Source organism: Pedobacter sp. R-06 (genome assembly GCF_049913135.1).
In the GTDB taxonomy this organism is placed as follows: Bacteria; Bacteroidota; Bacteroidia; order Sphingobacteriales; family Sphingobacteriaceae; genus Pedobacter.
The window spans coordinates 1,326,440-1,557,125 of sequence record NZ_CP183977.1 but is presented as its reverse complement, the minus strand read 5'-3'; the positions used below and the strand labels follow the sequence as shown (position 1 = coordinate 1,557,125).

Genomic DNA, 230,686 nt, shown 5'->3' with positions numbered 1-230,686 from the left:
GTAAAATCTCATACTGTAAACTAAATTTTGGTGTAATCCGCTCTCCCAATTGATGGTTACTACCAGCTGTTGCCATCGCCAAAGGGTTAAAAGTTCCGGTTACCTTTTTAGTATCGAAGTTATATAAGAATGAACCTTGTGCGGTTGCCGCAGGACTAAAAAAGTTTGAAGTTAAATTCCCATACTCATCGTACTCGTAAATGCTCTGATTAGGCATTTTGGTATAAGCAACATCTCTAACATTCTGCGTAAAAAGTCCGTTCTGGTCGATGTGTGTATAAGAAATATCAGAACTGAACCTGATTTTGTTCGACACCATATAATCCAGGTTAACCCTTGCCGAAACACGGTTTAAATCGGTGCCAATGGTAGTACCTGTTTGGTTAAAATAATTTACCGAAGCACGGTATCTGGCTTTTTCACCACCACCAGAAATAGATAGGTTATGATCTTGAAGGTAACCTATCCTGGTAATTGCCGATAGCCAATCGGTATTGTTGCTGTAATTATAGTAATTATAAGGATCGTTCGGATCATATTGAAATTGCTTTGCAAATTCTGAAGTAGAAAACTGACGGCCCGCATTATAATATTCTTCCAAAACGAGTGATGAATACTGGTTACCATCCAACATCGGGATCGGACTTGGCTGCTTAGAATACGAACCTTTAAAGTTATAGGAAATAGCTGGCGGACCAATTGAACCTCTTTTTGTGGTAATGATCAATACACCGTTTGCTGCTCTTGATCCCCAAACTGCTGTAGCCGCAGCATCTTTTAGCACGCTGATTTCTTTAATATCAGATGGGGCAATATTTAATAACTGACCATAATTGTTCTCATCAGAGGTGGCAAAGTTAAAATCAGAAGGGATGGTAATATCGTAAGGCATACCATCCAATACAATCAATGGATCGGTAGCGCCATTGATGGAAGATGTACCGCGGATACGGATCTGCATCGGCGCACCCGGATCGCCCGTACTGGCGGTAATGTCAACCCCTGCCATACGACCTTGCAAAGCCTGATCAATTGATGCCGATTGGAGGTCTTCGAGTTCTTTGGCATCAATGGTAACTGTAGCCGAAGTCTGATCACGTTTATCGATCGTCATTCCACTTCCATTGTTCGTTTTTGCCCTAGAAACAATCTGAACTTCATCCATCTGATTTTCAGAAGGTTCCAACTGAAAATTAATAATTGCCTTATCAATATTAATCGGTGCTGAAGACCTGTAACCAATATATGAAACTGAAATCCTATAGGTCTTATCTGCTACCGGCAAAGTGTAATTTCCATCAATATCTGTCGAAACGCCTTTAATTACCCTTTTATCTTTATCAACAATTACAACGGATGCACCAATGATGGGCTGTTTATCTTTTTTATCAATAACCTTACCCTTTACATAGTTAATTTGTTGCGCATAGCTTAACGATGATACCAACAAACAGCATAGTAAAATAAAAAAACTATAATTATATCTTTTAGTCATCTCGGTTTAGAATTGATATTTTAAATAAGAATTGATTTGGTGGATCACCGTTCTGTTAGATAACACGTTGCTTCTATCGGTTATACCCAGCAAAACATTAACAGAAGTATTGGTTACATCTCTTAGTGTGAGTGTATTGGTGGTATTGGTAAATACAGTAACCTTGGCTGCATCCCCCGAATCGTTTTTAAGCAAACTCTCAAAAGAACCTGTTTTCTGTCCGTCGCTTGCTACTGTACTTTTAATAATATGGTATTGAATAAATTTAGCCACCTTGCTAATATCTCCGGCATCTGTTGGCGCATAATTTGGCGCTCCGTTGGCTAGTTTTGGCAATAATCCAGCGGTTACTGCAGCTTGTATAGCCGCATTTGTAGGGATAAAAACAGTGTAAGAGCTTCCATCGGTAACCCCTTGTATTGCGCCAGTAGCAGCTGTATAAAGCGTAACGTTATTTTTAAGGTACTGAAAGAAAGAATAATAAGGATCGGTTGTTAGCGTACCATATTTTTCGATATGCTTGCTTACCGGAAGTACAGTATACATCAGCACTTTGGCAGCATAGGCATCAGCACCGTTAACAGCCGTGGCAACCGAATCGATCTTAATACTTTTATCGGCAACTGCTGGTAAATCTTCAGTACCTGCTGAAGAGAAAAAACCCTTGTCGTATTTAATATATTCACCACCCGAAGTTTCTAAAATACCAGCTGTTGTGGCAAAATTCGGTACTGCACGATCGCCCAACGGGATAATGTGTGTTTGCAACAATCGCCTTAAAATATTGAGGTCGCCTCTAATTGGCGATGAAGGATAAAAGGGATCGTATGAGAATCCTAAACTTACCAATGTGGCATCAGGAATTGGAATAACAATATATTTTAAAGAGGCTGTTTTAATTGGAATAGCATAACCCAATACATCAAGTGCCTGTTTCATAATGTAATAGGTTGGATCTAAATTTACCTTGCCATAAACTGTTGAAAATACATTGGCATTTTGGGCAGCATTTACGCCATAGAACAATCCGTTACTTAAAAACTGTTTGTCTACCACGTTTGCGGGCGTAAGTTTAGTGACTTCGCCCAAAAAGCTGTTAACGGCATTAAACTTGGTTGGCCACACCGTAGTTCTATATAAATGGGAGTTGATAAAATCCCTGATAATATCGGATCTTAAAGAAAACAGTTCGTTCAGCTGTGCTTTATAGTTTCCGGGTTGCAACCTATTTTTTGCATAATATTTTAACAGCACCTTTGCATAGGCCTCAACCGCATCATCAGTTGGTGCAAAAATGGTGTACATGCCAATCTGCGCATCGTTGGCATCTTCTTTTAGATAATTTTCGTTGTTGGGCGAGAAACCTAGCAATATGCTATAGTTTTTAGCGTAAACGTTATCGCTTTTGCCTGTTAATACCTGGTAACGATGGGTAATATCAGTATTTAAATTATAGCTTACATATTTATCCAAAAGGGATTTGAAGGCACCATACTGTGTTTTAGTGCCAATATACTGATCGATACTTTGTGGCGGTGTAAGCACCTTATCTACGATGTGGATTACACCATTTTCGGCTACAATATCTTGCTCGATAATTTTTCCGGGGCCTACGTTTTTTCCGGTATACTCGGTATTGGGATAAAAATAATTATAATCTAAAGCACTAATGCCCGCAAAAGTGACAAAGGGGCTAAGAAAATAGGGCAGGTTTTTATTGTTAAAATCGGTTGGCAAATAAGTTCCGTTTCGGTTACCCGCAATTACCTTTATCGCTTTACCATCATTGTCTACCCCATCATAAACAAAATCGTAATAAACGGTACGTCGCCTAAAACCAACATTTTTAACGAAACCTTTTGCCGTTAAATTATCGCTTAAACGTTCTACTTTTTCTCCATCATAAGTCATTGAATAACGTACAATTGCCGAAGCGAGCGTTGCATTTATCTCGGTTAAGTTGTTTTCGGTCATGTAAGTGGTAAAAGCCGCATCTGTTGGCGCAAAAACCGTCCACGAACCTGCTTTGCTTAAGGTTTCCTTATAACCCGATTTATCTATACAATCTAAAAATCTGGTAAAATTCCCTTTAGCCTGAAGCTGTTGATAAATTGGATCGGCTAATGTTTCAGGACGGCCATAGAACTCATCAAATTCTTTTTTCCGGCAAGCGCTGAGAATGAATATAATCGCCAAATTAACGATTAAAAATTTTTGTAAAATTTTACTCATAGCAATTTCATTGGATAAACGGCCATTAAAATACTGGGCAATAAAAAGCTATGGATCTAAATCAATTAGAAATTAAGAAATGCAAAAACTGACTTAAAGGGTGAGTAGATTTTTACTGCATAGAATCGTATTAACGTTCGTTAATTAAATAGTTGGTTAAAAAGTTATTTGGTTAGTGAATTATTTCTTAAATATATAGAGGCATTACAAAATTTCCATCCTGTACTATCCTGTCTTCTTACTATAAAATATTATCATAAAAAGATAATATCAATCTTCGGTAGAGGTAAATCGTTTTAAGCAAGCCTAAACGCCTTTAAAAAAAATTAAACAATAGTATTGCTAATCAAAAAAACATTAACAGTACAAGAAATAAGACAAAATACGTGGGCCATCCTGCAATTAGCAGTTGCGTGTCATGTTGTTTGGTTTAAAACTATTTGCTATTCATCCAACCTTCCGGGATAGAAATCACACAGATATTTATGGATCGGTTATCTTCAGACAACATCGCTGATTGGATTTCGATTTTTTTACCATCAGGGCTCATGGTAAGATGCGGATGATCTGCAGCTGTTTGCTTATGTCTTGCAGAGAGCAGTTTCATTTCATGCGTTTTCCTATTAATCAGGTAAATGCTTCTAGAAAAATCGTCGCCAACCAATTGTGTCCGAATAATAATCTGGTTAATAATAATCAAGACAATAAGTTATGTGCAGATTTTTTATACTTAGGATGTATTAAACTGGCTGTACAGCTACGAGCTGCATTTCTTTTTCTTTTCCGCGGAGCTTAATTGCACCCAACATTTGCGTGGTATAGTGATCTGTTAACTGGAGTTCTTCAATTAGCGCTACCGATACCAGCATCTCCTGGTTAAACTCCTTACACATATTCTGGATTCTTGAAGTGGTATTCAGTACATCTCCGGAGTAGGTAATATCGCGTTTTATAATCCCCACTTCACCTGCTATAATCTTTCCGCAATGAATACCTGCTTTAAAAGCAGGTATTAAACCATACTTTCCAATGTACTTATCCCTCAGAAGTAACAGATGCGCTTTGATATCAAAAAAACAATTGATGCATTTATTGTTTCTTAATCCTTCATCATAGCGCCAGGCAATTACCACTTCGTCGCCCACATATTGATATATTTCTCCCCTATTTTCTAAAATAGGATTGGTAATATCAATAAAGATATCTTTTAATAATTCGTGGTATTTTTTATCTCCGAGTCTTTCGGCAATAGAGGTTGATGAATTTAAGTCGAGAAACATAAAGATCCGTGATTCTTCTTTAGGTGTATTATATTTTCCCCTAATAATATCCCAAAAAATCCCTTGTCCAAACTTACTGTTTATCTGTAGCAGCAATTGCGTTATGGAAACTACGATGGCCCACACTAATCCGTTTTTCAAAAATCTTTTCGAATCACCCAGTTCATAGAGGCTCAGTATCTCGTTTACAATCAAAATAACGCCTAAAAACGATCCTGCCACAATTAAAAGGGTATAACCATAAGGCTTATCATTGTATTTTACATTTACAAAGAATACAAGCAAGCTTCCGCCTAACAGTGCCCCAAAAAGGCCAATAACTGCATTTAGTGCAATTGAAGAAATTAATGAATAACCAGGCACTGGTCCTAAAGAATTCCGGGTATGCAGTACAAGATCCTCAAAAACTGCTATTACAACTCCAGTCATCATCCAGGCCAGGATAATGATCAATAATTGCTGAAGTTTCTGCTGTGTTTGGCGATTGATTTTTACTGACATCGTGATTTTTAATCAAAACTACTGACTCAATATACCTTAACTTTTTACTAAAATAATGAATATAATCCTATATGTACTGTGTTAACATCGAATAAAGGATTTTAAGGCAGTCTCAGCTTTCATCCAGATTCCCGGCATCTAAAAACTGTTCGCTGCCGCACAACCACTGTTCGGAAATGAACATGCCTGTACCTGCAATAAGGAAAAACAACCATTACAAAGCCATTAAGGTAACATTTGCTTTTTGGCACCCGCTTGGTTAACCACGAAACTGAATAATATAGTGTAAGCTGATTCTCATTAGCATAATGCCATGAGCTCAACAAAATTTTAACATTTAAATAAAAAACACAATGAAAACCTCAATTAAAGCACTAATCACCATGGTATCTGCTGTAATTACCTTAACGGCTACCCTTCCAAACAACTTAAGGGCTACAGAAAAAAACAGAACGATAATTTACAAGGTTCAAAACTTTAGAAGGATTGTGATAAAGGGCAATGTAGAAGTGACGTTGGTACAACGCCCCGCCATTGGAATATCTTATACAGATGATAATACCGGAAATGTGAAAGTTACCCAGCAGGGCGAGGTACTACGCATTACCGGCCTCGATAAAGAAAAATGTAACCTTGTTATTTATGTAAACGATATCTACCGCATTGAGGCTGATCAAAATGCTGTAGTTAAAACGGAAGCAAAGCTTAGCACTAAATTCCTTCAGATCATTCTTAAGGGAAATGCCTTTGCAGATATCGACACCAGTAGTGAGGGCTTATATACTGAAATTCTCGATAATAGTACATTAAAACTCAAAGGCAATACCAATCGCCATACGCTGGTTATGGGCAAAGCATCAAATTTGACTATCGATCGTTTTGCTGCCGCACAAACAGACGTTAGCCGGGTAGAAACCACAAAGGAAGAAATTGTTGCTCTTGTTCCTTAACTTGATTAAAAAATGGGATTGATTAATTTAGAACATGTTTAAAAGCACCTGATTCCTCACTACTGGAAGCTTAAAGGCGAATCCAGTAGTGTTATATCTGATAAATTAATATTCAGATATGGGAAATCGTTGTTAAAGGTGATTTAAATTTACAACAAAACGGATACAGTCTGACCAGCATATTCTTTCAAAGGCAGGTCAATGGTAATTGTTTGGGCATCAGTATCCTTTATCTTAATATTAATCTTTATTTTTTCATAAAGATGGGAAGGATCAGCAACGTTAATTTGATATTTTCCTTTCTCTAACTTCTTAAGCATTAATATTGATGGAATATCTGTCGATAAATTAACTTCATCATCTGTAAAAGAAATATTTCCTGCATAAAATACCATTTGCCATATCTTTAATCGATTATGATATACCGCCTGAAGCTTTTCATTATTGAACTTGATTGAAACACTTTTCTTTTCCAGATAATGTTTCATTTCAATAGAATTTTTGATAGTTGGCACTAAAATATACGCGTATTTCTCATTTTCAGGACGAATACCATGTTGCAAACTCAATTGAAAGACAGACTTCTGTTCTATTCTTTTATTAGCTTCATCACCAGTCATGCTAATCCCTGTCCAATCGCTTACCCGCTTTTCAGCAGTTAGATGTACATTGCCCTCTTGAGGAAATACGTATCCCACATTATCGTGCAGTATCCATTCTATTTGATTTTTAAAGGTTAGATTGAGTTCTTTTTTATAGCGGGTAATACGACCAGCAACGCACAATGTTAGTCCATTTTCGGAAAGAAATACCTGATTTAAAGTAGTACCAACTGGATGGGGTAGTGTTGATTTGATGCCTGATCCTAAGCATACAATCTCATCATCAAACATAAACCACGATTTTTTTGCTGACGTATATAGATCATTATCCATTACATAAGCGGTAGCTCCGTAACGTGAATCAGATACTCCACCTGAAAAAGGATGGGTTCCCCGTCTATCTCCTACACCTGGCGCTTTATCTTTAACGGTAGGCAAAGTATCTGGCAAGGTAGTCCCAGGTAGTTTAGTCCAATTCCATAGTGGAAATATATTGAAATATTCATTTCCTTTCACCTGAAGGTTCATGGTTCCTTCTGAGCCCCAAAATCCTTTCTGATTTTCCAGATTACCTATCTCCTGTGAGTACTTTCTGTTAGATACAGCATGTATCGACATAAAGTAAGAAGGTCGTACATGTACGGTATAATCGGTGTTCCAGTACTGACGGTGGAAAGGTGCTACTTTAAAGGAAACAGGTTCTTCACCTTTCATTCTTTTCCTAATAGCACTATATTGTTCCTTTCCTTGGGGATCGATATATTCTAACCTTTCGAGATATGATGAGTAGTCTTTTTGTATTACATCAATACGCGAAATTCCCCTACCCATAACATTCCAATCCATCCACTTACCACGGATAATGCCAAATATAGATTCTAAAATAAACTTTCGAAACAGATCCAGCTTCTCTCCTTTTAGTGCATATTTTGTTCCAAAAGTATATGCAGCAGATTTAATCACACTTGTCATAAATTCCACTCCATATCCACCGTTGTACAGATATCCATAGTGCATATCGTAAGAAAGATCGTATTGAATTCCTTCTCCGGCGGTATATTGAATAGGCAAATAAGCCTCTCTTACGCCTACATCCAACATTTTTTCATTCGCTAACAAAGCACCTATAAATATCCAGCCCATAGCAATCTGTGCTTTATTGGCCCCAAAATTAAACCTGTGCATCGGGTTATTCCGCCCGTTACTGGTAACCGAAGTATCTTTACAAATTACAGCCAGCGTATTTTTTTCCAATCCAGGGTCTAAGGGTAACTCGCTAAACCTCATATTAACCAAACTTAATGCTAAAGTTTGGGGGCGCGTAATACCTTGTTGATACCAATTGTCGCAATAAGGCAAAGGTTTATGGTTAATGAAATAGCTCAGACTTTTATGTATAGCTTGCCCAATCTGTTTGTTCTTATAATAACTACTTTTAGGAAATGAATAAGCTAACGTCATCGTTCTTATTCTTTCCAATACAGGCAACCAATCTGGTTTTATGCGTTTATGATCTGCATAATTTATAGATTCCCATTTTCCGCTCTTCAGATTTAAACTTACCAGATTATCTTTAACACGTTTGTCCAGACTCGTAACGTCCTTTACTTGGTCAATTTGCTCCTGATGAACCCGTTGTAATATGGTTTGAAATACCGACTGCGCTTTTGTATGGTTAAAAAAAATTGAATTAAGTGTAAATAAGAATACTAAAAAAACGGACTTCTTCATATCGGCAAATATAAATTTTCACTTGCTAATACCGAATTGGTAAAGGATATGATACCCATTTAGTGGATTGATGTTATATTCTTAAACAAAAAAGCAGCTCTTTTTCAGAACTGCTTTTAAATGTGGGGCTAAGAGCCAATCTCATTAAGTTAAGAATAAATCACAAAAAGATGTCACCCTGAGGGGTAATTTATTGTATAAAAATCAATATGAGTGACATACAATCGTTTCCCTTTTCCTACTGCTCGGTCTTGCCTCGGCTACCGATGAAAAATCGGTACAGGTCTACCGCCGCCGAAGGGCTCTTTCTTTTTGGCATCAAAAAGAAACAAAAACTGCCGGCTGAAAATTTTTCTTTCGAAGCTAGTGGGTTGGCTTAGACAGTGCAGCCCGAAAAATTTGATTTCTATGGTTTAAGCAACTAAACGTTGATAATTTTTTTCATATTTTTTATTTTGATTAACACATGCAAAAATCCGGAGTATGAGCTTATTTCTTATCGCATTTATTACTAGCATTTTATTCTTTTTCTCAATCTCTACCTTTCGTTTATAGAATTTCTTCAGATCACTATTATACCTTATAGCTATGAGTGCAGCCATGTGCAGCAAGGTCTTCATCTTTTTGTTGGCCATATGTGATACCCTTGCTTTTTTAACAACCCTTCCCGAATCATCGGTAAATGGTGCTACACCTGAATAACTGGCAAATTTCTTTGGGTTGTTAATATCCTTGAACTCATTTGTGGATATGATTACCTGCACTGCGGTTACTAGGCCTATTCCTTCTACAGATGTTATGATATCGAATAATTTTTTAAGTTCCGGGTCCTTATCGATGATACTGTTCAATGCCTTTTCTGTTTTTTCAATATCTGCCTGTATTGCCCTCAAGGTTGCACTACAGAGTCTATTGTTATCCTTTGCTTCTTTCTTATTGAGAAACGGGCCGTTTTCAATAAGGGGCACTGTCAACATCTTTTTTGCCTCTATCAAACGAAGTCTCATCGCGCTAAAATGGCTGATTTGCTGAATCACTGCTCGCTTAGGTTTCCATAAACGCAATTCTTCCCTATTCTTATAAGCGTAAGAGGCTATCCTTATTGAATCTATTTTGTCGTTCTTCCCTCTGATATTTCCCTGCGAGTTCCTGATGTGTGTAGCTGCCTCCAGAGATATACTTGCATTTTTCTTATGCAGGACATTCAACAAGTGGTTACAGTAAACCCCAGTATGTTCCATGCAGAAAACAGTACTAGAGAGTTTAAATCCAAGGATCTTGTCCAGCTCTTTTAAAAAGGCTTTAATCTGATTGGGCTGATTAGTTACCTCGCGGTGGAAGAGCAACTCCCTGCCACGTTGTACAGCAAAGTCCAATTCATCTTTTGATACATCAATTCCGATAAAAAAAGTAAAATCCATATCTTTATACTATTTAATTAAGAAAAGTTAACCGTTTTAAACTCCATCAACACCTTTTAACGAGCCTGAGAACTCAAATTTCTATTTGATGCCATGTTTAAAACAAGCGGTAAGGGATTTAATCAAATTTTAAGCCTCAAAGCTTAGTTAGGCCGATAATGTGCCCTTACCGTTGTTAACACTTAGCAAAGTACATTAATCTAATAAAATATTAATGCTTTCAAAGCTAAAGGTTAGGCCGGATTTAAGCAGAACGGAGATATCGTGCTATGGCCTAGCTGGATGGAAATACTAAAGCAGCTAAAGTCTTGATTAATAATGATTTGCAAATAACGTCAATGGTAGCGTAGTCGAAGGGCATTTATTTGTGATCTATCAATCTCGATAAGTCTTCGACTACGCTCTCCACAGGAGTCCTTTAGACAGACTGACGACCTCGGTGCTTATTTAACTTTGCTCTATTTCCTTCAGGCTATTCATTTTCTTATAAGCTAAGAATCCTTTTATATCTTCAAAGTGTTCACGAACACGTTTATTGCCAAATTCAAAAACTTTTTGTACTAATCCATCTAAGAAATCCCGGTCATGCGATACCAAAATCAAAGTACCGTCAAAATCTTTCAGCGCGTCTTTAATAATATCTTTGGTCTTCATATCCAAATGATTAGTTGGCTCATCCAGGATTAATACATTTACGGGTTCTAACAACAATTTAATCATGGCCAAACGAGTTTTCTCGCCACCAGAAAGTACCTTTACCTTTTTTGTGGTATCATCGCCACTGAACATAAAGGCGCCCAAAAGGTCTTTGATTTTTATCGAACCATCGCTTAACGGAATTTGATCAATAGTTTCGAATACTGTTAGGTTCTCATCCAGTAATGCAGCCTGATTTTGTGCAAAATAGCCGATTTTAGCATTGTGCCCTACTTTTAAACTACCTTCAAAATCGATCTCCGCCATAATAGCTTTAATCATTGTCGATTTACCTTCTCCATTTTTACCAACAAAAGCCACTTTTTCTCCTCGTTCGATCACCATAGATGCTTTTTCAAACACCACATGATCGCCATAAGTTTTGGTCAGCTCTTCTACCATTACCGGATACTGACCTGAACGTGGAGATGGAGGAAACTTCAATCGTAATGCCGATGTATCCACCTCGTCGATTTCGATCACTTCGAGTTTTTCGAGCATTTTCACACGCGATTGCACTTGTAAGGTTTTAGAATAAGTTCCCCTAAAGCGATCGATAAATTCCTGATTATCGGCAATAAAACGTTGTTGTTCTTCGTAGGCTTTCAATTGGTGCACACGGCGCTCGGCACGCAGTTGGAGGTAATGGGTGTATTTGGCTTTATAATCGTATATCCTCCCCATGGTTACCTCAATAGTACGATTGGTAATGTTATCTACAAAGGTACGGTCGTGCGAGATTACCATCACCGCTTTTGCAGAATTGATCAGGAAATCTTCCAACCATTGAATACTTTCGATATCCATGTGGTTGGTAGGTTCATCCAGTAAGATGAGATCAGGTTTCTTTAATAAAATTTTGGCCAACTCGATACGCATACGCCATCCACCCGAAAACTCAGACGTTTGGCGCGTAAAGTCTTTACGCTCGAAACCTAAACCTTTTAACACTTTCTCTACCTCTGCATCATAATTGGTTTCTTCAATCGAATAAAATTTCTCACTCAGTTCTGATACACGTTCGATAAGCTTCATATAATCATCACTTTCGTAATCGGTACGAATAGTAAGTTGCTCATTCAGCTCGTCAAGCTCTTTTTGCATCTGGTTTACCTCTGCAAAAGCTTTCATGGTTTCCTCAAAAACAGTGACATTATCATGAGTGAGCAAATGTTGTGGCAAATACGCAATCACAGCTTCTTTCGGGCCTGTTACGCTACCAGAAGTAGGTTTAGCTACATCGGCAATAATTTTTAGAATGGTCGACTTGCCTGCACCATTTTTACCCATTAAGGCGATTTTATCGTTCTCGTTTATCGAAAAGGTTACATCGCTAAAAAGGGTAGTTCCGCCAAATGAAACGGAGATATTATTTACATTAATCACGATTGGGAATATTAAATTCGCGGCAAAGATAAAGGAAAGCAGTTAAATTTTAGCTAGAAGATGAGACATAAAAAAAGGATCTCTTAAACGATTACAAGAGATCCTTTTTATACTATTAGGCTGCAGCGCAGCGGCAAACAAGTTTTACTATTTCAGTTCAACTTCGGCCAATACCGGAAAATGATCTGAAGGAAATTTACCAAAATAGGTATCCGTCAAAATGCCCCACCTGGTTGCTGTAAATTGTTTACTCATAAAGATATGATCAATTACGGTTTGCCCACGTGGCGTGCGGAACCCATTTGAAGATGAATTATTGGCATATGGAAATTTAACTTTTGCATGTGTATCTGATAAAACACCTGAAGTTGCGATTCTCTGATACCATTCGCTGTCTCTCCCCCCATTTAAATCGCCGGTTAATAAGGCGGGTGCAGTGCCAGCAATTTCAGCAATCTTTTTCAAGATCAGTTTACTGCTCTCCTTGCGGGCAATAACTCCCTGGTGATCATAATGTACGTTAAAGGTGTAAAATTTCTTTTTGGTTTTTACGTCTTCAAGAAACACCCATGAGCAAATTCTATTGCAGCAAGTGGCGTCCCATCCTTTCCCTGGTTGATCAGGGGTTTCAGATAACCAAAAGTCACCACTTTTAAGCAGTTTAAAACGGTCTTTACGATAAAGAATAGCAGAATGTTCCCCTCCATCTTTACCGTCATCTCTTCCCTTACCATATCGGGTGTATTCTGGCAGAGCATTAGAAATATCATCCAGCTGGTTCTTTAAACCTTCCTGAATTCCAAGTACATCGAACTTATGAAAGCGGATAAGGCTAGAAACAATAGGTGCTCTGTTTACCCATAAATTACCTGAATCAGCAGGGTTATCATAACGGATATTAAAGGTACCAATGGTAATCTGCTGCGCCTTCACCACCAATGTAGTTAAGGATAATAATGTTGCAGCTAATAATAATTTTATTTTCATTTTTATTTATCTGTTAAATCAGAAATTATTCCCAGCCTGGATTTTGTTTCAGGTTAGGGTTTCGTTGAAGATCGCTTAAAGGAATTGGATAATAATAATTGCGCTCATTCCATTTTCGTGGAATTTCTTTCATCCAGGTAAGTTCGCCATAACTACCGTTCTTTAACAATTGTGAATTGGTCGCACCACCAATGGTTGCAGAAACATCCACATAAGTTACACCTGCTACTCCAGGTGTTGGGCGTGTTCCCTGATAAAATGCAACATCCAGAATACCATCCTCATTTAAATCCATAGGAGTATTTAAAGCTGGCACATAGAAACCGTTCCATTCTTGCTCCATCAAAGGGCCTCTTTTCCATCTCAATAAATCAGCATAACGTAGTCCTTCAAGGCTCAACTCAATACCTCGTTCTCTCCTGATTTCCAATAAAGTGGCATCAGTAATCCCTGGAAAATAATTGGCTGTTAAATAAGGGTCGGCAAAGGTTGGTTTGATATTTAAACCTCCAGTAATTCCCGCTCTCGATCGTAGCGCACCAATAGTTAAAGTCCATTCCGCGTCTGTTAAGGTACCTAGCTCAGCTTTTGCCTCAGCGTAATTTAGCAGCACTTCTGCATAACGAAATAATGGAATTGCATTGGTGTTTAGGGCACCTGCATCAAAGTATGTATCATCAAGTGTATATTTGATTGGTTGGTAACCTGTAAAGGTATAAGAGAAAACGGGTGGTGCAGGTACCTGTTGCCCACTACTTACCCTTTTATAATCGCCTAAACGGATGGTTTGTTTTAATCTTAAATCACGATTTTTTACCTCTTCTTTAAAAAGCATTGTACTATAACCCGGATCGTTGGTATACGGTGTACCATCCAGTTTCAGGAAAGTATTAATAAAGGTGCGGGTAAAGCTTGCTTTTGCACCATAGGTACCACTGGTCCACCACCAATTGGCCTCATTTAATACGCCAAGGTTAACATCAGCAACAGCCGCCTGGAGCACTTCATTTATCAATGGCATATTGCTGGTAAATACCTGGCGATAAGATACCCCTGCACCTCCAGCCGTATTAAGTGAATAACCACCCTTTTTGATAATCTCATCGGCAGCTGAGGCAGCATCTTCCAGCCATTTGTTTGCAGTTGCACCCAAATTTAACTCGGTATGATATTTCCTATAGGTACCTTCAAAAAGACAGATCCGGGATTTGTAAGCATAGGCTACCCATTTGGTAATCGTGGTTCTACTGGCATCATTGGTAGCCAGAATGTTTGCACAGGCAAAATTGATATCGGCCAATACTGAATCCATTACCAGCTCTCTTTTATTTCTGCCTGCATTTAATGCCGGATCATCAATATCTAAGGGCTTGTTGATCCAGGGAACATCGCCAAAACGCTTTACCTTTTCCATATAAAAATAAGCACGGAAATAACGCGCTATCCCCAAGTAGTTATTGCGAACCGTTGCTGACACTGCGGGATCGTTACAGTTTTCAATAAAATAATTAATGTTCCTTAAATCTCTCCAGGTCCAGCCAGAGCTATTATTGGCGGCAAAACCACCCTGCCGGATAAAATCAGGTACAGATTTAACCGCAAGATAATCGGACATGGCGTCCTGGCTGGTTGAGTTTTTGGGAAGAAAATCCATACCATAAAAGGAATTGGTATATAATTTAAGCCCGTTCTCTGTACCGAACACCGCTTTTTTAGTTGCTGTGGATTCTGGTTGCTGATCTAACTTTTTGCAGGCTGCCAAAGCTAGGCAAGCCAAAAGAATCCAGATATATTGTTTTTTCATCATTTCTATTATTTAGTAATCAACAGCTTAAAAACCAATATTTAGTCCAAAGGAATAAGACTTCATTAAAGGGTAGTTATAGCCATCACCATTTGTACTGTTTGGATTCAGGTCCTGATCTGAAGGCACTGCATTTTCTACATCGATGGTATGTTTTACAATCTTATACATCGGCGAGTAGGTAAATAGATTTTCACCTGAGAAAAATACCTTCGCACTGCGCGCACCGATCTTATTTATCCATTTGCTTGGCAGGTTATATCCCAACTGAAGGTTTTTCATCCTTAGGTAAGCAACATTCTGCAGATATCTCGTTTGCGCCACGCCAAGTGTACGATTGGTATTGCTTGATGCAGCCCTCGACATTGTTCTTGGGAAATAGGCATCGGTATTTTGTGGTGTCCACATATTGCCCAAATGAAAAGTCGGTATGTTATTGTATGGCCTGTTATACTGCCCCCAGAACATTTCTGTTTCTGTGCTTGGGTACCATTGTTGTTTGCCTACACCTTGGAAGAATACAGAAAATGAAATATTATGCCAATCTGCACCCAGATTAATACCGTAAAGGTATCTCGGTGCGGAGTTACCGATGATTCTTCTATCACCTGATTTGCCTACTTTATTCTCACCTACGTTGATAAAACCATCTCCATTCAGGTCTTTAAGTTTGATATCGCCAGGGAACCATTTACCGGTTGGGGATGCTCTCATCTGTGGATCCTGTTTGGCGTGAGTTGCTATGTCGGCATCATCAATAAAGAAACCTTCGGTTTCATAACCCCAGATTTCCCCCAAAGTCTGCCCTTCATAGTAATCGCTTAGTAACTTATCCGGATTATTGTATTTATCGATCTTGGTTTTGTTATCAGAGAGGGTTAGCCTCACATTATATCTAAAGGGCTTATCCGACCTTCCAATCCGATCATTCCAACCTACCGAAACTTCCCAGCCTCTGGTTGTTAAGTCTGCATAGTTGCCTTTGGGAACATCGGCACCAAACACGGCAGGTGGCGTAAGGCCAAAAGTAAACATATCAGTAGTTTTACGGATATAAGCATCTCCAGTGAAAGTCAAACGTCCTGAAAGCATGGTCAGGTCTAAGCCAAAGTTGGTCGTTGTAGAGGTTTCCCAGGTTAAGCCGTCTGGCAGTACCGCCGGAATCCTTGTTGTTTGTGGCTTAACGCCATTCAGAATAACATTAGATTGACTGATATTAAAGATCTCCTGAAATGCATAAGAAGCAATATTACCATTTCCAAGAGATCCGTAAGAAGCCCTTAATTTTAAATCGGAAATAAATTTATCAGACACTTTCCAGAAAGGCTCTTTATTGATTCTCCATCCTGCTGAAACTGAAGGAAAAAATCCATAACGCTGATTTGAAGGGAATTTTGATGAACCATCATAGCGTGCATTCACTTCTACTAGGTAACGATCTTTAAAAGCGTAATTTAATCTGGAGAAACCGCCCAAAATTGCCCACTGTTCATAACCTCCGCCTGTATTGATTGATTGCCCCAAAGCAAGGTTGAGGTCTGTGGCGTCTTCGAAAATTATCCCATTACGCTGAATGGCAATACGGTTATAAGTAGATTGCTCATAGTTGTAACCTGCCATTACTTTTAAATAATGATCGGCACCGAAACGGTTTTCGAACTCAGCATAAATATTAGTGGCAAGGTAATTGGTTTCACGCTTATCGAACAACAGATCGTTAGTGGTTGTGCCCACGTAAGCCGTTACCCCGCGTACATTGCTATAAGGTACCTGCACTCTTTTCTGTTCGATATCGTTATTGGTATTGCGGAAGGTAAAATCGGCATTTATCCTTAATTTATTGTTTAAAAAATTGCTCCTTAAGCCCGTAATATTCCTAAAAACCTGGCGTCGGGTATCAATCCCGTTCTTCCCATAGATAAAATCACCTATGGTATAGGCAGATGCAAAAGTTAATGATCCATCTGGATTAAATAAAGGCATTGTTGGTTTTCCTTCATCGGCAATGTTCCGCCATATACCACCACCCTCACCAACGTTAATTGGATTGTGATAATTCATTACAGAGTAATCGGCATTGTTTTCGATACTCAGCCATGGAAAAACCTGAACAGAACCTCTTGCCCGGATATTTTTCATATCATAATCATCGCTGTTATATCTAAACAAACCGTCCTGATTTAAAAAACGGCCTGAAACCAGAAACGAAGCTTTATCACCACCGCCACTTACCGACAGGTTATTTTCAAAGGCAGCAGTATTCTTTTTATACAATTCGGCATAATAATCAGTGCTACCATAATAAGTGTACTCTCCTGTAGTTGGGTTAACCTCAATCTGATTGTAAGACTGACCAGATTCTGCCCTCTTCTTAAATTCATCCAGGTATGCTTGCGAGAATTTCTGGGTTTTGTTCGCATTTTGAGGAAAAGCACCATCACCATTTACAAAAGCTTCGGCAAACATTTTTGCCCAGGTGTAGCCATCAGTTACATAATCTGGAACCTGTAATGGGCTTTTTATAGCATAGTTGGATGAATATGAAATACTTGTGCGTCCTTTTTCAGCTTTTTTAGTCGTGATCAGCACAACCCCAAAAACGCCTCTTGCACCATAAATGGCCGCAGAGGCAGCATCCTTTAAGATGGAGACACTTTCAACGTCATTAGGGTTAAGCAAACTAGGATCTCCCTCAAAACCGTCAATAAGGATCAGTGCATTTCCACCCTGACCGATAGAAGTTGTACCCCTGATATTATAGCTTGGTGACTGTGTAGGCTTACCGTCCATCATTTTCAGATTTAGATTTGGAAGAAGTCCCTGAAGCCCCTGTGTAAGGTTGGTAATCGGCCTGTTCTCAATGCTCTTAGACGTAATCTGATCAACCGCCCCGGTTGCATTTTCTCTCTTCTGTGTGCCATATCCCACAACAATCACCTCATTTAAACTTCCAGTCTCTCCTTTAAGGGTTACATTTAGTGTGATTGTTTCGTTGCTTTTCGCTACAACTTTATTTAAGGTTACAGCCGTGTAAGAAATGAAACTTACCTGAATATTATAGGTTCCGTCCGGAACATTTACGCTAAAGCTACCATCAGGCTTGCTTTGTACAACTTTATTTAATTCCTTGATCAGTATGCTTGCACTAGAAAGTGGGTCGCCCTTTTCATCAACGATCTTACCACTGATGGTTCCTGTGCCTTGCTTTTTTATAGAATGCACTGCATTACCCCAATAAATCGCAGCGTTTGCAGGTACTGAGATTACACCGGATAATACACTTGCCAATGACGCGCATAGCAAAAACTTCCGCTTAAGCAGTAAAGGTTTTTTCATGTTAATTAAAAATTAGTAATCGGTCCTAAACCGTTTTAGTTTATATTCTCGGTCCCTTAGAATGCTGGCAAAGCTACTCCACCTATGTAAACACTATATTAACTTACTTTAATTTTTAAAGCCGAAACGAATTAGGTGATGAATGGCAAAAGTGAGTCATCCCAATTTCCAAAAACTGCGAGATACTCCTTTATAGCAAAAGCTTGGTTAAGGTTGAGCCTACAAATAGCGTAGAACACAGGGGTAAATAATCATCAATCGATAATGACGTTTTTCGGAATGATGCTCCCAGAAATTTCTTCACCGTTCAATTCCTTCAAAGTGGTTTCGATCATCAGGCACATTGCATTTAGCGCGAGATCGTTTGATGCCATGCCGAAAGGCTGCTCTATCTCATCTGCAATGGCCTCAAAGGCTACAAAAGTATAGGCAATAAAAGCTACGATAAACGGGGTAAGCCATTGGAGGCTATCAACCAGCCCGAAGGGCAACATAAAACAGTACAAATAGACAGTACGGTGCAATAATACCCGATAACTATAAGGAATGGGGGTAGAAATAATACGTTCACATCCACCAACAATCTCTGCTAGTTTATCAAGGTTTTCATCGAATCTCATCTGCTGTATAGTGTCAATGCAGCCAGTCCGGTGTGCATCAGCTACCCATTCGCTCATGAGTTTCGTAATCATAACAGGTTTATACTTTGTAGAGATAATAAAATTATAGTATGTTTCGCTAAGCCGTGCTTTAAGGTCCTGTTGCGGATCTGTATCCCTTAGCTGATGTTTGAGGGCATAGGCAAAAGAGACGAGAAGATCAATAAATTGCTGCGAAAGTGATCTGTCGATTGGGGGTTCCGGAAGCGTCAGTACCTGTCGGGCCAATGAACGCGTGCAATTCAATAGGGCTCCCCAGAGTTTCCGCGCTTCCCAAAATCTATCATAACTAACATTGTTACGGAAACCGAGGAACAGTGCGAGCACAAAACCAAATAAGGTTAAAGGTGTTGGATTTAAAGGGATTTTGAAGGAAAAGATTTTACCATTAAAGAATACAACGCCAACTGACAAAACAAAAAGTAATGAGAGTCTGGGAAGCAGCTTTGGAAGAACAGAACCATGCCAAACGAACAGCATTTTGAACCAGTTTTCCTTATTTCTAATTATCATACAGCATTTTGGCTTTAAGCATCTTTATTTATAATGTGGTCGCCCCCGTCTATTTCTTTTCTTTTATACCTGAACCGTCTGTTCAAGTTTTTTCACTCTTTCATATATCTCGGGATCATGTTTTTTGATCCTGATCTTTACATATTTCGATGCGGGCATATTGCTTTCTTTAACCACATTGTTAATACCCACTAGCACATTTGTTTCCGGGAAATAGGTAACGGCATTTTTTTCAGGAATCTGATAGGAAACAATAATAAACAATGGAGCTATCCGCTCTATTCCATCATCATAGTTGAATAAGTCTACCTTATCGCCCGCTTTGAGCCCCGCACTATCAATGTCATTCTGGTTCATAAACACTACCCTACGTTCATTCTTTATGCCCCGGTACCGATCATCAAGCCCATAGATAGTGGTATTAAACTGGTCGTGTGTACGAGTGGTAGCCATCATATATTCCCCATCTTCCAGAGTGTTTTGAGGCAGACTGGTTAATGTAAACGGCGCTTTTTCTCCAAAATCCTTTGTAATAAATTTCCCATCCCTTGCAAGATTAGGTAGATAAAATCCTTCCTTACGCCTAACTTTTTCATTGTAGTTTTCAAAACCGGGGATACATTTTTCAATGTCGTCCCTTACCGCATCGTAACTTTCTGCGTAACGTTTCCAGTTGATGACCGATTTATCGCCTAAAGTTGCCATGGCCATACGGCATACTATCTGTGTTTCATTGATAAGATTGTCTGATACCGGTTTCAACATTCCCTTTGATGACTGTACTACCCCCATAGAGTTTTCTGTAGTGATAAACTGATGCACACCATTTACCATATCAATATCGCTCCGTGATAATGTTGGCAATATAATGGATTCTTTTCCATGAACCAGATGGCTACGGTTGAGTTTTGTAGATACGGAAACAATTAAATTAAGTTTTCGTACCGCATTGGCGGTATAGTTTGTATCTGGTGTTGCTGATAGAAAATTCCCTCCCAAACAGAATAAGACTTTTAGTTTCCCTTCATGCATGGCTTTGATTGCCCTCACCACGTCGTACCCATGCTTACGGGGAGGATTAAAACCATAAAAATCCTGAAGACGGTCGAGTTGAGCATCTGTAGGTTTTTCATCAATCATCATGGTCCTGTTTCCCTGAACATTACTGTGCCCACGCACAGGGCAAACACCTGCCCCAGGCTTACCGATACTACCTTTTAACAACAGGATGTTAAGCATTTCCTTAATCATAGCTACTCCATTGGGCTGTTGGGTGATTCCCATTCCCCAGCAGATAATAATTCTTTTTTTAAATGCCAGCATTTGTGCCGCATCGTAAATCAATGCTGCAGAAACACCAGATTCCTTTGCAAGTTCTGCTAACTTATAGGTTTCGAACTGCTCGATAAAAGCATCATACCCAACTGTTTTTTCGGCAATAAAATCTTGGTCGAATACCGCTCCCGGAGATTTCCTTTCAAACTCAAGCAGAAGTAGTTCAATCGCTTTTAAAAGGGCCATATCGCCATTTATTTTTACAGGCAGGTAAATATCTGCGAGTTTTCCCCCATTACCCAGCACACCACTTACCTCCTGAGGGTTCCGGAACCCCATTAATCCTGCTTCAGGCAAAGGATTTATGGCAATGATCTTGCCACCGTTCTTTTTACATTTTTCGAGGGCACTCATCATCCTCGGTGCATTGGTTCCCGGATTTTGGCCTACGATCACAACTACATCGGTATCGTAGAAATCTTCGAGTTTTACGGTTCCCTTTCCAATGCCAATTGTGGGGCGTAGTGCAGTACCTGATGTTTCGTGGCACATATTGGAACAATCGGGCATATTGTTGGTCCCATATTCTTTCGCAAATAACTGGTAAAGAAATGATGCTTCATTACTCGTTCTTCCCGAGGTATAAAATGTTGCCTCATCTGGGGTTTCCAACGCATTCAGATGAGCTGCAATTTTCGAGAATGCATCATCCCAGGAAATGGGTTGATAGTGCGTGCCCCCCTGTGGCAGATACATCGGTTCGGTTAACCTCCCCATTTTCCCTATGGTAAAATCATCCAGCTTTGCCAGGTCAAAAACAGAATTTCCCTTAAAAAATGCCGTAGTAACCTTTTTAGTGGTAGCCTCTTCGGCAAGTGCCTTTGCACCATTTTCACAATATTCTCCCAATGGAGACCGTTCATCATCCGGATCCGGCCAGGCACAGCTTGGACAGTCGAAGCCGCCAGCCTGGTTCATTTTAAATAATGCCTTTGTCCCTCTTACAAGTGTTTTTTCTTCAATCAGATCACCAAATGCAGCCAATACTGCAGGTATGCCTGCAGCCCATGTTTTTACCGGTGTTAGCTTAAGATCTAACAATTTATATGGATTTTCTGCAGCAGGTTCTTTTTTATCGTTCTCCATACCTTAACTGTTTAAATGGGGATTGGGGTAATTGTCGCTTTGATCCTCTTCTACATTATCGAGGCAGGTAAAGTCCTTTTCTATCAACAAGCTAACAGGTCCGCTGAGCTCACTAAATCCTACCTTGTCTGTATTAACCAGTTCTTCCACCATTTTCTCGGGCATATTCAGCACGATACGGTTATCTATAAAATCGGCACTTAGGTTGCCGTTACTTGTTGTTGTTATGGCGTATTCCAATGTTTTGCTCATAAAATGGGAACTTTCGGAGAGAAACCCAAGCGTACCCAGCGCCTCGACTTCGGATTTGGTTAATCTATATCTTAATGAATTGCCTTTAATTCTAATTTTCATGCGATGTTGGGATTAATATCTGATCGTTAGTGGTATATATGTTAAATCTGTCGTTTCGAAGAAAACCAAGCAATGTAATATCGAACTCATTGGCCAATTCTACGGCGAGGCTTGATGGAGCACCAATTGCGGCAACAATCGAAATTCCAGCCATTGCTGCTTTCTGGATGAGTTCAAAGCTGGCCCTACCGCTCAAAAGCAATATAAATTGATTTAGGGGAAGCATATTCTTACTTAGCGCAGTACCGATTAGCTTATCCAATGCATTATGACGCCCCACGTCTTCACAAAGTAATACCAATTCCCCTTCTATGGTAAAAAGACCTGAAGCATGGATACCACCAGTTGCTGCAAAATTGCTTTGTGCCAGTCTCAATTTTTCGGGCAAGCTGTAAAACACATCTGGAGATAAACGCATCTCTTGTTGTTGAACTGAATTTGAATAGGGACTTACTGTTCTAATGGATTGTATAGACCCCTTACCACAAACCCCACAGCTTGAGGTTGTATAAAAATTCCTGTCCGATTGCAAAAGATTGGGCTTAAATCCTTCTATCAGTTCCACACGAACAACATTTTCTTTTTGCAGTTCACAGGGCATGGATATGTGGCCGATGGCTTTAACATTTCCATGTGAAGAAATTATACCTTCTGTAAACAAAAAACCAAGAGCAAGTTCCAGGTCATTTCCGGGTGTGCGCATGGTGATGGAAATATTCTTTTCAACCCGGTTCCCGGCCGGCCCATATACTATTCTAATTTCGAGTGGCTCCTCTACTGATAATATATCCAATGAAGGTGAAGCGATGAAACCTGAAACTTTATTGACAGGTAGGTGCTTAATCGAAACGGATGGAACATCCCTCATAACAATAGTGGTAAAGTCAGAAATTAACACTAAATATAGTTATTTTGAATACAAAGCAATTGTTATTTCACGATATAATTATTAAGCCAGCAGCGTGTCCAAGCCTGCTAAGCATGCAGCTATAGCTATATGATTTTACAACGATAAAGCGCGCCTTATTTGTTGAGTCTTGCCATTCCGAAACAATTAAATTTAATTATATTTAACTTCAAACAAAAGAAAGAAGGAATACCAGTCAGACTAAATGCTTAAAAATATAACTGTGAATCAATCTCAAAACGTAACAGACTATCCGAACAACAATACCATTTTTACGGTTTGGAAATTTAAAGAAGGGGCAGCTATCAGGCCTGCCTTCAAAAGGCTTTGTGCACTGGTAGAGAACATGAACCGTTCCTATGCCATTAGGGTGGTAAAAGGAAGAACGAGCTGTGTACTGGGTGTGGGCTTTTCGGCCTGGGCAGAACTGGGGTTACCTTTGCCTCCTCCTAAGGAACTTTGTAATTTCGAGCCAATTATCGGCGCAAAACATACTGCAGTATCCACTCCGGGAGATATCCATATCCATCTTCGGGCGCTTGACATGGCAATATGTTTTGATATGGCGAGTGACATTGCCAGCATCATGCTGCCAGTTGCCGATTGCCTGGAGGAGGTACATGGATTCAGGTACTGGGATGGCCGTTCGATTCTGGGTTTTGTTGATGGAACGGAAAATCCAATTGGTGATGAAAGGCCTTTTTTCGCCCTCGTCGGAGAGGAGGACGCAGCATATAAAAACGGGAGTTACCTTTTTGTGCAAAAATATCTACATGAAATGAAAAACTGGGAAGCACTTTCAACGGAAGATCAGGAGAAGGTAATTGGTCGGTATAAAATGAGCGACATCGAAATGACTGATGATGTAAAACCCAGCAACTCCCATAGTGCCCTTGCAGGAATTGAGGACAAAGACGGTAATGACCTTAAAATAATCAGAGACAATATGCCGTTCGGACATCCTTCAAAGGGTGAGGTCGGTACCTACTTTATTGCTTATTCTAAAAATTTCAGTACCGTTAAAGAAATGTTAACAAGAATGTTTATTGGCTATCCGCCTGGCAATTCAGATCGGATCCTCGATTTTAGCACTCCACACACAGGCACCTTATATTTTGCACCAAGCCTTACGATGTTACAGGCTTATGCTGAAGAAGGCATGTAGAGAATTCTTATTAATACTCAGCGCTATAAAACAAAAAAAGCAGCTCTTTTCAGAGCTGCTTTAAAAATCCGGTGTCATTAACAGTACAGAGAATTGTAGAACTAGATAATAAAATGACAGCGTATGGTAACCTTGTAAAATTGAGGAAAGCAGGAGAAAAATCAGCGCCAAACAAATAGATTTTAAGAAGAAAAAAAATCAATAAAATAGCTAATGTTGAATCTGGAAAAAATGCTTCATATAAGCATCCTGTCCCCTTTTAATTAAACGAATGTCTGAACTCCAAAGGTGAAACATTCGTCTTTATCTTGAAAAGTTTGCTGAACGATTGTGAATGTTCAAAGCCCAGTTCATAAGCAATTTCCGAAACGGAAAGATTTGTCGTTGATAATTTTTCTTTAGCTTTTTCTATAATTGCGTTCTGGATGTATTGTTGTGTGTTTAGTCCTGTCAATGAGCTCAACATATCACTCAAATAGCGCTGCGATAGCTTTAATTCCGTACTGATGTATCTTACGGATGGCAAACCGTCTTTCAGGTTGTTTGTATCTTCTAAATAGTTGTTTAAAAGTTTGTCTAAAGAAGTTATGATTTCGTGATTGATCGCTCTCCTCGTAATAAATTGTCTATTGTAAAAACGATTGCTGTAATTCAATAACAATTCTATTTGCGACACCAAAACATCCTGGCTGAAGTGGTCAATGTTGTTATCTAATTCATCGGCTATTGCAGCAAATAAACCGGCTATAATTTCTTTTTCCTTTTCTGATAAAAATAAGGCTTCTGAAACATCGTAAGAGAAAAAGCCATACTGATTTATTGTTTTTCCTAACGGATAATTTCGGATAAAATCCGGATGGAAATACAAAGCGATCCCTTCATAGCTTTCAGTTTCTTCGGGTGAAAAAACGATTTGTTTCGGCTTCAAAAATGCTAATCCACCTTCTTCAAAATCGTAATGGCCTTGTCCGTATTTTATTTGTCCCGTGAATGTAGGCTTAAAGGAAATTTTGTAAAAATCAAGACTCACTTTTTGTCCTTTTGGAAACCGCTCAATCGAAACATTATTGTAATCAACCAATGTAATCAACGGATGCAATGGCGCAGGAAGTCCCAATACCCGCACCAGTTGCGATATACTTTCAATGTGATTGATGTTGGATTGTTGTTTCATTTTTCGTTTACGAATTTAATCAATTTTGTTTTGACGGACGAATAACAATATCCCCAATTTCAACCCCCATAGGTTGGCTTACAGCATAAATTACAGCATTGGCAATGGCTATGGGATCTATAGCAATTTGTTCCATTCCCCGTTGAACAGCTGTTTTCATTTCTTCGTTTTTGATGTTGTTCGCAAAATCTGTTTTCACTAATCCGGGCGAAATGCCTGTAATGCGTATGTTTCCGTCCGACTCCTGACGAAACGCTTCTGCAATAGTGCGAATGGCATTTTTAGTTCCTGCATAAACGCCTTGCATGGGCACAATCTTTATTCCTGAAGTTGAAATGATATTGACGATATGCCCTGATTGTTGTTGTTTAAAAACAGGAATCGCAGCTGCCATCCCATACAAAACGCCTTTGAGGTTAACATCGATCATTTCTTCCCAACCTTCAATATCCAATTCATCAATGCGACTTAATTGACTGACGCCTGCGTTGTTTACAATCACGTCTAATTTTCCGTATTGCTCAACTGCTTCATTTACCAAACGAACTAGATCGGCTTTATTCTTCACATTGATTTGAGCAAAGGTGGCTTCACCACCTTTGCTTTTAATTTCGTCAACAATTTGTAGTAATTGTTCTGTTCGCCTCGCCCCCAAAACAACCTTTGCACCGTTTTTTGCTAATTCTATTGCAATGGCTTTACCCATTCCGCTGCTTGCACCTGTGATAGCAATTATTTTTCCTTTAATATTTTGCATTGTTATTGGTTTTTATCTGTCTATTTGTTTTTCTAAAAATTCGGGATAGCGGTCGCCTACAAGTGTAATTCCATTTACTGTTGCGTCAATTTCGATAAGTTCATCGGCTGTTAATAGAATATTTGTACTGCCAATGTTTTCTTCTAAACGATGTAATTTTGTAGTTCCGGGGATTGGTGCTATCCAAGGCTTTTGAGCTAAGAGCCAAGCTAATGCTAATTGTCCTGTCGTAACATTTTTCTGTTTAGCAATTTCAGAAAGTGCTTCCACTAAAACCAGATTGGTCTTTATATTTTCTTCGCTGAAACGGGGAATAATATTTCTTCGGTCGATATCCTCTAATTTTTTGTTTATGCTACCTGCGAGGAAGCCTTTGCCCAAAGGACTGAAGGGAACAAAACCAATTCCTAGCTCTTCTAAAGTTGGCATGATTTCATTTTCTGGCTCACGCCAAAACAAAGAGTATTCGCTTTGTAATGCTGATACAGGTTGAATTGAATGTGCTTTCCGGATAGTTTTAGCACTTGCTTCCGATAAACCGAAATATTTTACTTTGCCCTCTTGTATCAGGTCTTTTACTGTCCCCGCAACATCTTCTATCGGAACATTAGGGTCAACTCTGTGCTGATAAAGCAGATCAATGTAATCTGTCTTTAATCTTTTTAAAGATGCTTCGGTTACTGCTCTAATCGTTTCGGGTCTGCTGTCTAAACCTACCGCTGGTCTGGCATCTTTACACCCAAATTTTGTAGCGATTACAACATCTTTTCTATAATGTTGTAATGCCTCACCAACAAGTTCCTCGTTGGTGTAAGGTCCGTAAGCTTCCGCGGTATCAAAAAATGTAATACCTCTTTCAACTGCGTTGCGTAGTAACTTGATGGCCTCTTTGTTATCAAGACCTTTGCCGTCCAGAAAGTTTAAGCCCATACAGCCAAAGCCCAATGCGGAAACTTCCAATCCGCTATTCCCTAATTTTCTCGTTTGCATATTTTTTTTGATTGTTTCTAAAACTGAATAAATCTCAAGTACAAAACTCCTGATTGTCGCACTGTAAAAAGTAGCCCAATTGGTAATTGTTGTAGTCAGATTGTTAAACGTTTTAAAAAAACTGACCTTATAAACAAAGTTAATTGACACGCTAAACAAAATCCGCCTTTAACCAAGCGCTTAAATTTGTCTCATACATTTAATAAAAACAAAAATGGAAAAGAACAATTATCAAGGCGCATTACAGCAACCATTGGGCTCAGGCTTTAGCGCGACCTCAACTGCAACAGAAATTATCAAAGGCATTAACCTTAAAGGAAAGATCGCAATCGTAACAGGCGGTAACACCGGCATTGGTCTGGAAACAACAAAAGTACTGGCAGCAGCAGGCGCAGCCGTAATTGTACCGGCCAGGGATATCGAAAAAGCAAAAAAAAATCTCGAAGGCATCCCAAATGTGGAAATTGAGCAAATGGATCTTGCTAAGCCAGACACCATTGATGCATTCGCCAAAAAATTCCTCACTTCTGGCAAACCGCTACATTTATTGATCAACAATGCGGGAATTATGTGGGTGCCTTTGCAACGGGATAGTCGTGGGATCGAATCACAACTATCGACTAATTATTTGGGGCAGTTTCAGTTAGTGGCAAGATTATGGCCAGCACTTAAAGTTGCTAATGGTGCACGCGTAGTCAATGTTTCTTCTCTGGGACATCACATGGCACCTTTTGATTTCGAGGATCCCAACTTTGAGCACAGGGAATACCAGACGCTCTTAGGATATGGGCAGTCAAAAACAGCAAGCAACCTGTTCGCCCTTGAACTGGATAACCGTGCAAAAGCACATCAGGTAAGAGCCTACTCACTACATCCAGGATCAATCGCTGGAACTGAGTTAGCCAGAGATGCCGATATGGAGCTGTTTAAACAAATGGGCTTTTTTGATGAAAATGGAAATATGCGTCCGGAAATATTGGCCAGCCTTAAAACTATACCACAAGGCGCAGCGACTTCAGTATGGGTTGCAACCAGTCCCTTGCTTAACAGCATCGGTGGCGTTTACTGCGAGGATAACGATATCGCCGAACTGCTATCTGAAGATCACGTTGCACAAAAGAAAGCTAAATTACATCAAAGTGGTGTAACGGCCTATTCGCTAGATGAAAGCAGCGCAAAAAGACTATGGAAACTAACTGAGGATATGATAGGGTTTGAATTCAAAGTAAACTAGCTATGAAAAAGGCCGGGAAATTAGCAAAACGGATTACCTTCCTTGCAAGTGGAGAGGCATCCTTTATCACCCGTTCGGAGTATTTGATTGATGGCTACCAGTGTATTTAGTAGAAATGAGCAAAAACCAATAACTTTATCACCATGGAACATATATCCAAATACCTGACCAAGGACATCAAGCTTTCCAGCTATGAGGACAAATTGTTTAAATCAGACCTGATGTTTGATGACCATATGTTGGTGTGGTTCATTTCGGGAGAAACCAGGATCATACAAGCAGAATCAACCTTATGTTTTAAAACAGGTGATATTTTCCTGATCCCAAGAAACGAACTGGCAACGATCATCAACTACCCGAAAAACGGTCTGCCACATAAAACCGTGGTGATGCATTTATCCACTGAGCGGTTAAAAAAATTCTACGAAAAAAACGAGCATAAAAAGAAACAAGCCGAGCAGAAGATATACTGCTTCAGCAATCATCCATTGCTGGAAAGCTGCCTGGCTTCACTAATTCCCTATTTTGAGATAGAAGGTGAATTCCCCGAAAGCCTGGCAACACTCAAGATCGAAGAGGCGATCAATATCCTGCGGTTGATCAATCCCAACGTAGACAGTGTCCTTGCCAACTTCGATGTTCCTGGTAAGATCGATCTGATCGATTTTATGCAGCGCAATTTTATGTTCAACATGTCCCTGGAGAAACTGGGTTACCTGACTGGCCGCAGCTTGTCAACCTTTAACAGGGACTTCAAAAAACTGTTTAATACCACGCCTCAAAAGTGGCTGACCGATAAAAGGCTCGAACTGGCCTACTATCACCTGGTCGAAAAAAAGAAAAAGCCGACTGAGATTTACCTCGAAGTCGGTTTTGAAGACCTCTCCCATTTTTCCTTTATTTTCAAAAAGAAATACGGTGTGTCTCCAAATCAGCTTTCGCCGAACAGATATTAACAGATTTAAAATAGTACCGGGCTGCCCTCAAATGTTCCGGAAAACCTAACACTGAGCATACCAGTATCGTCAGTTTCTGAATACTCAACATACACGGATCCTGTTAAATAGCCAGCCCCTGGCGAAACCAAAAATTAATCTAAAACACTGTTTAGATTTCTTTAAAATGCTAAGCTTCTGTTTTTCTAATTTTGAAAATTCTTATCGAAATCTGGCTGTTCGGGAGAGATTCCTACAAAAATACCGCGCAACAGTGAGATGAATATACCATATCACCTCAGAAAGCATTTCTTTCCATAACTATTTATTTCCGGTCAGGTTACTATTAATTTCATACACTTTTCATACGCTTTAAGCAAAAGCCACCTTTTCCATGTTAAAATCAGTATTCAACCATTTCATTATCCAGAAAGCAGTACATCCACCGTTCTCCCGGTTCGGAGGAGATTATAACAGGATGTTTTTCTGCCCGGCAATGATGCGACATGTGTTGCATTGGCGATGAATCACAGCATAAGGTAATGCCACAAGTTTGGCAGGTACGAAGATGCACCCAATCTGTACCTTGTTTTATACAGGTTTCACAAACATGTTCTTTTGCAGTTTTTAATTCTTTTACAGCCTCAATATGGCTGCAGATGCTATTGCTTTCCATAATTACAATTTTGATAAATATTGATGAACCTGAGTTACCGCCATGGCACCTTCACCTACAGCCGATGCAACCCGTTTTACTGAATTAAACCTGACATCACCAGCAGCAAAAGAGCCCGGGACACTGGTTTCTAAATGATAAGGCGGCCGTTCCAGTTCCCAACACATCTTATATTGATCCAGACTAAGCAAATCGTTACCTGTATAAAGATATCCATTTCTATCTCTGCAGATTGCAGTTTCAACAGCCCATTCGGTATTGGGTTTTCCACCTATGCAGATGAATAATTTTGAGGTGTCGTGCCATGCTTCCGTGCCATCCTGACTGTTTACAATTTTAATGCGCTGCAGATAATCATCACCTTCCAGTGCCGCTACTTCAGCATAATACAGGACATGAATATTCTTAATGGATGCTATCCGCTGAATCAGGTATTCAGATAGTGTATCTGCAAGGTTACCTTTTCGGATTACCATGAAAACGCGTTTGGCAAAGCCAGAAAAATAGGTAGCGGCCTGTCCGGCAGAGTTTCCGCCGCCAACAATATAAAGGTCTTTATCCTGACAGAAAAAAGCCTCACTTGCACCAGCACCATAATAAACCCCTTTATGAAAAAACCGGTCCTCATCAGGGAGATTCAATCTGGCATACTCCACTCCTGTTGCACAGATATTTGCTTTTGCGACCAGCTTTTCACCGGTTGCAAAATCTACATGGATTCTATTGTTATAAAATTCACCTTTGATTCCCTCTTTTAAAAGCAAAATCTCTACACCGAATTTTAGTGCTTGCTGCCTGGCTCTTTCAGCAAGGTTTGCCCCGGATATTCCTTCAGGAAAACCCAGATAATTTTCGATCAGCGAACTTGTACCAGCTTGTCCACCAATGGCCTCACGCTCAATCAGGATAGTTTTCAGCCCTTCTGATGCAGCATAAACCGCAGCACTTAATCCCGCCGGACCAGCACCGTAAATCGAAAGATCATATTCCGCATATTTGGGTTTGGTAATCCAGCCCAGATTACAGGCAATCTGTTCTAAGCTTGGATTTACGATCACTTTGCCATCAGGAAATTCTATTACAGGCTGCTTATCCGGATTATTAAATGAGGTAATGCCCTGGCCCCATCCCAAATCATCATGCGTAATGTCGAACCATTCGAAATCGATAACACTTCGTTTTAAAAAGTCTCTTATGGGGTAAATTTCAGGAGAATCTGGTTTACCATATAGTTTTAGCCTGTTCATGAGCAATTTCTAATCGGTTCGGGTTTTTAATTGTTTAATCACTTCATCACCGGCGCTTTCGGATGAAGTGCCGTAACCATTCACAAAAATTCCTTTTATTTTACCATCAATAGAGGATATGGCATAAACAATGGCCTCATCATCGGGATCAGATTCTCCTTCAAAACGATAATGTTTATCAATCAAAAATTGCTCGGGAGACTCCTGAATTGGATTTTCTCCGCTACCCAACTGGCTAGTGTTCAAATTGAAATCGACAATATAACCCTGTTTAACCAGGGCAATTACAACTTCGGAAAGTGAAGTCATTTCTCCGATATGTTTTAAATAATCGTTATCCATAATCATTCGTTCTTTTTAAATGACGTGTTAATTTACCAAAAAACAAACCAACACACAAAACACTGTAAAACAAAACATTAAAAACAAACGATTAATAAAAAACTGACGATATAAAGTGAATTTATGATAAAGTTCAGTCATATTTATTTTTTAAAATATAAACGATCAAAAGATGAGTTATTCAATGTATAAAAAAGCAAAAAATAGCAGTTTAAACTAATTTAAATGGTTATCTTTAAATAAAAAAAGCCATGATTATAGACCCAAATAAGGAAGAACTTTCTGACGATAAGGAAGATGCGTTAACCAGCGAGGAAGATGCATTGAATCAAAGTACGATCATTAGTGATGAAAGGGCTGCTGAACACGATGCCGATTTATTAGACCAGGCAGACAAGGCCTCCCGCTCATCTTTCGAGTTGGATATATAGGCCAATCGTTATGCAGGAAAAATGGCGATATCTTCGAAAAAGTTAAGGAGATATCGCCATTTTAGTAAGCAATTTGCAAAGAATAAGCACGAACATTATTGCTTTAAGATTTATCAATAAATGTGTTTTTTGGCCAGGCCAAGCTTTTTGATTTTCGAATTCAATGTGGTTGCCGGAACACCCAACAATTTTGCCGCGCCATGCTGACCAGAAATCCGTCCGTTACACAACGCTAGTACAGCGAATATATGATCGCGTTCGTTTTCAAATATGGTTTTAACAGACCCAACTGAAGATACAGATTGTTTGTTATTGCCTGGAATTTCGATATCCTTAATCACATTCCCGTCTGCCATCACCACTTGTCTTTCGATGAGGTGCTCCAATTCTCTTACATTCCCAGGCCAGCTATAAGCCATCATCGTGGAAATTGCTTTTTTTGAAAATCCATCAAGATTTCGATTCAACTTTTTGGCGAATTTTGCTAAGAAAAAAGTAGCCAGCACAGCGATATCCGATTTCCGATTTCGAAGTGGTGGCAATGAAACCGGAAAAACATTTAGCCTGTAATATAAATCCCGCCTAAACCTTCCCGCCTCTACTTCTTCTAAAAGATTTCTGTTTGTGGCCGAAATGATACGCACATTAGTTGGAATGGTAGTTTTGCCACCAATACGTTCTATTTCCTTTTCCTGCAAAACACGGAGTAACCTCACTTGCAGATCGAGCGGTAACTCGCCTATTTCATCCAGGAAGATGGTACCCTGATGTGCTTGTTCAAACTTGCCGATCCTTCTTTCCGTGGCACCTGTAAAACTCCCTTTTTCATGACCAAAAAGTTCTGATTCGATCAAATTGGGTGGAATGGCGCCACAATTAACCTTAATCATTGTTTTCTTGCTTCGTGCAGATGCGTCATGAATCGCCTTGGCAATCAACTCTTTACCCGTCCCCGTTTCTCCTAAAATTAAAACCGTAGTTTCTGTACATGAAATTCGGTTGAGCAATCTGTAAACTTCCTGCATTTCCGGGCTATTGCCAACAATTTCCGGGTGTGTAAGAATTTCAGATGATTCTTCCGGTTTAAAAACGAGGTACTCAGCAAGCTGTGTACGCAATTTTTCAATGTCCTCTTCTAACTGCTTAATTTTCTCATCAGCAAAAGCCAGTGTTTTGGGCTCGTTTATCATTTCAGGTTTGACAAGTGTTCCCAGATTGGGCGAACATCCATTTCTTTCCTTCATTACGGCCAACAGTCCGGCAATAAAATCGGCAATGTTACAGCAAAAAGTCAATCCTTCTGCACTTAATTCCCTGTGGTAATTATGAAGTTCAAAAGTACCCAGTATGCGACCGTTATTCTCTAAAGGAATGTAACAATGAAAATGATATTCTGTGGGATGATTGGTGAGGCAATGGTTCTCACCAAAATCTGCTATCCAATCTTGCCGCGATTTGAGCACAGGAAAATCAAAACCCGAAATTTCTTTTGTAATAAGCGAAAGGCTCACCGGATCGGAAATGGTTTCCGTACAGGATATTTTTCCGGAAATGGCTTCGGTGAGATAAGCCCTTGTAATGTGGTCCATTTCTTCGTTGTACAGAATTAATGCACCACAATCAATCGAGAATAAAGGATGCAGTTTAGAAAACACACCCTGAAACAATTCTCTTAGCGTAAAATTCTTTTCTTGTTCTGCTGCTGTTTCTGCCCTTGTTTCGAAATAAGAATCTGCATGAGGCTTAACATCGTTGCCATCAACATTAGTACCCGTGTTAAAATCTGATTCCTGATTTCTCATTTTTTATAATTGATCTTTCCCAAAATATTTATCCGGGAATTGGATGAATGAAATTAAGACCATCACCAAAGCGAACAACATCCGGATAATCATTCATCATCACTGAGCGATTGAAGGATTGATTCGGCAGGGATTGGTTTTTACTTACTGTTCAAACCCGCGAAGTCAAAGAACATGCCAAAGGCAGGAATATGGCGTTATTGCTTTACTGGCAATGCCATGAAGATAAATGGCTCACGATATTTCGCTAAAAGGCGATTTTGGATACGAAATAAAGTAGAAGACCCGAATGATCCAGCGATTGATAATGAAGTGATTGAATGGGGCATCACACGCCCCAAAACATCATCTTTCCTTATCCTTTCCAATGATGACCATCAAAAATGCAAGCGCTGCAAAAGTAATCATCTGCCAGGTTACCATTTCCCAGCCGCCCATTTTCCAGCAGATTAACCCAACTAAGGCGCCGGTTGCACCACCGATAAAATAGCAGGTCATGTAAACCGTATTGATCCTGCTATTGGCTTTTGAATCGAGGCTATAAATTAGTGCTATATTAGTTACCTGGGTGGCCTGCACACCTATATCTAACAATACCACAGCAACTGAAAGCGCAATCACCGAAAAAGGAAAAACTTTTAATACCAGAATACTCGCGATAACCAAAGACAGCGTAATAATGAGCGAACGCTTTGGTTTTCCGCCAGCATCAGAAAGTTTCCCAAAGAGTGGAACCAATAAAGCACCGGTGACAGCTAACAGGCCAAATAAACCTATGGTATCGGTTTGATAATTAAATGGGGCACCGCTAAGATGAAAAGTTAAAGCAATCCAAAATGAACTTAGGGTACCAAAAGTTAGCGCACCTATTAAGGCCGTTCTTCTCAAAGTTTCAAAACGTTTAAACTGCCCGAAAGTTGATTGAAGCAACTCGGCATAACTGCCAGCAAAACGGTCTTTACCTGAAGGAAAATCTGTTTGCATTAATATAGTTGATAGTGCAACCATTATTGCGGAAATACCGAAAACGTAACGCCAGCTGAGCCATTCAGTAATGAATCCACTGAATACCCTGGCCGCTAAAACGCCAACCAAAATACCCGTAAAAATGATTCCCACTATCTTTCCTCTGTTTTCGGAAACCAAACTTGCTGCCATAGGCAAAATCACCTGAGCGGAAACGGCAAATAAACCAACAGCTAAGCTCGAGGCATAAATTATAGCCAAATTTCGTGATAAAGCCATTGCAACCAAAGCTGCTACCAATGCAAGCTGCAAATAAAGAATTAATTTCTTTCGGTCCATTTTATCGCCCAGCGGCGTTAAAAAAAATAAGCCCAAACCGTATCCAGCCTGAGATAAAACCGAAATTAGTCCTGCCGATTTCTCATCTATTTTTAAAGATGAGGCAATTGCACCAAGTATAGGCTGACTGTAATAAACGTTGGCCACACATATTCCTGCCGTTACTGACATAATGAGAATCTGGGCGGTACTTAGTTTTTGTTTTTCTGACATCATGTATAATGTTAAAAGGTGGATATTCGGCATGTAATGTGCCCGATATCCACCAATGATTGATTATTCTTTAATGAATTTGATCAGTTCTTCATTGAACTTATCTTTTTCTTCGAGAAAGGAAGCATGGCCGCTTTTATCAAAGGTTACGAGTTTAGAACCCTCGATTCCTTTATTCATTTGTTGCGCTAATGCATAGGCAACAATGTGATCGTTTTTTGCATGCATGATTAAAGTTGGGATTTTGATTTTTGCTAAATCAGCCCTCAAATCTTCATCTCTTAAAGAAATAAGTGCTTGCTCCATTGCATAAGCTGATGATTGAAGTTCTATCGAGTATAACCACTGGCCGATACCTGGAGAGAGTGAAGTGGCATTTAAAGCAAATTTACCTCCAACCGCAGCCAATAATGCAGGGCGATCTGAATCATTAAGGGCAACCCAGCTACTGATATCCTCTTTTGTGAATAATGGGTAAGGATAATCGGCAGTTTTAGTGTGACGAGGTGCGGCGGCCGAGAACAAACCAAGCTTTTTAATGTGTGCACCATTGTATTTGGCTGCATAATGTAACACGATTGCACCCCCCATAGAATGCCCGCCGATTACCGCATCCTTAATATCCATTTGATCTAAAACACTTTTGATATCATCCGCAAACTGATCATAATCATATTTACCAAATGGTTTATCAGACTGGCCAAAGCCTCTTAAAGTAATCCCAATCGCCCGATAACCGGCCTTAACCAGAGCATGGTACTGATACTCCCAGGACGCATCGCTTAATGGGTAACCATGGATCAGCACCACTGCCGGACCATTGCCTAAATCAGTTACGTGCAGTTTTACATTTGGCGCAACCTCATAGTATTCTTTTCTTCCTTCGGTAGCTGTTTTTTGTGTTTCTTCTTTGTTTTCTTTCGGCTGTTCCTTACACGCGCTTAAACCAATTGCCGAAACGAGTAAAGTGACCGCAATGAGTTGATTGTACTTCATCATAATTTGTTTTTGTTTTAAAATAATTGATCATGCCACTACTTTAGGGGCTATCTCTTATCTTTCAAAACAAAAGCCAACCATCAACAAATTGATTATCATACAATTAAATAAAATAAATACATTTTAAGCTTACCTTATTTCGTTAATTTATGATTCAATTATTTTTTGAGGTAATGGAAAGCAGGGAAAAGGTGAACTTAATAGATGCAGATCCTCGGTGCCTCAGGATGATGGATATGGAGGCAATCTCACAACGATCGCTACCAACGTGCTCATTAGGATTATTCATTTTGCAATTTTTTTCTAAAATGCGTTCATGAGCTCACTTCGTTCCCCAGCAATGACGACATCTCTATGGGAATCTGTTAATGGTAGCGTAGTCGAAGGGCTTTTATTTGCGTTTTATAAATTCAAGAAGTCTTCGACTACACTCAAACTGGCGACCGGGACACTTAACTTAATAACATTGGACACAAACTGGAAAAGGCAACCTTCTAAGGTTGCTGATCCTTCATTCCTACCTATTAACCGATATGCCGAAGTCACTCATCAAAACCTCTTATTCATGTCAGATGGTAACATCTGACACCATGGAAATTTAATTTTTTAGATGTTTTGGCAGCCAATCCATTAAGGCTTTAACAATGTCGTTGAAAAAAAGGTTATAGGTATCTTGGGTAACGAAGCCGATATGTGGTGTAGCCAATACATTGTTTAACTTTCTGAAAGGATGATCTTCATCAAGCGGCTCCTTATCAAAAACGTCTAAAGCTGCGCCGGCAATCTTATTTTCTTTCAGGCTTTTGATCAGTGCTTCTTCATCAACCAATGGCCCTCTTGAGGTATTGACCAGGTAGGCGGTTGGTTTCATGAGTACCAAGTCTTCGGCACCCACAATACCTTTACTCCTATCGCTCAACACCATATGAACGGTTAAATAATCAGACTCCTGGAATAAAGTTTTTTTATCTACATATCTCGCACCGCCAGCTAGTGCTTTTTCGGGCGTTAGGTTTTCACTCCAGGCAATGATATCCATATCAAAAACTTTTGCTACTGCAGCAACCTTTGCACCCAAATTCCCAAGTCCTAATATGCCAAGGGTTTTCCCTTTTAAATCACTACCCACCATATGCTGCCAGCCACCGGCACGCAGATTGGCATTTTCTTGCGGAATGTGTTTCGCGATGGCCATTAAGAGTGCCCAGGTAAGCTCTAAAGCACCATGACCTAAATAGCCGGTATTACGTACTTCAATTTGCAATTTTTCAGCTGCAGCAACATCAATAGACCGATTTCTGGCACCTGTAGAAACGATCAGTTTCAGCTCAGGCAGTTGCATGAGTAAAGCTGCAGTTAAAGGGGTACGTTCGCGCATCACGCAAATGATTTCAAAGTGTTTCAAGCGTTCTACAATTTCATCCTCTCCATGAAGATGATCGGTAAATACTTTAATATCGGCGTACTCGGCAAGCACGGTCCAATCGACAAATGATTTCGCTACATCCTGATAATCATCAAGTATTGCGATTTTATATTTTGACATGTTTTATGAATTTAAATCCTTTTAATTACAAAGCCGGTGTTTCGGTAAAATTAATTTTCTTAGATGATGCTGCCCAGAATATCCAAAGTAGAACACAGATCAGCAGCGCGAAATTGGGATAAAAGAACGAAAGTACAAATGCGAGTAAATACGTCGGAAATCCATACAGATAGTTATTTCTGAGTTGCCTGATGGCGGCATTGCTTATTCCCGGGCGCAATAATTTTTTATCTGAAGTAGCTTGCTGCCAAAGCAGGTTAAAAGCCACGTTAATCAAAACAAATAAGCCGGTGTAAATGGTAACTGAAAGCTGTTTGGAATCTGTTAAAAAAAATCTCGCCAATAAGGCACTGGGAAAAGAAACAAGCGAAACCAGGAACAAAATGAGTCCGTTGGCAAACATCAGCCCTGTGTTTCGTTTGTAAATCTGTTTAAAAACTTTATGGTGATTTACCCAGATAATGAAAATACTGAAAAATGAGATGATAAAGGCAATATAACCCGGCCACTGGAGCACTAATTGCTCAAGCAGCTGTTTGTAGGTGTTGCCATCTTTTACTTCTGGCACATGAAGGTCGAGCACCAGAAGAGTTACCGATATAGCAAAAACACCATCGCTAAAAGCCTCTATTCTTTCTGTTTCTTTTTCCATTCGCTCAATTAGTCGTTAAAAATCAGCTTATTTACCTGTGCTATTTCTGAATGACTGATGGTATGTCCCATATTTTCGTAAATAATCTCGGTAACCCTTGCCCCCATATCTTCGAGTAAAGTTGTTGATTCTTTTACCCTCGATACCGGAACATGCATATCGGGATCGCTGCTCCCGATAAAAATGGGTGTACCATCAAAGTCGCCATGATAATTGCGGTGATCTACCGCTTCGCCGATAAGACCACCGGTAAAAGCCACCACGCCACCATAACGCGCTGCGTTGCCTGCAACATAATCGAGCGTTAAGCAGGCACCCTGTGAGAAACCCAAAAAGTAGATCTGCTCTTTCGAAAAACCTTCTTTTTCCAGATTAAGCACGGTTTCTTTTATGGTATTTAAGGCATTTGACAAGGAAGGTTCATTGGCTGCCCGAGGGGCCAGAAATGACTGTGGATACCAGGTATTATTGGTTGCCTGTGGCGCCACCAAGGCAAAACCTGAAACATTCAGGTATTCTGCCATTGATAAAATATCTTCTGCAGTTCCGCCGCGCCCGTGGATCATGATCAGCACTTTTTCTGCCTGATCAAGGCTTTTTCCGGCTTTTATAGTTTCTTTCATCTTTATTCTTCCTCCTTTATTTTGTTCCAGATATCTGCATACAAATCTTCGTGGCGTCTAAACTGAAGGTGTACGTAAGGACACATGGGAATCACCATCAATTTATTTTCTCGTACATAAGCAACCATTGCATCGAGTAACATTTTAGCATAACCTTTTCCTTCTTTCGCCGGATCTACTTCGGTATGGTAAACGGTTAAGTCTGAATCTTTGATATCAAAAATCATTTCGCCAACTTTTCCGTCCTCATCATAAATATCGAAGGAACTTGGTTCGCCCTCCTGAATGTTTAATTTTACTTGTGCCATCTTTTTTAAATTAATTTTGGAAGTAATTTATCTAAATCTTCGCGTAAATGCTCGTGTTGATGCGGTAATTTTAAATGTGTGCCCAACTCATTCAAGGGTTCATCAACGGTGAAACCTGGATTTTCTGTAGCGATTTCGAAAAGTACACCTCCCGGTTCGCGGAAATATAAAGAATAGAAATAATCACGATCGATTTTAGGGGTAATCTGTAAGTTTTTACTCAGAATCTGCTCCCTCAATTCCATTTGGATATCCTCGTTTTTAACACGAAATGCCACATGGTGGTTGGTACCGGCTGCATTCCTGCCTCTGTGGCCAGACGGAACTTCCAACAGATCTACAATGGCTGCATTTTCTACTGTATCGGTAATAAAACGATAGCGGTTTTCTTCTTGTCCCAATAACCGGTAACCAAATAGATCGGTGAGTACCTTAGCCGTTTCATCGATGCCTTGCAAAGTTAAAGTGGTGCTGTGAAAGCCTTTGGTCGCGGTATCCTTTTTAATCCCGGCAGTTTCCCAGGGCGTTCTTATATCTGCTGTTTTTGGCACAATTAAACTCAGCGACAAACCATCTGGATCTTTAAAAGCCAATACCTGTTCCCCAAAACGTTCAGTAATTTCTTTCGTTTTAACATTTGCTACACCAAATCTTTCTAACCAGAACTGGTGGCTGCCCTCAGGTACCGAGTAACCAATTTCTGTCGCCATGCCCACGCCTTCAGTTCCCTGCCCAATTCCTTCCCATGGAAAAAAAGTAAGGATGGTTCCTGCTGATCCGGTTTCATCGCCATAATATAGATGATAAGTACCCGGATCGTCAAAGTTAACCGTCTTTTTCACCAATCTTAAACCTAGCGTTTTGGTATAAAAATCGAAGTTTTGCTGTGCATTGCCTGCAATCGCTGTAATGTGATGCAAACCTAAAATGTTATTATTCATATCGTTTAATTTTTATTTATTAATAGTGCTGAACTTTCTGTAATTAATTCGTTGTGGCGTTTAAAGATGACATCAAGCACAAGGCCATCATCATTCCACATTTTTATTTCTCCGTTAAGCTGTTCGGTAAGGCCGGTCATTAAGCTCATTCCAAGTGATTCAGTATTTTCCGGATCAAAACCATCCGGCAAACCAATTCCGGTATCCGCAATTTTAAGTTCGCAGATCTCTTCGCCTGTAAACAGGAAAGAAATGTGTACTTTACCTTTTTTATCAGCTGGAAAGGCATATTTAATCACGTTACTAATGGCCTCGTTCAGGATCAAGCCAAGCGGGACGGCCTGTGCAACATCTAATTTAATCACCTCAGTTTCTAATGTAAACTGGATTTTCTTATCAGTACCAAAACATTCGATCATGTAATCGACCAATTCTTTGATGTACCATTTCATATCAATTTCTGCCAGATTATCGGATTGGTAAAGCTTCTGGTGGATGAGCGACATGGCATGCATCCGGTTCTGGCTATTTCTAATCGCTACTAAAGCATCTTCATTATCCAGATAAGCAGATTGGGTATTGAGCAGGCTGATAACAATCTGCAGGTTGTTTTTAACCCGGTGATGGATTTCGCGCAGAAGCCATTCTTTTTCGTTGAGTATTTTTCTGAGTAGTTCGTTCTGCGCATTTATTTCCCCCTGTTTTTGTTCTAAAATAAGGTTGCTGCGCCTTTTTAAACGATAGCGGTTATAAATCAAACCCACAAACATGGCAGCGATTAATAAACCGGCAATAAATATATACCTCAATCTGCCCTCATTTTCGATCGTAACTTTCTGCAATTGATTTTTCTGACTAAGCAATGCAATGTCCTTATCCTTTTTCTCAGTCTGGTATTCAATTTCCAAACCCGAAATTTGCTTGTTCTTTTCGTTGTTCCAGATAGAATCAGTTAATCTTTTATAGGTTTTATAGTGCGCCACTGCCGACCAGGGTTTATTCAATGCAGAATCTACATCGAACCAAAGCCGGTGCAACTGAGAAAGTGCCAATAAGTTTTTCTGCTGCAAACTTTGTTTTTCATGTTCTTTTAAATAGCCATCGGCAGCTATAAACTGTTTATCGTGAATTAATTTCCTGATGATACTCCGGTATAAATAGATCTGATTCGGATCATCTTTAGGCAGATCGTGATGAAACTTTTGCAGTTCCTTAAAATAGGGCTCGGCCTTGCCATATTGCTCAATATCGTAATAAGTGTTGAACAAAATGTATGGGATCCGAAGTTTCATCTGCGTATCAGTTGGCGGATATTTTTTAATCAGCTCTTTCAATGCGGCTATTCCTTCTTCGAACTTTTTCATCCGCACCAATATAGTAGCTACATTGGCAATGATGGTCTGCATATAACCAGGATCTTTATATCGTTCTGCAATTTTCTTGGCCTCCAACCAATAATCAAGTGCTTTCTGATCATTCCGCAGGTAATAATAGGTTAAACCTAAATGATTGTTTATTGAGCTTCTTTGCAAACTCGTATCGGCCAGTTGATCTGCAGTCTTCTCTGCCAGCAAACCGTATTTTAGTGCATTGGAAAAGTTGCCCAAACCAATATTGGTGATACACATATTGTTGTAAACACCCTGCAGTTCCTTAAATCCAATGGCGTTATAAACAGCAAGGGACGAATCCATTAATTTAATGGCATAGGCAGGCTGTCCTTTTATATTGTAATAATCGCCCAGGTTTTTAAGTGAATTCCCCTCCTCTAATTTATTGCCTGTTAAGCGGTATAAGGCCAGTGATTTTTCGTTGTAGCCGATCTTTTTTTCAAGATCTTTTCCCTCATTGCCAAAAAGAGTACCCATGGCAGCATAAGCGGCTGCCAATTGATCTTTTAGATCCATATTACGGGCAAAAGCGATTGCTTGCTCATAGGTTTTAGTACTGCCCGCCTTATCTCCTGATTCGCGGAGAATATTGCCTTTAAGCACCATACTCCTGGCTATTCCTTTTGGGTATTCAATTTTGCCAGCCAGAATAAAAGCTTGTTGCTGTAAATTCATCGCCTTGGCTAAATCTGCTTTTATCTCACCAGGCAAATTGAGGTAATAGGTACCCACATCAACCAATAAGTCGACCTTATTTTCAGTTTGACCATGCCTGCGCAGTTTTATTTCAGCAGCTTTTACCTCAGTTTCCGTTCTAATGCCCTGCCCTTTTACAAAGGCAGGGTTGATCAGAACGAAGGTGATTAACAAACATTTAATGTTCTTGTTTAAAAAAATGATTGCACTATTTCTGTCCAGCATATTTAAAGCGTAACATTGTTTATGCTTGATTTTGTGCTATAATAGCAAATAATCATCGCGACACCGGGTAGCACAATACCCACCAAACCAAATAGCTGCCCGATCCAGGCGCCAAGAAGGCATCCTATTAAAAAGCCACCTAGTGTGATTAATCCTTTGTTTATCCCCGAGCGGAAATCGGTGTTTTTAAAACCAGAATTACAAAAAGACCTGATGTCAAGTGCGAACTGGGTTACATTCCCTGTCATCATGGTGGTTGGCCCATAGGTTGCTTTGGCAAAAAGTTTCCCAAAGGCATTTTGCAGCCCCATAGCGAAAACAACAATCATGGTAACCAGGTACATTGGCCAGGTAACTTCACCATTATCGATATAACCTAATGAATATGCTAATGCACCACCAAGCAAAAGAATAATTCCTTCGCATAAAAGCAGAAAATGCCTGTTCGAAAATCTCGCCGATATCCAGCCTCCAGCCATAACCGACAGCATAAATATTGGGAAAGTTAGCAGTTTGATCCATGCATCGCCATCAGAGCCTTTAATAATTTGATAAGCGAATACGATAAAGTTTCCGGTAACGTGTGCCGAGAAGATTTTATCGGCAGCAACAAAAGTGATACTATCGCAATAGCCCGCTATAATCGTTAATACAAGGGTTACAAACCAGATATTGTTCTGTTTTTCTTCCATTTTGTTTTTGATTTTATGATAAATGCGCCCTTAACATCCAGGCCATGGTTTCGTGTGTTTCCATTAAACCTGTAATGTAATCGCTTGTTCCGGCGTCTTTTAGTGCACCTGCATAATTATCAATGTTTTCTCTTAAATGGATCAAGATACTTTCGTGATCGGCAAGCAGTATTTTGATGTAGGTTTGTGCATCGTTTTTACCACGATCGTCTTCTGTCAAATGTGTCAATTCTAGGAATTGTTTAAGCGATGCTGGTGCATAATGACCGAGTTTACGGATACGTTCTGCAACTTCATCAACTATATCTTCCAATTGAGTGTATTGCGCTTCGAAGAATTTGTGTTTGTTGTAAAAGTCTGGTCCTTCTACATTCCAATGTGCTTTGCGCGTTTTGGTGTATAAAACGTACTCATCTGCAAGAATTTTGCTCAATGAATGTGCAACTTCTGTAAGGTTTTCTGCGCTGATTCCAATTTTAGCTTCCATAATTTGTGATTTAATGTTTTTTAATTAAAAAGTGTATTGAATAAATAATGATCTATTGAAATAGTGCCAGGTCCAATTACCCATAAAAAGAGCATGGCTAGTGTATACATGTAAGGCACATCGCGTACCTCAACTGAATCTTTTCTGTGCACTACAAAGTACCCGATGGCCGTTACGCCTATAGATGGCAGAAGGAACAGCCTGGTTCCAACACCTATGGCAACGAGAAATGGCACAATGGTATCCGAAAATGTAGCCACTAAACCATTCAGTTTATCGGGCAGCCCCAGGGGATTGGGCACATGCTCCTTCTCTCCATTTTGAACACGGAACTTTTTCATTCCATGAACCCTAAAAAGTTCGAGCATGAGCAGCACCCTGAAAATCAGTATCGCCCAATTGTTAAGGTCTGATCCCAAATCAGAATACAACAGGTATTTGATGATATTTTCCATAGTTTAAAAAGCAAAGCATGAGCAGCCCAATGCACCCCAAAATGCGGTGTAATTGTTTACAGGGAGGTTACTTGTCCTTACCGCATCATGGTTGTGATTGTGCACATTACAGCTACCCACGCAAGAATGCACCATCGATAAAACCGAATCGGTTCCATTTGCAGCTTTTGTTTTTCCCTGCTGATTTGTTTTGTGAGTAGCCTGAGAATAGTATCCGTTATAGCTCTTAGTTGGCGACCAATCGGGCAGAATCGGGATTTTTGGCGGAGAAAAAGAAGAGAAATCACCTTTGGCATACACAATTTTGCCATCAACTAGGGTTAAATCAGATTCGATACTTTTGATCTGCTCATCTGCAACCTCGAAGTAATCGTGATTTAAAACGGCTAAATCTGCAAGCATGCCTACTTCGATATCGCCTTTTTTTTGTTGTTCGTTCGAAAACCAGGCGCTGCCCCTGGTGTACAGTTCTAAAGCAGTTTCTCTTGATAAAACGGTTTCTTCGCTGTAGATTTTCAAGCCACCAACTGTTTTACCGGCAGTTAACCAAAACATCGAAACCCATGGATTGTAACTGCTTACGCGTGTGGCATCAGAGCCTCCGCCAACAGGAACTTCCATTTCGAGCATCTTTTTTACCGGCGGCGTTTGTAAGGCAGCTTTTGCACCATATCTTTCAGTAAAATATTCGCCCTGATAAGCCATCCTGCTCTGGATCGCTATACCACCACCTAAAGCTTTTACACGTTCAATGTTCCGTTCGTCGATGGTTTCAGCATGATCAAAAATCCAGGGCAAACCTGCAAAAGGAATATCTCTATTTACTTTTTCGAAAACATTTAGAAAGCGGCTGATACTCTCATTATAAGTGGCGTGAAGCCTGAAGGGCCATCTTTTTTCGACCAGTAAACGCACCACACGTTCCAATTCGGGCTCCATATTATCGGAGAGGTCTGGCCTTGGCTGCAGGAAATCTTCGAAATCGGCTGCCGAGAAAACCAGCATCTCGCCTGCCCCGTTGTGACGGTACATATCATCTCCCTGATAAAGTTTTACGGTATTGGTCCAATTGTCAAAATCTTCAAATTCCTGTTTTGGGCGTTGGGTAAACAAGTTATAAGCAATACGAACAGTAAGTTGTTTTTGCTCATTCAATTCGTTTACGACTTTATAATCGTCAGGGAAATTTTGAAAACCTCCACCAGCGTCAATTACACTGGTAATACCGAAACGGTTCAGTTCTGTCATAAAATGACGGGTAGAATTTACCTGATGTTCGTAAGAAAGTTTTGGTCCTTTTGCCAGTGTAGAATATAAAATCATCGCATTCGGGCTCGCGATAATCAATCCGGTAGGTTCCCCATTAGCATCTCTCTGGATTTCTCCGCCCGGAGGCGCAGGCGTATCTTTTGTATATCCAACGGCTTTAAGTGCAGCACGGTTCATAAAAGCACGGTCGTATAAATGCAGAATAAACACAGGCGTTTCAGGTGCTATGGCATTTATCTCTTCGAGTGTAGGCATCCTTCTTTCGGCAAACTGAAACTCAGACCAGCCTCCAACTACGCGCACCCATTGTGGAGACGGTGTAATATCTACCTGCTCCTTCAGCATCCGCAAGGCATCGGCCAGTGATGGAACACCATCCCAGCGCAATTCCAGATTGAAATTTAACCCACCACGGATTAAATGGATATGTGAGTCGTTAATCCCAGGGACTACCCGTTTTTTGCCAAGATCAATCAGCCTCGTTGCAGAACCCGAAAAATTCATGATGTCGCTATCACGACCAACGGCGATAAACTTGCCATCTTTAATGGCAACAGCTGTTATTTCTTCCTTTTGCTTCGCAATGGTATGAACCTTACCATTGAATAAAATGATATCTGCAGTCATGGTATCTTCTATTTAGATTTTAAGATCTTAGTTTTTAATGGCAGCAATTGCATCCTGAATGCCTTCTCCGGCGGTGGTAAAAAATGCCGGCCCTGCTAAAAGGATGACTTTCGCTACTGGATTAAAGGTTGCCATGTTCTTTGCTTTTAACCAGGTTTGGGTTCTGTAGGCTTCGAAAATGCCTTTTACAACATTACCGGCAACCAATGCCGTTGGCGAATCGATCCCTGCATCTTTTAAATCACTTGCAAAAGAAAAATTGTTTACACCAAGTTTAAGCGCTTCTCTCATGGCAATGCTGCCTACTCCGGTCATCAGTTCTGGTGTAAATTTATTCCGATCGCCAAGACCGATTAAAAGCAGGCGTTTGCCACCTATGGTGCCCTTTGGTGGAGAAATTAAAATGGTTTCGTTAGCGTGCCCCAAAAACTTCCCGCTTTTGCGGATTTCGGTGATTAAACCTTTCATATCCTGATCTAGGTGTACCAAACCATTTAAAGCTGGCGGAAGTGCGGGTGGCGAATTAAAAATATCTCCTTCGGTGTATTCGAAAACACAGGCAATCTGTAAATCGCTAACCTGTGCCGATGGTCCCTGAACAACACCTTCGATGGCCACTCCATCTACTGTGCCCCAAACTTTAGCCGTTCCTATTGCGGTGGTGCTTTGTGCAAATGCTGTTCCTGTAACAAATACAGCAAATATGATAATGGCTAGCCTGAAGTTTTGGATAGTTGTTATTGATTGTTTAGTGAAGTTATTTTTCATTTTCTTATTGTTTAAAATTTGTATGATACCTGAGCATTAAAAAACTTTGAATTGTCCCAGAGCGGTACGATATCTTTTATAAAATCACCTACCCTGAAATATTGTCCCCCACAACTAAATGAAAGGTTGCTATTGACTTTATAATCTGCACTTAGCAGATACGTGGTACCGATAAAGCGGTGATTAGAAAGGGAACCTGCCGTGTTATAATTTCCGCTCGGGCGATAAATGCCATCATTTGTGGAATACCTCCAATTGAAAACAACATCAGCCTGAACGCTTAATTTATCAGTTAAGGCTAGTGTTAAGTATGGATGCAGATCAATTAAATTCGATGGTCCTATGAGCGGGTTAAAGCCAAAATATCCTCCTTTCGGATATAAAGGGTTAAAGGTCTGTAGCTTTCCATCCCCTGCCTTCCGGTCGCCTGAAATATAATCATTCCGAAGGTTGATGGATGGCTTAAACCTGGTTTGCTCGAAAGTATAACCCAATTCAATAGCCATCGTCCAGGCATTGATATTGCCATTTCCAAAACTGCCAAATTGATACGCTGCTTCTACATTATAGATAAAACCCCCGCCGCTTTTCCAATACCGGGTAGCTACTGTATGCCGCACTTCTTTTGCTATACCTTCTTCAAATTCAGCATCATCACGCCTGATACCTAAATAATAGAAATCGAAGTTTCCACCTTTCCGGATATTGAGGTTGGAATAAGCACCCCAAAGATTGGCCTGATGGCTGGGGCGATTATCGAATACCCCAAAATTAACTTCATCGGCTTCTAAAACAAATGCATCTAACGAAAACCGTGGTGTTACATACATCAGCTTGGCTCCTGTAAAGTATTGCCGCACCGTAGTGCCCTCCCGCACAGAAATTAACCGGCCCGAACCGTAATTAATTTCCTGCCGGCCCACCCGAACCGTTAATTTATTTAACGAATCTTTAAGTATCCTATATTCTGCGAAAAGATTTTGAACGGCAAGCTGGTCTTCATCAACCGGAGATGGTCCATATTTACTACCGTTTTCAAGCGCACTGTTTACCTGGGCGAAAAACCGCAGTCTTTTACCAATATTTAAATCGGCATAAAGCGAATAGCGCTGTAAAAAAGAATAATTAAAACCCTGGTCTTTGATCCAATCTTCGTTGATTTTCCCTCCATATTCCTCCCTGATCTCACCACCAAAACTGAGGTATACTTTTTTGTTTACCGAAAGCGGCAGGAACTTAAAAGTGTTATAAAAGTTCCTGTCCGAATCTTTCAAATTGCTATAATCCTCATCGTAGCGCATAAGCTTAATGCCTTGGGCGAAAGCCACTGTTGTTGATAAGCAAAAACAGATTGCAACAACGAATGCCAAATGGGGATAATCAGTTCTCATTTTATGTAAATGAGGATTAGTGTTTTATCATTTTGTGTGCATACTGTATGCCTATGCCATAACCTGCGCCATATTTTTTCATTAAAGTGGTTACAGGTTCGTAAGTTTCTGTTCTTGCCCAATCTCTTTGAAGTTCAAGGATGTACTGAACAGAAGTTACCGGTTTTACACCTGCATGCACCATTCGTTGAACTGCACGCTCGTGTGCCTCATTGCTTACATCTCCGCAGGCATCAGTAATTACGAAAACGTCAAAACCTTCTGATAAGGCCGATAAAGCTGGACCAACGATACAAACACCTGTCCAAAGACCGGCCAATACAAGTTTCTTTTTTCCGGTTGCAGTGATTGCTTTGTAAGCCGGTTCATCCTCCCAGGTGTTCATCGAAGTTCTATCGATATAATTTGAGGTAGCCTGGGGATAAAATTCTTCAATCTCTGGAAAAACAGGGCCAGCAAACGATTCTTCAGCAACTGTGGTTACGATAGTGGGTACGTTAAAAATTTTAGATGCACCACAGATAATAGCCACATTGGTACGAAGTTCGGTAATAGAGATACTTTTGGTCGCAAAAGCCATTTGTCCTTCAAAATCGATTAATACCAATGCGTGGTTTTCTGGAGATAATAAGTCTGGTGATGGTTTCATAATTAAATATTTTTTGTTTCCCTCACTGTTCCAAGAAACATACCACCAAACAAACAACTACAAATCAACAACTTACACAAAAAAGCATAAAATATGATTAACCATATATCGTTGATTTACGAATTTTATGTTTTGTTTTACCGCAAAGGGTACTTAAATCAAAACTTGTTTTTTAACCACAGATAAAATGAAGGAAATGCACTGAGCGCACAAAGTTGGGTGCATAATCAACTGGTTTAACAGCTTTTTGATTAGAAAGCGCCGTCCATAGTGCATTCGTTCTTCATCGGATCGTCATCCTGTTTCGAAGATTCGGGATCAGGGTCTATTTAGCCATGACGATTTGATTGGAAAAATGCTGAAACAAGTTCAGCAGGACGATGCGCGGGATTATTGCACAGATATTAGATATGATTTTGCAGAAATCTCCTAAATCTGCGGGATAAATTAATTGATCACCTGCATAATAACGAAAAATAAAAAAACATATCAACATAAAAAATCATTATAACACATTAAAAATCAATATAAAACAAAAACAACTAACGAAATTTCGCTACCAATTTAACGAACAAAAAATCATTAATTAAAATTATAAACCTTACTTTAGCAACATGGAAAGCAAGGGCAATTTATCTGAAATTCAAAATCAAGAACATGCCACCCTAAATATTGATGGAGCGGCAGCACTTGAAATCGAAAATGCACGCTTATTTAAAAAACTTGAACAAAAAGAAAGGGAAAATGCAGTTTTGCTATCGTTAAGCAATTCCATTGCCTCTATCCGCAACAAACTCGATCTCTTTGATGTCATCGATCAAAAGCTAAAAAAACTATTTGATTTTGATGATTTCGTCATCTGTTTAATTAATGATGACCAGGAAACACATAGTGCTTTTATCTACAACCAAAAAGAAGATTTCCTTAAAACTACAGGTATAGCGCCAGAATCATCTAAGAAATATACACTCGATGACGGTATGTGCAGGGCGATAATTTCATCGGAAAAACCAACTGTTTTCAATGTTGAAGAAGTTTTAAGGTGGGATGATGCGCCTGCCTGGCTGGAATTTTGGCATAATAAAGGCATTAAAGAAATGATCGGGCTCAAAATGGTCGACAGATCGGGCTGTATCGGTTTCTTTTACCTATATATTAAAAATGCAAACTCATTATCGAATATTTATTTTGATTTACTTCAGGGCATTTCGCTACAAATTTCAATAGCCATATCGAACATCCTGGCCAATGAAAAAATTGAACTGCAACTTGCAGAAATCAACCAATACAAACAAAAATTAGAAGATGAGAAAAGTTACCTGAAAGAAGAGATCCAACATAAATACAACCATACGGAGATCATCGGGCAAAGCGAATCGTTAAAAAGCATTTTTCACCTGGTAGATGCCGTGGCAGCCACTGATAGTACTGTATTGATTATTGGAGAAACAGGAACTGGAAAAGAACTCATCGCAAGGGCTTTACACAATTCATCACTTCGCCACAATGAACTGATGGTTAAAATCAATTGTGCCGCAATCCCCGCTAGCCTGGCCGAAAGTGAACTTTTCGGACATGAAAAAGGCAGCTTTACAGGCGCAACAGAACGGCGGATCGGAAAATTCGAACTGGCCCATAACGGCACGCTGTTTTTGGATGAAATTGGCGAGCTCCCGCTAGACCTTCAGGTGAAACTACTTAGAGCACTACAGGAAAAGGAAATAGAAAGGATTGGTGGTAAGGGAGTAATTAAAACAAATGTTAGAATTATAGCTGCCACCAACAGGAATCTGTTAAAAGAGATAGAAAAAGGAAATTTCAGGAGTGATCTCTTTTACAGGTTAAACGTATTTCCAATTTCAATTCCGCCGCTACGGGATCGGCTGGATGACATCCCGCAGCTAACAGCCTTCTTCATTGAACGCCTTTCCAAAAAAACCGGCCGGCAGGTAAACGCCATTTCCAAAAGCGCCTTGAACAAACTGATGCTCTACCCCTGGCCAGGAAATGTAAGGGAGCTGGAGCACCTGATTGAGCGCAGCATACTATTAACATCGGGCAACATACTAAAAGAGATCCACCTGCCTAAAATAGATAGAAATGAAGCCACTAACAGTTCGGAAGAGCAAAAAATCAAGAGCATTCACGAAAACGAGCGAGACCATATCTTATCAATATTAAAACATTGTAAGGGCAAAATATCAGGCGTTGGTGGGGCTGCCGAAATGTTACACATCCCGCCTACGACACTTAACTCAAAAATTAAAAAATTTAAAATTAAACGGGAGCACATCCTGATAAGTAAAATTGATGATCGAATTAAATAGATTGCTTAAAAAAGCCGGAACAGTAAAGCACATCAATAAAATGGTGGTTTTCTTTGTTGTACTTGGTTCTTTTATTTTAATTCTCATTAAGAGCAATAACAGTTCAGCCAGAAATCAGGTAAACAATATAAATGCTAAAGATTCGCTGCAAACGCTAAACAAACTTCTTGCAGATACTGAGCCTGATACAAACCGGGTTAAATACCTGATCAAAATTGCCAATCATTTCATTAATCAACAAGAAAACCAGCCAGCAAATTTAGCCAAGTCATTACCTTACCTGGAAAAAGCACGCACCTTAAGCATGCAGCTCCAATCGTTAAACTGGGAATTCCGAACACTTATGCTTTATGCCCGGTTTTTAAACAAAAAACATTTGCGGGTGCAGCAGGCACTCACCTACGAAAAGGCAATTGCCGTTGCAAAAAAAATGGGCAATAAACGTTTTGAAGCCAGCGCATGGTATGCATATTACGTCAATGTTCCCGATACCGTTTCGGACTATAAAAACAGAACATTTTATAACCGGGCCGCCACTGCACATGCCTTATACAAAGAAATCGGCACCTCTTTCCAGGAAAAATACAGAGAAGCAACGCTCCTGAAAACAATGGCCGACTTTCATTTAGAGGAAGAAAAATTTGATTTATCGATAAAAGAGCTTTTTGAGGTTATAGCACTGGATAAAAAATTTAAACTCCCTGACCTCCCAATGGCTTACGATTTACTTTCCGCAGTTTACGAACGTAAAGGAGAACTGAGCAAGGCCTTAAATTATGCTTTACTGAGTGTAAAAACGGCTCAAAGCAGTCATGAGGAGGTACTCGGCACCTACTTAAACAGAGTAGGTTCTGCCTATGAGGCTATGGGTAAAGCTAAAGAAAGTATTGCCTGGTACCGTAAAACCCTTGATGGTAACGATAAAAAAGATCCTTTCCGCTTTGTTACTGCTTATGCCATTACAAGTCAAATGATCAAACTGGGAGAAGCCAAAAAAGCACTCGCCATACTGCAAAAAACATGGAAAGAAGTAAATAATCCCTCCAGCGGACACGAGTATTTTATATTTCTGGCATTTGGCGAGTGTTATGCTGCATTAAAAAAGTACGATCTGGCTAAACAATATTTCGATAAACTGCTGGAAGATGCTACATTAAAAACATATTCCAACACTTTCCAAACTTCAGTTTTCTTCTCTGTAAGCGAATTTTACTTTGCCCAGAACAAATACGGACTTGCTTTACAATTTGCAGAAAAAGCAAGAGAAAACCAGATCAGCATGACCTTACCAAGGCAGATCAGGTTAAATGAAATTCTTTACAAAATAGATGTATCTACAGATCGTCCGGCAGAGGCTATTGTTCACCTGCAAACCTTTCATAAGCTTAGAGATTCTATGCTTAGCCAGGAGAATTTAAACACCATTGAGCGACTGAAGATCGAATTCCAGGCTTCGCAAAAGGAAAATGAGAATGAAATCCTCAGAAAGAAATCACAATTACAAAGTCAGGAACTTAACCGCATTCAATGGATCAAAAATGCCACTATCGCTGGGTTGGCTTTTTTAACTATCGTGCTTGTTTTAATCTATGGCAGATTTCGGTTGAAAAAGAAACTTCATGATACTTTAGTCAGGAAAAAAGCAGATATAGATCTTGCCTACGCCGAACTTGAAGTAAATATTCAACAAAAAAACAATTTAATTGAAGAGAAAGAAAGCTTAATTAAGGAAGTACACCATCGGGTTAAAAATAACCTGCAATTAACAATGAGTTTACTAAACAGCCAAAGTTATTACCTGGAAGATTTATCGGCAATTGAGGCCATAAAAGAAAGTCAGCACCGTTTGAAAAGTATTGCGTTGATTCATCAAAAGCTCTATCAAACAGAAAATCTGGCTACCATCAACATTCGGCCTTACATTGTAGAATTGGTCGAATATTTAAAGGAAAGCCTGAACGACGATAAAAAGATCAGCTTTGAATTAGACATTTTAAATCTCGAACTGGATATTTCGAAAGCTGTTCCACTTGGCTTAATTATTAACGAGGCGATTACCAATATTTTCAAATATGCTTTCCCTGATAGGCATGGCGGAAAAGTGAGCATTACCCTAAAAGAATATCAAGGAGATCATTATCAACTGTTTATTAAGGATAATGGCATTGGTTTACCCGCCGACTTTGATTATGAACAGAGCAACACACTGGGTATTATTTTGATGAAGGGATTAAGTGCCCAAATTGATGGCATTTTCTCGATGGAAAGCAAAGACGGTGTCTCCTTACGCCTGACTTTTATGAACAAAAATGAAGATTTATTCCTGTTGAAAGATTAATTAGAGATGAAGACTGAAAAAATTCTAATCGTTGAAGATGAGTTTATCGTTGCGCACGATCTGCAGATGATTTTGCAGCGTGCCGGCTACCAGGTTGTTGGCATTGCTGATTCTGTAAAAAATGCACAGGTCTTATTGGAAAAACATCAGGTAGACCTGGTTATTTTGGATATTTACTTAAAAGGCAGGTTAACCGGCATTGATCTGGCGCATGATTTAATGAAAAGTCAAATCCCTTTTATTTATGTCTCCGCAAATTCGAATGAGAAAGTGCTGGAGGCTGCAAAGTCTACCTGCCCTTACGGATTTATTGTTAAGCCTTACCGTGACCGGGATATTTTATTAAGCATTGATATTGCCAGGTACCGCAGGGAAAACAGCATTAACATGAAAATGAGCAGCGAGCGCTTTATGCAGGATTTTATTGTAGATATTTCAATGAAATCCTTAACCTGGCAAAAGAAAATATTAGCTATCGCAAGTGCCTTTCAACCTTATATCCCTTTTGATTTTATTGCACTTTCGGGTATTGGGAAAGATGGAAAACGATATAGCGAAATTGGAATCACTAGAAAAAACTTTAATCAGTATGATTTATTTACAGCAAACGAGTTTTTAAAATATACAGGTTTAAGCAAGGCAGAATACAATACCATCAATCAACTGGTACCAGAAACCACCGCTGATGCCATTTACATTGGTGATGATTTTGAAGAGGTTAAAAGGGCCGCTCCAATGAAAAACTTAATCGCCACCACCTATCATCTTTATTCCAATCTGGTTAAAACCTTCTACCTCGAAAATGGCGATCAAATCAGCTTCTCATTTTACAGCAGAACCGAAAATATTTACCAACCCGCCCACATGGAGCTGCTTAATTTTTTATCAGGCACCTTAGCGAAAAAATTGGCGCATATTATCGAACTTGAAAAAGCCGGAACGGAATCAGTCTTACATCAGGAAAGCGACTATCCTTTAGCTAAAAAAGATTTTGAAAATATTATCGGTAAAAGCACGGCTTTACTGAGTGTTTTAGATAAGATCAAGATTGTTGCACCAACCGACACTTCGGTATTGATTACCGGAGATAGCGGAACAGGAAAAGAGGAAATTGCCAAAAGCATTCACCGTCTATCGCATCGAAACACAAAACCGATGGTGGCCGTAAATTGCGCTGCTCTACCAGCCGATTTGATTGAATCTATTTTATTTGGTCACGAAAAAGGTTCATTTACAGGGGCTGTGAACACCAGAATCGGCAAATTTGAGGAGGCGAATGGAGGCACCATCTTTCTTGATGAAATCGGAGAAATGCCTTTCGACCTTCAGGCAAAGCTTCTCCGTGCGTTGCAGGAGAAGGAAATTGAGCGGATTGGTGGCAAACAACCTATTAAAGTCGATTTGAGGATAATCGCGGCAACAAACCTCAATCTGGAGAAAGAGATCGCAAAAGGCAGGTTCAGGCTTGATCTTTTCTATCGTCTTAATGTTTTTCCAATACACGTTCCTCCGCTTTGCCGACGAAAAACAGACATCCCACTATTGGCTGAATATTTTGTTCAGAAACATGCAAAGGCATTAGGAAAAAACATTTCTGAAATTCCCGCTGATTTTATGGATCGGCTGATGTTGTATGATTGGCCAGGCAATATCAGAGAATTGGAACATGTGATGCTGAGGAGCATACTGCTTTCATCGAATGGAAAACTTAATCCAGAACATTTGGAGCTTGGAATTAAAAATGAGGAGCCCCTTACCCAAAATGGAATAAAAACAATTATCGATAACGAAAGAGATCATATCATCAGGGTTTTAGAGCGTTGTAAAGGAAAGGTTGCAGGCAGCGGTGGTGCGGCCGAACTCTTGGGCATCCCCGCAACAACATTAAATTCTAAAATTAAAAAGCTGAATATAAAACGTTAATGACATTTAGTAAATTGACGATATATCATGAATTTCAAAGAAGGACCAACACAACAAACCACTGATATACAAAAACTTATGGATTGGTATTTTTCTTGACTTGAAATGATTGTATTGATCTGCTGGTTTTTACATTATCCCCGCCTGAAATAGAAAATGAAACAGAAAATCTTAATTGTAGAAGATGAATTTATTGTAGCCAACGATCTGAGGATCATGCTCGAAAAAGCAGGCTATAAAGTGTGCGGGATAGCACCATCGGTGGTAAAGGCGCTTGAGTTAATCGCGACTAAAGAACCCGACTGGATATTATTGGATATCTTTTTGCAGGGCGACAAAACAGGAATTGATTTAGCCGGGCAACTTACCGAAATAGGAATTCCATTTATTTATATTTCCGCAAATACCAACCAGGGAATTCTGGAGGCCGCCAAAGCAACCTTACCACACGGTTTCCTGGTAAAGCCTTTTCGGGAGAAAGACCTGATGGTGATGCTGGATATTGCCCGTTACAGGCACGAGCAAAATTTAAAGTACAATCAACATACAGCGCCATCGTTACACAAACAAATTGAATATATTGTAGAAAAGCAGGAACCGATTTCGGAACGGTTGAAACAAATCAGTACTGTTTTGCATCCGGTTGTACCTTTCGATTTCCTTTGGATCACCAAATCAAATCCCCGGACGACTACAAAAGACATCAATATCATGCGTTCGCCTGATGGCAAATTTAGCACGCTCAATAATGAAACTTTATTGAAAGACATTAAAGTTTCTAATCGCGATTTTAAGACATGGAACAGCACTGCGCTTGTTCATAATGGAAAATCGATTTTTAACGGTTATGACTTTAGAAAACTGAGGATGGACAGCCCGTGGGTACAAGCCCTTTCTGATCATTACCAGTTTGAATCTGCCCTGGTTACCGAAATTGACAGGAATGGCGAGTTTTTCCAGTTCGTTTTCATCAACCACCTTTCTGATTTATATACAAAAGTGCATACCGGAGTTATTAATCAGTTTAAGAAAAGCCTGGAGCTGGTTTTAGACCGGGTTATTTACGGAAAGGATATTGCCATAGAAGTTCCTGCACCAAACTTACCTACAGTTGAAGAGCCGATTGTTAAAAAAGAGACCCTTGAAATTCCGAAAGATTTTCATGGCATTATCGGGAATAGCACCTTATTACATACGGCTTTCAAAAAATTAGAACTGGTCGCACCAGATGATACTTCGGTATTGATTCTGGGAGAAAGTGGTACCGGTAAAGAAAAAATCGCCCAGACTATCCATAAATTATCTCCCCGTAAAAACAAACCATTAATTACCGTAAACTGTGCAGCATTACCTTTATCCTTAATTGAATCAGAGCTTTTCGGACATGAAAAAGGTGCGTTTACAGGTGCGAACGAAAAACGGATCGGTAAATTTGAACAGGCAGATGGCGGTTCGATCTTTTTAGATGAGATAGGCGAACTCCCATTAGAGGCACAGGTAAAATTATTAAGGGTGCTTCAGGAAAAAGAAATTGAGCGTTTAGGCGGAAATTATACTAAAAAGATAAATGTCAGGATTATAACCGCCACCAACCGGAACCTTGAAAAAGAAGTATCTGAAGGCAGGTTCCGCCTGGATTTATACTACCGGTTAAATGTTTTCCCTATTGAATTACCTGCCTTAAGGCAACGTAAGGAAGATATTCCGGCGCTGGCGAACTACTTCATTTATAAATACGGCAAAAAAAGTTCATCTGCTGTGACCGGAATCTCTACTGAAGCCCTGCACGAATTACAGGTATACGACTGGCCTGGAAATATCAGAGAATTGGAACACTTAATTGAAAGAACGATGTTGTTAACCGAAGGAGAAACGATCACTAAAATTGACCTTCCTAATTCGGCACCCACCACAAGTTTTTCCGGCGATAATCATTTCAAAATCAAAACGATGGAAGAAATGGAACGGGAACATATATTGAACATTTTGAAAATGTGCAAAGGAAAGGTTTTTGGAGCTGGTGGAGCGGCAGAAATCCTGAATATTCCATCAACTACGTTAAATTCGAAAATTAAAAAATTAGGAATAAAATTCGAATTTGTTAAATAGCTTCATTTAATTAGCGCAAATTGAAATAATCTATTTTTTTAAGGCTCCTTTGACATGTGGAATTTTGGTATCTGATAAATCAATCTGCATTTCCTGTTTTCTAATTACCTCATCGCTAAATCCTTTTTCCCTGCGGATTTTATGCAGCTCTTGCCGCTGTATGTGATAAATGTCTTTTAAAATATGATTATACACTTCCATTTCGGCATTTTCGATTGCTTCGCACTCCATCGACTCTAACCTTCTGGATGCATGGTTTAAACTGTTTTCCAGTTCATTTTTCAAGCCTTTTACTAAAGCTATCCCCTCAGTCTCTTCAACATACTTTTCTTCTAAGTAGTCTAAAGAAACCTTTAAAAGGCGGAGTTTAATGCTGGCTTCCTGTTGCTCATCGGGCACCAACGGATCAATTTCTTCAATATGAATCATCTTGATAATGTAAGGCAAAGTAAGCCCCTGAAAAACCAGCGTAACCAAAATAACCACAAATGTGATAAATATGATCAGGTTGCGGTGTGGGAAATTAATGTGGGCTGCAGTGGTAAGCGGTAATGAAAGTGCAGCAGCCAATGAAACTACGCCCCGCATTCCTGCCCAACCGATAATCAACGGCCCTTTCCACCCGGGATGAGCCTCCCGCACCCTCACTTTCTTAAATAACCATCTAGGAACAAAGGCTACCGGATAAATCCATGCAATGCGCAGCACGATAACGAGCGCACTAATAATCAGGCCATAACTACAGGCTTCCCAAAGCGAATAGCCTTCTAAACCAGCCATAATGATAGGTAATTCCAATCCGATCAAAATAAATACCAAAGCATTAAGGATAATGGTCAGTGTTGCCCAAACATTGATGGCCTGCAGCCTACTTTGCCCATCTACAAAAATTTCGTGCGAACGATAAGATAAGAACAAACCACCGCTAACCACAGCCATAACGCCCGAAAAATGGAATTGCTCTGCTGCCAGATACATAAAATAAGGCGAAATTAAAGTAATGGCGGCATCGATACTTGGCGTGGTGGGTAAAAACCGGTGGATCAGGTACACCACGTGCGCAATGGCCAAACCGATCACAATTCCCATTATGGTACTTAAGAAAAAATCGCCAGCCGCATTTGAAAGTGAAAACTGCCCCGTAATCACCGCAGCCAATGCAAAACGGAGTACAATTAAACTGGATGCATCGTTAACCAAACTTTCGCCTTCTAAAATTGTGGTGATCCGTTTGGGAACCTTTATATTTTTGAGTACCGATGTGGCTGCAATAGCATCAGGAGGCGATACAATTCCGCCTAACAGAAAGCCCATGGCCAGTGTAAAACCAGGAATCATGGAAGAACTTAAAAATGCCACGGCCAGTGAAGTAATGATGACCAAACCAAAAGCCAGCAAACTGATTGGTCTTCGCCAACGCCAGAAATCGTTCCACGAGGTATACCAGGCAGCCTCATAAAGTAAGGGCGGTAAAAAGATCAGGAAGATCACTTCTGGATCAATCGACATGGCAGGAATACCTGGAATATAACTTATGCCCAAACCCGCCAGCACTAAAAATATGGGATAGGAAATTTTTACCTTTTGTGCCAACATGATTAATAGGAAAGCTACTGAAAGTAAAATAAGAAACTGAAGAAGGGTGTAATGCATAGCGTTTTCTCTCACAAAGAATAAACCATAAATATAATCAACAAATAACCAGTTATTTAAGCTTTAAAAGGATTGTTGTTCCAACAAAACAACTAACGATATGACGTGATTTTACCTTGAATAGTCGCTGAAACTGCTAAGCAAACAATAAACTAGTAATATGATAAGACCAGAAACTAATGCGCCAGCTTGTTGGTTTAATCCATACAATTATCTCCGTTAAAGCATAATCAAAAATTATTCAGAAAAATCGATTCCACCAAACAACTAACGTAAATTAACGAAATAGCGCAAATGAAAAACCAACAAACAAACAACAAATACCTAAAAACCAAATACTTAATAAAATGGATCACAAATTGTAATATTGGAAGCACGAAACTTAACATACAGTTTAGTGATCACCTCGACATCAATTATTAGTTTTGGGTAATTCGCAAAAACTGCTTTAAACAATTAAAATTAATCATAAAAAAGCTATGAGTACGATCAAAGTAAAAGACGGAACTGAAATTTATTACAAAGATTGGGGAACAGGACAACCAATCGTTTTTCATCATGGATGGCCATTATCTGGGGATGACTGGGATACCCAAATGATGTTTTTCCTGAAACAGGGATATCGGGTGATTGCGCATGACCGCCGTGGACATGGTCGCTCAGGTCAAAGTGCCAATGGTAATGATATGGATACCTATGTAGCCGATATTGCAGAACTAACAGCAGCACTCGACCTGAAAGATGCGATCCACATTGGCCACTCAACCGGTGGTGGTGAAGTAATCCGTTACGTTGCAAAACATGGAAAAGGTCGCGTTGCAAAAGCAGTTTTAATCAGTGCCGTAACGCCGATCATGATCCAAAACGAAAGCAATCCGGAAGGTGTGCCATTGGCGATATTTGATGAAATCCGTCAGGGCACCGGCTTTACCAGAGCACAATATTTCTACGATTTCCCAGTTGCATTTTACGGCTGGAATCGCGATGGCAAAACAGTTCAGGAAGGAATTAAACACAACTGGTGGCGCCAGGGCATGATGGGTTCTGTATTGGCACATTATGAGGGAATCAAAGCATTTTCGGAATCAGATTTTACAGAAGACCTGAAAAGCGTAGAAATTCCGGTATTGGTATTGCATGGAGAAGACGACCAGATCGTTCCTTTCAACCAGGCACCAAGAGCGGCAAAACTGCTGCAAAACGGAAAACTGATCTCTTATCCGGGTTTTCCTCACGGTATGCCAACAACAGAGGCAGAAACCATTAATAACGATATTTTAGCGTTTATTAAATCTTAAAGTATTGTAAAAACTGTTATATTGAGCTTATCGAAATGTCTGTGGTTTTATTTAAATAGTTCTTTCGAGAGTTACCATTAACATGCCTCCACAGGAATGTCGTCATCTCGACTGGTGCATCGCGAAATGGGGAGATCTATAGCCAAATTAAAATGGAAAATAGATTTAACTTCGCTGGGCCTTCGGGTTCTCGACCGCGTTGCATCCGATAGGATCGGGTCCTCTCGAAATGACGACGTCCTAAGGAGATTTATTTCATTAAACTCTCTTATCACTTATATTCATGTATATGCAATAAATTATCTCTTAGGATGGCTAATTGCAAAAAATCCGGCATTATTCTCGCGCAGGCCGGACCTAACAAAGCATCAAAATGTTTACTCCAGATGCACCACTCCAGCAATAAATAAATTCTCCAAAATTCAGATCCCTTTTAAACCGTCCGTACCCTTAGATATCAACCACCAATCTTCGTTACTTTCGGTATATTTAGTTTCGTGCTTTCTACAGCCATTTACATAAAATTATAATTTATTTTAGCCATGAAACTTTATGCTCACTTTTATGATCTTTACCTATGATATCCGCATACAACTCAGGTCTTCTGGCCATTATGTACCTTGAGCCACCTGCATCGGTAAGTTTTTCAGGAGCTAGTTCCGCAACTGAAATTTCATTGTCTAAAGAGGTACATTCCGCTATGATCTCACCAAAAGGATCCAAAATCATCGAACAACCATTTTTCAACTGATCATCATCCATTCCAATAGGATTTGAAAAAACGACGTAAACAGCATTATCATACGCTCTTGCAGGCAACCACTTCATCAACCATTTCCTGCCTTTATCACCATTAAACTCTTCCTTCAGTAACTGGGCGTTCGCATTTTTATCCTTCCACAAGCTAGCATCAACAAATCCCGCCCCGGGTCTGCTTGATGGCGTACACATCGTTACATGTGGCATAAAAATCACCTGGGCTCCTAAAAGTCTTGTCGCTCTCACATTCTCAATGATGTTGTTATCGTAGCAAATTAAAATCCCACATTTCCAGCCTAGCAATTCAAATACGGTATAGGTAGAGCCTGGTTTAATATAGGGATTAATAAATGGATGTAACTTACGGTGACTAGAGATTAAGCCATTTCCATCTACACATACATATGCCTTATAGAGGTCATCATTCTCATCCTTCTCAAACAGACCTGCAAGAATAACAATTCCGTATTTCTTTGCAAATCCAATCAACGCAGCTACGCTCGGTCCATTTGGTATGTTTTCACTAAGCGCTAACATTTGCTCATAGCTAAGGTTCCTTGCAAACGTATAACCTGTAATCGAACATTCATGGAAACTGATAACATCAGCTCCGGTTTTTGCAGCCTGCTCGGAAAGCTGTTCAATCATTTTAAGATTATATTCCTTGTTGCCACTTCTGTTTTCAAACTGTGCAGTAGCTATTTTTATTTTTTTCATGACACAAAATTATCCCTTGGCATTCAACAATAATTGGAAAATTCCGACAACCCTATACATATGAATATAAACCGATAGAGTTGGAGGTGAACATTCAGTCTTAAAACCGCATAAAATTAATAGCAAGTTTATTTACTTTTAATTGGTATTCCATCGGTGTAATACCAGTCATTGTCTTGAAATAATTATGGAGGTGAGATTGATCATAATAACCAGCTTGATAAACCGCAGTAGTCATTTTGTGTGCTGGCGAAAGATCTCTGAAGATCTTTAAAAAGTGCTGGAACCGGATTATATTCATGAACTTTTTTGGTGAAACACCAATCTGCCTGCGATATAGTCTTTCCAGTTGTCGTTCACTTACTTGTAGTTCTTTCAGTAGGTCTTCCATTCTGATAAGCCCCTGATGCCTGTTGATGAGTTCAAGGCTGAAAAGTAGATCATGATTCAATCCGCTGCTCTTTTGGAAACGTTCAAGAAGAAAGCTTTCGACGGTATCAATTACTTCATGAAGATTTTTACTTTTGGCCATCCTTTGTTCAAAAGGAATCACATCAGGCCCGAAGAGATCGGCAGGAAGAAATATCCCATCATTTAGCTCCTCAGCAGACATCCCAAATAACAAATTGAGTGCAAAAGGGCGTAATACAACAACCAACAAAGCCATTTGGCCCTGAATTTTAAGATCCCTGTAGACAGACATTTGGCCATAAATAAACATTGATGGCAACTGTTGCCCAAATAGATAATCACTAGTGCTGATCAGCATATTTTCCGTCAGCGGAACGACTATGCCTGGTTGCCCATCAGAAAACAAACGGTACGTCATCTCTACCACCTCGTTAGCATCTAATAATAAATAATGCCTTATAAATGGCATTAGTTCTTTACTCGGTTCAAACTGCATTTGACTTATAATCTACACGAATAAGTTTATTCCCCTGTTTTGTAAAGGTAACAGCATTGAGCCATATTATTCATAATTTACAGTACCTAGGACGGAAAAAAAATCAGGTAGGCCATAAAAAAAGGCAAGCAACCGTTTTACTCTGCCTGCCCTAAGGAAAAAGTTGATAGTATCTCGATACCTGCCTCGATGGCTTTATAGGCAAACATTGTTTAACTTAGCCGGGAAAGTTAAAAAAACAAATGACAGGCCTTAATTTAATCAGTGTTTTCGCAATTATAGCCGTTACCATTTCTTTGATCCTGGCCGTGTTTTTACTGACCGTAAAAACGAAACATAAATTGAGCAATGTTTTGCTGGCCACATTTATCCTGATCAACGGAATGGACCTGAGCATGTTGTTTACCGGACAGTGGCTACAGCACTATCCGGGATTACTGGTGTTCCTGATCACGGTTTCTTTACTGAATAACCCCATTTTTTATTTGTATGCTTTATCCATCTGTTATTCGGATTTAGTAAATGGGATTAAACAGGTTTACAATGAAAATAACAGCAGCCGTTATTTCAGGTTGACTTTAGTCTATAATTTTGGCAATTCAGCTATTAAGATAAAACAAAGAGATTTTGGGAATGATGATGAAAGGAGAAGAACTAATTAATGTTACAGCCAAATAGACTTCACTACTTTGTTTTTTTAATATGAATCTCCCTGGTTGTGATTGGCATCAATAAGAATTTTAAAATGACTAACTTTCCCTATGAATAAAAAGAGAAATGTTATTTTATTTGGAGCTGGAGCCGTGATCGGTTGGGGCGGCTCGCATCCCCTGATCTTACTAAGCTAGTTAGAGAAAGAGGATTTTTAATAAAGGACGGCAAAGCCCGGATTATCTCATTTCATATCTTTTGGGATAGCAAGAGAAGCGGCTGTTTTCTTTTGAAGAAACAGCCGCTCAAAATTGAACAAAATTCTTACTTACTTGTTTTTTCAGTTAATTCTTTAATGTTTTTAACAAGAAGACTAAATTCTTCCTTATCATACAATCTGGTCAAAAACCTGATATAACCATCCCTGTCGATTACTACATTACGTGTTACGCCCGCTTTTTTATCGGCAAATTTCTGGAAGATTTTAGCCCCAGGATCTAAGGCCAATGGATAAGTGATATTCATGTCTTTGTGAAATTTCTGTACCACATCTAAGGGTTCATCCCGGTCAACACCGATCAATATCACATCTTTATCTTTATAGGCCTGCCAGATATCCTTTTCTAAATAAGGCATTTCTTCACGGCACACTTTACACCACGCAGCGGTGAATTGTAGGATGACGATTTTTCCTTTCAATTCTTTTAACGTGGTTTTCTTTCCGTCATGGAGAACAAGTTCAAAATCATCAGGAGCCTTATCCCCTACTTTTACCAGATAACCTCTGCTATCGGCATTTGGGTTTTCGAATTTTGATTGTTGCGCAAATCCGCTTAGTGTAAGCAAAACTGCGGCTAAGGTTAATAGTTTAATTTTCATAATATTTAGTTTCTAAAGGGTGATAATATTGTTTCGTTATTTTTCAGCAGCTTTCCAGCCTTCATCAGGCGCGGTGGCGACTTCGCCATATTTTCCTTTTTCTCCGAAGTAGGCGTTGCCACCAAAAGTATAAACGGGCTGTTTTACCAGATCGAGCTGAAGTTGCGGCAAAGGATATTCTGTCGGCGTACCGCCTACGAGCAAATTGTTCCTGCGCATAAACGTAAATGGCAGAAATGCACCACCAGCGCCATCTATTTCAATGGCATATTCATAATGCAATTGCTTTCTCAAATCAGCTTGGTTGGCGGCAACATCAGGAAGCGTTCCTACGGCTTTTCTTGCAGCTGCCGGATCATTTAGTATGGCAGCTGCGCCAGCGTAATCCTTCAGCCAAAATTTGGATTCAGCCTTTAGTAACCTGATCTCCTCGGCCAGGAAATAAGGATTAACTGCACCTGGTGAGTTTAGCGTGTTGGCTGTATTATACCATCTTTTTCGGTACCAATTGGTAAAAAGTCCACGTCCACGCGATTCGATAAATATTCCAAAACTTGTAGTGTATCCAAAATAACCATCGAAACGTTTATCGTTGCTGCTAATGTTGGGTAATATTCCGGTTAAGGGGTAAAACTTAGGGGTATTTCCGGTTTTATCGGCCAAATAGGCGATTTTAAGATCTGGTGGCAACCAACCAGAACCATCTGAGTTACGTTGCAATAAATTGGTCAATAACTGATTATAATAACCTCCTGTTACCGTAGTGATTACAAAATCGGTGGTAAATCCTTTTTCGGCATAAGCCAAAACTTTGCTCCATTGTACATCGCCAATTTTTTCTGCTTCGGTTTTATCACGGGCCTCAGAAGATAAAATCCTTGCAGCCATCGAATTGGCCAGTTTAATAAAATCTGCTTTACTGAATGTTTTTCCACTGAGGAAATCAAATTTAAACTGTGTATTCGCTTCAGCCAGCGCTATAGATTTGTCAATCAGCTTAATTCCGTTCGCAATTAAGGCCTTGTACGAATCCGGGAAATCTTTCGTGCTCAAGTTCACGTCATCCACAATAATGCCGCGGTCGAAAATAACACCAAGATAGCCCTGGGCTATACCTTTGGCATAATAGGCGGCTATAAGGCAATCCTGCGTTCTATCTGCCCCCTGTGTATCGTAAATCTTTTTACCCTGCTTTTCAATAATATCTAACGCCAGGGTAGCATCTAAATTGGCCTGATAAAAGTTATTGTAAAAAGTATTCCAGGTAACTGCGCCACGGTAAGAAGTGTTGTTGTTGAGCCTTAAGCGTGGTTCATTCGCAAAATCCCACCAGGAAGAGTTCCCATTGGTATTGGTGGTTTGATCGGCTAAAAGGCTAAAATGTGTACCCGATGCACTTGTTGAAGTGCTAAAAACAGTTTGTACACTACTTGTGGTTAACTTCAGCCCCAAATCTTTGATCTGTTCGATAGCTTCCTGATTGGTAAGCGTTGTTGGGTTATCAAAATCTGTTTTTTTGCAGGCGCTAAGGCTTAAGGCAATAAGTGATATGTAGAATATATTTTTCATTTTCTGTTCGTTAAAAGTTTAGCGTAAGTTTTGCGCTGTAAATGCGGTAGTTTGGATAATCGTAAAAATCCTGATTGCCCTCTGGCGTTACTCCGGTAAAGGATGTCCAGGTGTATAGGTTACGGCCAACAAGCGCTAAGCGGGCATTACTTAAAACACGGTTTATTCCTATGGCTTTTAGCGGCAACTTATAGCTTAACGAAAGTTCTCTTAACGAAACATAACTGCTGTTCTGCAACCAGTAATCGGTGGTTTGCTGGGCATTAAAAACTGCTGTAGTAAAAGCTAGTGGCAAACCTGCCTGCGCAGCCTGATCAGAAAATGGGGAACGGTATTGATAGGTAAGGTACTGCTGCGTTTCATTATATTTCTGTCCACCTTGTTTCCAATCCAAAACAGCATAAAGAGACAATGGGCCGATATTGAAAGTATTTGAAAAACCGACAATAAAATCGGGCTGTGCATCTCCGATAATCTTCGAATTACCAGTAGCTGCATTTTGGTATAACAAAGGCGTTTCGGCTGCAGTACCTTGCTGGCTTTTCAAAACCACAAAACCCAATTGGTTAACAGCAAAATCGCTCAGCTTGTAAATTCCACCTGCTGCATTGGTTACCAGCCCCTGTGCATTGGTTTCCAATTGATCGAGACCTGTTAGCACACTATAACCATAAAAGGCAAAAGGACTAACCCCAGGTGCTTTTCTAAAATCGCCATCTGTAAACTCAGGCACGTCGCCCAAAGAGGTAATCTTACTTCTAATCCTGCTAAAGGTAATTCCGGTATTCCAGGTAAAGGCATTTTTGGTGATCACATTGCCATTGATTTCGAGTTCGAGCGAGTTCGATTTTACAGCGCCCAAATTCCCGTAAATTCTTGCCGAGCCTGTAGTTGGTGGAAAAGCCGGAACGAGGATAAAATCGTTTATACTTTTCGAAAAAGCATAATTGGCCTGAACATTAATCCGTTTAAACAACTGGGCATCAATACCAAATTCAAGCTCAGAGGTGATAGCCCTTTTAAGATCTGTATTTTCACGTTGATTATAGCTTACGCCGCCCGAACTGGATAAGGAAACCTGACTATCCTTAGCGCCAAATGGAGGTAAACTTCCCGCCTTACCATAGGCCACCCTCAATTTTAATTCGTTAATGACACCTAATTTAACATCTTCTGTTAAGCGATATGCCGTAGATACCCTTGGGAAAAATGCTGTTCCAACATCAGCACCAAACCTGGAACTGTTATCCAATCTGCCCAGCACATCCACGAAAATCTTTTCTTTCCATGCGGTTTTTAGGTTTAAAAAGTAGCCATAGTTAACCGTTTGTTCCCAGGTAGAGCCAATACTTCTACTATCGGCAGATGCAGCTCCTAAACTCTTAACAGGTGCACTCAGGTTATAGCCAGAGCCGGATAATGAGGTAATCCTGTTTTCTTCGTATACCGCCTTTAGCGTTGCCCCGAAATCGAAATCGTTGAATTTATTGTTATAGTTTAGCTGCGCCTGACCATTTTTAGAAGTGGTTTTTGATGTCAGTTCGCCATAATAACCATTGTTACGGGTAATGTCGGCAGAGATCGTTTGAAAGCCAATCGGATAATAATCCGTTTCATTGTAATTTTCATTCTGTATTGAAGTGTACACCTCCGCATTCAACTTATCGGTAAACTGGTATTTCACTTTTATTCCGGCAAGCAAATTATCACTGTTGTTTTCATATTCACGGTAACTCAGCTGGTAAAAAGGATTGTTCACATTGAAGTTCTGAATATCAAAACCATAGGGTTTAAAAGCATATTTCCCGGAAGCATCGCGTTCCTGCAGATTGATGAAAGGTTCGTAAAGTGAAGTAGCATACAACAATGAACCGCTACCGCTTGATGAGATGGATGAAGAAGGCGTTTTGTTGTTAAAGTATTGCAGGCTTAGGTTAATTTCTAAGTTTTTATCCGGTTTATAACCAAAATTAAATAGGGCCGTTTGTCTTTTATCGGCTCCTACAGGTTCTGCAACCCCACCTTTATATTGGTTTTGAAAAGAGGCATACAACGTATATTTATCACCTGCAGTTGATGCAGAAACAAAATTTGTAAAATAAGGGTTGTGGTTTAACATATTCGCCACATTATCGTATACATTTGGGTATGGGTGAAGGTTAAGGGAATAACCGTTAGCTTGTACATCGATTGTCCTGGCGTTGCCATTAAGCACAAACGAGCCATCGGCATTAACCTTAAAATGGTGGAACTGAGCGGTTGGCGGCGTATTTTGCACATTGCTTAAGCCAAATTCATTGTCTACAATAATATTTACCTTTCCGGTACCTTTTCCTTTTTTGGTGAGCACCTGGATAATTCCGCCTTCACCCCTGGTACCATAAAGGGCTGAAGCCGCTGCGCCTTTAACCACTTCAATCGATTCTATATCCTGCGGATTTAAGTCAGACAGGTTTAATGCTGTTACAAAACCATCCACCACCAAAAGCGGTGCAATATTGCCCGATACCGATTTAGCGCCACGCAGATAAACCGTTGCCCCCGAATTGCCAGAAGATTGGCTGATCTGGATTCCTGCGACTTTTCCTCTTAAAGTTTGAGAGGCATCTGTTGCCGGAACGGTATTGATCTGATCGTTATTCACTTTTGTTAAGGCAAAGGTGAGTTTTTTACGACTGGTACCTTCTGCAACGCCCGTAACCACCACATCAGATAAAAGATGGATATCTTCTTTTAATTCCACATTAATCTCCGATCGGTTATTGATGGCCACAACCTGCTCTAAATAACCCTGAAAATGGATGATGATACTATCAGCTTTTTGAGATAAGTTTAAATTAAATTCTCCTTTACCATTGGTACTGGTGCCGATTTTGGTACCTTTTAATTTTATGGTAGCGCCAATAAGTGGCTGCTTATCTTTACTGTCGGTAATCTTACCGCGAATGGTATTTTGGGCAAAAGCCTGCAAACTGCTAAGCAAAACAAAGCAGACTATTAACTGGGTAAAAAATAGTTTCATGTTTAGGGATTAATAAATTAAGGATGACTGGTTTGGCTGAGAAATTGAGTAAGTTTTAAGATGGAGGCTGTTAACACGAGAATCTGTTCCTGTACTTCTTTTGCATGATACTGCTCAATGGCTTCTCTCACACCAGGAAGGGTTTTAACGCCATAACCGGTATATAGACCGGGGGCATAAATACTATGTCTATACCACGGTCGCCCGGGTAAACCTGCTTGTAGAAGCAATTGTTTTTCAGCCTGAAAAAGTAAGTTATTCAGTTGATCAGCTTTAGTATCTGAAGCGAGTGCAGCAGTTACGGTATGATTAAGTTTTGATGAGGCTGTTTTTAAACTATCTACAGCCAAATTCAGCGCTTTAAAATCAAACTCGGGTAATTCAACCTGTACCGGAGGGTTTTTTAAGTTTTCTTTGGGGTCATTTGCAAGTTGATAAGCACCGTTTGAAATGAGTTTATTCTGGCTTTGCGCACCTTCCCTGAGCTGCTTTGCCAATGTACTTACTTCAGTAACGTAAGTCGCTATTTTAGCCTGAAGATTAGAAAAGTCGAACGGAAGTACATCCGCATTGGCTAAACGCAATACTGCTCTTCCGGCCGTTTGAGATAAAGCCAATCCGTATTCAAAACCCGGATCTTTAAACTTTACAAAATTATCGTAAGTGTCGAAATTGGTATGGTACTCCCCTCCTTCATCCTCACCACCAAAACCAAGGCTTAAAGTAGGGATACCGAGGTGCTGTAAAAATGCAGAATAATCAGATCCTGTACCTAGCGCACCCAGATCGAGCGTTTGGCTGTCCTGTATCTTCTTACGTTCGGTAAGCGAGCCTGTAGAAATGGCTTTATTGGCTTTCCAGCGTTCAAAAATATTAGAACCCACCTGAGGATCTTTTACATCTTTTGAAATTTCAGAAACAAAATTTTCTAAAGCATGGGAACCACCTGCTTCTAAAAAGCCACGGCCATTACCATCCGAATTGATGTAGGCAACTGCTTTACTGTTTAACTCTGCCGCATGGTCTTCTACCCATTCTGTTGAACCTAAAAGGGATTGTTCTTCTCCATCCCAGGCAATATAAACAAGTGTGCGTTTAGGTTTTATACCTGCCCTTGCCAATTTTCCGATAGATTTTGCTTCTTCTAATAAAGAGGCTAATCCACTTACCGGATCTGCAGCGCCATTTACCCAGGCATCGTGGTGATTACCGCGTATAATCCACTGATCTTTAAATCTACTTCCTTCCAGTTTTGCTACAACATTATAAGCCGGCACAATATCCCAGTTAAAAGCAAGGTTTAAACGCACTAACGTACTTCCATCTCCAATGTGATAGGTAACGGGCAAGCCGCCGCTCCAATCGGTAGGTACCACCTGACCTTTAAGTGCAGCAAGCAGTGGCAAAGCATCATGATAACTGATGGGCTGAACCGGAATTTTAAGAATCGTTTTGGCATCTGCCCGCTCCAACCTTTTGGCATCCTTTGTAGAACCGATTCCAGGCGTCAATGGATCACCAGGGTAAATTACCATATCCATTACCGATCCCCGTTGAACAGCAAATTCTGGCTTGTAGGCGCCCTGTGGGTATACATCGCCTTTCACAAAACCATCATCTTTTGGATCTGAATAAATGATACAGCCCACTGCACCATGTTCGTAAGCTATTTTAGGTTTAGTGCCCCGCCACGACCTGCCATATTTTGCAATGACAATCTTGCCTTTTACGCTGATGCCTAAACGCTCCAACTTTTCATAATCAGCTGGCAGACCATAATTCACAAAAACAAGGCCTGCACTTACATCACCATCGGCACTCCAGGCATTGTAAGGAGGCAATTGCCCTTGCTGTGCGGTTGCTGAATCTTCCTTAACAGCCTTTTCTTCAAGCGATGCGCTGTATTTGTTGCTCCCTAAAAGTTCTACCGATCGGGTTTTAGGTGTTGGAAATAAGACATAATAAGTCTCTATTTCTGCATCCCAGCCATAGCTTTTAAACTTTTTCAGTACAGATTCTGCTACCGTTTTACTGCCCTTCGCGCCCAAGTGATGGGGAGTGGCAGAAAGCTCTTTTATGGTCGCCCCTATATTTTCTTTATTAAGTCCAGCATCAAATTTCTGCTCAATATCACGCTGTATCGGAATGTTCTGAATTTTAAATCCACTCAGTTTCTCCTGCGCCAATAAAGGAAGCCAGAGCAATTGAATAGCCGTGAAAAAGGTAAAAGTTTTCTTCATTTTCTGATTTTTTAGGGGTTCTTTACCAGAAAAACTTTGAGCGACCTCAAAATTAGCATGCGGATGCGCATAACCAACTTATCTTCTCCACCCTTGGGTAGAAAGGAATTAGCACCTTTTACAAGTGTATAGGTTGCTCAGACGTCTTAGGGCCCTTCCCTCAGTCTTTCTGGATAAGTATTATATAATGACGCAAAACTAAAAATAATAATCTAGTATTCCTATAGGAATTATATTATTTATTTCGGTTGTGTAGTTGATAGTCCCACTTTCTGAGAAGCAGAATTGGATCCAATGGTCGTTTTCGCATAGCGAAACCGAAATGGAGATGTTCTAACAGCCTTAAAATCAGAGATTATATTTAGTATTTTGATGTGTTTTTTAAAGTGGATGGAGGATTAACAGATTAAACGCTGGAAAGTGTAGATACTATGCTTACAGCAACCTATTTGATCAAATAGAGCTTTTGATCATTATTTGTAAACAAAGCGTATTGTAGGTTATCATTTGTGTAATACATATACGCATTGATAGGCTCAACAGGCTGTACCTTGTTTTTAGAAAGCGTACCAATATTTTTCCCATCAATTTCTACGGATGAAGTGTGCGATTCTTCATCGAGGTACATAAACTCTTTCAACTTCAGGGTATCATTTTTAAAAATCACATTGGTAAAAAGGTATCCCGGATACAGCATCTTGGTGAAACCGGGGGCATTCCCTCCCCCACCAGAAAAGCGAACCTTTTCCAATTTTAACCTTTGAAAATATTGGTACCTGATGTTCGCTGTTCTGATCATCTCTCCATCAGGGCCGTTTTGCTTAGCTGTCTGCTTGAAAAGATTGTTCCATAACATTTCCTGCAGGTAAGACATTGAAAAATATTTATGTATATCTTCAGTAGTGTAAAACTGAAAGCATTCATCACAGATAATATAGGTGACAATAGCATAGGTGAACACCCCCTGCATAGTTTGCGGTCCATCTCCAACCTTTTTTTGGGGAAGAGGACTATTAAAGTTATAATCCACATAAACAGCTTTGGATTGTTTGGCGATATTGGCCAGTTGTTTATGTTGCTTCTCGCCATCCCAATCAAAACCGGAATTTTGTGCAATAATTCTGATCGGCGTTTTAGCGCCATTAAAACTCCACCTATAATATTGGTGTGCCTGCTTATCTACGATAAAACCCTTTAAAAATACAATATCCTCCGGTCTGGACATTAACTTTAGCGTATCGGCAACATTCCCGTCAGCACTGATTTTAATGAAAGAATTTTCTCTTTCTCCTGAAAAGCCAGAGACGATAACATTGTTCTCTGATGTTAAAAAAAGTTCGATGTTCCTTTTGCTTTCTAGTAAAAGGCTCATCTGAGCGTTTCCACCCTTAATGGTTCCCGAACTATCAATCAACTGGTACTGCGCAAATTTACCTGGTAATTGATCTTCAACTTTTGCCATGCCTTCTTTTGAAATCAGGTAGTATAAAAATACAAGCAGTACAATGATGGGAACGATATAAAGAATTTTCATTTTTTACGGATTTATTTTTGATTATGTCTCCTAGCTTTTCCGTTAAAACATGTTGAGTCCCGGTAGATATCTCTGTTCATTAGTTTATTATTTTTCCTTAATTAACAGACCATCAGCTGTTTCAGTACAAAACCAACAACGCAAAGTTAAAGAAATAGATAAATATCACAAACATGTGATATATTTACTTTATAGTTGGCAACCAAGTTTATCTTTATAAACGTTTTTAAAAATTATTCATAAAATGATCAAGATTGAAATTTTACCATTAGAAGGAATTAAGATTGAAAACATTGGAAAACTTTCATTGGGACAATCTAAACCGGACATTGAAAAATTGCTGGGAAACCCTTCTGCAGGTTCAAATTTACAACAACTTTTTTATGACCAGTTCGAAGTTCGTATTGATCTTGATAATAATGGAAATACGGAGTTCATAGAATTCCTGTATGGGCCGTTTCCGGAAAAAACGGAGCTTTCAGTTTACGGCATCAACCCGTTTCAAATTGGGGCGGACAAACTCATAGAAATTCTTACCGAAAATAATGATGGGGAAATAGATGATAGTGAAGCTTAATATTGTTATGCGTTTATAAATCTCTCGGTAGGGATCTGGCGAGGGTCAACAGAAAAAAGTGTTGAGGAAAGTATCTCAGAAATGAAAGCTGGCCATCAATATGAGGAAAACAAAGATTGGCTGAATGACGATCTAAACAAAGCAAAAAATTTCTGGACAATTGGGATTGGAGTAAAAAACTACTATGGATAATAAGGTGCAGTTACGCAATTTTTTTGATTAAGACATACCGAAGTCAATCAAATCCAACTTTGAGAATTTAGGAATAGACCATATCGAGAAACTGTCTGAGCGCCTTTTTGATCTCTTCCTCACCCGAAGGCTGCTGTAGGTCTATTCCACAAAACGGGTTTTCCTGCATCTTGGCATGCAGGGTAAGGTAATATACCCCGCCCATCAATATGGCATACATAGCCCTGAAATTTTTATCGCTGGGGTTAAAATGCTTATCAAAGACCTCGCTCAATACCTGATCGCCAATGTTTTCACGCTTAAGGTCCAGTTCCTTTAATATGGGCAACTTTTCGCTAAGCCCCCAGGTAATGATACGACGCATTTCTTCGTTATTGATCAGGCTGTTAAATTGGTTCTCCAGAACGTTATAGGCTAGAGCTTTTCCGGAATCCGCTTTACTCGCTTCTACTATGCCTCCAATATCTTCAGGATTGATCTTCCAGTAGTCATTGTTGTCAAGATATCCCTTAACCAATCCTTCAAGTCCACCGAAATAGTCATAGATCAGCCTCCTATCCACTTTTGCCTCCTCTGCAACCCTGGTGGTACTCAGCCCGGAAAAACCGTCTTTTTTCAGAATTTTTCCAAGTGCAGCGATCAGGTTCGCTTTAGTGCGCTCTTTGTTCCTGACAGGCCCATCTGTAACTTTTCTTGCCATTCAATTTTAACTTTCGTGCAATTTGCGATTTTTTGAGGCATCATCAAAGATTTTGCTGGATAATCTGATGTTACAGCAGAAGTATAGATAAAGACTTTCAATACAGAAATCCTACAGAAACTCCTAACAGCGATAGCCGTTGAACTGACGGATTCGGTATACTCCGGGTCAGACTATAAACCAGTGAGCAGCGACTATACCAGCCTTGAACAGTCACTTGAACTCAGAAGGATATGCTTTTATCAGAACGCTGTGACCTCGCTTGTTTTTGAATTTAACATTTAATATCCGGATATGGAAATATACTGTTTGCAGGGAGAATCGTTTTCGATAGATGATCTCACTGTAGAACACAAATGAATTTTTGGTCTTCTGATTCTACCTAATCATCCAAAATACATAGTACTTTTTGCTGTCTATTTAGAATTCAGTTCGCTGAAAGCCGATGTGAAATCAACGGCGAAATTACTTATCATTTATACCGTAGCCGCTTTAAGCAGATATTGGAAGATTTCATCCCGCTCCAAGTCCCATTCAATTTTTTTGACGGGAATTTTTGCCAACGGCGTCTCCATGAGCGGGTGCTTAAAATCAATGGTAAAAAGCCTCTGTTTTGCCCTGATCATCTCTATCAAACGGATCTCGCAAGGAATATAATCCAGCGATAAAATCTCCGAGAACTTGTTTTTCAGATCCAGTGCACTATAAATATGGAAATCGCAGAGTTCGCTGAGACAAGTTGCTAACAACACCATATTTTCCGAGTTCCAATTATCCAAAAACCTCCTGTATATATTTTCTTCAGGCAAAATCGAGTAGAGTTCCTGATTTATCACTCCTGACCAATGCAGGTCGTACAAGATTGCCATAAACAAGTGATGGGTCTCCTGTTTTGCATATTTAGACTTATCCGCCTCAAAGAGCAACTGAAAATATTCCCGAGAAAGCTGGGCAAGATCGGTCATTTCCCAAAGTAGAGATAGACCGATGATTCCTCCGACAGACCGCGAAGCCACCTCCTTGTAGCTGAATAGCTTATTCAGCACATGTTGCTGCCACAGCAGAAACCTGGTAATATATTTCCATCCCTCCTCTTCCCCGTTTAAAATCAGATATTTTGGATATTGGCCGGCATGGATTCCTATTCCTAATGTTAGGTTTCGGGCAATCGTATCCCGATAGCCATCCTTGATATCTTGACGAATCTGATCGATTATCATCTGATAATAAACTTCTAGATTATCTTCAGTCAATGCCTCCGTTTTTAAGGCACGGATCTGTTTGCTGAATGCCTTGATCAATTTTTCATGTTCCATATATGAGTTATATTAATCTGTATATCGTTCTAATCAACTGTGCATCACCTATTTTAATGAAAGGTTCCGTGTTGCGCCTTATCGTCCAATTAATTCCTTTAAAAAATTTAAAAGGGGCTTAACGCCACCGGCATGTGCCTTTTGGAATTTCACCTGAATGGCATTCTTATAAATCAGGTCAAAAGCAGCCCAGCCTCCAAAACTTTTGAAAAAGTATTTCGGCTGAGTCGTTTCATTTACCACAAAGTCAAAGGAGAAATTTCGTAAAAACAAACTATGGATAACCGATATATCAATCAATCCACCAGTAGATTTTACCAGGCTCAGATGTTCCTTATCCTGATCGTAGTTCGGGTCGTAATATTTTTCGGCATTCCAGGGAACAAAAAAATCTAATGTTTGCTGAAAATTTTCAATGGAAATAACATTCTGAGCATGCCTTGGGAGTATAAATATTTTACCCGGCCTGTCTGCCGTTACAGCAATGATATCCCCATTGGTTGTGCTAGCCAACTGAACAGATTGGAGTAAATCTTCTGCAGTAAACGTAGCGTTCAGCTCCCACAAATCGGTATGATCCCTGAATGTTGCCGGAATATTTTCGCTATCGGGATAGTGCACGTAAATTTCGTCACAATAGGTGCCTGTTCCGTAGGTCTGCAAAAACCTGATGTAACCTACGGGCAAAATGGACCGCAGGTTTTGATCTATTGCCTCGGTTATATTTTTCCTATTGGGGTCTAACTGCTCAGTTGTTAAAAACATATGCTTATCTAGGTACTGCTATCGCATTGTTATAAACGGCATTCATTCTAATCAATCTGTAACGGTCGGAATTTCCTATCAAAATCGAACCATAATGTCTTGCCTGCAATTTCTGACCGATTGTAAAATGTCCTGCTATATAGCCACCCATCCCCTACACCTACCCCATAGTTGCCGCTTTTTTTAAGATGCTGCTGTAATTTGTTCACGAAACTCTTAATGTTCTTATCCGGTGTTTTTGAGATCACCCTTAAGCTCAGATTTTCAAGTTCATCTGGTGTAGACCTTCCGCCACGCAATTCGATGGCATGAACGCAAAACTCCTCATCAAATATATCGCCGTCCCTCTCCTTAAGAAATTCCACCGAAGTGATATAGGCCGAGTAATAGCGTTCACCTGCCTTTAACAAAAAATCTTCCCTCCTGTTGACTTTCTTTAAAGTAACGCGTTGTCCAGCTCTTGTTTTGATGTAAACATGCATTGCCGATTTGTTAATCAGACTATTAAACTCATCGAAAAAAGTTTCCAAACGAATGATTATATTTATTAGACTCGCCATAACGGTTAAAATTAAAGCCAAGTTAGCAAATCTCATAAAATATCACAACAACGTGATTTATTATTCTTAATTTTAGCTGATAACTTTATAATGATGAAAAGCATACACTTATGGGCCGGATATATCGCATCCAGAGCATTACTCGAAACCTATCTTGACCAAAATATATACCTAAAGGCCTGGGCGAAATATGATCATGAACCTCCAACCGGAAACCCTGAAGAAGATGCCGAACCCTCGCCAAATTTAAGGTGCCAGTTCTGTAAGGACACGGGAATGGATATTTATGATGAGGATATGATGATATGTACCTATTATGATCGCAAGGTGGATATTGATGTTATTGCGAAAGATATTTTAGTGGATGCAGCGCAACTTGGGAAACTATTGAAGAAAAATAAGCTCGAAAACTATAATGCCGTAATTGCTTATGACGACAATAGCTTAAAACCTAAAAAGCCGTCGCATCCTACCCTATTAAAATATCTGGGCAAGTTGGATGATTCAGAATTGCCAATCGGCTCGAACACCGGAATTAGCCATTACTTGTGGACCGGAGATGCGCAGCTCTCGAAAGCCGAAATTATCAAAAGTACTGGACTGAAAAGCAAGGAAATCAGCGACCTGAAGTTCTTCTTCAGCAAAGAAAAGAAGAGGATCGACGAAACCATCATTCTCGGGTTACGGGATCTAGATCTCGCTGAGCGTATGATCCTGAAAGTAGACAGTATGGAAATTTCCCCAATGGCGAACGCTGTTCTTGCCCTATCGCTGAACAAAAGTCTCAGAATCAACATTGGGGAGATCAGCAAAAAGCTGGGCATGGATTTTATTGCAGACTTTGATGCGTGATAGAGTTATTTCATTGATATGGCACGCATAACATAAAAAGCTCAGGCTTCACCTGATAAAGATGAAGCCTAAGCAATAAAGCAGATTACTTTGCTATAAAATTGAAAGAGAGCATTGCTTGTCCTTCGCCATCAACATCCTTATCTCTAATCACACCAAGTTGAAGTGTATTTTCATCAAGAGATAAGATCTTATAGTTTGTCCAGTTACTTATTCCTGTAATTCCATTCTTTGCAGGTTTATATCCTCTAAGGATTGAACCCGAATTAATGGCTAACATTTTCGAATTCACGTTTAAAAAGAAAGTTCCATTTTGTATAATTCCATTTTCCATAGGTTTAACGGCTTTAAAAGTAGCTGTTCCTTTTAGTCCAAACGTCATTACTCCATAATCACCTTTGGCCATCATATTTGGATAGATATCGGTAAGTCCCGGGCCCCAATTCCAGCAATCAGCACCGTAGCATCCTGTGCTATTGGAACCCCATGGACCACCTTCTTTAAGCCAACCAATATTTACTCCGTAAAATGCAAAAGGCCCTGCAAAATAAGTACCTTCCGTATCCAATACCCATTCTTTCTCCTTACCCACACCGCCAGTAAGTGCTATCCAAAGCGGGTCGTTCACGTAGTTCAGATTATCTTGTGTAACTTTTACCACTATAGAGTCCATCTTCACTTCTAATCCACCACTGAGTACAGAAAATTTAATCACATAATCTCCTTTAAAGGCAAATTTAACCGTATCTATCATCCTCCTGGAGGTTCCTGTTCCATAATCCCACATGGATATAGTTCCGGGGGTAGCATTTTTAAGAATTACAGTATTTCCACCAGCATCGGCCTGTAAATCCTGGGTTACAGTATATTTGATTTCTGATTTATCGAGCGCCCTATCAAGACTGTGCTCATTTTTTTTGCACGCACTGAACAGCAAAGGCATCATCAGCACTGCAAGTATTTTTATATATGGTTTCATTTCTTTAATGATTAAAATAGATGATCTGTTACCAGCCTGCATTTTGTTTTAAGGTTCCGTTCGAAAGACCGATTTGGGTATATGGTATTTGCTGTAAACCTCTTGTAGCAATGATATTTGCGGCAGATATTTTTTTCTCTGCACTTACACCACCATTTAATACCGTTGAGGTTTCGGCAATTTCCTGAGCCGCTTTATCAACTCCCTGACGCAGTAAATCATAATATCGTATTCCTTCAAAAGCAAATTCCAGTCTGCGCTCGTTAATGATGTTAGCCTGGCTTATTGCCAGCGGTGTAAATGCATCCTTATACGCACGCCGCCTAACAGCATCAAAATAGGTTTGGGCATTTCCACTTCCCAGCTCTGCTGCCATCAATAATACATCAGCATAACGGATAGATACATAATCCTGGAACTGGCCAATCTGGAAGTTGGTATTGCCATGCGCCTCTGGCAGTGGCTTACCGTCTAAACCGATCATCGGGCTATATTTTTTTACGTAGTAACCGGTATATTCTCTTTGTCCTTTTTGATTGGTGAAGGGCAGTTTTTCGTCGACAATAGAAATGATAGAGCCTACTCTTCTCGTATCAGTTGGCAGATATGCATTCCATAGTTTAGGGTTTACTGTTTCAGCGCCCCATCCGTTTCCATATGGGTAAAGTGCCTGCTCACGGATACCGGTCATTATCATCCAGTGATTCCCATCGGTATTCCCCTCATAATCACTTGTATAAGTATATTTTATTGCAAAAATGGTTTCCTTATTATCCTCACCTGCGTAAGATGTTAGTGATGCAGCAGGCCATAGATCGGCAAAATTCTCAATTAAACCATATCCACCTTTTGTAATTACATCTTCAAGATATGCAAGGGTTTCTGACTTAGATATAAGCCCAACTAAATCTGCCTTTGCATAATAACCAGTGTAATACAAGAACACACGGCCAATTAGTGATTCTGCAGCATACTTAGTAACTCTGCCATGATTGGCAGCAGCCTGAGCCGGGTAAGCAACTTCCGGTAAATTTGCTGCAGCGAATTTAAGATCGTTAGCAATTACCTTATAAACTTCATCCGGATTACTCTGTGGCAAATTCTCGGTAGATGGAGCCGTTAACAATGGAATGTTACCCCAAAGTCTAACCATATCAAACAGCAGGTAAGCACGCAGAAAGCGGGCCTCAGATTCGTATGTTTTTCTCAGCTGGGTATCTTTACCCCATTCTATTTGATCCAGCTTACCTAAAAGCACGTTGCAGCGAAACAGCGCTCTATAATACAAAACCCAGTTTCGATTGTATAAATTTTGATCTGATGGCGAACGTGACTTATCAAATTCATCAATCATCTGGTAACCAAAACCATCAGAATTTCCGGTTGCACCAAAAGTATTGTCAGACATTACTTCGGCTGCAACCGGCAAAGCAATCCCCTCAGACCACACAACCTGTAGTCCATCGTAACAACCAACCAGGGCAGTAAATGCATCCTTTGGTGTTTTATAAAAATTTTGATCTGTTACTGCTGTTACTTGCTCAGTATCCAGAAAACTTTTTTTGCAGGCGCTTAAGGATAAAAGGCTTAGTGCAACAGCATATATTTTTATAGCTTTCATATTTTTATGATCTTGTAGTTAAAACTTAAGATTGGCTCCTATCATGAATGTTCTCGGTCTTGGATAATAACCTAAGTCTATACCCGACGCAAATCCTTGGGTACCATAGCCTATCTCCGGATCCATTCCATCGTATTTTGTAAAGGTGTAAACGTTTAATGCAGCCGCATATAGCCTTACCTGTTTCAGGTAGCTCTTTTTAAATACCTTGCCAAGATCATAACCAACGGTGATGTTACTGATCCTTAAGAAATCACCTTTTTGAATATACAGATCAGAGAAATTACTCCAATTCCGGTTGTCTTCAGTTACGCGCGGAATGGTGTTCGATGAACCTTCTCCATGCCATCTATCGAGTATCCGGGTGGTATAATTACCAAACTGACTAGACGGATTTCTGTAGGATTGAACAATATCATTTCCGGCAACTCCAGAAGCTACAACAGAAAAATCGAAGCCTTTGTAATCACCCGAAAGCGTAATACCAAATGTATAATTCGGATTCGGATTACCAATCATGCCTCTATCCAGATTGTCTATCATACCATCTCCATTAATATCTACATACTTAACGTCTCCAGGAGCAGCGGTTGGTTGTATTACCTTACCATTGGCAGATCTGTAATTTTGAACCTCGGCTTCATTCTGAAAGATACCCGCTGTTTTTAACCCCCAGAAATAGCCAATTGGGAATCCGGTTTGAGCCCGATAGAACTCAAGCGCATTGTTGAACAGTTCATTCTCACCTCCATGAATAATTTCATCGGAAGTAGGAATATTTTCAACTTTGTTTTTATTATAAGCGCCATTAACTCCAACAGAATAATTAAATTCACCTACCTTGTTTTTATAAGCAAGTGCCAGTTCTATACCTGTATTTTTCACATTACCACCATTAATAAAAGGAGGTTCGGCCCCTGCAGTAGCAAGGATCGGCACAGCTATTAACCAATCTTTGGTAGTCTTATTATACCAGTCAAAGTTCAAAGCAAATTTTCCCTTTAAAAAATTAGCATCAAATCCGATATTAGTCTGTTCTGAAGTCTCCCATTTCACTGCAGGGTTACTAATTCTGCTTTGGTAGCCACCAGGAGTAAGCACACCCTCATCAGGACCAAAAATATAGTTTGTATTATTTAGCTTAATTGGTGCCAGATATTGAAAAGCAGCTATATTCTGACTTCCAACCTGCCCCCAGCTGGCACGAACCTTAAGAAAGTCTAACCAATCCTTTTGTCTCTGCATAAAATTCTCGTTTGTTGCTACCCAGCCTGCGGAAACAGAAGGAAAATACCCCCAGCGGTTTGCCGGGCCAAAACGTGAAGAACCATCTGCTCTGAAAGTGGCATTCAACAGGTATTTTCCTTTGTAGTTATAATTTAACCTGCCAAAATAAGATAATCTGCGATCCGGATCGTTAGGTCCACCTCCGATGGTGATACCTGCTACGGTTTTACCTGTTGCGTTACTTAGCCAGGCATAATCAAAACCATCAGCAATCAGATTGGTATTGGTTCCAAAAATATTAGAGCCATCTGCACGATATGCAGAACTACCCACCATAGCTTCAAAAGTATGGTCATTATTTAAGGTAAATTTATAACTCAGCAAATTATCCCAGATCAGAGATTTACCTTTGTTCATTGACTGGCTGGCTTTGTTAACAAGATTATAACTGTAAACCGACAGGCTGTAAACAGGGGTATAAGAACGACTTTCGCCTGCACTATAATCCATACCTAAACTGGTTCTGAATTTCAGATTTTTAATCGGTTCAATTACCATATAAATATCACCAAGTATGCGCTGGGTATTATTTCTGTTCTGGCTGTTAGATACCATCAATGCATAAGGGTTTGCCTCAGCATTATTCCATGTAGATTTGCTGTTATCGAAGAAGCTTCCATTCTCATCATACATCTTCAAAAATGGGCTGGCACTAAATGCTCCACGTAACGTGTTATTGTACTGATTACCAACAAGTATACCGTTATTTTTAATATCTGTATAGGTAAGGTGCTGACCAATTTTGATGATATCTTTGTAAAAGTTATGTTCAGAATTGATTTTAAAGCTGTAGCGCTGGTAATTAGACAAACCTTTACCTCCTACAATACCCTCCTGCCCGGTATAAGATAAACCTAATGAATAAACTGAAGCGTCAGATGCGCCTGATGCGCCAAGTGCATAATTTTGTGTGAGTGCATTGTCTACAAACATTTCATCCATCCAGTTTGTACCTTTGCCAAAAGCTTTTATCTGATCATTAGTAAACAGTGGCTGCTTGCCACCGTTTACAGCGGCTTCGCTCATGATAGCTGCGTATTGCGAAGCATCAAGCAACGCTAATTTTTTTGCAACATTTTGTACGCCTGCGTAAGCATCTAAAGTAATCTGCCCTTTCTGCCCGCGTTTACCTTGCCGTGTAGTAACCAACACCACACCATTAGCCGCCTGAGAACCATAAATTGCCGCAGATGCAGCATCTTTTAGAACATCAATCGATTCGATATCCGATGAGTTTAAATAAGTAATATCACCTGTAAGCACACCATCCACAACATATAGCGGAGATGCATTGCCAATGGTACCTAAACCCCTTATGGTTACCTTGATGTTTTCGCCGGGCTGACCGGAAGTAGATGTGATTTGAACACCAGGAGTTTGTCCCTGTAAGCCTTGTAATGCATTAGTAGTACTTTGCCTTTGCAGCGTTTCTCCTTTAACCTGAACTGTGGCACCGGTTACCAGTTTCTTTTGCTGAACACCGTAGCCCACCACCACCACTTCGTCGAGTTGCTGTTTATCTTCAGCTAAACTGATGTTAACCGTAGCACTTTGTCCAACCGGTACTTCTTTCGATACAAAACCAACAGAGCTAACCTGGAGTATATCTCCGGTCTGGGCATTAATGGTATACACACCTTCACTACTCGTTCCGGTTCCACCGGTTTTTCCTTTAACTTTCACTACTGCACCCGGTATAGGGAGCCCATCCGCTGAAGTCACTTTTCCGCTGATCTGACGCTGCTGTGCAAATAAAGATTCGCTGAAAACAAGCAGTGAAAGAAACATCAACAGAAAAATATGTTCTCCTTTAATTATAGAATTCTTTTTCATGCTGTTCCTAAAAATTTAATAAATAATTGATTCATTTTATATTGGTTTAATTCTGGTTAGAGCTTGATTGTAGTTGCCTTACCGCTGTAGGTAAGACTGTAGTTTGCCTTTTGGTTAAATTCTAATGCCTTGGCTGATTTGGGGGTAATTACTACGATCTTAAAGGTTCTACTCTGCGGCATCCCATTGAAACTCCCTTGGCGGTTACCCACAGAAAGTGTTCGGGTTTTTTCGTCGTAATTGAAATCTATTGTAGCGAAAGCACCTTTCTCATAATTGTAATTGGTACCCTCGTCCTCATAAAGGGAGAATGAAGCATTTTTACCGGTGTACACAAATAGTGTTATCGGATCCGCAGTTTTTTCTGAAGTGTATTGTAATTCCGGTCCTGTAGGGATAATAGATCCTTCCTTCACATACACAGGCATCTTTTCATATGGTGCATCAGCTTTAATGGTCTGGCCGCCTTTAATATACCTACCTGTATATAAATCATACCAGCCTTGTCCCGATGGCAGGTACACTTCCCTATTCCTGTCTTTATATTTATAAACAGGATTAATTAATAGAGAAGGGCCAAAAAGGAAAGCATCCGACAAATTAGAAGCTTTAAGATCCTCTGGAAAGTCCATCATTAAACCGCGCATCATGGTATAATCATGATGATAGGTATTGCCGGCAATTGAATAAATATAAGGCATCAGTCTATATCGCAACTTATTATAATACAGCATACTTTTATATGCGGGGTGTCCCTCTGGCGCGATGTTATAGATTTCCCTGAAAGGAAACTGTCCGTGTACCCTAAACAAGGGAACAAAAGCTCCAAACTGGTACCAACGGGTATTTAGTTCTCTCCATTCTTCCAGGTCTTCTTTGCTTGGATTTTCATAACGCTTTTCAACTGAAAAACCACCAATATCCATAGTCCAGTAAGGCATGCCCGAAAGAGAAAAATTTACACCTGCACCGATCTGGGTTTTCATGTCCTCCCACCTTGAGGCGATATCCCCGCTCCAGGCCGCAGCAGCATATCTTTGCAAGCCCGCATAAGCAGAACGTGTTAAAATAAAGACCCTGTTTTCGTTGTTAACTTTACGCTGCCCTTCGTAAACGCCCTTGGCATTAACCAATGGAAATGCGTTAAAATAAGTTGTCGATGACCCCTCATACGTTGGATTCATGAGGTCTTTTCTAATCTCCACCGGTAAATTCGAATGCATATCAGGTTCTGTAGCATCCATCCACCAGGCATCTATACCTTTACTATACAACCTTTTATTCATCAATTCCCAAAATGCCGTTCTTGCTTTCGGATTAAAAGCATCGTAGAATGTATTTGAATACCCCTTACCTATCCAATCTACACGCCCATCAACAATATTTCTTTTATAAAGGAAATTTTCTTTGTTAAACTTGTCATAGATATCGAAACCCTTATTAAACTTAGGCCAAACAGAAATCATCAGATTTACGTGTTGTTTGTGAAGCGATTTGATCATCTCATCAGGATCAGCAAAACGTGCAGGATCAAATTGCTGACTACCCCATTCCGGTTGCTTCCAATATGACCAATCCAGTACAATATTATCAAGCGGGATTTTACGATCACGGAACTCTTTTACAGTTGATAAAATTTCATCCTGCGTTTTATAGCGTTCCCTGCTTTGCCAAAAACCCATTGCCCATTTAGGCATCAACACGGCTTTTCCCGTTATTGTGCGGTAGCCGCTAATTACCTGATCGGCATTTTCACCCTGAATAAAATAGTAATTAACAGCGGTACCAGACTCGGAGCTAAGCGCAAAAGTGTTCTTTAACGATTCAGGCAAAGGAGGCAAACAGGTTAGTCCCAGATAAGATTCTCCGCCATCCGGTATCCATTCAATCTTAATTTTGGTTTTCTTACCTTTTTTTAATTCCAGATCCAGTATTGCCGATCCCGAATTCCACGCCTGACGCCAAAAATCGGCAACAAGCTTCTCATCAAACCAAACTTTAATATAGCCTGCATATTTTAGCTGGAGCTGGTACAGCCCTTCAAGTTCGCTTCCCACGGCTCCTTCATAATGCACCACGGCATCCTGCATTTTTATGCTTGAAGGAAATTTATGCTGGTCTGTTAACCAGTTTATAGATAGCTCAGAAACAGGTTGCTTGAGCAATACATTTCCGGGTTCATTTTTTGAGGTATAAGTAGCAGTCAGCCATCCTTCATCTCCTTCTTTAGAAAATAATTTCAATGCGGTTAAAGGCTGGTAATCTCTTATGTCGCCGGCGCGGGTAATTGAATAATTATCCCAAAGCAGCCCATAACCTTTATTAGAAACAAAAAAGGGAACGCCTATTTCTGTATTGTACTGCACAAGATCTACCCTGCGTCCGTTATAATTTACCAGTCCCTGCTGGTGCTGTCCCAAACCGTAATATGCTTCATTTTCCTGTGCATCGAATAGCTGAGAAACCTGATAGGACGGCTCTCCATTAAATACTTTAGGGATAAGTGAAAGTCCTTCGGTTTTTGTTTGGGCCAGTAATACTTTACCGTTGGCATCACGATAAGTAATTAAACCGGTTTTTGTAGATACTTCCACTTTTAACGATGAAGTACTTAAGGTCACCTGGTCGGGTGTGTTGGTTGTTGTAAATTTAACAGCGGCATCTGAAAGCTTAACAGCCATTAAACTTTTGTCGTCAGGAAACTTCTCTGTCGCAATTGCAGTTACATGAATGATCTGATCTGATACCGGTTGAAGTTTTATTTTTTTAATTCCTGAGGCAGAATGTTGAATAGGAATTTCTATTCCTGAAGTTGTTTGCACATCATTTTTTACCTGCCCGTTTACATTTATATAAAGTAGAATACTACCTATAAATATTACGGTGCCCACCCTAATTTTTTGCATAGAAATAAATACAGTTTATACCTGGTTGATTTATTTCTAAAGGTATATGCACGCAAAAAAAGCGAGGGCACTCAAATGATAACAATTAGGTATTCATATGTTAACAAATCGGCCAAAAGGAGTATTAAACAGGCTCTTGACCGGGTTTTGTTAAGGCATATGCTGATGGTAGCATATTGAATTCCTGCTTAAAATATTTACTGAAATGTTTAGGGTTACTAAAGCCGACTTCATAGGCTACCTCGGCAATGGTCATCTGCGATTTCAGCAACAAAGGTTTGGATTTTAGCAACCTGTAAGAGCGTATGTATTCTACAGGTGATTTACCTGTTAACGGAAGTACTTTTTTATATAAACCTACCCTGCTCATATTCATGTCTGCACTTAACTGGTCGACGGTATAGCCGGAGTCTGACAAATGTTTTTCTATGTGAAAAGACAACTGTCTAATAAACTTATCGTCAACAGATTCAATTTCTGTTTCCAGTGGTTTAAACTCTACCTGCTTTTGGTAGATCTTTTTTGAAAGTGCCTGTTGCTGCAGTAAGTTCCTTATTTTCGATAAAAGAATCTCAAAGTTAAAAGGTTTGGTCATGTAATCATTTGCACCGGTTTCAAGGCCCATCAATTGTTCGTCTTCAGTAGTTAGCGCGGTAAGTAATATCACAGGCAAATGGGCCGTACGCTTATCCGCTTTAATTTTCCGACAAAGATCAATACCGTTCATTTCAGGCATACTCACATCACTAACAATCAAATCAGGGTGTATAGAAAGTATTTTTTGCCAACCTTCTTTACCATTGGCAGCCTCGGCTATCTGGTAGTATTCTTTTAAATTGTCTTTTAAATAAAACCTAAAATCCTCATTATCTTCTACCAGGATTAGCGTCGGCTTTTTACTTTTCCATACAAACTTAGGATCACTTATCTCATTTTCTTCTACCTTGGCAGTAATGACCAGATCTAGCTTAGGTGCCGGAACAGACGTTTCAGTATCTGCTTCAGGAAAAACAAGGCAAACTGTAAACTCAGTTCCCTTATTCACAATGCTGTCAACCGTAATATGCCCACCATGCAGCCTCACAAATTCCTTGGTAATTGACAAACCTATACCACTCCCTTGGTTAACAATTGAATCTGGAACATCATTTTGAAAAAACCTTTCGAATATCTTTGCCTTGTTATCCTCAGGAATACCAATACCCGTATCAGAAACTTTAAGAATTAACTGGGTTTGTTTTTGTTCATTAATGGTGGTGAGCAAACTTACTTTCACTTTACCACCCTGTGGTGTAAATTTGAATGCATTTGAAAGCAGGTTAAACAGTATCCTTTCAATTTTATCATGATCAAAAAAGGTAATCAGGCTCTTTCTATCGGTCTGAAAACTAAAACTGATGTTCTTTCTGTCGGCTATATCGCTAAAGGAAAATGACAGCTCCTGAATAAAAGAAATGATATCTCCTGGTTTAGGGTGCAGTTTTAATTCATGCACCTCCATTCTTCTAAAATCCAGCAATTGGTTTACCAGATTCAGCAGGCGGCGTCCGTTCCGCTGAATCATCTGAAGTTGCGGTCTCTCCGAATCCTGAGCTTGTTTAATCAGTTTCTCAAGCGGCGTAATGATCAGCGACAAGGGCGTTCTGAATTCGTGACTTACATTGGTAAGAAATTTTATCTTAAGCAGATCCAGTTCATGCATTCGTTTGGCTTGTTGTCGTTCCTGTTCTATTAAAAACTCCTTCTTTATCCGTTGAATGCCACGAAGCCTGATGAAAAACAGCGTACCACCAATTAGCAATGCGTAAATGATATAGGCCAGCGTTGTTCTCCAAAATGGAGGCATAATGGTAATATTAAGGCTGGTCTCATTGTTTACCCAATTTCCCGAAGCATCAGTAGAAACCACTTTAAAAGTATATTCACCCGGATCAATATTGGTATAGGTTGCCAATCGGTTGTTTCCCTGAAGTTCCTGCCAGTGCTGATCAAATCCTTCCAGCTTATACCGGTATTTTATTTTTTGAGGATTAAAGAAATTCAATGCTGCAAACTCCAGAGCAAACCCATTCTCGCTATGGTTCAGCTTTAAATCTTTTGTAAAAATGATAGACTTCTTTAATATGTCCCTTCCATTTACCTGGTCATCAATGCCAATGCTTCTGTTAGAAATCTGCAGATCAGTAAAAACTATAACAGGCTTGGTAATGTCATTCCTGATGTCGGCAGGCTTAAAAAGATTAAAGCCGTTTGCTCCTCCAAACAAGAGTTCACCCGATTTGGTTTTAAACCCTGCATTGGCATTAAATGCATTGCCCTGCAAGCCGTCATGTTCATCGTACTTCCGGAAAGTATAAGAAAATCTGTCCTTATTTATCCTTTTGACAATAACCTCGAACAAACCATTTGCAGTGCTTACCCAAAGATTTTTGTCATTATCTTCAACCACTTTTAAAGTGGTCATTTCACTGAGCTCATCCTTACTGTCGAAATTCTGGAATGCTGCAGTTTCAGGATTTAACCGACTTAACCCATCACGTGTGGATATCCATATAAAACCATAGCTATCCTCCATTATGCCATAAACAACATTATTGATCAGCGATTTTTTATCACCCGGTTTATTTTTGTAATGAACGAATCGGCCATCTGGTTTCATTTCATCAACTCCTTCCGAACTGCCTATCCAAATACTACCTTTTCTATCCTCTATTAAGCAGCAAAGCAAATTTGAAATTATACCATTCTTTTCTCCTGCCTTTTTGTGAATAAAAATGCCTTTGTTTCTATCGAATTTATCCAGTCCACCGCCTAAAGTAGCAATCCATAGTCTCCCCTTTCTGTCTTCAAGAATATCCCACACCCGGTCATCAGTAAGGCTGTTTACATCCTGGCTATTGTGTTTATAATGAATAAACTTTGTGCCATCAAAGCAATTTAACCCGCCAAAATAAGTCCCTACCCATAGCTTTTTATCGCGATCTATAAACAGACTTACAATAATGTCGTTACTCAAACTATTTGGATTTCCAGGTTCATGCACATACCTTTTAAACTGACCTGTTTTTCTATTAAAATAAAATAGTCCACCTCCATTCGTACCAATCCAGATGTTACCCAGTCCGTCTTCTACAAAACGGTTTACATCATCATAAGTCAGCCCATGGGGATTTGCATTCTGGTGTTTATAGAGTGGGAACTTGAGGATCTTTTCGTGATAAAAGCTAACGCCCTTTTTAAAAGTTCCTACCCATATTATGCCCGAATGGTCTTTGTACAAAGTTACAATAGCATTCTGCCCAATACTTTTAACGTCGTCCTCTTTATTAACCAGATACCTTACGCTAAAATTTCTTTTATCCAGCAGGTTAACACCGCCATGATCGGTTCCTATCCAGATCAATCCTTTATCATCCTGAATGATACCGCTGATCAGGTTATTATTCAGGCCATTTGGTGCCTTATCTATAAATCTGGTTTTCCCGGTTTTGGTTTCATAAAAATCTATTCCTCTCTGGCTATTCAGGGTATATATCCATAGATCAGACGCATTATCAACAAACAGTTTAAAGTTTTGAAAAGCTAAAGAATCCTTACGTTTGAATGCGGTGATACGCTTACGAACTTTACCTGTGGAATTATTGAGTAATTCAATGGTCTTATCCGTATGAATAACCCAAATATCTCCATTGGGTCCTTTTTGTAATGCTGAAACCGGAGAACCAGCTAGTGATGCGGCATTCCCGGTATTCAGTTTTAGATGAATACTTTTTTTGCTCAGCATATCATATTTAAAGACACCTTCTTCATCGGCATTGAACCAAAAACCTCCAATATTGTCTTTTACTACATCTCGGATCTTTTTGGCAGAGATGTTGAACTCCTTCTTCAGATAAGGATTCGCATCCCTAATAAAAACCTGGGTTTCCGCATCATAGATGTTTGCACCGTTCTGGGTCTCTATATATAGCTTATTGTCAGGGAGTTCAAAGATATTGACAATAAAGTCATCACTTATTGATTTATGATCTCTCGGATCGTGTTTAAAAACCTTAATCTTCTGACCATCAAAACGATTTAATCCGGAAAGGGTACCAATCCATATAAAACCCTTACTATCTTTAAGAATTGTATTTATCTGATTATGCGAGAGCCCGTCGGAAATATTTATACAAGAAAACTGAATCTGGTCTTGCTGAGCTAAACCCGCAAACGAAATCAGTAGGAAGATTAATGCAATTATGGTTTTCCTTATAAACATTAAAGAATCATTTTATAAAATTCGCGCATGTTATTCTTTAAGTCCGAATAACGGTTTAATATTGCAAGATAGAAAATGAATTATAAACAAAGATGTTTCTGTAATTGTTGACGAAGAACAGCCTTCTACTTTTTAACGACTCCCTTTACACTAGACAAATCTCAACTAAACTGCCCTTCTTTAGCTACTTGCCATTCCGCAATTGCTGTTTAAAATCAGATTTAAATGGTAATCGGGATTATGAAAAAGATAATGTAAGCTAAATGAGTTTTTTCGGATTTTTTTTTTTAAACCTCGATAATGACACTAATCTGAAACAACTGTTTCAGATTAGTAATAATTTTGGTCCTGATAAAATAGCTATGGCAAGAAATGTTGAGTTTAATGAGAAGGAGGCCATCCAAAAAGCAATGGAGGTTTTTTGGGAAAAGGGCTATAATGGCACCTCACTTCGCGATTTGACTGATGCGATGAAGATCAACAGCAGTAGCTTGTACAACACCATTGGCGATAAGAAAGAATTATTTGTTAAGTGTATTGAGCTTTATACAGAAGTTAGAGAAAAAGATCTGATTCAGCGCGAAAAGAGTAAAGGTAAGGCGCTATCTATACTCACAAAATACATAGAGGATTCCGTCAAGATCGTTATCATTGAAAAAAATGGATGTTTTGCGATCAAAACCGTCTTTGAAGGCGCAACGGATGATCCCAGAATCAAAAATTTAATTAAAAACGATAACGATAATAATTACCGATTTATAAGCCGTACCATAGCCAAAGCAATGGCTGAGGGAGATATATCCAATGATGAAAGTCCGGAATTGCTTGCCGATTTCTTCATCAGTGTATGGACGGGCTGGTACGAGTCTTATCTGATTCATAGAGACCCTCTTAAAATCAAAAAAATGGCCCAATATTTTATTAAACAAATCACGAAATAATCTTTTTTTTTTCGTATTCTGAAACAATTACTTCAGAATACTAAAAAGGCTGCTGCTATTCTGAAACAATCAATTCAAAATTATAAAATAAAAAAACATGAGTAACGAAAATCAAAACCAGGAATTGCAGGGTAAAATTGCCCTGGTAACCGGAGGAACCAAAGGAATTGGTAAAGCCATCGCCGACAGGTTGTCGGGCAATGGGGCAAAAGTGATCGTAACGGCCAGAAATCTGCCAACGGACTTAAATTCTGAACACTATTTCATTGCAGCTGATCTGGCTTTACCAGAAAGCATAGCCAATGTAGTAGAGGAGATTACCTCGAAGTTTGGCAAGGTTGATATCCTGATCAATAATGCTGGTGCAAATCAAGCGCCGGCAGGAGGTTTTAGCGTATTAAGTGATCAGGATTGGAATAATGCCCTGGAAATAAATCTTTTTACAGCGATCAGGTTCGACAGGGCCTTTCTTCCTAAGATGCTGGAACAAAACAGCGGCGTAATTATTCATATCTCTTCGGGTGTAGCGGTTTTACCACTTTGGCAAACCACCATGCCTTATGCCGCCGCTAAAGCCGCACTTAATAATTATAGTAAAGCATTGTCTGCTGAAGTAGCCGCAAAAGGGGTACGGGTAGTAACTGTTTCGCCTGGCGTAATACATACAGGTGCTATGGAAAGTTTTTTACAGGACCTGGCTGAAAAATCAGGTACCAGTGTTGACGTCATCACAAAACAGCTTATTGCCCAGATTGGTGGAATTCCATTGGATAGAATGGGAGAAAAAGAAGAGGTGGCCAGCCTGGTGGCTTTTTTGGTCTCGCCCGGAGCATCATACATTACCGGACAGAATTATGCCATTGATGGTGGTGCCAAGCCAGTAGTTTAATTTTACAGCGCAGACCTATAAACCTCCACACCGTAGTCGAGGGGTTTATAGGCTTTTTATTTCACGAATTTATTTGTCGCCAAGTTTTATTAAGAGATTAATATAATTCCGCATCCAGCTGAACTAAAAACCTTCAGGAATACATGGCCGGCTAGGTAAGGTGTAGAATATACAAAGCATGCCCTACCCTCGCCCTAAAACCAGACCTTTACCCCAAAATATCCCGATCAAGATAAGCTTCACAAACAGTAGACTACTACCCACAGCCAATCAAAAGCCATTTAACCCTAACCCCTACTCTTATCCTATAACAGATGGGAATTACCCATAAACATTGGGTGATGTTTAAGCCTTAACCCGGCGGTCAACTTTGAAGACAGGATTGGAGCGGCATGCCAGGCCACAAGGGCTATACTGTAAATTTAAATCATTATATTTGTTAACCTAACATGACCACCTATACCACTCAAACCGATATGGAGCTTGCAGCCTTATTACAGACTGGCGACGAGGGTGCGTTTAAAGTAATTTATCAAAGGTATTGGGAAAGGTTACTGGTTTTTGCGGGAAAACGCTTAGGAGATACAGATGAAGCCGAAGAAGCTGTTCAGGAAATATTTCTTAATCTTTGGAAGCGCAGGGAGCAGTTTAAATTAAAAGTGGGTTTTGAAAATTATTTTGCTGTGGCTGTCAAGTTTGAGGTGATTAACCGGTTGGCAAAAAGATCAAGGGAACAACTGCGCAACACTGCCTTTGCGCAGGAAAATCCAAAATATGCAGAGCCTGTTCAGGTGGCTTTTGATCTTGAGACCCTGCAGCGACAGTTGGAAAACACCATAAGTTCGCTGCCTCCTAAGTGCCAGTTGATCTTTCGGATGAGTAGAGAAACTGATTTTACCAATAAAAAAATAGCCGAAAACCTGAACATCTCGGAAAAAGCAGTCGAAAAACATATTACCCATGCACTGAAAATATTAAAGTCGCGTTTCGGGCCACTATTTGTTTGCGTTCTGTTAATTTTACCTACATTAAAAAAGTAATCTCCCACGACAATAGGCGCATTCAGTAAATTATTTACATTAATTTAATTATTTCTTAAAAAAAGGTAGGGTTAGCTCAGTTCTATTTGGCTTTATATGAAAACAGGCCAATATGCAATACCAAAATCCAACAGAGAGAATCTATTTTCTTGCAGAAAAGTGGCGGAACGGCAGTATATCAAAAGCTGAACAGTCAGAGTTCGATCAGTGGTATAACAGTTTAGAAAACTCGCTGGAACTGCAAACGGAAGAATCCAGAGCGGAAATGGAGCACCGGTTATACCAGTCCATTACCCAAAAGGGGAATATAAATCCCCGGCGAAGTTTCCGGTGGCCACGTTTTGCAGCTGCGGCTTCAATTGCAATTCTTCTTGGGGTAGGTGGTTTCTATTTTATTACAAAAGAACGTTCAGCCCGGGTTTCTGAAATCGTTACCAACGACATTGCACCGGGTGGAAATAACGCTATTCTGACCCTGGCAGATGGAAAAAAAATCGTTCTTTCAGGTGCCAAAAATGGAAATCTTGCACAACTTCCCGACGTCAGGGTAATAAAAACTTCCGACGGGAACCTTTCTTATCAAAAGACCCCGTCCGGGCAATTATCCCCATCGCTTGTCAACTACAATGTGGTCAGTACCCCTTTAGGTGGTCAATATCATTTAACATTATCTGACGGGACAAACGCGTGGCTGAACGCCGGCTCAAGTATCAAATATCCAACCAGCTTTAGTGGTTTGGAGCGGAGGGTGGAAATTACCGGTGAGGTTTATTTTGAGGTGGCCCATAATGCAGCCAAGCCATTCCGCGTTGTTTCGGCTGGCCAGTTAGTAGAAGTGCTGGGAACACATTTTAATATTAACGCCTATGCGGATGAAAACAATATCCGGACCACGTTAATTGAAGGTTCGGTGCGTATAAGCGGCGCAAATCAGACCAAAACCATTAAACCTGGTGAAGAAGCTGAATTGAGCAGTAAAGGTATATCTATCGGCCGGGCCGACACTGAAGAGGCTATTGCATGGAAAAACGGTTACTTCCGTTTTAATGATGAAAATATTGAAAGCATTATGCGTAAGCTCTCCAGGTGGTATGGTATCGAAGTTTCCTTTCAGGGATCAATATCTCAAGAGGGGTTCAACGGAAAAATCTCACGCTATAAAAATATCAGTCAGGCACTGAAAATGCTTGAACAAACAGGGGCTGTTCATTTCGAAATCAAAGGAAGGAGGGTTAGCGTGATGAAATAATTCTCCAGCCTAGTATCCCAAAAAGCCATTCCGGGGTCGAGCCGGAATGACCAATACATGGATCTCCAAATAATCAAACAAACTATTTAAGGAACGCGGAATACCGGAACTAACTGAAAATTCAGCGGTGAAACGCATAAACCCATCCTAAACAAATGTACAAACTTTACCCTAAATTTTTTGTGCAACCGAAAGGCTGTATAAAAAAAATGCTAATGATTATGAAGTTAACTGCACTTCTTCTGACAGCAATTATTTTACAGGTCAGCGCCACTACCCTTGCTCAAAAGGTTACACTCAAAGAAAAAAACATCACACTCGGCCAGGTCTTTAACAAGATCAGTACGCAAACGGGCTATGATTTTCTGTATACCACCTCTTTGCTTAAAAGCGCAAAACCGGTAACAATTGATGTTCAGAACGTTGAACTGAACATTGTTCTTAAAGAAATTTTTGCTAACCAGCCGCTAGACTTCAGCATAGGGGACAAATCAGTTGTCGTTACCCCCAGGACGAAACCTCCGCTTAGAACCGGCATGCCAGTATCTATCGTTCCCATTACCATTACAGGAAAGGTAATTGATTCTGCTTCAGGCAAGCCACTTTCAGGGGCAACGGTTATTATAAAGGGCAGTGGACAGGGCATCAGAACTGCCCCAAATGGCTTTTTTATTTTACCCAATGTAGATGATAACGCCACAATTATCTTCAGCTTTATCGGCTATAAAAACAAAGAGGTCCGCGCAGCAAAAGACATGGGAACAATCGCCTTAAACATGAGCAGTAGCAGTTTAGACGAAGTGGCCGTAACAGTAAATACAGGATACCAGCGTATCAAACCTGAACAGAGCACCGGTGCGGTGTCGCAATTGAGCAGTAAGATGTATGAGTCCAGGATCAGTACAAACTTCCTTGACGGGTTGGTCAATAAATTGCCAGGGCTGATGATTAACAATAGCGTGCAATTCAATAGCACTGTTCCCGGGGGCAACGCTTCGAGCAGACCGCTGTTCAATATCCGTGGTATTTCCACCATGTCGGCAAATCAGACGCCACTCATCGTTGTAGACGGTTACCCGACAGAGCTAACCCTTGACCTTATAGATCCCAACGAAATTAAGTCGGTAACGATCCTAAAAGATGCGGCAGCAGCCACAGTATACGGTGTAAGGGCATCAAACGGGGTAATCGTTATCGAAAGAAAAACCCCGCTTGCAGGTAAAGCGCAATTTACATTCAGGGCAACTACGGCGCTTACGCCAAAAGAAAATTACAGCCGGTACAGGTGGGCGGATGATGCTTCGGCTATTGCAGCAGACTATAAAAGAACTGTATTTGCTTCCAGTGTAAATGCAAATACTTGGGCAGGATTGGCCAGAGGCGGCGAGGGAACCACACGACGATCTCCTGTTTACTATCTTCTGGCGCAGGCTGCAGCCAATATCATTACACCCTCGCAAGCAGCAAATTCATTCGCAGCGCTGGCAGGATACAATAATTTAGAAGAATATAGCGACCTATTCCAACGGAACGCATTCACAAAAGCCTATAACCTAAATGTTTCCGGAGGCAGTCCGAATGCGCTTTATTACATCAGCTCAAATTATACCGGTAACCGTGCGACTTCCATAAACAATGATGATAACCGGTTTTCCATCACCGCACGGAGCCTGTTAAAATTTACCAAACGATTATCTCTGGACATTACAACCGACTATCAAGAGCAGCGGATGAACAGTGCACCCGTTCCCGGTGTCTCATCTGTAGAACCTTATGAGCACTACCGGGACGTAAACGGAAACCCGGCCTATATCCTGGGCGGAAGTATCTCCCCTTTTTATAACCGATCGCTGATGGCACAGGGCCTGGCAGATAATTTGTATTATCCTCTGGTAGACGTGAACGAAATCTCTGATAAAACCCATATTGTAAATAACCGTTTTAAAGCTGATTTCCTCTACAATATCGGCGGCGGCTTCGACCTGACCTTTGGCGGGGTTTATGAAAACTCGCGTTCGGATTTCAAGCATAATGCATCTGAACGCTCTTCGGAAACCATTGATTACATTAACAGTTATGCGGTAAAAAACGCTGATGGAACCCTGAAATATAATATTCCGGTTGGTGGTTATCTCAATCAGGTGGGAACAACAACTACAAGTTATACCGCACGTACACAATTGAATTTTAACAGGACCTTTGCCAGGGACCACTTCTTTAGTATCATCGCAGGTGGAGAGGTAAGAAGTCTGGTTAACAAAGGAAACACGGCATCCTATTTCGGATACAATGATGAATCTTTACTGCTTCAGCCAGTTGATTTCTCAGCAATCAGTACTGGAGCTATTGTGGGCAGTTTTCAACTGGGCGCTCCCCTACAGGGACAGGGTTACTTTAATAGCTTTTTCAATCAACAATATAACGAGGACCGGTTTTTATCGGGTTATTCTACTTTTACCTACTCATTCAGGAACACCTATACCCTTACAGCCAGTGCGCGCATAGATCAGTCCAACCTCTTTGGAACCAATCCGAAATATAAATACAAACCGTTGTGGTCTGTAGGTGCCGGATGGAATATCAATAAGGAAAGTTTTATGGAGAATGTAGACTGGATCAATACCCTTAAACTACGGGCATCGTATGGCTTCAATGGTAATGTTGCAAAATCATCCCTGCCAGAGGTCATCGCACGGAGTGTATTGAGTAATTACGTTACCCCTACAAGCCAGGCGCTCACACTACTTTCCTATGCAAACAGCAGCCTGCGTTGGGAACAGACCAAAAACGTCAACATCGGACTGGACTATACTATTTTCAAAAACGTAAGGGGATCGGTAGATTATTACACCAAAAGAAGCACTGACCTTTTAGGGAACGCCGTAATTGATCCAACTATAGGCGTTAGCCCTACCCTTATCAATCAGGCAACTATCAATAACCAGGGTTTGGAACTGAATCTGAACGCGGACTGGATTTCTACCCCAAAGTTAAATTGGAATACCGCCTTTGCGGTTTCCAGAAATACAAGCAAAGTGCTTGACGTCTACAGAGCTTCAGATTCAAGACCCTCCACACTTGCCGCCCTTGGGTATGTTAAAAACTATCCTGTTGGCGCCATGTTCTCCTATAACTATGTAGGTCTTGATAACAAGGGTTATCCCCTGGTGTCGGGAAATGGGGGTAAGATTTATGATACGCAGGCCCTTGGTGGCAATACGCCAACAGGAATAGCATTAAAAAGTGATACTTCAGGGGTAGTTAAATATACGGGATCATCTATCCCTACCATTTTCGCTGGCCTGACCAACAGGGTTGATGTTGGCAGCTTTTATTTTCAGGCAACCGTTAACTATTACGGGGGCTTCAAAGTAAGGGTTCCCAGACCTGACCCAGCATCCAATAGGCCGCTGGAAGGCGCAGGAAACTTCTGGAAAATGCCTGGAGATGAACTGAAAACCGATGTAATGGGGCTTGCAGGTTTTTTCAATAACCAGAATGCCCGGGATGCCTATAATTACGCTGATAAATATGTGGTACATGGAGATTATATTACCCTTGGAGATCTAATTGTTTCCTACAATTTTGACCAGTCGAACTTCATTAAAAAGGTTGGGTTAAGGCACCTGGAAATAAAAGCCCAGGCTTCAAATCTCTATACCGTAGGCCTGAACAGGTATAACTACAGCCTTGGGGCCGGAAGTTATGAAAAGTCCTATATCACCCCTACGTTCTCTTTAGCTTTATTAACCAACTTTTAAACAGTAACGAAATGAAGAATCAAAAGATAAATTTTATCTGTATGCTGACTTGCTGTCTGGCATTTACCGGATGTGATAAATACCTGGACATTACGCCAAAGGGAAAGACCCTACTGTCCACGGTTGACAATTATGATCAGTTTTTAAATGACGATAAGTTCTTTTCGGGAGCAGTGGCACCATCTGCATATAATTATTTAAACTACTTGGGTGACAATTATGATTTTGTAACCATTAAAACCCCGGCAATTGATCCCACTGAGCTTATATACACCTGGTCACTTCAGTTTACTACAGACATCAACACCTCCCCACCTATTTGGGGCGATCATTATGGAAGGATCAACCTTTATAACACTGTTCTGGTTGGTATCGACAATGCCACAGGGGGAACAGCTGCAAAAAAAAGAGGCCTTAAAGCCGAGGCATTATTAGGCAGGGCAATAGAGTATTTTTATCTTATTAATGAATACGGTAAACCTTACGATGCCACTACAGCCCAACAGGATCCTGGCGTCCCTTTTGTCACTTCAAATGATGTAAGCCAAAAAGCTCCGGCCAGAAGCTCTATTGCTGAAGTTTATCAGCACATTATTGATGATGTGAACGCCGCTATGGCAGAGCTTCCAGATGACAACTCGGCAAACCGATTACGCGGATCCAAAGCAGCTGGGTATAGTGTGTTAGCCAGAACATTCTTTTACATGAGAAATTACCCTGAGGCCCGCAAATATGCAGAACTTGCCCTTTCTAGTACCAGAGCGGTAATGATTAATTTCAACGGAGCACTTCCAGCAACTAATTTTCTGAGTGTTCATCCCGATGTCATTTACGGAAGGATCTACCTTGCACAAACCACCCCGACATTAGATTTCTTACGTTCGTTTGTTAGTAATGATCTGCGGGTCCGTAAGCTATACAACAGTGCTGATGGCTATGCATTTACAACCAGGGGAGCTACCTCATATTTACCACTGTTTGTATCACCTACCCTTCAGTTTGTGAACCCGGGCACCTCGGTACAGGAGATGAAATTAACCATAGCAGAATGTGCTGCACGAAGTGGCGATTTGACCGAAGCGCTGGCCCAGTTGAATGATATCCGTAAAAACAGGTTTTCGAACTATACAGATTACAGCTCCGGTGACCAGAACACTGTCCTTGAACAGGTCTTTTTAGAAAGGCGTCATGAGATGCCATTTAACGGCTTGCGCTGGTTTGATATGCGCCGGCTCGACAAGGAAAACAGGATGGGAACGATAACGCGGTATAATGCACAGAACACTGCTATTGTGACTTTACCGCCACATAGCAACCGCTATACACTGCAGATTCCTTTTCAGGTGCTCAGTTTTAATCCAGATATGCCACAAAATCCATAACAAATAAGGACATGCGTAAATTAAATATATTAATAATCTGCTCGCTAATGATTTTTTTGGCGGCCTGCAGTAAAGAAGAGGCAACAGTTTCTTTGCCTGATGCCAGTGTTTCTTTTGATTTCCCGTCAACAAAGGACTCTGTGGAAATATCATTGCCCATCATTGATAATGTGGCGATGGTCTTTGACATTAAGGCCGCTTTATCTGGCAGTACCTCTTCAAGTGATCACCAGGTCAGCTTTGGGGTAGACACCACTAAAATCACGGCGTTCCGAACAAAATACGGCAATGCGGTATTGCTACCTGCCACCTCTTATTTGTTTTATAAAGCCAACACGGTGATCAGGGCCGGTTCCTCAGTATCAGAGCCTGCACAGCTCAACATTGGCCAGCAGACAAAGTTAAAAGGACGAACCACCTATGTTTTGCCTGTTGTGATCCAGTCGGTAGACGGTAAAACAGAAGGACCGGCCACCACAAGGGTTATATACTACGTGTTTAAAACGCAGAAAGCACAATTCATTCCAAGAGATACCTGGACAATTGCGGCCTTTTCTTCGCAGAACAGTACAGCCGTGGGAGCCGCTAACGTTAGGGACGACAATGACAAAACTACCTATTGGCTCAGTAGCACCACACAACAGATGCCACAGTTTGTAACCATCAATTTTAACGATGAATACACCTTTACCGGGCTAAGATACTTTTATCCGACAATATTGCCCTATCCAACCTCGGGAGGACATCCGACATCTGTACAAATTGAAACGAGCATAAACGGCACAACCTGGATAAACAAAGGCGTTTTCGCTGGCAATCTTGTTAATAATGAACAGACACTTGATTTAGGAGTAACGACTGCAAGATACCTGCGCTTTACCGTATTGGCTGCTGCCAGGTATTCGAACCTACCGGTCGTGTTCGTGAGCGGCATCGTGCTCGTCCCTTAAAAAGCAAAAAACCAAGTACAGGAACAATTAAAAACTGGTTGTAACAGATAAACATTACTGCCAGAAATTAAAATAACAATAAAACAGAAATGAGAAAAATAAACTTTATTATAGCATTCATCTGCCTTTTAACTATCGGCGCCAAGGCACAGGGCCAATTCACCATACTCGGTAAGATGACCGAAAAAACAGGTCAGGCAATGGCGTACCTGAGTTACAGCAATCAGGGAAAAAAGGTTTTGGATTCGGTAGTGGTTCAAAACGGACAGTTTGTTTTTAAGGGTACCGTAAATAATCCTCTGCGCGCGTATATCTATCTTAAGCCCGTTGTAAATGGTATTTATCAAAAACCAAATGATGGTATAGAATTTTATCTTGAAAATTCCAAAATCACCATCACCACGAAGAGTTTGCTCGGAAACGCCTCGGTGGCAGGATCTAAAACCAATGATGAACAGCGGCAATTGCTGGCCATGCAAAAACCTTTCCGGAAAATTGCAGACTCCGTTATGAAAGTTTACAACAGTTGGAACGAGGTGCAGAAAAAAGATTCGGTTTTACGTAGATCATTAAGAGCTCCCATGCTTGCCTCACAGGCCGGTTATGATAGCGTTAGCCGCATATTTATCTCCAGAAACCCTAATTCCGTTGTATCATTGGTTACTTTCATTAGCCTTGAGCTCCGCCAAGATTTCAATCCCGATACCGCGCAAGCTAAATTCGCAAAATTTACGTCCAGTCTGCGCGAATCAGCGCCGGGAAAAAAAGTACAGGCAATGATTGAAGTGGGTAAAAAAACCAATGTAGGGGTTACTGCAACAGACTTTACCCAGAACGATCCCACAGGAAAACCAGTCAAGTTATCCGATTTCAGAGGACAGTATGTACTCGTTGATTTCTGGGCATCGTGGTGCAAGCCATGCAGAGCAGAAAACCCTAATCTGCTTAAAGCATATAATAAATACAAAAGCAAAAATTTTACAATCCTTGGCGTATCAATCGACGACTCTGATATGAAAAAGGCATGGTTAAATGCAGTTCAACAGGATGGTTTACCATGGACGCAGACCTCAGAACTCAAAGGAGCGAATAGTGAGGCGGCGCTAGCCTATGGCGTGACCGCGATTCCAGCAAATTTCCTGATCTCACCAGAGGGGAAAATTCTCGCGAAAAACTTAAGGGGAGCTGAACTTGAAAAAAAATTAGCTGAGTTGTTAGGCTCAAAATAGTTTGATTCCCTTACTCAACGGTACAAATTCCCAAATAAAATGAAAAAAACAATAATTCCAGTGCTTATGCTGCTACCCTTGATCGGAGCGGCCCAAAAAAGCTATACGATCACCGGGAAAATTAACGGATTAAATGAACCTGCTAAAGTTTACCTGGTCACCATGCAGTCAAATCAATTTAAGGATACCGATTCATCAACTTTTGTTAACGGAGCGTTTCAGTTTAACGGAAGCGTAACTGAACCGCAGCAGGCAGCACTCAGGCTAAAACGCGTCAATACCCCGGAAACTAAATACCGCCCGGACATGTTTGATTTTTTTTTAGAAAACTCACAGATCAGTGTTACGGCTAAAGATTCCATTAAATATGCTTCGGTTAACGGATCTGTGGCAGATCGTGAATACAGGGACCTGGAAGCAATAGCCAGTCTGATGAGAAAAACAATCGCCCGGATACAGGATGAATTTGGAAAAAAAAACAATGCCGGAGTATCGGTTTATCCGTTGGAAATCCGCAAAAGTGCAGGTGAGAGCGTTCAGAAAACAGTAGAAGAACTCCGGAAAATCAGGCTGATGTTCGCGACATCCCATCCACAATCTTTTATGGGATTATTTACATTTAACGAGGTACTGGATCAAAAATTTGTACCCACTGAGATGGAATCCCTGTTCAATAATTTTTCAGCCGAACTGAAGTCTTCTCCACTTGGCAAAAAAACCCTGGAGAGAATAAATATTGCTAAAAGGGCCCAAACCGGTATTAAAGCAACAGATTTTACTCAGAATGATCTGAATGGAAAGCCATTTACCTTATCGTCTTTACGCGGCAAATACGTCCTTGTGGATTTTTGGGCAAGCTGGTGTGCACCATGCCGGGCGGAAAATCCGAATGTAATAAAGGCCTATAATGAACTCAAAGGGAAAAACTTCGAGATAGTGGGTGTATCGCTGGATTACCCTGGCAGTAAAGAGGCCTGGGCCGCCGCAGTTAAAAGCGATGGCCTGCCGTGGATCCAGGTGAGTGATCTAAAAGGCTGGAAAAATGAAGTAGCCCTTACTTACGGGATCAATTCTGTTCCGCAAAACTTATTAATCGATCCCCAGGGAATGATTATCGGGAAAAATCTCAGGGGCGAAGCGCTTACAGAAAAATTAAAGCAATTGATCAAATAAATTCAGTCTGAGGCTGTATCATAAATATAGAGTTGTCATCCTGAGCTTCCTGATGAAAATCGGGACAGGTAGTCGAAAGTACCTGCTTTAAATGTTTTAAAAGGTATTTCGGCAACTCGTCCCGATTCTTCCGGAGGCTCAACGTGACAAATTCAGTTGAATTACAATTTATGAGAAAACCTCGTTGATAATAACCTTATTCATGAAAAGATATATCATGTTTACCTTATTGGGTATTACATCAGTTTTTGTTGCCAGTGCTCAAACAAAACCGGCAATCCCAACAACCACTTCTGCAGACTCGCTAAAGAAACCAGCAGCACCTGTAGCCCCTGCAGCAAACAAGAATCTGCCTAAACCCTTTGAACAGGTCATTACCGGAAAAGCGGTTACGCGCAAAGGAATGATCACCACCCACCGACTGGAAGACAAATATTTCTTTGAAATTGCTGACAGTACATTGGGCAGGGATATTTTGGTAGTGAGCCGTATTTCTAAAGGCGGATCAACAGTTGGTTACGCAGGAGATCAGCTTGGAAGTACAGTAATCCGTTTTGATAAAGGCCCTTCCAATAAAATTTTTATGCGCAAAATTTCATATAAAACATATGGAACAGATAGCACAACCGCGATGTACCAGAACCTGCAGCGCTCTAATATTCAACCTATTGCCTCCTCCTTCCCAATTGCTGCTTACTCGGCTGATAAAAAGGGGAGTGTAATTGATATGACCGATTACATCAACAGTGATAACGATATTTTTTATTTTGGCTCTGCCACTGGTAAGGCAGGTTTCCGTTTTTCGGCACCGCAGCCCGATAAAAGTTATATTATAGGGATAAAAAGTTTTCCCTCAAATGTAGAGATCAGTGTAGTAAAGACGTATATGCTCACCCCTGCCCCACCAAAATCTGGAACTGCAGGCGATATTGATATGAGTTCTCAACCAGGTGCTGCTACCATAGAACTAAATGTTTCAATGGTGATGTTACCCAGGATACCAATGAAACCCAGATACGCCGACCCAAGAATTGGCTATTTCACAGTTGGATATACTGATTTCGATGGTAATCCACAGGGTATAAAGGAAGTTGAGATGATAAGACGCTGGCGGCTTGAGCCCAAAACCGAAGACCTTGCTGCTTATAAAAGAGGTGTCTTGGTAGAGCCAAAAAAACCTATCGTATATTATATTGATCCTGCAACACCAAAAAAATGGGTTCCATATCTTATTGCCGGGGTAAATGACTGGCAAAGGGCTTTTGAAAAGGCAGGATTTAAAAATGCCATTCTGGCAAAAGTAGCACCAACAAGTCAGCAGGATTCTACCTGGAGTCTGGAAGACGCACAACATTCGGCAATTGTATATAAACCATCTGAATTACCAAATGCCACCGGTCCCAGTGTTGCCGATCCACGCAGTGGCGAGATCATGGAAAGTCACATCAACTGGTATCACAACGTGATGAAACTCGTGCATGACTGGTATATGATCCAGGCTTCAGCAATCGACCCGCGTGCCAGAAAAATGGAATTCAGTGATGAACTGATGGGCCAGCTGATCAGGTTCGTATCTTCCCATGAAGTGGGACATACTTTAGGCCTGAGGCACAACTTTGGTTCGAGTTCAACCGTACCTTCGGAAAAACTAAGGGATAAAGCATTTGTAGAAGCTAACGGGCATACACCATCCATTATGGACTATGCGCGTTTCAATTACGTTGCCCAACCGGAAGATCATATAAGTCCAAAGGGAATTTATCCACGCATTGGTGACTATGATTTCTGGGCTATCGAATGGGGTTACAAATTCTTTGACCATAAAAATGCGGCAGCTGAAATTCCAATATTGAATAAGCTTACCATTGAAAAGCTTAGAGACAACCATTTATGGTTTGGTAGTGAAGCGAATCTCGATGACCCGCGTTCCCAAAGCGAAGACCTCGGGGACAATGCTATGATATCCAGTGAATACGGCATCAAAAACCTCAAAAGGGTGCTTGCCAAATTACCTGAATGGACAAGGGCTGATAACGAAGGGTATGGCAACTTAAAAACAATGTACAGCCAGTTGATTGGTCAAATGGTAAAATTTATGGGCCATGTTTCCAGGAATATTGGAGGTGTAATGGAAACACCGAAAACAGTTGAACAGATTGGTCCGGTTTACCAGCGCAATCCTATGGCAAAACAAAAAGAAGCCATGGCCTTTTTAGATAGGGAATTGTTTAAAACCCCATACTGGTTACTGGATAAGAAAATTCTCGGGATCACTGGTATCGATCCAATATATGTGATCACCTTGTTGCAATCCCCTGTTCTGTCCAGGCTGTTGGACAATGCGACTTTAAAAAAATTGATTACTGCCGAAGCATTAGAGGGAAAGGATGCCTATAAAGTTACAGACTTATTTGGGGACTTAAGCAGCTCTATTTTTTCTGAGCTGAAAATGGGGACTGAAATTGATATTTACAGACGTAATCTTCAAAAAAACTACATTAACCAGCTAATCACCCTTATTAATGGTCAGGGTGCCGCAGCTGCTTCTTCAACCGACGTGAGTTCCGTTGTAAAGGGTGAGCTAAAGGCTCTTCGCAGTTTGATTAAAAGTGCAGCGACAGTGAGCCAGGGGCAGACGAAATTTCATCTGGGGGATCTGGATGAAAGAATTGACGCTGCTTTAAAAGCCAAAGATTAAACACTCTTTTTAAATGAAACGACCAGATTTGTTGCTTAATAGGTTTGGGGAGATCCCAAACCTGTACATACCGCCTCCCCCGAGACCAGAGAAATGACAGAGCGCATTACATTAACCATCCTTGCAGACTCCCGCCCAGGATTATTACATATCCTATCAGGGGTTATCGAGAAGAAGCTCATTAGAATTATAGGTTTCTGTTTAACCCAGCCTGAAGTGGATGGGACTGTTAAAATTGTTGTCGAGGTGCGCATCGAGCTAACCGATGTGAACACTTTAAAATTAAAGCTTCAAAATATTATTGAAGTTTATTCAGTTACTGTGAACGGCGCGGGAGTGGTTGCCGGCTATAGCTGAGGATGAAGCCAATGTAAAAAATCTTTATGACCAGCAGATTAAAGCATATTGTTAATCCACTACATTTATTATTTCCTTGCTAAAAGATTAAAGCCATAACAATAACCCAAATGCATATTGATCCACTTATAAGTAATAGGTATTCCCTGATAATTTTTCTTTTTTAAGGATTTCTGACTCAATGAAATTAATATTTATTCAATCTTTAAAAACCGCTGACGGTTCCAGTACCCCAATTTTGACCATTCGGATGACCGCTGCACCTAATGGACAAGTAAACCTAAACGAATAGGATTAGCAAGATAAATACCTTGAGGTCTTTATTGTTACTCGCTCGATTTTAAGATACATTGTTACTTCGCGGATTGATCAAACCCGTCACTAAAAAATTCAGCAAGGGTGATATCCAGTGCTGACAATACCTTGAGCAAAGATGAGAAATGCAGATCTTCTCCATTTTCATAGCGCCAGAGCTGCGTACGGTTAAGGTCATGTTTAAAGGCAAATTTTTCATAGTTCCGCTCCCCTTTCGCTTCCCTGAGGAAACGAATCCGTGCACCAAGCAATTTCAAAACTTCCTTTATATTCTCGCCATCCTGCTCATTTTTAGCTTTACTCATACCGTAAAGTAAACCAAAATGATGCGCCAGAGGTACCTCTAAAAAGAAACATCATATTAGATACATCTTAAAAGAAACAAATTTTGTATCTTTATACTGCTAGAGATACTATAAAATATATGAACAAGGAGGAATTATTACAGACCCCTATTGACAGACTTGGTTTTAGTACTAATTTTTGCAGGGCTTGTGACTCAATGCATTTCAGCACATTAAACGACATCACATCTATTTTACCTGAACGACTGATCAATAAAGAAGGGTTCAGCTATAGCTGGCTGGGGGAACTCAGCGCGTACTTAGATAAGAAAGGATTGTTGCATTTACTGCAACGGCCATAGGAAAAAAATTACGGTTGATCCGCAGGACCATACGCTGTAACAGGTCACGCATGCGTGCAGCGGTATGCTGGTCAATACTATAAAATTCTTTACTGAGGCTTCCCGGAGAAATAACAGCTTGTCTTTTACTTTGAAAATAACCAGCAAAACATTTAAAAATAAACTGAAGGTTCTGAGTGGCAAAAACACTCTCTTCGTATAGTAAACGGATCAGGCAGGACAGGTGAGCGACCGACATTTCCAGCGGTATTTTAGGAACAATGACTTCACTCCCCTTGCACAAAGATTTTTCTGTCAATGCAATTTCTTCCATTAACCAGTTCCCTAACATGGTTTTCATGGAAGGCCATGAGGGATCATAAGCGATGTTTTTCACTTCAGGAGACGACATAACTTCTGCTTTCCGCTCAACCAAATAATTAAGCCTTCCGAGGGCGCTAAAATCGCCAAAAGCATTCCTGATTGTATCCTGGTAGTAAACCAAAAAAGAAAGGTTGTTGAAATTTGAACGAATAAGTAGAGAAACCAGTATTTTTTCCGCCTCATCCGAATCAGAATCGAGTGAATCTAATTGATGAACAATCCATTTGAAATAATGTAATGAACGAAAAGTAAATTTTACTATCCCAATATTATCGGACATTACTTTGAACCATTTTACTAGGCAGGTTATCAGAGAAGCATCTAAGTCGATCGACTTCAGCGTTTTCTGGATAGCACAAATATCTCCACTAAGTTGAGAAACTAATCGTTGATGATAAGTTATAGGCGCAATGGCATCTTCATTGAAATAACTGGAATAGTATTTTCGCAGATGGTCAATTAGCGCTAAAAGTTCATCTTGGGGAAGCGCATACTTTTCAGAATCGGAAAAATCGGATAATGTAATGGAAGTGGTTGAGATGATATCGAGATGATAATGAAAATAACGCACCAGGCTATTCTCGGCTGTACCGGAAAATATTGCCTTCTCCCATGCTTTATAGATATGACCAAACTGAGTTTCGAGATTAATTTGGGCTGTTTTATCGCTATCGGAATATTCTTGCTCAAACAATATTTCTTCTATATCCTTCAGTTCATTCTTAAGCATAGCAAAAAGATTTTCCTGGTGCGTTATCCATGTTTTCTCCTATTGGTTGAAAATATGCGTACTGGAAATGATTGTGGTATTTACCGTAGTTAAATCAGTTTCAGTACCACTACCCTTAACTTTAAAAGATTTGTAGCGATTAATAAGCCTTGTGCTTTTTTGCGGAAGTTTTCTTGATTTCATCATAATTTTAATTTTTATGTTAATTTAAGTTTGTATATATTAATCATGTAATTTATTACAGATTCAATTGTTTTGGGAGTAAAAACTATAGGAATGATTACATATTTTGATAAAGCAAAATTCAACCCATTAGCTAAAAAGTTATTTATTGTTCATGCGATCTGTTGGATCTTGTTCATTACCTATGAATTGGCGTTTGTATACTATCATGTTGGGTTTTTAGAAAGGCCCTATATTTATATAGTATTTTATTCCATAAATCTAGTGCTATTTTACTCACATATAGGCGTATTAAACTTCACTTTCAATGGAGTAAAATTTAATTATATAAGTGGTTTGCTGCTGTTGGTAAGTATATCTGTACTCTATCTTGTCGTTAAGGGTATCGCGGATTATTTATTAGGTAACCCACAACCGATGCGCTATGATCCTTTTACTTTTATTAAAGCATTTTTTCCAAGAAATATTGCACGAGGTTTCTACTTCATTTTGTTAGCAACATTTTACTGGGCCGCTAAACATATCGCTAACTACAAGATCCAGGCTACGGAAGCCGAAAAACGACAATTGATGGTCGAAAAACAAAATTTAGAGTTGGAAGCTCAGCTTACCAAGTCCCGAAATGCCTACCTGCAACAAAAAATCAACCCACACATGCTCTTCAACGCGCTTAATTTCGTGTACAACAGCGCACAAAAATATTCCGATGATGCAGCCAATTGTATATGGCTACTTTCAGAGATCATGCGTTTCAGCCTCGAAGAAGCAGGTCCCGATGGAAAAATAAAACTAACCAGAGAAGTCGAGCAGATTGAAAACCTCGTAGCGATTAACCGCTATCGTTTTAAAGAGCCCTTGTACATCAGTGTAGAAATTGCGCACGATTTGAGCGATTACAAAATCATTCCATTAATCTTGCTCACCCTAACTGAAAATATATTTAAACATGGGAATTTAACAGATCCCAACTCGCCGGCTTCGCTTAAACTGTTTTCGGATGCAATCGGTAAATTAACTTTCTACAGCAGGAACTTAAAAAAATCAAAGAACGGACATCCCCGTCAGCGAAAAGCACTGGGTCTACAAAACATCCGGCTCCGCATGGATTCATTTTATAAAGGCAATTACAAGCTACAGATCAACGAGCTAGGCGAATTTTACGAACTCACTTTAACCCTACAATTATGAGCTTAACATGCTATATCATTGATGATGAATACCATTCAATCGAAGTACTCGATAAGTACGTCAATCAAACCCCAGGCCTCGAACTTGTTGGCAGCTCCACCAACCCGCTTTTAGCCCTGGAAGAACTGTGCACTGCCCGAACTCCCGATATTGTTCTTTTAGATGTCGACATGCCGCAACTCAACGGCCTTGATGTGGCCGACCTTATTGGTTCAGCGAGCAACATTATTTTCACAACCTCCTACCGAGAATACGCACCGGAAGCCTTTGAAAAAGATGCAGTAGATTACCTGCTGAAACCCATCAATTACGCCAGGTTTTTAAAAGCAGTTACCAGGGTACGCTCAAATCTCACCAGTCAGACCAATCAAACCACTGCTAGCCCATTCTTTTTCGTCAAAAGCAATATTAAAGGAAAATTCAACCGGATCACTATCGCGGATATCCTTTATATTGAGAACATAGGCAACTACATCATCATCCATATGAATGACGAAAAAGTCACCACTTATCTTACTTTAGCGGAAGTCCTTTCCAAGCTGCCTGTCGAAGGTTTTTCCAGGATCCATCAGTCTTATATCGTCAACCATGCCGTTATACATTCATTGGAATATGCCCAGGTAAGACTAAGCGGTGAGGTGACTATTCCGATCGGCGGAACCTACCGCACCGCCTTTCGGGAAAAAATTCAGCCCGCGCTACTCATCAGCAAAAGAGACAAGAGTGATCACTAGACTGAAGACTTTTCACGGGCCAAACGTGAGCTGGTATACTTTTGCAGGCAATAGTAGACAAGCAGCTCCTGTTGTCTCTGCCTGACAGAAAAAGTCCGGTTGAGTTGCATATGCACCAGGTCGGCCAATAACTTCATTTTATCATCAATGGAATAATTCTCTGTAAGCCCTTTCAAAACAGACATCTGCGTTAAAAATGGCGAAAGATGCTTTGATAAATCCCTCCTTTCCAGCAAATCCGCTATCATTAATTTCTTCTCCCGGTACTTCTCATCCATTGCAACCTTGAGCAATTTATCTGCCCTGAACTCTGCCAAAAACTGATCCGTCACCTTAATAAAGTAATCCAGCACAGCTTCCAGAGATAAAAAAAAGCAACTGATCATGCGACAGGCAGTCAGCAAGGCCAGTTCAAATTCGCTAAGCCGGAAGGGATTGTTTTCCTTTAAAGTTAACACCAGTACAGCAAGATGGCTTCCCGCGCAGAAAAGATCTTCTACAGGTGAGATGAGATCGGCCCCATAGCGTTCGATTTCCCTCCGGTAGGTATCTCCCTGGAAATCCCTTATGAGTCTGTCATGTCCGGAGGATTCAATCTTTTTACGTAAAGCCACGAGTATCGGCCCCAGATCATGTTCCTCCGCCTGAATGCGTAGACGCAAGTGATAGCCTTTATCGCTGTAGCGGATGAAAAACCATTTTTTTACCCGCTTTTTCTGCCCTTTGATGAACGGAAAAATCACCTGACTCAAGATTTCGTCCGAAGCGCGTGGAATGCAGAAAATTTTAAGGTAAAGCCAATTACTTCCCATTAAAAAGTCGCGTTGTTTTTGGCGATATACAGCTGCATCTCCCTTTTTTAAAGGTTGATAAACATTATTTTCATGTGCGAGAAAAGCAATCATCTGCCCCGCAAGCGGTTTTTTACCAGACAGGACAGACCGGTCAGGCAACAGATATTCCTGAATGGTTACCCGCTTTAAACCTTGAATGCACTGCAGAAAAAATCTGGCCTCTGTCATATTTGCGAGGTCAAAAACCAGTTGCTGGTCTGTTGCCCCTATCGTAATGTGCCGGGGAAGGTGGTATTTCTTGCGAAACCCAGCCAAGGCTTTAATTGCATCAACGTTATCTCCTGCAGTTAAAAGCGCCAGGTCTGATTCCTTAAAATTCCATTTCGCCAGACAGAGGATCACCCTTCCGTAACAGACCCGCGGGTAAAAACCCAGGCCCGGAAAAAAGTTTTCCAGGTTAAAAGAAAGTCCGGCCTGTACACCCTGAAATTGCAGGTCACACAACAGCCGGAAAACCGGCGAATGGTTATTTCGAAAGTTATAGGCCGTCGCCAGACGGGGAATGACTCTTTTCTTCAACCTAGACGACTCCAAAATCAGCTCATCCCCTTTCAGGGAAAGCAGGAGGTCCCCCGGCAGTACCAGGTTTTCAGTAGGTTGTGAAGGAAATACGTTAAGGGGTATTTCGTGTGTATAAATGGGCTTGCGACGATTGATATTGTCGACGTGAGCATCAGACTGCTGGGCGATGTCGGCAAAAACAACTTCCGGGTTAGCTGAAGTTTCCCTTTCTGCAAGCTCGCTGCAAAACTGGTGTACCGGATCACTAAAGCATGAAAACCTTCCAATCAGCGAAACGCCGGTCACCCCACCCGAACTTTCAATAATAAGGTGCTCACCGGTCGAACGGTACATGATCGCCTGCGTTTGCGGCAAAGGTAAAATGGGTCTTTTTTGATTTTCCAGTTTGATGACATCCTCTTCGCTGATCTGCAACGGGGCCCAGGGATCACGAAGAGTATCTCCTACCCAGAGCTTGAAAATAAACTGCTGGGAGGCATGCCAGCCAAGGGTCCTGTTCTCTTCTTCCGGCACAGGGAAAGGAATATTCTCCAGGATGTCCTGATCAGGCATGGATGGCTCCATTTCGCCATAATGCAGTCCTCCATCGGGATCTAAGGCCAGTAGCAAAGGCACCCTTTCCTGATCAAAGCGCGAACGGAAATCGCGGATAAAACGCGACAGATCAGCAGGCTGCTCAGCATTTGACAATAACTGAAGGACACGGACAGTTTTGGAAAGTTCTTCCTGTTCAGCGCTGTCTGGTCCTCCAATGTAGTTTGGTCTTTCCAGCGCCGCGTAAAACGGCTGGCCGAAAGGCTTTGTTTCTTTTGCAATTTCCCTGATTTCCTTTGCCAAAGCAGACAGGGATGCTTCAGCCGATAAGGGGATCCTGGTATAATTTTTCCAGAAAACGTTCCAACCAGGTAAGCTTAACAGGTTTTCAATCACCTCGTCATCAATTACCCCGCCCTGAGTATAATCGAAAACCGCTCCGGCATCAAGCAGAAACTGGATGTATTCAGCGGCTTCGTCTTTTGAACATTCAGCATGCTGCACAATCCAGCTTAGCACTACTCGTTTTGAAATCTTTTTTGACGATAAAAATGAAAACAGCTGTACATTAAATTTTACGGCATCTATCCCTTGCAGGGAAAAGCGAAACCGGCCCTGATCATCCAAAGATGATTTCGTAAAGCGCAAAACGTCATTAAACCGGTACAGCGCAGGATTGACCACTAATTCTCCCGGCAGAACAGCCCCCACCGTGTTTTTCACTGCGCTTAAAAAGCCCTGGTCAGGCAATAAATGAAGGATTGACTCATCGCTTCCAGCAAGCCTCACCTGACCGCCGTTTCTCCAGTGGAGAAAAGTGAAAGAGGAAAAGCCCCCAAAAGGCGTCGGCCTGAAGCACATCCTGTTGTAATACTTATAAAGGGTATGTCTTTCCCTGTCCGCTAATTTATCGAAATCAAATTCCTTTTTTTCCAATAAGGCGTAAAACGCCGGGCTCGCCAGAAATACTGCATTGCGGAAAGCCTGTTCCTGCAACACCTCCGGCAACCGCGAAAGATCATAACCGGCAAAGCTGTAGTACGGCGCCCGTAAAAACAACTGTGGTAAAAACCGGTAAACCATAAACTTACTTTCTTTCATCTCTTCATCGCTTTAAAGGGTATACTACCCATCTCATACTGTTTTAACTTTTCTGATCGCCGTTAATTTGTTTCATAAATCTTTTACTATGAAGACGATTTTTAAATCATCCGTCCCACCACTGCTTGTACTGCTGTTTGTTTATGCCGCCCTAAGCAAGCTCTTCACTTTTTCAGACTTTGACCAGCAGCTTCACAACCAGTCTTTTCCCAGCTGGCTTGCTGATTTCCTGCTGTATTTTTTAATCCCTGCAGAAATCATCATTGCGCTGCTGCTGTGTTTCAAGCGGACCATCATATCTGGTCTGCTGTTTTCATCTGCACTGCTGCTGGCCTTCACATCCTACATCGCCATGGTCATGCTCCATTTCTGGGAGAGGATTCCCTGTTCATGTGGGGGCATTCTGAACCAAATGGGTTGGACCACACATCTTATATTCAATAGTTTCTTCCTGATCCTCAACCTTCTCGCTTTGTATCTCTATACAGCTGAAAGGAAAGGATTGAATACGTTCAATATCATCACCAACGACCAAACAGGGCAAGCTGAAAACCTGCGAAAAGAGTAAGCATCATTTTTTTCACTAAAGTTTTTCTGAATGTTTTTTGATGTAATAAAGCATTCGTTTCCTATGAAAAGGATCAAATTAAACTTTGCTGCTATCGCGTTCTTACTTGGAACAGGCGTAGCAGTAGCATCTACTGCTCAAAAAGCCAATGTTAAATGGGGTTTCAATGGGACGTCTTATGAAGAGGTAACCGGCGACTACAGCTGTGAATCCTCCATCAACACTTGTACCCGCACTTATCCCGAAGGTCAAAATCCCAATGTCAATGACAGCGGTTACATTTTGCAGGAACTTGGCAATTTTTCACAGTAGTATCTGATTAACCTTTTGAACCAGCAACCGGCATCGCGCCGGTTGCTTTTTTATTTACCGCTCATTCTGCGGAATCCCGCTGGCAGATATTTCTTCAGCTGGAATGGGCAGCACATAACGCCTATCACCAGCGATTAATGTGAATAACTGGCCGGAAACCGTGCGGACTATACTTTTTGCAAAGCGCGGATCTTTATTAAGCCGTCTGAGGTCTCCCCAACGAAGCCCTCTGAAGGCGAGTTCCTTACGTCTTTCTTTAAGGATAATCCTGAGTGCCTCCTCTGCATCGGTCGCACTCAGGAGCTGATAGGTCCCTTTGGCCCAGCGCGTAACCAGCAGGGTGTTTAGTTCTTTCACGGCCTCGGTAAAACTGCCTGTCCTTGCCAACGATTCTGCGCGGATAAGGTACATCTCGTCTACACACAATCCCCCAAACAGCTGCAGGCGGAAGCCTGTATACCGCCCCTTGAAATAAAAAGGCGCGGGGCCTGCAAAGAATATACTTTTTCTCAGGTCCTTGTCTGCATAGAGCTGGTATAACTCATCTGCAACCGTGGTCCTGGTGGAGGAGGTAAATCCATATGGTATGAGCTTATCATAAAATATTATCTCGGGATTTTCCGCCGCCGGAGAAGAGGGAAATGGATTGGTTGCGGTCTGGCTGATGGTATTGTAATCCAGTAGGGAATGGTTAAGTGCAAGTGATGCTGCCGCGTATTTATCGGCCAGTTCATAATTTTCCATATTCAGATATACCCGAGCCAATAGTGCATCCGCTGCAGCCTTTGAAGGACGGCTTTTGAACTGGGTCAGCTGGGGCAATAACTTTTCTGCCTCCAGCAGGTCACTTGTAACCTGGTCATATACCTGCTGTACGGAAGCCCTTCCCACCTTCGCATTCACATCTGCTGTGAGTCGCAGCGGTATCCCCAGATCCACGCCAGCGGTGTTCTTGTCATAGGTTTTGGAAAACAACTGCACCAGATTATAAAAAGCAAATGCCCGGTGAAAAAGCGCGCTACCTTTAGTCGTGTTCCAATTGGTATTCGATGCTTCTGCCCCTTCCAGATCCTTTAGACCATCTAATATGATATTGGCATAAAAGATCTGTTGATAAGGAAGGTTCCAGTCTGTACAAGGCTGGTTCTGATAGAGATCTTCAGCCCACAGGTAGCTGTTTTTCTGTATCGCCGTGGTGAACCCAGCCACGCCGGCATCATTGGCGTAATAGTCATCACCAGAAATTTCCTGCAGCGAGGGACTGGTGTTGAATATGGTCAGGTTATCCATTAAGGCATTAAAATCTTCCAGGGTTGTGGGAATGAGCAGCGCCTTATCAGGCTTTTTGTCCAGAAATTCCTTTTGACAGGAACTAAAAAGCAGGCCGGACAGCAAAAGGCCCATCAGTAAAAATATTGGTTTCATAATATTCAGTTTCGTTATCATCATTTTAAAAATCAGCTTTAATGCCTACAGCAACCGTGCGGGCGGGCGGGTAATCCGCGACGTGATAATCCGGGTCAAAATGGGTTTTGGTCGACTTCCAAATGATCCCGATGTTATTGGCATAGAGATAAATCTGCAGTTTACTGAGTGCAAGCTGCTGCAGTAAGTTATTACCAAACTCATAAGATAGGCTAATGTCTTGCAGGCGGATATTATCTGCCTTTTGTACCGTTGCGGTAGAAAAATTATAGAAACTGTCCCTTGCCGCATTAGTGCCATCAGGCATCGAAGGGATGGTGGTGATCAGTTCATCACCAGGCTTCTGCCAACGCTCGCTATACCTGCCCTGAAAGTAACCCTGTCCGGAAAGAATGCTGGCGTAAAAAATGCCCGGCTGCCTGAAATAGTAACCCAGGCGATAGCTGATATTTGCAGAAAAGGAAAACTGTTTGTAGCTGAACGTGTTCCGCAGCGCGCCGTAGCTTACCGGCCGGGCAGGGCCATTGTAAATCAGGTTACCTACGGTCGCTGAAGACAATAGCTGCCCGTAATCTTTGCTTATTTTGCCCTCCAGATAACCCTGAGGGTCGCCGTTCCGGGGATCGAGGCCTGCGAAGGCATAGCTGTAGACGGCGTAAAAGGGTTTTCCCTGTAAAGGATAAACTTCGCCATCGGAAAACTGTACATATCTACCTGCCGGTTGCTGCAGTGCGTAATCCACAACTTTATCCATTACATGGCTAAAAAAGAAACTGGTCTGCCATTTAAACTCACCAGTCAGATTCTGGCTGTTTAAACTAAGGTCAATGCCTGCACCGCGGGTATTCGCCGTGTTGCCGCGGAAGGTAGTGATGCCCGAGGAGGGTGCAAAGGCAATATCCCCGATCAGATCGACACCCCGCTTAAGGTAAGGTTCTATGGTGCCGCTGATCCGGTTGTTCCTCCCCGCAAAATCGATCCCGATGTTGATCAGTCGTACACGTTCCCATCTCAGCTCGGGGTTTGGTGGATTGATGACCTGCGCATATACGGTATTGATGGCATTGCCTGTCACGTACAGCGCGGTCGTAAAAGCAGAAAGGCTTTTATTCACATTGCCATTGTACCCGTAGGTTAGCCTCATTTTTAGGTACGGTAGCCACTCGAGGCCGTAAAAAGGCTCTTTATCAATATTCCAGGCGAGTCCCGCCGAATAAAGGGGCACCCCCTGTTGATTGGTTTTTACCCCGAATAGGTTACTCTGGTCCAGCCTCGCACTGGCAGACAGGGTATACCGGTCAAGGTAGGTATACGCCGCATTCGAGTAATAAGAAATATTGCGGTCGGTCAGATCGGTCATGCTGTTATAAAAAGGGATAGCTGCCAACGAACCGGGGATTGCATACTGGGGAAACTGGCTGAGGTAATCGACCCCTAAAGCAGTTGCATGGCTATCGTCATACCCATACGAACGGTTGCTGTTCCCCACCGTATGGAAATCACGAAGTTCATATCCTGCAATGGCCGTGAGACTATGTTTATCATTCCATTGACGGTTAAAATTCAGCTGTCCCCTAATGCTTTGACTGGTTGCGGTGAGCTCATTCAGATCGAGTATCGCGCCATGCGGAATAGCGTAAGAGAGTTTCCCGTTAGCATCAACCGCCGAAAAATTATTGATCAGATTCCTTGTAAAATAGGTTTTTTCGCTGCGCAGGTTCCGCCCGTTAGTGATGCTCTGTCCATACTGGTAAAGTAAAGACAGCGAAAGATAAGGCTGGATTTTATAACTGGCGCCAAAATTAAGCCGGTAATCGATGAGTTTCTGGGATTTATCCGCCAGGAAGATTTCTTCCAAGGGCTTATAACTCCAGTCGAGCAGTCCCCGCTGCCGCGCGGACTGTATAAAACCCTGACGGTAGTCGTGTGTTATCGCAAGGGGATTCCCGGTAGCTTCAGCAAGCCTGGCGTAGGGATACAGCGAACCGCCATTACCTGTAACAAGTCCGATCAGGCTTGTCCCTGGATTGTTGGTAACAGTATTGCTCTGGCTATAATAAAATCCTGTAGTTACCTCCAGTTTTTTCTTCAGTAAAGTCAGGGACTGTCCGCCATTGAAGGTATAGCGGTTAAAACCGTTTCCTACCAGATTATCCCGGTTATGGTCGTAACCTCCCGACAGGTTAAAGCGCTGGTTTTCACTTCCACCATTAAAATTCAGCGCATATTGCTGATTTATACTTTTACGGTAAAAGTAGCTGTCAAAATCATTACGCACATCATAAGCGGCCAACTCATTGATCTGCGCATCCGCCTGGGCAGTGCTTATTTTACCATCTCTTCGGGCAATCAGCAATTCCACAACAGGCGTAATCGCCGGATTATTGAAACCTGTTTCGGCATTCAGATAAAAACCCTTGTCAAAAAGCAGTTTTTCAACACCGATGAAATCCGCAGCAGACATCCTGGGCTGATAAAAGATATCCGGTTTATCACCGATTGTCGCATTGGCATTAAAGCCAACCTTAAGGGCCTGGTTGTAACGTCCTTTTTTAGTGGTGATCACAATCACGCCATTACCGGCCCGCGAGCCCCAGATGGAAGCCGCAGCAGCATCCTTAAGTACCGAGATACTCTCCACATCATTGGGATTGATATTATTGATATCTCCATCATATGGAAAATTATCCAGGACAATCAAAGGACTGGAATTCCCATAAATCGTATTCTGTCCCCGAACACTGATCAGGCCTGCCCCGGCCGACTTTCCTTTGTTAAACAGCAGGCCCGGCGTAACATCTTCCAGCCGTTCCAGCACACCGGTACTCACCCTTCGGCTGAGCAGTTTATTGTCCACCTGAACAAAAGAACCCGTAGCCCTTTCCGCCGGAAGCGTTTGGTAACCCGTGGAAACGACAACCTCGTTCAACTGCGCTGCTGTAGCAGACAGCACAACCACCACCGGCTGATCACCAGCAGACACCTTCAGGCGAACAGGCTCATAACCCAGGTAGGATACCAAAAGGGTAACCTTGACCAGCGAGGATTTCAAGGTGAAACTCCCCGTTTGATCAGTAAGCACTGCAACACCGGATTCTTCCATTTTAACGGTGGCTCCAATCAGGGGAATGCGTCCGTCGGCCGCCACAACTTTGCCCTTTATTTCTTTTGTGGGCTGTTGAGCACTGACAGGTAAACTGTAAAGCAAAAACAGCGTTGCAAGATATAGTATAATAATTTTCTTCATGACTAAAATTGTGTTTAGCGTTTACGGATAACGAGCATTTCGATCTCTGCAGGTTTTTCCACAAAGCGCAGGTCATAGCGGGCGAGCGCTTTATTGACCTGCTCGATACTACGCATATTGGCCGTGAGCTCGAGGTCGACCATTCCCGTATACCCTGTCTGGTCAATCATCGGAAGCGGATTCTCTTGTAAAGGAACCTGTAACCGTTCAATAAAAACAAAGAGGAAGCAGCTCGTTAATTTGCAGCCAAAGCCGTCCACGTAAACCGAGGGCTGCCCACCCGAGGTACGGAGTTTATCTTTTGAAGAGGTACGCACTAAGGCCAGGGCTTGTATTTTTCTTTTTTCCAGCCCTACCCGGTAATCCGAGAAAAAACCCTTTAGCTCGTCTTGCATCAAAGCATATGTCCGCGCACTGGACTGCTGATTAATCATGAGCTCATAACAATATCCCCTGCCCTGCTTCAACCAGTCCAGAAAATCTGCGCTGGCCAGATTTTTCGGATCAAATTCTTCCACTAGGCCATCTTCGAGCGCCGTTTCTTTTTTTTCCTTTTTGTAGGCTATCCGAAAAAGTTCAGGCACGGTCAGGTTACGCCCGGTAATGCGCCTCACCGGTCTGCCCGACTGTACATCTACATCTTTATAGATCCCGCGGCCGATATTGGTGATATAACCCGAAAGCTGAGATCGAAAAATGCTGTTATCGAGATCCTCTCCCTCAAAAAACAGCGGCTTACTGGTATCATAAAACATTCTCTCATCCTTTTTAACTTTCAGGTCTAAAGATCCTGCCGCTAACAAAGAATTTATATTTTCACGGGACACAGCCTGCCGGTCGGTTATGGCCTTTACAACACCATCTCCACCTATCCATACATAGTGCGGCAAAGTTTGATGCGGAAAAAGCCTGACCAAAGTCGTATCCGCATAGACCATTGGCAGCGAAGAAACTTTCCCCGTCTGCCGCAGCAGCTTTTGATAAAAGGCATCCACTTCCTTAAACGACTGATAAGCCACCGGGAGGAACTGCACACGCCCTTTAAACTCTTCTTGCAAAGCCTCCATTTTAGGGATCATCGCAATACAGGGCGAACACCAGGTTGCCCAGAAATCCAGGATAAGCAGTTTGCCCTTAAAAGTTGAAAGCGCCAGGGCTACCGGCTTTTTATCTGACCCCTTGAGGCCAGAAATATTCTGTATAAGTACATCCGGCACCTGTTGCCCAATGGCTATTCCTCGATTATTTGCAGACCCCGAGGTAACTGATATATTTTTATCCTGGGCATGTACCCAAAAAATTGGGCATAGCAGTAGCAGGAAGCATAATTTAAGCTTCATTTTGATTGATTTAAAACGTTAAAAAATTAGAAATTGAAAGTAAAGCCCGCCTATGCCCCTATTCCTTCAATCTTTCCTTGCTCCATCAGCGTCCGCACGGTCGTGACTAGTTCGATCAAACCATCGAAAACATCACTAACTTCCTGTTCACTGATATTAAGATCCAGAAAACCCTTGTTATCGTTCAAGGCATAGCCCTGAAACGACTCCAGCAACGTCAGCTTTATTTTATCGACACTATAGTGTTCATAAAATGATTCCAGCACCTGTTGAGCTGTTTTCAAAGAAGGGCTTCCAGGATTATAATCAGATAAAGTCATGAATTGATGGTTAGGGAAAAGTGCTAATTGATTAAAAGCAAGAGCAAAGTTTGACTACTTTACAGTAACATCTGGTAACTGGATTTCAGCAGTGATCGAAAAAACCTCAGCTTCCAAGGTAGCCTTATTCTGGACCTTTAATAATATTTTTGATTGGATTTTGGAGCGAAGGGGAAATAAAATCAATGTCAGAATTTATAACCAAGATCACATCGCTATCAATACAACAGAAACAGGTAAAATCATCCGGGCCGGGCTTCACTCCGCCTATATTCCGCAGCACCTGCCCGGACTCATACTTATTTTTATTAACTGGTCTCTGCCTGCTACGACCTATGGGCCAAATACTCCATACCGCCAATGAGCTACACAAAAAAGCCCAACAGAGAAAAAAAAGCGGTAAATAACTATTATCGGTCTTCATATACAGGGTTAAAAATTCTAAACTAAAAATTGATCAAAGGCAGTCGCCCAAAGTACCCAATTGTGGAAGAGCCTATGTGACAGAAAACCCCCACCCTGGCCTAAAAATCCAGACGTACAAATCCCATTACGGTGAAACCGTTTATTTTTTCAAATACCAAAAAATCGAGGAAAAACGTCCCAATAAACCAGGCCCCAAGCTCCAAGCAAACAAAAAATGAGGCAGGCCATCATTATTAAGAACCTATTTATTTTCGACCATAATGGCCAACCTGCCCCATCCAAAAAACTACTCAGGATTCTTTGGCTTCAAGGCATAAAGCCGATCAAACGGACAAGTTAATAGAGACTGGTATAAAAATACTTGAAAATGATGAACAATTAAAATAACATATTGGAGCATACTCACCTCAGTAAGTACCAACCAGTTAATCCAACTTATTTTTTGTCTGCTCATAATCGTATGTTATGAGTCTTGGCGGAGAGAGGAAAAAGTGGGCTTCCCAAACCATAACCTCATAATGTTTCTCACGCCTTACGTTGAAATGGAATTACAGCAGAAGCCCACTCTTATTTTGGAAAGCTAAAGATAGCAATTCCGCTATAAGAAATGGGATAAAATCTGCTGTCCTGCTCCAACGGCGTGAGATTTGAGGTTGCAAGACTCTTAATTTTACCTTACTGGTTTTATTTTTTATTACGTAAATGTAAATAAAAAAAAGCTTAATGTCAAGTAATTGCATGACGATTTTAAATAAAATATAAAAGACATTGCCAATTATATTTTTATTAGCAATAAAATGATTAGTGAGAAAGAAAAAATCATTCTGAAAAGATTCGGTCAGCATTTAAAATCTTTAAAAGAGAAACAGGAACTTTCTTATCGCGAATTTTACAAGAGAAGCGGGGTTAATACCGGAGATATTATTAAATATGAAAATGGAGAAACCAGTCCAAGTTTTATTACATTATTGAGATTGGCAATAGGTTTAAAAATCCATCCAACAGAACTTCTGGATTTTAATTTCGGAATCGACTTTAGCGCCGGGCTGGAATAACATAAACTGTTATTAAGTGGCAAATCTCAAGATCATAAGTAACTAAAGAAAGAAGCGGCAAATAATGAAATGCTGATCATTATATCACCTAAAGCACATTTAAAAAATCTTTACCACAAAATAGGATAGTTTGTGACCCCATTCCCATTCTTTTTTCATCACTATCCATCACATATACCAAAAATTTTTGTGGTTAATTATGTATTTCAGTCGTAATATTTAAGGTCATTTTTCTCAAAAAGATCAAGAAGTATTATTTGATTCATTAATGTCCGATAAAGTATACGATGGAGACTGATATCGAACAATTTTATTTAACGAAATGGCCGACCATATCTATCTGAAAAACAAAGAATTAAGAGCAAAAAAAAAGAGACAAAATTTTTTTGAAAAGATTTTGTCCCATTACGGGTCGACAATGGTTCCAATTAATAACAAATTTATTGCTGATCTGAAGAGAATCGTCGAACTAGACACTAAGATTACAGAGTATGATGAGCTTGGTAGGTTAATGAAATTACGAAAAGAAAGACAAAAATTGATTCCAAAAGTTTTAGACAAAAAGAAAAAAATCAGAGCTAAACGAAAATCGAGGAAAGTGGCACTCAAGAAATCGATAATAAATATTTCTGATGATTAACTGGATGAATCAATCTGGTTGACCCCTTTCCCACCAAATCGATAATCAATTGAGAAAGTAATACGATTGATTTAATTAATTCAAGGTATCAATCTTCCCACCATTTTGAGGTTTTAGTTATTTTGTTATGGCTAAATTTAGATATAGTATCAAAAAAACAAAGGTGAGTTTTTGGCATCAAACCAGAATTAACAAAAATTAAAACACTAATTCACAATCAATTACACAACTAAGTTCGACACCCTTTCGTTCCGAAAACATTGTGAATCCGTAAAAAAGCGCCTCAATCTTAAAACGCCATTTTAGACAAAAGTGCAATCCCCTTGACTTGCAAAAGCACTTTAAGGGTAAAATATTAATAACAATATCACTATAATTACAAAGTTTCCTTGCCATAGCCAAAAGCTTAAGACTTTTTCCAGTATAGATTAGCCTATGCGTTAACAAAACTGTGAAACCAGCAATTCCTAATCACTCTGTACGGTGCAACTCAATCCGCAAATATTCTAAAACTGCGTTTCCGAACATTACGGATACAGTTGTGGGCTTTTTTTGAGGATTTTCCCTATATCCCAGATCAAAACAAAACGATCAACGGAGTGATTCTATTGTTACAGAAATTTCATTGGCTGTACTGGCGAAAAATTTCACATACACAAACAGTCCTATATATACGTTCGTAATTATGAATTAGAAGTATATGTGATTTTACATACTAATGCCCTTAGTTGATATTGGAATACGATCATCTTGCAGATATAGTAGATGTAATTCATGTGTCAATCCAACAACCATTGATCTGCACAGTATATTAAACTACATTCTTATGGCTATCAATAGACGGCAAGCTCGATAAATGCATACAGATATTTTACTTTTCCGTTCTCGGTCAGGAAAAAGTCCATACTGTTCATCATCCCCACTCCGGTTTGGATATGTCCGAAAAGTCGGGCACCGTTCTGAAGCGGCTCTATAGGTTTTGCTTTTGAGAATTTATACGAGGAATCCTCTACTATAAGTTTTCCTATAAAATCAGAAACGGCCTCCAACCCCTCAAGTATAAGGTCTTTATCATACATTTTGATATCATCTGCATAAATCTTTTCGAGAAGCTCTTTGCGTTTTTTTTGGTCTTTTTCATTCCACGCGGCAACGTGTATTTCTTCCAGTTGGTCAAATAGATTTTCCATTGTAATAATTTTTTTATTAAAATCCCCTTATTGTTACTGACGAGCGGTAGTCAAATAGAACTTTTAGTTACTTAAGCTTAACCTTCAGGAACACCCCTGTCTGCAATAAAGCGGTTCAAAAAAAGGGTTAATGTTGATATTGTTAAGCATGAAAATATAAATTTTAATTTGAGTAGGACTTATGATTAAATGAGCCTTTGCCCGCCGTCTACATGCAAAGTTTCTCCTGTGATTATTTCATTCTTCATAAAAAATAGAATGGCCTCTGCGACCTGCTCTGTCGTTGCAACACGTTTTAATGGAAGCTTTTCTTTCATTGAATTTACAAATGCTTCCTTGCCCGACCCTAGAGACTTGGACAAAAGAGGTGAATCGGTAGTCCCAGGTGAGACAGTGTTCACGCGGCGTGGAGCGAGTTCAAGGGCTAGACCACGGGCCAACGTCTCTACAGCAGAAGATGCAGCTGCTAATATTGCAGTTCCCGGTCCGGGACGGTCTGCCAGCACTCCAGAGGTAAAAGTAACCGATGCTTCTGTTGAAAGCTTTTCACCAAGTGAACGGATGATATACAATGCCCCCCAAATCCGTTCATCGAAAGCTTTATGCAGATAGTCTATGTCTGCCTCTAAGATTGTTCCACTAACAAATGTGCCTGCCAGGAGAACCAGGTGATCGACCTGTTGAACATCCGATAAGGCAGCTTCGATCGTTTCCTGTTTTGTAACGTCGGCAGCCTTCCATTCAAATCCATTCCCGTTGGCAATCCGTTCAGTTTGATCAGGATTGAAACCCACGATCGTAACTATTGCACCTTCTAACTTTGCCTGCTTTGCCGTGGCGAGTCCGATGCCGGAACTTCCCCCCACGATCATTACATGTTTATCTTTAAAAATTTCGTTTGCTCTGTTCATTTTATTTGGCTTAATATTTTATTGTATGTTTAAGTTGGCTCAAAATAGCTTAATAAATAGCGGTATCTGAGATTGATACATTCTGTGAGGAATCGTGCAGGTTTACTTATTTTCCCCCTCCTTCATTTGATAGCTCAGCGCTCTGGACGGACATTGATCAATTTGTGAAATCAATTGCTCAGTAGTAGCATTTTTAGGCTGTACCCAGGGTACTTCCTTAGGATTATATACCTTAGGCAGTAGCTTTACACAATTGCCAGCATGGATACATACTTCAGGTCTCCAAATAATTTTCAGCTTCCCGTTAGAATATTCTTTTTCCATAGTTTTTTATTTATTTCCAAATTACCTCAATGATGCTTGTTGATACAGTTGCCCCCATTTACCCGCCCAAATTTGATTAGAATAAGACATCCGCATACTCCGGATTTTTGTCAAATACCGACTTTGCAAAAGGACACAGCGCAAATATTTTGATCTCTTTGGCTCTTGCAAACTGAACAGCACTGTCGACCAGCCTCTTGCCAATGTTTTGACCTTGTAACGTTTCGTCAACACCAGTGTGGTCAATAATTATTTTATTTCCTGACCAGACATATGTCATTTCTGCAACGGTTGTTTGGAGTTCCCCGATGTAAAACATGCCCTTCTTACCATTATCGGCTTGGTGTATATCCATTTCTTTCAATTTTATATTAAACAGTATCTCAAACTATCAAAAGTCAGTTCGCTTTTGAGTTTATCATATTTTGCCATTCCTTAGCAACATTGATTCGTTTTCCTGTTTGGTAAAGATATGCTTACCAAAAATTATGAGACGATGATCTTTGATAACTAAAAACATTGACATACATCAACAAGAAGCCATATTTTTGCACCCCAAAATAGATCTAGTCTGGCCTTCTTAGTCTAATATTAATTCGTTTTGTTTATCTTTACAATATGTTTACGGCGCTTTTAAATTACCTTGAACAGCAGACTGCAACTCCACTATCAGCGGAGGATATTGAGTTGATGCGTAAGGCGTTTATTCCCAGAAAGTTTAGAAAAAGGCAGTTCCTTTTACAGGAAGGTGATGTATGTAAGTATATTTCTTTTATTGTAAAAGGAGCCGTGCGACAATACACAGTAGATGATAAAGGGAGCGAACACGTGCTAAACCTTGCAGTAGAAAATTGGTGGACCTCGGACAGGGAGAGCTATCACAAGCTAACGCCGTCGATATATAATATCGATGCGTGGGAGGAAACCCAGGTATTGATGCTACCAAAAGAAGATGGTTGGTATGACAAGGTCAACGCCATTCCCGCATTTTGCCAATTGAGAATTAAACTCGATGACGCCCATCACATGGCTATGCAAAGTAGGTTGCACTCCTCCATCAATTATTCTGCCGAATACAGATATGAGGAATTGCAGCGAAAATACCCCGACTTCCTGCAAAGGTTCCCGCAGCACATCATCGCTTCATACCTGGGAATTACCAAAGAAACACTTAGCCGAATCCGTAACCAGTCTCTTAAAAAGTAAAATGAGTTTTCCGGAATTAGAAAGCTATATGGATCACATCTTATCTGACTAGATATGAGCCCTAGATCAGATTAAATCTGATAAAATTTAGGTCACTTACATAGTATGTGATGCCTCCTAATCATTAATGGAACTTCAAATATATCCTCCACGATTATGTATTGCAACTTATATAGAGAAGTGTATAAATTTGCTTAAAAAGTACAAGTTCACTTTTTGCTTCTTTAACTCCAATTAAACTAAATGATTGTAAGAACAATTACTCGGTCAATGAGACAATTAGAGAGACTGTTTTTGCCTCTTCAATTATTGGATTACTGTAATATCTTTTCTTAATTATGTATCAACCATTCGGGACCAGCGAGTTTGATCATAGTTATAAATATTTATTATTGTTTCCATATGCCATTATCACAACCCTATCATTTGGTATGATCAGTTTACTAATAAATAAACACAAGAAAAATTGGACGGTTGGTTCGGAGCTCATTAAAATCTTTTTTGTCTTACTGCTGATTTCTATATCATCTTATTTATATAATTTTCTTTTTTTACCATTCAGCATTTACCAGACCCTTCACCCTTCCGGACAGCGCGGACTTTGGATGTACTGAGTATAATGGACGGACCCTGACTTAATTTGTATGCCAGAAGTACCTCGAAGTAAATTCCGAAAAAATGTTAATCGAAAGTTCAAAACAACCAGTTTGCACCGGAAACAGGCCGTCAGTTTAGAGCGGAACGGCTTGTCAGTGAAAATGCGGAACATGTGATCATTTTTCAGTTTTTAATGATAAGTTATGGCAGGACGAGACGTAGGTTAAATACGAACCATATGCCCGCCATATATCACGTTTGCCCACCAAAAGTGGGATAGAACCAGATTCATTGAGTATACACAAAGGCCACCACTAAGGTGGCCAATGCCTAAAACTGAATCATTTTTATTTTGCTCTGATCGCAGACGCTATTATTGTTTCAGCAACTGAACAGCATCGATATTGCACCAATTATTTGCATATGCTTTACTGTAGAGTACTACTTTACAAGTGTTGTTGGCGACCACAATGTTGCTTACCTGTATCTGTTTCCAAGAAGAGGTTATAGGAAGATTAATTGCTTTTTGTAGGCCTGCTGCACCATACTTTTTTGCAATCAGTTGACACGTATCCTGTCCTCCACCATTTTTTACCCAGGCCCTTAAGACATAGTTTCCATTGGGGATATTACTTGCTACCTGATAACTCTTAACAGTATAGTTCACGTTTTTCCAATAGGTTAACCGAAAGGTGCCATTGTAGCCACCACTTTCGGTATACGCGCCATTTGTAGCCGATGCGCCATTTGTGCAGTACCATGAAACTGGATTATGTGTAGCGCCTTCCTCATCAAAATCAGGATTTAAGATGAAATTCATATTTACAGAACAAGTTATTAAAAGAGAGATAAACAGATAATAACCATACATTTGCAACAAACAATAGAAACAACACAGCTATAAACAATAGAAACAGCACAACAAAAAACAAAAGCTTGATCCCTAATTCCTCCAACTCTCCGCGTAGCATAAGGTGCAGTCCTATATCCAAGAGTGGAAATTTTTAACTTTTTATTCCTATATTGTGTGTCGATTTGCTTTGACGGACATGGAGATAATAAAAAAGATTAAGGATTTTGAACGAAGAGAATCGGCACTGGAACTGGACAACAGGGAACTGAGAAACCTGATATCAGTCCTAAAACAGGCAGAAGAAAAAAGTGCTGTTTTGAATTCCATTATAGAATCTTCAGATGATGGCATAGTTAGTAAAGACCTCAACGGGATAATTATCAGCTGGAACAACTCTGCGGAACGAATTTTTGGATATAGTGCAATGGAAATGATTGGACAGTCCATCCTCAAGATCATCCCTAAGCACCTGCACGGTGAAGAGCCGGAAATTATTGCCCAATTAAAAAGAGGTATCCGTGTAGATCATTTTGAAACCCAACGTTTACATAAAGACGGTAGGCTCATAGCCGTTTCTTTAACCATTTCCCCTGTTTTTGACGGAAATTCAAATATTATCGGCATCTCTAAAATTGTTAGAGACATGACCCTTCACAAAAAAGCAGAGGTGGATGGTAAAAGACTAATGGCCATTATTGAAACATCAGATGATGCGATAATCAGTAAAGATTTGAACAGTATTATCACCAGTTGGAATGAATCGGCTGAACGGATATTTGGTTTTAGTGCAATGGATATGATCGGTGAATCAATACTTAAAATTATTCCTGAAGAACGGCATTACGAAGAACCCCAAATATTGAGGAAAATTTTAAGTGGAGAGCGGGTAAATCACTTCGAAACAGAGCGTTTAAGGAAGGACGGTTCGCTAATATGTGTTTCTTTAACCATATCACCAATAAAAAGCAGCACAGGTGAGGTAATCGGTATTTCTAAAATAGCGCGTGATATTACCGACAAAAAATTAATTGAACAAAAAAAAGGAGAATTTTTAGCGTTCGTAAGCCATGAACTTAAAACACCGCTTACTTCGTTGAAATCATACATACAGATTGCCCGTCAGAAAACTTCAGATGTTACCTTTTTAACCAAGGCTTTACAGCGTGCCGAGATGCAGGCAGGGAAAATGGAAGCAATGATAAAGGATTTCCTGAATATTTCCAGGTTCGAAGAAGGTCGGTTGGAAATTAAAAAATCGGAGTTCAACCTTTCTGAACTAATTGAAGAATGCATTGAGGATGCAAAAGTTTCCCATTCAAATAACACAATCATTTACCACCAGCCTACTCGAATATCAGTACTTGCTGACCGGGAAAAGATTTCCATGGTACTCACCAATTTAATAAGTAACGCCCAAAAGTATTCGCCAAATGGAGGGACAGTCCATATAACGAGCGAAATTGTGAATGACGCTGTTCGCATAAAAGTACAGGACGAGGGAATAGGAATTTCGCCTGACGACCAAAGGAAATTATTTCAGAAGTTCACCAGAATAAGTACTGAACAGACAAAATCTATTGCTGGGTTTGGGATCGGACTTTATTTGGCATCTAACATTCTAAAATTACATGGCTCGGAAATTTCGGTGGAAAGTGAATTGGGAAAGGGCACGACGTTTTCATTTGATTTAGCGACCACCTAAACGAAATGTCTTAGCTGGTGATACAATTGAAATTTCAGTTCAGATTGTCGGCGCCAAGAGGACAAGTATTGCTGAACGCTTAAGCGCTTCTTCATATTCCGTGCTGACTATTTTTTTCTTTTTCTAGTTAATGGCATCCCTAAAAGCCCTATAATCTGGCTGGTTCAGACATTCAGCGATTTTCATCAGAAACCAATAGTATTCGCTATTCCTGCTATACTCAAACGGGCAGGCAGTTTGTCATAGTGTATTTAGGCAAAAACAGGGTTTTGTTCTCAGAACTGATAACCTCTCAACTCTCCTACTTTTTTCAATTATTATCAGGTTGCGCTGATGGCTAATCTCCTAAGTCCGATTGTTGCGTTCTGGAGTGCATTTTTAAATTCTGTTTCACTCTTAAAGCGAAGGCTCTTTAGTATCCGGCACTCGTAGTGTACATCAAAACTTTTAACTTCAAAAGGCCAGGGCATTACAATCAGACGGTTTTCTTTTTGAAAAAACTGATAAGATTCACCATTCGGCCCCCTGCTGATTTCTAATTTCCGCTCTTCCGGTGGGATCTGGCCCTGGCAGATGATCAGCGAAAAAGCATCGCAGAATTCCAGAAGTTCATATGCGCGGTTAACTTCTGCAGTGCTGCTATCAGCCTCTTTTATCCATTTGCTTTCTAGTATTTTAAGGTCTGCAAGATATCGTTTTGCCGCCGGCTCACCTCCATGGGTGAAACCGATGTGCCTTGCAAACAATAAGGCGATAAAACGGCTTTTGCTCAACGCCATCTCAATCATCTGCCTGCAGGCCTGCTCATTAAAACAGGTCATCTTAAAGTCCATGGGTCCACCACTCTCGGTGAGCAGCGGCCCAAGCTGAAATTCGTTGAAAACATCATCGTGTTCAGTTGTCGCGATAAGGGTTTCCACCCATCTTAACGGCTGGTCAGAAATTTTCCACCGCGCACAGACCTGTCCCGCCAAAAGACCGTGAGCACGTTGGGTGATAATTTCCCAGCCATTATCTCTGTAATTAACAATCAACTTGATGCTCTCCTCATAAATATGCCCTTATACAATATAAACTATTACTTATACTACTTTTTCCAGATGTCTCTGCAATGGCGCAGGTGATTGGAATGGGACCTGCATGATCCTATAACCTTGCAAAAGGCAGAAAGTTTTGCCCGCTGGAAAATCCATTTTAACAATGCCTATTCAGCCGCTTAGGTGCCTCACAGCATGAAGCAAGTAATGATGACAGGAAAAAAAGGAAACAATCAGTGTCCCGGCGCAAGAGATACCTAACAGGCATCTGGATTATGCCCGAAGCGGCACTGCTTTTAGATATTAGTTGGCTGGCTAAGCTGACCCGTCTTAAAGTTTAATAAAAACTATTTCCCTGGATATCCGTTGTTTGTAATGTAAAAATAGTTTTTGGTAAAGGGATATAAAATTTAAATATGGATTTGAGGGATTTTACCCAAGCTGCAGAACGCCATTCAGCAAAATTATTCACGCACGCATTAAAATTCACCAATAACGAGGATGACGCTAAGGATCTTGTACAGGAAACCCTTATTAAAGGAGTGCGTTTCTGCGACAGATTTGATAACGGAACCAATTTAAGGGGCTGGTTATATGTGATCATGAAAACACATTTTATAACAATTGTGCAAGAGCCAAACGGAAAAGCGAAATCATTTCAGATGAGGATTTGACGAGTCCGAATTTAATGGAAAGTTCGACAAAAAACCTGGGCGAAACATCCTTTGCGCTTAACGATATCATGAAAGCCCTGGCCTCGATAAAACCTGAATACCGGATTGCATTTCAAAGGTATTTCGAAGGCTATAAGTATGACGAGATAGCCAAAGACCTCAATGTTCCATTGGGCACTGTTAAAACCTATATCCACCAGGCGCGATGTGAGCTGAAAAAATACTTAAAAATGTACAGGTAATACTGTATTCAGCCGCTTTGGCTCTCTTTAAAGAAGTCCTATTGGTATAGCCCTCTAAAATTCTAAAACAATTTCAGGCATTTACCGATTATTACATTAATAAGTTTGGTTAGGTTATGGCAAAAAGAATATATGTCCTCGAAGACGATCAGGACATCAGGGATATCATAGAGATGATCCTTACCGAGGAAAAATATGAAGTGATAAGTTTTTCCAGTATCAATGAATTCATGTTAAAGGACAAACATGATCAGGCAGACCTGTTCCTCCTTGATATCAGGTTGCCCGACGGTAACGGAATCAATGTATGTGAAAAGCTAAAAAAAGATTTTAACACAAAAAAAATACCTGTGCTCATGATGAGTGCCCACTCGAGTAAGAACGAGGTACAAAATTCGTGCGGTGCGCAGGGTTTTATTGCTAAACCGTTTGATATATATAAGCTGATTGAACAGGTTGGCCATAGCATCCGCCACAATTAACAAAAATATGCTTACCAACTGTGATTCAAAAAAATCAAACTAACCTATCTCCATCCAAGTCCCGGGGCAACCTGCTCCAGAATAGCAGATAGCACATGAATGTTGTAATCTATGCCCAAGGTATTTGGAATGGTCAATAATACCGTATCCGCTTCCTGTATCGCCTCATCGGCAGCCAGTTCCTTTATCAGCTGATCGGGCTCAGCGGCATATCCCCGCCCGAAGACCGCCCTTTGGGTCGGTTCGATATAGCCAAAACTATCCGCCCCTTTCCCCTGCTGCCCGAAATAATACCTGTCCTGATCGTTCATCAGCGCAAATATTGAACGGCTGACAGAAACCCTTGATTCGCGGTCATGTCCCGCTTTTCTCCAGGCCTCCTTATAAAGCCTGATCTGCTCGGCCTGCTGGGTACTGAAGGGCTTGCCACTTTCATCAAACTTCAAAGTAGAACTCTGCAGGTACATTCCGTTCTCTGCCGCCCAAACTGCAGTCGCATTGGAAGCAGCTCCCCACCAGATGCGCTCGCGCAGTCCCTCGGAATAGGGTTCCAGCCTTAACAGTCCCGGCGGATTGGGAAACATGGGATTGGGATTAGGCCTTGCAAAACCTTCGCCTTTCAATCTTTCCAGAAATTCTAAAGCCTTTTGCCTTCCCATATCAGTATCATTCTCCCCATCCTTTGGTGCAAAACCGAAATACCGCCAGCCTTCGATCACCTGCTCGGGCGAACCCCTGCTGATGCCCAGTTGTAACCTGCCACCAGAGATGAGGTCTGCCGCACCAGCATCTTCAACCATATATAAAGGGTTTTCATAGCGCATATCGATAACGCCCGTTCCGATTTCGATCTTAGAAGTCTTTGCGCCAATAGCCGAAAGCAGCGGAAAGGGCGATGCCAATTGCCTTGCAAAATGGTGTACCCTGAAATACGCTCCGTCAAGGCCGATTTCTTCTGCCGCAACGGCAAGGTCGATAGATTGCAGCAAAGTATCACTAGCGGTACGCGCCTGATATGAGGGATGTTCCGACCAATGCCCGAACGATAAAAATCCGATTTTCTTCATTTCACTAATTGCTAAATCCAAAGTTACCATTACGCCTATAGCGCAAAGGTCATCGTGCAGTCATAACCGCTATTACCCTTCAGCAAACAATAGCCCGTGGCTAATTGTTCCAAAGTCAGTCATGTCAAGAAGAAAACAGATACGGTCAAAGGAGCAGTTCGCTGCTGCGCTCGAACTGGAAAGAGCGGGCGATAATGCTGCCGCATTAAAACGCTACCGGAAATCCGCAATGACAGATCCTGCCAATTTCCACGCCTGGAACAGGCAGATGGTGCTTTTGCGCAAACACGGATCAAAAGAAGATGAGGTCAAGCTCATCAAACTGGCCATAGCCGAATACCAGAAATCCCATGAAACCAAACAACAGGACTGGCTGAAAGAAAACCGGGCCAAAGCAGATAGCACCCGCGAACTGGCCAATGTGCTCGGTCTTCTGGAACCAACAGGCCTTCCGAAAATCGACGACACCATCATCGGGAAATGGCAGACCAGACTTTACCTGCTTGAATACCGCATCAAAAATGCACGGAAGAAGAAAACCCCGCCCAAAAAGCCTGCACGCAAACCGCCCAAAAGTGCAACGCCTGCACCTAAAAAGCTTAAGCAAAACGCCCCTACCAAAGCCAAGCCGGCAAAAAAGCAATAAGATCAATGCAATGTGAGCAGGTCCTCATTACCCTTCACCAGCGATTATCTGAACCAGATTTTTAACCGCTCAAATCCTCCAGGCATTGAAAACACACCCAGTACGGGCAGATATTTACGCTTACTGTAGCCCCTAACGTAACTGCGCGGTTACATATCCGCCAGCCGTTCCGGTAGCCCGTCGGCCGCCCTTACCTCATCCTTCTGGAACGAAAGATACAGCAAATTGCCCGGCCCGCAGGAACAGCAAAAAAAATAGTTGAATAATGCCTATCATAACTTAAAATCAATTTCCACACCATCGCTGCACACATCCCATAACCAAACCTTAATCCAAAGCGCGTGAGCGGTTGCAGCGGCATCCTCCCGTAGGGAGATACAGCGGAAGACGCGACCCTTCAGGGGCACGCAAAAAAAAATGAAAAGCATCTTCCAAAAGCACAAAACCTGATGAATTCGCTTAAAAACAACAATCTACTTAACCAACGGCACCATGCTTCCCGGTGTCAGACAGCATTCCCGTAATGTTTAAAGATTTCATTATCGCCTTCCGGGATAAACTCCTTTATATGGCAGCAACACCATCCTCCCACCATTAAAACAAATCAAGGTTTGCCCATTAATTAACATTACCAACACTTCCCGGATAAATAAAAGACCAAAGAAAAACTGGTGCCGCTATATCCGTTCGGTTTTGCTATTTTAGCCGCACCCATGACCGAACCATTGCACTACGAAACAGAAAACCTGCTGATCCACCCCTTCAGGCCGGAAGAGCTGGAAAAATTTAAAAAGCTGGCCATTGATATCTTTGCGATCCTGTCTGATGAGCAAACCTTAACCTACATTCCACAGAAAAGACTACATAATATTCAGGAAGCGGAACTTTTCCTACAGACCATGGTCATGAACTATCATGCAGGACTAAACTACCTTCACTTTATCACCGATAAAAAGCAGGATAAAGTCATTGGCCTGATAGACCTGATCTCACCAAAAGTTGCCCAGCAACACTACAGCATGGAAGCTTATCCATTTTTTATTGAATTTTATCTGGCCGCAGCAGCAACAGGCTGTTATATCATGACCGAAATACTGCCGCCTGTAATCGACAATTTACTTTCACAGGGCATCACCAGCATTGGCGCCGTAGTCAACAGGTACAACATTCCCGCCAGAAAGGTATTGGAGAAAGCGCAGTTTTACTATAAGGCACCCTTCGATGTGCTCCAGGATTTGTATGAAACTGTGTAACCCTATTAACGACGATTGATAAAAAGGCTAATCATCATTTCCGGATCCCTTACAACAGGTGCCGGCAGTAATAAAACGGTGCAGCGGTTTTCGGACTTCAATGATGACATAGATGCACACGAAGTTTTTGAAGAACAAACAAAATTGGATAATTTGATGAACTACTTAACGAAAAGTCTAAAGAATTATTTAACATGAAGAGAAATGATCTTAACACCGATAAACTTAACTATGGACTCCAAAAAAGGATCCGTGGAAGCTTGGACAGACAAAATCATGAATACTTGATCAACGGTACCATACTGAACATTAGGCCTAAACACAGCTTAGGGACATAGCCATTGCCATCTTACTTCCCTTTTAAAAACCATCGGCTATTTTACTCTGCGCTGGTCTTCGGTGATGGCTAGGTTATTGATACTTGCATATCTTTTCGCCATTAAACCGTTTTCATCGAACTCCCAGTTTTCATTTCCGTAAGCTCTGAACCAGTTACCATCTAAATCCTGGAACTCATACTCAAACCTTACTGCGATGCGGTTGTCTGTATGCGCCCAATACTCTTTTTTAAGTTTATAGTTTAATTCTCTTTTCCATTTCTCAGAAAGGAATTTTACAATCTCTTCTCTTCCATTCACAAATTGGTCTCTGTTCCTCCATTCGCTGTCAATGGTATAGGCTTTAGAAATTTTCTCGGGATCCTGTGAGTTCCAGGCATCTTCTGCAAATTGGATTTTTTGTAATGCGGACTCCAATGTAAATGGAGGTAGGGGGAATTTCTGTTCCATGGTTTTATTTGATTAAGTTACTTATAATTGATTTTGATTTTTCTATTAGTTCGTTCGATTTAAACATTTTACTTTCCGTAATGCAGCTTTCAAAAAGAAGATAAACATGATCCGCCATCGTTTCATCCGCTATAAGAGATTTGAAAAATGCCCGGAGATCCGCTTTATGTTGTTGGATCGGATTTAGAATCTTAACGTTATCACTTGGTATTTCAGACAATATATTCAGGAAGCTACAACCCCGAAAATCCTCTTTCATGTTCATATAAATCAAAAAATCAAATGACGAAACTATCTTGGATTTTAACCCGTCCTGGTTTTTCACATACTCATGCAGTTCATTAAACCAGTATTCATGCCTGGCATCCAGGAACGCAACACACAAGTCTTCCTTTGATCTAAAATGCTGATAGAAACTAGCCTTGGCCACACTGGCCTCAGCAATAATCTGGTTAATTCCTGTGGAATTATAACCTTGACCTGCGAAGAGAACAGATGCTGTCTCCATAATCCTTTTTTTTGGTGATGACATAAAACAAAGTTTAACTATGCAAATATAAACAAACATTTTAAATGAACAAACAAGTCTGTCTGTTTTTAGTGGTTTATTTTCCGCTCTCCAGCTGAAGCCTCCTGCAAGATTAACCTTTGGTGGAAAATGGCGGCTTATGATTCTCAGGTCAATTTGTGACGGCAACTCAAAATTTGCTGAAATAGAAAGAAGCATCCCCGGCATTACCGCCCGCATGTTATCGCGGGAATTAAAAGCGATGGAGCTAGATGAGATCATCTCCAGGCAGGCACATGCCCATAATTTTAAAATAATCGCTTACAGGCTTACAGATTACTCCAAAAGTTTTGCACCAGTAGTCAGGGCTATGATAGAATGGGGAATTTCGCATCGTGAAAAGATGCACAGGAAAACACACCAAGGCTAATTGATAAGGTAATTCAAACTCTCCTCAAAGAGTGCGTTATTTCCTTAGCTCTAAAATAAAATTAAAGCCTGGCGCGACAAATAATGAAGTAAACATGATATTTGCAGCCATCTATCGGAGCAAAATATTAATGTCTTTTTTATAAGTTAGGTCAAAATGGATTTCTAGCCTATTTCCAGATCCGGCCACTGCAGCAGTTCCTTAACTTGGTTACAAATTGAATCAAAAAAACAAACACTTTGGATATATGTCTTAAATTCTTCGACCAGCTTCGCAACCGTCAATAAAAACACCTCACATTGAAGCATAATTTCTATATTAGAAAAACAAAAAACGATACCGTGTTTAATCTCTTCAAGAAAAAAAACAGCAACATTCAGCAGGAATGGCAAACAAAAGGCTCCGAATATGCCAGCGCCGTAAACGAAATGGTCCGCTTTGCAGATGAACATGGCTGGGACAACTGGAAAGGAAAAGACCCGAGCGATGATCGGACACACCTTGCCCAGGCGGTACTGGCCTTGCTAAAAGAAGCTAATGAAAAAGGAGAAACTCAAAAATTCAGGCAGGATTTCCCACCAGCACATGCACCCCTGACCGGCCTGATGAACAACAATTCACAAAGCATCTGCCAACTCCAGTTCATCGAAGGGCAAAAGGTCGTCTTCCTTACCGGATCGCCTTATGAGCAGCGACAGGCCTTCTTGCTAAACGGCAGCGAGCTTCTGGAACTGGATGAAAATATCCGCGCCATCGGTAAATCCAAGATCGGAGCGGTATTTGCCATTGCGGTAAAAAATAAAATTACCACAACCCAAGGCTGGCAGGGCGAAATAATCGCAGAATTTACGCTCAGCGAAGATTCAGGTCACGGCATTACCGAAATGATCCCCTTCAACGACGGCAAAAAAATCCTGCTGACAACCGCTGAAGGCATTTTCATCCTGTCCCGCCAAGGAGAACAGATGATCCATCCGGTAGCAGATGAGGATGATGAGGAATGGAGCCCAAACATTGATATGGAAAATGCCACCATATCTGATGACAACCAGCTCATCATAGCAGGTGATCAGTGCAGCGATTACCGCGTTCTCGATCCCGAAGGCAATCAGATTGGGACAATCGGGCCACAATCCTCCTACCCACACTACTGCCTGTTCTCCAAAGACGGCAGCCAACTGCTGACCAATTCCTGCCATTTTTACAATGGGATCAGCATCGGCGTAGATACCGACAAACTGAACGGAATATCTATACCTGCCTATGAAGAAAACGGGGATTTTATTCTGTTGGATGACCAGATGCGCGTTTATTCGGGAGTAGCAGCATCGACATATTATATCCTTGGAGACGCGTATGGCTATATCAGGGCAATTGACAAGAATGGGAAAACCTTATGGAGGCACCATTTGGGCTCTAGCATTAGCGGCATGGCCATTTCCGACGACGAGCAGACCCTTTGGGTGGGCTCCTACTCCGGAATGCTCCATAAGCTTCACCTGGGCATGGGCCAGGACAGCCATACCATAGGAAACGGCAACCATTCAGAGGAATTCAGGATAATTTTTTGGAAAACTGAACTCAAGCCCTTGTTTTGGTAAAAGCTAAAACCTGCAAATACCCTGATCTATGATTACCGCCATCGGCATGATAATCATAGATCAGGGCTTTAACGTTTCGACTTCCTCCTGAAGATAGCTAAAGTAGGTTGTGTCTTGTTGCAGGTATCTCGCCAGGCTTAAGCGATGCTATCTGTTGTTTACGCAATCCATTCGGCTCACTTAAACCAACTATCCTTACCCTCACCTGCATACTTATTAACTCTTCATTATAACTGGATACGCCACTTACCCAACTTTTTAATGGTTATCAGATCCGTCAGCGATATCAATTAATATGCAGTATTGAATTATCAGTAGTCACTCTTATAGCATTCTAATATCATCAATACTATATTGTTTTTGCTCAGAAGTATCAATTGTGCATTTTAGAGTTAGGTCAGATTTCATTCCATTGAACCATAAATCAAAATCTACTCTTACTCATTTGGATCATCCGTTGGATAAACACTAATTTCATCGAACGAACTTGACGGCGGCATAGACATCTTGCCGTAATCACTCAAGACCTCTCTCATTTCTTGGATATTTATTCTTTGATGAGGATCATTTAACCATAAAAGATCGAATTCTTCCGCGACCAATAACGTAACAATATTTTTTACCTTTTCTTCAATGAAGCTATTTGTCATGTAATTTTCTATGTTATTTAATAACTATTAGGTAGCATTCATGCCGATATGAATATCATACGTGGTCGGGTTATCAGAATTTTTGTAACCTGATATCATGAAATAAGGCAGGCTGAACACGATACCAGTTGTATAATATGGCGCTGTATGGGAAAAATCCGATTGGATTGTATCTGTCAGCACGGGTATTCGGCAGCCGTCGGCGGCCAAATTTTTTTCGTAAATATTAATGACGCCAGTTGCGCCGTAGTTGCCGGCAGACATGGTGACGGCATAGCCGGCAAATTGTGCAACACCATAAGGAGGCAATTCCATAACCGTGGGATTGTTTAAGGACTGGTGCATGTCCGAAACATCCAGCATCATTGGTACTGAGGTTTCGTTATAAAAGTTCATAATTAGTGAAGCACAAGAGCCGAGCACAAAAGGAAATTTCACAAGGGTGTTCCAGCCACTCAGCTGACGGTAAAAATTATTGGGATCGGTACCGTATTGCCATACCTGGCTCATTACATCATCATTGATCACTGCCACCCATTTACTTGTCGTATTATCCAAATTCCTCCCATAAAAGGTAAGCTGGTCTTCCTGCAATCCCTCCTGGGAAAGACTGTATCCGTGCAGATAGGCATTGATGTAAAAATTCGGGTTGGCCGGGATGAGTGTCTGTAAAACGGTAGTAGCATAGCCGGACAACATTTGCTGTGTCATCACCGGAGACATAGAAGCAGGCCAGTAAAGGGACTCAATGGTACTGGTGTTTTTAATCATTGTATAAACTGCATTAATCTTGCCCCAGTTCACTAAAATTGCCATTTCCATTTTACCAAGCATCGAGCCGATTTGCTCAAAAAGATTCAAAAGCGATTGCTGAAGCTGAAATACTGTAAGTTCATAACTATAAGCATTTTGCAGCGCTTTACTGATCTGAGAGCTTGATGAAGAAGAGCTCTGATTATGCGCCTGATAGGTTGTCAGTGAGCAAGAAAGCGTATTGGCCAGAACAGGTGCTGCATTTACTTTTAAAGCACCTATAGCGCTCCGTGTCTGCTTTCCCGCATCCGGGTCAACAACAAAGGTGCCGGCAATATTTAAACCGGTATACAGTATTCCTTCAACCATATCCCACAGCCAGGCCCTTTTTTTCTTTCGCGGCGCTATCGGAGTTGCCTGTCCGTTTGGAAATGCACAGGCCGTGATCAGCTCCGAAACAAGCAGAGCCTGTGCCTGGCTAAGGCCCTGATGAAAAGTGGTAAGCTGGGTAAAAAACTGTTGTACAGCGATGACCTGCGTAATCTCGCTGCTCAACTGGCTGACTACTTCTTTCCAAACAGTATCTGGTGCCAGGGTGCCGGGATCGACCGGAACTGACATAGTGTTTATTTCAAGCTGATAACTGACCAGACAGCAGATAAAAAACAACAGGCGATCAAATTATTAAAACAGGGGCTGGAAACTATACAGCGCTTAGCGTCTGGCAGACAGGCAGACCGGGACGGACAGTTAAAAGAGGCTGTTAAGCAATATCTGTCTGTACTAAAGAACAACCTGCTGGTAACGAGTTGATGCTTTTTACCGGAAACTACATGGATATATGAAAGAAACTGTGCCCATTCAAGATACCTTTAAGGCCCTCGAGCCGGAAACCGAAACACAGCAGCACGGTACATTGATGAGCATCCTAAAAGCAAGGGATTGTAGAGCACTGGCCAAAAGTCTCGGCCAGCTCGCCAGAAAAGGCTTAACTGCTCATTGAAAACTAAGCGATTCTAAAATGGCAAAAAAGGCTAGCACTTGTAGTTAAAAGCCTGAAAGGATAAAAATCTTAGACAATATCGGCTACAAAACGCTTTAGGGCTTTTAGATTACCATACGCATCCCCCATTGTATTATTAAAATAAACAAAAACTTCTTTTTTTTCCGATAGCCATTCAGCGATATAACTGGCATATTCTGCAAGCACATCTTCAGGATAACTCCCCCGATAATTCCCGCCTGGTCCATGAAACCTCAGGTAGCGAAAATTGCGATCCGTATTGTCTATGAGACTCACTCCAGTCCCCTTATCATGAGTAACCACGCCAAACCCAACTTCCTCCATTAGCTCCATAACCTCTTCAACATAGAGCGAAGCATGCCTGAACTCCAATGCAATCTTCCACTTGTTTTCCGGATCATGCCCGCGCAGGCTGCCCATTAAACGGGAGAGCTGGGGAAAATCGGCTATCCTGATACTTGGCGGAAACTGAACCAAAATACAACCCCTTTTATCTCTGGCATTATCAATTACTTCCATAAACTTAGCAATATCTGCAGGATCAAATCCCAATTTTGGAGAATGGGTGATACCCTTAAAAAGCTTAAAGGTAAAACGGAAACTGTCCGGAACCTCTTCGCTCCATTTTCTCACTGTTGACGCCAACGGAATTTTATAAAACGAGCTATTGATTTCAATGCTGTTCATCAGCGAGCCGTAATAACACAGTCTAGAGCGTTCTTTAAATTCCTCTGGATAATGCAGTTTATTGGGTACGGGCAATATCAGCCCACTGGTACCTGAATGATAACCATCGATTTCTTTTTTCATTGTTATGAAGAAAACATCATGATATGCTAAATTGTTGTGCATAATACTTTTTATAGGCTATTTCGACAGTAAATAGGATGCATATCTAAGGGTATCAATCACCAAAGAGATACTGGCAGGTAAAAATACGTAGCATGCTAAATCTACCCGTTTCATTCGATATTGATAAGAACCGAACATTCCAGTGGTATGGCTTTTGTAATTTATGACTACACGCTAAAACAAAAACTTATGACACAGAAAGAATTCAGCGACACCATCAGTTTTCACTCGCATTCGCTTAGATCACACGCGCTCAATTTCACCAGAGATCAGGAAGACGCCAATGACCTGTTACAGGAAACCTTGCTCAAGGCCACACGCTTTGTTGACAAATTTGAAGATGGCACCAACATTAAAGGATGGCTTTTCGTGATCATGAAGAATACCTTTATCAACAATTACAAAAAAAACCAAAAAACACGCGACCGCACCGTTCAGGAGGAAGAGATCACTTCTGCCAATCTTCATTATAGCGCGACTACAAATGGTTCGGTAGGTAGTTTTGCCATGCAGGACATCAATCTTGCGCTGTCCATGCTGCCCGAAAAATATGCTGCACCATTTATCCGCTACTTTGAAGGCTATAAATACCATGAGATCGCTGATGATATGCAGCTGCCGCTAGGAACCGTTAAAACCTATATACATGAGGCCCGGATACTTCTGAAAAAATACCTCAAACAGTACCAACCATAAACAAGAAGAGGAAAGCAATCTTAGTAGCTGTTTTCCTCTTTTTTATACACCGAGTCGAAAAAGTGGAACAACGATCTCTCCTCAAGTGGTAGTGGAAAATACGCATTTTACAGAGACTAATCCTAATTTTTTTCCTTTAAGATCAATAGAAAGCATGACCGTGTAGCCTCCTCAATAATATATTAAGTTTTTCTTCAGTGCAGTTTTCTAATATCCTTAAATTGTCAAGTCATTCTACTTCAACTAAGGATTCCCTTGGTATATGCAAACCGCATCAGGACTGCCGTATTTTTAGCACCTGTTTTATCTATGAGGTTTTGACGGTGGCCTTCCACAGTCCTACGGGAAATGAAAAGTTTATCTGCAATTTCAGAGTTGGTCAATCCCTGACCGATCAGCTCAAGAATTTCAATTTCCCTTGAAGAAAATTCAGATCCCTGAATGCCAATAGCTACTGGAAGTGATTTTTCAATCATTTTATCAACCAGCTTAATTGAAAGGCATGAACAAACATAGCGTTCGCCCGAAAAAACCTTTGAAAGTGCGAAAAACAGTTCATTTGAATTTACAGATTTGGTAAGGAAGCCCACTGCTCCCCCGCTCATGGCCTGGTATAAATGTGATTCATCTTCAAACATAGAAACAAACAATACAGGGACATTAAAACCTTTTTCTTTAATTATCCGTACCATTGTTATCCCATCAACAACGGGCATTCCAATATCAGAAACGATCAGATCTGCCTGGCACCCCTGATCCAGTGCATCGAGTACCTCCTGTCCGTTCCCTGCGGTAAAAATTATCTGGTATTCGCCTGTAGATTCCAGAAGCATTTTAAGTCCGTCCCTGATGACTTTGTGATCTTCTGCTAAAATAATTTTTTTCATTATGGATTGACGCAATCGGGACAAAGCTGTTTTGTGTTGTCGGAATAGTCATATTCTAAACAACACGCCACATTCCATAAAGTTTTAAATCGCGCTGCTCAATTTGCCACCGTATGCAATAAAAGGCCAAACGTTATCCTAACGTTTGGCCTAATAGATCTGATCCGGGAATATTAATCTTTACTGTATTCGCTCCATTGGGCAATGCCTTCAGGTTCTGAAGATTTGACTTCGGCACTCTTTTCTTCACTCATTTTAATATTCATCGCCTCTGTTGCTTCAAGTTCTTCTGCCTTACGTTCGGGAAGATCGGTAAGTCCTTCGGTCTCTTTGACAAATGCGACTGGATCTGCTATCAATTCCCATTCTTTACCCATTCCCGGCATTTCACCCGTATTCCAGGGGCCTTTAAATGAATTTTCTGGGGACAGGTTAAAATATTGCTGGGTGAACCGTGGGTCGGCCTGCAATACACCTGGAGGAAAGTTTGGCTGAATGGCATCCAATGCCGCCTCGAACATCTTAAAATGGGCAACTTCCCTGGTCATCAGAAAGGAAAGGGTTTCCCTCACATAAGGGTCATCGGTAAATTTCATCAGGTGTTCATAAACCAGTTTGGCCCGGGACTCAGATGCCAGATTTGATCTCAGGTCAACAGTTAGATCGCCATTTGAATGGATATAGGATGCACACCACGGAATACCCTGGCTGTTTGCCAGTCTGGGCCCACCGCTGCTGAGCATTGCAAAATGCGGGTTGGCAGTTAGCGCTGAATGGATGATGTTTTCCTTTGCTGCCTTGCCATCAAGTACCTGCATGATCTCTGAGGAATCTGCAGCATCCTTAAGCTCCCCATTTACGCCCTTTAGTAACATCTGGATGGTTGCACCGACAATTTCCAGATGGGAAAACTCTTCGGTAGCGATATCCATCAGCATATCATATTTATCGGGATGGGGCTGCTTGGCACCAAACGCCTGCGTAAAATATTGCATAGCCGCCGCCAGCTCGCCATTCTCACCGCCGAACTGTTCTAATAAAATATTGGCAAAAACTGGGTCAGGCCTGGAAACCCTTGCGTTAAACTGTAGGTCTTTTGAATGATGAAACATAAGCTTGCTGTTTTGTTAACTGTTTAAGAAGCCGTTATAATTTTAGCTTCCGCATTAAACACATCAAAAAAAGCAATCTGGTTTGTGTTATTAACAAAACGGGTAGTCCGGCACAAAGCAGGTATCTAACTACCGTAAATACCCGTTTATGCAATCTACACCGCTCCTACTCGAGAAAGCAAAACAATACAACAGAAAAATAGGTTTTGTAGGTCAAACAGAACATTTAGGCAATGAAAGGATTATCTCCATGGGCAATCTCCGCGATGGCAGAACTCAAAAACGCTATCCAGTTAGGTAAAACAGTTATAGGATCAACAATATTCCAGGTACTGCAGACCACTGGTTCGGTATGGATCTCGGTCAGTCGTGGATCTAATGATCCAATATATTTCAGCCCCTGCCCGGTTGAAAGCGGTGGGATTACAGGCATCAGATCCAAAATACAGGATAGCGCTTTCCATATCAATTTGGAAACAATAATCGGCAATATCGAAATTGATATTAATACCGGAGAAGATGCTTTCCCATTTTTGACTTTTAATGCTGTACTCACGCCAAAAACAGATCTTTATCTCCCTTTCTGCGCACGGGACATCCTAACTGCACAATCTGCATCGGATAGCAGCAAATCATGGGGAGAACTCCACCTAAGCCAAATCGGCACGCGTTCCGGGGTAGCCTATTTTAGCAAAGAAAAGAGTATGTTTAGGGTACTCTATCTTCAGAACCTTACTGCGCTGTCCCCTTACGCCGAGCAGACTGGAACAACACTCTCTGGGGTTGTTTCCGGGCAATTGCCAGAAATCGGGCTTTCACTTCCCGCAACTACCGAAAAACCATTAAAAAAAGGCCAAAGGATTGTCATTTCGGATGCCTATATCTGTTTAAAACCAATGGAAGCAAGAAATAGCGACCTCAGCCTTGATTATCTTGATCTACTGGCAGCGGCATATCTCTTAATGCCTCGGCCGGATACCCATTACTTAGAGTGGCCGGAGATCCTGAAAAAAGGGCTGAAAGACCTGATTGAAAATCCAGGCTGCTGGTCAATGGTAGGTGGCAACAGTTACTTCAATGCCTATGTAAGCGACTATGAAACCCCACCTGAGATTATGGTACAGCTTGCCGTTCTTTTGCCGCTTATTGATTATGTAGAATGGAGCGGCGAGGACCTTGGAATAATTAAAAAGATCAAAAACGGCCTGCCTGCTTTTTACAATGAAAAACTTAAAACAATCGCGCGTTGGCATCCCGCGGCAGAGGATAAACTTAAAGGAGATGAAGAGCAGAAGATGCCAATGGTTATGGATTCCTGGTACCTGCACCACCCCCTGCTCAACCTTTCCAGATTAGCCCTAAAGGGTGATCATACTGCAGAAGGCCTCTTCCTTGATTCCATTGGCTACGCAATTAAGGTTGCCCATAAATTCAAATACGAATGGCCGGTGTTTTATAAAATGGATACACTGGAAATTATCAAAGCAGAGACTGCCGATGGTGAAGGCGGGGAACAGGACGTTCCCGGACTTTACGCCCATGTGATGCTACAGGCTTATGAACTCACTGCTAACAAAAAATACCTCAGAGAGGCAGAAAAATCTGCAAAAAAGCTCGAAGCTATTGGTATGAAGATTATGTACCAGGCTAATAATACTGCTTTTGCAGCAGGTGCACTTTTAAGGTTATATAAGATTACCGGAAACCAACGCTACCTAACCTCGAGCTACAGGTGCCTGGCTTCAATTTTTCAGAATGTGCAGCTCTGGGATTGCAATTATGGTTTTGGAAAACATGTGCCCACATTTTTTGCATTATTTCCACTTGCCGACGCACCATATACTGCCGCTTATGAAGAACAGGAAGTTTTCTGTGCCATGCACGATTACTTAAAACATGCGGAAGGCATCGAAATCATGCCAAGCATCAGGCTCCTCTGCACTGAATTTATCCGCTATCTGGTAGAACGTGCACCATATTATTACCCCTCGATGCTGCCAAAGGAAATGATATCAGAAGAGGTAAAGACCGGCGAAATTGATCACAAACTCTGGATTGCCCTTGAAGATATCCAGGACGGGAACATACAGAGCGGCACCGTAGGCCAGGAAGTGTACGGGGCGGGAAATGCGTTTGGCATATTGCCACGTCACTTTATCCGCTTGGACAAAGAGGACTTTCTCATCTTTGCCGACTACCCGATGACGGCATTGAGGCACGGGAAGCAGTCGGTCAGTTTCAGACTGCAGGGTGATGGGCGCATCAGTTGTAGGACGAGGATCATTCCGGTAAACGGGACAAAGAATTTAAGCCGCATGGATTTTACTTTAGTGGCAGAAGGCAAGGAACTCAAAGCCATTAGAGGCAAAAAGGGAGAACTGGAAAGCTTTGTTCGCGGAAACGCAAAGGTGGGCATTTCCTGGATAAACTAAGCTCTCAAAAAATGGAGAGGTTATAAATACCTATCAGCAAATGCCAACTACCTGTTTACGCAATTTTCCAAACCATTTCTCTGCTGATCAGGTTCATACTATACAAAATAACTAAACATAAGAATATATGGCAACTCCAACAAAAGCAGCAACCGCTCAGACCAACGGCAGAACGGGAACAAAAAAAAACAGTGGCAATACCACAGGTAAAATTGAACCAGGTGAATTCCATGAGTTCTTCATTGACGAATTAAAGGATATATATTGGGCGGAGAAGCACCTGGTAAAAGCGCTTCCAAAAATGAAAAAAGCTGCTACAAGCCCAGAGTTGGCCACAGCGTTTGAAAAACATACTCAGGAAACCCAAACTCACATTGATACATTGGAACAGGTATTCCAATTGCTTGATGAGAAACCTGCAGCAAAAAAATGTGATGCGATGGCAGGGTTACTTGAAGAAGCAAACGGTATCATCGAAGATACTGACGCAGGGACGATGATCCGTGATGCTGGTCTGATCCTTGCAGCACAAAAGGTAGAGCATTATGAAATTGCCACTTACGGAACCTTAAAAGTGTTCGCTGAAAACATGGATCGTTCAGATGTAGCTGATTTATTGGGACAAACCTTAGAGAACGAAAAAGCAACAGACGTAGCACTTACCGAAATTGCAGTAAGCGCAGTAAATGCTGAGGCAGCAGCTGAGTAAAAAAATATTTTAGCCTTTATGATATTTAAGTAATATCAGAATTTTAGTGGCACAAAAGTTTCTGAAGTACCAACATTTTAGGTTATTCTAACATTACATTTGAAGCCGCGAACCTGAAAGTCGCGGCTTTCTATTTGGCCTTTATTTTTTGGCATTAGTGTTTTTTGACTAAATAACGCATATGTGAGGTGAGTCAAGCGGTGAGTCGAACTATGCAAGTTCCGTATTCACCCATTTCAACATTAAGCAACTGTTAAACAGCTAGTTTACTAAGCACGCATCTTGACTTTTTTGATTGTAACCTTAACTTTATTTCACCTTTAAGATGCTTTTATAAAAAGAAATTTCAGTTTACTTTTCTTCCTGAAGAAAGGAAAAACAGACAAGGAAAGTAATTTCCCTATGAGGAGGATTACAATCGAAAAAAAACGCGTCGATCTTGCAACTGGTAAACAACGTGCAGAACCGACTGGTTTAATGGCAAGATAGTGTGAGGTTCTACCCATGCAAAATCCATTAATCTCTACCTAAGGCAGCTAGAATCAAAGGTTCATGAATCATATAGAAACCTAATCATGATCGGTGAGGATGTGACGGCCAAAACTTTGGCGGATAATTTCTGGGAAAAGGAACCAAAGTAAGAAAACTAACAGATGTTTTTGAAGATACACAACAAAGAGATGGCAGAATTAGTGGGCTTGGAATTAGCACCAATGACATTATTGCGTTACCCAGTAATGTCTTACTAGGCGTGCCCTAAAGCCTCATCCCAGCCTTCATGTGCCTGTATGCCTTCTCGAACGGCATGCAATGCTGGAAGGTCCAGTTCACAGCCCTGGCTTTCACAGCGGGCATGGTCTCTCTCATCCAATTGAATAGTGCCGATTACTCCGCCGTTTTCTGATATTTCATACCGGGCATTTCCCAAAGGACGGATATCATAAAACCTGCCCTGGTTCTCTACTGCCACTTCTATCCTGAACTGTTCCATGTTCTGTTATTGATTAGGTATATTATTGCCTGCTTCTGCCTGCTTGTCATTAACTGTCTGATCCTCCTGGAATCTGGGATCCAGCTCATCCGTCTCTGCGGTGATGGCAGGATCCAGCAGGACTTTTTGCTCTCCCGTTTCTTTTTTCGGCTGCTGGCGGTCTCCTGTAGTTTTCATTAGTGCTTTTTATGGTTCAACAATTTATTTGGCGAAAGGTTCGGGACAGCGTAGATTTAATCGGAACTTTGTCAAGAATATATATATGTTAATTGATGGGCCCTAGAACCTTCGAATAGCATTCACTCTATGCTCCTAGGCTCTTTAGCCCTGAAGATCCCATGACGATAACCAGATAATCACGCAATCATATGGGATTTTAAGTCCCGATAATTTTCCTGAAGGTCAGGTTGACCCTTGGCCCCATCGGCTTGGTGGATTTTGCAATCCTATGGTCCCATTTGGTCTGCAGGTCTCCTTTCATCAATAGCAGCGAACCATGTTCAAGCCTGACGGTATATTTTTCAGCGTGATCAGTTTTCCGGCGGATATCAAAGCCCCTTACCTGCCCGAAAGACACAGATGCGATAACGGGATGTGAACCCATCACCGTTTCGTTGTCACTATGCCAGGCAACCGAATCCTGTCCATCCCGGTAATAATTCAGCAGCACACTGTTAAAGCTGATCCCTGCCGTTGCTTCGACCGAAGTTTTCAGTTTCAAAAGTTCAGCTGTCCAGGGCAAAGGTGTGGATTTTCCAAGGGCATTATAATCCATTCCCTCAGGATCCCCGTACCATGCGGAAAGCCTCGGGGTAATAACTTCTTTATCATACATCTTCACTATCTTCTGCGTCCAGGGCGTAGTTGAAATAAAAGATGAAAGCAAAACATCTGCCTCTTCAACATCAATAAATTCAGGCATATACTCCAGCACTTCTTTTGGCAGCCCTGGTGTCTGGCCTGATTCCCTAAAAAAACTCAGCTGTTTCATATCCAATACAAATGTGCAAAATAATTCTAAAATACTAATATTTTTAGCATTATATTTGTCCATGTAATTCAAAAAAAGGAGGTTAATCATGGAACAGGCAGCAAAAAAACAGGTCATTGAGGGCTTAAGGGAGCAGATCCTTTCCATGCAGGGTTATAAGACCGTATCCAAAAACTGGCAAAACATCTCAGGTCTTGAGCTTTTTGCACCTGCTTTTCCCGGTCACAGCTTTCCCCTTCAGGGCATCCATGAATTCATATCGGAAAGCAGGGAAGAGACAGCTGCCAGCAGTGGCTTTATCAGCGGGATACTGTCCGCACTGATGAAGGACGGCAGCCCCTGCATCTGGATCAGTGCCTCCAGAAAATTCTTCCCGCCGGCTGCCAAAAGATTTTCACTCCCAGCCTCTTCCATCATCTTCATCGACCTGCAGAATGAAAAAGAACTCTTATGGGTAACCGAAGAGGCTCTTAAATGCGAAGGGCTCGCTGCCGTGGTCTCAGAAATCCCGGACCTGAACTTTGCCACATCCAGAAGATTCCAGCTGGTGATCGAAAAAAGCAAGGTCACCGCCCTGTTCTTAAGGGAAAACCCCAGGATACGCTCCAACACCACCTGTTTAGCCCGCTGGAAGATCAGCCCATTGCCTAGCATACTGCCCGAAGGCATGCCCGGAGTTGGCCAGCCCAGCTGGAAAGCAGAACTGTTAAAAGTGCGTAACGGCGAGGGCGGCACCTTTGAGGTACGCTGGTCCGGCAGCACATTCGAAAAGCTAAAAAGCGAAAACACCAGGATTTTATCTATCCATGAACTGCAGGCAGGATAAAGATGGCAAAGCGATACTTGAGTATATGGTTTCCGTTTCTGCTAACGGACTGGATGGCTATCCGCCGCCCGGAATGGAAAGAACGGGCAATGGTATGCGCGGGTGCCAGCCATGGGCGTCTGATGGTCATCGCCACAAATCAATTGGCTAAAGCCCAGGGCATCCATAACGGAATGCCACTTGCCGATGCGCGCGCCATTGTTCATGAGCTCGAAATCTTTGATGAAAAACCGGGAAGAAAAGAAAAACTGCTTGAAGGCCTTGCCATATGGGCCATCCGTTATACCCCACTTTCTTCTACCGATCCTGATGGCATCCTGCTTGACACCACAGGCTGCTGCCACTTATGGGGCGGAGAAGAAGCCTACCTGAAACACATCACCGGCAGGCTCCAGTCATCAGGTTATTGCGTAAAAGCTGCAATCGCCGACACCATCGGTGCAGCCTGGGCACGCTCCCGGTATGGAAATGGGGCTGAGATCGTAGCACCGCATGAGCAGCATCTTGCTTTACTTCCCCTTCCGCCGGCAGCACTCAGGATCCCCGGTGAAACCACCGAAAAACTGCACAAACTAGGCTTAAACAGGATTGAGCGCTTTATCCAGATGCCCCGCAGCACTTTAAGAAGAAGGTTTGGAGAAAACCTGCTCATCAAAATAGCGCAGGCCATAGGTGATGAACCCGAAGCCTTCTTCCCAATTACCATCATTCAGGAATTTGAAGAAAGGCTGGCCTGCATGGAGCCTATCCGCACAGCCAGGGCTATCGAAATCGCCATCGAAAGACTACTCGATAAACTTTGTTTAAGGCTCCAGGCAGAAGGCCTGGGCCTGAGAAAAGCAGAACTGAAAGGTTACCGGATAGATGGAAAAACAATATCAACTGCTATCGGAACCAACCGCCCGAGCGATGACCCAAAACACCTGATGAAACTTTTTGCACTCAACATTTCCGGAATTGCACCAGGCATGGGCATCGAGCTTTTCACCCTAAGTGCCGGAAAGACCGAAAAAATGGAACGCCCACAGGAAAAAATCTGGGCCGGCCAGGCTGGCCTTGACAGCCAGCCACTGGCAGAATTACTGGACCGCGTGGCTGGAAAAGTGGGTAAAAACGCCATCCGCCGCTACCTGCCCAGGGCAGACTATTGGCCGGAAAGGGCAGTCAAACAGGCCAAAGACCTCAGCGAGCACAGCGGAATCAATTTCCACAATCCCCTGAACCGCCCCATACAGCTGCTTCCAAGACCGGAACGGATCGAAGTTACCGCACCTATCCCCGATTATCCGCCCATGCTTTTCATCTATCAGGGCCTGCGCCACAGCATCAAAAAAGCTGACGGGCCGGAAAGACTCGAACGAGCCTGGTGGCTGGAAGAAGGAGAACACCGTGATTATTATACCGTGGAAGATGAAAAAGGGAACCGTTACTGGCTCTTCCGCTCCGGCCACTATGCAGCAGAAAACTCGGCCTGGTTCATCCACGGCTTTTTTGCTTAAACCCTAAAAAGAAAAGCGATGGAATACACCGAACTTCAGGTCACCAGCAACTTCAGTTTCCTGCGCGGCGCCTCCCACCCCGAAGAACTGGTGGAAGAGGCTGCCCGTATGGGTTATAAAAAAATTGCCATTACCGATCACAATACCCTTGCCGGGATCGTGCGTGCACACGCCGCTGCCAAAAAGCTTGGTATCCAGATCATACCTGCCTGCAGGCTGAACCTCATGGACGGTGCATCCCTGCTTGCCTACCCTACGGACACTGAAAGTTATGGGAGGCTGTCTGCCCTACTCAGCCTTGGCAACCTGCGCACCGAAAAAGGAAGCTGCGAACTTTATAAAAAAGACATATTCGCATATGCAAAAGATATTATTTTCATTGCCATCGCACCCGATAGCCTTTCAGAGAATTTTGATTTTCAGGCGGACTTTTATGCAGACCTTCAGCACTACAAAGACGGGCTCGGAGAAAACCTGTACCTGGCCATAAACAGGAGCTATCAGGGCGAAGACCAGAAAAGGATGTTCCGCCTTTCAGCAACCTCCAAAAAAACAGGGATCCCGCTGGTGGCCACCAATGATGTCTATTACCACAGCCCCGAAAGGCGTGAACTGCAGGATGTGCTGACCTGCGTAAGGGAAAAATGTACCATCCATAATGCAGGTTACCTGCTTTTCCTGAACGCCGAGCGGCACTTAAAGCCCGAAGAAGAAATGAAAAGGCTTTTCCGCCAGTATCCCGGTGCGCTGGAAAATGCCGTAAAAATCTCCCAAGCCTGCACTTTCAACCTTGACAGCTTAAAATATATCTACCCCGAAGAAATTACCTCGGAAGGAAGGACGCCGCAAGAGGAACTCGAATACCTGACCATGAAAGGCGCCCACGAGATCTTTGGTAAACACCTGCCCAAAAAAGTAACCGATAACATCAGCCATGAGATGAAATTCGTGGAGGAAATGAACTATGCCTCCTATTTTCTCACCGTTTACGATATCGTCCGTTTTGCAAGGAGCCAGCATATCCTTTGCCAGGGCCGCGGCTCTGCTGCCAATTCCACGATTTGCTACTGTTTGGGCATCACTTCAGTTGATCCCACTAAATTTGACCTGCTCTTTGAACGTTTTATCTCTTCTGCCCGCAACGAACCGCCTGATATCGACGTAGACTTTGAACATGAACGCAGGGAAGAAGTGATCCAGTACATCTACAATAAATACGGGCGCGACCGCGCAGCCATTGTAGCCACCGTCACCCAGCAGCGCCAGAAAGGTGCCATCCGGGATGTCGGTAAAGTGATGGGGTTATCGGTAGATACCATTAACCGCCTCTCCTCCTCCATCTGGGAATTTACCGATGAATGGTTCGAGGGCGGAAAACTTACCGAACAGGGCCTTAATCCCAATGACCCGCTCCTTCGAAAGGTACTCAGCCTTACCGCGCAGATGATGGGCTTTCCAAGGCAGCTTGGTCAGCATACAGGTGGATTTGTGATCACCAGGGGCAAACTGACCGACCTCTGCCCCATCCTGAATGCCAGAATGGAAGACCGGACGAATATCGAGTGGAACAAAGATGATATCGATACACTGGGTTTCCTCAAGATCGATGTCCTTGCCCTTGGTATGCTCACCTGCATTAGAAAAGGATTCGATCTGGCCAAAGCGCATTATAACCTTGATCTGACCATGGCCAAGATCAACGAAAAAGAAGACCCAAAGGTTTATGAAATGATCAGCCATGCCGACACCCTGGGCGTATTCCAGATCGAAAGCCGTGCCCAGATGTCCATGCTGCCCCGCCTTAGGCCCAAATCTTTTTATGACCTGGTGATCGAAGTGGCCATTGTCCGTCCCGGCCCCATCCAGGGCGATATGGTCCATCCTTACTTAAGACGACGTAATGAAGAAGAAAAAGTGGATTATCCTTCCGAAGAGTTAAAAGATATCCTGCACCGAACATTGGGCGTTCCCCTCTTTCAGGAACAGGCCATGAAGATTGCCATTGTTGCCGCAGGCTTTACCCCAGCCGAGGCAGATGAACTCCGGCGCAGCATGGCCACCTTTAAAGCCAAGGGAATGGTGGCCAGATTTGAAGAAAAACTGATCAGTGGCATGACCGGCAAAGGTTATACCGAGGACTTTGCCAAACGTGTATTCAAACAGCTCGAAGGATTTGGCAGTTACGGTTTCCCGGAAAGCCATGCAGCCAGTTTCGCCCTATTGGTCTACGTTTCCTGCTGGCTCAAATGTTATTATCCCGATGTCTTTGCCGCAGCCCTGCTCAACAGTATGCCCATGGGCTTTTACCAGCCGGCACAGATCGTTATCGACGCCAAAAAACATGGCGTGGAAATCAGGCCTATTGACATCAATTACTCCACCTGGGACAACCTGCTGGAAGAAAGGTCCGGAAAATTTCATGCACTCCGCCTGGGTTTCAGGCAGATCAAGGGCATGAATGCTGAAGATATCGGATATCTGACCAATGGCAGAAAAAAAGCATACCGTCATATCCACGAGCTGATGGATGCCGGGCTCAGCCTGTCTGCGCTCGAAAGGCTTGCTGATGCCGATGCCTTCCGCTCCATTAGTCTGGACAGAAGACAGGCCCTTTGGGAAGTATCCGCCATGGCCGACCGCCCGGTGGCACTCTTTGAAAACCAGCCTTCAGAAAGCAGCCTGGAAATGCAGGCCACACTGCCCCTGATGAGCAAAGGCGAGCACGTGATCCAGGACTATGCCTCAACATCCCTATCACTAAAAGCACATCCGGTCAGTTTTGTGCGTGAACAGTTAAGCCTGCTCCACGTTTTGCCGACCCTGGACCTTGCCCGGGCCAAAGACGGGCAGACCGTCAAAGTAGCAGGCCTCGTCCTGGTCCGCCAGCGGCCCGGTACAGCCAAAGGCGTATGTTTTATCACCATTGAGGATGAAACAGGATTTACCAACCTGGTCGTTTTTGAAAACCTATTCGAAAAATTCCGAAAAGAAATCATAAAGGCACGGCTGCTTATGGTTGAAGGCAAGCTGCAGATAGAAGGCGAAGTGATCCATGTGATCGTCAAACGCTGCTTTGACCTCACCAGCCTCCTCCGATCAATCGACAGGGAAGAAAACACCGGTTTCCCGGCAGTCGCTTTCTCCAGATCTGATGAAAGGACAGCACCCTACTCCGGCAAAGATTTACCAGATAAAGGTAACCTGGCAGACTCCGTAATTCCGGGAGGCAGAAATTTTAAGTAACGATCAATTATATCGGGGGTCATTAGAAATTGATTTACAGCAGTCAATAAAATTCAGGATTGGAATTTATACTTATTAACCATAAGTCTGGTCATAAAAAAACCGGTGTATAAACTTCTAAAAGTGATTACTCCGGACAAGTACCACCTCTTTGTAGTACTTCGAACATTCGACACGCTTTTGTGAAATTATGGAACCCATTATTGAAAATCTGAAAGGTAAAGAATCATCTGATTTCGGCCAACTTATCCAAGGTGTTTGAAGTGTTCAAACACCTTAAATTGAGAAAATCGAATTGCAAATTGCTTTTCCAGAGCGCGCTTTCTTAGTTAATCAATAACTTACAATCAGCCTAGCAAATCCCCGTAAAAAAATGAAATAAACCATTTAGGATTTCGCAATAGTTTAACTCTTGTAATGCTTTTATTACAAATTCAAAAATGCATATGGCAATAATAAAATATAGATGCGTTTATTAATATGGTGCATAGCAGTGTTTTTTAAAAATATGCAGTTCTTTCCCATATGAGTCGTTTAATTCTATTTTTAACAGGCCTAATGTGCCTGCTGTATATGCCATCTCATGCTCAGCCCATTGTCGGAAACGGCTGCATGTCACAAACCTCACCAAACCGTGTCTACCAAACTTTTGTTGATAACGGTGGAAGTCCCGTTAAACCCAGGTATCAACCTTCTGCATCAGGTCAATATTCAGAGTGGACAGTACAATACGATATAACTCAGTACCCATGTTATAAATGGAATGTTGTTTCTACAGGGGGATGTTACTACAGGACTAGCTATGGCAGTGGAAGCTATTTATCAGGCGATTATGGTTACTTTACCGGGCCAGCTACTAACTGTCCGATAGATAATAATACGGTATTTTTACTTCTCTCTTTAGGTAGCATGGGTTTCTTGTTAATCAGAAAATCATCCTTAAAGCAACATACTGACCTTCAGACAGTTGAACAATAGATAAATCAACTTATCGTTTCAAACCAGATATATGGTGTAATAACAAATCATACAATAAAAAAATACTATAGTTTTCAGGCAAGTGATATTTTTTTATTGCAGGAATTAGGGCAGCACATCTTTGCTTTCAACCTTCTTATCCGATAAAAGCACATTCCCATTTCATTAACCTGCACACAATCCTCCCTTTCAGGGAAAGGAGCGGTATCCTTTTGAAACAAAAGATATAGCGGATTGCCCCGGCCCTTTAAGAGATAGCCGGATTTAAAAATATACGCGTCGGGCTAACCTATAGAAAACTAAACACATACTATTGAAAAATCTAAAAACCAACATCCCTCAAAACAAAAAAGCCACTGATTTATATCAGTGGCCTTATTTCCCAAAACAGTCTCCTGTTTATTTTGCGCTGTTTTTTTTCTCGGTAACCTCGGCCCTGATCTCCTGAGCCAAAGTTTTTAAGGTCCTGCATTGCTTTACGTACACGTGTACCTGCTGCAGCATTTCCGCCATCATAAAATTTCGCCACATCAGCCTCAACTGAAGCGATCACTTCCTGTACCTGTTTGAATTTGTCCATAACTGGTTTTTAAAGGGCCAAAAGCCCCGGGTATTAATTTATTTTATTTTTAGCGCCCATAAAGTTCGGTTTCTGTTTTCAGCCAGTTTACCGTTTTCTCATCTATATATTGTTTATCTGTCCTCCATGTCCAATTTCCTGTTGCCTTGCCCGGGATATTCATGCGTGCAGTTTCATCTAAGTGCAGAATATCCTGCATGGGGATAATTGCAATTTTAGCAATGGAAGCATAACAGAGCCCGATCAGGATGGTATTGATGTTCTGTTCACTAACCTTGGCGCCCACATATCTTGAAAGCCGCTTTTTAACGTTTGCATCGGTTTCATTTTTAAACCAGCCCAGGGTTGTATTGTTATCATGTGTTCCTGTATAAACAATAAAATTTGACGAGTCGAATCGATGTGGGATATGCACCGATCCTGCTAAATCTTTACCAAAAGCAAACTGCAATACTTTCATGCCCGGTAACCTGAACTGCTTTCTCAACTGCTCCACGTCCGCAGTAATTTCGCCCAGATCTTCGGCAATAAAGGGAAGTTTCCCCAATTCACGCTGCATTATTGTAAAAAATGTGGCGCCGGCACCAGGCTCCCAGCTACCCTCTACAGCATCGTCATGATTGGCCGCAACCTGCCAGTAAGTCGAAAAGGCCCTAAAATGATCTAAACGGATAAGGTCATATATCTGCCGGCTTTTCTTGAAACGGTTTACCCACCATTTAAAACCATCCGCTTTCATTTTTTCCCAGTTATATATGGGCATGCCCCAGAGCTGTCCTTTTTCGTTAAAATAATCAGGCGGAACGGCAGCAACCCCGGTTCTGTTTCCGTTTTTATCCAGCATGAAATTTTCGCGCTGCGCCCATACTTCAACAGCATCATAATCCAGGTAAAATGGCAGATCGCCGATCAGGGCTATCCCTTTCGCATTTGCATATGCTTTTAACCTGTACCACTGCCGATAAAAAATAAACTGGTTCCATTTTATTTCTTCAATTTCTGACTGATTGCTTTTTTCGAAATCAATAATGGTTTGGGTATCTTTTAACTTAAATTTTTCCGGCCAGTTAAACCATGCTTTGCCCTTATAATATTCTATAATACGGGTATAAACACAATAATCATCCAGCCAGCTTTGTTCAGCTTTGCAAAACAAATTATATTCATTTACCAGATTTTCTTCGCCTCTGCTTTTAAACAACTGGTAAGCCTTACTTAATACCCGCTGTTTCATTTCCGCTGTTTTTTCAAAGTCTACCTGTGGTGTTTCTGGCAACATACAGGCGTTAAGATCGCTTTCGCTTAAAAGTCCTTCATTAAATAAACTTTCAGGACTGATCAGCATCGTATTTCCGGCCATTGCAGAACTGCTGGAATAGGGCGAAAATCCATTCTCTTTTTTAGTGGGATTAAGCGGTAAAACCTGCCAGTACCGCTGCCGTGATGCAGCAAGAAAATCTACAAATTTATAGGCTTCAGCGCCTAAATCGCCAATACCAAAACGGGATGGCAAAGCACTAATGTGCATAAGCACCCCTGCAGAACGTGTATTATTTTTAGGGATTAACTTAATTACGGCCAACGGATTATGGTTAAACAATTGGCTGATCAGGATGCCTTCTTGTAAGGGATCTTTGTATTCTTTTTTTCCGGTGAGCAGGTTTTGCCATTCCAGAGGTGCCTCATTTGGCAACAACACTTCGGTGTCTTCCCAATTAAAATTATCGGCCCCTACCTGCTGATCTTTACAGCATTTAGCCAAACCCAAAGGAACCACGGTAATGAGCCATTGCTGTTGATATCGCCTTGCAAAAGCACAAATATGCTGGCTATACTTACCCTTAACCTGCAACGGAATATAGGCACCACGCTCAAAAACTTCGGATTCAGCTTTTCTGATCTTTAGCAAAGTTTTAGTTAGCCAAATTTTAATCTTTCCCGAAAATCTATCATCCCAGAGTCGTTTAAAATTAATGGGTGCATCAAATGACGCAATCAGTCCGGCCCTATCGTCATAATTAACCGGCCTTCTGTTATCAGGATCAACAAGACTTAAATCCCATAATTCTGTTCCCTGGTAAATATCGGGAATACCCGGGCAGGTGAATTTTAAGGCCAGTTGACCTAAACTATTGATCACTGCAAAATCGGAGATTCGCTTTAAAAAATTCCTGATCAAACTATTGCTCTCTTGTTTTTCAGCTAAAATTACCTGCGAAAATTCAGTGAGTTTATCTTCATAATCTTCGTCGGGGTTTGCCCAGTCCGATCGCTTTTTCGATTCCCTTAACGCTTTCATAATAAATTGCGCCAAACGGTTTCCGATTTCATGATCATCATCTTCCTGAAAAGGCAAAACACCAATAATGGTTTGCAGAAGCAGATAAACATCATTATCATGTAATAGCTTAAAAGACTTATGCTGTTTTTGTAAGGTTGCAAAAGTTTCTTTTAGCTGACGAACCAATTGAGACCACTCTTCAGGAAGATCGCTAAGTACGCTTAATCTTGCCCTAACATCCTCCCCTTTTTTAGTGTCGTGGGTAGAACTTCCATTAATGCTGAATGGCCAGTTTTGTTGGCGCTTATACATTTCATGGTGAAACTCATGCACTGCCATTCCGAAAGCATCGGGTGCGTCGCCTACTTCGGTATGCCCTATAAAACGGTTATAGGTAAACATAGCCGTATCTTCTACGCCTTTGGCCATCAGCGGCCCAGTAAACTGCATACAGCGTTGAAAAAAATTACTCAACTTTTTGTTGTAAGCGCTGTTTTCCTTTTTTGGGGTTTCCAAAAAGATTTTGTTCAACAATTCCCCTGCCCTGGCCAGCTTTTTATCTTTGAGAATGGGTATCAGCAGGTTTTGAATATTAGTCGATTCGGCCTCTGCCAACGGAAAGCGATAATTATAATACCGGTATACGGGCATGCCGATGAGCATTTCGGCAAGTGCCATTTTAAGATCGGCTTGGTTAATATCTGAAAAATCAGCCGGTTTAAGCGCCAAAAACAGTTCGAATAAGTTGTTCAGTTCGCCATGCATGTGCTCAAACAAGATATTTTTTTTCTTTTCGTAAATCAGCCTGGATGGATCGAGTTTTTTACCTGTTACTTCCTGGTAAAGTTTATTAAAAGGTTTTTCCGCCTCTTTATTGGTAAAAAGATTGTTTACCACTGCCAGAAAATCGTAGCCGGTACTTCCCTGCACTTTCCAGTTTTTGGGCAACTCCTCCCCGTTTTCAAGAATTTTTTCTACAACAATATAAATGTCCTTACCCACAGCTTTCCTTAGCCGTTGTAAGTATTCTTCAGGATCGTAAAGGCCATCCACATGGTCAATTCGCAAACCCTGAAAAATACCTTTATCAAGCAATTCAAAAATGTAGGAGTGATAAAGATCGAATGTTTTCTGATGCTGCATATTAAGGCAGATAAGGCCATTAACAGTAAAAAACCTGCGATAGTTAATGTTATAATCCGTTTCCTGCCAGTTGCATAAGCGGTAGTGCTGATTTTGAACAATTTTGGTTAAAGCAGCAGGATCGCTATTTATTTTTTTTAAATGCGCTGTCGAAAGGCTGCTCACGGTTTCTGCATTTACCGGCCAGTTAGCATCGCCGTAATTGAGGTAGTATCCGCCTTTAATTGCCAGCAATTTTAATTTCTGCCCTGCAATCGCCTCTTCAAGATCCTCACCTAAAAAAGGGACCATCAAACGTCTACCACCCTGTTGCAGATCAATATCAAAAAAACGTGCAAATTCAGAATCATTTCCTTTTTGAAGTACATCCATTAACCAGGTATTATTTGGATGGAAGGCCATATGGTTTGGAACAATATCCTGAAGCCAGTTAATGCCAGCGGCTTTTAACTTTTTAGAAACCTTAAGCAGTTCTGCCTCGGTACCAATCTCAGGATTTATTTTCAGCGGATTTACGACATCGTAACCGTGCGTACTCCCTGGCAACGCCTCAAAAATTGGCGAAGCGTATATCGTGCCGATCCCCAGTTCTATCAGGTAGGGAATAATATGATCAAGAGATTTGAGGTTAAAATTTTCATGAAACTGGATCCGGTAGGTAGAAGTGGTTTTATACATCTGTTTTAAAAAGAATAAGAATTGATTCAGGAAATAAAGTAATCTGGCCTTCAGCAGGTATACTGTTTGATTCGGGGTTTGGGCCTCCCCACTTTAGCAAAGTAGAATCCAACAGCACCGACGCCTGTTTAAATGCCGGATCAATAGATAACATTTGCTTCTGCTTAGAAAAATTAAACATGACAATGATTTCTCCCCTGTCTTTCCAGCGTTTTAATACCAGACAGTTTTTTTTGGAAAAGGCTTCTGCATACACATTTTTCCGATCCAGGTTAGCCAGTACGGGATGTTGTTTCCGCAACGCGATTAAAGTTTTATAATAACTGAACATGATCTTGTGCTTCGGTTCATCGTTTTTTTTCCAGTCGAGCTTAGACCTTTCAAAAGTAGATTCGTCCAGGGGATCGGGTGTATCGCCATTATTATAGAAAGCAGCAAATTCTGCCTTTCTTCCTTTCCTTACCGCTTCTATCAGTTCCTCATCGCTATGGCTGACAAAAAACTGGAAAGGATTGGTTTCTGCCCATTCTTCGCCCATAAATATTAAGGGTAAAAACGGGCTGCAAAAAACTGCCGCAGCCATCACCTTCAACATTTCAAAACTGACCAGGGCACTGCTTCTTTCGCCCAGCATGCGGTTGCCCACCTGATCGTGGTTTTGTGAAAAAACGACAAATTTAGCCCCTGAAGCATTTTGTACGGGCATTCCAAACTTTTTCTGCCGATGTGTAGAATACTGCCCGGTGTACACATAAGCATCCTGATAAGATTTGGCCAGATCTACTACACCATTAAAATCGGAATAATAGCCCTCTTTTGTTTGCCCTGTACAAACCCGGAGTGCATGATGGAACTCATCGACCCACTGGGCATCCATTCCATAACCATATTCGCTTTGATGGCGGATATAACGGTCGTCATTTAAATCAAGCTCAACGACTAGTTGATATGTTCTACCAGTAAATTGAGAAAGTTTTTCGGTATACGCTTTAATTTCCGCTAAAATATGTACCGGGCTAAAATCTTTAATTGCATGTACCGCATCCAACCTAAGGGCATCGATGTGAAAATCCCTGAACCACATTAACGCATTTTCGATAAAGAAATCGCGCACGGCATCACAGCCTGCATCATCAAAGTTAATAGCCTTTCCCCATGGCGTATGGTATTTATTGGTAAAATATCCCCCAAAATCGGAGAAGTAATTCCCTTCTGGCCCTAAATGGTTATAAACGACATCTAAAATGACCGCCAAACCTTTAGCGTGGCAGGCATTAACCAAATGCTGTAAGGCCAGTGGTCCGCCATAAGTGTTTTGCACTGCAAAGGGAAACACGCCATCGTAACCCCAATTTCTGTTGCCTGGAAATTGTGCAACCGGCATAATCTCTACGGCTGTAATGCCAAGTTCAATAAGATAATCGAGTTTACTTTCTATGGCGCTAAAATCTCCAGTTGGCGTAAATGTTCCGGTGTGAAGCTCATAGATGATGAGATCATTCAGATCTTTTCCTTTCCAATCGGCATCCGTCCAGCGAAAAGCGTTTACATCAAATGCCGTAGAGCACCCGTGAGGTCCTTCTCCCTGAAATAAAGAGGCTGGGTCTGCCCGTTCAAGCGTTTCTCCACCGGTTATAGGATTAATTTTAAAGGCATATTGATCGAGGGCCTTGATCTGGTTTGTTTGCAAATACCAATAACCATAGCCCCCATCAAACAGCGCTAAAGAAATTTCGCGATCTTCTATTAAGATAGAAACCTGTGCTGCCAGCGGTGCCCACAGCCTGATTTCAGCTTCCCCGTTTTCATTAAAATTTAGTCCAATATTTCTCTTTCGTATATCTATCTCCATTGAAGCAGTTTTAAAAAAAACAAAAAAAATGAGCCAAAAGTTTTGACAACAGCAGGTTCGGGAAGACCGACGGGAATAAAGGCACTAATTACGTGGCGATTCTGGCATGGGCATCGCTGCAGCCTTTGCCTACGCCAGAGAAGGCGCACATGTAGCCATCAGGCTATCTTCCACAAGAAGAACCAGATGCTAAAGAAGGACTGATAAAAAAGGCTGATCGTAAAGCCGTTGCAATTCCCGGCTATTCAGAGACGAAGCCTTTTGCAAGAAACTGGTAGATACCGCTTTTAGCCAGTTGGGTGGCCCCGATATCCTGGAGAATAATGCTAACGGCTAATCCAGGCTACGCGAATTTAGAGGCAGATGTAAACGTATTGTTCTATATAGTAGGTCAAGGTCAAACGGTTTTTCTATGTAGCCGTCAAATCCCTCTTTTGCATATCTATCGCGGATATTTACATTACAGCTTAAGGCAATTACAGGAAGATGGGGATATTTTGCCTTTATCTTCTGGCACAGATTTATGCAATCCTTGTCAGCGAGACGAATATCAAGCACAACCACATGTGGCCTGTTTTTATCAACAATATTAATCACGTCATCATCACAATGGAGAATCGGAATAACTTTAAATCCCTCCATTTCAAGAGCTGTTTTGAGAACATCCAATATAGACTCGTCGGTGTCCTGCACCATTATAGTTTCTTCCATATACTACTGCACAATTTTAGGGGAAGGCCCGATGCTATCATAAAAATAAAGATAATTAATAAAAAACGAGAGACACCCGCTTAAAATATTTAAAGAGCACCTGTTAAATTATTATGTCCATTAACGTTTTGTTTTTAAGATTTAAACTTACGCTGATAGAGGAAGGCTAAACCAAAAAGTGCTTCCACGCCCCTGAATACTGTCGACACCAACTTCACCGCCGTGCTTTTTAACAATGTCTGCGCTGCTAATTACAGTAGTGGCAGGTATAGCCGGTTGAGGGAAGAGCGCAGGCGCCGTTGAGCTGAACAGATTACACTTAAGCCAGACAATCAACAAGATAAATTGCAATAAGCGCGCAAAAGTAAAATAATTTATTTTTTATTTAACAATTTTGTTAAACAAAATTGAATAATATAAATTATCTTTGCCTGTCACAATGAATAACTAGAAAAATTCATCATATGAGCTTAACAATAAAATCCCTTACCTACATACATACAGATAACGAAGAACTCTTTCTGGAACTCAACCTAACGGTTAACAAAGGAGAAAAAGCCGCTTTGGTGGGAATCAACGGCGTAGGAAAATCTACGCTTCTGCAGCTGATTGCGGGCAGGATAATTCCAACCTCGGGAGAGATTTCTTTTCATGAAAAACCATGGTATGTACCTCAGCACCTTGGTGAGTACGATGAATTGACCATCGCCGGCGCCCTCAGGGTAGATAAAAAATTAGCGGCATTGCATGCCATATTTAACGGTAGTGCAGAGCCAGATTACTTTACAGACCTAGATGATGACTGGGAAATTGAGAAAAAAGTGGAAAGTGCTCTTCAAAAATGGGGGTTTGATAATTTTTCCCTTGAAGAAAAGCTGGGCAATTTAAGCGGGGGGCAGAAAACAAAAGTATTTCTGGCGTCGCTTGATCTGCACGATCCGGAGCTTATTCTTCTGGACGAGCCTTCCAACCACCTTGATGCCAAGACCCGCAAGAAACTGTACACTTTTATTCTTCAGAGCAAAGCTACGATACTGGTAGTAAGTCATGATAGATCTCTTTTGAGCCTGATGAACAAGACATTGGAACTGAGCAAAAAAGGAATAGAAGTTTTCGGTGGAAATTTTGAATTTTACCAGCAGCAAAAAGAGGAAAAAGTCAATGCGCTCCAGGCCCAGCTCAATGAACAGTCAAAGACATTGAAACAGACAGAAAAAAAAGCTAAAGAGGTTGCCTACAAAAGACAGATGCAGGAATCAAGGGGAAGATCAGCGGGACAGAGCAATTCCATGCCGCGCATCATTGCTGGCGGACTGAAGAGCAAGTCGGAAAGAAGTACTGCGAAAGTTCTTGATGCACACAATGAGAAAATATCGGGTCTGGCCGACACCATACGCGAGACACGGTCTCAGATCCTGCAGTATCAGCCACTCAAAATCAACATTGGGACTTCTGAGCTCCATTCCGGAAAAGTCCTTATCGATGCTGAACACCTGAATTTCGGTTATAATGGTATCCCCTTATGGAAGCCCCTTACATTTCAGGTCAGATCAGGGGACAGGATACAGATTGAAGGTGAAAACGGATCGGGTAAAACCACCCTGCTTAAAATCATCACCCGTAAGCTGGAGCCTTTGGACGGAAATTTCATCAGGTCTGAATTTTCTTATCTTTACCTCGATCAGGATTATACCATGATAGATCCAGCACTTACAGTCTATGAGCAGGTACAGCAGTTTAACAATAGCGGACTACAGGAACATGAAATCAAGGCGCTGCTGATTTATTCACAGTTTGATTCGGAAGCATTCGATAGAAAATGCGCCGGGCTGAGTGGCGGAGAAAAGATGAAGCTTTCCTTATGCTGTCTCTCGGTAAGTAATAGTGCGACCGATGTACTTATTTTGGATGAGCCAACCAATAACCTTGATGTACAGAGTCTGGAAATCTTAACTTCGGCCATCAGGGATTTTGAAGGCACATTAATAGTGATTTCCCATGACGAATATTTTATCCGTGAGATCGGAATCTCCCAAAGGATAACCATAAGTTGACAACAATATAAATAGAAAAAATGCCGCTCAAAAACACAGGAACAGAGAACCTTATCAAGGAGACAGCCAAGAGGCTATTTTTTGCAGAGGGAAAACTTCATGCCACCACGCAGGAAATTGCCGATGCAGCAGGTGTGAACCGAACATCCCTACATTACTATTTCCGCTCAAGAGATCTTCTTGTCGAGGCGGTATTCAAAGAAGCAATGATGGGGCTTAGTCAACGCCTTGATGCATGTTTTGAGGAGAACAGGCCATTTAGGGAGAAGATCGAGAATCTCATCGGGGTTTTCCTGGAAGATATGATAGCCTTTCCTTACCAGGAAACTTTTCTTGTAACTGAAATCAACACCCTTGGCAAGGAACTGATGGAGAACATACAGTCTGGCCCGATCCATAAATTCCTGAAGGATATCAAGACAGAAATGGAGAGCGGTATCCTTGAAAAAATGGATCCCGCACATTTTTTAATGAACCTTTTTTCTCTGCTGTCTTATCCACTGATCATGGCTCCACTCTACCGGCAGTTATTTCAGATCTCTAAGGAAGATTTTTCAGTTCTGATCAATCAGCGGAAGGAAATGATTATGGGACTGCTTTTTAAGTAGCTATTACACTAAATGAAAATATGGGAAGGTGATTCTCCAGTCTTGATGTGTAATTCAGAATTGCCTGTTCCAGTGCCCGATATGCCCGGTCAAACTTTATTAAGGCCGTCGACGGCAGAAGAATCTATAATTTCAGCTGTGATTAAACACAGGTTTGATTATCAGGTATGAACATAGATATCTTTCAGCATATCCCGTTTGAAGTACCCATGTTACATAGCCTACTGGGCAAACAGCAGGCATTATAAAATCACTATACAAGATTTTATGAAGATGGGGTCAAATTGCCCAGTAAAGATTCCATTGACGTTTTAATAGTTCTAAGGGGCAGAAAAAATCTGAAACAGATAAACTGCAATGCAATTGAACATGCCCCTGCTTTTACAGCCGAAAATGTGATAAAATGTTTCAGGAAATTATAACCTAAAAGAAAGCCCCAGGAAATAACTCTTCATCGCATCATGCTGGATACCATAATTCAGTCCACCATCTATCTTAATATCTTTCGCTACCTCCAACTGGAGTGCAGCATTTACAAAATTATTCCAATGGTGGGCCTGCAGATCATAAGTATAGTATGTTTCGGCAATCAGGTCAAGCTTTTTAAACAGGGGATGGCTTGCCGTCAATGATTCGAGAAGCTGGGTATGGTACCCTTCACCTTCCTCGTTTTGTAACCTGTCTAACTCTACCTGCATCCCTAATTTCCATTTCCGGCCCAGCTTGAGCGCCATTGGCACAATCATGCCGCCCTCATAATTATTGTCACTCTTAGCCGATGCCGTAGGGAATTTTAGATAAGGCAGCAGTGCAATTGCGAAGTTTCCCTTATCATTTCCTACGAGGTTCTGTTTAATGCGTACCGTTAGGTCACCAAAACCATGATTGCGCTCCAGTCCATCCTCCAAAGATACTTTTTCTGAGATATAGCTCTGCACCACCAGCTGTATGGCCGTTGACCGGGTGAGTCCCAGTTTGAGATTGGCCTGGTTAAAAAGCTGGGTAGTTTCGAGCGATGTTTCACTACGTGTCCTTTCCAAACGGTAAAGATCGGTTTCCACCTGAAGATGGCCAGCATCCGTAGTCACCGGAGATTCGGTAATATCCGGTCTGTCGGTCTCCATTTCCCTGAGCTTTTCCTTTGGAACGGGATGAAGAAGATTATAGGTCTGTCTTATCTGGGCCTTTAGATCAGAAACCGTAATTAAAACAAAGGCGGATAATAGTAAAGTTTTTCTCATCTGATTTTTCGTAAAAGCAGAACATTAATTAAGGTTGAATTGTTTAGCCAAAATGGCGCAGGTTATCTCTTGTTAGATTTTACCTTTTTGGACAGCAGCTGTTTTTAAAAGGCTCCTCTAAAATCTTTATCAGTAGAAAGGTAAGCTGGCCGATCAATCTATATCCCTACCTAACTACTGTCTAATTGGATATTATAGATAATGTTCCTTGACAAAGCCTGACCTGCTTTCCAGGCAGATTTCCGCTATTGAAAAAGGCGGAATACCCGAATCGTAAAAAATTTTATCAAAATAAGAAACACCTACTCCCTTATGGATTTTTGATCCATCAGCAAGGTTTTAACGAGACTGCGTTTTTTGGAAATCATCCTCGGTGATCTGCATTGCATCGGGTACATCTAGGGGCAGGATTCAATGTCGCAGTAGCCTGCTTCTGCATATCGGCAACGGCAAATCCCTCTCCACCTTCAAAATGAAAGCCGATGATCTGGAAACGAAGAGGTTCATCATTATCGGTTGTAAAAAGCTCACCACGGGCATCAGATGAAGGCCCAGAACCTAATCGCTCGAAAAACAAAGCTGGAGTGCTTTCCCAACCCTTTTTACATGCAAGACAAGATGAATCCTGTCCAGCAATAACCATCATGGGTTTAGTAAGCACAGTCAAACAACATCGCGCGGTTAAAAAGCAGCTAAAAACAGTTTGTCTTGTATATCCCGATCAAGCGCAGCGTTCAGTTAAGGGGCTGTGCAGAACTCGATATCTCCACCGGGATACTGGCATAAACAAACTAAGGCTGTGGGCGAAAGCCCACAGCCTTAACTAACATTTTTTTAAGGATTATTATTTTGCAAGAAACTCAAGTACAGTAGGTACGAATAAGTCTGGGTTCTGTGCAAAGGAAGCGTGGCCCGCATCGGGATAAATGATCAGCTTTGAATTGGGTATGCTTCTAGACAGGTTCACAGCGTTCACCACTGGCACCGGAATGTCATTTTCACCCTGAACGACCAATACTGGCTGAGTGATTTTCTTAAGTTCTTCCAATGCCTGAGGATATGGCTGTGCCCACCCTAACACTGCCGTTAACTCTGCTCCACTGCTTTCAGCACTAATAGGGGCATCACGGTTTACAGTTCTTAAAAGCGTCCGGTCCCACGATCTTTTTCCTGCAGCAATACTTGTTGCGGAAGAGGTAAAGGCGAATTTTAAGAAGGTTTGTTCAGGAGTTAGCCCTGCTGTCTGCGCCAATAGATTTGGCAGGTTCGACAATCCTTCGCTCCCTTTAGGTCCGGTACCGGTCAAAACCACTTTATTGATAAGCGCGGGTTCCGTTAACACCACCTGCTGCGTAATAAATCCACCCATAGAAAACCCAAGGATATTCACTTTTGTGAACCCCAGCACTTTGATAAATGCAACAGCACTTTTTGCCATATCAGCGATGTTATCAGGCGTTTTTCCGGTCGAACCACCTACTCCGGGTAAATCAAAAATGATCACCTTGTTTTTTTGCGCCAATCCATTTGTAATGGCAGGATCCCAATCATCCATCGAACTTCCTAATGGAGAAACCACAATCAAAGGCAGTCCATCCTGATCTCCCAATACCCTATAGGCAATTTTTGCATCACCCACCGTTGTAAATTGCGTTACAGCAGTCTGATGGTAATCTTTAACAGTTACTACAGGATCAGGTTGAACATCATCTTTTTTGCAGGAAGCAAAACCAGCTCCCAAAAGGACAAATAATACTACGGATTTCATTCCGCACCGTAATGTTGTAATTTTCATAGTTTAATGTATTTTTTGTTTACAGTTCAAAAGTAGTGGAACCATAAATTTCCGAAGTGCTTTTAGGGTTTAAGTGGACAAAATGAAGATTGGATTGGACGATTTGTAGCCCCGACATAAACGCCATTAGGATCACCACGATAACGAGAAACAACCTGCATAGCGGCCAGGATGATCCCAAAGCATTTTTAAATATCCGTGAAATTAATCAAAATATAAGTTGGGCCCACTACCTGAAGTAATTTGCGAGGTTGGCTACATAACTGTAAGTCAGATTTTTTAAAAAATTAAGAGGACAATTGCATCGTGGGGACCTATTCAGACTTCAGATAAACCAATTATTTACACCCAAGCCTATCATAATTAATCAGCAGCAAAATAATAATGATAACAAAGAAATTCTTTTCCTGGAGATAATCGCTAAAAATAGAATGTACTCCTAAAGAAATATCACGATATTTTCGCTTTGTCGAAAAGAGAATATTACGGAGAAAATCAGGGTTCAGTTTTGGGTTAAAAGCACTTGGCTATTCCTTTCTCGCAAAGTAATTTAATCAAATAGATTATCTGCATAAAAAAGAAGCGAGTTTTTGTTGAGTCAACCAAAAACTAAATACAAAGCACTGATATCAAACGCTCTAGCCTATCTATAAAAGCCTTTGGCTTCACAAAAAATTTTAAAATAATCCGCGAATTCTTAATAATCTTGCAGCTTTCTTCTTTCCTGTATATTGGCTTTTTTTTTTAAAGCTTCAATCCCGCTTAACCGAGAGCAACCCAGCTACTTGTTTGGTCCGCTATCAGTCAGTAGCAATGAAATCTTTTTGCCAATATGCATTATTTATGTATGTTAGTACATCCAAGCAACATGTCGTATAAACACCATAATGATCAGGAACTAGCTGACTTACTCAAGTCTGGCGACCATTTGGCATACGCCGAAATTTATCACCGCTATCATGCTACATTATACATACATGCATTTAAACGACTTCAATTAAGAGAAGAATGCAGGGATTTGGTTCATGAACTCTTTACCACCTTATGGATTAAACGAGCGGAAATAACTTTTAAGACTACCCTTTCCGGATATCTTTATACTTCAATCAGAAATAAAATATTCGACCTGCTGGCAAAGCAGAAGTTAAAAAAATCGTACACGGAATCCATTCAAGATTTTGCAGAAAAAGGCCTCGTAACAACCGATTACCTCGTCAGACAAAACCAGCTAAAGGCCATTATAGATCAGGAAATTGCCAACCTTCCTCCCCGAACCCGTCAGATATTCGAACTGAGCAGAAAAAACTTCTTAAGTCATCAGGAAATCGCAAAAGTGTTAAACCTGTCCGAGCAAACGGTAAAAACTACAATAAACAATGCACTAAAGGTGTTACGTACCAGACTTGGATCCATGTTTTTCCTCTCGCTCTGATTTTTTTTAAAATTCCTTTACCCCCTAAGTTATTCTACTTCGTCTTTAACCCCTGAATGCGGAAGGTACGCTCCTTCGCCTTTTAACAATGATGCAAAAAGAGGAAATTAACGAGCTTTTACAAAAGAAACAGGCAGGTAACTGTACACCTGAAGAAATTAACTTTTTAGAGAGTTGGTACGCCCAATGGAATAAAGATCTTCCCCTGGGTTTAACCGAAGAGGAACTACTCGAAGACCTGTTCATTATAAAAAAGATGACCAGTACCCTGCCAGCCGAAAGAAAGTTCAGCACATTAAGTCAAAAACTATTAATTGCAGCATCGCTGCTGGTTATGATAAGCGTGGGGCTTTATTTTTACCTGCATAGCCAACGCACTGATTACAATCTGGCGCTTCACGACATTCAACCTGGTAGCAATAAAGCAACAGTAACCCTGGCAAATGGCCAAAAATTTGATTTAAAGAATTTAACCAGCGGAGTGGTGGTTGATAAATCCGGACTGGAATATAACGACGGAACAGATATAAGTGAAATCGGCTCGATGAAAGGAGCAACACAGCAACTCGTACTATCTACACCGAAGGGGGGTCAGTACCAGATCACGCTCTCCGATGGAACCCGTGTATGGTTAAATGCCGCGTCCTCATTAAAATTCCTTTCCAGCTTCGCTGGTCAGAAAGAACGCCGGGTAGAATTAACAGGAGAAGCTTATTTCGAGGTTATCCACAATGCGAAACAACCTTTCCGGGTAATAAGTACTGGCCAGATCGCCGAAGACCTTGGAACATCTTTTAACATCAATTGCTATACTGATGAACCCCTCAGCAAAACAACCCTGGTAGAAGGAAGCATGCAAATTCAAAGTCTAAAAAATACCCAGAACGTAAAAACTGTAGTATTAAAGCCTAGTCAACAGGTTTCTATTGATGCTGAAGGTACAATAACCTCACGGTTGGTGAATACAGCAGAAACATTAGGATGGAAAAACGACAACTTCATCTTCGACGGAGAGAATTTAAATTCGTCCATGCTCAAGATTGCAAGATGGTATAATGTAGATGTTGTTTATGAACCAGGGTTAAAAGTAGCTTCAACACCTGTTCTGGACGGATTAGTGTCGAGAAAAAGTAAATTGTCTGAAGTACTGAAGTGGATAGAAACTGTTAGTGGAGTCCGTTTCAAAATAGAAGGAAGGAGGGTAACAGTGATGCAATAATTACTTTCCTAAAATGCCAAATCACCAGGGGTGCTGGACACACCCCCGATAATTACCTGGCATTCAGTTAATAAAAATTACTAACCAAAACCTGCAGTAGCCAACAAATTGACCTAAGCGGCCGCTGCACAAACCAAATATAACAAAATGTATAGATTTTATGCCAGCAAATCGGGTGTAACAGACCGTTATATCCGTAAAATATGGATGATTATGCGCCTAACCACCATCGTACTCCTTTTCACGCTAATGCAGGTAAGTGCGGCAAGCTTCGGCCAACGCATCACCCTTAATGAACGCCGGATATCATTAAAGAGTGCATTAGAAAAGATCCATAATCAAAGTGGATATAATTTCCTGTTCGACAGAAAAGTCCTCAACGGGATCAATCCAATTAGCATTTCTATCCAAAATGAAGAATTGGAAACCGCAGTAAAGAAAATCCTGAATAATCTCCCCTTAACCTATGTCATCGATGGAAATACCATCCTGATCAAAGAAAAAGAAAGTTCACTTCTGGACAAGGCCGTTGATAAACTGAGCAGCATTTTCAGTAGCCAGGAAATACGGGGCAAGGTAACCGATTTAAAAGGGAACCCCATTCCAGGAGCAACGGTACTCGTTAAAGGAACTAAAAAAGCAACCTCTACAGATTCGGACGGAAATTTTAAAATCCAGGCGGATAAAAATGAAACGCTGGTCATTCAGATCGTAGGCTTCATTACCAAAGAAATACTATTGGGCGAACAAACAGAAATCAGCATCAGCCTGACAGAAGAAGACAAATCCCTTGAGGATGTAATAGTAGTTGGTTATGGTAAACAAAAGAAGGTAACCATTACCGGCGCAGTTAGCACGATCAATATGTCGGATATGCAGACCCCTAACCGTTCACTTTCGAATTCTTTGGCCGGTAAAGTAGCTGGGATTATCTCTATGCAGCGAAGCGGTGAACCAGGTTATGACAACGCTTCTTTTACCATCAGGGGCATAGGAACTTTTACCGGCAATACAGAACCACTTATTATCATTGACGGCGTACAGCGGGATGATGTAAACAGTTCTTTCGGAGGCTCCTACAATAACATAGACCCGGAAGATATACAAAGTATCTCCTTACTTAAAGATGCCTCTGCCACCGCAGTTTACGGCGCCAGGGGAGCCAATGGTGTGCTGATCATCAATACCAAACGGGGTACTGCTGGTAAACCACTCATTTCCATAAAAACCGAAGCCTCCATGTCTGGCCTTACTAAAACACCAAAAATGCTGGATGGTGTTTCCTGGATGAGGCTCTATAACGAAGCCAATATTAATGACGGCAATCAACCTGTATATTCAGAAGAAATTATCCAGAAAACAGCAAGTGGCCTGGATCCTTACCTCTACCCTAATGTAAACTGGATCAAATCAACCTATAAAAACTGGGCTCCTGGTTTTAATACCAATTTAAATGTAAGCGGAGGCTCTCAAAGTGTGAGATACTATGTTTCCGCCTCATTTTATAACCAGGATGGCAGTTATAAAGTGACCAAACAAAACGACTATAATCCAAATTTAAATTTTAAAAGATATGATTTCAGGACCAACCTTGATATCGACCTCAGCCCGACAACGCTTTTGTCCATGAACCTGGATGCCATGCTGGTGAGCAGCAGGTACCCGGGTTTGTCAGCAAGCAGAATCTGGTATAATGCCTATTTAACCCCGCCTATCGCTTTCCCGATCCAATACCCGGACGGATCATGGGCCGGTCCCTTCAATAATGGGGGGAGCAATCCGCTCAATGAAATTCAAAATTCGGGTTACGCAGCAGAATTCCGCCCTACCATACAATCCATTTTCTCCATCAATCAGAAATTAGACCGTTTTACTCCTGGACTGAGCGCAATGGCCAGGTTCTCTTTTGATTCGTACAGTGAAAACGACAATAGGCGAACGGGAAGGAACAACCTTTTCCTGGCCAGTTCAAGAGATGCTGATGGTAACCTGATCCTTAACCAATCGAGGATCGGAGAACAGTTCCTTGGTTACTCACAATCATCAAGCGCAGAGAAAAAAATGTACCTGGAAACCAACATCACTTACGACCGCAGGTTTGGCCATCATCATGTTGGCGGCTTATTTTTATATAATATGCGCACCAGGGTAGTTAGCTCAGCAGGAGATGTGATTTCTTCTATCCCTTACAAAAACCAGGGCATGGCTTTCAGGGTAACTTATGATTATGCAGACCGTTATCTGCTCGAATTTGATGCAGGTTATACGGGTTCAGAAAACTTTGAGCCAGGCAAAAGGTTTGGATTTTTCCCTTCTGTTTCAGGGGGTTGGGTAATTTCGAACGAGCCTTTTTTCAAAAACCTATCGGCTACGGTTAACCTACTGAAAGTTAGAGGTTCTCATGGAGTTGTAGGAAATGATCAGATTGGAATTAACAACGGTCTCAAAAGATTCCCTTATCTGAGCCAATATGGGCCAGGGAGCTCTATAGGGTTGGGCTTTAATGGAACGATATTTAATGGGGTAACAGAAAGTGTATTTGGTGTAGAAAACCTGACCTGGGAAAAAGCGACCAAAGACAATTTCGGTACAGAAATCGGTTTGTTCAATAAACTTAATATTACAGTAGACCTGTATAAAGAAAGAAGAAAGAACATCCTCATTGCCCGTAGTTCGCTCTCGGGCATTCTAGGTGTAACCGGAACAGTATTCGCCAATTTAGGAGAGATGAATAATCAGGGGGTAGATGCCAATGTTGAATACAACGAGAAGATTGGAGGGGTATCGCTTCGCCTTTATGGAAATTTCACCTATAACAACAATAAGATCGTTGAACGGGATGAACCTAAACAGCTATATGCATATCAGCAAGCAACCGGGCAGAAATTGGGAGACAACCTCATGTACGTCGCTGAAGGTTTATTCACTTCTACTGAACAGATTGCTGCCAGTGCAAGCCAGTTTGGTGCAAATTTAAAGCCGGGAGACATCAAGTACAAAGATATGAACGGTGATGGGGTGATCAACAGTTTCGACAGGGTGTATACCGGAAAATCAGATGTTCCAACCAAACTTTATGGAGCAGGATTTACGGTAGGTTACAAAGGCGTAGACCTTTCTCTTTTCTTCCAGGGCATTTCCGATGTATCATTTATGGCCAATGGCGCTGCAGTAACAGGTGATGGAGCAAGTGGCGCAGGTATAGTACCTTTTACAGGCATGGGTCAATATCCTTCGGGCATGCTGGCCAATCTGGAAAACAGATGGACTGTTGAAAACCCTAGACAGGATGCATATTATCCCAGACTGGGGATTTCCAATCAGAACAGCAATAATTATCAGCCAAGTACCTGGTGGTCCAAAGATGGCAGCTTCGTCCGTTTAAAACAAGCCACCTTGGGTTATAAATTTTCGGATGCTTTGCTAACAAAGGTATCGATCAAGTCAGTGTATCTGTATCTCACAGGTCAGAACTTACTCACTTTCTCCAAATTTAAATTGTGGGACCCGGAACTTGGCGCCAACGCGGCAGGCTACCCGCCTTTGAGAACATTTGCGCTGGGACTAAAAGCATCCCTTTAAAAGAAGTATTGATCAATTACAAGCATAAAAAAATATTCTGATGAAAAGCAAATATTTAATCATCATAGCAGTAGGAACATTGTTTTTAACTAATGTCCTATCGGCATGCAAACACCTCGATGAAAAGCCAGATAACCTCCTTACTTCAGAGATCCTTTGGAGCAACCGGGCAAATGCAGAGTCTTACCTTTATAACATTTATGGTGCAGTGCTCGAAATCGACTTTGCACATATCGGCATTAGCGATGAAGCATCTGTTTCTATCCCGGGAACAAATATCAGACAAATGGTTGCAGGAAACTGGAGCCCTGTAAATGCCTATTATGACCATTGGGACCATTATTATACCGGCATCCGATCAACTTTTATTTTTGAGGCTAATATCGGAAAGGTACCTGAATCGCAGTTGAGTTCAGCTTTAAAGACTCAATACAAAGCAGAGTCAAAGTTCTTAAGGGGCTGGTTTTATTGGCAGCTGATCAAACAATACGGCCCAGTGGTAAAATTAACCGGTGCCCTTGCCCTGGATGAAGATTTTAATAAATACCCCAGGAATACTTTTGATGAATGCAAAGACTACGTGAATCAATTGATGGATGAAGCAGCCGTTGATCTGCCGGTAAGCTGGGCTTCTTCCAGCAATTATGGGCGGCCATCAAAGGGATCGTGTCTGGCTGTGAAATCACAGATCGCGCTTTGGGCTGCCAGTCCACTATGGAACGGAAACCCGGCACTCAGCTCGCTAAAAAATCAGGATGGAAAAGCGCTCGCTCCCACATCATTTGATCCAAATAAATGGAAACTTGCTGCAGATGCCGCGAAAGCGGTGATAAACCTCAATGCTTATAAATTATTCACCAATCTGGATAATGGCGGCACCAGGTTTGATCCTTATTTTTCTGTACGGGATCTCTTCCTAACCAATTGGAACAGCGAAATCCTTTTTTCCAGAAATTCATGGAACTTTTGGGGTTACACCAAAGCTTCTTCACCCAATCCTGGCGGGATCAATCTCTACAATGCAACTCAAAATGTTGTGGATGCTTTCTATATGAATAATGGCCGTGCTATTGATGATCCTTTGTCGCAATATAACGAAACCGGCTTTGCAGAAAATAATAGCGATCAGAGCTGGGGACATAAAAAGGGCCAATGGAATATGTATGCCAACAGGGAAGCCCGTTTTTATGCGTATATCCAATACAATGGCCGACCGGTATTGCCTGCTCCTACTGTTGACGATAAGAATTATTATTCTTCAGCCGGCAATATTGACGGTACCGGACGAATAGAATTTTATTATTCAGGCAAAGCTGGCGCCAAAGCCACCGGAATCACCAATAACATCACCGGTTACAACTTTCTGAAAAATATAAGCCCTGCTGATAACATCAGACAGGATGTCACTAATTACAGGCCTTTCATCATCATGCGTTATGCTGAGATCCTGCTCAATTACGCTGAAGCCTTAAATGAGTATGACCCTTCCAATCCTGAGGTTGTGCAAACGCTAAACCTGGTCAGGACCAGAGCAGGTTTACCCGGTATTGAAACCGTATATCCTAATGCGGTTGGAAATAAGGAACTCATGAGAAAATACATTCTTAAAGAAAGACAGGTAGAGTTATGCTTCGAAGGTGATAGATATTATACACTCATCAGAAGACTATTATTAGGTGCTGCTGAAAATCAAACAATCTACACCATGAATGTGAATGAAGATGACGGCGGACTTGGATTTGGCTTTACCTCTTTTTACAAGCGCACATTATTTCAAAAAAGAGCGTGGGAGAACAAAATGTACCTCTTCCCAATTTCTCAATACCAACTCGACCGCGACAGGGCCCTGGTACAAAATCCAGGTTGGTAATTAAAGCATCATAATGTATTTAAAAAAGAATTACATGAAAAGATTCATCAATATAATGGCAGAACGGTCGCACTTGTTAAGCTGCATGATCTGTCTGTTGCTCCTGATCGCAGGCTGCAAAAAAGATAAAACTGACGGTTATAATCCTTCTTCTCCAATTGCTATTTCAGATTTTATTCCCAAAAAAGGTGGAGGTGGCACGGAAGTACTGATTACCGGAACTAACTTCACCACTGATCTCTCCAAAATTTCTGTGATCTTAAATGACCTGCCGCTTAAAGTAATTGGGGCCAGCGCGACACAGATCATGGTAGTAGTGCCAAAAAAATCAAAATCAGGCCCCTTAAAAGTGAAGATAGAAAATAAAGAAGCTTCTAGTGAGGCCATTTTTAATTATGAATATACACGGACAGTTACAACCCTTGCGGGCTCCGGTAAAGCAGGATTTGCCAACGGCAAAGGAACAGATGCTTCTTTCAACTTTTCCGGTCAAAATTGGTACAGAAGTTCAGGCATCGTGGTAGACGACCAACTCAATGTCTATGTAGCTGACCCAGGCAATCATTGTATCCGAAAAATCGATCCGGAAGGAAACGTGAGTACCCTGGCAGGTAACCCTGCCCTTGCTGGTTATGCAGATGGTAAAGGCAGCGCAGCAAATTTCTCTTTGCCTTATGATCTTGCAATTGATGGCAGTGGAAACCTATATTGTGTAGACCCTGGCAACTGGGACATCAGAATGATCACGCCAGATGGGCAGGCCAAAACATGGGGTTTTGGCAGACAGGAACCCTGGAGCATCGCTTTTGACAAAAGCAGCCGCAAGGTTTTCTACTCGAGTTGTTCGAGCCCTGGAAGCGTTTATCAGATCGATGCTCAGGGTAACACCAAGGAAACCATTTCGGGTCTCAATTATCCTGCAGGAATTAAATTTGACCATGCTGGTAATTTATTCGTATCTGCGCATGGTGACCAGGTCATCAGAAAATTTAATGCCGGTACATGGCAGGGAAGTATTGTTGCAGGCCAACAAGACAAAATAGGCTATATAAACGGCGACCCCAAATCGGCACAGTTTGCCTATCCATGGGGCATTGCCGTAGATAACAACGATAATATTTATGTGGCCGGCAATGGAACGGGCGGTGGCAGTACCAGCAATCCTGATCAAAGCATCCGTTTCATCCAGGCTAATAATTATCAGGTAAGCACCTTTGCAGGAAGCAACACTGCAGGTTATACAGACGGATTTGGACAACAGGCTTCTTTTAGCGCACCTGGCGGCGTTGCCGTGGATAAAAACGGGACCGTTTATGTACTGGACAAAAACAATAACAGGATCAGAAAGATCATCTCAGAATAATTTAACCAAGACCTCATTTCAGTATTATATGAAATTTTATTGTTTTTTAGGCCTGTTTTTGGTAGCACAAACCCTGGTTTGTGCTACCAAAACATTTGCCGTTACCTACCAGGTTAGAAAGAAGCCCCACAAATATTACGTATCCGTTAATGGCTCGGACAATAATACCGGAAGTATTAGCGCTCCTTTTCAAACCATTAACGCTGCATTAAATTTAGCTGAACCTGGAGACCAGGTATTGGTGAGAGGTGGGACTTACCATCAGCAGGTAAAATTTACCAAGTCGGGAACGCCAGGCAAACCTATCAGCCTTCGAAGCTATCCTAAAGAAAAACCAGTTATTGATGGCAGTAAAATCGCCGTCACCGGATGGCAGGCATTGATCACGATCAATAATGTGAGCTGGGTAACCATCGATGGTTTTGACATTTGCAACCTCCACAGTTCTGTGGTCAGCACAGATCCCCAGGGCATTGCAATTTACGGCAGCGGACAGCACATTGCTGTTAAAAACTGCAATATTTACAACATCAAAAACAATACTACGCTTGCCCAGGGCAGAAGCGGGCATGCCATACTCGCTGTTGGGAACGGCACCATGCCCATCTCAAACCTGTCGATTACCGGTTGTACCGTCCACGATACGCAAACCGGAACAAGTGAAAACGTAACCCTTGCCGGGAATATAGATGGCTTCACGTTCAGCAACAATAAAGTTTATGATACCGAGAACATCGGTGTTATTGTAGCCGGTGGCGACGGCCTTAATCCCAATGGAGCTATCGCTACAAACTATGCCCGCAACGGGATCATCAGTAATAATATTTTTCACCACAACTCCATGACCAAAACGCCTGAAACTTGGGGAGCAGACCGATATGGTGCAATTTCCATTTACGTTTGCGGAGGAGCCAATACCCTGATTGAAAACAATATCGTTTATGAAAGCGACAGAGGAATCGGTCTGGTTAGCGAAAGCAATATCTATCCCACAAGAACAACTACCGTAAGAAACAACCTGGTTTACAAATGCTACCGTGCCGGCATTTACCTGGGTGATTATTTAAATTACACTATTTCCGGGACTAAGAATTGCTCCATATTGAACAATACTTTATTTCAGAACAACCGCGTATTAGGGGCATTTGGAGAAATTGAGGGCGAGATCAGACTGACTGAACACTGCGATAGTAATGTGATCAGGCACAACCGCGTTTATGCCGGCCCTCAGGATGTTCTTTTACATAAGTACACTTCAACCGGAAGTCATAATCTCATAGACCATAATAGCTATTTTAGCACAGGGCAGCCACAATGGATCTGGAACAGCACCAATGGTAATCCAATCACAGATTTCGAGGCCTGGAAAAAATCCAGCGGCCAGGATAACAACTCTGCCTTTAAAATCGTCAACTCAAAGTTTTACGCTAACCGCCTAAAAAAATGGAAAAGATCCCTACCATCAAAGATATAGCCAAACGGCTTAAAATTAATCCTTCAACGGTATCCAGAGCACTCAAAGGTCATCCAAGTATTGGCCTTGTTACTACAATGAGGGTCAATAAAATTGCGAAAGAGCTGAATTATCATCCTAATCAAAATGCAATTTTCTTAAAACAGGGAAAAACCTTTACGGTTGGCGTTGTGCTCCCAGACATTGCAGAGCCCCTTTATTGTTCCATCCTGAGTAAAATCGAGCGTTTTTCCCATAACAGAAATTACAATGTAATTTTTGGTCAGTCGTTTGATAAACCAGAGCAGGAAAGACAAATCCTCGAAAACATGATGAACCTGAGGGTAGATGGTATTCTGATTGCCCTTAGCAAACCTAAAGTACCTTCAAAGCAGATTGAACAGCTCAGAAAGTACAATATCCCTGTTGCCATTTTAGACAGCAGGAATATTGTTAGTGATCAGTCTCATCAGATCATTGAACACCTGTTTTCAATTTTAGAATTTCAGCAACTACCTCAGATAGGGGCTTAACCTTCCCGTCTGCTTTGAGTTCCATATTCTGCTCTACCCATGCACGCTCCCACCAAAAAAAGTTGGGAGCCTGTATGTTTTTGCCCTGAAGCTCGCTCTGTAAATATTTGATGTACATCTCCCACCTTACCAGGTAATAGTCCTTCATTAACCCTCCCCATTCCTTATATGCATAATCATGCAGGTTATCTTCCGCCGGGTTGTTTTCACCCCAATAGGTGACCAGCATCATCGCGTTATGTATGTTCAGCTTTTTCTCTTCCTCAGTTTTCCCTAGGTTTAATGCCTGAATTTTGTAAGTATTTAACCTGTAATAAGGATGGGCAGATAACAGATCATCAGTTAAGCGGATCATATTAAGAAACTGAGCAGACACTTTGGTAAACTGCTCAGTATTTCTCTCATTGTAAGCCTTAACCATGGTCTGAAAAACCTGCTCCCCATCATTGGCCAGTACCTGTCTCAAGATATTGATCAGGTCGATCTGATAGGTGTCAGAATGCTTAAATTCGGGTACTGCTTTTGCAAATTCCAGGGCCGCCTCTTTAAATTTGAGAAGATCATAGGTTCTTACCCGGGTGCCCCAATGGGAAACAGCTTTTGTGTCGAGTGCTGGGCGGATACAAAACACAGATTCACTTGCACCTTCCTGATACCCCGGAATGCTCTGATAAATGGTTTCCAGGAAACCCTGCCAGGCTTTATCAATATGAGGATTTGAATTTCCATAACGATATTTAGCATAACCACTCAACCAGTCTTTAACCTCCACGTGATCATCTCGCCAACCCAGCTCCAACATCAGATCATATACAGGAGGATTATTATCCAATCCTTCGGGCATAATCCCTACACCACTTAACACACCCTTGTAGGGGCCTTTTCTGATCCTGTCTACCTCATCTGCAAAGCGTTGCAGTTTTCCATACAAACCTGGCCTCTCACCAAAATTATTCACTACACTCCAGATAAATGGTGTAGAATCGTAGCCCTTTCTCTTCTCCCAATTATTGGTGAATTCGCCAAACAGCTCCTGTACCAGCACATGCGACTTATCAAGTCCATCGAGCATTTGCTGTTTGGGATTATCCTGCCAGCCTTGAAGCACCCAGGTTGATCCGGGAAAACTCTTTTGCATTTCCTGTTGGATAGACCTGCCTGCAGTCTTTAAATCTATGCCTTCGGTGATCCCACCTTCATGAAAAGGATCTCCTGCAAAAAAACGGATATCCTTTCCATATGCTTTCCGGAGCTCACTATAGTATATCCCTGCTATTCTGGAAAAGTCGGACCGGTCAGGTACTAAAATATCAGGCCGTTTAAATGCCCCCCAGGTTTTTTGGTCAATGATCTGCGCTTTACTTTTATCCTTCAAGGAACTTGGAACCATCCCATAAAAGCCTTGTAAAACAGGTGCTATTCCCAGTTCTTTCATCCTGGCCATCATTTTTTGCTGCATAGCTTTACGGCCATCGATCTCACTTTGAGGCATCGGACCTCCCCACCCCTGAATGTTTCCCATCAGCCACCATGCGGTATACGCTGGTCCTACTAAAAAATCGTTAATCTCCTGATCAGAATAGCCGATCTGTTTCAGGGTATTCTGCCATACGGCTTCCATGCCATTTACGGTGAGCATCAGGTTAACGCCATTTAAAGCCATCCAGTCAAGCTCATGTTCCCAATCTTTCCAATCGTAAAAGCTCATGGTATAGTTATAGGTACAATAGTTTAAGGCATAACGGTATTTGGCGGGGGCTTCAACGCGTACACGCGCCTTCACCTGTGGGATTGGGTATACCACAGAAAGGTTATCGCCCATGTGCGACATGGAGCGGTTACAATAGTATTTTAAATACCAATTTAACCCAACTGCAGCAGCATTGGCACCGGAAGCACTAATGATGAGTTTGTTCCCCATGCTCTTTAGCTCAAATACATCCTTCTGATCGTTTTTTAGCCGCTTAAAAACTACTTGATCTGATAACCATGGTGTTCTTCGCTTTATCAATTCCTGTACCGACTTAAACGGCTGTCCCAAAAGATTCAAAGGGATTAAAAACAAAAGTAAACAGGTAAATTTTCGCATAAATTATTTGGTTTTCTATTTCAAAAAGACCGAAAGTAAATAAAATAAACATTAAAAATTCACCCGAAATACGGCCCTGATTGCCTTAAAAATTACACAATCGATTGTTTCATATGCCGCAATCGATTGTGTAATTTTTCCATATTTTATTCCTTTTTTTTTTGATTAGCATTGTTTAAATATTTGTGTTTTCCCATCATTCAGTCATGAAAAAACAGTTAATCGGTTTAATATTTTCTATGCTTTCCGTTGCCTACATCCCATCGGTTTTAGCCCAGCAGGAAACAGCAGCACCTTTTAAGATCAGTACAGAATCTTTTATTCTACACGGTAAACCATTTGTGATCCGTTGCGGCGAACTGCATTTTGCCAGAATCCCAAAAGCTTACTGGAGGCAGCGCCTAAAAATGGTCAGGGCCGTTGGCTTGAATACCGTCTGTGCCTATCTGTTCTGGAACTTCCACGAAACTACACCGGGCAAATTCAATTGGCAGGGACAGGCCGATGCGGCCGAATTCTGTAAAATCGCACAGCAGGAAGGATTGTATGTGATATTGCGCCCGGGGCCATATTCGTGCGCCGAATGGGAATTTGGTGGTTTTCCTTGGTGGCTACTGCAGAAAAAGGATATTAAACTGCGGACACAGGATCCCTACTATTTGGAACGTAGCCGTTTATACCTGAAAGAAGTTGGACGTATTTTAAGCCCCTTGCAGGTTACCCATGGTGGTCCTATCCTGATGGTACAGGTAGAGAACGAATATGGCAGTTACGGGAGCGATAAAGACTACCTGTTAAAACTCAGGGGTTACCTGAAAGATGCCAAATTCGACGTTCCGTTTTTCACCTGTGATGGAGTGGTCCAGCTAAAAAACGATGTACAAAAAGACCTTTTTGCCGTGGTCAACTTTGGAAGCAATCCCGAAGCAGGTTTTAAAGCCTTACGCGAGGTTCAGCCTGAAGGACCTTTGATGTGTGGTGAATACTACCCTGGATGGTTTGATTCATGGGGCAATGCCCACCATACCGGTTCCGCTGAACGCATGGTAAAAGAGCTGGATTACATGCTGCAGCAGAAAGCCTCATTCAGTATCTATATGATCCATGGCGGAACTTCCTTCGGTTTATGGGCAGGAGCCAATTGCCAGCCCTATTCACCTGAAACTTCCAGTTATGACTACGACGCACCCATTAGTGAAAACGGGTCGGCAAATGCTAAATTCTATGCCTTACGGGACATGCTCAAAAAACATCTTCAACCAGGAGAAGTTTTACCTGAAATACCTCCAGCTATTCCAGTACAAAAGATCGCGGCATTTAACCTAACCAGCGTAGCGCCTATCTTAAGGCAACTGAGTAAACCTAGACTTTCCGATACGACCTTAAATATGGAAGATCTTGCCCAGGGATACGGCATGATGGCTTATGAAACCACCCTGACCGCAGGAGCGAAAAGTACGCTCGACTTTGGAGAAGTGCATGATTATGCAGAAGTATACCTGGATCAGAAACTGATTGGTGTATTGAACAGAATGAAAAATGAGCACAGCATTGCCCTCCCTGCATTAGCTAAAAATACCAGGCTCCGTATATTGGTGGAGGCTATGGGCAGGGTAAATTTCGGGGAGTACATGCACGACCGTAAGGGTTTAATTGGTGAGGTTTACCGCATAGGCCATACTTCAAAATCTCTGCTAAAAGGATGGAAACACTATTCTATTCCCTTAGGAGAGGGAAATCCAGCTTTTAAATATCAGCCCATTGGAACGGCTGGAAAAATAAACGAACCGGCCTTTTATAAAGGCACTTTTACGGCACAAAACAAAAAAGATTTTTACCTGGATATGCGCTGGTTTAAAAAAGGTATAGTCTGGATCAATGGACACTGCCTTGGACGTTACTGGAATATTGGTCCTACTCAAACCATGTATGTTCCCGGCGTGTGGTTACATACAGGAAAAAACGTGGTGGTCGTTCTCGACCTTCACCAACCGGTTGCAGCACGTTTACAGGGATTGGAAAAACCGATCCTCGATAGCCTTACTGAGGTGAAAGTCAGCAGCAACCACCGTAAAGGCAGGCAGCAGTTTGGAAATAATGCCAGCCATCTGATCTATAGCGGAACAATGCAAAATTCTGCTTCCTGGCAAATCTTCAATTTTCCATTAAAAACTGGCAGATATATCGCCCTTGAAGCCTTAAACAACTTTGCAGAAGATGCATATACTTCCGCGGCCGAATTAGAGCTTCTGGACGAAAATGGCAAAGAAATCCCAAGGACCTTATGGAAAATCGTATATGTAGACAGCGAAGAACTGAAAAGTCAGGATGGCAAATCAGAAAATGTGTTTGACCTTCAATATACGAGTATCTGGCATAGCCAATGGAAAGATCAAAGACCAAAACACCCGCATCAGGTTATTATTGATCTGGGCGCACAGATAGGCATTAGCGGCATAAAAATATTGCCGCGGCAGGATATGGAAACCGGCAGGATTAAAGACTTCAGACTATATCTGGCCGAAAAATTATTTAATGGGCTATAATGGATAAAACGCTATTCCTGATGAGATTTAGGCCTTTATTCTTACGAACAAAGGAATAAGATCTCCTAGTAGGAAAATATTACCCAATGACTCAACGATATTGGCACAAACGTAAAACGATACATAATTTTATAGTATATTAATTGACTAACTATAAAACTAACCAGATATATGAAACCGCAACTATTAAAAGTTTCGACAGCGCCTACACAATCTTTTAGTGTAAGAAGAGACCTGATTCCTCACATGAACAACAAATGGCACTATCATCCGGAAATTGAGCTCATCCATCTTAAAAAAGGCGTAGGAACGCAATTTATTGGCGACAATATTAAAAGTTTTAGATCAGGAGATATTGTACTGGTAGGGCCTCATTTGGCTCATTACTGGAGATTTGACGACAGTTATTTCAAAGACCAGTCGAAAGCACGTGCCGACGTCCGCGTGGCACATTTCAGCGAGAACTTCTGGGGAGACCAATTTCTTAACCTACCAGAAAACAAAGCCATTAAATCATTGCTCGAAAGCAGCAGAAGGGGCCTACAGGTGAACGGCAAAATTAAGGCAAAAGTAGCAGACCTGCTGGAAAAAATGCTGGTATCAGACGGCTCGGCCCGTATCATCCTGCTAATGGAAGCGCTTAACCTGATTGCCAACTGCACCAATACTGTTAAACTTTCATCTATCGGCTTTAAGCAGGATTATGACGAGACCGCAAATATAAAGATCAATGCGATATACAATTTCACACTTGAAAATTTCAGGAGGAAAATACACCTGGAAGAAATTGCAAATGTGGCTGTAATTAGTCCAAATTCATTCTGCAGGTATTTTAAATCTAAAACCGGCAAAACATACTCTCGGTTTTTGACCGAAATAAAGGTTGGGCATGCTTGCAGATTATTGATTGAGAACAAACTCAACATTAAACAACTGTGCTATGAAAGTGGATTTAATAACATGGCCAGTTTTCATAAATATTTCAAAATCACTACTGGAAAAAGTCCGTTAAGTTATCAGCGGGAATTTATTTCACAACGCACCAATTAACTGGCTTGCCATCATCACGATCTGCAGATTCTTTATTTTCTTCGGGAAATGGTGTACCCCTTCCCGAAGAAAATTGTATGTAAGGCAAACTGATTCATCAGGCACCTACTAAACGGCATCTTTAATTCAAAAAATAAACCCTGACTGTGCAGGATTAAAACTATTAATCTATCAAGGCTGCAGCAGTCCACAGAATCGGTGCCTGCCCATGCAGATCGCCTACTATCCTTTTACGGTCGATGTAATATTGTTTATCGTTTTTCTTATTGGTGCCTTCGCACACATCCTTTACATCGGCATTTTCGTCCAGGCGAGATACAAGCGCTAGCCAGGCTTTTCTTACCGCTGGAGCATACTTTTCTTTCTCTAGCCAACCTTTTTTCACACCTACCACCAAGGCATAAGCAAACATTCCTGTTGATGAGCTCTCCTCCCACGATGTAGGCTCGTCTATCAATTGCCTCCACATGCCTGATGGCGCCTGGTAGGACAACAAAGACCTCATCATGGTTTCATAACCCTTCATAATTCGTGGGCGATTAGGATTGTTTGCAGGCAGGGAGCTTAATATTTCGGCCATGCCCGCCGCCATCCATCCATTACCCCGCCCCCAAAAGAAAGGAACATCCGGCGCATGATAAAATAAACCATTTGGTTTCTGAAGTGAATCCAGGTACATTACCATTTCCTTAGCCGCCCTATTGATATATTTTTCATCCTTCGTAGCCCGGTAAGCTTGCGCCTGTAGTGCCGTAATCATAAACATATCGTCTATCCACATCCGGGTGTGCCACGAATAACCATTTTTAAAGGCTGCTAGTTGGACCGGGCTAACTTTTACGCCAGAATCTGGCATAGCCCATTGTTTATCAGCAATGGTTTGCCCCATTTCTTTATATTTTTTATCGCCTGTTTGTATAAAAAGCTGAAGTGGTACGGATCCAAAAACCGCATAATCCACATTGGTTACCGGCGGGATCATGCCAGCTTCCTGGGCGAACATAGGTTCGAACCTTTTGATCAGCTCATTTTTCAGGTTGCGGTTAGCCGATGCCTTGGCGAACTTTAGTGCACCGTACCAGGCACAGCTTTCTGCATATGTAATTACCCTTGGTGGGCTTGGTCTGTTAAAATTGGTGTGCGGAGTGGCTATGAACCTGATAGCGACTTTAGTGCCTATTTCCTCTGGTGAAACGCCTTTGGGCCATTTTTTTAAATCAGCAGATTGAGAAAAACTTATAAAAGGGAAGCCAAATAGCAATCCTAAGATTACGATAATATTTTTTTTCATTGTGTATATATTTCAAATCAGTTAAAGCTAGAAACAGCATCCAATGGTTTACTTTTTCCCAAATTGAATATCCGGCGGCAACCTTTGCTTCAGATATTTGTTTTTATGGCCCATAAGAAACAACTTAAAACACAGTTATTTAGCAATATTCTTTCCTGTTAATCGCAATTGAAGTTGTGCTTCGAACAAAGATCGGGGCAATACTTCATCTCCTTGGGATTCATTGATTCCCACATTTTCAAAAGTAACTTTCTGATTAGATTGGAAGCCCACCAAAAAAGGTAGTGCAATCGAATAATTACGCCTTCTAACCAAATCCCAAAAATTATAGTGCTGCTCTTTTGCAGACTGATGCCTAAAATTCCATAATACCAAATATTTAGCATGATGCGGATGACCAGGCTCAGGGCCTCCCAGGTTGTAAAAAACCCCGCCCTGAATATCATCATACAAAGTTGCAAAAGGTTGTCCAGAATGGATATCGATATTTTGGTCTGTACCTAAAGTACATTGTGTAATTACTGTATTTACAGCACTATAACCTGTTCCTGCACCATGATGCTGCGCATCATTGAAATTGCAATTTTTGATTAAAACGCCGTAACCGGTACGGGCATGAACAGAAGCGTGACCTTTCTTACCTGTAAAATTTACGTTCAGTACACTAACCTGATAGCCTGAACGGATGAATAAACCTTCATTCCAATCTTGGAACTCGCAGTTCCGTACCCAGCTATTTTTCACATACTCCATACCTACCGCTTCATATGCATAATCGTGTATCGCATTTTTGTGGTGAACAAACGCTTCAGGGTAAGTTTTCCAGTTACTGGTAAATCTGATATCTTCTATACCGCATTCTCCAATCGAATTATAATTTAAAAGCTCGAAAGGAGCACTCTTTACTAAAATAAGGTCAAAATGGATCGGATTTTTAAATTTCACCCTGTTCCCCTCGATTTTTTCGATAGTATGAATCTCATTGATCAACATTCCACCATCTTTACCGAATAACCTTGTCCATTGCGGTTTTAGTACCAGTGGTGAGAAGTACAACCTGGTGAATTCTTCACTCCTGTGCTTTAAAACAACATCCATTCCTATTTTTAGCCGGGCAGTATTTTCCACTTCTAGCCAAAAGCTTTCACGTTCTGCATTTTTAGTAATTGTTGTTAATCTATTTTGAGCATTCCCGGCAGGTTTAAACAAAATTTGCCTGCCATTAATTCTCATTTTATCCTGATAAATTTCTGTCCCGCCTAGTCCGCTACCACTTCCTTTTAAAACAATATTGCTCTTAGAAATTCTAACCTGCTTGGTACTATCATTATCTTTTGCCAATAAAAATTTACCTGCCGGGAAGAAAACCACGCCGCCATCCACATTTTTTTCAGCAGCATCTATCGTTTTTTGAATAGCATCGTCATCATACAGATTATCATTGGGTTTAGCACCAAAATCGACTACATTAAATACCTGTTTACCTGAAAGGGATGGGATTTCTTTTTCAGAAAAATGATAGCCTGCATACGAAAAATCGGGTAAAACTGGTGTTTTGCCTTGTGCTTTGGCAGTTATAAAATCTTGCCAAAGTGGTGTTACTTTTTGCGCCTTTGCAGGCATAAAACATACAACAGATAAAATTAAACAGCTTAAAATCCTCATCATATAATTAATCTATTGATCCGGTTTTCATTTTCTCTTTACCCAATTCGCCAAACCAGGTTTGCATTTTGCCTTTCACCTCCACCTTAATTACACTCGCTACTTCATTTGGAGCCGATATTGGAAGTTTAAAGATCATTTCATCGGCCGCTTTGATCCAGCTTACTTTATTTTTGCTGTTTAATAACTGCGCAGAAACCATTTCATTTTTTAGGCCTTTCACTACCAATTCTCCATTTTTTGGCCAATCAAAAACAGAAAAATATAAGGTAGTATTTCCATTTTTAAGGTCTTTTCGGGTTACCCTGCCCCAGGTTTGAGCCGGAATAGGGCTTGCCTGAGTTGCGTATATGGCTTCGCTATAAATTTTCATCCAGGCACCTAAATCTTTTAAACGTTCTACACTTGCTTCCGGAAAAGAGCCATCAGGTTTTGGACCAACGTTTAATAAATAATTCCCTCCTTTTGAGGCAATGTCAACCAAATTACGAATTAAAGTGGCTGATGATTTCCAGTTGGTATCCGAGTTTCTAAAGCCCCATGTTCCGTTCATCGTCATACAGGTTTCCCAATCCTGCCCATCCAATTCACTCAGATTAGGAATTTTTTGCTCTGGGGTTTTGGTATCGCCAGGAAAATTAGGGCGTTTTAACCTGTCGTTAGTGATAATATTGGGCTGTAATTTTAACTGTGTTTGTAATTTCAGGGCTGCATCGTCGGTCATGTTAGTGGGTGTATCCCACCATAATACTGCAACATCACCATAATTAGTCATCAGTTCTTTTACCTGTGGTACTGCAACCCGATCTATATATTGTGCAAAAGTTGAAGTTTCTTGTGCCGGGTCCCAATGTCCTTTATGGGCTAAGGTATAGTTGTTAATTTGGGTACTATCCGGATTTGGCCAACCTTCGGCCACTCCCTTTCTCGCAGCGGCACCGCCTGGGTTTCCCCAATCTTGGGCTTGCGAATAATAAAAACCCAATTTGATGCCATACTTTTTACATGCCGCAGCCAATGGTTTTAATAAATCCTTTTTATAAGGCGTGGCATCTACAATATCCCAATCGCTTGCTTTCGAATCAAATAAAGCAAAACCATCATGGTGTTTAGCTGTAATCACCAAATACTTCATTCCGGCATCTTTGGCCATCCTCACCCATTCATCAGCATTAAATTTTACAGGATTGAATTGTTCCGCTAATGCTTTGTATTCCGCAACCGGTACTTTCATCCTGTTCATAATCCATTCGGCACCGCCACGGGTTTGCTGATGTCCATTATATTCTCCTGCCAACTGGGCATACACCCCAAAATGGATGAACATTCCAAAACGGGCCTCACGCCACCACTCCATTTTTTTGTCTTTTGATAATGCCTGCTGAGATTTGGCAATAGGGGCAGAAAACGCAAATATCAAAAGCAAGAAGCTGATTTTCTTTATCATACTATTTTATTAAGAAATGAAATTATAAACCTTTGTTTTTAAAATAAAATAACCAAACTAGCATTATTAATTTGGTTTATTTTACAACCATTGCTTGCACCGGTTTAAACCAGTTTGGGCCAATATTCTTTGCCTTTAATATTGATTTATCTAGGCTTGGGGCTACACTGCCTTTTGCATCAAGCAGGCTAAAACCTTTTTCAAGATCCTGTGGGGCCGATTTTGCATCCAGCATATTTCCGCTAAAAGTTACATCAGCTGCTTTATCTACCCAACTTACCGGGTTGGTATCTGCTTTTACCAGATTATCGGTAATGACTACTTTTTGCGGAGCTAATATTCGATCGGCATTTTTCCCAGCACCTATTGAAAAAGCCTCTTTACAATCAACAATGGTATTGGCTGTAATCTCCGCATTTTTTACCTGCCAATGGCTTACCAAAATTGGATTAGGCAGCCCATCCATCACCGAAATGGCAGCTCTTAAACCGGTACCAGTTAATCCCTGCAGATAATTATGATGTACTTTGTGGTTTTCACCAATAACACGGATACCACCGGTATTCGCAATTTTATTTCCGATAAAAACATTTCCAAATACTTCATTATTATTTCCATGGCGCAAGGTTAACGTACCAACGCTTTCGAAAAATAAATTATTAGAGATGGTGTTTTTACAAGATTTTACAGACACAATCTCGGTTTCACCATCGCAATGGGCAAAAATATTGGCATCAACTTTTGTAAATGAATCATAAAACGACCAGGTGCTGGTACCAATCCGAATGGTTTCTCCACCATTTCCACCGATATCCGGCCGAGGGCCAAAATAATTATGGTCAATCTGGTGGTAATTTGGTTTATCGGATAGCCACACCACAAGAGTTGGACCCCGATTAGTTTTACCTTCAAAATAACAATGATCTACCCGGTTACGGTTGCCGTAAAGGGAAGTAAATGTATACTCTTTAGCCTTATCAGGTGGATTATAACCCACAACTGAAGAATTTGTTAAACGGCAATTGACCGATTTTTCGGAAAATGTAATTACATCCTCGCCCTTTGTAAAACCATCTTTAAAAGATAAACCATCCGCAACTAAACAGGCACCTTCAAATTTTAGTGATGATGTTCCCGTAAGGAAAACTTGTCCGCCAATATCTGCAATTAAAGAGATAGGCTTTTTAAGGGTTCCGTTACCTTTAAAAACGAGTTGTTGATTTTTCCATTCTCCGTTTTTAAGTATTACTTTATCCCCTGGCAGTAATTTTAAAGCAGTCAGTTCATCCGCTGAGCTTATTTTATAGTCTTTTGTAAATCCGGAAATTGTACAAGCTATTAGCAGGCTTGTTAAATAGATTTTCAGGTTCATCGTATCTGGTTTAATTTGGTTATTTTTTTTATTTGCTATTATTGTCATTGCGAGCAGTAAAATCTGTGCCCGCTGAGGATTAAATGACAGATTCAGCATGACGTTAATTGTAGGCTTTTCATAAAACGGGTCTGTCATGGAGTAGATATAAAGCAATGGCAGCATGTCTAATACGTCTTTGTTATAAACTATTTTTATATCTTAATAAAGCTTCTAAATAATAGTAATCGGCATAATTTAGTGGTACATCTACCTCGCTATTTGATGGTTTTGAGCCTGTACTGTGCAGCAAAATAAAGCCTTTAGTCGTCCCAATCGGCGCAATATAGTTTGTGCTTAAACTTTTTAAAATCTGGTTTGCTTTTTTATAATAATCCTTGCCTTGATTGCTGTATTTGCTTAATTCATATAAGCCTGAAGCCATAACAGCAGCGGCTGATGCATCTCTTGGCTCGTTCGGAATTTTAGGTGCATTAAAATCCCAATAAGGCACTAAATCTTTCGGCATATTTGGATGATCGAAGATAAATTTTGCAATATCTTCTGCCTGTTTTAAGTAAACTGGATTTTTAGTGTAACGATAGCACATCGTATAACCATATAAACCCCATGCTTGTCCGCGAGCCCAAGCAGATTCATGACTATAACCTTGATGTGTATTCTTTTTCAGCACTGCACCCGTATTTGGATCGTAATCGATTACATGATACGAGCTAAAATCGGGGCGAAAATGATTTTTCATGGTGGTATTGGCATGGCTTACTGCAATCTTATAGAAAGATGAATCGCCGGTTAGTTTCGTCGCTTCAAATAACAATTCTAAATTCATCATGTTATCAATAATTACGGGGTTTACCCATTTATCCCTGCTATGATCCCAAGACAATATCACGCCTGTTTTAGGATTAAAGCGAGTTGACAAGGTTTTTGCAGCTTCAATAATCACCTCTTTATCATGGGCGTTTCCGGTTAAACGAAATGCATTACCTACGCTACTAGAAACTTTAAAGCCCATATCATGGGTGGTGCCATTGTTTTTTTCCTTTTCCATAAAGTTGGTAAACTTTCTGGCCTCTGCTTTCCATTCATCGGTTTTGTAATACTCGTCTAAATACCAAAGTACACCCGGAAAAAATCCGCTTGTCCAATCTCTGCTCGCCACCAATTTTAGCTTTCCATTATCTAATGTTCTTGGCGAAATTAGTTCTGGTTTGGCAGGGTCGGCAGCTTTTTCTACTTCCTGCAACATTAATTTGGTTTGGGCAGCCGCCTGTTGAAATGCTTTTTTAACATTTACTTCTTGTGCAAAAACACAGGTTTGTGTGGCTAATAAAATAATTGTGGCAATACTGTATTTAAGTTTCATCGTAATTAATTTATAGGAATTAACTGAACTTCTAAAAGTTTCATTAATTCATTTTTTGAAATGGTATCTGGGTTTATATTGATGTGATGTATTCCTTTAGCTAATTGTATTTCACCTATATTTTGTGAGATCACTTTATCGCTGGTTAGTACATCTTGTTTTATTTCCTGCTGATCAATCTTAAAATTATAACTTCCTCCAGCGTCTTTACCCGCTAAATATTTGATAACAATTTTAAATTTTTGTGGAAGCGTTGTTCTAAAATCCCATTTGACTGCTTGTTCCTTTTTCTCCCAGCCTTCTACATAAAAACGATCCGTTTTTCCATCTCCAAACTTAAACCCTTTACTTAAATCAGCATCAAAAGCCAATAACCTGGTTACAGCACTATTTGTAGCTACATAGCGCAAACTATCGGTTTTAAGTTGTTCCTTTAAGGCCAAAACAATTACGGTATTTGCAGTATCAGGTGCTTTTTGGGGTACATTGATATAGAAATCGCCATCACCAATGGCTTGGGTTAATAACTTGTTTTTTTTTATATCAGTTAAAAAATAAGCCTTATCCATTTTAGCCTTTAAGCCGCCTACATATAATTTTCCATCTTTAGGCCAATCAAATACATGTAAATACAACTTATTTTCACTTTGGGTAGTTACACCCCAACTTTGTAAGGGCATGCTTGTTTTATGGGTTTTGTAAATACTTTCTGAATTTCTGGCTACCCATTTTTCAATCCCTGTTAGTATTTGCAAATCTTTAGTATCAAAAGTACCATCGCCTTTTGGCCCAATATTTAAGAGTAAATTGCCATTGCGAGAGGCCGCTTTAGCTAAAAGTTGAATAAAGAAGCCTGATGACTTATGTGAATCATCGTATTTGCTATAACCATAGGATTCGTTTGTGGTTGGAATAGCTTCCCAATCTCCCTCAACCGGATAAAATTCGGCCGGCCTGTCTGCAGTATTTTTATAATCGCCAAAATTGGCGCTTGCACTTCTTACCAAGCGACCATTGACCACTACATTTGGATCGGTTTCTCTAATGGCTTTTAAAATCCGGATGTTTTCTGAAAGCGGTAATTTTTGTGGCGTATCAAACCATAAAATATCGGGATGGTATTTAGTAAGCAATTCTTTAATCTGCGGAATTGCTCTTTCATCCACATATTTTACTGCCTTTGGCAATAATTCCGGATGTGCTACATACCAGTTTACACCGCCATATAAGCCTAAATCTCCGCCTGGGTTTTTATACTCCCAATCATTGCCTGGCGCATCCGGATGTTCCCAATCAAAAGCATGTGAATAGTAAAAGCCAAACTTCATTCCGTGCTTTTTAGCTGCTGCAGCTAATTCAGCCATTGGATCTCTTTTAAATGGAGTTTGCGCCATGATATTGAAATCCGAAACATTTGAATTGTACATGGCAAAGCCATCATGGTGTTTTGCCGTAATGATAAAATAATTCATACCTGCTTTTTTAGCATCTAAAATCCATTTATCGGCATCAAAAAGAACAGGGCTAAACTGGTGGGCAACTTCTAAATACTCTTTTTTTGATATTTTCTCTTTGCGCATTAAATGTTCTGCATAACCGCTCACTTTTTTACCTTTCCATTCGCCGGCAGGCAAAGAATACACGCCCCAATGTACAAACATGCCAAATTTAGCGTCTCTCCACCATTGTATACGCTGCTCATGTGTTTTCATAGAAGCTGTATACCAGGTATTAACCGCTTCATCAATTGCCTTTTGATCGCGGTCTTTTGCCTGATTAAACATCTCTTTATCCTCATCGCCGGTTACCTGACCAAATGAAAAAAAATGGCCAAATAATAAGGTTAAAAGAATAAATAGTTTCTTCATTACATCCATATTAATGGGTTTCTAATGGGTAAGTTTCTAATTACCTCTTCATCTCTTGGCTGATGGTCTAATTTTTTCCAGGTTTTAAACCAGGTTTCATTTTGATAGGCATTTGCGCCAAATAGTAAAAAGGGTTGGGCAACCGGCCAGTTTTCCCAATGCATTACATCTTTTTGAAAAGGCCATAGCGATTTGTCGTTCACAAAAGGATAGAGATACTCAATTCCTTTTTTTATACTTCTCCCATCTGCCAGTTGAAAGGCCCATAAATTGGTTTCGTTATCGGATAAGATTTGGCAAAGTGTAGCCATCGCATCTAAATTAAAGAGCGAATAGCCAAAAGGTTTGGTACGTTTAGTTTCTCTCGGGAAACTGCCATCTGCTGCCATTTGGTTAGGTAAATGCACCGTTTGGTAGCGTTCTCTACAAAAATTAAGTAGCGCTTTATTTTCGGTAAGCTTGGCAAATGAAGCTACTTGCATGGTCCAGCAGGTTCCATGATTGTTTTCGGCATTCATTTCGTCTTTACCATATTGATGTGTAGTTAACCAGGTTAAATAATCAGCAAACCATTTTTTAATAGCTGCTAATGCCTCGTTATCTGCGGCTTTTGAATGTTGCATCACTAAAACGCCTTGCGCAACCTCCATCAATTGTATGGTGTCTATAATGCCAATTCCCCGTCCGGTAAATCGTCCTTGTATGGCTTGCGCAAACAACAGATTAGGGTTCATTAACGTTTCTGCGTTTACAAGCCATGCTTTTAAATGTAGAAGTGCATGTTTAACATACTTTTCATCTCCCGTAATTTTATAAGCTGATGCCAAGGCTCCAATAATTTTACTGAAACGGATTAGCGCATGGCGATGGGCAACAAAATTATCGGGATTGGTTAGTCCATCTTTTTGAATATAAGGTGCTTTTGGGTTGGTTGGGTCTGGCCACCAGTAATCGCCTTCCGAAAAGTAATCGTGTTTACCACCCGCACTTCGTGGCGAATTTTGTGCAGTAACTGTTATTGGCACTTGCGCTAATGCCCATTTTGCTTCTTGTAAAATCTGCTTTTTCAGCACTTTAGCCGCATCAGCAGTATAGGCATCATCCGCTTTAGCCTGAAAAGCAAAAACAAAGCATAAAAACAACACATATTTAATTTTTAGCATCATGTTATTTAGTCATAAATGTGAAACTAACTTTACCAATGGTATTCGGTTTTCCTTTTGCTGGTGCAGAAATACTTCCTTTTAGCTGTCCATTATTTTGTCTTTTAACTTTGATTTTTCTCCACGACAATTGTCCTTTTTCGAAATCAAAAGTCTCTCCATCATCATCATATAAATTATACTCGCCTGCTTTTTCTCCATAATGGCGGATTTCTAAATCTACTTTTTCGTTTGATTTTGGTGCATGCAATAAAGCAGGCATCATGGGTATAATTCCTCCATCTTTAACATATACCGGTATTTTATCTAAGCCAGGTGTAACCGTAATTACCTGTCCATCGCCGGCAAAAGCGCCAGTGTAAAAATCGTACCATTTACCTTTTGGCAATATCACTTTCCGTTGGGTTTGTCCGGTAAACATTGGGGCAACTAATAAATATTCGCCTGCCATGTATTGATCCTTAATCTCCTTGGAAAAAGCTTCTGCATAAGGGTTTTCTTCAAGGTTAACATTGGGTCGCTTCTCTACTTTTATATCCTGATTAAATCCTTCCTCTAAATTCATCCCTCTAAAAGGCGGTATGCCTTCAAAATGGTATTTTGCAAATTCGGTATACCAGTAAGGCATCATCCTCATCCTTAATAAAGCATATTCCTTCACCTGTTTTTCCACATCGGGATAAGTCCAGGGTTTGGTTCCACTTGCCCAGGCATTGATCATGGCCATAGGCGAAAAAACATTGGATTGAAACCTTCTTAGCCACTCCTCTCCTGTTTTAGAAGCCCTCACCTCGGGTGTCCACAACACTCCAGCAAAACCACTGTTAATGAGTGCGGTAATAAAATCTTCATGGTTATAATAATCGTTATAAATTACGTAAGGGAAGGAAGTTCCTCCCCCGTTAGATGCTCTTACTAAACCAAAAGTGCGTTTATTGCTATTTTTAAACAGTTCTGCCGAATAACGCTGCGTTAATAGCCCGTAAGTTTGACGCATTTGTTCGGCGCTAATCCCAGATGGAAAAGTGGCAACATCTGGCCATAAATAATAATCGTAACCGTCAACTTCATCAATTTTATAGCCGCTTATGCCAATATCTACCTGGTCTTTTTGCAGTTGATCAAAAAAAAGCTGTTGTGCTTTTGGTAAAGTAAAATCTGGGACGGCGCCCAGCCAAACGGTATGTGAGCCTGTTAGCGGTCTAATGTCTTTATAAAATGGTGCATCTGGCGATACATAAGGGTTAATCCAAAGGTTTAACCTGATGCCCTTAGCTAACATGCTTTTCACAAAACCAGCCGGTTCGGCGAACCTGCCCTTATCCCACGAAAAAGTACCTGGATACGCTTTACTTTGCCAGCCAGGCTCCAGGCCTACAAAATCTAAGGGATAACCCCTCTCTTCAAAACTATTTATCTCTTTTTCTACATCGGCAGCAGTTGAGCGTGTCATCACCCTTTGTGTAAAACCAAGCCCCCAACGTGGTGGCAAATATCCGCCGCCGTTAAATAAATTATATCTTTTAACAACATCCAACGGTTTAGGCCCAGCAAAAACGTAAATTTCTACGCCTGCTGCCGGGACTAAAATTTCTACTTCATCGCCATTGTTTCGGGAAGACCAGCTTTTGTCAGAATTTCTATCTTTTGGTATGGGGAAATTTTCACTGTCTTTCCTCATTGCAGTACCCGCCCACACTTTAAGGTATCGTGCCGAATTGATAAAAACGCCATATCCGTTAGATGAAACATAAAAAGGGACCGGAGCATGTGTTCTGCCATTATCTTTCCCACCATAATGATCTACATGCAGCTCCAAGATCTTTCCCCGCTGGTGTATGGTTTGAAAATTCAGTCCGAAGCCATATAACTGCTCGGTTTTATCAAGGGGGATTCTTAAATAAGTTTTGCCATCGTTAAGCTGTGCTATTATCGGTTGATTAGTAAAGGGAAATGTAGCCTCCCCTAATTTACCTAAAGATTCTTGATTTGGTTTAGCACCCGAAGCTTTTAAAAGATCATAAGGTTCGGGAATACCAAATACACCTTTCCATACACCAGGCGCTATCGGTGTCCAGGTGATTTCCTGAGCATTTAAACTAAAATGCAGGTTTAATAGCAATACGGTAAAAAGTAACAATCTGATCAATTTCATGGCGATGTTGATGCTAAATACATGCAATCGGAACCTCTCCTGGGTATATTCTTTTGCGATATAGATTATGGTAGAAAATGCAATAAAAACCGGGCACATATTTTGTGCCCGGTCATCCACCGATTACAATGAAGGGGCCAGTGATGCACCAAAAACGTGTACAATGCCATTGGTTGCCACATAACCAGCACTGCGGTCATTGGTTCTGTTGTTATGTACAATTGGCGCCTGATCGCTATTATTCAGTATCTTCAAATAAAAAATCCCATTTTCGTCAAAGCCTTTGCCATTGTTGGCATAACCCAACATTGATGATTTGGACAACACCGCATTTGCGGGAAGAATTGATTTTACAGGGACATTATTGGCATTGAGATTATCGAAATTATACTTGCCCTGGCCAATCAGATATAAGAAATAGTTCTTTACATCTTCCTTAGGGTAATCGCTCCATTTGGTTGCAGGCCTGGTTATGGGTAGGCCTGTGGTGGGGTTAACACCGGTAACAATTGGGTAATCGAACCACAAACCTGCTGTTGGTATATTACTGGTTGTTACAGTTACGCCATTGGTTACTTTTGTTGGCAGTACCCTAACCCCAAGGTTATGTAGAAAAAGAAAGGTACGGTCACTTTTTTCGTATTCTGCAAGATCTATGCCTGCATAGTCTAAGCCCAGTTTCATATATTTAAAAACAGTATCAGTCGGATCGTTTGCCATACCTGTACCGGTTGCCCTGTCTTCCAAAAACTTACGGGCCGACACACCGATATTGGGATCGAGCGTCTTCTTCACGTAATCGTAATCTTTCTGCCGTTCTAAACCGAACATTTTTCCACAGCCACTTTGGCTAATCGCAATCAAAACCAATAAGATTGAAGCCAATATTTTATTTTTAAAAACTTTCATTTCCATATTATTTAATGGCCTACTATGATAGACAGGCCCACTATTAAAAATTAACCTTTATTCACCATAACCAGGGTTCTGTACCAATTTCTTATTAGCATTCATAACCGCCCGGCTCAGTGGCCAGTAATAACGGCGTACATCGGTAAAACCGGCTATATCTGTATTTCCATTTCTAAGCTGCCGGTCTTTTAACACCGGATCCATAATTTCTTTCACTTTGTTTGTTCTTACCAGGTCGAACCAGCGTTTACCTTCGCCGATGAGTTCATACTGACGCTCTTCTAGAATTGCATTTTCCATAGCTGCTTTAGTATTTACCTTAACATCGGTTGCCGGGTACTGATCTACATTTGCCCTTTTTCTCACAAAATTTAGATATTTAAGTGCATTCGGCAAATCGTTGTTTCCGTTGAGCGCCTCGGCATACAGCAAGTACATATCTGACAATCTGTACATTGGCAAATAAACCGGAGTATTCTGATTGTAATACAGGTTTAATTCTGTAGTTGGTATTGCCCCAACAGGGTTTGACGGACTTGGATAAAATTTAAGGAAGCGATCGCGGTTGTTCAAGGTTGGATTAGCGACAGCATACACATCCAGTGTTTGTTTGGGCCTTATATCGTTGGTATGTACAGGTTGGGTTTGAGGCAGAAAGTAACTGGCATACAAAAGCGGATCGAGCTGCATCTGCCTGTTATTGGGCGAATAAGATATCTGCATGCAGGCGCAACTGTTTGTGGTAAAATCCCAGTGGATAGACCAGATGGTTTCTACGCTCGCAGCAGGGGCTGTAAATATACTTTTCCAGCTGGCCGTTGGTTCCAGGTTTGCATCAGATGTACCTGTATAAAGTGCGCCTTTTGGATTTCTCGCCTTAAACAGGTTGTTAATCCAAAGAATGGCATTTGTATAGTCTTTTTTCCACATATAGGCATCTGCCAGCGCTGCGCATATGGCACCTTCATTCATATAATATACTGATGCATTCTGATTTTTAACCGTTAGGTCATAAGCTGTTTTTAAATCCTTGATGATTACATCATCGAGAATTTGAGATGCTTTGATCCTTTCCCGCTCTGCGGCAACCTGGCTATCTTCGTAAGGTTCTAACCAAACAGGTGCATCGCCCCAAACCCTCACGAGGTAGAAGTAAGCTATGGCCCTTATGGCATAAGACTGTGCGAGGTTTGCATTAACAACTGCCTGTGTAACGTTATTATCTAAAGCGGGTACGCCAGGTATGTATTTGATATTACTGTTCGCGCGGGCGATCACAGTATAAAGCCTTGACCAATCTGCAAATGGATTATCTGTGGTAAGGGCGTTTAATGCGATCTCTGTGGTATAAGTATTGGTATAGGAGAGAAAACGGTCGAAATTATCGGCCCTGAATTCGCCCCAATAATGGTAACGGTCGTTAAACTGCGATTCGCCCACCATAGTGAGCTGAAAAGCAGAATACATCCCGGCCATAGCCGCATCAATATCATATTTAGATTTATAGAATTTATCGCTCGACACCTGCGAAACAGGAGCCTCTGTAAGATATTTTTTGCAACTGCCCATAGTGAGCAATAGCATAAAAATACAGGTATATTTTATTGTTTTCATATCGCTTATTATAAACTGATGTTTAAACCAAATCCAAGTTCCCTTCTTTTAGGGTACTTTCCTGTGTCATCACCAGGAGTTAAAGGGTTAGACGTGCTAAATTCAGGATCGTAGCCTTTATAGTTTGTCCAGGTTAATAAATTTGTACCATATATAAATGCTGTAACACCCTTAAGGTACACCCGTTTTGCAAGCGCCGGATCCATACTATAGGCAAACCTCATACTCGCAAGCCTAATAAAAGAACGGCTTTCCAGATAGGCACTATTGCCGTTTGCTTTCAAATTCCCCCTGGAAGGCCTGTTTGGATAGTAGGGATATTTTGCAATATCACCAGGTTTTTGCCAGGAATTGTACAGCACATCAGGATTACCAGGACCGGTATTGGATGGATTGTTTGCATTATACAACAGGGTATTGTAGATATCTCCACCTATAGATGCATTAAATAGTACATTCAGTGAAAATCTCTTGTAGTTAAATGTATTGCCAAAACCGATATTAAACTTAGGCTGGGCATTGCCGATCACATGGCGGTCACCGTCATCTATTAAACTGTCTCTTTTTATATTAGCCCACTCGGTGTCGCCGCCAACAAGTTTACCCGAGGGATCGTATAGGTTATGAACCGTTCCACTGTAAGGCTGTCCGTTGAAAGTGTACTGTGGTTTTCCGTTCACATACAGAGGTTTGTTATCTGCCCCCAATACCACGGTCAATTTATCCCAGCTGTCGTTATAGGCATTTGATTCATTCCATTGGTAAACGCCCAGATTTTTCCAGCCATAAAAATCGCCAATTTTTCCGCCTTCCTGAACATACCATTTGTTACCGGCAATAAACGGAACACCGCCTGCCAGTTCTTTGATTGTGCCTCTTTCGAAATAAATATTAGCGTCTATATTCCACGAAAAATTCTTTTTGGAAACCGGTGTACCGGAAACGGTGAATTCTATCCCTTTATTAACAATAGAGCCAAGGTTAACGATAACGGTTGAAAAGCCTGTTTCTTTTACCAACTGACGCTGATATAAAAGGTCTTTCGATTCTTTCTCATAAAGTTCGCTGGTAAAGTTTAATCTACCTTTTAGGAAAGTAAGATCCAGCCCCAGGTTTTTCTGGATTCCGGTTTCCCATTTGATCAGGCTATTACCTATCGTAGTATTATAGGCTGCTCCACCTACCCCATTATAATTTCCCTCAAACTGTACTTTTGTAATTGCGCCGTAATCCTCGATCTGATCGTTACCAACCCGGCCATAACTTGCACGGATTTTCGCATCATCAAGAAATGATTTAGACCAGTCCATAAATTTTTCTGCTGAAAAACGCCATGCCATCGATCCCGAATAAAAGGAACCGCGTTTGTTCTCCGGGCCAAAACGCGAAGAACCATCATTACGGTATACCGCACTTGCATAATACCTACTCTTATAATCATAATTTACCCGAGCAAAAATAGCCTGGTTGGTATTGGCCGTACCAGTAGTATAGGTTTTAGACCCCGTAAGATAAGCTGGCAGTGTAACAATGATCTCCTCACTTGCTGCATTCAGGTACTCCAGATGAAATACACTTTGCGTTCTACGTATGGCATTTGCACCTAATGTTGCACTTAGGGTGTGGTCTTTAAACTTCTGGTTATAGTTAAAATAGGTTTGTGCTTCGTATCTGAAATTTTTGGTTAGTTCATTTATGCCATTGTTTGTGTTCCGGTTTGGACTTACGTAACGTGGCGCAAAAAACGTATACTGTGGGTTTTCGTAAGCCAGGTTAAAAAGTGTAGTCCATTTAATATGCTTGGTGATATCAAAATCCAGCTGGTTGTTGATCTGTGCCGAATAGGTTTCGGTTTTATTGATTTCGTACATTGCATTTGCAACAGGATTCCGCTTTGAGGCAATGTAACTTGTTAATGCTCCATCAGGATAATAGATCAGTGAGTTTGCCGGTCTGTCAAAAATAACGTTTACCGTTCTCGCGATGGGTATTTCATTCTTGGTTTGATAATAGAGTGAAAAATTGGAGGTATACTTAAGTTTTGGCAGTGCCTGATAAGAAATATTCAACCTGGTTTGAAGTGATTTGGCAAAACTGTTGATCACAATAGATTTGTCGTCAATATAATTAACACTTGAATAATAATTGAAGGTTTTGGAAGCTCCTGCCAAACTCGCATTTACCTGGTTGCGCTGGCCGGTGTTGCCCAGCAATAGATCCTGGAGATCATTATCTGAATTAAAAGAAACGTTTAATGAATCTGTATTTGAGCCAGCGGTGATCAATCCCCCGTTCTGTAGCCTTCTAAAGGCCCTGACCTCCTCAGAGTTGCTCTGTGGAAGTTTATGTGCCAGCTTACCAAACAGATGTGTATACTGCACATCCACCCTGGGCTTACCCTCAATACCTTTTTTTGTTGTAATCAAAATTACACCATTTGCGGCCTGTGCACCATAAATGGAAGCTGAGGCTGCATCTTTCAGGATTTCAATGCCTGCAATATCCAATGGATTGATGTTTCTGCCATTGTCTGTAATTACGCCATCAACCACGTAAAGCGGGCCTGCACCACCGTTTAAGGTAGTAACCCCCCTAATCTGAACTGTTCCCTCTCCGCCGGGGCCACCATCGGTAGTTACGGTTACTCCTGATGCTTTCCCCTGTAAAGCGTTCAACAGGTCTACCGGCTGCCGCTCCTGGATATCTTTGGCTGATACAGAAGAAACCGCAGAACTTAGGTCGCTTCTTTTAACTTTACCGCCAAAACCGATTACAACCACATCTTCTAAAGCACTTGAAGCGTCTTCCAGCACAACATTCATTACTCCGTCGCCAACCCTCCTTTCAATGGTTGCATAACCGATCATGTTAAACTGAAGGATGGCATTGGAGGCTACCGAAATGGTAAACTTACCATTATTATCAGTAGATACGCCACCGGTTTGGTCTTTTACCCGAACCGTTACCCCAGGCAGGGCTGCCCCGCTACGGTCTTTTACAGTTCCTGATACCTTAGTTTGCCCCTGAGCAAAAACATCAGTATTGATCAAAGTCAGCAAACATGCAAATACTGCTACTTTCAGCAGAACGAGATGCGCAGAGAAAAATCTTGTAAATTTTCTTTTCATACCGCTGAATTAAAAGTTAATGGAAAGTGGACTGAAGAGACAGGCCGAACGGCCCGATTGCTGACGTTTAACAAATCGCTTGTAAAAAAACGCCAATGGTTCTCAAACCCTGGGTAATTTCTGCTACTCATACGTTTTAGTTTTATATTTGGTTACTGCAATTAAGGTATAAAACCGGAAATAGTTGATGCAAGAATTGGCGAATTAATCAACTATTTTGGCAATAACTCCTTTTCATCCTGAAATACCTTTCGGCTGGAAATGACAATAATTATTACCCCTTGAATGGGCTGGTGCATCAACAGGGGTAAGAGCACGCATAAAATCTTTAAAATCCGTGTACAGTAATGATGTCAAAATAGCTGTTAAACAGACCGGGCATAATTGTCAGACACGAAGAACGCTGTAATAATTTGAAAATCATATAGTTACATAAAAAACATTCTATAAAGAAAGATTATCGGCCTATTGTCTCCGAACGGACGCTAAAATATTAGCATAAAACTCCGCTAAAAATCGAATGTAAAGTAGGCATATGGCCTCGTTAGTATCCTAATAAACTACCTTAATGATCAGCAGAAGTGATTAAATAGATCTCTCCTTTTTTAACGTTGAGCTCATAAAGATAACTTGGTTTTAAATTGAGTGGCTGCAAGGCTGTTTTGCTATGGTTAAGATATTGTGTTTCCACAACGTTTTCAATACTATCTGTTCGCGGGTTTGCATTCGAATTGTTAACCTTAATTTTTGTAAATGTTCTAATTGTGCATTTTCCGGTTCTATTTGCTTTAATGGACGCCGTTTTAAGCATACCATTAGCCCACTGTATTCCTACATTATAATCTCCTCTTGCCTTAATCCCTTCTATTTTTCCAGACGGCCATGCATCAGGTAATGCAGGAAGCAAAACCAGTTCACCATAATGGCTCTGTAATAACATCTCTGTGATCCCAGCAGTAGCTCCAAAATTACCATCAATCTGAAAGGGAGGGTGCGCGTCAAAAAGATTTGGGTATGCCCCACCACCACTCATCTGTGCTTTTGGCAAGAGTGGATCGATATAATTTAACGCAGCGCGCAACACCTGATAAGCATGATTGCCATCCTGCAACCTCGCCCACCAGTTTGTTTTCCATGCCATAGACCAACCTGTACTGACATCGCCACGATGCAATAAAGACTGTTTTGCTGCCGATGAAAGTTCAGGGTTTTGATAAACATTGATCTGATGGGCAGGATAAAGTCCGTAAAGCTGCGAAATGTGCCTGTGTTGGTCTTTAGGGTCATCCCAGTCCTGAAACCATTCCTGTAGCTGTCCATATTGCCCAATCTGATAAGGATATAACCTCGCTTTGGCTTTTTTGAGCTGTTCGGCAAAAGCATGGTCATTTTTCAATACCTGTGAGGCCTGTATACACTGCTCAAAAAGTTCTCTGATAATTGACATGTCCATCGTAGAGGCAATGCTCAATTGATATTCCTTGCCTTTTATTTTAACTGTATTTTCTGGAGAGGTGGAAGGATTGGTAACCAGATAACCGCTTTTAGGATCTTCTATTAGCCACCCCAACATAAATTCCGCGGCCCCTTTCATTAAGGGATACCCTGTTTTCTGTAAAAACAAGGTATCATTGGTATATAAGTAATGCTCAAATAGATGCGTACTCAGCCAGGCCCCAGCCATTGGCCAGGCGGTTTTTCTGGGCATTTCCCGCTCCTCCTTATCAAAGGCTCCAACCGGTGAGGTTTTCGCCCAGATATCAGAATTGTGATGCGCTACCCACCCCTTGTCGATATTGTAATTAACCCTTGCGGTTACTGCCCCATTAACTGAAAGGTTTTTGATCAGGCTAAATAATGGTTCATTGCACTCTGTAAGATTGGTGTTTTCTGCCAACCAGTAATTCATCTGCGTATTTATATTCGTCGTATAGTTACTTCCCCAGGGCGGCTGCACCAGGTCATTCCAAAGGCCTTGCAGGTTTGTAGCCTGGCCTCCTTTTCTTGAACTTGAAATTAACAGGTACCGTCCATAATGATAATAGAGTGCAAGCAGATTATGATCAGGAACGGGGTTGTTCTTAAAATGCAGCAACCGTTCATTCGTTGGCAATTGATCCGATTTCGGATCTGGATCTCCCAATTCAAATTTTACCCGATTAAAAAGGTTTTGATAATCACTTAAATGGTCTGTATAAATCTGCGAATTGCCTTTTTTAATGGCTTTGTTCATACTTAAGGTCGTTTGTACTGAAGGATCTTTGCCCGCTAAACCTGCCGACTTATTAAAACCATTAAAGCTTGTTGCACCTGTTAAATAGATAACAATTTCTGTTGCCTTGCTTACCTGTAAATCAGAAGAGGTACTTTTCACGGTCCCACCAACATTTACCACATTCAGCCTGATCTGAAAATTCATTCCCTCTTTTTCATCGTACACCACCTGTTGTGGATCATAATCTCTCGCAGCCACATACTTTGGCGCTTTGCCGTTCAAAATCAGCTGGTGTTGATCTGCCCTTGCAATGGTATATTTCAGTTTGCTTGTTAAACCAGCCCTGAAACTAATTGAATTTGCCTTGCTGGCCTTTATCTTCATCACCAGTACCTGATCGGGATAACTCATATAAGTCTGTCTGGTATAGTTTATTCCATTTACGGTATACTTTACCAATGATACCGCATTATCAAGATCAAGTTCGCGGTAGTAATTCGTAAAATTGGTATTGTTGTGGTCAAATGCTAAAAATAAATCACCCATTGGAAGATATCTTGCCGAATATGGCCCCTGCATTTTACTCCAGAGCGACGTTGCCTGCTGGTAGTCTCCTTCGAACATTGCTTTCCTTACCTGTGGCAGCAGGCCTGGCCCATAAGGGTTATTTCCAGGGTCGGGATAACCAGACCATAGCGTACTTTCATTTAACTGTAACCGTTCGCGCTGCACGTTTCCGAATACCATGGCACCCATTTTTCCATTACCTAAAGGCAGCGCCTCTTCCCAAACCCCGGCGGGCTTATCGTACCAAAGTTTCAATGGCCTGGAAATATTTTTTTGAGCATTACCACTTGTAGCACCAAGGCATGTAAAGCAAACAACTAACTTAAAAATTAAAACAATTCTTTTATTACTGATGATCTCCATATAAGGATATGATAAAATATTTGGTTAGGGTTCATAATTGTCAAAACCGGATAAAGAAATATAAGAAAAGACAAGCCGAATAGCTTGTCTTTTTTTACATTTAATTTATTGTGCTGCATCGGCATAAGTTGTACCGATTCTTATTTTTTTGACAAAATGCGTTGCCTGCGAAGAATCGCCCCCATATACTCCCCATTTCGGGTCACAATAATCGACATCTAAAGTTCTGCAATATAACCGCTGGCTACCATTTGCAAGGGTTTGTTTAACGCCATTGTACCAGAACTCTATATAACCCACCGCAGGATCTCTGGATACTTTCATCCGGATAACGAATTTAAGCCAGGTGTTTACAGCCAATGTAGTCGACCACGGTACTGTGGCTACATGGTTGTCGTCGAAATGTTGTAATTCAAGATTTCCTGATTTGGTTCTGAGCATGAGAGGATGATTTTGTAGTGATCCGTCAGTTGGATAGGATTTCCATTGAAATATGGCCTCCGTTTTTAATGTTGTTGGCATATAGATTTTACTGGTCCAACCTATGTATATTTCATCTCCATCCTGAGCCTCGTAGTTTTTGGCGCCATGTCCTTCTGTCCTGTGGCTGTCAGCAGGTTTTAAAAATTTCCAGGTTAGGGTGCCCGTCTCATCATTTACGGTAGTCACCGTTCCTGTGCCTTCAATGTTAATGTCTTTCCATACATTGGCCGATCCGTTAGAGGCATCACCGTTAAAAAGTACAGACATAATTTGTACTCCTCCAGAAGGCGTTTCCATCTTAACGTCATTTTTAATCTCTTCAGCCTGAAACTCATTTGTAGTTTGTTTTTTGCAGCCATACTGCAATACAGTGGCGCAGGCAAACGCCAGAATTACTGATTTAAAAATTCTCATAAGGTTATTATTTTGGTTAGTAATAGCTAAATTTAGCGCCTTATTTCAGTTCATTATTCTGCACTATAGGCTAATTAATCAACTAGATTAGCAAGTAATTGCGCTAAAACGGGATCGGGTTTCGGCGCATGATAATTCCCATATTAATCGGATCAGGCACCAAACCTATTTTGTTGAATCCTGTCGTATTCTTTCACATAGTCTGGATATTCGGTTTTCAATAACCTATCCCACACTCTAAAATATAGCCCATAGTTACCCTTAAATTTATGATGATGAAGGTTGTGATGAACAGAAGTATTCAAAACCTCAAAAAGAATGCTGTTTCTGAACCATTTGGGTGCCACTTCATACCCTAAATGTCCATACACATTGATGGTGAAAGAAGATAGCACAAACATTTCTATTGCCAAACGATGCATCGGAATTAGAAGCAAAATTGCAATAAGCACTCCTCCTTCTATCCATGCCGCTATGAAATGAATACGAGGTCCATGGAACGTACAACATCGAACCGCTGAAATGACGGAAACATTTAGTCGAATCTACCTGATTAAAAACAAGTTAGAAGAAAAAAAAGAAGGGGCAAAAAGTTGTTAAAAACTCTTTGCCCCGTCAAGGGTGGCTGATGGGGCTCGAACCCACGACCCTCGGCACCACAAACCAATACTCTAACCAACTGAGCTACAGCCACCGTGTTTTTTGATGTCACAAAAGTACGACTTTTAATATTCCGTGCAAATATTTTTTTCAAAGTTTTTACAACTAATTTTTAATTCCTTAACATTCAATTATTTGAAATTGAAAAAAAATTTCAGAAGCAGATAAAACAAGCTATTTTGAACCTAAAAACATAACTTTACGGCGTTTATGATCGAAATTTATACAGACGGAGCAGCTAGCGGAAACCCAGGACCAGGTGGTTGGGGTACAATTTTAAGGGCAGGACAGCACTATAAGGAATTAAGTGGCGGCTTTAGAATGACCACGAATAACCGCATGGAACTATTGGCTGTAATAAAAGGATTAGAAGCGTTAAAAAGCTTAAATCAACAGGTAACCGTTTACTCTGATTCGAAATATGTAGTAGATGCTGTGGAGAAGAAATGGGTTTTTGGTTGGGCAACCAAAAATTTTAAGGATAAAAAAAACAAAGACCTGTGGTTGAGATTCCTGGAACTGTATAAACTCCACAAAGTGAAATTCATCTGGATTAAAGGTCACAACGACCATCCGGAGAATGAGCGTTGCGACCGTTTAGCTGTTTTTGCCTCGCAAGACAAACAAAACCTGGCTATAGATACTTTTTTTGAAGCAGAGCGAAGTAAGGTTTAGTTAATATTAATCAATTCCGCCAACTACATTTAAATTCTCTAGTTTCGTTTCTACATTGGTATCAATTGAGAGTGATTTTGCTGTATACAACAACATCATTTCTTCAGCCTTTTCTACCATATGTTTTGACCCGATAAAAATCGGAACCCGCTGATGCAATTCTGTAGGTTCAATTTCGAGTATACGATCAAAACCTGTGCTGGCTTTGCCCCCAGCCTGCTCAATAATAAAAGACATCGGGTTACATTCATACAACAACCTCAATTTCCCATTAGGGGAGCGCGAAGTGGTTGGGTAAATATAAATTCCGCCTTTAATTAAATTCCGATGGATATCTCCAACCATTGAGCCAATATAACGCGATGTATATGGGCGTTTGGTAGCCTCATCCTCTACCTGGCAGTATTTAATATATTTTTTAACACCATCTGGAAAGTGAACATAATTTCCTTCGTTTACCGAATACATATAACCTGTTTCAGGTATTTTCATCTGGGGGTGTGAAAGACAGAACTCACCAATTGATGGGTCTAATGTAAAACCATTAACGCCCTTCCCTGTGGTATAAACCAGCATGGTAGATGAACCATAAATAATATAACCTGCAGCTACCTGCTCGGTACCTTTTTGTAATACATCAGTTATACTGGCTCTGCCATCAACCGATTTTCTGCGGTAAATAGAGAAAATTGTCCCTACAGCGACATTTACATCCGTATTGGATGAACCATCTAGCGGATCGATACAGACGATATACTTGGCGTTTTGAGAAACAGGCGACTCGATATGGATAATTTCATCTTCTTCTTCGGTAGCTACAATACAGCATTCGCCACCACTGGTTAATGCAGCAATAAACTGTTCATCAGCATAAACATCAAGTTTTTTTTGCTCTTCACCCTGAATATTCGTGGTTCCCATATCGCCCAAAATATCAACCAAACCCGCTTTATTAATTTCGCGGTTTACAATTTTTGCAGCAATACCAATATCCCTCAATAACCTCGAAAGTTCGCCCTTAGCATATGGGAAATCTGCTTGTTTTTCTATAATAAATTGTCCTAGTGTTTTAACGCCACAAACCATACTTAGTGTAAATTTTACATTATCTACCCGATAACTCTATAACCTCTAAGGTATGAATATTTTCATCAGTTATGCAAAAACGGATGAGGGTTCTCACTTTGTGCCAGCCGTGTTTTCCTGCCGCACCGGGGTTTATATGCAGACATTTTATTTTTTCATCGTACATTACTTTTAAAATATGCGAGTGCCCTGTAATAAATAATTTCGGAGGGTTAGTGTATATTTCAGGCTTAACATAAGATGAATATCTTCCCGGATATCCACCTATATGTGTCATCCAAACATCAACCCTTTCGCAGCTAAATCGATTTTGCTCTGGAAACTCCGCTCTAATCGCACTATCATCTATATTTCCGAATACCCCGCGCAAAGGTTTAAATGCGGCCAGAGGTTCGGCAACATCAGGTCCAAAATCGCCGGCATGCCAAATCTCATCCACACCGTCGAAGTGTTTAAAAACCGCATCATCTAAAAAACCATGGGTATCAGAAATTAATCCTATTTTTTTCATTATGTAAACTTAATTGTGCCCCGTAATTTACAGGATTAGCAAAATCTTTCAACCACTTTTCGCTAAAATAAACCCTCCAACAATTGACAAATCTTTTAAAAATGGTGATTAATTATGATAAAAAAGCACCGTAATGATTATACAATGTTACCATTGTACCTACCCTTCCATCCATCCTAGAACCCTAAGCTAAAAGGCCAGGAAAAAATCCTTCAGCAATTCTTTATAAGCTGTTGTGTGCTGTTTTAAAGATTCATAAATATTAAAGTCTCTTTCTCTTAAAACTGTTTCGCCCTTTTTCAAACAGATTATTTGTCTAAAGGTCGGTTTGTTTTGATCAGAATGAATATGGATCCGCTCTGCAAGCGATAAATTATAATGCGCTGAAATACCAATAACCTCATCTGCTTGTTTTACCGGAAGGATTAACCAAATCATACCTTCATCTGCCAATAACCTACTCGATTTTTTAATGAGCATGCTAAAAAAGTCTTCATCCGCATGCCGGGCTATTCCTTTCCTAAACTCTTCACTTTTTAAATCATTTACAAAAAAAGGGGGATTAGAGACAATCAGATCGAATTGCCGAGCATACTCATATTGTTCAATTGATGTGTGGTTAATGGTTAACCGCTCACTGAAAACTGAAAACTGAAAATTTTTTTCAGCGGTTTCCGCAGCCTGCTGATCGATTTCTACAGCATGTATGTTTGCTTCGGGAAAACGTTGCGCCAACATCAATGCAATCACACCGGTTCCTGTTCCGATATCCAATATAGTTGCAGGTGAAGCATGCTTAACTGTTGCGCCAAGCAATACGCCATCGGTATTAATCCTCATGGCGCAACCCGTTTGGTCGACTTCAAACTGTTTGAACTTGAAAATACTCATCCTAAATTTCGTACAACTCTAAAGGCAAACCATCAGGATCAGCAAAAAAAGTAAACCGCTTATCGGTAAATTCATCAATGCGGATCGGCTCGGTAACAATGCCATGATCATTTAAACGCGAAATCTCTTTTTCAATATCATCAACCTCGAAAGCCAGATGGCGCAAACCCTGCGCTTCTGGTCGTGATGGCCTTACAGGAGGGTTTTCGAAAGAAAACAGCTCGATCTGATATACACCATTTACTGCAAGATCCAATTTATACGACTTTCTTTCAGCCCGGTAAACCTCTGCCAAAACGGTAAAACCCAATTTATTCACATAAAAATCTTTAGATTTTTCGTAATCTGAGCAGATAATGGCAATGTGGTGTATTTTATTGAACATAAATTTGATTTTAATAAGAAATACATTTGCAGCCTCAATTCCATAAGATTTCTTCTAAATAAAGTCGTCATCTCGACCGAAGCATCGCGGAGTGTTCCAAGGGAACTCCTTCGGAGGAGAGATCTACCTTGACAGATTTCTCGACTGCGTTGCACCGATAGCTATCGGGTCCGCTCGAAATGACGGTCTGCGCGCTACATTAATGTCAAAAGTAATAAAAGCGCAATTATATTGTACGCTACAATGAGCTTTTTAAATTTTTAACGCTATTTTTGCAACTTCAAAAAAAAAGCATGATTCATTTTTTCTCTTGTCATCCTGAGCCTGTCGAAGGGCAATCGCAGGCGATTTTTGTTCTACAAACAGACAAAGCGCTTTCTACCACTGATATTACTAAACTTGAATGGTTATTTGGCGGTGCCAAAATCTCGCAAGAAACAGCTTTAACAGGCTTTTTCGTTGGACCAAGAGCAGCAATGATTACTCCGTGGAGTACCAACGCAGTGGAGATTACCCAAAACATGGACATGCAGGGAATCATCAGGATTGAAGAGTTTAAGCAGGTTGAAGAAAGTTTTGCTGATTACGACCCGATGCTTTCTCAAAAATACAACAAGCTCGATCAGGAGGTATATACCATCAATATTAAACCTGAACCGATTTTAGAAATTACTGATATTGCTGCTTACAACAAACAAGAAGGACTTTCTTTAAGTGATGAAGAAGTTGAATATTTAAATACTTTAGCGCAAAAATTAGAAAGACCGTTAACCGATTCTGAAGTTTTTGGTTTCTCTCAGGTAAATTCGGAACACTGCCGCCATAAAATTTTCAATGGCAAATTCGTAATCGATGGCGTAGAACAACCTACTTCTTTGTTTAAACTCATCCGCAAAACATCAGAAGAAAACCCTAACGATATTGTTTCAGCCTATAAAGATAACGTAGCTTTTATCAAAGGGCCAAAAGTGCTGCAATTTGCACCTAAACGTGCCGATGAACCTGATTATTATACGACAAGCGATTTCGAATCGGTCATCTCATTAAAAGCAGAAACCCATAATTTCCCTACTACTGTTGAGCCTTTTAATGGTGCAGCAACAGGTTCGGGTGGCGAAATCAGAGACCGTTTGGCAGGTGGACAAGGTTCATTGCCTTTAGCAGGAACTGCTGTTTACATGACTGCGCTTTCGCGTTTAGAAGATAACCGCCCTTGGGAAAAAGGTGTTGAAGAAAGAGCATGGTTGTACCAAACCCCAATGGATATCCTGATCAAAGCATCAAACGGTGCCACAGATTTTGGAAATAAATTCGGTCAACCGCTTATTACGGGTTCCGTTTTAACTTTCGAACATGAAGAAAACAGCAGAAAATTAGGTTTCGACAAAGTAATTATGCTAGCGGGTGGTGTCGGTTACGGTAAAGCCAGCCAGGCACAAAAACTTAAACCAAAAGAAGGCGATAACATCGTTATTCTGGGTGGAGAAAATTATAGGATCGGGATGGGCGGTGCAGCCGTTTCATCTGCAGATACTGGTCAGCACGGAAGTGGAATTGAATTAAACGCCATCCAGCGATCAAATCCTGAAATGCAAAAACGTGCTGCAAATGCGGTACGCGGTATGGTAGAAAGCGATCACAATTCGATTATCTCTATCCACGATCATGGTGCAGGCGGTCACTTAAACTGCTTATCAGAACTGGTTGAAGAAACCGGAGGTTTAATAGACCTTGATAAACTGCCGGTGGGCGACCCTACCCTTTCAGCTAAGGAAATTATCGGTAACGAATCGCAGGAAAGAATGGGTTTGGTAATCGGCAACGATCATATCGAAACCTTACAAAAAATAGCCGACCGCGAACGCTCGCCAATGTATACCGTGGGTAAAGTAACCGGCGATCACCGTTTTACCTTTAAATCTGCAACAACAGGTTTAAAACCTATGGATTTTGAATTGGCCGCCATGTTTGGCAGTTCACCAAAAATTGTAATGGATGATCAAACCATCGATCGTAAGTATGAAGCTGTTGAATATAATAAAGTCGAATTAAACACCTATTTAGAACAGGTGCTTCAATTGGAAGCGGTTGCATCTAAAGATTGGTTAACCAATAAAGTAGACCGTTGCGTGGGTGGCCGTGTAGCTAAACAGCAATGTGCAGGTCCGTTACAGTTACCATTGAACAACTGTGGTGTAATGGCTTTAGATTTTCAGGGAAAAGAAGGTATTGCCACTTCAGTTGGCCATGCACCACTTTCAGCCTTGATCGATCCTGCAGCGGGTAGCCGCAATGCGATTGCAGAATCACTTTCGAATATCGTTTGGGCACCGTTAAAAGATGGCTTAAAAAGTGTTTCACTTTCTGCCAACTGGATGTGGGCCTGTAAAAACGAAGGTGAAGATGCCCGTTTATATGCAGCGGTAAAAGCTTGTTCTGATTTTGCCATCGATTTAGGAATCAATATCCCAACCGGAAAAGACTCATTATCGATGAAACAGAAATACAAAGATGGTGATGTAATTGCGCCGGGCACGGTAATTATTTCTGCCGGAGCAAATTGCGACGACATAACTAAAGTTGTTGAGCCTGTGCTTCAAAAAAACGGCGGATCAATTTATTACATCAACCTTTCTAACGATACCTATAAATTAGGTGGTTCGTCTTTTGCACAGATTTTAAACAAAATCGGTACAGAAACACCTGATGTTAAAGGTGCTGATCAATTTAAAACGGCTTTCAACACATTACAGCAATTAATCAAAGCTGACAAAATCCAGGCAGGTCACGATATTGGTAGCGGTGGTTTAATCACAACTTTATTGGAAATGTGTTTTGCCGACCGCGACTTAGGTGCTTCGATCGATTTGTCTTCACTAGCAGAAGCTGATAGCATTAAAGTATTATTTGCAGAAAACATTGGTATCGTTTTCCAGGCTGACGCTTCAGTTGAAGAAACCTTTGCAAAAGCAGGCGTTGCTTACCACAAAATTGGTGAAGTAGCTTCATCAGCTAAATTGGAAGTTAAAAATGCTGCTGATAGCTTCAGCTTTGATATAGACCATTTACGTGATGTTTGGTTTAAAACTTCATACTTATTAGATAGCAAACAAACCGGTAATGGCTTAGCGAAAGAGCGCTACGACAATTACAAAAACCATGTTTTAAATTACACTTTCCCATTACAATTTGATGGAAAGAAACCTGTAATCGATCCGACTAAGCCACGACCAAAAGCAGCCATTATCCGCGAAAAAGGAAGTAACTCTGAGCGCGAACTGGCCAATGCCATGTATTTGGCAGGTTTTGATGTGAAAGACGTACACATGACCGATTTAATTACCGGAAGAGAAACTTTAGAAGACATCCAGTTTATCGGTGCAGTTGGTGGTTTCTCTAACTCTGATGTTTTAGGATCGGCCAAGGGTTGGGCAGGTGCATTTTTATACAACGAAAAAGCAAGGGTAGCATTAGAAAAATTCTTTGCCCGTCCTGATACTTTATCTGTTGGGGTTTGTAATGGTTGTCAGTTATTTGTAGAGCTCGGCTTAATTAACAAAGACCATGAAGAAAAACCTAAAATGCTCCACAACAAAAGTGGCAAGCACGAAAGTATTTTCACCTCGTTAACCTTACAAGAAAACAATTCGGTCATGTTATCTACGCTAGCCGGAAGCACTTTAGGCGTTTGGGTATCGCATGGCGAAGGAAGGTTCTCATTGCCATACGCAGAAGATAAATATAAAATCGTAGCCAAATATGCTTATGAAACCTACCCGGCCAGTCCGAATGGATCAGATTACAATACCGCAATGTTATGTGACGAAACTGGCCGCCACCTGGTTATGATGCCGCATATTGAGCGTTCATTGTTCCAATGGCACTGGGCAAATTACCCACAAGGCCGCAAAGACGAAGTTTCACCTTGGATGGAAGCTTTTGTAAATGCCAGAAAATGGATAGAGAATAAAGGATAATAGAAGATGTAAAATGGATGATGGAATTAAAACCGTCATCCATTTTTTGTTTAAACACATTCGTCATCTCGAGCGGACCCGATATCTATCCTGTGAAACAAGCATGCATACCATGATAAATAATAACAGATGCTTAAACCGGTAAGCTTTAGTCGAAATGACAGTTTTTTTTGTATTATTCTAAATGATTTATTTTATCATCACATGAGCGTTCCGCCTTTCATAGCCGCTGTACACCCGCCATCGCTTATAGTCCTCGTTACGTTGCACTCCACTGCGGGCTAACCGCTCTGTCGGGTTTATTGAACAAAAACCTGCCCTTCGACATAAGACTTGTTTCTGCCCCCAGGTTAAACCTTTAATAGCACGACCAGCCTTGCCACCTAAACCCGACCGAAGTGGAAAACCCGCAGTCTGAGGTACGAGGGCGAGGATTTGAAACAAAGGGCGGGACTGTAATGACAAAAAGGTTCTGGTCTTGCTTTTCAAAAAGCCAACAATAAATATTTAGCGGTAGTGGCAGCTTTTATAGATATATTTCCGTTCCGCTTTTGATAAAACTGGGACAGACTAACGGTCCACTAACACAAAAAAAGGTCTGAGCTTTCGCCCAGACCGTTTCAATTTACCCAACCTCACATTTTTCTATAAGAGCATTAATAGAAAATTCATTTACGTATTTTCACCGAGGTGTCATCCTGTCCAAAGGACTCCTATGGAGAGCGTTGTCGTCATGCTGAACTTGTTTCAGCATCTTTTCTTGTGGGTAGCCCCTGAAACAAGTTCAGGGTGATGAATTTATCTCCCTAAATCCCCTGAATATCTTTCCTCACTTCCTTTCGCCAACCCTTTCCATATTTACGGTCCATAAAAGAAGCGACTACTTTGTTATAATCATTAATAGAAATATTTAAAGGCATTACACAGCCAAATTCAGAATAAGCCATACCATATTTCTTTTCAAATATTTCCTGTCCTTTAACATAAGTAGATACGATACCACCACGAAGCAGAAACTTCACGCTCCCCCGCTTTAAGTCGGCATTAGCCAGCTTAATGCTGTACACTTTCGCACTATCTACTACTATTTTAGCCTTAGCATTTAATTGTACAGCTGCAAAACAGAGAAAGATAAATATTGGAACGAGCTTTTTCATCTTAACTACTTTAGTTAGTTTAATTAGCAATCTGAAAGTTAATCGCCATATTATACCTTACACGAACAGGCACACCTTTATTCTTTCCTGGTTTCCATAACGGCGATTTTTTAATTACTTTAATGGCTTCTTCATCACAGCCAAACCCAATCCCCTTAATTACGGATACATCGGTAATCGAACCATCTTTCTCTACTACAAAGCTTACAAATACTTTTCCTCCAGCACCTTCCTCCTGTGCTCTTGATGGGTACCTTAAGTTACGTTCCATATATTTAGACCAGGCTTTTGCACCACCGTTAAACTCAGGATATTCATCTACTCCACCAATAGTTAAAATAGCGTTCGGATCACCATTTTCTGTACCTTCCTTAACTATCCCATTTCCATCCCCACTACCCTTATTATCGGTTAAAACTGCATTAGGAGCAACAACACCATCTTGTGTTTTAGTGCTGATTACTGCCAATTTTATATCATCAACTGTTGGAGGAGGTGGAAGCTCTATTTTATTAACCACTACTACTTGCGATGGAAGCGCTATTGTTTTAACCTTTACCGGATCAGCTTTTGCAGGTTCTACCTTTTTCTCTGGTTCAGGAGTTTTTGGTTTCATCTCGTGGATTACTTTAGTTAAATCAACAGGCCTTGCAATTTCTACAGCTACCTCTTCTTTTGGAAACAGTTTAGCATAAATTAAGGGAGAGAAACACAACAAGATAAACAGGCTTCCAGATACGAAAAGTGCTCTTGTCATAATCGACGAAGATTTAGACCTTAATTCATAAGCACCATAGTTTTTGTTGCGGTCTGCAAATACAAGATCGAGCCACTCGGTTTTGTATACGTTAATTAAAGAGTTGAACATAGCTTTTAGTTTTATAGCATGATGCGGCAAAATCAGCAATTCCATAAAACATTTAAAAAATCTATTTTCTTTACAAAAAATGAAATTTTTCATCTGAAAAACATTTTTTTATTTCATTTTCAATAAAATTGATAAAAATAATACGATTCTTTTACGAGAATTAATAAAATATACTATTTTTGACAAAAAACATAACAAATTAATGAAAAGCTTAAGAACCATCGCATTAAAAGAGGCTCAAAACAGAATTTCACCAGAAGTTAAAGCACCAGCAGCAAAAATTTCTGACTTTTTTGGCGCTAATGTATTTGATAAGAGAAAAATGAGAGATTTCTTATCTAAGGACGTATATGAAAAATTAATATCATCTATCAACCAGGGTGAGTTAATTAATTCTGACGATGCCAACCAAATTGCAACCGCTATGAAAGCGTGGGCAATGAGTGCTGGCGCAACGCACTATACGCACTGGTTCCAGCCATTAACTGGTACAACTGCAGAAAAACATGATTCATTTTTTGAGCCAAGTGGCGATGGAGCGATCGAGAAATTTGCTGGTAGCGCATTAGTTCAACAAGAGCCAGATGCTTCCAGTTTCCCTAACGGTGGTATCCGTAATACTTTCGAAGCTCGTGGTTATACTGCTTGGGATCCTTCTTCTCCAGCGTTCATCATGGAAAGCAAAGCAGGTAAAACACTATGTATCCCTACTGTATTCGTATCATATACCGGAGAAGCCTTGGATTATAAAGCACCTTTATTAAAAGCATTAGCTGCGCTTGATAAAGCTGCTGTTGATGTTTGCCAATATTTCGATAAAAGCATTACTAAAGTAAATGCTTCTTTAGGTATCGAACAAGAATATTTCCTGGTTGATGAGTCATTGTTCAATGCTCGTCCCGATTTATTATTAACAGGCCGTGCTTTATTCGGACACATGTCTGCTAAAGGCCAACAATTAGAAGATCATTATTTCGGTTCTATCCCTGAGCGCGTATTCAGCTACATGGTAGATTTCGAAAACGAAGCTTTAAAATTAGGTATTCCTTTAAAAACCCGTCACAATGAGGTTGCACCATCTCAGTTTGAGTGTGCACCGATTTATGAAGAAATCAACCTGGCTATCGATCACAATCAATTATTGATGGATTTGATGGAAAAAGTTGCCCGTCGTCACCATTTCCGTGTATTGTTACACGAAAAACCATACGCAGGTATCAACGGATCAGGTAAACACAACAACTGGTCGCTAATTACCGATACCGGTAAAAACTTATTGGCACCAGGTAAAACACCTAAAAACAACTTAATGTTCCTTGCTTTCTTTGTAAACACAATTAAAGCCGTTAGCGAGCATGCCGATTTATTACGTGCAAGTATTGCATCAGTAAGCAACGATCACCGTTTAGGTGCTAACGAAGCGCCACCTGCAATTATCTCTATCTTCTTAGGTTCTCAGTTGAACGATGTATTAGATGAGATTGAGCACTCACGTATCAGCAAAAAAATCAAAGAAGATAACGCACTTTGGTTAGGTATCCCTAAAATCCCTCAGATTTTATTAGATAATACCGACCGTAACCGTACTTCTCCGTTCGCATTTACAGGTAACAAATTTGAGCTTAGAGCTGTTGGATCTTCAGCAAACTCTTCTGCACCAATGACGATCCTAAACGCAATCGTAGCTGAGCAATTGGTTAAATTTAAAGTTGAAGTTGATAAATTGATCAAAAAAGGTGATAAAAAAGACATCGCTTTATTAACAGTGATCAAAAAATACATCAAAGAATCTAAAGGTATCCGTTTCGAAGGCAATGGTTACAGCCAGGAATGGGAAGATGAAGCTGCAACACGCGGTTTATCAAACATCAAAACTACTCCAAAAGCTTTAGATGCATATTTAACTGAAAAATCTGCTGAGTTATTTGCAACAACAGGTATTTATAGCGCACGTGAGATTCATGCCCGTCATGAAATCATGTTAGAAAACTTCTATAAAAAACTACAGATCGAAGCACGCGTAATGGGCGAAGTGGCTAACACTGCCATTATCCCGGCTGCAATTGCTTACCAAAACGCTTTAATCGAAAACGTACAGGGATTAAAAGCAATTGGTGTAGATAGCAAAGTTTCTATCGATATCGTTAAAAAATTATCAGAGCATTTAGAAATTGTTAAAACCAATATCGATGCGATGTTAGAAGAACGTAAATTAACCAACAAAATCGAAGATACCCGCGAGAAAGCGATTGCTTACGATGAGAAAGTTAAATCTTACTTCGATATCATCCGTTACCACGCTGATAAATTAGAGCAGATTGTTGACGATAGCGTTTGGCCTTTACCAAAATTCAGAGAATTATTATTCATGAAATAGATTTTAAGCCGTAAGGTTTAAGGTATAGGGCGTAAGGTTTAACTTTACGCCCTTTTTTGTTGGTTCGTTAGTAATTGATTCATTGGTTTAGCAATCTGCCAACTGAAAACTGGTTAATTGGTTAATTATTAAAATTGATTACTGTTATCCCTCCACAACGTCCTCCTGAACTTGGTTCAGGATCCAATCGAAAAGTGGTTTACGCTGGGTAAAGCTTTTTTTTTGGAAAGCAATATCAATGCGCATCGGTTAATCCAGTCCTGCTTTCCTTCCTGCTGTAAAGTTTTCGCTAGTTTTTAATTCATCGCTTACAGCATCCATGCAATCAGGTTTATTTCTGATAGGCCTGTGCATAATGGCATTAAGGGACAAATCTCAAAAAGTTGTTACCCTGAGCGTAGTCGAAGGGCATTTATTCGCGATTGATTAACCAAGAAGTCTTCGACTACGCTCTCCACAGGAGTCCTTTGGACAGACGGACAACCGCGGCACTCAACTTAACGATATTGGGCCTTTGCAGGAGAAAACCAGCCACAACGAACCAACCCGCTGTACCTAAGTCCGATTGTACGATCCCGACTTTACGTCGGGAGAGGAAAAGCGGGGCTGCAGACCGCCATGAAAAACGGGCACTCACTTTCAAAAAAAACAAAACTACCTTCTACAACTTTAAACCTTTGTGTGCTTTGTGCCTTCGTGGTAAACAAACTCAGGGGCCTTAGGTGATAAAAAAGCCTTGCCATTTAGCCATAAAAAACCTTAAGTATTTAGCTTTAGTCTTTCCCCTTAAAACCTTATCTTTGCGCCAACATGAGTGATAACAGGTACAATCAACGTGGCGTTTCTGCCTCAAAAGAAGATGTGCACAATGCCATCAAAAATATCGATAAAGGAATTTTCCCTAAAGCATTCTGCAAAATCATCCCCGACATTTTAGGTGGTGAGGAGGACTATTGTAATATCATGCATGCAGATGGCGCAGGCACCAAATCTTCTTTAGCTTACGTATACTGGAAAGAAACCGGAGATATTTCGGTTTGGAAAGGTATTGCACAAGATGCCATCATCATGAATATCGACGATTTAATCTGCGTTGGTGCTACCGATAACATTTTATTATCCTCAACCATTGGAAGGAATAAAAACCTGATCCCGGGCGAAGTGATTGCTGCTGTAATTAATGGTACAGAAGAAATTTTAGCAGATCTGCGCGAACAAGGCATGTCGATTTATTCTACCGGCGGCGAAACTGCCGATGTTGGCGACTTAGTGAGGACCATTATCGTCGATTCTACCGTAACCTGCCGCTTAAAGCGAGAAGACATCATCAGTAATGATAACATTCAACCTGGCGACGTAATTGTGGCATTAGCGTCTTCCGGACAAGCCACTTATGAAACAGAATATAATGGCGGTATGGGATCGAACGGTTTAACCTCTGCCCGTCACGATGTTTTCGATAAGACAGTAGCAAATACTTATCCTGAAAGTTTCGATCCGGCTGTTCCATTCGATCTGGTTTTCTCCGGAAAGAAGCAATTAACAGAAGAAATAGCTATTGAAGGTTTTGGCAAAACTACGGTAGGTAAATTGGTATTATCCCCTACGCGTACTTATGCACCTGTAATTAAAAGGATTTTAGAAAGCCATCGTAGCCAGATCAATGGTATTGTACATTGTAGTGGTGGTGCACAAACCAAGGTGTTACATTTCATCAATGATGATATCCACGTCATCAAGGATAACCTGTTTCCTATCCCACCACTTTTCAAATTGATTCAGGAACAATCGGGTACCGATTGGAAAGAAATGTATAAAGTATTTAATATGGGCCACCGTATGGAGTTATATGTTCCTCAGGAGATTGCCGAAAGCATTATCGAAATATCAAAAAGCTTTAATATCGATGCGCAGATTATCGGTCGTGTAGAAAAAGGCGACCAGAAACAGGTAACCATCGAAAGCGAAAAAGGAACTTTCGTTTATAACTAAGCATTAAGATACAATTTAAAAAGAGGTTGTATCATAGTTGTATCATAAATATAGATTTGTCATCCTGAGCTTGTCGAAGGACCTGTTTAAATACGCTTTAAGGTGTTTCGACAGGCTCAACATGACAGCATCTGGACAAAAATGGCCTTTATGATACAGCCTCTTTTATTTATTACCCGCGTTCTACAAATTTATGGAAGGTACTCTCCTCTCCATCTGCTTTTTTATCCTGATATAAAAAATCGAGTTTGCTGTCATCAAAGGTTTTAAAAAAGGTATCCCAATCCGTTTCCTTTAAATCTGAAGAACTGTCGCTATGTTCTGGGAAATGAATCCTTAAAATACCTCCGCCATTGGATTTTGCTGTATCAGCGACCATCGCCGGTACACCATTGTGTTGTTCTGCCCAGGCTTTTATTGTAGCATGATCATGGGTCTGTTTCGAAGTGCTCATTGTTTTAACTATTAGTTTTTAATAAATAGACTAATATTAAAATCATTTTTTGGCAGAAATGGTTTTAGTTATAATAAAAAAACATCGCTAAGAATATAATTTAATCTAATATCACAGATAGCTACCATTATATCTTTATCGATACATTATTAAGTTTTATCAGTATATCATTTAATTTTGCTGATATAAATGTATATTGGATTTAAATGAATTACTCCAAATAGGAATAACGTTATGATCAATGTATATCTTCTTGGTGCAGGCAAACATGCTACAGAGCTTAGCGAATATTTAAATGGCGATAACGAATATCAGTTAGCAGGATATGTAATAAACCTGGATAATGCCATTAATCATCCAAATATAGCCAAGCCAGTTATTTCTTTACCATCCTTTTTAGAGAAACATCCCATTGCTTTAAATATTGCATTAATTGGTGCAATAGGCACTTATGAAAGAAAATCTATCATTGAACCGTTAGAAAACAAAGGCTATCAGTTCATCAATATCATCCATCATAACAGCTATATCAGTCCTTCAATTAAAATCGGTTATGGCAACTGTATTGCGCCGGGCTGTGTAATCAATGCAAATGTACGTATCGGTAACCACTGTATTGTTAATTCAAACTGCAACATCAGTCACGATTGCATACTAGAAAACTACGTGACCATTTCTCCCGGCGTAACCATTGCCGGAAATGTGCATGTTAATGAAGGTGTTTTTATCGGATCTGGCGCAACAATAATCCCTGGTATAACGATTGGAGAGGGAGCCTATGTAGCTGCTGGAGCTTGTGTTACAAAAGATGTTCTACCGCATGTGATGGTTGCGGGGGTGCCAGCGAGGGTAAAAAAAGAAGTATGATCAGAATAGTTTGAATTCATAAGCAGCTTTATAACAAAAAAGCCCCGATCGAATGACTGCGGATTTGTAAAAACATCTAAGTATCTATATATAAACTATTGTAACCTCAAAATCCTTTCACCGTACTTAATTTCTGTTTCTGAGGTGACTTCAAATTCATATTCTTTTTCTGCTGTAACAGTAAGCTTTTTGCCCTTGATTTTGTAAGTACCTCCATATGCTACATCGCCACCTGGCACTATATCTGCTTTGCCGTCTACCATGAGTGTAACGCGTATCGCACTGGTAAGGTATCCATTAGGCTTGGGTACATTAATTTCATAAAATGTTTTTTCTTCTTTTACAGTTAGCTTTTTACAAGAAGTAAAACATAAAAACAAGAGCATTAAATAGATGAGATTTTTCATAATATTTTTTATTACAAAAACGTATCAGGGTTAATAAACGCTACAATAAAAGTTCTATAAATCACCATAGAAGTTTACCGGATTAAACAGATATTCTAAAATACATTAAATAGCTTAATAAACTAAAAACCCCCGATCTGTTGATCGGGGGTCTATTATGTTGAAATCAGTATCAATTAATATTTAACACGGATACCAATTTGCATACTCCAACGTGATAAATAATCGGAATAAGCATATGGTTTACCTGTATATTGATCAGTACCGAATGTTGGGTTAAAAGTATAGTTAGGTTTTACCACATTACCAGTGGTTGTATAACCAACAATGTTCAATGGTGAGATTACTTGATTTGAAGCGAAGTATCCTTGTCCCCATTTCTTGTTTATTAAGTTGCCAACATTGAAAATATCAAATGTGAAGCTAAATACGCTCTTTTTATAGATATTAATATCCTGCACTAATTTAAAATCGAAATGATTTTCCCAAGGTAAACGTGTACCATTACGCTTAGTATTTTTACCTATATTCTCTTTTAAATAAGGATCAGAGTTTACATATTGTTGAAACAACTCATATTGTCTTGCTCCAGTCATAGTACCAGTTACACCAGTAACCGGATCTTTAATACCAGTTAAAGAAGTAATAAAGCTAGATGCGTCTACAGGGATAAAAAGTAAATCGGCATTGTTACTTGAAGATTTTGATGGTGTCGCAGTAGTTGATCCATCATCACCGTTTAAGTCACCGAATACAACATAAGAAAGCGCTTGGCCAGACTGTCCGTTGTAGAATAAACCTATGTTAGTAGCAAATTTACCACCACCATACTTAAATTTCTTACCCAACATAAATGACACTCTAGAACCCATGTCATTATTATTGGTTGCTAAATCTAAATTGTTTAAACCGTTTACGTTATAGGCAAATCTATAGTTAGATAATGCTGTAGAAGAAGTACCATCATTTAAGTTAAATGAGTGGCCAATGGTATAAGAAACGCTTGACATGAAACCGCTGCTAAATTGTTTCTCTAGCTTTCCATAAACAGTATATGAATAACCTTTATTCGTATTGGTTAAATACAATATATTAGTGTAATTCTTATCTATCTTACTTGCGTTATAAAATGGTCTTGTTACACCATTACCCATATCAAGAGTGTAAGAAGATGGGTTTAAGTTCATATCTTGATACAAGATATCTTTGATTGTTTTTGTATAAGTACCTTCAATAGTACCTACTAAACCCCACGGTAATTTTTGATCAACAGCCAAATTAGTTTTTAATACTCTTGGTGCCTGGAAATTTGGATCTGTTATATCTACCTCAGTTGCTGGCGGAGTTGTTGGTGTACCCTGATAAGGAGATGAAGGATTAAATGTTATATTGTTTTGACCTATTGCAGCTGAATTTGCAGTATACTTAATAGTCGCTTTACCAGTATTCGAATATTGATTCGATACCCATACCATAGGTACTCGGCCAGAGAATATGCCTACACCACCACGGATTTGAGTCTGAGAATTATTAAACACATCCCAGTTAAAACCTAGTCTTGGTGTTACAATAATAGTTGATTTTGGAGTTCTGCTATTTACTAAATTGTTAGCTATAGCTACTGGTGAAGCATTAAACGCAGGATTATCTACAGGATTGTTTAAATATACAGGCACCTCTGCTCTTACGCCATAGGTTAATCTGAAATTGTCTCTGATGCTCCAAACATCTTGAGCATATAAACTAAATTGTGCCATTTTAATTCTAGCTGGTGCTAATGGGTCACTCTTATCTGTTGAATAAGTCGTTTGATATTGAGTCATTCCAGTTTGAGGAGTAGCCATAAATCCGGCCAGACTTGTGAAACTATAATCACCATAAACGCCTTGTAAGAATACGTTTTTAGTTTTATAAAATAAATTATCTGTCCCGAATGTAAGACTGTGAGAACCTAATGTTACATTGAAATTATCTGTCAAAGTAAAATTATCTTGATTTAAGCTATTTGCCTGCGAACTGTAATCTGCACCAAACCGAAAAGTTCCAGCAACCGGATCAGCAATACTAACACTTGGGAACGCAACTCCTGGATCTCTCCTATCCCTTATGGCAGTATAAGTTAAGCGCAGTAAATTCGAAGCACTATTTGATAACTTAGAGCTTAATTCAGCAACAACAGAAGTCGTTTTATTACTCTGAGCATACCCATTGTTATAGAATGACATCGCTGTTTGAGAATCTGAAATACTATAATTACTTCCCTGAACGTAATTTCCACGGATCATTAATTTATTTTTGTCGTTGATGTTCCAATCAATACGACCAAATATATTATCAGATTTTCTAGTTAGATTAATTCCATTAATTTTACCCACGTCATAACCATATTTGTTCATCACAAAATCTTTTAGGGTCTGAGCATTAGCAACACTAATTCTTGATGTACCATCAGGTCCACCAGGTTGATTAGCAATAGGCTGGTCTCTGTTTAAACCTTCATAAGCAACGAAGAAAAACAATTTATCTTTAATAATAGGTCCGCCCATGCTTAATCCATATTGAAAAGATTTGAAATCTGTATACTTATTTCTTGTTGTATAACTTCTTCCAACTAAATCTTGATTTTGGTAAGTTCCAAAAGCTGTTCCATGAACCTCATTTGTTCCACTTTTTGTTACAGCGTTCATACTTCCTCCGGTAAAACCAGCTTGGCTAACATCATAAGGAGATAATGAAACCTGTACTTGCTCTATCGCATCAAATGGAATTGGATTAATACCTGCCTGACCACCATTTGTTCCATTACTTGCAAGACCAAAAACGTCAGTTGAGTTAGCACCGTCAATCGTAAATTGATTATAACGTGTGCTTTGTCCGCCAAAGCTTATTCCTAGCGGTGAACCATCCGTACTGCTGTTTCTTACTAGAGCAATAGGACTCAAGCGAGCAAAGTCATTGATATTTCTTGAAATGGTTGGCAACATGTCTAACTGGTTTCTTGAAACAGAAGTAGAAGTTCCGGTTTTATTTCTCCCAATTACAGAGCTTCTGTTACCAGTTATATTTACTTCAGTTAGAAGTACCGAGTTATCAACCAGAACAGGGTCAAGCTTACTGTTTTCACCTAAGTTCAAATAAATATCTTTACTGGTGAAAGGGTGATATCCCACAAAATTAACTTCAATAGTGTAGGGACCACCAACACGCATATTGTTAATTACATAGCGACCTTCATTGTTAGTTGATACAGAATAAACCGTACCTGTTGGTGTGTGTGTTGCTTTAACACTTGCACCGGGCAAAGCGCCTTTGGCATCCTTAACTGTTCCTGAAATTGATGATGAGGTTACCTGTGCATTTGCACCAACGGTAATACCTACAAATGCAACAATAACCAGTACTAATCTTAAAAGTAAAGATTTCTTCATACTTTGTTTTTTAAATGTTTTTTGTTGTTGAATAATAAATCTAATAGGGATATTATGCTGCAAATGTACCCAATAAAATTTAACACATTTTAACATCCAATGTTAAATAATTATTAAGTCAGGCAAAACTTTTCAACATTTAACACATATTGAAGCGATTATAACTTTCAGTTTATCAATACATTGTTTATAAAACTAAATATTTAATAACGAAATCAACAGTTGATTATAATTTAGGCAGAAAACCTAAGTTAAGATTGGTATTTTTCAAATAATACATGTTAACAACATTTTTTAAACCTAAACATCGCTGTTATTTAACTTTTTGTTAGCTTATCCATATATTATTCGGCAAACCCGCTTCATTGTAGTTATCATTTTTAAACAGAATGCTTAAACAATATTCAATCATTGTAAATTTTAACTGTTATCTCAACATTGGGCTAAGCAATTGACATTTTTTTTTTAGTTTTGAACGATTGTTGCAGGATGAAGATCTTTTAACTTTTTGTAATCCGGATGTAGGCAGCCACGATTATAGGATGAAGCCACACGGTTACAGATAATACAAAACAATTAAAAACAAATCTCTTTAAAATAGATTAAAAAACAGATGAATTACGACGTTATTGTTTTAGGCAGCGGCCCAGGTGGTTACGTAGCTGCAATCAGAGCTTCTCAATTGGGACTAAAAGTTGCAATTGTTGAGCGTGAATCATTAGGTGGTATTTGTTTAAACTGGGGCTGTATCCCTACTAAAGCACTTTTAAAAAGTGCTCAGGTTTTCGAATATATTAATCATGCTGCTGATTACGGAATACAGGTTGGCGAAGCGAAGACAGATTTTGCTGCTGTGGTAAAACGCAGCCGTGGCGTAGCCGATGGCATGAGTAAAGGCGTTCAATTTTTAATGAAAAAAAATAAAATTGACGTAATTATGGGTACTGGTAAAGTAAAACCAGGAAACAAATTAGAAGTTAAAGGTGCAGATGGTTCTCAACAAGAACTAAGTGCTAAAAATATCATCATTGCTACAGGTGCCCGTTCAAGAGAATTGCCTAACCTGAAACAAGATGGCAAAAAAATTATTGGCTACCGTCAGGCAATGGTACTTCCTGAATTACCAAAAAGCATGGTCGTGGTAGGTTCTGGCGCTATTGGTGTAGAGTTTGCTTATTTCTATGCCACCATGGGCACAAAAGTAACCATCGTAGAATTTATGGATAACGTTGTTCCGGTTGAAGACGAAGACGTTTCTAAACAATTGTTACGCAGCCTGAAAAAAGCAGGTATCGATGTCATGACATCAGCAAGTGTAGAATCTGTTGATACCAGCGGCGCAGGCTGTAAAGTTTCGGTTAAAACAGCTTCGGGTATGCAGACTATCGAGGCCGACATCGTGCTTTCGGCAGCAGGTATTGTAGCCAACATCGAAAACATTGGTTTAGAAGAAACCGGTATCAAAACAGAGAAAGGTAAAATCGTTACCGACGAATTCTACAATACTTCAGTTAAAGGTTATTATGCAATTGGCGATGTAGTAGGCGGTCAGGCACTTGCCCACGTGGCTTCTGCAGAAGGCATTATCTGTGTAGAAAAAATTGCTGGTCAGCATGCCGAGCCGTTAGATTATAACAACATCCCGGGATGTACCTATTGCACGCCAGAAATTGCTTCAGTAGGTTATACCGAAAAAGCAGCTAAAGCAGCTGGTTACGAATTAAAGATTGGTAAATTCCCGTTCTCTGCATCAGGTAAAGCAAGTGCTGCCGGTGCTAAAGACGGTTTCGTAAAATTAATTTTCGATGCTAAATACGGCGAATTATTAGGCGCACACATGATCGGTGCCAACGTTACCGAAATGATTGCCGAAATCGTAGTTGCCCGTAAACTAGAAACCACTGGTCACGAAATGATTAAATCTGTTCACCCTCACCCTACCATGAGCGAAGCCATTATGGAAGCTGCAGCTGATGCATACGGAGAAGTGATACACTTATAAGGTAGAAGGTTTAAAGGTGGAAGGCATAAGGTGCCAAAACCATAAGTAAACCCAATTATTATAAAAACCCTTTAGTTAATCCTAAAGGGTTTTCTTATTTTTATAGGCCATTTTTTTAAAAACCCTAAACCCTAAACCCTAAACCCTAAACCCTAAACCCTAAACCCTAAACCCTAAACCCTAAACCCTAAACCCTAAACCTAAACCCTAAATGAAACTCCACACCATAAACACAGGCTTATTTAAACTCGATGGTGGTGCCATGTTCGGCGTTGTCCCCAAGGCCATCTGGCAAAAAACCAACCCAGCTGACGCAAACAACCTTTGCACCTGGGCCATGCGTTGCCTTTTAATTGAAGAAGGTAGTCAATTGATTTTAGTGGATACCGGTATCGGGAGCAAACAGGACGAAAAGTTTTTCAGTCATTATTACCTGCATGGGGACGACTCGATGGAAAAATCGCTGACACGATTGGGTTT

General features: G+C 40.9%; 172 protein-coding genes, 1 tRNA gene, 2 pseudogenes and 1 riboswitch (2 of these 176 cut by a window edge). Of the genes and pseudogenes, 64 read left to right on the top strand and 111 right to left on the bottom strand.

The annotated features are described in order from the left end of the window. The 4 genes from ACN9MR_RS06555 to ACN9MR_RS06540 form a co-directional block, all read right to left on the bottom strand. Nucleotides 1-1,495: the start of a SusC/RagA family TonB-linked outer membrane protein gene (locus tag ACN9MR_RS06555; RefSeq protein ID WP_426328809.1), read on the bottom strand. It extends 1,781 nt beyond the left edge of the window; 1,495 of the gene's 3,276 nt are visible here — the first part of the coding sequence; it begins with the start codon at nucleotides 1,493-1,495; the stop codon falls past the left edge of the window. Between the two features lie 6 nt (nucleotides 1,496-1,501). Beyond that, the gene (locus ACN9MR_RS06550) at nucleotides 1,502-3,727 is read right to left on the bottom strand and encodes a fasciclin domain-containing protein (protein WP_426328808.1); all 2,226 of its coding nucleotides are present in this window, start codon (nucleotides 3,725-3,727) and stop codon (nucleotides 1,502-1,504) included. Between the two features lie 436 nt (nucleotides 3,728-4,163). Further along, nucleotides 4,164-4,427 carry a hypothetical protein gene (locus ACN9MR_RS06545; RefSeq protein WP_426328807.1) on the bottom strand — a complete coding sequence of 88 codons (264 nt, stop codon included), beginning with the start codon at nucleotides 4,425-4,427 and terminating at the stop codon, nucleotides 4,164-4,166. Between the two features lie 40 nt (nucleotides 4,428-4,467). Next, nucleotides 4,468-5,508, bottom strand: a complete 1,041-nt coding sequence (locus ACN9MR_RS06540) for an adenylate/guanylate cyclase domain-containing protein (protein WP_426328806.1) — start codon at nucleotides 5,506-5,508, stop codon at nucleotides 4,468-4,470. Between the two features lie 353 nt (nucleotides 5,509-5,861). Between ACN9MR_RS06540 and ACN9MR_RS06535 the strand changes: the two genes are divergently transcribed. Further along, the gene (locus tag ACN9MR_RS06535) at nucleotides 5,862-6,458 is read left to right on the top strand and encodes a GIN domain-containing protein (protein ID WP_426328805.1); all 597 of its coding nucleotides are present in this window, start codon (nucleotides 5,862-5,864) and stop codon (nucleotides 6,456-6,458) included. A 149-nt stretch (nucleotides 6,459-6,607) separates the two neighbouring features. Here ACN9MR_RS06535 and ACN9MR_RS06530 read toward each other — a convergent pair whose 3' ends face one another. The 10 genes from ACN9MR_RS06530 to fdhD all read right to left on the bottom strand — a co-directional run bounded on the left by ACN9MR_RS06530 (nucleotide 6,608) and on the right by fdhD (nucleotide 23,236). Further along, nucleotides 6,608-8,791, bottom strand: coding sequence for a polysaccharide lyase family 8 super-sandwich domain-containing protein (locus ACN9MR_RS06530; RefSeq protein ID WP_426328804.1), 2,184 nt, complete (start codon nucleotides 8,789-8,791; stop codon nucleotides 6,608-6,610). A gap of 413 nt (nucleotides 8,792-9,204) precedes the next feature. Beyond that, nucleotides 9,205-10,212 (bottom strand): IS110 family transposase, encoded by a 1,008-nt coding sequence (locus ACN9MR_RS06525; RefSeq protein ID WP_426328803.1) that lies wholly within the window; start codon nucleotides 10,210-10,212, stop codon nucleotides 9,205-9,207. 447 nt (nucleotides 10,213-10,659) lie between these two features. After that, nucleotides 10,660-12,294, bottom strand: a complete 1,635-nt coding sequence (abc-f, locus tag ACN9MR_RS06520) for a ribosomal protection-like ABC-F family protein (RefSeq protein ID WP_426328802.1) — start codon at nucleotides 12,292-12,294, stop codon at nucleotides 10,660-10,662. A 147-nt stretch (nucleotides 12,295-12,441) separates the two neighbouring features. Continuing rightward, a complete protein-coding gene (locus ACN9MR_RS06515) occupies nucleotides 12,442-13,281 on the bottom strand; it encodes an endonuclease/exonuclease/phosphatase family protein (protein ID WP_426328801.1) in 840 nt (279 codons plus the stop codon). Nucleotides 13,282-13,306: 25 nt separating this feature from the next. Beyond that, entirely contained in the window at nucleotides 13,307-15,088 is a 1,782-nt protein-coding gene (locus ACN9MR_RS06510) for a RagB/SusD family nutrient uptake outer membrane protein (RefSeq protein WP_426328800.1), read from the bottom strand. Nucleotides 15,089-15,112: 24 nt separating this feature from the next. Continuing rightward, nucleotides 15,113-18,421, bottom strand: coding sequence for a SusC/RagA family TonB-linked outer membrane protein (locus tag ACN9MR_RS06505; protein ID WP_426328799.1), 3,309 nt, complete (start codon nucleotides 18,419-18,421; stop codon nucleotides 15,113-15,115). Between the two features lie 254 nt (nucleotides 18,422-18,675). Continuing rightward, the gene (locus tag ACN9MR_RS06500; RefSeq protein ID WP_426328798.1) at nucleotides 18,676-19,593 is read right to left on the bottom strand and encodes a bestrophin family protein; all 918 of its coding nucleotides are present in this window, start codon (nucleotides 19,591-19,593) and stop codon (nucleotides 18,676-18,678) included. A 63-nt stretch (nucleotides 19,594-19,656) separates the two neighbouring features. Continuing rightward, the gene (locus ACN9MR_RS06495) at nucleotides 19,657-22,014 is read right to left on the bottom strand and encodes an FdhF/YdeP family oxidoreductase (protein WP_426328797.1); all 2,358 of its coding nucleotides are present in this window, start codon (nucleotides 22,012-22,014) and stop codon (nucleotides 19,657-19,659) included. Nucleotides 22,015-22,017: 3 nt separating this feature from the next. Further along, nucleotides 22,018-22,368 carry a DUF7009 family protein gene (locus ACN9MR_RS06490; RefSeq protein WP_426328796.1) on the bottom strand — a complete coding sequence of 117 codons (351 nt, stop codon included), beginning with the start codon at nucleotides 22,366-22,368 and terminating at the stop codon, nucleotides 22,018-22,020. Further along, nucleotides 22,358-23,236: a formate dehydrogenase accessory sulfurtransferase FdhD gene (gene fdhD, locus ACN9MR_RS06485; RefSeq protein WP_426328795.1), complete on the bottom strand. Its 879-nt coding sequence runs from the start codon at nucleotides 23,234-23,236 to the stop codon at nucleotides 22,358-22,360. Before fdhD ends, ACN9MR_RS06490 begins: the two co-directional genes overlap by 11 nt. Before the next feature lie 262 nt (nucleotides 23,237-23,498). On the opposite strand from fdhD, the gene ACN9MR_RS06480 reads away from it, so the two are divergent. Then, on the top strand, nucleotides 23,499-24,440 hold the full coding sequence (locus ACN9MR_RS06480; RefSeq protein ID WP_426328794.1) for a Dyp-type peroxidase: 942 nt from the start codon (nucleotides 23,499-23,501) through the stop codon (nucleotides 24,438-24,440). A 259-nt stretch (nucleotides 24,441-24,699) separates the two neighbouring features. Here ACN9MR_RS06480 and ACN9MR_RS06475 read toward each other — a convergent pair whose 3' ends face one another. The 3 genes from ACN9MR_RS06475 to ACN9MR_RS06465 are packed head-to-tail and all read right to left on the bottom strand — an operon-like array spanning nucleotide 24,700 to nucleotide 27,361. After that, complete coding sequence (locus tag ACN9MR_RS06475) at nucleotides 24,700-25,614, bottom strand: helix-turn-helix domain-containing protein (RefSeq protein ID WP_426328793.1); 915 nt, start codon at nucleotides 25,612-25,614, stop codon at nucleotides 24,700-24,702. Between the two features lie 19 nt (nucleotides 25,615-25,633). Then, nucleotides 25,634-26,371, bottom strand: a complete 738-nt coding sequence (locus ACN9MR_RS06470; RefSeq protein ID WP_426328792.1) for an SDR family oxidoreductase — start codon at nucleotides 26,369-26,371, stop codon at nucleotides 25,634-25,636. A 12-nt stretch (nucleotides 26,372-26,383) separates the two neighbouring features. Continuing rightward, nucleotides 26,384-27,361 (bottom strand): aldo/keto reductase, encoded by a 978-nt coding sequence (locus ACN9MR_RS06465; protein ID WP_426328791.1) that lies wholly within the window; start codon nucleotides 27,359-27,361, stop codon nucleotides 26,384-26,386. 214 nt (nucleotides 27,362-27,575) lie between these two features. Between ACN9MR_RS06465 and ACN9MR_RS06460 the strand changes: the two genes are divergently transcribed. After that, nucleotides 27,576-28,595, top strand: a complete 1,020-nt coding sequence (locus ACN9MR_RS06460) for an SDR family NAD(P)-dependent oxidoreductase (RefSeq protein ID WP_426328790.1) — start codon at nucleotides 27,576-27,578, stop codon at nucleotides 28,593-28,595. A 143-nt stretch (nucleotides 28,596-28,738) separates the two neighbouring features. Next, nucleotides 28,739-29,551 carry a helix-turn-helix domain-containing protein gene (locus ACN9MR_RS06455; RefSeq protein WP_426328789.1) on the top strand — a complete coding sequence of 271 codons (813 nt, stop codon included), beginning with the start codon at nucleotides 28,739-28,741 and terminating at the stop codon, nucleotides 29,549-29,551. Between the two features lie 382 nt (nucleotides 29,552-29,933). Here the strand turns inward: ACN9MR_RS06455 and ACN9MR_RS06450 are convergent, their stop codons facing one another. The 3 genes from ACN9MR_RS06450 to ACN9MR_RS06440 are packed head-to-tail and all read right to left on the bottom strand — an operon-like array spanning nucleotide 29,934 to nucleotide 31,795. Then, a complete protein-coding gene (locus ACN9MR_RS06450) occupies nucleotides 29,934-30,206 on the bottom strand; it encodes a UBP-type zinc finger domain-containing protein (RefSeq protein ID WP_426328788.1) in 273 nt (90 codons plus the stop codon). Nucleotides 30,207-30,208: 2 nt separating this feature from the next. Then, nucleotides 30,209-31,453: an NAD(P)/FAD-dependent oxidoreductase gene (locus tag ACN9MR_RS06445; protein ID WP_426328787.1), complete on the bottom strand. Its 1,245-nt coding sequence runs from the start codon at nucleotides 31,451-31,453 to the stop codon at nucleotides 30,209-30,211. Nucleotides 31,454-31,462: 9 nt separating this feature from the next. Further along, nucleotides 31,463-31,795, bottom strand: coding sequence for a phosphoribosylpyrophosphate synthetase (locus ACN9MR_RS06440; protein WP_426328786.1), 333 nt, complete (start codon nucleotides 31,793-31,795; stop codon nucleotides 31,463-31,465). 251 nt (nucleotides 31,796-32,046) lie between these two features. Here ACN9MR_RS06440 and ACN9MR_RS06435 point away from each other — a divergent pair, with 251 nt between their 5' ends. Then, complete coding sequence (locus tag ACN9MR_RS06435) at nucleotides 32,047-32,226, top strand: hypothetical protein (protein WP_169501870.1); 180 nt, start codon at nucleotides 32,047-32,049, stop codon at nucleotides 32,224-32,226. A gap of 113 nt (nucleotides 32,227-32,339) precedes the next feature. On the opposite strand, the gene ACN9MR_RS06430 is transcribed toward ACN9MR_RS06435, so the two are convergent. The 16 genes from ACN9MR_RS06430 to ACN9MR_RS06355 form a co-directional block, all read right to left on the bottom strand. Beyond that, on the bottom strand, nucleotides 32,340-34,028 hold the full coding sequence (locus ACN9MR_RS06430) for a sigma 54-interacting transcriptional regulator (protein WP_426328784.1): 1,689 nt from the start codon (nucleotides 34,026-34,028) through the stop codon (nucleotides 32,340-32,342). Nucleotides 34,029-34,373: 345 nt separating this feature from the next. Continuing rightward, complete coding sequence (locus tag ACN9MR_RS06425; RefSeq protein ID WP_426328783.1) at nucleotides 34,374-35,549, bottom strand: MFS transporter; 1,176 nt, start codon at nucleotides 35,547-35,549, stop codon at nucleotides 34,374-34,376. Between the two features lie 60 nt (nucleotides 35,550-35,609). Further along, nucleotides 35,610-36,545, bottom strand: coding sequence for an alpha/beta fold hydrolase (locus ACN9MR_RS06420; RefSeq protein WP_426328782.1), 936 nt, complete (start codon nucleotides 36,543-36,545; stop codon nucleotides 35,610-35,612). A 598-nt stretch (nucleotides 36,546-37,143) separates the two neighbouring features. Next, entirely contained in the window at nucleotides 37,144-38,091 is a 948-nt protein-coding gene (locus ACN9MR_RS06415) for a D-2-hydroxyacid dehydrogenase family protein (protein WP_426328781.1), read from the bottom strand. A gap of 25 nt (nucleotides 38,092-38,116) precedes the next feature. Then, nucleotides 38,117-38,743 (bottom strand): TMEM175 family protein, encoded by a 627-nt coding sequence (locus ACN9MR_RS06410; RefSeq protein WP_426328780.1) that lies wholly within the window; start codon nucleotides 38,741-38,743, stop codon nucleotides 38,117-38,119. 8 nt (nucleotides 38,744-38,751) lie between these two features. Continuing rightward, nucleotides 38,752-39,366, bottom strand: a complete 615-nt coding sequence (locus tag ACN9MR_RS06405; protein WP_426328779.1) for an alpha/beta hydrolase — start codon at nucleotides 39,364-39,366, stop codon at nucleotides 38,752-38,754. A 2-nt stretch (nucleotides 39,367-39,368) separates the two neighbouring features. Beyond that, nucleotides 39,369-39,674, bottom strand: a complete 306-nt coding sequence (locus ACN9MR_RS06400; RefSeq protein ID WP_426328778.1) for a GNAT family N-acetyltransferase — start codon at nucleotides 39,672-39,674, stop codon at nucleotides 39,369-39,371. Nucleotides 39,675-39,679: 5 nt separating this feature from the next. Next, on the bottom strand, nucleotides 39,680-40,615 hold the full coding sequence (locus ACN9MR_RS06395) for a ring-cleaving dioxygenase (protein ID WP_426328777.1): 936 nt from the start codon (nucleotides 40,613-40,615) through the stop codon (nucleotides 39,680-39,682). A gap of 5 nt (nucleotides 40,616-40,620) precedes the next feature. Next, nucleotides 40,621-42,927: a tetratricopeptide repeat-containing sensor histidine kinase gene (locus tag ACN9MR_RS06390; protein ID WP_426328776.1), complete on the bottom strand. Its 2,307-nt coding sequence runs from the start codon at nucleotides 42,925-42,927 to the stop codon at nucleotides 40,621-40,623. Nucleotides 42,928-42,929: 2 nt separating this feature from the next. Then, nucleotides 42,930-43,619 carry a YoaK family protein gene (locus ACN9MR_RS06385; protein WP_426328775.1) on the bottom strand — a complete coding sequence of 230 codons (690 nt, stop codon included), beginning with the start codon at nucleotides 43,617-43,619 and terminating at the stop codon, nucleotides 42,930-42,932. 13 nt (nucleotides 43,620-43,632) lie between these two features. Continuing rightward, nucleotides 43,633-44,106, bottom strand: coding sequence for a Dps family protein (locus ACN9MR_RS06380; RefSeq protein WP_426328774.1), 474 nt, complete (start codon nucleotides 44,104-44,106; stop codon nucleotides 43,633-43,635). Between the two features lie 20 nt (nucleotides 44,107-44,126). After that, entirely contained in the window at nucleotides 44,127-44,561 is a 435-nt protein-coding gene (locus ACN9MR_RS06375; RefSeq protein WP_426328773.1) for a DoxX family protein, read from the bottom strand. A 3-nt stretch (nucleotides 44,562-44,564) separates the two neighbouring features. After that, entirely contained in the window at nucleotides 44,565-46,457 is a 1,893-nt protein-coding gene (locus tag ACN9MR_RS06370) for an amidohydrolase (protein WP_426328772.1), read from the bottom strand. Nucleotides 46,458-46,484: 27 nt separating this feature from the next. Then, the gene (locus ACN9MR_RS06365; protein ID WP_426328771.1) at nucleotides 46,485-47,225 is read right to left on the bottom strand and encodes a M17 family peptidase N-terminal domain-containing protein; all 741 of its coding nucleotides are present in this window, start codon (nucleotides 47,223-47,225) and stop codon (nucleotides 46,485-46,487) included. Between the two features lie 11 nt (nucleotides 47,226-47,236). Continuing rightward, nucleotides 47,237-48,616 (bottom strand): alginate export family protein, encoded by a 1,380-nt coding sequence (locus ACN9MR_RS06360; protein WP_426328770.1) that lies wholly within the window; start codon nucleotides 48,614-48,616, stop codon nucleotides 47,237-47,239. Nucleotides 48,617-48,632: 16 nt separating this feature from the next. Continuing rightward, entirely contained in the window at nucleotides 48,633-49,265 is a 633-nt protein-coding gene (locus ACN9MR_RS06355) for a hydrolase (protein WP_426328769.1), read from the bottom strand. 614 nt (nucleotides 49,266-49,879) lie between these two features. Here ACN9MR_RS06355 and ACN9MR_RS06350 point away from each other — a divergent pair. From ACN9MR_RS06350 to ACN9MR_RS06335, 4 genes are all read left to right on the top strand, one after another. Beyond that, nucleotides 49,880-51,592: a sigma-54 interaction domain-containing protein gene (locus ACN9MR_RS06350; protein ID WP_426328768.1), complete on the top strand. Its 1,713-nt coding sequence runs from the start codon at nucleotides 49,880-49,882 to the stop codon at nucleotides 51,590-51,592. Beyond that, on the top strand, nucleotides 51,576-53,930 hold the full coding sequence (locus tag ACN9MR_RS06345; protein WP_426328767.1) for a tetratricopeptide repeat-containing sensor histidine kinase: 2,355 nt from the start codon (nucleotides 51,576-51,578) through the stop codon (nucleotides 53,928-53,930). Before ACN9MR_RS06350 ends, ACN9MR_RS06345 begins: the two co-directional genes overlap by 17 nt. A gap of 6 nt (nucleotides 53,931-53,936) precedes the next feature. Continuing rightward, a complete protein-coding gene (locus tag ACN9MR_RS06340) occupies nucleotides 53,937-55,853 on the top strand; it encodes a sigma 54-interacting transcriptional regulator (protein WP_426328766.1) in 1,917 nt (638 codons plus the stop codon). A 156-nt stretch (nucleotides 55,854-56,009) separates the two neighbouring features. Then, nucleotides 56,010-57,962 carry a sigma 54-interacting transcriptional regulator gene (locus ACN9MR_RS06335; RefSeq protein WP_426328765.1) on the top strand — a complete coding sequence of 651 codons (1,953 nt, stop codon included), beginning with the start codon at nucleotides 56,010-56,012 and terminating at the stop codon, nucleotides 57,960-57,962. A 30-nt stretch (nucleotides 57,963-57,992) separates the two neighbouring features. Here the strand turns inward: ACN9MR_RS06335 and ACN9MR_RS06330 are convergent, their stop codons facing one another. Beyond that, nucleotides 57,993-59,615, bottom strand: a complete 1,623-nt coding sequence (locus ACN9MR_RS06330; RefSeq protein ID WP_426328763.1) for a Na+/H+ antiporter — start codon at nucleotides 59,613-59,615, stop codon at nucleotides 57,993-57,995. A gap of 479 nt (nucleotides 59,616-60,094) precedes the next feature. Here ACN9MR_RS06330 and ACN9MR_RS06325 point away from each other — a divergent pair, with 479 nt between their 5' ends. Next, the gene (locus ACN9MR_RS06325) at nucleotides 60,095-60,913 is read left to right on the top strand and encodes an alpha/beta fold hydrolase (RefSeq protein WP_426328762.1); all 819 of its coding nucleotides are present in this window, start codon (nucleotides 60,095-60,097) and stop codon (nucleotides 60,911-60,913) included. A gap of 531 nt (nucleotides 60,914-61,444) precedes the next feature. Here ACN9MR_RS06325 and ACN9MR_RS06320 read toward each other — a convergent pair. Further along, nucleotides 61,445-62,389, bottom strand: a complete 945-nt coding sequence (locus ACN9MR_RS06320; protein WP_426328761.1) for a nitrilase family protein — start codon at nucleotides 62,387-62,389, stop codon at nucleotides 61,445-61,447. Nucleotides 62,390-62,489: 100 nt separating this feature from the next. Then, the gene (locus ACN9MR_RS06315; RefSeq protein WP_426328760.1) at nucleotides 62,490-63,296 is read right to left on the bottom strand and encodes an AraC family transcriptional regulator; all 807 of its coding nucleotides are present in this window, start codon (nucleotides 63,294-63,296) and stop codon (nucleotides 62,490-62,492) included. Between the two features lie 242 nt (nucleotides 63,297-63,538). On the opposite strand from ACN9MR_RS06315, the gene ACN9MR_RS06310 reads away from it, so the two are divergent. Then, entirely contained in the window at nucleotides 63,539-63,958 is a 420-nt protein-coding gene (locus tag ACN9MR_RS06310; RefSeq protein ID WP_426328759.1) for a hypothetical protein, read from the top strand. A 313-nt stretch (nucleotides 63,959-64,271) separates the two neighbouring features. Here the strand turns inward: ACN9MR_RS06310 and ACN9MR_RS06305 are convergent, their stop codons facing one another. The 5 genes from ACN9MR_RS06305 to ACN9MR_RS06285 form a co-directional block, all read right to left on the bottom strand. Next, a complete protein-coding gene (locus ACN9MR_RS06305) occupies nucleotides 64,272-64,826 on the bottom strand; it encodes a peroxiredoxin family protein (RefSeq protein ID WP_426328758.1) in 555 nt (184 codons plus the stop codon). Nucleotides 64,827-64,862: 36 nt separating this feature from the next. Continuing rightward, nucleotides 64,863-66,395, bottom strand: a complete 1,533-nt coding sequence (locus ACN9MR_RS06300) for a hypothetical protein (protein WP_426328757.1) — start codon at nucleotides 66,393-66,395, stop codon at nucleotides 64,863-64,865. 10 nt (nucleotides 66,396-66,405) lie between these two features. Beyond that, nucleotides 66,406-69,417, bottom strand: a complete 3,012-nt coding sequence (locus tag ACN9MR_RS06295; protein ID WP_426328756.1) for a SusC/RagA family TonB-linked outer membrane protein — start codon at nucleotides 69,415-69,417, stop codon at nucleotides 66,406-66,408. A gap of 17 nt (nucleotides 69,418-69,434) precedes the next feature. Then, complete coding sequence (locus ACN9MR_RS06290; RefSeq protein ID WP_426328755.1) at nucleotides 69,435-71,657, bottom strand: transferrin receptor-like dimerization domain-containing protein; 2,223 nt, start codon at nucleotides 71,655-71,657, stop codon at nucleotides 69,435-69,437. Nucleotides 71,658-71,732: 75 nt separating this feature from the next. Beyond that, nucleotides 71,733-71,837: riboswitch (SAM riboswitch) on the bottom strand. 265 nt (nucleotides 71,838-72,102) lie between these two features. After that, nucleotides 72,103-73,191: a hypothetical protein gene (locus tag ACN9MR_RS06285; RefSeq protein ID WP_426328754.1), complete on the bottom strand. Its 1,089-nt coding sequence runs from the start codon at nucleotides 73,189-73,191 to the stop codon at nucleotides 72,103-72,105. A gap of 244 nt (nucleotides 73,192-73,435) precedes the next feature. On the opposite strand from ACN9MR_RS06285, the gene ACN9MR_RS06280 reads away from it, so the two are divergent. Then, complete coding sequence (locus ACN9MR_RS06280) at nucleotides 73,436-73,768, top strand: hypothetical protein (RefSeq protein WP_426328753.1); 333 nt, start codon at nucleotides 73,436-73,438, stop codon at nucleotides 73,766-73,768. A 259-nt stretch (nucleotides 73,769-74,027) separates the two neighbouring features. On the opposite strand, the gene ACN9MR_RS06275 is transcribed toward ACN9MR_RS06280, so the two are convergent. The 4 genes from ACN9MR_RS06275 to ACN9MR_RS06260 all read right to left on the bottom strand — a co-directional run bounded on the left by ACN9MR_RS06275 (nucleotide 74,028) and on the right by ACN9MR_RS06260 (nucleotide 77,301). Further along, nucleotides 74,028-74,660: a TetR/AcrR family transcriptional regulator gene (locus ACN9MR_RS06275; protein ID WP_426328752.1), complete on the bottom strand. Its 633-nt coding sequence runs from the start codon at nucleotides 74,658-74,660 to the stop codon at nucleotides 74,028-74,030. A gap of 476 nt (nucleotides 74,661-75,136) precedes the next feature. Continuing rightward, a complete protein-coding gene (locus ACN9MR_RS06270) occupies nucleotides 75,137-75,976 on the bottom strand; it encodes a hypothetical protein (RefSeq protein ID WP_426328751.1) in 840 nt (279 codons plus the stop codon). A gap of 78 nt (nucleotides 75,977-76,054) precedes the next feature. Beyond that, nucleotides 76,055-76,741: a hypothetical protein gene (locus ACN9MR_RS06265; protein WP_426328750.1), complete on the bottom strand. Its 687-nt coding sequence runs from the start codon at nucleotides 76,739-76,741 to the stop codon at nucleotides 76,055-76,057. Nucleotides 76,742-76,788: 47 nt separating this feature from the next. Next, nucleotides 76,789-77,301, bottom strand: coding sequence for a hypothetical protein (locus ACN9MR_RS06260; RefSeq protein ID WP_426328749.1), 513 nt, complete (start codon nucleotides 77,299-77,301; stop codon nucleotides 76,789-76,791). Nucleotides 77,302-77,391: 90 nt separating this feature from the next. Between ACN9MR_RS06260 and ACN9MR_RS06255 the strand changes: the two genes are divergently transcribed. Beyond that, the gene (locus tag ACN9MR_RS06255; RefSeq protein ID WP_426328748.1) at nucleotides 77,392-78,153 is read left to right on the top strand and encodes an immunity 22 family protein; all 762 of its coding nucleotides are present in this window, start codon (nucleotides 77,392-77,394) and stop codon (nucleotides 78,151-78,153) included. A gap of 85 nt (nucleotides 78,154-78,238) precedes the next feature. Here the strand turns inward: ACN9MR_RS06255 and ACN9MR_RS06250 are convergent, their stop codons facing one another. The 5 genes from ACN9MR_RS06250 to ACN9MR_RS06230 all read right to left on the bottom strand — a co-directional run bounded on the left by ACN9MR_RS06250 (nucleotide 78,239) and on the right by ACN9MR_RS06230 (nucleotide 91,040). After that, nucleotides 78,239-79,132, bottom strand: coding sequence for a hypothetical protein (locus tag ACN9MR_RS06250; protein WP_426328747.1), 894 nt, complete (start codon nucleotides 79,130-79,132; stop codon nucleotides 78,239-78,241). 28 nt (nucleotides 79,133-79,160) lie between these two features. Then, complete coding sequence (locus ACN9MR_RS06245; RefSeq protein WP_426328746.1) at nucleotides 79,161-80,753, bottom strand: RagB/SusD family nutrient uptake outer membrane protein; 1,593 nt, start codon at nucleotides 80,751-80,753, stop codon at nucleotides 79,161-79,163. 18 nt (nucleotides 80,754-80,771) lie between these two features. Continuing rightward, nucleotides 80,772-83,873: a SusC/RagA family TonB-linked outer membrane protein gene (locus ACN9MR_RS06240; protein ID WP_426328745.1), complete on the bottom strand. Its 3,102-nt coding sequence runs from the start codon at nucleotides 83,871-83,873 to the stop codon at nucleotides 80,772-80,774. A 56-nt stretch (nucleotides 83,874-83,929) separates the two neighbouring features. Continuing rightward, entirely contained in the window at nucleotides 83,930-86,779 is a 2,850-nt protein-coding gene (locus tag ACN9MR_RS06235) for a glycoside hydrolase family 31 protein (RefSeq protein ID WP_426328744.1), read from the bottom strand. A 124-nt stretch (nucleotides 86,780-86,903) separates the two neighbouring features. After that, nucleotides 86,904-91,040: a hybrid sensor histidine kinase/response regulator transcription factor gene (locus tag ACN9MR_RS06230; protein ID WP_426328743.1), complete on the bottom strand. Its 4,137-nt coding sequence runs from the start codon at nucleotides 91,038-91,040 to the stop codon at nucleotides 86,904-86,906. Nucleotides 91,041-91,303: 263 nt separating this feature from the next. Between ACN9MR_RS06230 and ACN9MR_RS06225 the strand changes: the two genes are divergently transcribed. From ACN9MR_RS06225 to ACN9MR_RS06175, 11 genes are all read left to right on the top strand, one after another. Continuing rightward, nucleotides 91,304-91,981 carry a TetR/AcrR family transcriptional regulator gene (locus tag ACN9MR_RS06225; RefSeq protein WP_426328742.1) on the top strand — a complete coding sequence of 226 codons (678 nt, stop codon included), beginning with the start codon at nucleotides 91,304-91,306 and terminating at the stop codon, nucleotides 91,979-91,981. 97 nt (nucleotides 91,982-92,078) lie between these two features. Next, a complete protein-coding gene (locus tag ACN9MR_RS06220; protein WP_426328741.1) occupies nucleotides 92,079-92,870 on the top strand; it encodes an SDR family oxidoreductase in 792 nt (263 codons plus the stop codon). 449 nt (nucleotides 92,871-93,319) lie between these two features. Then, nucleotides 93,320-93,910 (top strand): RNA polymerase sigma-70 factor, encoded by a 591-nt coding sequence (locus ACN9MR_RS06215; RefSeq protein WP_426328740.1) that lies wholly within the window; start codon nucleotides 93,320-93,322, stop codon nucleotides 93,908-93,910. A 112-nt stretch (nucleotides 93,911-94,022) separates the two neighbouring features. Next, on the top strand, nucleotides 94,023-95,159 hold the full coding sequence (locus ACN9MR_RS06210) for a FecR family protein (RefSeq protein WP_426328739.1): 1,137 nt from the start codon (nucleotides 94,023-94,025) through the stop codon (nucleotides 95,157-95,159). Nucleotides 95,160-95,380: 221 nt separating this feature from the next. Continuing rightward, a complete protein-coding gene (locus ACN9MR_RS06205) occupies nucleotides 95,381-98,920 on the top strand; it encodes a SusC/RagA family TonB-linked outer membrane protein (RefSeq protein ID WP_426328738.1) in 3,540 nt (1,179 codons plus the stop codon). Between the two features lie 11 nt (nucleotides 98,921-98,931). Next, nucleotides 98,932-100,302, top strand: coding sequence for a RagB/SusD family nutrient uptake outer membrane protein (locus ACN9MR_RS06200; protein WP_426328737.1), 1,371 nt, complete (start codon nucleotides 98,932-98,934; stop codon nucleotides 100,300-100,302). Between the two features lie 11 nt (nucleotides 100,303-100,313). Further along, the gene (locus ACN9MR_RS06195) at nucleotides 100,314-101,252 is read left to right on the top strand and encodes a BT_3987 domain-containing protein (protein ID WP_426328736.1); all 939 of its coding nucleotides are present in this window, start codon (nucleotides 100,314-100,316) and stop codon (nucleotides 101,250-101,252) included. 89 nt (nucleotides 101,253-101,341) lie between these two features. Beyond that, a complete protein-coding gene (locus ACN9MR_RS06190; RefSeq protein WP_426328735.1) occupies nucleotides 101,342-102,481 on the top strand; it encodes a redoxin domain-containing protein in 1,140 nt (379 codons plus the stop codon). Between the two features lie 39 nt (nucleotides 102,482-102,520). Continuing rightward, nucleotides 102,521-103,654, top strand: coding sequence for a redoxin domain-containing protein (locus ACN9MR_RS06185; RefSeq protein WP_426328734.1), 1,134 nt, complete (start codon nucleotides 102,521-102,523; stop codon nucleotides 103,652-103,654). A 202-nt stretch (nucleotides 103,655-103,856) separates the two neighbouring features. After that, entirely contained in the window at nucleotides 103,857-106,352 is a 2,496-nt protein-coding gene (locus ACN9MR_RS06180) for a zinc-dependent metalloprotease (protein ID WP_426328733.1), read from the top strand. A gap of 93 nt (nucleotides 106,353-106,445) precedes the next feature. Next, nucleotides 106,446-106,709: a hypothetical protein gene (locus ACN9MR_RS06175; protein WP_426328732.1), complete on the top strand. Its 264-nt coding sequence runs from the start codon at nucleotides 106,446-106,448 to the stop codon at nucleotides 106,707-106,709. 353 nt (nucleotides 106,710-107,062) lie between these two features. Here the strand turns inward: ACN9MR_RS06175 and ACN9MR_RS06170 are convergent, their stop codons facing one another. The 3 genes from ACN9MR_RS06170 to ACN9MR_RS06160 all read right to left on the bottom strand — a co-directional run bounded on the left by ACN9MR_RS06170 (nucleotide 107,063) and on the right by ACN9MR_RS06160 (nucleotide 108,949). Further along, the gene (locus ACN9MR_RS06170; protein ID WP_426328731.1) at nucleotides 107,063-107,329 is read right to left on the bottom strand and encodes a helix-turn-helix domain-containing protein; all 267 of its coding nucleotides are present in this window, start codon (nucleotides 107,327-107,329) and stop codon (nucleotides 107,063-107,065) included. A 288-nt stretch (nucleotides 107,330-107,617) separates the two neighbouring features. Next, a complete protein-coding gene (locus ACN9MR_RS06165; protein ID WP_426328730.1) occupies nucleotides 107,618-108,763 on the bottom strand; it encodes a hypothetical protein in 1,146 nt (381 codons plus the stop codon). Between the two features lie 39 nt (nucleotides 108,764-108,802). Then, a complete protein-coding gene (locus tag ACN9MR_RS06160) occupies nucleotides 108,803-108,949 on the bottom strand; it encodes a hypothetical protein (RefSeq protein WP_426328729.1) in 147 nt (48 codons plus the stop codon). 90 nt (nucleotides 108,950-109,039) lie between these two features. Between ACN9MR_RS06160 and ACN9MR_RS06155 the strand changes: the two genes are divergently transcribed. Together ACN9MR_RS06155 and ACN9MR_RS06150 are read left to right on the top strand one after the other, a co-directional pair. Then, a complete protein-coding gene (locus ACN9MR_RS06155; RefSeq protein ID WP_426328728.1) occupies nucleotides 109,040-110,134 on the top strand; it encodes a sensor histidine kinase in 1,095 nt (364 codons plus the stop codon). Beyond that, nucleotides 110,131-110,868 carry a LytR/AlgR family response regulator transcription factor gene (locus ACN9MR_RS06150; RefSeq protein WP_426328727.1) on the top strand — a complete coding sequence of 246 codons (738 nt, stop codon included), beginning with the start codon at nucleotides 110,131-110,133 and terminating at the stop codon, nucleotides 110,866-110,868. Before ACN9MR_RS06155 ends, ACN9MR_RS06150 begins: the two co-directional genes overlap by 4 nt. Here ACN9MR_RS06150 and ACN9MR_RS06145 read toward each other — a convergent pair. Further along, nucleotides 110,865-113,879, bottom strand: coding sequence for a thiopeptide-type bacteriocin biosynthesis protein (locus tag ACN9MR_RS06145; protein WP_426328726.1), 3,015 nt, complete (start codon nucleotides 113,877-113,879; stop codon nucleotides 110,865-110,867). The two genes, ACN9MR_RS06150 and ACN9MR_RS06145, sit on opposite strands and share 4 nt — an antisense overlap. 88 nt (nucleotides 113,880-113,967) lie before the next feature. On the opposite strand from ACN9MR_RS06145, the gene ACN9MR_RS06140 reads away from it, so the two are divergent. After that, nucleotides 113,968-114,447: a MauE/DoxX family redox-associated membrane protein gene (locus ACN9MR_RS06140; RefSeq protein ID WP_426328725.1), complete on the top strand. Its 480-nt coding sequence runs from the start codon at nucleotides 113,968-113,970 to the stop codon at nucleotides 114,445-114,447. A gap of 63 nt (nucleotides 114,448-114,510) precedes the next feature. Then, on the top strand, nucleotides 114,511-114,759 hold the full coding sequence (locus tag ACN9MR_RS06135) for a DUF6520 family protein (protein ID WP_426328723.1): 249 nt from the start codon (nucleotides 114,511-114,513) through the stop codon (nucleotides 114,757-114,759). Between the two features lie 54 nt (nucleotides 114,760-114,813). Here ACN9MR_RS06135 and ACN9MR_RS06130 read toward each other — a convergent pair whose 3' ends face one another. From ACN9MR_RS06130 to ACN9MR_RS06115, 4 genes are read right to left on the bottom strand one after another with little or no spacing between them, the layout of a single operon-like run. Beyond that, complete coding sequence (locus ACN9MR_RS06130) at nucleotides 114,814-116,184, bottom strand: RagB/SusD family nutrient uptake outer membrane protein (protein ID WP_426328722.1); 1,371 nt, start codon at nucleotides 116,182-116,184, stop codon at nucleotides 114,814-114,816. A gap of 25 nt (nucleotides 116,185-116,209) precedes the next feature. Then, nucleotides 116,210-119,431 carry a SusC/RagA family TonB-linked outer membrane protein gene (locus tag ACN9MR_RS06125; protein ID WP_426328721.1) on the bottom strand — a complete coding sequence of 1,074 codons (3,222 nt, stop codon included), beginning with the start codon at nucleotides 119,429-119,431 and terminating at the stop codon, nucleotides 116,210-116,212. A gap of 14 nt (nucleotides 119,432-119,445) precedes the next feature. Then, the gene (locus ACN9MR_RS06120; RefSeq protein ID WP_426328720.1) at nucleotides 119,446-120,771 is read right to left on the bottom strand and encodes a TlpA family protein disulfide reductase; all 1,326 of its coding nucleotides are present in this window, start codon (nucleotides 120,769-120,771) and stop codon (nucleotides 119,446-119,448) included. A 50-nt stretch (nucleotides 120,772-120,821) separates the two neighbouring features. Continuing rightward, nucleotides 120,822-121,091, bottom strand: coding sequence for a hypothetical protein (locus ACN9MR_RS06115; RefSeq protein WP_426328719.1), 270 nt, complete (start codon nucleotides 121,089-121,091; stop codon nucleotides 120,822-120,824). Nucleotides 121,092-122,314: 1,223 nt separating this feature from the next. Between ACN9MR_RS06115 and ACN9MR_RS06110 the strand changes: the two genes are divergently transcribed. Together ACN9MR_RS06110 and ACN9MR_RS06105 are read left to right on the top strand one after the other, a co-directional pair. Then, nucleotides 122,315-122,572, top strand: a complete 258-nt coding sequence (locus tag ACN9MR_RS06110; protein WP_215126009.1) for a helix-turn-helix domain-containing protein — start codon at nucleotides 122,315-122,317, stop codon at nucleotides 122,570-122,572. Between the two features lie 322 nt (nucleotides 122,573-122,894). Continuing rightward, nucleotides 122,895-123,212 carry a hypothetical protein gene (locus tag ACN9MR_RS06105; RefSeq protein ID WP_426328718.1) on the top strand — a complete coding sequence of 106 codons (318 nt, stop codon included), beginning with the start codon at nucleotides 122,895-122,897 and terminating at the stop codon, nucleotides 123,210-123,212. 833 nt (nucleotides 123,213-124,045) lie between these two features. On the opposite strand, the gene ACN9MR_RS06100 is transcribed toward ACN9MR_RS06105, so the two are convergent. From ACN9MR_RS06100 to ACN9MR_RS06085, 4 genes are all read right to left on the bottom strand, one after another. After that, the gene (locus ACN9MR_RS06100; protein WP_426328717.1) at nucleotides 124,046-124,402 is read right to left on the bottom strand and encodes a nuclear transport factor 2 family protein; all 357 of its coding nucleotides are present in this window, start codon (nucleotides 124,400-124,402) and stop codon (nucleotides 124,046-124,048) included. A 185-nt stretch (nucleotides 124,403-124,587) separates the two neighbouring features. Next, complete coding sequence (locus ACN9MR_RS06095) at nucleotides 124,588-125,313, bottom strand: SDR family oxidoreductase (RefSeq protein ID WP_426328716.1); 726 nt, start codon at nucleotides 125,311-125,313, stop codon at nucleotides 124,588-124,590. A 102-nt stretch (nucleotides 125,314-125,415) separates the two neighbouring features. Next, nucleotides 125,416-125,637 (bottom strand): (4Fe-4S)-binding protein, encoded by a 222-nt coding sequence (locus ACN9MR_RS06090; protein WP_426328715.1) that lies wholly within the window; start codon nucleotides 125,635-125,637, stop codon nucleotides 125,416-125,418. A gap of 76 nt (nucleotides 125,638-125,713) precedes the next feature. After that, nucleotides 125,714-125,992 carry a GNAT family N-acetyltransferase gene (locus ACN9MR_RS06085; protein WP_426328714.1) on the bottom strand — a complete coding sequence of 93 codons (279 nt, stop codon included), beginning with the start codon at nucleotides 125,990-125,992 and terminating at the stop codon, nucleotides 125,714-125,716. Nucleotides 125,993-126,255: 263 nt separating this feature from the next. Here ACN9MR_RS06085 and ACN9MR_RS06080 point away from each other — a divergent pair, with 263 nt between their 5' ends. Continuing rightward, nucleotides 126,256-126,843 (top strand): Crp/Fnr family transcriptional regulator, encoded by a 588-nt coding sequence (locus tag ACN9MR_RS06080; protein WP_426328713.1) that lies wholly within the window; start codon nucleotides 126,256-126,258, stop codon nucleotides 126,841-126,843. A 970-nt stretch (nucleotides 126,844-127,813) separates the two neighbouring features. Here the strand turns inward: ACN9MR_RS06080 and ACN9MR_RS06075 are convergent. After that, complete coding sequence (locus tag ACN9MR_RS06075; protein WP_426328711.1) at nucleotides 127,814-128,260, bottom strand: hypothetical protein; 447 nt, start codon at nucleotides 128,258-128,260, stop codon at nucleotides 127,814-127,816. A gap of 229 nt (nucleotides 128,261-128,489) precedes the next feature. Here ACN9MR_RS06075 and ACN9MR_RS06070 point away from each other — a divergent pair, with 229 nt between their 5' ends. Continuing rightward, the gene (locus ACN9MR_RS06070) at nucleotides 128,490-129,995 is read left to right on the top strand and encodes a PAS domain S-box protein (RefSeq protein ID WP_426328710.1); all 1,506 of its coding nucleotides are present in this window, start codon (nucleotides 128,490-128,492) and stop codon (nucleotides 129,993-129,995) included. Nucleotides 129,996-130,315: 320 nt separating this feature from the next. On the opposite strand, the gene ACN9MR_RS06065 is transcribed toward ACN9MR_RS06070, so the two are convergent. Then, nucleotides 130,316-131,029 (bottom strand): DUF3891 family protein, encoded by a 714-nt coding sequence (locus ACN9MR_RS06065; protein WP_426328709.1) that lies wholly within the window; start codon nucleotides 131,027-131,029, stop codon nucleotides 130,316-130,318. 419 nt (nucleotides 131,030-131,448) lie between these two features. Here ACN9MR_RS06065 and ACN9MR_RS06060 point away from each other — a divergent pair, with 419 nt between their 5' ends. The 3 genes from ACN9MR_RS06060 to ACN9MR_RS06050 all read left to right on the top strand — a co-directional run bounded on the left by ACN9MR_RS06060 (nucleotide 131,449) and on the right by ACN9MR_RS06050 (nucleotide 132,430). Further along, a complete protein-coding gene (locus tag ACN9MR_RS06060) occupies nucleotides 131,449-131,706 on the top strand; it encodes an RNA polymerase sigma factor (RefSeq protein WP_426328708.1) in 258 nt (85 codons plus the stop codon). A gap of 14 nt (nucleotides 131,707-131,720) precedes the next feature. Further along, complete coding sequence (locus ACN9MR_RS06055) at nucleotides 131,721-131,948, top strand: RNA polymerase sigma factor (protein WP_426328707.1); 228 nt, start codon at nucleotides 131,721-131,723, stop codon at nucleotides 131,946-131,948. Between the two features lie 116 nt (nucleotides 131,949-132,064). Next, nucleotides 132,065-132,430 carry a response regulator transcription factor gene (locus tag ACN9MR_RS06050; protein WP_426328706.1) on the top strand — a complete coding sequence of 122 codons (366 nt, stop codon included), beginning with the start codon at nucleotides 132,065-132,067 and terminating at the stop codon, nucleotides 132,428-132,430. Between the two features lie 44 nt (nucleotides 132,431-132,474). Here ACN9MR_RS06050 and ACN9MR_RS06045 read toward each other — a convergent pair whose 3' ends face one another. Further along, on the bottom strand, nucleotides 132,475-133,497 hold the full coding sequence (locus tag ACN9MR_RS06045) for an LLM class flavin-dependent oxidoreductase (RefSeq protein ID WP_426328705.1): 1,023 nt from the start codon (nucleotides 133,495-133,497) through the stop codon (nucleotides 132,475-132,477). A gap of 121 nt (nucleotides 133,498-133,618) precedes the next feature. Between ACN9MR_RS06045 and ACN9MR_RS06040 the strand changes: the two genes are divergently transcribed. Together ACN9MR_RS06040 and ACN9MR_RS06035 are read left to right on the top strand one after the other, a co-directional pair. Next, on the top strand, nucleotides 133,619-134,143 hold the full coding sequence (locus ACN9MR_RS06040; RefSeq protein ID WP_426328704.1) for a hypothetical protein: 525 nt from the start codon (nucleotides 133,619-133,621) through the stop codon (nucleotides 134,141-134,143). Nucleotides 134,144-134,856: 713 nt separating this feature from the next. Continuing rightward, entirely contained in the window at nucleotides 134,857-135,396 is a 540-nt protein-coding gene (locus ACN9MR_RS06035) for a GNAT family N-acetyltransferase (protein ID WP_426328703.1), read from the top strand. 374 nt (nucleotides 135,397-135,770) lie between these two features. Here the strand turns inward: ACN9MR_RS06035 and ACN9MR_RS06030 are convergent, their stop codons facing one another. Then, nucleotides 135,771-136,184, bottom strand: a complete 414-nt coding sequence (locus ACN9MR_RS06030) for a DUF1348 family protein (protein ID WP_426328702.1) — start codon at nucleotides 136,182-136,184, stop codon at nucleotides 135,771-135,773. A gap of 4 nt (nucleotides 136,185-136,188) precedes the next feature. After that, nucleotides 136,189-136,692, bottom strand: a complete 504-nt coding sequence (locus tag ACN9MR_RS06025) for a TetR/AcrR family transcriptional regulator (RefSeq protein ID WP_426328701.1) — start codon at nucleotides 136,690-136,692, stop codon at nucleotides 136,189-136,191. A gap of 58 nt (nucleotides 136,693-136,750) precedes the next feature. Here ACN9MR_RS06025 and ACN9MR_RS06020 point away from each other — a divergent pair, with 58 nt between their 5' ends. Further along, nucleotides 136,751-137,122, top strand: a complete 372-nt coding sequence (locus tag ACN9MR_RS06020) for a winged helix-turn-helix transcriptional regulator (RefSeq protein ID WP_426330217.1) — start codon at nucleotides 136,751-136,753, stop codon at nucleotides 137,120-137,122. 299 nt (nucleotides 137,123-137,421) lie between these two features. Beyond that, nucleotides 137,422-138,723 carry a YncE family protein gene (locus ACN9MR_RS06015; RefSeq protein WP_426328700.1) on the top strand — a complete coding sequence of 434 codons (1,302 nt, stop codon included), beginning with the start codon at nucleotides 137,422-137,424 and terminating at the stop codon, nucleotides 138,721-138,723. 324 nt (nucleotides 138,724-139,047) lie between these two features. Here the strand turns inward: ACN9MR_RS06015 and ACN9MR_RS06010 are convergent. From ACN9MR_RS06010 to ACN9MR_RS05995, 4 genes and pseudogenes are all read right to left on the bottom strand, one after another. After that, a pseudogene (locus tag ACN9MR_RS06010) lies at nucleotides 139,048-139,149 on the bottom strand (DUF7668 domain-containing protein); the annotation flags it as partial. Between the two features lie 11 nt (nucleotides 139,150-139,160). Beyond that, nucleotides 139,161-139,373: a hypothetical protein gene (locus ACN9MR_RS06005; protein ID WP_426328699.1), complete on the bottom strand. Its 213-nt coding sequence runs from the start codon at nucleotides 139,371-139,373 to the stop codon at nucleotides 139,161-139,163. A gap of 27 nt (nucleotides 139,374-139,400) precedes the next feature. After that, nucleotides 139,401-140,747 carry a hypothetical protein gene (locus ACN9MR_RS06000; RefSeq protein WP_426328698.1) on the bottom strand — a complete coding sequence of 449 codons (1,347 nt, stop codon included), beginning with the start codon at nucleotides 140,745-140,747 and terminating at the stop codon, nucleotides 139,401-139,403. Between the two features lie 451 nt (nucleotides 140,748-141,198). Beyond that, the gene (locus ACN9MR_RS05995) at nucleotides 141,199-141,960 is read right to left on the bottom strand and encodes a DUF72 domain-containing protein (protein ID WP_426328697.1); all 762 of its coding nucleotides are present in this window, start codon (nucleotides 141,958-141,960) and stop codon (nucleotides 141,199-141,201) included. Between the two features lie 231 nt (nucleotides 141,961-142,191). Between ACN9MR_RS05995 and ACN9MR_RS05990 the strand changes: the two genes are divergently transcribed. Further along, nucleotides 142,192-142,698 carry an RNA polymerase sigma factor gene (locus tag ACN9MR_RS05990; RefSeq protein ID WP_426328696.1) on the top strand — a complete coding sequence of 169 codons (507 nt, stop codon included), beginning with the start codon at nucleotides 142,192-142,194 and terminating at the stop codon, nucleotides 142,696-142,698. A gap of 239 nt (nucleotides 142,699-142,937) precedes the next feature. On the opposite strand, the gene ACN9MR_RS05985 is transcribed toward ACN9MR_RS05990, so the two are convergent. Continuing rightward, nucleotides 142,938-143,585, bottom strand: a complete 648-nt coding sequence (locus ACN9MR_RS05985) for a response regulator (RefSeq protein ID WP_426328695.1) — start codon at nucleotides 143,583-143,585, stop codon at nucleotides 142,938-142,940. A 173-nt stretch (nucleotides 143,586-143,758) separates the two neighbouring features. Then, complete coding sequence (locus ACN9MR_RS05980) at nucleotides 143,759-144,697, bottom strand: manganese catalase family protein (RefSeq protein WP_426328694.1); 939 nt, start codon at nucleotides 144,695-144,697, stop codon at nucleotides 143,759-143,761. A 233-nt stretch (nucleotides 144,698-144,930) separates the two neighbouring features. Here ACN9MR_RS05980 and ACN9MR_RS05975 point away from each other — a divergent pair, with 233 nt between their 5' ends. Together ACN9MR_RS05975 and ACN9MR_RS05970 are read left to right on the top strand one after the other, a co-directional pair. After that, entirely contained in the window at nucleotides 144,931-147,129 is a 2,199-nt protein-coding gene (locus tag ACN9MR_RS05975; RefSeq protein WP_426328693.1) for a hypothetical protein, read from the top strand. Nucleotides 147,130-147,256: 127 nt separating this feature from the next. After that, nucleotides 147,257-147,838, top strand: a complete 582-nt coding sequence (locus ACN9MR_RS05970; protein WP_426328692.1) for a ferritin-like domain-containing protein — start codon at nucleotides 147,257-147,259, stop codon at nucleotides 147,836-147,838. Nucleotides 147,839-148,583: 745 nt separating this feature from the next. On the opposite strand, the gene ACN9MR_RS05965 is transcribed toward ACN9MR_RS05970, so the two are convergent. From ACN9MR_RS05965 to ACN9MR_RS05955, 3 genes are all read right to left on the bottom strand, one after another. Then, nucleotides 148,584-148,829 (bottom strand): hypothetical protein, encoded by a 246-nt coding sequence (locus ACN9MR_RS05965; RefSeq protein ID WP_426328691.1) that lies wholly within the window; start codon nucleotides 148,827-148,829, stop codon nucleotides 148,584-148,586. A 6-nt stretch (nucleotides 148,830-148,835) separates the two neighbouring features. Further along, nucleotides 148,836-149,006: a hypothetical protein gene (locus ACN9MR_RS05960; protein ID WP_426328690.1), complete on the bottom strand. Its 171-nt coding sequence runs from the start codon at nucleotides 149,004-149,006 to the stop codon at nucleotides 148,836-148,838. A 199-nt stretch (nucleotides 149,007-149,205) separates the two neighbouring features. Continuing rightward, nucleotides 149,206-149,883, bottom strand: a complete 678-nt coding sequence (locus ACN9MR_RS05955; protein WP_426328689.1) for an alpha-ketoglutarate-dependent dioxygenase AlkB family protein — start codon at nucleotides 149,881-149,883, stop codon at nucleotides 149,206-149,208. A gap of 25 nt (nucleotides 149,884-149,908) precedes the next feature. Here ACN9MR_RS05955 and ACN9MR_RS05950 point away from each other — a divergent pair, with 25 nt between their 5' ends. The 4 genes from ACN9MR_RS05950 (at nucleotide 149,909) to ACN9MR_RS05935 (ending at nucleotide 156,366) form a co-directional block, all read left to right on the top strand. Further along, nucleotides 149,909-150,646, top strand: a complete 738-nt coding sequence (locus ACN9MR_RS05950) for an ImuA family protein (protein ID WP_426328688.1) — start codon at nucleotides 149,909-149,911, stop codon at nucleotides 150,644-150,646. Between the two features lie 2 nt (nucleotides 150,647-150,648). Next, nucleotides 150,649-152,145 carry a Y-family DNA polymerase gene (locus tag ACN9MR_RS05945; RefSeq protein WP_426328687.1) on the top strand — a complete coding sequence of 499 codons (1,497 nt, stop codon included), beginning with the start codon at nucleotides 150,649-150,651 and terminating at the stop codon, nucleotides 152,143-152,145. An 18-nt stretch (nucleotides 152,146-152,163) separates the two neighbouring features. Beyond that, the gene (locus tag ACN9MR_RS05940) at nucleotides 152,164-155,388 is read left to right on the top strand and encodes an error-prone DNA polymerase (protein WP_426328686.1); all 3,225 of its coding nucleotides are present in this window, start codon (nucleotides 152,164-152,166) and stop codon (nucleotides 155,386-155,388) included. Between the two features lie 612 nt (nucleotides 155,389-156,000). Next, on the top strand, nucleotides 156,001-156,366 hold the full coding sequence (locus ACN9MR_RS05935) for a hypothetical protein (RefSeq protein WP_426328685.1): 366 nt from the start codon (nucleotides 156,001-156,003) through the stop codon (nucleotides 156,364-156,366). Between the two features lie 399 nt (nucleotides 156,367-156,765). On the opposite strand, the pseudogene ACN9MR_RS05930 reads toward ACN9MR_RS05935, so the two are convergent. The 4 genes and pseudogenes from ACN9MR_RS05930 to ACN9MR_RS05915 form a co-directional block, all read right to left on the bottom strand. Then, a pseudogene (locus ACN9MR_RS05930) lies at nucleotides 156,766-156,946 on the bottom strand (histone H1). Between the two features lie 49 nt (nucleotides 156,947-156,995). Beyond that, nucleotides 156,996-161,048 carry a malto-oligosyltrehalose synthase gene (gene treY / locus ACN9MR_RS05925; protein WP_426328684.1) on the bottom strand — a complete coding sequence of 1,351 codons (4,053 nt, stop codon included), beginning with the start codon at nucleotides 161,046-161,048 and terminating at the stop codon, nucleotides 156,996-156,998. Next, the gene (gene treZ / locus ACN9MR_RS05920) at nucleotides 161,041-162,900 is read right to left on the bottom strand and encodes a malto-oligosyltrehalose trehalohydrolase (protein WP_426328683.1); all 1,860 of its coding nucleotides are present in this window, start codon (nucleotides 162,898-162,900) and stop codon (nucleotides 161,041-161,043) included. The genes treY and treZ overlap by 8 nt, the downstream gene beginning before the upstream one ends. 333 nt (nucleotides 162,901-163,233) lie before the next feature. Further along, complete coding sequence (locus tag ACN9MR_RS05915) at nucleotides 163,234-163,611, bottom strand: response regulator (RefSeq protein WP_426328682.1); 378 nt, start codon at nucleotides 163,609-163,611, stop codon at nucleotides 163,234-163,236. A 464-nt stretch (nucleotides 163,612-164,075) separates the two neighbouring features. On the opposite strand from ACN9MR_RS05915, the gene ACN9MR_RS05910 reads away from it, so the two are divergent. Then, complete coding sequence (locus ACN9MR_RS05910; protein WP_426328681.1) at nucleotides 164,076-165,665, top strand: ABC-F family ATP-binding cassette domain-containing protein; 1,590 nt, start codon at nucleotides 164,076-164,078, stop codon at nucleotides 165,663-165,665. Nucleotides 165,666-165,685: 20 nt separating this feature from the next. Then, on the top strand, nucleotides 165,686-166,273 hold the full coding sequence (locus ACN9MR_RS05905; protein WP_426328680.1) for a TetR/AcrR family transcriptional regulator: 588 nt from the start codon (nucleotides 165,686-165,688) through the stop codon (nucleotides 166,271-166,273). A 416-nt stretch (nucleotides 166,274-166,689) separates the two neighbouring features. On the opposite strand, the gene ACN9MR_RS05900 is transcribed toward ACN9MR_RS05905, so the two are convergent. The 3 genes from ACN9MR_RS05900 to ACN9MR_RS05890 all read right to left on the bottom strand — a co-directional run bounded on the left by ACN9MR_RS05900 (nucleotide 166,690) and on the right by ACN9MR_RS05890 (nucleotide 169,309). Further along, the gene (locus ACN9MR_RS05900; protein ID WP_426328679.1) at nucleotides 166,690-167,514 is read right to left on the bottom strand and encodes a transporter; all 825 of its coding nucleotides are present in this window, start codon (nucleotides 167,512-167,514) and stop codon (nucleotides 166,690-166,692) included. 364 nt (nucleotides 167,515-167,878) lie between these two features. After that, nucleotides 167,879-168,175 (bottom strand): hypothetical protein, encoded by a 297-nt coding sequence (locus ACN9MR_RS05895; protein ID WP_426328678.1) that lies wholly within the window; start codon nucleotides 168,173-168,175, stop codon nucleotides 167,879-167,881. A gap of 183 nt (nucleotides 168,176-168,358) precedes the next feature. Beyond that, a complete protein-coding gene (locus ACN9MR_RS05890) occupies nucleotides 168,359-169,309 on the bottom strand; it encodes an alpha/beta fold hydrolase (RefSeq protein WP_426328677.1) in 951 nt (316 codons plus the stop codon). Nucleotides 169,310-170,177: 868 nt separating this feature from the next. On the opposite strand from ACN9MR_RS05890, the gene ACN9MR_RS05885 reads away from it, so the two are divergent. The 7 genes from ACN9MR_RS05885 to ACN9MR_RS05855 all read left to right on the top strand — a co-directional run bounded on the left by ACN9MR_RS05885 (nucleotide 170,178) and on the right by ACN9MR_RS05855 (nucleotide 180,761). Continuing rightward, nucleotides 170,178-170,741, top strand: a complete 564-nt coding sequence (locus tag ACN9MR_RS05885; RefSeq protein WP_426328676.1) for an RNA polymerase sigma factor — start codon at nucleotides 170,178-170,180, stop codon at nucleotides 170,739-170,741. Nucleotides 170,742-170,829: 88 nt separating this feature from the next. Continuing rightward, nucleotides 170,830-171,960, top strand: a complete 1,131-nt coding sequence (locus tag ACN9MR_RS05880) for a FecR family protein (protein WP_426328675.1) — start codon at nucleotides 170,830-170,832, stop codon at nucleotides 171,958-171,960. 147 nt (nucleotides 171,961-172,107) lie between these two features. Further along, complete coding sequence (locus tag ACN9MR_RS05875) at nucleotides 172,108-175,542, top strand: TonB-dependent receptor (RefSeq protein ID WP_426328674.1); 3,435 nt, start codon at nucleotides 172,108-172,110, stop codon at nucleotides 175,540-175,542. A gap of 40 nt (nucleotides 175,543-175,582) precedes the next feature. Continuing rightward, nucleotides 175,583-177,412 (top strand): RagB/SusD family nutrient uptake outer membrane protein, encoded by a 1,830-nt coding sequence (locus tag ACN9MR_RS05870; protein ID WP_426328673.1) that lies wholly within the window; start codon nucleotides 175,583-175,585, stop codon nucleotides 177,410-177,412. 34 nt (nucleotides 177,413-177,446) lie between these two features. Then, nucleotides 177,447-178,775: an IPT/TIG domain-containing protein gene (locus tag ACN9MR_RS05865; RefSeq protein ID WP_426328672.1), complete on the top strand. Its 1,329-nt coding sequence runs from the start codon at nucleotides 177,447-177,449 to the stop codon at nucleotides 178,773-178,775. Nucleotides 178,776-178,803: 28 nt separating this feature from the next. Continuing rightward, on the top strand, nucleotides 178,804-180,249 hold the full coding sequence (locus ACN9MR_RS05860; RefSeq protein ID WP_426328671.1) for a right-handed parallel beta-helix repeat-containing protein: 1,446 nt from the start codon (nucleotides 178,804-178,806) through the stop codon (nucleotides 180,247-180,249). Then, nucleotides 180,219-180,761 carry a LacI family DNA-binding transcriptional regulator gene (locus ACN9MR_RS05855; protein WP_426328670.1) on the top strand — a complete coding sequence of 181 codons (543 nt, stop codon included), beginning with the start codon at nucleotides 180,219-180,221 and terminating at the stop codon, nucleotides 180,759-180,761. Before ACN9MR_RS05860 ends, ACN9MR_RS05855 begins: the two co-directional genes overlap by 31 nt. Here the strand turns inward: ACN9MR_RS05855 and ACN9MR_RS05850 are convergent. Next, on the bottom strand, nucleotides 180,703-182,850 hold the full coding sequence (locus ACN9MR_RS05850; RefSeq protein ID WP_426328669.1) for an alpha-N-acetylglucosaminidase: 2,148 nt from the start codon (nucleotides 182,848-182,850) through the stop codon (nucleotides 180,703-180,705). The genes ACN9MR_RS05855 and ACN9MR_RS05850 overlap by 59 nt on opposite strands. A gap of 206 nt (nucleotides 182,851-183,056) precedes the next feature. Here ACN9MR_RS05850 and ACN9MR_RS05845 point away from each other — a divergent pair, with 206 nt between their 5' ends. Continuing rightward, nucleotides 183,057-185,396: a beta-galactosidase gene (locus ACN9MR_RS05845; protein ID WP_426328668.1), complete on the top strand. Its 2,340-nt coding sequence runs from the start codon at nucleotides 183,057-183,059 to the stop codon at nucleotides 185,394-185,396. A gap of 171 nt (nucleotides 185,397-185,567) precedes the next feature. Next, nucleotides 185,568-186,446, top strand: coding sequence for an AraC family transcriptional regulator (locus ACN9MR_RS05840; RefSeq protein ID WP_426328667.1), 879 nt, complete (start codon nucleotides 185,568-185,570; stop codon nucleotides 186,444-186,446). 163 nt (nucleotides 186,447-186,609) lie between these two features. Here ACN9MR_RS05840 and ACN9MR_RS05835 read toward each other — a convergent pair whose 3' ends face one another. The 15 genes from ACN9MR_RS05835 to ACN9MR_RS05765 all read right to left on the bottom strand — a co-directional run bounded on the left by ACN9MR_RS05835 (nucleotide 186,610) and on the right by ACN9MR_RS05765 (nucleotide 209,163). Further along, nucleotides 186,610-187,737 carry a glycoside hydrolase family 88/105 protein gene (locus tag ACN9MR_RS05835; RefSeq protein WP_426328666.1) on the bottom strand — a complete coding sequence of 376 codons (1,128 nt, stop codon included), beginning with the start codon at nucleotides 187,735-187,737 and terminating at the stop codon, nucleotides 186,610-186,612. A gap of 135 nt (nucleotides 187,738-187,872) precedes the next feature. Beyond that, nucleotides 187,873-189,405 carry a DUF4955 domain-containing protein gene (locus ACN9MR_RS05830; RefSeq protein WP_426328665.1) on the bottom strand — a complete coding sequence of 511 codons (1,533 nt, stop codon included), beginning with the start codon at nucleotides 189,403-189,405 and terminating at the stop codon, nucleotides 187,873-187,875. Nucleotides 189,406-189,409: 4 nt separating this feature from the next. Further along, on the bottom strand, nucleotides 189,410-190,849 hold the full coding sequence (locus ACN9MR_RS05825; RefSeq protein ID WP_426328664.1) for an alpha-L-fucosidase: 1,440 nt from the start codon (nucleotides 190,847-190,849) through the stop codon (nucleotides 189,410-189,412). A 76-nt stretch (nucleotides 190,850-190,925) separates the two neighbouring features. Beyond that, nucleotides 190,926-192,221, bottom strand: a complete 1,296-nt coding sequence (locus tag ACN9MR_RS05820) for a polysaccharide lyase 6 family protein (protein WP_426328663.1) — start codon at nucleotides 192,219-192,221, stop codon at nucleotides 190,926-190,928. Nucleotides 192,222-192,402: 181 nt separating this feature from the next. Then, the gene (locus ACN9MR_RS05815) at nucleotides 192,403-193,587 is read right to left on the bottom strand and encodes a glycoside hydrolase family 88 protein (RefSeq protein WP_426328662.1); all 1,185 of its coding nucleotides are present in this window, start codon (nucleotides 193,585-193,587) and stop codon (nucleotides 192,403-192,405) included. 5 nt (nucleotides 193,588-193,592) lie between these two features. After that, entirely contained in the window at nucleotides 193,593-195,455 is a 1,863-nt protein-coding gene (locus ACN9MR_RS05810) for an alpha-L-fucosidase (protein ID WP_426328661.1), read from the bottom strand. Continuing rightward, a complete protein-coding gene (locus ACN9MR_RS05805; protein ID WP_426328660.1) occupies nucleotides 195,455-196,621 on the bottom strand; it encodes an alginate lyase family protein in 1,167 nt (388 codons plus the stop codon). Before ACN9MR_RS05805 ends, ACN9MR_RS05810 begins: the two co-directional genes overlap by 1 nt. A gap of 1 nt (nucleotide 196,622) precedes the next feature. Next, nucleotides 196,623-198,773 carry a TIM-barrel domain-containing protein gene (locus tag ACN9MR_RS05800; RefSeq protein WP_426328659.1) on the bottom strand — a complete coding sequence of 717 codons (2,151 nt, stop codon included), beginning with the start codon at nucleotides 198,771-198,773 and terminating at the stop codon, nucleotides 196,623-196,625. A gap of 123 nt (nucleotides 198,774-198,896) precedes the next feature. Next, nucleotides 198,897-199,682, bottom strand: a complete 786-nt coding sequence (locus ACN9MR_RS05795; protein WP_426328658.1) for a hypothetical protein — start codon at nucleotides 199,680-199,682, stop codon at nucleotides 198,897-198,899. Between the two features lie 57 nt (nucleotides 199,683-199,739). Further along, a complete protein-coding gene (locus ACN9MR_RS05790; RefSeq protein WP_426328657.1) occupies nucleotides 199,740-201,299 on the bottom strand; it encodes a RagB/SusD family nutrient uptake outer membrane protein in 1,560 nt (519 codons plus the stop codon). Nucleotides 201,300-201,307: 8 nt separating this feature from the next. Continuing rightward, entirely contained in the window at nucleotides 201,308-204,427 is a 3,120-nt protein-coding gene (locus tag ACN9MR_RS05785) for a SusC/RagA family TonB-linked outer membrane protein (RefSeq protein WP_426328656.1), read from the bottom strand. 565 nt (nucleotides 204,428-204,992) lie between these two features. After that, complete coding sequence (locus ACN9MR_RS05780; RefSeq protein ID WP_426328655.1) at nucleotides 204,993-207,572, bottom strand: glycoside hydrolase family 95 protein; 2,580 nt, start codon at nucleotides 207,570-207,572, stop codon at nucleotides 204,993-204,995. Nucleotides 207,573-207,677: 105 nt separating this feature from the next. Further along, nucleotides 207,678-208,469, bottom strand: a complete 792-nt coding sequence (locus tag ACN9MR_RS05775) for a heparin lyase I family protein (RefSeq protein ID WP_426328654.1) — start codon at nucleotides 208,467-208,469, stop codon at nucleotides 207,678-207,680. Nucleotides 208,470-208,621: 152 nt separating this feature from the next. Continuing rightward, on the bottom strand, nucleotides 208,622-208,954 hold the full coding sequence (locus ACN9MR_RS05770) for a sterol desaturase family protein (RefSeq protein ID WP_426330216.1): 333 nt from the start codon (nucleotides 208,952-208,954) through the stop codon (nucleotides 208,622-208,624). Between the two features lie 135 nt (nucleotides 208,955-209,089). Further along, nucleotides 209,090-209,163, bottom strand: a tRNA-His gene (locus ACN9MR_RS05765). A gap of 176 nt (nucleotides 209,164-209,339) precedes the next feature. Between ACN9MR_RS05765 and rnhA the strand changes: the two genes are divergently transcribed. After that, complete coding sequence (rnhA, locus tag ACN9MR_RS05760) at nucleotides 209,340-209,804, top strand: ribonuclease HI (RefSeq protein WP_426328653.1); 465 nt, start codon at nucleotides 209,340-209,342, stop codon at nucleotides 209,802-209,804. Between the two features lie 6 nt (nucleotides 209,805-209,810). Here rnhA and fbp read toward each other — a convergent pair whose 3' ends face one another. The 4 genes from fbp to ACN9MR_RS05740 all read right to left on the bottom strand — a co-directional run bounded on the left by fbp (nucleotide 209,811) and on the right by ACN9MR_RS05740 (nucleotide 212,677). Further along, nucleotides 209,811-210,890: a class 1 fructose-bisphosphatase gene (gene fbp / locus ACN9MR_RS05755; RefSeq protein ID WP_426328652.1), complete on the bottom strand. Its 1,080-nt coding sequence runs from the start codon at nucleotides 210,888-210,890 to the stop codon at nucleotides 209,811-209,813. Between the two features lie 19 nt (nucleotides 210,891-210,909). Further along, nucleotides 210,910-211,401: a metallophosphoesterase family protein gene (locus tag ACN9MR_RS05750; protein ID WP_426328651.1), complete on the bottom strand. Its 492-nt coding sequence runs from the start codon at nucleotides 211,399-211,401 to the stop codon at nucleotides 210,910-210,912. Nucleotides 211,402-211,590: 189 nt separating this feature from the next. Further along, on the bottom strand, nucleotides 211,591-212,292 hold the full coding sequence (locus tag ACN9MR_RS05745) for a tRNA1(Val) (adenine(37)-N6)-methyltransferase (protein ID WP_426328650.1): 702 nt from the start codon (nucleotides 212,290-212,292) through the stop codon (nucleotides 211,591-211,593). Between the two features lies 1 nt (nucleotide 212,293). Then, the gene (locus ACN9MR_RS05740) at nucleotides 212,294-212,677 is read right to left on the bottom strand and encodes a VOC family protein (RefSeq protein WP_426328649.1); all 384 of its coding nucleotides are present in this window, start codon (nucleotides 212,675-212,677) and stop codon (nucleotides 212,294-212,296) included. A gap of 293 nt (nucleotides 212,678-212,970) precedes the next feature. Between ACN9MR_RS05740 and purL the strand changes: the two genes are divergently transcribed. Further along, the gene (gene purL, locus ACN9MR_RS05735; protein WP_426328648.1) at nucleotides 212,971-216,654 is read left to right on the top strand and encodes a phosphoribosylformylglycinamidine synthase; all 3,684 of its coding nucleotides are present in this window, start codon (nucleotides 212,971-212,973) and stop codon (nucleotides 216,652-216,654) included. An 806-nt stretch (nucleotides 216,655-217,460) separates the two neighbouring features. Here purL and ACN9MR_RS05730 read toward each other — a convergent pair. Both ACN9MR_RS05730 and ACN9MR_RS05725 read right to left on the bottom strand, forming a co-directional pair. Then, nucleotides 217,461-217,811, bottom strand: a complete 351-nt coding sequence (locus ACN9MR_RS05730; RefSeq protein ID WP_426328647.1) for a hypothetical protein — start codon at nucleotides 217,809-217,811, stop codon at nucleotides 217,461-217,463. Between the two features lie 19 nt (nucleotides 217,812-217,830). After that, a complete protein-coding gene (locus tag ACN9MR_RS05725) occupies nucleotides 217,831-218,679 on the bottom strand; it encodes an energy transducer TonB (RefSeq protein ID WP_426328646.1) in 849 nt (282 codons plus the stop codon). A 202-nt stretch (nucleotides 218,680-218,881) separates the two neighbouring features. On the opposite strand from ACN9MR_RS05725, the gene ACN9MR_RS05720 reads away from it, so the two are divergent. Next, a complete protein-coding gene (locus tag ACN9MR_RS05720) occupies nucleotides 218,882-221,056 on the top strand; it encodes a glutamine synthetase III (protein ID WP_426328645.1) in 2,175 nt (724 codons plus the stop codon). A gap of 810 nt (nucleotides 221,057-221,866) precedes the next feature. Continuing rightward, nucleotides 221,867-223,048, top strand: a complete 1,182-nt coding sequence (locus tag ACN9MR_RS05715; protein WP_426328644.1) for an AIR synthase related protein — start codon at nucleotides 221,867-221,869, stop codon at nucleotides 223,046-223,048. 172 nt (nucleotides 223,049-223,220) lie between these two features. On the opposite strand, the gene ACN9MR_RS05710 is transcribed toward ACN9MR_RS05715, so the two are convergent. After that, nucleotides 223,221-223,502: a hypothetical protein gene (locus ACN9MR_RS05710; RefSeq protein WP_426328643.1), complete on the bottom strand. Its 282-nt coding sequence runs from the start codon at nucleotides 223,500-223,502 to the stop codon at nucleotides 223,221-223,223. A 234-nt stretch (nucleotides 223,503-223,736) separates the two neighbouring features. On the opposite strand from ACN9MR_RS05710, the gene ACN9MR_RS05705 reads away from it, so the two are divergent. Further along, nucleotides 223,737-224,369, top strand: a complete 633-nt coding sequence (locus ACN9MR_RS05705; protein ID WP_426328642.1) for an acetyltransferase — start codon at nucleotides 223,737-223,739, stop codon at nucleotides 224,367-224,369. A gap of 95 nt (nucleotides 224,370-224,464) precedes the next feature. Here the strand turns inward: ACN9MR_RS05705 and ACN9MR_RS05700 are convergent, their stop codons facing one another. After that, nucleotides 224,465-224,776 (bottom strand): hypothetical protein, encoded by a 312-nt coding sequence (locus ACN9MR_RS05700; RefSeq protein WP_426328641.1) that lies wholly within the window; start codon nucleotides 224,774-224,776, stop codon nucleotides 224,465-224,467. Between the two features lie 176 nt (nucleotides 224,777-224,952). Further along, nucleotides 224,953-228,204: a TonB-dependent receptor gene (locus tag ACN9MR_RS05695; protein ID WP_426328640.1), complete on the bottom strand. Its 3,252-nt coding sequence runs from the start codon at nucleotides 228,202-228,204 to the stop codon at nucleotides 224,953-224,955. A 613-nt stretch (nucleotides 228,205-228,817) separates the two neighbouring features. On the opposite strand from ACN9MR_RS05695, the gene lpdA reads away from it, so the two are divergent. Together lpdA and ACN9MR_RS05685 are read left to right on the top strand one after the other, a co-directional pair. Further along, the gene (lpdA, locus tag ACN9MR_RS05690; RefSeq protein ID WP_426328639.1) at nucleotides 228,818-230,206 is read left to right on the top strand and encodes a dihydrolipoyl dehydrogenase; all 1,389 of its coding nucleotides are present in this window, start codon (nucleotides 228,818-228,820) and stop codon (nucleotides 230,204-230,206) included. Nucleotides 230,207-230,417: 211 nt separating this feature from the next. Then, a protein-coding gene (locus ACN9MR_RS05685; protein ID WP_426328638.1) for an MBL fold metallo-hydrolase crosses the window boundary here: on the top strand, nucleotides 230,418-230,686 show its beginning. The gene runs 571 nt beyond the window's last position; 269 of the gene's 840 nt are visible here — the first part of the coding sequence; the start codon lies at nucleotides 230,418-230,420; the stop codon falls past the right edge of the window.

Bases quoted from the DNA above. Each gene is read 5' to 3' on its own strand.
- ACN9MR_RS06115 (WP_426328719.1), bottom strand. From the start codon at position 121,091: ATGACTTTATCTGATTATAATCCTGGAAGCCCTTCTTTGAAAACAGCT.
- ACN9MR_RS05855 (WP_426328670.1), top strand. From the start codon at position 180,219: ATGGAAAAGATCCCTACCATCAAAGATATAGCCAAACGGCTTAAAATT.
- ACN9MR_RS06195 (WP_426328736.1), top strand. From the start codon at position 100,314: ATGCGTAAATTAAATATATTAATAATCTGCTCGCTAATGATTTTTTTG.
- ACN9MR_RS05985 (WP_426328695.1), bottom strand. From the start codon at position 143,585: ATGAAAAAAATTATTTTAGCAGAAGATCACAAAGTCATCAGGGACGGA.
- ACN9MR_RS05880 (WP_426328675.1), top strand. From the start codon at position 170,830: ATGATGCAAAAAGAGGAAATTAACGAGCTTTTACAAAAGAAACAGGCA.
- ACN9MR_RS05725 (WP_426328646.1), bottom strand. From the start codon at position 218,679: ATGTTCAACTCTTTAATTAACGTATACAAAACCGAGTGGCTCGATCTT.
- ACN9MR_RS06235 (WP_426328744.1), bottom strand. From the start codon at position 86,779: ATGCAAAAAATTAGGGTGGGCACCGTAATATTTATAGGTAGTATTCTA.
- ACN9MR_RS06105 (WP_426328718.1), top strand. From the start codon at position 122,895: ATGGCCGACCATATCTATCTGAAAAACAAAGAATTAAGAGCAAAAAAA.
- ACN9MR_RS05720 (WP_426328645.1), top strand. From the start codon at position 218,882: ATGAAAAGCTTAAGAACCATCGCATTAAAAGAGGCTCAAAACAGAATT.
- ACN9MR_RS05865 (WP_426328672.1), top strand. From the start codon at position 177,447: ATGAAAAGATTCATCAATATAATGGCAGAACGGTCGCACTTGTTAAGC.
- ACN9MR_RS06060 (WP_426328708.1), top strand. From the start codon at position 131,449: ATGGATTTGAGGGATTTTACCCAAGCTGCAGAACGCCATTCAGCAAAA.
- ACN9MR_RS05790 (WP_426328657.1), bottom strand. From the start codon at position 201,299: ATGAAAACAATAAAATATACCTGTATTTTTATGCTATTGCTCACTATG.
- ACN9MR_RS06250 (WP_426328747.1), bottom strand. From the start codon at position 79,132: ATGAAACCATATATAAAAATACTTGCAGTGCTGATGATGCCTTTGCTG.
- ACN9MR_RS05800 (WP_426328659.1), bottom strand. From the start codon at position 198,773: ATGAAATTGATCAGATTGTTACTTTTTACCGTATTGCTATTAAACCTG.
- ACN9MR_RS06160 (WP_426328729.1), bottom strand. From the start codon at position 108,949: ATGATGAAATCAAGAAAACTTCCGCAAAAAAGCACAAGGCTTATTAAT.
- ACN9MR_RS06155 (WP_426328728.1), top strand. From the start codon at position 109,040: ATGATTACATATTTTGATAAAGCAAAATTCAACCCATTAGCTAAAAAG.
- ACN9MR_RS06405 (WP_426328779.1), bottom strand. From the start codon at position 39,366: ATGAAAGAAACTATAAAAGCCGGAAAAAGCCTTGATCAGGCAGAAAAA.
- ACN9MR_RS06200 (WP_426328737.1), top strand. From the start codon at position 98,932: ATGAAGAATCAAAAGATAAATTTTATCTGTATGCTGACTTGCTGTCTG.
- ACN9MR_RS06395 (WP_426328777.1), bottom strand. From the start codon at position 40,615: ATGAATAATAACATTTTAGGTTTGCATCACATTACAGCGATTGCAGGC.
- ACN9MR_RS05830 (WP_426328665.1), bottom strand. From the start codon at position 189,405: ATGATGAGGATTTTAAGCTGTTTAATTTTATCTGTTGTATGTTTTATG.
- ACN9MR_RS05890 (WP_426328677.1), bottom strand. From the start codon at position 169,309: ATGAAAATTACAACATTACGGTGCGGAATGAAATCCGTAGTATTATTT.
- ACN9MR_RS05785 (WP_426328656.1), bottom strand. From the start codon at position 204,427: ATGAAAAGAAAATTTACAAGATTTTTCTCTGCGCATCTCGTTCTGCTG.
- ACN9MR_RS06225 (WP_426328742.1), top strand. From the start codon at position 91,304: ATGAGTTTTTTCGGATTTTTTTTTTTAAACCTCGATAATGACACTAAT.
- ACN9MR_RS05965 (WP_426328691.1), bottom strand. From the start codon at position 148,829: ATGGAACAGTTCAGGATAGAAGTGGCAGTAGAGAACCAGGGCAGGTTT.
- ACN9MR_RS06335 (WP_426328765.1), top strand. From the start codon at position 56,010: ATGAAACAGAAAATCTTAATTGTAGAAGATGAATTTATTGTAGCCAAC.
- ACN9MR_RS06295 (WP_426328756.1), bottom strand. From the start codon at position 69,417: ATGAAACTATTTTTTACCCAGTTAATAGTCTGCTTTGTTTTGCTTAGC.
- ACN9MR_RS06220 (WP_426328741.1), top strand. From the start codon at position 92,079: ATGAGTAACGAAAATCAAAACCAGGAATTGCAGGGTAAAATTGCCCTG.
- ACN9MR_RS06540 (WP_426328806.1), bottom strand. From the start codon at position 5,508: ATGTCAGTAAAAATCAATCGCCAAACACAGCAGAAACTTCAGCAATTA.
- ACN9MR_RS06365 (WP_426328771.1), bottom strand. From the start codon at position 47,225: ATGAAAAATAACTTCACTAAACAATCAATAACAACTATCCAAAACTTC.
- ACN9MR_RS06305 (WP_426328758.1), bottom strand. From the start codon at position 64,826: ATGAAAATTAAACTATTAACCTTAGCCGCAGTTTTGCTTACACTAAGC.
- ACN9MR_RS06340 (WP_426328766.1), top strand. From the start codon at position 53,937: ATGAAGACTGAAAAAATTCTAATCGTTGAAGATGAGTTTATCGTTGCG.
- ACN9MR_RS06310 (WP_426328759.1), top strand. From the start codon at position 63,539: ATGACAGGCCTTAATTTAATCAGTGTTTTCGCAATTATAGCCGTTACC.
- ACN9MR_RS06110 (WP_215126009.1), top strand. From the start codon at position 122,315: ATGATTAGTGAGAAAGAAAAAATCATTCTGAAAAGATTCGGTCAGCAT.
- ACN9MR_RS06205 (WP_426328738.1), top strand. From the start codon at position 95,381: ATGAAGTTAACTGCACTTCTTCTGACAGCAATTATTTTACAGGTCAGC.
- ACN9MR_RS06145 (WP_426328726.1), bottom strand. From the start codon at position 113,879: ATGAAAGAAAGTAAGTTTATGGTTTACCGGTTTTTACCACAGTTGTTT.
- ACN9MR_RS05900 (WP_426328679.1), bottom strand. From the start codon at position 167,514: ATGAGAAAAACTTTACTATTATCCGCCTTTGTTTTAATTACGGTTTCT.
- ACN9MR_RS05825 (WP_426328664.1), bottom strand. From the start codon at position 190,849: ATGATAAAGAAAATCAGCTTCTTGCTTTTGATATTTGCGTTTTCTGCC.
- ACN9MR_RS06475 (WP_426328793.1), bottom strand. From the start codon at position 25,614: ATGAAACAACAATCCAACATCAATCACATTGAAAGTATATCGCAACTG.
- ACN9MR_RS05980 (WP_426328694.1), bottom strand. From the start codon at position 144,697: ATGTTTCATCATTCAAAAGACCTACAGTTTAACGCAAGGGTTTCCAGG.
- ACN9MR_RS06455 (WP_426328789.1), top strand. From the start codon at position 28,739: ATGGAACATATATCCAAATACCTGACCAAGGACATCAAGCTTTCCAGC.
- ACN9MR_RS06130 (WP_426328722.1), bottom strand. From the start codon at position 116,184: ATGAAACCAATATTTTTACTGATGGGCCTTTTGCTGTCCGGCCTGCTT.
- ACN9MR_RS06190 (WP_426328735.1), top strand. From the start codon at position 101,342: ATGAGAAAAATAAACTTTATTATAGCATTCATCTGCCTTTTAACTATC.
- ACN9MR_RS05805 (WP_426328660.1), bottom strand. From the start codon at position 196,621: ATGATGCTAAAAATTAAATATGTGTTGTTTTTATGCTTTGTTTTTGCT.
- ACN9MR_RS06285 (WP_426328754.1), bottom strand. From the start codon at position 73,191: ATGAAAATTCTTTATATCGTTCCCATCATTGTACTGCTTGTATTTTTA.
- ACN9MR_RS06315 (WP_426328760.1), bottom strand. From the start codon at position 63,296: ATGCAGTTTGAACCGAGTAAAGAACTAATGCCATTTATAAGGCATTAT.
- ACN9MR_RS06165 (WP_426328730.1), bottom strand. From the start codon at position 108,763: ATGCTTAAGAATGAACTGAAGGATATAGAAGAAATATTGTTTGAGCAA.
- ACN9MR_RS05935 (WP_426328685.1), top strand. From the start codon at position 156,001: ATGTCACAAACCTCACCAAACCGTGTCTACCAAACTTTTGTTGATAAC.
- ACN9MR_RS06170 (WP_426328731.1), bottom strand. From the start codon at position 107,329: ATGAGTAAAGCTAAAAATGAGCAGGATGGCGAGAATATAAAGGAAGTT.
- ACN9MR_RS06380 (WP_426328774.1), bottom strand. From the start codon at position 44,106: ATGGAAGCTAAAATTGGAATCAGCGCAGAAAACCTTACAGAAGTTGCA.
- ACN9MR_RS05730 (WP_426328647.1), bottom strand. From the start codon at position 217,811: ATGAAAAAGCTCGTTCCAATATTTATCTTTCTCTGTTTTGCAGCTGTA.
- ACN9MR_RS06435 (WP_169501870.1), top strand. From the start codon at position 32,047: ATGATTATAGACCCAAATAAGGAAGAACTTTCTGACGATAAGGAAGAT.
- ACN9MR_RS06005 (WP_426328699.1), bottom strand. From the start codon at position 139,373: ATGACAAATAGCTTCATTGAAGAAAAGGTAAAAAATATTGTTACGTTA.
- ACN9MR_RS05815 (WP_426328662.1), bottom strand. From the start codon at position 193,587: ATGAAACTTAAATACAGTATTGCCACAATTATTTTATTAGCCACACAA.
- ACN9MR_RS05835 (WP_426328666.1), bottom strand. From the start codon at position 187,737: ATGAAAAAAAATATTATCGTAATCTTAGGATTGCTATTTGGCTTCCCT.
- ACN9MR_RS06260 (WP_426328749.1), bottom strand. From the start codon at position 77,301: ATGGCGAGTCTAATAAATATAATCATTCGTTTGGAAACTTTTTTCGAT.
- ACN9MR_RS06030 (WP_426328702.1), bottom strand. From the start codon at position 136,184: ATGGAACAGAAATTCCCCCTACCTCCATTTACATTGGAGTCCGCATTA.
- ACN9MR_RS06550 (WP_426328808.1), bottom strand. From the start codon at position 3,727: ATGAGTAAAATTTTACAAAAATTTTTAATCGTTAATTTGGCGATTATA.
- ACN9MR_RS06320 (WP_426328761.1), bottom strand. From the start codon at position 62,389: ATGAAAAAAATAAAAATAGCTACTGCACAGTTTGAAAACAGAAGTGGC.
- ACN9MR_RS05775 (WP_426328654.1), bottom strand. From the start codon at position 208,469: ATGAGAATTTTTAAATCAGTAATTCTGGCGTTTGCCTGCGCCACTGTA.
- ACN9MR_RS05850 (WP_426328669.1), bottom strand. From the start codon at position 182,850: ATGCGAAAATTTACCTGTTTACTTTTGTTTTTAATCCCTTTGAATCTT.
- ACN9MR_RS06505 (WP_426328799.1), bottom strand. From the start codon at position 18,421: ATGAAAAAACCTTTACTGCTTAAGCGGAAGTTTTTGCTATGCGCGTCA.
- ACN9MR_RS06270 (WP_426328751.1), bottom strand. From the start codon at position 75,976: ATGGAACATGAAAAATTGATCAAGGCATTCAGCAAACAGATCCGTGCC.
- ACN9MR_RS06465 (WP_426328791.1), bottom strand. From the start codon at position 27,361: ATGCAAACGAGAAAATTAGGGAATAGCGGATTGGAAGTTTCCGCATTG.
- ACN9MR_RS06325 (WP_426328762.1), top strand. From the start codon at position 60,095: ATGAGTACGATCAAAGTAAAAGACGGAACTGAAATTTATTACAAAGAT.
- ACN9MR_RS06390 (WP_426328776.1), bottom strand. From the start codon at position 42,927: ATGCTGGACAGAAATAGTGCAATCATTTTTTTAAACAAGAACATTAAA.
- ACN9MR_RS06280 (WP_426328753.1), top strand. From the start codon at position 73,436: ATGATCAAGATTGAAATTTTACCATTAGAAGGAATTAAGATTGAAAAC.
- ACN9MR_RS05910 (WP_426328681.1), top strand. From the start codon at position 164,076: ATGAGCTTAACAATAAAATCCCTTACCTACATACATACAGATAACGAA.
- ACN9MR_RS06375 (WP_426328773.1), bottom strand. From the start codon at position 44,561: ATGGAAAATATCATCAAATACCTGTTGTATTCTGATTTGGGATCAGAC.
- ACN9MR_RS06370 (WP_426328772.1), bottom strand. From the start codon at position 46,457: ATGACTGCAGATATCATTTTATTCAATGGTAAGGTTCATACCATTGCG.
- ACN9MR_RS06180 (WP_426328733.1), top strand. From the start codon at position 103,857: ATGAAAAGATATATCATGTTTACCTTATTGGGTATTACATCAGTTTTT.
- ACN9MR_RS06360 (WP_426328770.1), bottom strand. From the start codon at position 48,616: ATGAGAACTGATTATCCCCATTTGGCATTCGTTGTTGCAATCTGTTTT.
- ACN9MR_RS06185 (WP_426328734.1), top strand. From the start codon at position 102,521: ATGAAAAAAACAATAATTCCAGTGCTTATGCTGCTACCCTTGATCGGA.
- ACN9MR_RS06050 (WP_426328706.1), top strand. From the start codon at position 132,065: ATGGCAAAAAGAATATATGTCCTCGAAGACGATCAGGACATCAGGGAT.
- ACN9MR_RS06025 (WP_426328701.1), bottom strand. From the start codon at position 136,692: ATGGAGACAGCATCTGTTCTCTTCGCAGGTCAAGGTTATAATTCCACA.
- ACN9MR_RS06430 (WP_426328784.1), bottom strand. From the start codon at position 34,028: ATGAGAAATCAGGAATCAGATTTTAACACGGGTACTAATGTTGATGGC.
- ACN9MR_RS06085 (WP_426328714.1), bottom strand. From the start codon at position 125,992: ATGGATATACACCAAGCCGATAATGGTAAGAAGGGCATGTTTTACATC.
- ACN9MR_RS06515 (WP_426328801.1), bottom strand. From the start codon at position 13,281: ATGAAAATAAAATTATTATTAGCTGCAACATTATTATCCTTAACTACA.
- ACN9MR_RS05955 (WP_426328689.1), bottom strand. From the start codon at position 149,883: ATGGACAAATATAATGCTAAAAATATTAGTATTTTAGAATTATTTTGC.
- ACN9MR_RS06100 (WP_426328717.1), bottom strand. From the start codon at position 124,402: ATGGAAAATCTATTTGACCAACTGGAAGAAATACACGTTGCCGCGTGG.
- ACN9MR_RS06275 (WP_426328752.1), bottom strand. From the start codon at position 74,660: ATGGCAAGAAAAGTTACAGATGGGCCTGTCAGGAACAAAGAGCGCACT.
- ACN9MR_RS06490 (WP_426328796.1), bottom strand. From the start codon at position 22,368: ATGAAAATTAGAATTAAAGGCAATTCATTAAGATATAGATTAACCAAA.
- ACN9MR_RS06410 (WP_426328780.1), bottom strand. From the start codon at position 38,743: ATGGAAAAAGAAACAGAAAGAATAGAGGCTTTTAGCGATGGTGTTTTT.
- ACN9MR_RS06400 (WP_426328778.1), bottom strand. From the start codon at position 39,674: ATGGCACAAGTAAAATTAAACATTCAGGAGGGCGAACCAAGTTCCTTC.
- ACN9MR_RS06070 (WP_426328710.1), top strand. From the start codon at position 128,490: ATGGAGATAATAAAAAAGATTAAGGATTTTGAACGAAGAGAATCGGCA.
- ACN9MR_RS05695 (WP_426328640.1), bottom strand. From the start codon at position 228,204: ATGAAGAAATCTTTACTTTTAAGATTAGTACTGGTTATTGTTGCATTT.
- ACN9MR_RS06240 (WP_426328745.1), bottom strand. From the start codon at position 83,873: ATGAAAAAGAATTCTATAATTAAAGGAGAACATATTTTTCTGTTGATG.
- ACN9MR_RS06470 (WP_426328792.1), bottom strand. From the start codon at position 26,371: ATGCAAAATATTAAAGGAAAAATAATTGCTATCACAGGTGCAAGCAGC.
- purL (WP_426328648.1), top strand. From the start codon at position 212,971: ATGATTCATTTTTTCTCTTGTCATCCTGAGCCTGTCGAAGGGCAATCG.
- ACN9MR_RS06440 (WP_426328786.1), bottom strand. From the start codon at position 31,795: ATGGATAACGATTATTTAAAACATATCGGAGAAATGACTTCACTTTCC.
- ACN9MR_RS06330 (WP_426328763.1), bottom strand. From the start codon at position 59,615: ATGCATTACACCCTTCTTCAGTTTCTTATTTTACTTTCAGTAGCTTTC.
- ACN9MR_RS06460 (WP_426328790.1), top strand. From the start codon at position 27,576: ATGGAAAAGAACAATTATCAAGGCGCATTACAGCAACCATTGGGCTCA.
- ACN9MR_RS06290 (WP_426328755.1), bottom strand. From the start codon at position 71,657: ATGAAGAAAACTTTTACCTTTTTCACGGCTATTCAATTGCTCTGGCTT.
- ACN9MR_RS06500 (WP_426328798.1), bottom strand. From the start codon at position 19,593: ATGATAATTAGAAATAAGGAAAACTGGTTCAAAATGCTGTTCGTTTGG.
- ACN9MR_RS06045 (WP_426328705.1), bottom strand. From the start codon at position 133,497: ATGAAGAAAATCGGATTTTTATCGTTCGGGCATTGGTCGGAACATCCC.
- ACN9MR_RS06300 (WP_426328757.1), bottom strand. From the start codon at position 66,395: ATGAAAAATATATTCTACATATCACTTATTGCCTTAAGCCTTAGCGCC.
- ACN9MR_RS05820 (WP_426328663.1), bottom strand. From the start codon at position 192,221: ATGAACCTGAAAATCTATTTAACAAGCCTGCTAATAGCTTGTACAATT.
- lpdA (WP_426328639.1), top strand. From the start codon at position 228,818: ATGAATTACGACGTTATTGTTTTAGGCAGCGGCCCAGGTGGTTACGTA.
- ACN9MR_RS05795 (WP_426328658.1), bottom strand. From the start codon at position 199,682: ATGAAAGTTTTTAAAAATAAAATATTGGCTTCAATCTTATTGGTTTTG.
- ACN9MR_RS05990 (WP_426328696.1), top strand. From the start codon at position 142,192: ATGACACAGAAAGAATTCAGCGACACCATCAGTTTTCACTCGCATTCG.
- ACN9MR_RS06075 (WP_426328711.1), bottom strand. From the start codon at position 128,260: ATGAATTTCATCTTAAATCCTGATTTTGATGAGGAAGGCGCTACACAT.
- ACN9MR_RS06245 (WP_426328746.1), bottom strand. From the start codon at position 80,753: ATGAAAGCTATAAAAATATATGCTGTTGCACTAAGCCTTTTATCCTTA.
- ACN9MR_RS06090 (WP_426328715.1), bottom strand. From the start codon at position 125,637: ATGGAAAAAGAATATTCTAACGGGAAGCTGAAAATTATTTGGAGACCT.
- fdhD (WP_426328795.1), bottom strand. From the start codon at position 23,236: ATGAGGGATGTTCCATCCGTTTCGATTAAGCACCTACCTGTCAATAAA.
- ACN9MR_RS06120 (WP_426328720.1), bottom strand. From the start codon at position 120,771: ATGAAGCTTAAATTATGCTTCCTGCTACTGCTATGCCCAATTTTTTGG.
- ACN9MR_RS06215 (WP_426328740.1), top strand. From the start codon at position 93,320: ATGACCACCTATACCACTCAAACCGATATGGAGCTTGCAGCCTTATTA.
- ACN9MR_RS05995 (WP_426328697.1), bottom strand. From the start codon at position 141,960: ATGAAAAAAGAAATCGATGGTTATCATTCAGGTACCAGTGGGCTGATA.
- ACN9MR_RS05950 (WP_426328688.1), top strand. From the start codon at position 149,909: ATGGAACAGGCAGCAAAAAAACAGGTCATTGAGGGCTTAAGGGAGCAG.
- ACN9MR_RS05705 (WP_426328642.1), top strand. From the start codon at position 223,737: ATGATCAATGTATATCTTCTTGGTGCAGGCAAACATGCTACAGAGCTT.
- ACN9MR_RS06425 (WP_426328783.1), bottom strand. From the start codon at position 35,549: ATGATGTCAGAAAAACAAAAACTAAGTACCGCCCAGATTCTCATTATG.
- ACN9MR_RS05885 (WP_426328676.1), top strand. From the start codon at position 170,178: ATGTCGTATAAACACCATAATGATCAGGAACTAGCTGACTTACTCAAG.
- ACN9MR_RS06450 (WP_426328788.1), bottom strand. From the start codon at position 30,206: ATGGAAAGCAATAGCATCTGCAGCCATATTGAGGCTGTAAAAGAATTA.
- ACN9MR_RS06525 (WP_426328803.1), bottom strand. From the start codon at position 10,212: ATGGATTTTACTTTTTTTATCGGAATTGATGTATCAAAAGATGAATTG.
- ACN9MR_RS06080 (WP_426328713.1), top strand. From the start codon at position 126,256: ATGTTTACGGCGCTTTTAAATTACCTTGAACAGCAGACTGCAACTCCA.
- ACN9MR_RS05945 (WP_426328687.1), top strand. From the start codon at position 150,649: ATGGCAAAGCGATACTTGAGTATATGGTTTCCGTTTCTGCTAACGGAC.
- fbp (WP_426328652.1), bottom strand. From the start codon at position 210,890: ATGGTTTGTGGCGTTAAAACACTAGGACAATTTATTATAGAAAAACAA.
- treY (WP_426328684.1), bottom strand. From the start codon at position 161,048: ATGTATAAAACCACTTCTACCTACCGGATCCAGTTTCATGAAAATTTT.
- ACN9MR_RS06495 (WP_426328797.1), bottom strand. From the start codon at position 22,014: ATGGAGAACGATAAAAAAGAACCTGCTGCAGAAAATCCATATAAATTG.
- ACN9MR_RS05870 (WP_426328673.1), top strand. From the start codon at position 175,583: ATGAAAAGCAAATATTTAATCATCATAGCAGTAGGAACATTGTTTTTA.
- ACN9MR_RS06040 (WP_426328704.1), top strand. From the start codon at position 133,619: ATGTCAAGAAGAAAACAGATACGGTCAAAGGAGCAGTTCGCTGCTGCG.
- ACN9MR_RS06255 (WP_426328748.1), top strand. From the start codon at position 77,392: ATGATGAAAAGCATACACTTATGGGCCGGATATATCGCATCCAGAGCA.
- ACN9MR_RS06135 (WP_426328723.1), top strand. From the start codon at position 114,511: ATGAAAAGGATCAAATTAAACTTTGCTGCTATCGCGTTCTTACTTGGA.
- ACN9MR_RS05975 (WP_426328693.1), top strand. From the start codon at position 144,931: ATGAAAGGATTATCTCCATGGGCAATCTCCGCGATGGCAGAACTCAAA.
- ACN9MR_RS05860 (WP_426328671.1), top strand. From the start codon at position 178,804: ATGAAATTTTATTGTTTTTTAGGCCTGTTTTTGGTAGCACAAACCCTG.
- ACN9MR_RS06530 (WP_426328804.1), bottom strand. From the start codon at position 8,791: ATGAAGAAGTCCGTTTTTTTAGTATTCTTATTTACACTTAATTCAATT.
- ACN9MR_RS06140 (WP_426328725.1), top strand. From the start codon at position 113,968: ATGAAGACGATTTTTAAATCATCCGTCCCACCACTGCTTGTACTGCTG.
- ACN9MR_RS06355 (WP_426328769.1), bottom strand. From the start codon at position 49,265: ATGAAACCATCACCAGACTTATTATCTCCAGAAAACCACGCATTGGTA.
- ACN9MR_RS06125 (WP_426328721.1), bottom strand. From the start codon at position 119,431: ATGAAGAAAATTATTATACTATATCTTGCAACGCTGTTTTTGCTTTAC.
- ACN9MR_RS06415 (WP_426328781.1), bottom strand. From the start codon at position 38,091: ATGTCAAAATATAAAATCGCAATACTTGATGATTATCAGGATGTAGCG.
- ACN9MR_RS05810 (WP_426328661.1), bottom strand. From the start codon at position 195,455: ATGAAGAAACTATTTATTCTTTTAACCTTATTATTTGGCCATTTTTTT.
- ACN9MR_RS05745 (WP_426328650.1), bottom strand. From the start codon at position 212,292: ATGAGTATTTTCAAGTTCAAACAGTTTGAAGTCGACCAAACGGGTTGC.
- ACN9MR_RS05710 (WP_426328643.1), bottom strand. From the start codon at position 223,502: ATGAGCACTTCGAAACAGACCCATGATCATGCTACAATAAAAGCCTGG.
- ACN9MR_RS05840 (WP_426328667.1), top strand. From the start codon at position 185,568: ATGAAACCGCAACTATTAAAAGTTTCGACAGCGCCTACACAATCTTTT.
- ACN9MR_RS05970 (WP_426328692.1), top strand. From the start codon at position 147,257: ATGGCAACTCCAACAAAAGCAGCAACCGCTCAGACCAACGGCAGAACG.
- ACN9MR_RS06230 (WP_426328743.1), bottom strand. From the start codon at position 91,040: ATGTTTATAAGGAAAACCATAATTGCATTAATCTTCCTACTGATTTCG.
- ACN9MR_RS05750 (WP_426328651.1), bottom strand. From the start codon at position 211,401: ATGAAAAAAATAGGATTAATTTCTGATACCCATGGTTTTTTAGATGAT.
- rnhA (WP_426328653.1), top strand. From the start codon at position 209,340: ATGATCGAAATTTATACAGACGGAGCAGCTAGCGGAAACCCAGGACCA.
- ACN9MR_RS06510 (WP_426328800.1), bottom strand. From the start codon at position 15,088: ATGATGAAAAAACAATATATCTGGATTCTTTTGGCTTGCCTAGCTTTG.
- ACN9MR_RS06445 (WP_426328787.1), bottom strand. From the start codon at position 31,453: ATGAACAGGCTAAAACTATATGGTAAACCAGATTCTCCTGAAATTTAC.
- ACN9MR_RS05875 (WP_426328674.1), top strand. From the start codon at position 172,108: ATGTATAGATTTTATGCCAGCAAATCGGGTGTAACAGACCGTTATATC.
- ACN9MR_RS05700 (WP_426328641.1), bottom strand. From the start codon at position 224,776: ATGAAAAATCTCATCTATTTAATGCTCTTGTTTTTATGTTTTACTTCT.
- ACN9MR_RS06150 (WP_426328727.1), top strand. From the start codon at position 110,131: ATGAGCTTAACATGCTATATCATTGATGATGAATACCATTCAATCGAA.
- ACN9MR_RS06350 (WP_426328768.1), top strand. From the start codon at position 49,880: ATGGAAAGCAAGGGCAATTTATCTGAAATTCAAAATCAAGAACATGCC.
- ACN9MR_RS06055 (WP_426328707.1), top strand. From the start codon at position 131,721: ATGGAAAGTTCGACAAAAAACCTGGGCGAAACATCCTTTGCGCTTAAC.
- ACN9MR_RS06345 (WP_426328767.1), top strand. From the start codon at position 51,576: ATGATCGAATTAAATAGATTGCTTAAAAAAGCCGGAACAGTAAAGCAC.
- ACN9MR_RS05845 (WP_426328668.1), top strand. From the start codon at position 183,057: ATGAAAAAACAGTTAATCGGTTTAATATTTTCTATGCTTTCCGTTGCC.
- ACN9MR_RS05715 (WP_426328644.1), top strand. From the start codon at position 221,867: ATGAGTGATAACAGGTACAATCAACGTGGCGTTTCTGCCTCAAAAGAA.
- ACN9MR_RS05960 (WP_426328690.1), bottom strand. From the start codon at position 149,006: ATGAAAACTACAGGAGACCGCCAGCAGCCGAAAAAAGAAACGGGAGAG.
- ACN9MR_RS06000 (WP_426328698.1), bottom strand. From the start codon at position 140,747: ATGTCAGTTCCGGTCGATCCCGGCACCCTGGCACCAGATACTGTTTGG.
- ACN9MR_RS06210 (WP_426328739.1), top strand. From the start codon at position 94,023: ATGCAATACCAAAATCCAACAGAGAGAATCTATTTTCTTGCAGAAAAG.
- ACN9MR_RS06095 (WP_426328716.1), bottom strand. From the start codon at position 125,313: ATGAACAGAGCAAACGAAATTTTTAAAGATAAACATGTAATGATCGTG.
- ACN9MR_RS06420 (WP_426328782.1), bottom strand. From the start codon at position 36,545: ATGATGAAGTACAATCAACTCATTGCGGTCACTTTACTCGTTTCGGCA.
- ACN9MR_RS06265 (WP_426328750.1), bottom strand. From the start codon at position 76,741: ATGTTTTTAACAACTGAGCAGTTAGACCCCAATAGGAAAAATATAACC.
- ACN9MR_RS06175 (WP_426328732.1), top strand. From the start codon at position 106,446: ATGACAGAGCGCATTACATTAACCATCCTTGCAGACTCCCGCCCAGGA.
- ACN9MR_RS05905 (WP_426328680.1), top strand. From the start codon at position 165,686: ATGCCGCTCAAAAACACAGGAACAGAGAACCTTATCAAGGAGACAGCC.
- ACN9MR_RS06035 (WP_426328703.1), top strand. From the start codon at position 134,857: ATGACCGAACCATTGCACTACGAAACAGAAAACCTGCTGATCCACCCC.
- ACN9MR_RS06385 (WP_426328775.1), bottom strand. From the start codon at position 43,619: ATGGAAGAAAAACAGAACAATATCTGGTTTGTAACCCTTGTATTAACG.
- ACN9MR_RS05780 (WP_426328655.1), bottom strand. From the start codon at position 207,572: ATGGAGATCATCAGTAATAAAAGAATTGTTTTAATTTTTAAGTTAGTT.
- treZ (WP_426328683.1), bottom strand. From the start codon at position 162,900: ATGGAGATAGATATACGAAAGAGAAATATTGGACTAAATTTTAATGAA.
- ACN9MR_RS05740 (WP_426328649.1), bottom strand. From the start codon at position 212,677: ATGTTCAATAAAATACACCACATTGCCATTATCTGCTCAGATTACGAA.
- ACN9MR_RS06535 (WP_426328805.1), top strand. From the start codon at position 5,862: ATGAAAACCTCAATTAAAGCACTAATCACCATGGTATCTGCTGTAATT.
- ACN9MR_RS05940 (WP_426328686.1), top strand. From the start codon at position 152,164: ATGGAATACACCGAACTTCAGGTCACCAGCAACTTCAGTTTCCTGCGC.
- ACN9MR_RS05915 (WP_426328682.1), bottom strand. From the start codon at position 163,611: ATGGAAGAAACTATAATGGTGCAGGACACCGACGAGTCTATATTGGAT.